General features: G+C 60.8%; 225 protein-coding genes, 5 tRNA genes and 2 pseudogenes (1 of these 232 running past the window's edge). 157 read left to right on the top strand and 75 right to left on the bottom strand.

Annotated features, from left to right (window positions below; genetic code table 11):
• A protein-coding gene (gcl, locus tag AD659_RS18930; protein WP_053123986.1) for a glyoxylate carboligase crosses the window boundary here: on the bottom strand, positions 1-1,048 show its 5' portion. 728 nt of this gene lie to the left of the window's left edge; 1,048 of the gene's 1,776 nt are visible here — the first part of the coding sequence; its start codon is at positions 1,046-1,048; its stop codon lies off the left edge, out of view.
• Between the two features lie 267 nt (positions 1,049-1,315).
• Here gcl and AD659_RS18925 point away from each other — a divergent pair, with 267 nt between their 5' ends.
• Positions 1,316-1,756 carry a GlcG/HbpS family heme-binding protein gene (locus AD659_RS18925; RefSeq protein ID WP_053123984.1) on the top strand — a complete coding sequence of 147 codons (441 nt, stop codon included), beginning with the start codon at positions 1,316-1,318 and terminating at the stop codon, positions 1,754-1,756.
• Between the two features lie 143 nt (positions 1,757-1,899).
• Here the strand turns inward: AD659_RS18925 and AD659_RS18920 are convergent, their stop codons facing one another.
• Positions 1,900-2,508: a TetR/AcrR family transcriptional regulator gene (locus tag AD659_RS18920; RefSeq protein WP_046065644.1), complete on the bottom strand. Its 609-nt coding sequence runs from the start codon at positions 2,506-2,508 to the stop codon at positions 1,900-1,902.
• A gap of 132 nt (positions 2,509-2,640) precedes the next feature.
• Here AD659_RS18920 and AD659_RS18915 point away from each other — a divergent pair, with 132 nt between their 5' ends.
• Positions 2,641-3,555, top strand: coding sequence for a DUF808 domain-containing protein (locus AD659_RS18915; RefSeq protein ID WP_053123981.1), 915 nt, complete (start codon positions 2,641-2,643; stop codon positions 3,553-3,555).
• Positions 3,556-3,687: 132 nt separating this feature from the next.
• Here the strand turns inward: AD659_RS18915 and AD659_RS18910 are convergent, their stop codons facing one another.
• Positions 3,688-4,476, bottom strand: coding sequence for an MlaA family lipoprotein (locus tag AD659_RS18910; RefSeq protein WP_053123979.1), 789 nt, complete (start codon positions 4,474-4,476; stop codon positions 3,688-3,690).
• The gene (locus AD659_RS18905) at positions 4,469-5,767 is read right to left on the bottom strand and encodes a serine/threonine protein kinase (protein ID WP_053123977.1); all 1,299 of its coding nucleotides are present in this window, start codon (positions 5,765-5,767) and stop codon (positions 4,469-4,471) included. The genes AD659_RS18910 and AD659_RS18905 overlap by 8 nt, the downstream gene beginning before the upstream one ends.
• Positions 5,768-6,192: 425 nt before the next feature.
• Between AD659_RS18905 and AD659_RS18900 the strand changes: the two genes are divergently transcribed.
• The 3 genes from AD659_RS18900 (at position 6,193) to AD659_RS18890 (ending at position 9,332) form a co-directional block, all read left to right on the top strand.
• Positions 6,193-7,047 (top strand): glycine betaine ABC transporter substrate-binding protein, encoded by an 855-nt coding sequence (locus AD659_RS18900; protein ID WP_053123975.1) that lies wholly within the window; start codon positions 6,193-6,195, stop codon positions 7,045-7,047.
• 318 nt (positions 7,048-7,365) lie between these two features.
• Complete coding sequence (locus AD659_RS18895) at positions 7,366-7,677, top strand: DUF485 domain-containing protein (RefSeq protein WP_053123973.1); 312 nt, start codon at positions 7,366-7,368, stop codon at positions 7,675-7,677.
• Positions 7,674-9,332, top strand: coding sequence for a cation acetate symporter (locus tag AD659_RS18890; RefSeq protein ID WP_053123971.1), 1,659 nt, complete (start codon positions 7,674-7,676; stop codon positions 9,330-9,332). Before AD659_RS18895 ends, AD659_RS18890 begins: the two co-directional genes overlap by 4 nt.
• A gap of 315 nt (positions 9,333-9,647) precedes the next feature.
• Here AD659_RS18890 and gltA read toward each other — a convergent pair whose 3' ends face one another.
• On the bottom strand, positions 9,648-10,937 hold the full coding sequence (gene gltA / locus AD659_RS18885; protein WP_003204440.1) for a citrate synthase: 1,290 nt from the start codon (positions 10,935-10,937) through the stop codon (positions 9,648-9,650).
• 365 nt (positions 10,938-11,302) lie between these two features.
• Here gltA and sdhC point away from each other — a divergent pair, with 365 nt between their 5' ends.
• From sdhC to AD659_RS18825, 11 genes are all read left to right on the top strand, one after another.
• Positions 11,303-11,677: a succinate dehydrogenase, cytochrome b556 subunit gene (gene sdhC / locus AD659_RS18880; RefSeq protein WP_003179220.1), complete on the top strand. Its 375-nt coding sequence runs from the start codon at positions 11,303-11,305 to the stop codon at positions 11,675-11,677.
• Positions 11,671-12,039: a succinate dehydrogenase, hydrophobic membrane anchor protein gene (gene sdhD, locus AD659_RS18875; RefSeq protein WP_030138327.1), complete on the top strand. Its 369-nt coding sequence runs from the start codon at positions 11,671-11,673 to the stop codon at positions 12,037-12,039. Before sdhC ends, sdhD begins: the two co-directional genes overlap by 7 nt.
• Before the next feature lie 3 nt (positions 12,040-12,042).
• Entirely contained in the window at positions 12,043-13,815 is a 1,773-nt protein-coding gene (gene sdhA, locus AD659_RS18870) for a succinate dehydrogenase flavoprotein subunit (RefSeq protein WP_053123969.1), read from the top strand.
• Between the two features lie 11 nt (positions 13,816-13,826).
• Entirely contained in the window at positions 13,827-14,531 is a 705-nt protein-coding gene (locus AD659_RS18865) for a succinate dehydrogenase iron-sulfur subunit (RefSeq protein ID WP_053123967.1), read from the top strand.
• 262 nt (positions 14,532-14,793) lie between these two features.
• Positions 14,794-17,625 (top strand): 2-oxoglutarate dehydrogenase E1 component, encoded by a 2,832-nt coding sequence (locus AD659_RS18860; RefSeq protein WP_053123965.1) that lies wholly within the window; start codon positions 14,794-14,796, stop codon positions 17,623-17,625.
• Positions 17,626-17,669: 44 nt separating this feature from the next.
• Positions 17,670-18,893 carry a 2-oxoglutarate dehydrogenase complex dihydrolipoyllysine-residue succinyltransferase gene (gene odhB / locus AD659_RS18855; RefSeq protein WP_053123963.1) on the top strand — a complete coding sequence of 408 codons (1,224 nt, stop codon included), beginning with the start codon at positions 17,670-17,672 and terminating at the stop codon, positions 18,891-18,893.
• A gap of 111 nt (positions 18,894-19,004) precedes the next feature.
• Complete coding sequence (gene lpdA, locus AD659_RS18850; RefSeq protein WP_053123961.1) at positions 19,005-20,441, top strand: dihydrolipoyl dehydrogenase; 1,437 nt, start codon at positions 19,005-19,007, stop codon at positions 20,439-20,441.
• A 196-nt stretch (positions 20,442-20,637) separates the two neighbouring features.
• Complete coding sequence (sucC, locus tag AD659_RS18845; protein WP_003179235.1) at positions 20,638-21,804, top strand: ADP-forming succinate--CoA ligase subunit beta; 1,167 nt, start codon at positions 20,638-20,640, stop codon at positions 21,802-21,804.
• Positions 21,804-22,688 (top strand): succinate--CoA ligase subunit alpha, encoded by an 885-nt coding sequence (gene sucD / locus AD659_RS18840; RefSeq protein WP_014339581.1) that lies wholly within the window; start codon positions 21,804-21,806, stop codon positions 22,686-22,688. Before sucC ends, sucD begins: the two co-directional genes overlap by 1 nt.
• A 562-nt stretch (positions 22,689-23,250) precedes the next feature.
• Entirely contained in the window at positions 23,251-24,564 is a 1,314-nt protein-coding gene (gene brnQ, locus AD659_RS18830) for a branched-chain amino acid transport system II carrier protein (RefSeq protein ID WP_053123957.1), read from the top strand.
• A gap of 198 nt (positions 24,565-24,762) precedes the next feature.
• Complete coding sequence (locus AD659_RS18825; RefSeq protein WP_014339579.1) at positions 24,763-25,500, top strand: DUF599 domain-containing protein; 738 nt, start codon at positions 24,763-24,765, stop codon at positions 25,498-25,500.
• A 77-nt stretch (positions 25,501-25,577) separates the two neighbouring features.
• Here AD659_RS18825 and AD659_RS18820 read toward each other — a convergent pair whose 3' ends face one another.
• On the bottom strand, positions 25,578-25,829 hold the full coding sequence (locus AD659_RS18820; RefSeq protein ID WP_053123955.1) for a hypothetical protein: 252 nt from the start codon (positions 25,827-25,829) through the stop codon (positions 25,578-25,580).
• 158 nt (positions 25,830-25,987) lie between these two features.
• On the opposite strand from AD659_RS18820, the gene AD659_RS18815 reads away from it, so the two are divergent.
• From AD659_RS18815 to AD659_RS18800, 4 genes are all read left to right on the top strand, one after another.
• Positions 25,988-26,464, top strand: coding sequence for a PaaI family thioesterase (locus tag AD659_RS18815; RefSeq protein ID WP_053124205.1), 477 nt, complete (start codon positions 25,988-25,990; stop codon positions 26,462-26,464).
• Positions 26,461-26,922 carry a PaaI family thioesterase gene (locus tag AD659_RS18810; RefSeq protein WP_053123952.1) on the top strand — a complete coding sequence of 154 codons (462 nt, stop codon included), beginning with the start codon at positions 26,461-26,463 and terminating at the stop codon, positions 26,920-26,922. The genes AD659_RS18815 and AD659_RS18810 overlap by 4 nt, the downstream gene beginning before the upstream one ends.
• Before the next feature lie 87 nt (positions 26,923-27,009).
• Complete coding sequence (gene htpG, locus AD659_RS18805; RefSeq protein WP_053124203.1) at positions 27,010-28,914, top strand: molecular chaperone HtpG; 1,905 nt, start codon at positions 27,010-27,012, stop codon at positions 28,912-28,914.
• Between the two features lie 69 nt (positions 28,915-28,983).
• Positions 28,984-29,712 (top strand): dienelactone hydrolase family protein, encoded by a 729-nt coding sequence (locus AD659_RS18800; RefSeq protein WP_053123949.1) that lies wholly within the window; start codon positions 28,984-28,986, stop codon positions 29,710-29,712.
• Between the two features lie 145 nt (positions 29,713-29,857).
• Here AD659_RS18800 and AD659_RS18795 read toward each other — a convergent pair whose 3' ends face one another.
• The gene (locus tag AD659_RS18795) at positions 29,858-30,718 is read right to left on the bottom strand and encodes a pirin family protein (RefSeq protein WP_053124201.1); all 861 of its coding nucleotides are present in this window, start codon (positions 30,716-30,718) and stop codon (positions 29,858-29,860) included.
• Positions 30,719-30,838: 120 nt separating this feature from the next.
• On the opposite strand from AD659_RS18795, the gene AD659_RS18790 reads away from it, so the two are divergent.
• Both AD659_RS18790 and AD659_RS18785 read left to right on the top strand, forming a co-directional pair.
• Positions 30,839-31,855, top strand: a complete 1,017-nt coding sequence (locus AD659_RS18790; protein ID WP_162277309.1) for an amidohydrolase family protein — start codon at positions 30,839-30,841, stop codon at positions 31,853-31,855.
• 275 nt (positions 31,856-32,130) lie between these two features.
• Positions 32,131-32,595, top strand: coding sequence for a DUF3859 domain-containing protein (locus AD659_RS18785; RefSeq protein ID WP_053123946.1), 465 nt, complete (start codon positions 32,131-32,133; stop codon positions 32,593-32,595).
• A 283-nt stretch (positions 32,596-32,878) separates the two neighbouring features.
• Here AD659_RS18785 and fabB read toward each other — a convergent pair whose 3' ends face one another.
• The 5 genes from fabB to AD659_RS18760 all read right to left on the bottom strand — a co-directional run bounded on the left by fabB (position 32,879) and on the right by AD659_RS18760 (position 39,829).
• Entirely contained in the window at positions 32,879-34,099 is a 1,221-nt protein-coding gene (gene fabB, locus AD659_RS18780) for a beta-ketoacyl-ACP synthase I (RefSeq protein ID WP_053123944.1), read from the bottom strand.
• Between the two features lie 11 nt (positions 34,100-34,110).
• On the bottom strand, positions 34,111-34,626 hold the full coding sequence (gene fabA / locus AD659_RS18775) for a 3-hydroxyacyl-[acyl-carrier-protein] dehydratase FabA (RefSeq protein WP_003204400.1): 516 nt from the start codon (positions 34,624-34,626) through the stop codon (positions 34,111-34,113).
• 248 nt (positions 34,627-34,874) lie between these two features.
• Complete coding sequence (locus AD659_RS18770) at positions 34,875-36,776, bottom strand: ATP-binding protein (protein WP_053123942.1); 1,902 nt, start codon at positions 36,774-36,776, stop codon at positions 34,875-34,877.
• The gene (locus tag AD659_RS18765; RefSeq protein WP_053123941.1) at positions 36,773-37,705 is read right to left on the bottom strand and encodes an ABC transporter substrate-binding protein; all 933 of its coding nucleotides are present in this window, start codon (positions 37,703-37,705) and stop codon (positions 36,773-36,775) included. The genes AD659_RS18770 and AD659_RS18765 overlap by 4 nt, the downstream gene beginning before the upstream one ends.
• On the bottom strand, positions 37,706-39,829 hold the full coding sequence (locus AD659_RS18760) for a TonB-dependent receptor plug domain-containing protein (RefSeq protein WP_053123939.1): 2,124 nt from the start codon (positions 39,827-39,829) through the stop codon (positions 37,706-37,708).
• Positions 39,830-40,028: 199 nt separating this feature from the next.
• Between AD659_RS18760 and AD659_RS18755 the strand changes: the two genes are divergently transcribed.
• The 8 genes from AD659_RS18755 (at position 40,029) to AD659_RS18720 (ending at position 46,435) form a co-directional block, all read left to right on the top strand.
• Positions 40,029-41,054: an NAD(P)H-dependent glycerol-3-phosphate dehydrogenase gene (locus AD659_RS18755; RefSeq protein ID WP_053123938.1), complete on the top strand. Its 1,026-nt coding sequence runs from the start codon at positions 40,029-40,031 to the stop codon at positions 41,052-41,054.
• Positions 41,055-41,084: 30 nt separating this feature from the next.
• The gene (locus AD659_RS18750; protein ID WP_053123936.1) at positions 41,085-41,432 is read left to right on the top strand and encodes a DUF4389 domain-containing protein; all 348 of its coding nucleotides are present in this window, start codon (positions 41,085-41,087) and stop codon (positions 41,430-41,432) included.
• The gene (sixA, locus tag AD659_RS18745) at positions 41,429-41,872 is read left to right on the top strand and encodes a phosphohistidine phosphatase SixA (RefSeq protein ID WP_053123934.1); all 444 of its coding nucleotides are present in this window, start codon (positions 41,429-41,431) and stop codon (positions 41,870-41,872) included. Before AD659_RS18750 ends, sixA begins: the two co-directional genes overlap by 4 nt.
• A 135-nt stretch (positions 41,873-42,007) precedes the next feature.
• Complete coding sequence (locus AD659_RS18740) at positions 42,008-42,451, top strand: hotdog fold thioesterase (protein ID WP_053123932.1); 444 nt, start codon at positions 42,008-42,010, stop codon at positions 42,449-42,451.
• Between the two features lie 291 nt (positions 42,452-42,742).
• Positions 42,743-43,537 carry an alpha/beta fold hydrolase gene (locus AD659_RS18735; protein ID WP_053123930.1) on the top strand — a complete coding sequence of 265 codons (795 nt, stop codon included), beginning with the start codon at positions 42,743-42,745 and terminating at the stop codon, positions 43,535-43,537.
• A complete protein-coding gene (locus tag AD659_RS18730) occupies positions 43,534-44,385 on the top strand; it encodes an alpha/beta hydrolase (RefSeq protein WP_053123928.1) in 852 nt (283 codons plus the stop codon). The genes AD659_RS18735 and AD659_RS18730 overlap by 4 nt, the downstream gene beginning before the upstream one ends.
• A gap of 129 nt (positions 44,386-44,514) precedes the next feature.
• Positions 44,515-45,333, top strand: a complete 819-nt coding sequence (locus tag AD659_RS18725) for a DUF4892 domain-containing protein (protein ID WP_053123926.1) — start codon at positions 44,515-44,517, stop codon at positions 45,331-45,333.
• Between the two features lie 64 nt (positions 45,334-45,397).
• Positions 45,398-46,435 (top strand): AI-2E family transporter, encoded by a 1,038-nt coding sequence (locus AD659_RS18720; protein ID WP_053123924.1) that lies wholly within the window; start codon positions 45,398-45,400, stop codon positions 46,433-46,435.
• Positions 46,436-46,650: 215 nt separating this feature from the next.
• Here the strand turns inward: AD659_RS18720 and xopAW are convergent, their stop codons facing one another.
• From xopAW to AD659_RS18705, 3 genes are all read right to left on the bottom strand, one after another.
• Positions 46,651-47,379 (bottom strand): XopAW family type III secretion system calcium-binding effector, encoded by a 729-nt coding sequence (gene xopAW, locus AD659_RS18715; protein ID WP_053123922.1) that lies wholly within the window; start codon positions 47,377-47,379, stop codon positions 46,651-46,653.
• Positions 47,380-47,614: 235 nt separating this feature from the next.
• Positions 47,615-48,661 carry a sensor histidine kinase gene (locus AD659_RS18710; RefSeq protein WP_053123920.1) on the bottom strand — a complete coding sequence of 349 codons (1,047 nt, stop codon included), beginning with the start codon at positions 48,659-48,661 and terminating at the stop codon, positions 47,615-47,617.
• Positions 48,661-49,419 carry a response regulator gene (locus AD659_RS18705; protein ID WP_053123918.1) on the bottom strand — a complete coding sequence of 253 codons (759 nt, stop codon included), beginning with the start codon at positions 49,417-49,419 and terminating at the stop codon, positions 48,661-48,663. Before AD659_RS18705 ends, AD659_RS18710 begins: the two co-directional genes overlap by 1 nt.
• Positions 49,420-49,711: 292 nt before the next feature.
• Here AD659_RS18705 and pyrF point away from each other — a divergent pair, with 292 nt between their 5' ends.
• Complete coding sequence (gene pyrF, locus AD659_RS18700; RefSeq protein WP_063680135.1) at positions 49,712-50,410, top strand: orotidine-5'-phosphate decarboxylase; 699 nt, start codon at positions 49,712-49,714, stop codon at positions 50,408-50,410.
• A 98-nt stretch (positions 50,411-50,508) separates the two neighbouring features.
• On the opposite strand, the gene AD659_RS18695 is transcribed toward pyrF, so the two are convergent.
• Positions 50,509-51,513 carry an NADP-dependent oxidoreductase gene (locus AD659_RS18695; RefSeq protein ID WP_053123915.1) on the bottom strand — a complete coding sequence of 335 codons (1,005 nt, stop codon included), beginning with the start codon at positions 51,511-51,513 and terminating at the stop codon, positions 50,509-50,511.
• Positions 51,514-51,739: 226 nt separating this feature from the next.
• Here AD659_RS18695 and AD659_RS18690 point away from each other — a divergent pair, with 226 nt between their 5' ends.
• The 4 genes and pseudogenes from AD659_RS18690 to AD659_RS30570 all read left to right on the top strand — a co-directional run bounded on the left by AD659_RS18690 (position 51,740) and on the right by AD659_RS30570 (position 56,173).
• On the top strand, positions 51,740-52,501 hold the full coding sequence (locus AD659_RS18690) for an SDR family oxidoreductase (RefSeq protein ID WP_053123913.1): 762 nt from the start codon (positions 51,740-51,742) through the stop codon (positions 52,499-52,501).
• A 205-nt stretch (positions 52,502-52,706) separates the two neighbouring features.
• Positions 52,707-54,095, top strand: coding sequence for an aminotransferase-like domain-containing protein (locus AD659_RS18685; RefSeq protein ID WP_053123911.1), 1,389 nt, complete (start codon positions 52,707-52,709; stop codon positions 54,093-54,095).
• A gap of 110 nt (positions 54,096-54,205) precedes the next feature.
• Positions 54,206-55,312, top strand: a pseudogene (locus AD659_RS30575) (HAMP domain-containing protein); the annotation flags it as partial.
• A complete protein-coding gene (locus AD659_RS30570; RefSeq protein WP_408003322.1) occupies positions 55,292-56,173 on the top strand; it encodes a methyl-accepting chemotaxis protein in 882 nt (293 codons plus the stop codon). The pseudogene AD659_RS30575 and the gene AD659_RS30570, both read left to right, overlap by 21 nt.
• A 187-nt stretch (positions 56,174-56,360) precedes the next feature.
• Here AD659_RS30570 and AD659_RS18675 read toward each other — a convergent pair whose 3' ends face one another.
• Complete coding sequence (locus tag AD659_RS18675; RefSeq protein WP_053123907.1) at positions 56,361-57,119, bottom strand: hypothetical protein; 759 nt, start codon at positions 57,117-57,119, stop codon at positions 56,361-56,363.
• 371 nt (positions 57,120-57,490) lie between these two features.
• Here AD659_RS18675 and AD659_RS18670 point away from each other — a divergent pair.
• From AD659_RS18670 to AD659_RS18650, 5 genes are all read left to right on the top strand, one after another.
• Positions 57,491-57,566: transfer RNA gene (locus tag AD659_RS18670), tRNA-Glu, on the top strand.
• Between the two features lie 2 nt (positions 57,567-57,568).
• Positions 57,569-57,644, top strand: a tRNA-Gly gene (locus tag AD659_RS18665).
• A gap of 105 nt (positions 57,645-57,749) precedes the next feature.
• A tRNA-Glu gene (locus tag AD659_RS18660) sits at positions 57,750-57,825 on the top strand.
• A 3-nt stretch (positions 57,826-57,828) separates the two neighbouring features.
• A tRNA-Gly gene (locus tag AD659_RS18655) sits at positions 57,829-57,904 on the top strand.
• A gap of 249 nt (positions 57,905-58,153) precedes the next feature.
• Positions 58,154-58,786: a LysE family translocator gene (locus AD659_RS18650; RefSeq protein ID WP_053123905.1), complete on the top strand. Its 633-nt coding sequence runs from the start codon at positions 58,154-58,156 to the stop codon at positions 58,784-58,786.
• Positions 58,787-58,801: 15 nt separating this feature from the next.
• Here the strand turns inward: AD659_RS18650 and AD659_RS18645 are convergent, their stop codons facing one another.
• From AD659_RS18645 to AD659_RS18630, 4 genes are all read right to left on the bottom strand, one after another.
• Positions 58,802-60,058 carry an aminotransferase-like domain-containing protein gene (locus AD659_RS18645; RefSeq protein WP_053124199.1) on the bottom strand — a complete coding sequence of 419 codons (1,257 nt, stop codon included), beginning with the start codon at positions 60,056-60,058 and terminating at the stop codon, positions 58,802-58,804.
• Positions 60,059-60,117: 59 nt separating this feature from the next.
• Positions 60,118-61,263 (bottom strand): trans-sulfuration enzyme family protein, encoded by a 1,146-nt coding sequence (locus AD659_RS18640; protein WP_053123904.1) that lies wholly within the window; start codon positions 61,261-61,263, stop codon positions 60,118-60,120.
• On the bottom strand, positions 61,260-62,744 hold the full coding sequence (gene amrS, locus AD659_RS18635; protein ID WP_053123901.1) for an AmmeMemoRadiSam system radical SAM enzyme: 1,485 nt from the start codon (positions 62,742-62,744) through the stop codon (positions 61,260-61,262). Before amrS ends, AD659_RS18640 begins: the two co-directional genes overlap by 4 nt.
• Positions 62,745-62,845: 101 nt before the next feature.
• Entirely contained in the window at positions 62,846-63,559 is a 714-nt protein-coding gene (locus AD659_RS18630; RefSeq protein ID WP_053123899.1) for a YczE/YyaS/YitT family protein, read from the bottom strand.
• 198 nt (positions 63,560-63,757) lie between these two features.
• Here AD659_RS18630 and AD659_RS18625 point away from each other — a divergent pair, with 198 nt between their 5' ends.
• A complete protein-coding gene (locus AD659_RS18625) occupies positions 63,758-64,189 on the top strand; it encodes an Lrp/AsnC family transcriptional regulator (RefSeq protein WP_053123897.1) in 432 nt (143 codons plus the stop codon).
• 9 nt (positions 64,190-64,198) lie between these two features.
• On the opposite strand, the gene AD659_RS18620 is transcribed toward AD659_RS18625, so the two are convergent.
• Positions 64,199-65,068, bottom strand: coding sequence for a response regulator transcription factor (locus AD659_RS18620; protein WP_053123895.1), 870 nt, complete (start codon positions 65,066-65,068; stop codon positions 64,199-64,201).
• A 300-nt stretch (positions 65,069-65,368) separates the two neighbouring features.
• On the opposite strand from AD659_RS18620, the gene AD659_RS18615 reads away from it, so the two are divergent.
• The 12 genes from AD659_RS18615 (at position 65,369) to AD659_RS18560 (ending at position 75,638) form a co-directional block, all read left to right on the top strand.
• Complete coding sequence (locus AD659_RS18615; protein WP_008070254.1) at positions 65,369-65,563, top strand: Flp family type IVb pilin; 195 nt, start codon at positions 65,369-65,371, stop codon at positions 65,561-65,563.
• A 155-nt stretch (positions 65,564-65,718) separates the two neighbouring features.
• A complete protein-coding gene (locus tag AD659_RS18610) occupies positions 65,719-65,913 on the top strand; it encodes a Flp family type IVb pilin (protein ID WP_053123893.1) in 195 nt (64 codons plus the stop codon).
• 26 nt (positions 65,914-65,939) lie between these two features.
• Positions 65,940-66,470, top strand: coding sequence for an A24 family peptidase (locus AD659_RS18605; protein WP_053123891.1), 531 nt, complete (start codon positions 65,940-65,942; stop codon positions 66,468-66,470).
• 2 nt (positions 66,471-66,472) lie between these two features.
• Entirely contained in the window at positions 66,473-67,801 is a 1,329-nt protein-coding gene (locus AD659_RS18600; RefSeq protein ID WP_053123889.1) for a P-loop NTPase family protein, read from the top strand.
• Between the two features lie 15 nt (positions 67,802-67,816).
• Positions 67,817-68,632 carry a Flp pilus assembly protein CpaB gene (gene cpaB / locus AD659_RS18595; protein ID WP_053123887.1) on the top strand — a complete coding sequence of 272 codons (816 nt, stop codon included), beginning with the start codon at positions 67,817-67,819 and terminating at the stop codon, positions 68,630-68,632.
• A gap of 71 nt (positions 68,633-68,703) precedes the next feature.
• Positions 68,704-70,020 carry a TadE/TadG family type IV pilus assembly protein gene (locus tag AD659_RS18590; protein WP_053123885.1) on the top strand — a complete coding sequence of 439 codons (1,317 nt, stop codon included), beginning with the start codon at positions 68,704-68,706 and terminating at the stop codon, positions 70,018-70,020.
• A gap of 8 nt (positions 70,021-70,028) precedes the next feature.
• A complete protein-coding gene (locus tag AD659_RS18585; RefSeq protein WP_053123884.1) occupies positions 70,029-70,508 on the top strand; it encodes a TadE/TadG family type IV pilus assembly protein in 480 nt (159 codons plus the stop codon).
• Positions 70,508-71,002 (top strand): TadE/TadG family type IV pilus assembly protein, encoded by a 495-nt coding sequence (locus tag AD659_RS18580; protein WP_053123882.1) that lies wholly within the window; start codon positions 70,508-70,510, stop codon positions 71,000-71,002. Before AD659_RS18585 ends, AD659_RS18580 begins: the two co-directional genes overlap by 1 nt.
• Positions 70,996-72,216: an AAA family ATPase gene (locus AD659_RS18575; RefSeq protein WP_053123880.1), complete on the top strand. Its 1,221-nt coding sequence runs from the start codon at positions 70,996-70,998 to the stop codon at positions 72,214-72,216. The genes AD659_RS18580 and AD659_RS18575 overlap by 7 nt, the downstream gene beginning before the upstream one ends.
• A gap of 3 nt (positions 72,217-72,219) precedes the next feature.
• Positions 72,220-73,662, top strand: coding sequence for a TadA family conjugal transfer-associated ATPase (locus AD659_RS18570; protein WP_053123878.1), 1,443 nt, complete (start codon positions 72,220-72,222; stop codon positions 73,660-73,662).
• Positions 73,659-74,645 (top strand): type II secretion system F family protein, encoded by a 987-nt coding sequence (locus AD659_RS18565; RefSeq protein ID WP_053123875.1) that lies wholly within the window; start codon positions 73,659-73,661, stop codon positions 74,643-74,645. Before AD659_RS18570 ends, AD659_RS18565 begins: the two co-directional genes overlap by 4 nt.
• Positions 74,646-74,672: 27 nt before the next feature.
• On the top strand, positions 74,673-75,638 hold the full coding sequence (locus AD659_RS18560) for a type II secretion system F family protein (protein WP_053123873.1): 966 nt from the start codon (positions 74,673-74,675) through the stop codon (positions 75,636-75,638).
• 739 nt (positions 75,639-76,377) lie between these two features.
• On the opposite strand, the gene AD659_RS18555 is transcribed toward AD659_RS18560, so the two are convergent.
• The 4 genes from AD659_RS18555 to AD659_RS18540 all read right to left on the bottom strand — a co-directional run bounded on the left by AD659_RS18555 (position 76,378) and on the right by AD659_RS18540 (position 79,762).
• Entirely contained in the window at positions 76,378-76,647 is a 270-nt protein-coding gene (locus AD659_RS18555; RefSeq protein ID WP_053123871.1) for a DUF3613 domain-containing protein, read from the bottom strand.
• A gap of 22 nt (positions 76,648-76,669) precedes the next feature.
• Positions 76,670-77,383: a tetratricopeptide repeat protein gene (locus AD659_RS18550; protein WP_053123869.1), complete on the bottom strand. Its 714-nt coding sequence runs from the start codon at positions 77,381-77,383 to the stop codon at positions 76,670-76,672.
• A 56-nt stretch (positions 77,384-77,439) separates the two neighbouring features.
• Positions 77,440-78,663 (bottom strand): type II and III secretion system protein family protein, encoded by a 1,224-nt coding sequence (locus AD659_RS18545; protein ID WP_053123867.1) that lies wholly within the window; start codon positions 78,661-78,663, stop codon positions 77,440-77,442.
• Between the two features lie 472 nt (positions 78,664-79,135).
• On the bottom strand, positions 79,136-79,762 hold the full coding sequence (locus tag AD659_RS18540) for a serine-tRNA(Ala) deacylase AlaX (protein ID WP_053123864.1): 627 nt from the start codon (positions 79,760-79,762) through the stop codon (positions 79,136-79,138).
• Between the two features lie 90 nt (positions 79,763-79,852).
• Here AD659_RS18540 and AD659_RS18535 point away from each other — a divergent pair, with 90 nt between their 5' ends.
• Complete coding sequence (locus AD659_RS18535; RefSeq protein WP_053123862.1) at positions 79,853-80,851, top strand: LysR family transcriptional regulator; 999 nt, start codon at positions 79,853-79,855, stop codon at positions 80,849-80,851.
• Between the two features lie 185 nt (positions 80,852-81,036).
• Here the strand turns inward: AD659_RS18535 and AD659_RS18530 are convergent, their stop codons facing one another.
• Both AD659_RS18530 and AD659_RS18525 read right to left on the bottom strand, forming a co-directional pair.
• Positions 81,037-81,444 (bottom strand): PA2817 family protein, encoded by a 408-nt coding sequence (locus AD659_RS18530; protein WP_053123860.1) that lies wholly within the window; start codon positions 81,442-81,444, stop codon positions 81,037-81,039.
• A gap of 117 nt (positions 81,445-81,561) precedes the next feature.
• On the bottom strand, positions 81,562-84,009 hold the full coding sequence (locus tag AD659_RS18525; RefSeq protein ID WP_053123858.1) for an acyl-CoA dehydrogenase: 2,448 nt from the start codon (positions 84,007-84,009) through the stop codon (positions 81,562-81,564).
• A gap of 372 nt (positions 84,010-84,381) precedes the next feature.
• On the opposite strand from AD659_RS18525, the gene AD659_RS18520 reads away from it, so the two are divergent.
• From AD659_RS18520 to AD659_RS18505, 4 genes are all read left to right on the top strand, one after another.
• Positions 84,382-85,041, top strand: a complete 660-nt coding sequence (locus AD659_RS18520) for a transglutaminase-like domain-containing protein (protein WP_053123856.1) — start codon at positions 84,382-84,384, stop codon at positions 85,039-85,041.
• Between the two features lie 44 nt (positions 85,042-85,085).
• On the top strand, positions 85,086-85,709 hold the full coding sequence (locus AD659_RS18515; RefSeq protein ID WP_053124197.1) for a glutathione S-transferase family protein: 624 nt from the start codon (positions 85,086-85,088) through the stop codon (positions 85,707-85,709).
• Positions 85,710-85,844: 135 nt separating this feature from the next.
• Positions 85,845-86,777, top strand: a complete 933-nt coding sequence (locus tag AD659_RS18510) for an ABC transporter ATP-binding protein (protein ID WP_053123854.1) — start codon at positions 85,845-85,847, stop codon at positions 86,775-86,777.
• A gap of 2 nt (positions 86,778-86,779) precedes the next feature.
• Positions 86,780-87,559 (top strand): ABC transporter permease, encoded by a 780-nt coding sequence (locus AD659_RS18505; protein ID WP_053124195.1) that lies wholly within the window; start codon positions 86,780-86,782, stop codon positions 87,557-87,559.
• 165 nt (positions 87,560-87,724) lie between these two features.
• On the opposite strand, the gene AD659_RS18500 is transcribed toward AD659_RS18505, so the two are convergent.
• On the bottom strand, positions 87,725-88,240 hold the full coding sequence (locus AD659_RS18500; RefSeq protein ID WP_046063671.1) for a DUF2062 domain-containing protein: 516 nt from the start codon (positions 88,238-88,240) through the stop codon (positions 87,725-87,727).
• Positions 88,241-88,384: 144 nt separating this feature from the next.
• Here AD659_RS18500 and AD659_RS18495 point away from each other — a divergent pair, with 144 nt between their 5' ends.
• From AD659_RS18495 to AD659_RS18440, 12 genes are all read left to right on the top strand, one after another.
• On the top strand, positions 88,385-90,631 hold the full coding sequence (locus AD659_RS18495) for a DNA internalization-related competence protein ComEC/Rec2 (protein WP_053123852.1): 2,247 nt from the start codon (positions 88,385-88,387) through the stop codon (positions 90,629-90,631).
• Positions 90,632-90,726: 95 nt separating this feature from the next.
• Entirely contained in the window at positions 90,727-91,362 is a 636-nt protein-coding gene (locus AD659_RS18490) for a MotA/TolQ/ExbB proton channel family protein (protein WP_167352836.1), read from the top strand.
• On the top strand, positions 91,359-91,787 hold the full coding sequence (locus AD659_RS18485; protein WP_053123850.1) for an ExbD/TolR family protein: 429 nt from the start codon (positions 91,359-91,361) through the stop codon (positions 91,785-91,787). The genes AD659_RS18490 and AD659_RS18485 overlap by 4 nt, the downstream gene beginning before the upstream one ends.
• The gene (lpxK, locus tag AD659_RS18480) at positions 91,787-92,797 is read left to right on the top strand and encodes a tetraacyldisaccharide 4'-kinase (protein ID WP_053123848.1); all 1,011 of its coding nucleotides are present in this window, start codon (positions 91,787-91,789) and stop codon (positions 92,795-92,797) included. Before AD659_RS18485 ends, lpxK begins: the two co-directional genes overlap by 1 nt.
• A gap of 22 nt (positions 92,798-92,819) precedes the next feature.
• Positions 92,820-93,005: a Trm112 family protein gene (locus AD659_RS18475; protein ID WP_003179363.1), complete on the top strand. Its 186-nt coding sequence runs from the start codon at positions 92,820-92,822 to the stop codon at positions 93,003-93,005.
• Positions 93,002-93,766 (top strand): 3-deoxy-manno-octulosonate cytidylyltransferase, encoded by a 765-nt coding sequence (gene kdsB, locus AD659_RS18470; RefSeq protein WP_053123846.1) that lies wholly within the window; start codon positions 93,002-93,004, stop codon positions 93,764-93,766. The genes AD659_RS18475 and kdsB overlap by 4 nt, the downstream gene beginning before the upstream one ends.
• Positions 93,766-94,230 (top strand): low molecular weight protein-tyrosine-phosphatase, encoded by a 465-nt coding sequence (locus AD659_RS18465; protein WP_053123844.1) that lies wholly within the window; start codon positions 93,766-93,768, stop codon positions 94,228-94,230. Before kdsB ends, AD659_RS18465 begins: the two co-directional genes overlap by 1 nt.
• Positions 94,227-95,246, top strand: a complete 1,020-nt coding sequence (murB, locus tag AD659_RS18460) for a UDP-N-acetylmuramate dehydrogenase (protein WP_053123842.1) — start codon at positions 94,227-94,229, stop codon at positions 95,244-95,246. The genes AD659_RS18465 and murB overlap by 4 nt, the downstream gene beginning before the upstream one ends.
• A gap of 265 nt (positions 95,247-95,511) precedes the next feature.
• Complete coding sequence (locus tag AD659_RS18455) at positions 95,512-95,982, top strand: (2Fe-2S)-binding protein (protein WP_053123841.1); 471 nt, start codon at positions 95,512-95,514, stop codon at positions 95,980-95,982.
• On the top strand, positions 95,979-98,294 hold the full coding sequence (locus tag AD659_RS18450) for a xanthine dehydrogenase family protein molybdopterin-binding subunit (RefSeq protein ID WP_053123839.1): 2,316 nt from the start codon (positions 95,979-95,981) through the stop codon (positions 98,292-98,294). Before AD659_RS18455 ends, AD659_RS18450 begins: the two co-directional genes overlap by 4 nt.
• Complete coding sequence (locus tag AD659_RS18445) at positions 98,294-99,265, top strand: XdhC family protein (RefSeq protein ID WP_053123837.1); 972 nt, start codon at positions 98,294-98,296, stop codon at positions 99,263-99,265. Before AD659_RS18450 ends, AD659_RS18445 begins: the two co-directional genes overlap by 1 nt.
• 20 nt (positions 99,266-99,285) lie before the next feature.
• Complete coding sequence (locus AD659_RS18440; RefSeq protein ID WP_053123835.1) at positions 99,286-99,876, top strand: nucleotidyltransferase family protein; 591 nt, start codon at positions 99,286-99,288, stop codon at positions 99,874-99,876.
• 442 nt (positions 99,877-100,318) lie between these two features.
• Here the strand turns inward: AD659_RS18440 and rne are convergent, their stop codons facing one another.
• Positions 100,319-103,507 (bottom strand): ribonuclease E, encoded by a 3,189-nt coding sequence (gene rne / locus AD659_RS18435; protein WP_053123833.1) that lies wholly within the window; start codon positions 103,505-103,507, stop codon positions 100,319-100,321.
• A 699-nt stretch (positions 103,508-104,206) separates the two neighbouring features.
• On the opposite strand from rne, the gene rluC reads away from it, so the two are divergent.
• From rluC to AD659_RS18420, 3 genes are read left to right on the top strand one after another with little or no spacing between them, the layout of a single operon-like run.
• Complete coding sequence (rluC, locus tag AD659_RS18430; protein ID WP_053124191.1) at positions 104,207-105,163, top strand: 23S rRNA pseudouridine(955/2504/2580) synthase RluC; 957 nt, start codon at positions 104,207-104,209, stop codon at positions 105,161-105,163.
• Positions 105,153-105,815 carry an HAD-IIIA family hydrolase gene (locus AD659_RS18425; protein ID WP_053123830.1) on the top strand — a complete coding sequence of 221 codons (663 nt, stop codon included), beginning with the start codon at positions 105,153-105,155 and terminating at the stop codon, positions 105,813-105,815. The genes rluC and AD659_RS18425 overlap by 11 nt, the downstream gene beginning before the upstream one ends.
• 19 nt (positions 105,816-105,834) lie before the next feature.
• Complete coding sequence (locus tag AD659_RS18420; RefSeq protein WP_053123828.1) at positions 105,835-106,824, top strand: S49 family peptidase; 990 nt, start codon at positions 105,835-105,837, stop codon at positions 106,822-106,824.
• A gap of 161 nt (positions 106,825-106,985) precedes the next feature.
• Here the strand turns inward: AD659_RS18420 and AD659_RS18415 are convergent, their stop codons facing one another.
• Entirely contained in the window at positions 106,986-107,564 is a 579-nt protein-coding gene (locus tag AD659_RS18415) for a Maf family protein (RefSeq protein ID WP_053123826.1), read from the bottom strand.
• Between the two features lie 105 nt (positions 107,565-107,669).
• On the opposite strand from AD659_RS18415, the gene AD659_RS18410 reads away from it, so the two are divergent.
• The 23 genes from AD659_RS18410 (at position 107,670) to araH (ending at position 128,025) form a co-directional block, all read left to right on the top strand.
• Positions 107,670-108,197: a YceD family protein gene (locus AD659_RS18410; protein WP_003204262.1), complete on the top strand. Its 528-nt coding sequence runs from the start codon at positions 107,670-107,672 to the stop codon at positions 108,195-108,197.
• Positions 108,198-108,210: 13 nt separating this feature from the next.
• Positions 108,211-108,393 (top strand): 50S ribosomal protein L32, encoded by a 183-nt coding sequence (gene rpmF / locus AD659_RS18405; protein WP_003179396.1) that lies wholly within the window; start codon positions 108,211-108,213, stop codon positions 108,391-108,393.
• Positions 108,394-108,397: 4 nt separating this feature from the next.
• Positions 108,398-109,408 (top strand): phosphate acyltransferase PlsX, encoded by a 1,011-nt coding sequence (gene plsX, locus AD659_RS18400; protein ID WP_082343585.1) that lies wholly within the window; start codon positions 108,398-108,400, stop codon positions 109,406-109,408.
• 123 nt (positions 109,409-109,531) lie between these two features.
• A complete protein-coding gene (gene fabD, locus AD659_RS18395) occupies positions 109,532-110,470 on the top strand; it encodes an ACP S-malonyltransferase (RefSeq protein ID WP_053123822.1) in 939 nt (312 codons plus the stop codon).
• Positions 110,471-110,485: 15 nt separating this feature from the next.
• Entirely contained in the window at positions 110,486-111,229 is a 744-nt protein-coding gene (fabG, locus tag AD659_RS18390; protein ID WP_053123820.1) for a 3-oxoacyl-ACP reductase FabG, read from the top strand.
• Positions 111,230-111,420: 191 nt separating this feature from the next.
• Positions 111,421-111,657 carry an acyl carrier protein gene (acpP, locus tag AD659_RS18385; RefSeq protein ID WP_003175607.1) on the top strand — a complete coding sequence of 79 codons (237 nt, stop codon included), beginning with the start codon at positions 111,421-111,423 and terminating at the stop codon, positions 111,655-111,657.
• A 108-nt stretch (positions 111,658-111,765) separates the two neighbouring features.
• Positions 111,766-113,010 (top strand): beta-ketoacyl-ACP synthase II, encoded by a 1,245-nt coding sequence (fabF, locus tag AD659_RS18380; RefSeq protein WP_053123818.1) that lies wholly within the window; start codon positions 111,766-111,768, stop codon positions 113,008-113,010.
• Entirely contained in the window at positions 113,010-113,825 is an 816-nt protein-coding gene (pabC, locus tag AD659_RS18375) for an aminodeoxychorismate lyase (RefSeq protein ID WP_053123816.1), read from the top strand. The genes fabF and pabC overlap by 1 nt, the downstream gene beginning before the upstream one ends.
• Positions 113,826-113,828: 3 nt before the next feature.
• On the top strand, positions 113,829-114,989 hold the full coding sequence (mltG, locus tag AD659_RS18370; RefSeq protein ID WP_082341999.1) for an endolytic transglycosylase MltG: 1,161 nt from the start codon (positions 113,829-113,831) through the stop codon (positions 114,987-114,989).
• A 20-nt stretch (positions 114,990-115,009) separates the two neighbouring features.
• Positions 115,010-115,642, top strand: coding sequence for a dTMP kinase (gene tmk / locus AD659_RS18365; protein ID WP_053124189.1), 633 nt, complete (start codon positions 115,010-115,012; stop codon positions 115,640-115,642).
• Entirely contained in the window at positions 115,635-116,621 is a 987-nt protein-coding gene (locus tag AD659_RS18360; RefSeq protein ID WP_053123812.1) for a DNA polymerase III subunit delta', read from the top strand. Before tmk ends, AD659_RS18360 begins: the two co-directional genes overlap by 8 nt.
• A gap of 42 nt (positions 116,622-116,663) precedes the next feature.
• Complete coding sequence (locus tag AD659_RS18355; RefSeq protein ID WP_053123811.1) at positions 116,664-117,020, top strand: PilZ domain-containing protein; 357 nt, start codon at positions 116,664-116,666, stop codon at positions 117,018-117,020.
• A gap of 11 nt (positions 117,021-117,031) precedes the next feature.
• Positions 117,032-117,826, top strand: coding sequence for a TatD family hydrolase (locus AD659_RS18350; protein WP_053123809.1), 795 nt, complete (start codon positions 117,032-117,034; stop codon positions 117,824-117,826).
• Between the two features lie 384 nt (positions 117,827-118,210).
• Positions 118,211-118,849 carry a TetR/AcrR family transcriptional regulator gene (locus tag AD659_RS18345; RefSeq protein ID WP_003204240.1) on the top strand — a complete coding sequence of 213 codons (639 nt, stop codon included), beginning with the start codon at positions 118,211-118,213 and terminating at the stop codon, positions 118,847-118,849.
• A gap of 155 nt (positions 118,850-119,004) precedes the next feature.
• Positions 119,005-119,973, top strand: a complete 969-nt coding sequence (locus AD659_RS18340; RefSeq protein ID WP_053123807.1) for a GTP 3',8-cyclase MoaA — start codon at positions 119,005-119,007, stop codon at positions 119,971-119,973.
• A 259-nt stretch (positions 119,974-120,232) separates the two neighbouring features.
• Positions 120,233-120,838 (top strand): DUF4823 domain-containing protein, encoded by a 606-nt coding sequence (locus AD659_RS18335; RefSeq protein WP_053123805.1) that lies wholly within the window; start codon positions 120,233-120,235, stop codon positions 120,836-120,838.
• 15 nt (positions 120,839-120,853) lie between these two features.
• Complete coding sequence (locus AD659_RS18330) at positions 120,854-121,414, top strand: DUF1285 domain-containing protein (protein WP_053123803.1); 561 nt, start codon at positions 120,854-120,856, stop codon at positions 121,412-121,414.
• Positions 121,415-121,573: 159 nt separating this feature from the next.
• Complete coding sequence (locus AD659_RS18325) at positions 121,574-122,320, top strand: FadR/GntR family transcriptional regulator (protein ID WP_003204233.1); 747 nt, start codon at positions 121,574-121,576, stop codon at positions 122,318-122,320.
• Entirely contained in the window at positions 122,317-123,192 is an 876-nt protein-coding gene (locus AD659_RS18320) for an SMP-30/gluconolactonase/LRE family protein (RefSeq protein WP_053123800.1), read from the top strand. Before AD659_RS18325 ends, AD659_RS18320 begins: the two co-directional genes overlap by 4 nt.
• Before the next feature lie 236 nt (positions 123,193-123,428).
• Entirely contained in the window at positions 123,429-124,247 is an 819-nt protein-coding gene (locus AD659_RS18315) for an SDR family oxidoreductase (RefSeq protein ID WP_053123798.1), read from the top strand.
• 174 nt (positions 124,248-124,421) lie between these two features.
• On the top strand, positions 124,422-125,426 hold the full coding sequence (locus AD659_RS18310) for a substrate-binding domain-containing protein (RefSeq protein WP_053123796.1): 1,005 nt from the start codon (positions 124,422-124,424) through the stop codon (positions 125,424-125,426).
• Positions 125,427-125,501: 75 nt separating this feature from the next.
• Positions 125,502-127,046: an L-arabinose ABC transporter ATP-binding protein AraG gene (gene araG / locus AD659_RS18305; protein ID WP_053123794.1), complete on the top strand. Its 1,545-nt coding sequence runs from the start codon at positions 125,502-125,504 to the stop codon at positions 127,044-127,046.
• 10 nt (positions 127,047-127,056) lie between these two features.
• Positions 127,057-128,025, top strand: a complete 969-nt coding sequence (gene araH / locus AD659_RS18300) for an L-arabinose ABC transporter permease AraH (protein WP_025214842.1) — start codon at positions 127,057-127,059, stop codon at positions 128,023-128,025.
• 151 nt (positions 128,026-128,176) lie between these two features.
• Here the strand turns inward: araH and AD659_RS18295 are convergent, their stop codons facing one another.
• Positions 128,177-128,557 carry a Rho termination factor N-terminal domain-containing protein gene (locus AD659_RS18295; RefSeq protein ID WP_053123792.1) on the bottom strand — a complete coding sequence of 127 codons (381 nt, stop codon included), beginning with the start codon at positions 128,555-128,557 and terminating at the stop codon, positions 128,177-128,179.
• A 32-nt stretch (positions 128,558-128,589) separates the two neighbouring features.
• Entirely contained in the window at positions 128,590-128,937 is a 348-nt protein-coding gene (locus tag AD659_RS18290) for a hypothetical protein (protein ID WP_053123790.1), read from the bottom strand.
• A gap of 167 nt (positions 128,938-129,104) precedes the next feature.
• Between AD659_RS18290 and AD659_RS18285 the strand changes: the two genes are divergently transcribed.
• Positions 129,105-129,587, top strand: a complete 483-nt coding sequence (locus tag AD659_RS18285) for a GNAT family N-acetyltransferase (RefSeq protein ID WP_053123788.1) — start codon at positions 129,105-129,107, stop codon at positions 129,585-129,587.
• Between the two features lie 5 nt (positions 129,588-129,592).
• Here the strand turns inward: AD659_RS18285 and AD659_RS18280 are convergent, their stop codons facing one another.
• Complete coding sequence (locus AD659_RS18280) at positions 129,593-130,225, bottom strand: glutathione S-transferase family protein (RefSeq protein WP_053123786.1); 633 nt, start codon at positions 130,223-130,225, stop codon at positions 129,593-129,595.
• 189 nt (positions 130,226-130,414) lie between these two features.
• Between AD659_RS18280 and AD659_RS18275 the strand changes: the two genes are divergently transcribed.
• The 5 genes from AD659_RS18275 to AD659_RS18255 all read left to right on the top strand — a co-directional run bounded on the left by AD659_RS18275 (position 130,415) and on the right by AD659_RS18255 (position 135,672).
• Positions 130,415-131,395 carry a 2-dehydro-3-deoxygalactonokinase gene (locus AD659_RS18275; RefSeq protein ID WP_053123784.1) on the top strand — a complete coding sequence of 327 codons (981 nt, stop codon included), beginning with the start codon at positions 130,415-130,417 and terminating at the stop codon, positions 131,393-131,395.
• Positions 131,396-131,414: 19 nt separating this feature from the next.
• A complete protein-coding gene (locus tag AD659_RS18270) occupies positions 131,415-132,035 on the top strand; it encodes a 2-dehydro-3-deoxy-6-phosphogalactonate aldolase (RefSeq protein ID WP_003204208.1) in 621 nt (206 codons plus the stop codon).
• Positions 132,036-132,084: 49 nt separating this feature from the next.
• A complete protein-coding gene (dgoD, locus tag AD659_RS18265) occupies positions 132,085-133,233 on the top strand; it encodes a galactonate dehydratase (protein ID WP_053123783.1) in 1,149 nt (382 codons plus the stop codon).
• Positions 133,234-133,498: 265 nt separating this feature from the next.
• Positions 133,499-134,809 carry an MFS transporter gene (locus AD659_RS18260; protein WP_053123780.1) on the top strand — a complete coding sequence of 437 codons (1,311 nt, stop codon included), beginning with the start codon at positions 133,499-133,501 and terminating at the stop codon, positions 134,807-134,809.
• A gap of 59 nt (positions 134,810-134,868) precedes the next feature.
• Positions 134,869-135,672, top strand: a complete 804-nt coding sequence (locus tag AD659_RS18255; protein ID WP_053123778.1) for an IclR family transcriptional regulator — start codon at positions 134,869-134,871, stop codon at positions 135,670-135,672.
• Between the two features lie 6 nt (positions 135,673-135,678).
• Here AD659_RS18255 and AD659_RS18250 read toward each other — a convergent pair whose 3' ends face one another.
• Positions 135,679-136,731: an NAD(P)-dependent alcohol dehydrogenase gene (locus AD659_RS18250; protein WP_053123776.1), complete on the bottom strand. Its 1,053-nt coding sequence runs from the start codon at positions 136,729-136,731 to the stop codon at positions 135,679-135,681.
• A gap of 180 nt (positions 136,732-136,911) precedes the next feature.
• Between AD659_RS18250 and AD659_RS18245 the strand changes: the two genes are divergently transcribed.
• Positions 136,912-137,802, top strand: coding sequence for an AraC family transcriptional regulator (locus tag AD659_RS18245; RefSeq protein ID WP_053123774.1), 891 nt, complete (start codon positions 136,912-136,914; stop codon positions 137,800-137,802).
• A gap of 185 nt (positions 137,803-137,987) precedes the next feature.
• Here the strand turns inward: AD659_RS18245 and AD659_RS18240 are convergent, their stop codons facing one another.
• Positions 137,988-139,652, bottom strand: coding sequence for an electron transfer flavoprotein-ubiquinone oxidoreductase (locus AD659_RS18240; protein ID WP_053123772.1), 1,665 nt, complete (start codon positions 139,650-139,652; stop codon positions 137,988-137,990).
• A 547-nt stretch (positions 139,653-140,199) separates the two neighbouring features.
• Here AD659_RS18240 and AD659_RS18235 point away from each other — a divergent pair.
• The 14 genes from AD659_RS18235 to AD659_RS18170 all read left to right on the top strand — a co-directional run bounded on the left by AD659_RS18235 (position 140,200) and on the right by AD659_RS18170 (position 151,706).
• Positions 140,200-140,949: an electron transfer flavoprotein subunit beta/FixA family protein gene (locus AD659_RS18235; protein ID WP_003179445.1), complete on the top strand. Its 750-nt coding sequence runs from the start codon at positions 140,200-140,202 to the stop codon at positions 140,947-140,949.
• 2 nt (positions 140,950-140,951) lie between these two features.
• Positions 140,952-141,881 (top strand): electron transfer flavoprotein subunit alpha/FixB family protein, encoded by a 930-nt coding sequence (locus AD659_RS18230; protein ID WP_053123770.1) that lies wholly within the window; start codon positions 140,952-140,954, stop codon positions 141,879-141,881.
• A gap of 76 nt (positions 141,882-141,957) precedes the next feature.
• Positions 141,958-142,782, top strand: coding sequence for a substrate-binding periplasmic protein (locus tag AD659_RS18225; RefSeq protein WP_053123768.1), 825 nt, complete (start codon positions 141,958-141,960; stop codon positions 142,780-142,782).
• A gap of 9 nt (positions 142,783-142,791) precedes the next feature.
• Positions 142,792-143,151, top strand: a complete 360-nt coding sequence (locus AD659_RS18220) for a DUF4398 domain-containing protein (protein WP_053123766.1) — start codon at positions 142,792-142,794, stop codon at positions 143,149-143,151.
• On the top strand, positions 143,148-143,957 hold the full coding sequence (locus AD659_RS18215; protein WP_053123764.1) for an OmpA family protein: 810 nt from the start codon (positions 143,148-143,150) through the stop codon (positions 143,955-143,957). Before AD659_RS18220 ends, AD659_RS18215 begins: the two co-directional genes overlap by 4 nt.
• 200 nt (positions 143,958-144,157) lie before the next feature.
• Positions 144,158-145,600, top strand: a complete 1,443-nt coding sequence (locus tag AD659_RS18210) for an aminotransferase-like domain-containing protein (RefSeq protein ID WP_053123762.1) — start codon at positions 144,158-144,160, stop codon at positions 145,598-145,600.
• Positions 145,601-145,685: 85 nt separating this feature from the next.
• Positions 145,686-146,165: a hypothetical protein gene (locus tag AD659_RS18205; RefSeq protein ID WP_053123760.1), complete on the top strand. Its 480-nt coding sequence runs from the start codon at positions 145,686-145,688 to the stop codon at positions 146,163-146,165.
• 148 nt (positions 146,166-146,313) lie between these two features.
• Entirely contained in the window at positions 146,314-146,568 is a 255-nt protein-coding gene (locus AD659_RS18200; protein WP_053123758.1) for a YkgJ family cysteine cluster protein, read from the top strand.
• 53 nt (positions 146,569-146,621) lie between these two features.
• On the top strand, positions 146,622-147,230 hold the full coding sequence (locus AD659_RS18195; RefSeq protein ID WP_053123756.1) for an START domain-containing protein: 609 nt from the start codon (positions 146,622-146,624) through the stop codon (positions 147,228-147,230).
• A gap of 138 nt (positions 147,231-147,368) precedes the next feature.
• Complete coding sequence (locus AD659_RS18190) at positions 147,369-147,605, top strand: hypothetical protein (RefSeq protein WP_053123754.1); 237 nt, start codon at positions 147,369-147,371, stop codon at positions 147,603-147,605.
• 201 nt (positions 147,606-147,806) lie between these two features.
• A complete protein-coding gene (locus tag AD659_RS18185; RefSeq protein WP_003179463.1) occupies positions 147,807-148,148 on the top strand; it encodes a ribonuclease E inhibitor RraB in 342 nt (113 codons plus the stop codon).
• A 391-nt stretch (positions 148,149-148,539) separates the two neighbouring features.
• The gene (locus tag AD659_RS18180) at positions 148,540-149,949 is read left to right on the top strand and encodes a circularly permuted type 2 ATP-grasp protein (protein ID WP_053123752.1); all 1,410 of its coding nucleotides are present in this window, start codon (positions 148,540-148,542) and stop codon (positions 149,947-149,949) included.
• Between the two features lie 9 nt (positions 149,950-149,958).
• Positions 149,959-150,909 carry an alpha-E domain-containing protein gene (locus AD659_RS18175; RefSeq protein WP_053123750.1) on the top strand — a complete coding sequence of 317 codons (951 nt, stop codon included), beginning with the start codon at positions 149,959-149,961 and terminating at the stop codon, positions 150,907-150,909.
• Positions 150,906-151,706, top strand: a complete 801-nt coding sequence (locus AD659_RS18170; RefSeq protein ID WP_053123748.1) for a transglutaminase family protein — start codon at positions 150,906-150,908, stop codon at positions 151,704-151,706. Before AD659_RS18175 ends, AD659_RS18170 begins: the two co-directional genes overlap by 4 nt.
• A gap of 128 nt (positions 151,707-151,834) precedes the next feature.
• On the opposite strand, the gene AD659_RS18165 is transcribed toward AD659_RS18170, so the two are convergent.
• A complete protein-coding gene (locus AD659_RS18165; RefSeq protein WP_053123747.1) occupies positions 151,835-152,647 on the bottom strand; it encodes a c-type cytochrome in 813 nt (270 codons plus the stop codon).
• Positions 152,648-153,256: 609 nt separating this feature from the next.
• Between AD659_RS18165 and AD659_RS18160 the strand changes: the two genes are divergently transcribed.
• From AD659_RS18160 to AD659_RS18150, 3 genes are all read left to right on the top strand, one after another.
• Positions 153,257-154,462 (top strand): acetyl-CoA C-acetyltransferase, encoded by a 1,206-nt coding sequence (locus tag AD659_RS18160; RefSeq protein ID WP_053124187.1) that lies wholly within the window; start codon positions 153,257-153,259, stop codon positions 154,460-154,462.
• A 21-nt stretch (positions 154,463-154,483) separates the two neighbouring features.
• Entirely contained in the window at positions 154,484-156,628 is a 2,145-nt protein-coding gene (locus AD659_RS18155) for a 3-hydroxyacyl-CoA dehydrogenase NAD-binding domain-containing protein (RefSeq protein WP_053123745.1), read from the top strand.
• A gap of 88 nt (positions 156,629-156,716) precedes the next feature.
• Positions 156,717-157,451: an amidotransferase gene (locus AD659_RS18150; RefSeq protein WP_053123743.1), complete on the top strand. Its 735-nt coding sequence runs from the start codon at positions 156,717-156,719 to the stop codon at positions 157,449-157,451.
• Between the two features lie 102 nt (positions 157,452-157,553).
• Here the strand turns inward: AD659_RS18150 and AD659_RS18145 are convergent, their stop codons facing one another.
• The 3 genes from AD659_RS18145 to AD659_RS18135 all read right to left on the bottom strand — a co-directional run bounded on the left by AD659_RS18145 (position 157,554) and on the right by AD659_RS18135 (position 160,410).
• A complete protein-coding gene (locus AD659_RS18145) occupies positions 157,554-158,525 on the bottom strand; it encodes a magnesium and cobalt transport protein CorA (RefSeq protein WP_053123741.1) in 972 nt (323 codons plus the stop codon).
• A 135-nt stretch (positions 158,526-158,660) separates the two neighbouring features.
• On the bottom strand, positions 158,661-159,383 hold the full coding sequence (locus tag AD659_RS18140; protein ID WP_053123739.1) for a 1-acylglycerol-3-phosphate O-acyltransferase: 723 nt from the start codon (positions 159,381-159,383) through the stop codon (positions 158,661-158,663).
• A gap of 337 nt (positions 159,384-159,720) precedes the next feature.
• Positions 159,721-160,410: a crotonase/enoyl-CoA hydratase family protein gene (locus tag AD659_RS18135; protein ID WP_053123736.1), complete on the bottom strand. Its 690-nt coding sequence runs from the start codon at positions 160,408-160,410 to the stop codon at positions 159,721-159,723.
• 309 nt (positions 160,411-160,719) lie between these two features.
• Here AD659_RS18135 and AD659_RS18130 point away from each other — a divergent pair.
• Positions 160,720-160,809: transfer RNA gene (locus tag AD659_RS18130), tRNA-Ser, on the top strand.
• Positions 160,810-161,094: 285 nt separating this feature from the next.
• On the opposite strand, the gene AD659_RS18125 is transcribed toward AD659_RS18130, so the two are convergent.
• Positions 161,095-161,616 (bottom strand): hypothetical protein, encoded by a 522-nt coding sequence (locus AD659_RS18125; RefSeq protein WP_153043891.1) that lies wholly within the window; start codon positions 161,614-161,616, stop codon positions 161,095-161,097.
• 390 nt (positions 161,617-162,006) lie between these two features.
• Here AD659_RS18125 and AD659_RS18120 point away from each other — a divergent pair, with 390 nt between their 5' ends.
• The 3 genes from AD659_RS18120 (at position 162,007) to AD659_RS18110 (ending at position 164,337) form a co-directional block, all read left to right on the top strand.
• Positions 162,007-163,203, top strand: coding sequence for an MFS transporter (locus AD659_RS18120; protein WP_053123732.1), 1,197 nt, complete (start codon positions 162,007-162,009; stop codon positions 163,201-163,203).
• Positions 163,204-163,466: 263 nt separating this feature from the next.
• Entirely contained in the window at positions 163,467-163,949 is a 483-nt protein-coding gene (locus tag AD659_RS18115; protein ID WP_053123730.1) for a nuclear transport factor 2 family protein, read from the top strand.
• A gap of 160 nt (positions 163,950-164,109) precedes the next feature.
• Positions 164,110-164,337, top strand: a complete 228-nt coding sequence (locus AD659_RS18110; RefSeq protein ID WP_053123728.1) for a zinc ribbon domain-containing protein — start codon at positions 164,110-164,112, stop codon at positions 164,335-164,337.
• Between the two features lie 21 nt (positions 164,338-164,358).
• Here the strand turns inward: AD659_RS18110 and AD659_RS18105 are convergent, their stop codons facing one another.
• On the bottom strand, positions 164,359-165,291 hold the full coding sequence (locus AD659_RS18105; protein WP_053123726.1) for a helix-turn-helix transcriptional regulator: 933 nt from the start codon (positions 165,289-165,291) through the stop codon (positions 164,359-164,361).
• A gap of 564 nt (positions 165,292-165,855) precedes the next feature.
• On the opposite strand from AD659_RS18105, the gene AD659_RS18100 reads away from it, so the two are divergent.
• The 4 genes from AD659_RS18100 to AD659_RS18085 all read left to right on the top strand — a co-directional run bounded on the left by AD659_RS18100 (position 165,856) and on the right by AD659_RS18085 (position 169,757).
• Positions 165,856-167,187 carry an MFS transporter gene (locus tag AD659_RS18100; RefSeq protein WP_053123724.1) on the top strand — a complete coding sequence of 444 codons (1,332 nt, stop codon included), beginning with the start codon at positions 165,856-165,858 and terminating at the stop codon, positions 167,185-167,187.
• 102 nt (positions 167,188-167,289) lie between these two features.
• On the top strand, positions 167,290-167,988 hold the full coding sequence (locus tag AD659_RS18095) for a fumarylacetoacetate hydrolase family protein (RefSeq protein WP_053123722.1): 699 nt from the start codon (positions 167,290-167,292) through the stop codon (positions 167,986-167,988).
• Positions 167,989-168,009: 21 nt separating this feature from the next.
• Positions 168,010-168,768, top strand: coding sequence for an SDR family oxidoreductase (locus AD659_RS18090; protein WP_053123721.1), 759 nt, complete (start codon positions 168,010-168,012; stop codon positions 168,766-168,768).
• 32 nt (positions 168,769-168,800) lie between these two features.
• On the top strand, positions 168,801-169,757 hold the full coding sequence (locus tag AD659_RS18085) for a 2-hydroxyacid dehydrogenase (RefSeq protein WP_053123719.1): 957 nt from the start codon (positions 168,801-168,803) through the stop codon (positions 169,755-169,757).
• A 47-nt stretch (positions 169,758-169,804) separates the two neighbouring features.
• Here the strand turns inward: AD659_RS18085 and AD659_RS18080 are convergent, their stop codons facing one another.
• The 3 genes from AD659_RS18080 to AD659_RS29400 form a co-directional block, all read right to left on the bottom strand.
• Positions 169,805-170,155 carry a DUF7079 family protein gene (locus tag AD659_RS18080; protein ID WP_053123717.1) on the bottom strand — a complete coding sequence of 117 codons (351 nt, stop codon included), beginning with the start codon at positions 170,153-170,155 and terminating at the stop codon, positions 169,805-169,807.
• A gap of 98 nt (positions 170,156-170,253) precedes the next feature.
• Positions 170,254-171,207 (bottom strand): DMT family transporter, encoded by a 954-nt coding sequence (locus tag AD659_RS18075; protein WP_167352835.1) that lies wholly within the window; start codon positions 171,205-171,207, stop codon positions 170,254-170,256.
• On the bottom strand, positions 171,207-171,707 hold the full coding sequence (locus tag AD659_RS29400; protein ID WP_082343584.1) for a DUF3916 domain-containing protein: 501 nt from the start codon (positions 171,705-171,707) through the stop codon (positions 171,207-171,209). The genes AD659_RS18075 and AD659_RS29400 overlap by 1 nt, the downstream gene beginning before the upstream one ends.
• Before the next feature lie 165 nt (positions 171,708-171,872).
• Here AD659_RS29400 and AD659_RS18065 point away from each other — a divergent pair, with 165 nt between their 5' ends.
• A complete protein-coding gene (locus AD659_RS18065) occupies positions 171,873-172,433 on the top strand; it encodes a GNAT family N-acetyltransferase (protein WP_053123714.1) in 561 nt (186 codons plus the stop codon).
• A 34-nt stretch (positions 172,434-172,467) separates the two neighbouring features.
• Here the strand turns inward: AD659_RS18065 and AD659_RS18060 are convergent, their stop codons facing one another.
• Complete coding sequence (locus AD659_RS18060; RefSeq protein ID WP_082343583.1) at positions 172,468-173,577, bottom strand: S1C family serine protease; 1,110 nt, start codon at positions 173,575-173,577, stop codon at positions 172,468-172,470.
• 201 nt (positions 173,578-173,778) lie between these two features.
• Here AD659_RS18060 and AD659_RS18055 point away from each other — a divergent pair, with 201 nt between their 5' ends.
• On the top strand, positions 173,779-174,939 hold the full coding sequence (locus AD659_RS18055; protein WP_053123710.1) for a PDZ domain-containing protein: 1,161 nt from the start codon (positions 173,779-173,781) through the stop codon (positions 174,937-174,939).
• Positions 174,940-174,960: 21 nt separating this feature from the next.
• Here the strand turns inward: AD659_RS18055 and AD659_RS18050 are convergent, their stop codons facing one another.
• The gene (locus AD659_RS18050) at positions 174,961-175,302 is read right to left on the bottom strand and encodes a hypothetical protein (protein ID WP_053123708.1); all 342 of its coding nucleotides are present in this window, start codon (positions 175,300-175,302) and stop codon (positions 174,961-174,963) included.
• 66 nt (positions 175,303-175,368) lie between these two features.
• On the opposite strand from AD659_RS18050, the pseudogene AD659_RS18045 reads away from it, so the two are divergent.
• The 3 genes and pseudogenes from AD659_RS18045 to AD659_RS18035 all read left to right on the top strand — a co-directional run bounded on the left by AD659_RS18045 (position 175,369) and on the right by AD659_RS18035 (position 177,684).
• Positions 175,369-176,238: pseudogene (locus AD659_RS18045) on the top strand (helix-turn-helix domain-containing protein).
• 118 nt (positions 176,239-176,356) lie between these two features.
• A complete protein-coding gene (dapF, locus tag AD659_RS18040; RefSeq protein ID WP_053123706.1) occupies positions 176,357-177,160 on the top strand; it encodes a diaminopimelate epimerase in 804 nt (267 codons plus the stop codon).
• A 77-nt stretch (positions 177,161-177,237) separates the two neighbouring features.
• A complete protein-coding gene (locus AD659_RS18035) occupies positions 177,238-177,684 on the top strand; it encodes an NUDIX hydrolase (RefSeq protein ID WP_053123705.1) in 447 nt (148 codons plus the stop codon).
• A 6-nt stretch (positions 177,685-177,690) separates the two neighbouring features.
• On the opposite strand, the gene AD659_RS18030 is transcribed toward AD659_RS18035, so the two are convergent.
• Complete coding sequence (locus tag AD659_RS18030; RefSeq protein WP_053124183.1) at positions 177,691-178,257, bottom strand: nucleotidyltransferase family protein; 567 nt, start codon at positions 178,255-178,257, stop codon at positions 177,691-177,693.
• Between the two features lie 101 nt (positions 178,258-178,358).
• Between AD659_RS18030 and AD659_RS18025 the strand changes: the two genes are divergently transcribed.
• From AD659_RS18025 to AD659_RS18015, 3 genes are all read left to right on the top strand, one after another.
• Positions 178,359-178,847 carry a GNAT family N-acetyltransferase gene (locus AD659_RS18025; protein ID WP_053123702.1) on the top strand — a complete coding sequence of 163 codons (489 nt, stop codon included), beginning with the start codon at positions 178,359-178,361 and terminating at the stop codon, positions 178,845-178,847.
• A gap of 129 nt (positions 178,848-178,976) precedes the next feature.
• Entirely contained in the window at positions 178,977-179,792 is an 816-nt protein-coding gene (locus AD659_RS18020) for a suppressor of fused domain protein (protein ID WP_053123701.1), read from the top strand.
• A gap of 96 nt (positions 179,793-179,888) precedes the next feature.
• Entirely contained in the window at positions 179,889-180,512 is a 624-nt protein-coding gene (locus AD659_RS18015; RefSeq protein WP_053123699.1) for an SMI1/KNR4 family protein, read from the top strand.
• Positions 180,513-180,623: 111 nt separating this feature from the next.
• On the opposite strand, the gene AD659_RS18010 is transcribed toward AD659_RS18015, so the two are convergent.
• Positions 180,624-181,622, bottom strand: coding sequence for an NADPH:quinone reductase (locus AD659_RS18010; RefSeq protein ID WP_053123697.1), 999 nt, complete (start codon positions 181,620-181,622; stop codon positions 180,624-180,626).
• Between the two features lie 122 nt (positions 181,623-181,744).
• On the opposite strand from AD659_RS18010, the gene AD659_RS18005 reads away from it, so the two are divergent.
• Positions 181,745-182,110, top strand: coding sequence for a winged helix-turn-helix transcriptional regulator (locus tag AD659_RS18005; protein ID WP_053124181.1), 366 nt, complete (start codon positions 181,745-181,747; stop codon positions 182,108-182,110).
• 21 nt (positions 182,111-182,131) lie between these two features.
• Here AD659_RS18005 and AD659_RS18000 read toward each other — a convergent pair whose 3' ends face one another.
• The 4 genes from AD659_RS18000 to AD659_RS17985 all read right to left on the bottom strand — a co-directional run bounded on the left by AD659_RS18000 (position 182,132) and on the right by AD659_RS17985 (position 184,926).
• Complete coding sequence (locus tag AD659_RS18000; protein ID WP_053123695.1) at positions 182,132-182,521, bottom strand: SH3 domain-containing protein; 390 nt, start codon at positions 182,519-182,521, stop codon at positions 182,132-182,134.
• 103 nt (positions 182,522-182,624) lie between these two features.
• Positions 182,625-183,665: an alpha/beta hydrolase family protein gene (locus tag AD659_RS17995; RefSeq protein ID WP_053124179.1), complete on the bottom strand. Its 1,041-nt coding sequence runs from the start codon at positions 183,663-183,665 to the stop codon at positions 182,625-182,627.
• A gap of 100 nt (positions 183,666-183,765) precedes the next feature.
• Positions 183,766-184,443 carry a phytanoyl-CoA dioxygenase family protein gene (locus AD659_RS17990; protein ID WP_053123693.1) on the bottom strand — a complete coding sequence of 226 codons (678 nt, stop codon included), beginning with the start codon at positions 184,441-184,443 and terminating at the stop codon, positions 183,766-183,768.
• A 204-nt stretch (positions 184,444-184,647) separates the two neighbouring features.
• Complete coding sequence (locus AD659_RS17985) at positions 184,648-184,926, bottom strand: hypothetical protein (protein ID WP_053123691.1); 279 nt, start codon at positions 184,924-184,926, stop codon at positions 184,648-184,650.
• A 564-nt stretch (positions 184,927-185,490) separates the two neighbouring features.
• On the opposite strand from AD659_RS17985, the gene AD659_RS17980 reads away from it, so the two are divergent.
• The 7 genes from AD659_RS17980 to AD659_RS17955 all read left to right on the top strand — a co-directional run bounded on the left by AD659_RS17980 (position 185,491) and on the right by AD659_RS17955 (position 191,068).
• On the top strand, positions 185,491-187,680 hold the full coding sequence (locus AD659_RS17980; RefSeq protein ID WP_053123689.1) for a GAF domain-containing hybrid sensor histidine kinase/response regulator: 2,190 nt from the start codon (positions 185,491-185,493) through the stop codon (positions 187,678-187,680).
• Between the two features lie 90 nt (positions 187,681-187,770).
• Complete coding sequence (locus tag AD659_RS17975; RefSeq protein ID WP_231987642.1) at positions 187,771-188,022, top strand: hypothetical protein; 252 nt, start codon at positions 187,771-187,773, stop codon at positions 188,020-188,022.
• 420 nt (positions 188,023-188,442) lie between these two features.
• Complete coding sequence (locus AD659_RS17970) at positions 188,443-188,853, top strand: glycine zipper domain-containing protein (RefSeq protein ID WP_053123687.1); 411 nt, start codon at positions 188,443-188,445, stop codon at positions 188,851-188,853.
• Between the two features lie 271 nt (positions 188,854-189,124).
• Positions 189,125-189,298, top strand: coding sequence for a hypothetical protein (locus AD659_RS30000; protein WP_167352832.1), 174 nt, complete (start codon positions 189,125-189,127; stop codon positions 189,296-189,298).
• Positions 189,299-189,367: 69 nt separating this feature from the next.
• The gene (locus AD659_RS17965) at positions 189,368-189,571 is read left to right on the top strand and encodes a hypothetical protein (RefSeq protein WP_053123685.1); all 204 of its coding nucleotides are present in this window, start codon (positions 189,368-189,370) and stop codon (positions 189,569-189,571) included.
• A gap of 88 nt (positions 189,572-189,659) precedes the next feature.
• Positions 189,660-190,043, top strand: coding sequence for a hypothetical protein (locus AD659_RS17960; RefSeq protein ID WP_053123683.1), 384 nt, complete (start codon positions 189,660-189,662; stop codon positions 190,041-190,043).
• Positions 190,044-190,372: 329 nt separating this feature from the next.
• Positions 190,373-191,068, top strand: coding sequence for an HAD-IA family hydrolase (locus AD659_RS17955; RefSeq protein WP_053123681.1), 696 nt, complete (start codon positions 190,373-190,375; stop codon positions 191,066-191,068).
• A gap of 75 nt (positions 191,069-191,143) precedes the next feature.
• Here the strand turns inward: AD659_RS17955 and AD659_RS17950 are convergent, their stop codons facing one another.
• Complete coding sequence (locus AD659_RS17950; protein ID WP_053123679.1) at positions 191,144-191,890, bottom strand: 3-oxoacyl-ACP reductase family protein; 747 nt, start codon at positions 191,888-191,890, stop codon at positions 191,144-191,146.
• 124 nt (positions 191,891-192,014) lie between these two features.
• On the opposite strand from AD659_RS17950, the gene AD659_RS17945 reads away from it, so the two are divergent.
• Positions 192,015-192,938 carry a LysR family transcriptional regulator gene (locus tag AD659_RS17945; RefSeq protein WP_053123677.1) on the top strand — a complete coding sequence of 308 codons (924 nt, stop codon included), beginning with the start codon at positions 192,015-192,017 and terminating at the stop codon, positions 192,936-192,938.
• A 147-nt stretch (positions 192,939-193,085) separates the two neighbouring features.
• On the opposite strand, the gene AD659_RS17940 is transcribed toward AD659_RS17945, so the two are convergent.
• From AD659_RS17940 to AD659_RS17930, 3 genes are all read right to left on the bottom strand, one after another.
• A complete protein-coding gene (locus AD659_RS17940; protein WP_053123675.1) occupies positions 193,086-193,814 on the bottom strand; it encodes an aspartate/glutamate racemase family protein in 729 nt (242 codons plus the stop codon).
• A 61-nt stretch (positions 193,815-193,875) separates the two neighbouring features.
• Positions 193,876-195,405 carry an NCS1 family nucleobase:cation symporter-1 gene (locus AD659_RS17935; RefSeq protein ID WP_053123673.1) on the bottom strand — a complete coding sequence of 510 codons (1,530 nt, stop codon included), beginning with the start codon at positions 195,403-195,405 and terminating at the stop codon, positions 193,876-193,878.
• A 452-nt stretch (positions 195,406-195,857) separates the two neighbouring features.
• Positions 195,858-196,601, bottom strand: a complete 744-nt coding sequence (locus AD659_RS17930) for a phosphoadenylyl-sulfate reductase (RefSeq protein ID WP_013693959.1) — start codon at positions 196,599-196,601, stop codon at positions 195,858-195,860.
• A 174-nt stretch (positions 196,602-196,775) separates the two neighbouring features.
• On the opposite strand from AD659_RS17930, the gene thrH reads away from it, so the two are divergent.
• Positions 196,776-197,393 carry a bifunctional phosphoserine phosphatase/homoserine phosphotransferase ThrH gene (gene thrH / locus AD659_RS17925; RefSeq protein WP_053123672.1) on the top strand — a complete coding sequence of 206 codons (618 nt, stop codon included), beginning with the start codon at positions 196,776-196,778 and terminating at the stop codon, positions 197,391-197,393.
• A 116-nt stretch (positions 197,394-197,509) separates the two neighbouring features.
• Here the strand turns inward: thrH and pabB are convergent, their stop codons facing one another.
• The 4 genes from pabB to rloA all read right to left on the bottom strand — a co-directional run bounded on the left by pabB (position 197,510) and on the right by rloA (position 202,203).
• A complete protein-coding gene (pabB, locus tag AD659_RS17920) occupies positions 197,510-198,862 on the bottom strand; it encodes an aminodeoxychorismate synthase component I (protein ID WP_053123669.1) in 1,353 nt (450 codons plus the stop codon).
• A gap of 280 nt (positions 198,863-199,142) precedes the next feature.
• Positions 199,143-200,129 (bottom strand): alpha-L-glutamate ligase-like protein, encoded by a 987-nt coding sequence (locus tag AD659_RS17910; protein WP_053123665.1) that lies wholly within the window; start codon positions 200,127-200,129, stop codon positions 199,143-199,145.
• The gene (gene rloB, locus AD659_RS17905) at positions 200,129-201,661 is read right to left on the bottom strand and encodes an osmotic stress tolerance membrane protein RloB (RefSeq protein ID WP_024616592.1); all 1,533 of its coding nucleotides are present in this window, start codon (positions 201,659-201,661) and stop codon (positions 200,129-200,131) included. The genes AD659_RS17910 and rloB overlap by 1 nt, the downstream gene beginning before the upstream one ends.
• 5 nt (positions 201,662-201,666) lie before the next feature.
• Positions 201,667-202,203 carry a retropepsin-like aspartic peptidase RloA gene (rloA, locus tag AD659_RS17900; protein WP_053123663.1) on the bottom strand — a complete coding sequence of 179 codons (537 nt, stop codon included), beginning with the start codon at positions 202,201-202,203 and terminating at the stop codon, positions 201,667-201,669.
• A 284-nt stretch (positions 202,204-202,487) separates the two neighbouring features.
• On the opposite strand from rloA, the gene AD659_RS17895 reads away from it, so the two are divergent.
• From AD659_RS17895 to prpF, 5 genes are all read left to right on the top strand, one after another.
• Positions 202,488-203,201, top strand: a complete 714-nt coding sequence (locus AD659_RS17895; protein ID WP_053123661.1) for a GntR family transcriptional regulator — start codon at positions 202,488-202,490, stop codon at positions 203,199-203,201.
• A complete protein-coding gene (prpB, locus tag AD659_RS17890) occupies positions 203,198-204,082 on the top strand; it encodes a methylisocitrate lyase (RefSeq protein ID WP_053123659.1) in 885 nt (294 codons plus the stop codon). Before AD659_RS17895 ends, prpB begins: the two co-directional genes overlap by 4 nt.
• 135 nt (positions 204,083-204,217) lie before the next feature.
• On the top strand, positions 204,218-205,345 hold the full coding sequence (gene prpC / locus AD659_RS17885; RefSeq protein ID WP_053123657.1) for a bifunctional 2-methylcitrate synthase/citrate synthase: 1,128 nt from the start codon (positions 204,218-204,220) through the stop codon (positions 205,343-205,345).
• A 178-nt stretch (positions 205,346-205,523) separates the two neighbouring features.
• A complete protein-coding gene (gene acnD, locus AD659_RS17880) occupies positions 205,524-208,115 on the top strand; it encodes a Fe/S-dependent 2-methylisocitrate dehydratase AcnD (RefSeq protein WP_053123655.1) in 2,592 nt (863 codons plus the stop codon).
• 53 nt (positions 208,116-208,168) lie between these two features.
• Entirely contained in the window at positions 208,169-209,359 is a 1,191-nt protein-coding gene (prpF, locus tag AD659_RS17875; RefSeq protein WP_053123653.1) for a 2-methylaconitate cis-trans isomerase PrpF, read from the top strand.
• 130 nt (positions 209,360-209,489) lie between these two features.
• On the opposite strand, the gene AD659_RS17870 is transcribed toward prpF, so the two are convergent.
• The 10 genes from AD659_RS17870 to soxR form a co-directional block, all read right to left on the bottom strand.
• The gene (locus AD659_RS17870; protein ID WP_053123651.1) at positions 209,490-210,383 is read right to left on the bottom strand and encodes a metal ABC transporter solute-binding protein, Zn/Mn family; all 894 of its coding nucleotides are present in this window, start codon (positions 210,381-210,383) and stop codon (positions 209,490-209,492) included.
• Complete coding sequence (locus AD659_RS17865) at positions 210,384-211,283, bottom strand: metal ABC transporter permease (RefSeq protein WP_014339414.1); 900 nt, start codon at positions 211,281-211,283, stop codon at positions 210,384-210,386. It abuts the gene before it with no gap.
• A complete protein-coding gene (locus AD659_RS17860) occupies positions 211,283-212,035 on the bottom strand; it encodes a metal ABC transporter ATP-binding protein (protein ID WP_053123649.1) in 753 nt (250 codons plus the stop codon). The genes AD659_RS17865 and AD659_RS17860 overlap by 1 nt, the downstream gene beginning before the upstream one ends.
• Entirely contained in the window at positions 212,032-212,961 is a 930-nt protein-coding gene (locus AD659_RS17855; RefSeq protein ID WP_053123647.1) for a metal ABC transporter substrate-binding protein, read from the bottom strand. The genes AD659_RS17860 and AD659_RS17855 overlap by 4 nt, the downstream gene beginning before the upstream one ends.
• Before the next feature lie 35 nt (positions 212,962-212,996).
• Entirely contained in the window at positions 212,997-213,572 is a 576-nt protein-coding gene (locus AD659_RS17850) for a DUF6162 family protein (RefSeq protein ID WP_053123645.1), read from the bottom strand.
• Positions 213,569-213,895, bottom strand: a complete 327-nt coding sequence (locus tag AD659_RS17845) for a hypothetical protein (RefSeq protein WP_053123643.1) — start codon at positions 213,893-213,895, stop codon at positions 213,569-213,571. The genes AD659_RS17850 and AD659_RS17845 overlap by 4 nt, the downstream gene beginning before the upstream one ends.
• Positions 213,892-214,434: a hypothetical protein gene (locus AD659_RS17840; RefSeq protein ID WP_053123641.1), complete on the bottom strand. Its 543-nt coding sequence runs from the start codon at positions 214,432-214,434 to the stop codon at positions 213,892-213,894. The genes AD659_RS17845 and AD659_RS17840 overlap by 4 nt, the downstream gene beginning before the upstream one ends.
• Entirely contained in the window at positions 214,431-215,642 is a 1,212-nt protein-coding gene (locus AD659_RS17835) for a PepSY-associated TM helix domain-containing protein (protein ID WP_053123639.1), read from the bottom strand. Before AD659_RS17835 ends, AD659_RS17840 begins: the two co-directional genes overlap by 4 nt.
• Positions 215,643-215,911: 269 nt before the next feature.
• The gene (locus AD659_RS17830) at positions 215,912-216,373 is read right to left on the bottom strand and encodes a VOC family protein (protein WP_053123637.1); all 462 of its coding nucleotides are present in this window, start codon (positions 216,371-216,373) and stop codon (positions 215,912-215,914) included.
• Positions 216,374-216,477: 104 nt separating this feature from the next.
• A complete protein-coding gene (gene soxR / locus AD659_RS17825) occupies positions 216,478-216,930 on the bottom strand; it encodes a redox-sensitive transcriptional activator SoxR (protein WP_053123635.1) in 453 nt (150 codons plus the stop codon).
• Between the two features lie 96 nt (positions 216,931-217,026).
• On the opposite strand from soxR, the gene AD659_RS17820 reads away from it, so the two are divergent.
• From AD659_RS17820 to AD659_RS17800, 5 genes are all read left to right on the top strand, one after another.
• Positions 217,027-217,392: an antibiotic biosynthesis monooxygenase gene (locus tag AD659_RS17820; RefSeq protein WP_053123633.1), complete on the top strand. Its 366-nt coding sequence runs from the start codon at positions 217,027-217,029 to the stop codon at positions 217,390-217,392.
• Positions 217,393-217,508: 116 nt separating this feature from the next.
• Positions 217,509-217,775: a hypothetical protein gene (locus AD659_RS17815; RefSeq protein ID WP_053123631.1), complete on the top strand. Its 267-nt coding sequence runs from the start codon at positions 217,509-217,511 to the stop codon at positions 217,773-217,775.
• Positions 217,776-217,876: 101 nt separating this feature from the next.
• Complete coding sequence (locus tag AD659_RS17810) at positions 217,877-218,491, top strand: LysE family translocator (protein WP_053123629.1); 615 nt, start codon at positions 217,877-217,879, stop codon at positions 218,489-218,491.
• A 159-nt stretch (positions 218,492-218,650) separates the two neighbouring features.
• Entirely contained in the window at positions 218,651-219,817 is a 1,167-nt protein-coding gene (locus AD659_RS17805; RefSeq protein WP_053123628.1) for a cysteine desulfurase family protein, read from the top strand.
• 45 nt (positions 219,818-219,862) lie between these two features.
• Complete coding sequence (locus tag AD659_RS17800; RefSeq protein ID WP_053123627.1) at positions 219,863-221,671, top strand: aminopeptidase P family protein; 1,809 nt, start codon at positions 219,863-219,865, stop codon at positions 221,669-221,671.
• Positions 221,672-221,680: 9 nt separating this feature from the next.
• Here the strand turns inward: AD659_RS17800 and AD659_RS17795 are convergent, their stop codons facing one another.
• Positions 221,681-222,271 carry a 2-hydroxychromene-2-carboxylate isomerase gene (locus AD659_RS17795; RefSeq protein ID WP_053123626.1) on the bottom strand — a complete coding sequence of 197 codons (591 nt, stop codon included), beginning with the start codon at positions 222,269-222,271 and terminating at the stop codon, positions 221,681-221,683.
• A gap of 37 nt (positions 222,272-222,308) precedes the next feature.
• Positions 222,309-223,037 (bottom strand): SDR family oxidoreductase, encoded by a 729-nt coding sequence (locus AD659_RS17790; protein ID WP_053123625.1) that lies wholly within the window; start codon positions 223,035-223,037, stop codon positions 222,309-222,311.
• A gap of 89 nt (positions 223,038-223,126) precedes the next feature.
• On the opposite strand from AD659_RS17790, the gene AD659_RS17785 reads away from it, so the two are divergent.
• The gene (locus AD659_RS17785; RefSeq protein ID WP_053123622.1) at positions 223,127-223,696 is read left to right on the top strand and encodes a TetR/AcrR family transcriptional regulator; all 570 of its coding nucleotides are present in this window, start codon (positions 223,127-223,129) and stop codon (positions 223,694-223,696) included.
• A gap of 6 nt (positions 223,697-223,702) precedes the next feature.
• On the opposite strand, the gene AD659_RS17780 is transcribed toward AD659_RS17785, so the two are convergent.
• Positions 223,703-223,984: a hypothetical protein gene (locus AD659_RS17780; RefSeq protein WP_053123620.1), complete on the bottom strand. Its 282-nt coding sequence runs from the start codon at positions 223,982-223,984 to the stop codon at positions 223,703-223,705.
• A gap of 168 nt (positions 223,985-224,152) precedes the next feature.
• Positions 224,153-225,043 carry a threonine/homoserine exporter RhtA gene (gene rhtA / locus AD659_RS17775; RefSeq protein WP_053123618.1) on the bottom strand — a complete coding sequence of 297 codons (891 nt, stop codon included), beginning with the start codon at positions 225,041-225,043 and terminating at the stop codon, positions 224,153-224,155.
• Positions 225,044-225,758: the final 715 nt, after the last annotated feature.

The raw sequence follows: 225,758 nt of genomic DNA, 5'->3' as shown, positions 1-225,758 counted from the left end.
GCAACCAAGCGCTGCGATTCTTCAGCTTGCCGGCGGCTTGCCATTCGCGGGCCACTTCGATGAACACCGTCAGGGCCGCGGCGGCGTCGGAAACGATGCCCAGGTCGGGGGTGAAGACGCGGCCGATCTGGGTCGGCTCGATGTCCACGTGAATGAACGTGCGACCTTCGGTATAGACGTCCACCGAACCGGTGTGACGGTTGGCCCAGCGGTTGCCGACGCCCAGCACCACGTCCGACTTGAGCAAGGTGGCGTTGCCGTAGCGGTGGGAGGTTTGCAGGCCGACCATGCCGACCATCTGCGGGTGATCGTCGGGGATGGTGCCCCAGCCCATCAAGGTCGGGATGACCGGGATGCCGGTCAGCTCGGCGAACTCCACCAGCAGGTCGCTGGCATCGGCGTTGATGATGCCGCCACCGGCCACCAGCAAGGGGCGCTCGGCTTGATTGAGCATCGCCAGGGCTTTCTCGATCTGCACGCGGTTGGCCGCGGGTTTGGCCAGGGGCAGCGGTTGGTAGGCGTCGATGTCGAACTCGATCTCGGCCATCTGCACGTCGAACGGCAGGTCGATCAGCACCGGTCCCGGGCGGCCGGAGCGCATCTCGAAGAACGCCTTCTGGAAGGCATACGGCACCTGGCCCGGCTCCAGCACGGTGGTCGCCCACTTGGTCACGGGTTTGACGATGCTGGTGATATCCACAGCCTGGAAATCTTCCTTGTGCAGACGGGCACGAGGGGCTTGCCCGGTGATGCACAGAATCGGGATCGAATCGGCCGAAGCGCTGTAGAGCCCGGTCACCATGTCGGTGCCGGCCGGCCCCGAGGTGCCGATGCACACGCCGATGTTGCCGGCCTTGGTCCGGGTGTAGCCCTCGGCCATGTGCGAGGCGCCTTCAACGTGGCGAGCGAGGACATGATCGATGCCACCCACCTTCTGCAGGGCGGAGTACAGCGGGTTGATCGCAGCACCCGGGATGCCGAAGGCGGTGTCCACGCCTTCACGGCGCATCACCAGAACGGCGGCTTCGATTGCTCTCATTTTGCTCATGGTTTTGTGCCTCTTACGTTTTGTAATTGTATACAAGTGGCTGTGCTTGGAGTGTATTCATGGTGAACTGTGCAGGTCAATCCCTTTCCTCAAGCACCTGTTTCATTCGTCGGAAGACCCGATTTTGCTGCAGCCTTTCGTCGATGAAGATGATTTTCGAAAATTATTGTATACAAAAACATTAAGGGTTGTGTTCTATTTGTTGGGTTCGGTTTTGCTGAAAGTGAAGCCCCAAGGCTCTCCCATAACAAAAGAAGGACAGCACCCATGAGCGTTCTAACCTTGAAAGTCGCCATCAACCTGGCTGGGCAAGCCCTTGCCGCAGGTCGTGAAATCAGCGCCGCACCCTTGACCGTCGCGGTCCTGGACAGCGGCGGACACCTGATTGCCTTGCAGCGCGAAGACGGCGCCAGCCTGCTCCGCCCGCAGATCGCCATCGGCAAGGCCTGGGGCGCCATCGCCCTGGGCAAAGGCTCGCGCCTGCTCGCCCAGGACGCCCAGCAACGTCCGGCGTTCTTTGCCGCGTTGAATGGGTTGGGCCAAGGCAACGTCGTACCGGCCCCAGGTGGGGTGTTGATCAGGGATCAGGCGGGAAAGGTGTTGGGAGCGATTGGGGTGAGTGGGGATGTTTCGGATGTGGATGAGCAGGTGGCGGTGAGGGCGGTGGAGGCGGTGCAGTTGAGGGCGGATGTGGGGACTGCTGTTTGATTTGCATTGATTGACTGTCAGCTATCGCGAGCAGGCTCGCTCCCACGAGAGGGCCGCGGTGGGCACACATTCTGCAAACACCGCAAATCCACACTGTGGGAGCGAGCCTGCTCGCGATAGCGGCAACTCGGTCCCGAGCCTAGCTAGCGATCCACCTCACACCCCTTCAAAACCAACCGGATAATCGTCTGCGCCGCCGCTTCGTAATCCGCTTCATCCAGCTTCGCCTTGCCGGTCACGGCGCTGATCTGCCAGTCGAAATCGGCATAGGTCTGGGTGGCGGCCCAGATGCTGAACATCAAGTGGTTAGGGTCGATGGGGGCGATCTGGCCGCGGTCGATCCAGGTCTGGATGCAGTCGATGTTATGTCGGGCCTGGGCGTTGAGTTGTTCCACCAGGTCGGGGCTCAGGTGGGGGGCACCGTGCATGATTTCGCTGGCGAAGACTTTCGAGGCGAAGGGCAGGTCGCGGGAGATGCGGATCTTGGAGCGGATGTAGTGGCTCAGTACTTCACCGGGTACGCCGTCGGCATTGAACGGTGTCGAAGCCTGGAGAATCGGCTCGATGATGCTTTCCAGTACCTCGCGGTAGAGGTTTTCCTTGGATTTGAAGTAATAGTAGACGTTGGGTTTGGGCAGGCCTGCCTTGGCCGCGATGTCACTGGTCTTGGTCGCGGCGAAGCCCTTGTCGGCAAATTCTTCGCTGGCGGCACGCAGGATCAATTCTTTGTTGCGCTCGCGGATTGTGCTCATAAACCCAGGGGTTCCTTGCCTGTTCTGGCGGTGGCGCATGGTAGCACCGGCCTCGCGCGGCGCTCAAGAATGCCCCCAAGGCGCCGCGGCTCGCGGTATGCTGCGCAGCATTATTATTCAAGGAGCCCGTCCATGGCTGGAAGCAGTTTGCTGGTACTGATCGACGATATCGCCACTGTTCTCGACGATGTCGCATTGATGACGAAGATGGCCGCCAAGAAAACCGCCGGCGTGCTCGGTGATGATCTGGCGCTCAATGCCCAGCAAGTGTCAGGCGTGCGTGCCGAGCGGGAGCTGCCGGTGGTGTGGGCGGTGGCCAAGGGATCGTTCATCAACAAATTGATCCTGGTGCCGTCGGCGCTGGCAATCAGTGCCTTCGTCCCTTGGCTGGTGACGCCGTTATTGATGGTTGGCGGCGCCTACCTGTGTTTCGAAGGGTTTGAAAAACTCGCCCACAAGTTCCTTCACAGCAAGGCCGAGGACCAGGCCGAACACGCGCAACTGGTCGAGGCGGTGGCGGATCCGGCGGTCGATCTGGTGGCCTTTGAAAAGGACAAGATCAAGGGCGCGGTACGCACCGACTTCATCCTCTCGGCGGAAATCATCGCCATCACCCTCGGCACTGTCGCCGATGCGCCGCTGACCCAGCAGGTGATCGTGCTGTCGGGCATCGCCATTGTCATGACCGTTGGGGTTTATGGTTTGGTGGCGGGTATCGTCAAGCTCGATGACCTGGGACTCTGGTTGACCCAGAAACCGGGACAGGCCGCCAAAAGCATCGGCGGCGCCATCCTGCGCGCAGCGCCCTACATGATGAAAAGCCTGTCGGTGATCGGCACGGCAGCGATGTTCCTGGTGGGCGGTGGCATCCTCACTCATGGCGTGCCGGCAGTGCATCACTGGATCGAGGGCGTGACGGCCAGTGCCGGTGGCGCCGGGTTCATCGTGCCGATGTTGCTCAACGCGGTGGCGGGGATTGTCGCTGGGGCGGCGGTGTTGGCGGGTGTGATGGTGGTGGGCAAGGTCTGGAAGGCGCTGAAAGGCTGAGCCTGCTAACGCATTACAACTGTGGGAGCGAGCCTGCTCGCGATAGCGGTGTGTCAGACGACTATTCGTAAACTGACACGACGCCTTCGCGAGCAGGCTCGCTCCCACAGTGTTTTTTTGGGGCGCCGAACGTTACTCGGCGATCTGCAACTTGCGCGACTCGGTGTACACGTAGCGCACCTTCTCATACTCGAATGGCGAGTTCAGTTGTCCATAGCGGAAGCTGGTCTGGTAGCGCTTGTCCACGCCGCGCAGGAGCAGGAGTTCCGGGTGGTTGGAGCTGACTTCGGAGACGTTCAGGAAGTTGATCGCCGATTCAGCGGTGTAGTCCACCAGCAGGCCTGAAGTGTCGCGCAGGTTCGAAGGACCGAAGATCGGCAGCACGAAATACGCGCCGCCCGGTACGCCGTAGAAGCCCAGGGTCTGGCCGAAGTCTTCGCTCTGGCGCGGCAGGCCCATGGCGGTGGCTGGGTCCCACAGGCCGGCGATGCCGACGGTGGTGTTGAGCAACAGCCGCGCCGTGGTCTCCATCGAACGCTTGCCCTTGAATTGCAGCAGGCTGTTCATCAGGTTCGGCACGTCCCCCAGATTGTTGAAGAAGTTGCTGACCCCAGTGCGCACGAAGCCGGGGGTGATGTAGCGGTAGCCATCGACGACGGGCAGGAACACCCATTGGTCGAAGCGGTAGTTGAAGTGATAGACCCGGCGGTTCCACGACTCCAGCGGGTCATAGACGTTGAGGGCGTTGAGGGTCGAGCGCTCGAACTCGCGCTGGTCCAGCCCAGGGTTGAACTTGAGCTTGGTCAGCGGTTCCTTGAAACCGTCCGAATCCACCACCACAGGCGCATTGGCTTTGCTGTTGTCGGCCTGGACCATGCCCGCACTGATTAACGCAGCGATAAGCAGCAGATATTTAGCCACGGAAAAACTCCAGCATGGCGTCGCTGTTGACGCGGTAGTTAAGGTTGCCGCAGTGGCCGCCCAGCGGATAAACCGTCAGGCGATCGCCAAAGGTCTTGCGCAGGAAGCCCAGGTCGCCCGGGCCGAGAATGACGTCGTCGGCATTGTGCATGACGGCAATCTTCGGGCTGTCGTGCAGGTAGTCCTTCAGCGCATACAGGCTGACCTGGTCGACCAGTTGCAACAGGCTGCCGCCGTCGGTGCGCGCCCGCCACATCGGGATCACTTGTTCGGTGAGGTAACAATCGAAATCGCATTGCAGCGCGCGCTTGAGGAACGGCGTCAGGCTGGTGCTTTCGGTAATCGGGAACTTGGGCGGGATGATCAGGCCGCGGCGGTTGATCAGGTCCGAAGTGAACGCGATGTCGGCCGCCGAGAAGCGGAACGAGGTGCCGATCAGCATCGCCATCTGTTCGTTGCTCAGATGCTGCTTGGACTGCTGGAAGTCATAGAGCAGGGCATCGTTGAGGTCGATGTAGCCTTTTTGCTGGAAGTAGCGGGTCAGTTTGTTCAACACCAGTTCATAGAAAGTCGTGGTGCTGTTGATGCCCTTGACCTCGGTCTGGACCAGTTTGTCCAGGTTGGTGATCGAGGTGTAGAGGTTCACCGGCGGGTTCAGCAGCAGCACCTTCTTGAAATTGAAGCTGCGCCGGGTTTCGTCCAGGTGGGCGACGAAGGCCGCGTCCAGGGCGCCGAGGCTGTAGCCGGTCAGGTAGTACTCGGTGACGGGGACTTTCGGGTTCTGGGCGCGTACCGCCTGCATCACCCGGTACATGTCTTCGGCGTCTTCCTTGGTGATGCCCGGGGTGGCAAAACGCGAGGCCGCACTCATGAAGTCGAAGCTGGTGGGCGATGACAGCTGCACCACGTGGTAGCCGGCCTTGTAGTAGAGGCGCTTGAGGTATTCGTTGAGGGTGCTGTCGTAGCGCGCACCGGTGCCGGCGATCAGGAAGATCAATGGCGCGGGCTTGTCCTGGGTGGCCATACGGTAGGTGAGGCTTTTTACCGGCCAGAAGTTGTCCGGCAGGATGAACTCGCGTTCCGGGCGCAGGGTCAGGCTGTGGTCCGCCTGGTTGATGTCTTCGATCAGCGGCAGCTCCGGACGCAGGTCCGGCGGCGTGGTGGCGATGGTCGCCTCGAACGGGTTGGTCAAGGGGTAGCCATAGCTGGCGGCGTCAATATCTGCCGCCAGCGCGGACGCACTCAGGATAAGGCCGCCGAGGAGGGCAGCGAAGCGCAAGGAACGGAGCATGACTGGATCCCTTAGAGGAAGGTGCCGAATGAGGTTCGCAGGCTATGACCACCGAAGCGGAGCCAAGTGCCATGACGGGCACAAAACAGGCACGGACGGGGCGCGATAGTAGCGGGACGATACACGGTCGTGTGCGGTGACGGCTAGTTATCTGGCGTTTGCTGGATTTGACCGCAAATTTCACCTGCGGCGGTGGGGGTGGAAATACTTGGACTAGGGAGCTGGCGTTCTGATGTCGTTTCTCGTTGCCTCGACGTCGCAGGCAGAGCAGGTTCCGGAACGGCACAGGTTGATGATCAACGAGTCAGTACTCCACTGGCGTTCAGACCGGTTTGAGGGCGAGCGTGATGGGGGCGCTGAGCATCATAACTATACGTTGACGCCGCCCGGCATCCGTCGGGCGCAGCACTTTCGGGGAAGTAACGATGAAGATGCGACGACTCTTGGGCGCAGGTGCCGCACTGGTACTGGCCATCAGTTCCACCTTGGCCAGCGCCGAAACCAAAACCCTGAGCATCGGTTACGTTGACGGCTGGTCCGACAGCGTCGCGACCACCCACGTGGCCGCCGAAGTGATCAAGCAGAAACTCGGTTATGACGTGAAGCTGCAAGCGGTCGCGACCGGGATCATGTGGCAAGGCGTGGCCACCGGTAAACTCGACGCGATGCTCTCGGCCTGGCTGCCGGTGACTCACGGCGACTATTGGACCAAGAACAAGGACAACGTGGTCGATTACGGCCCCAACTTCAAGGATGCCAAGATCGGCCTGATCGTGCCGGAGTACGTCAAGGCCAAGTCGCTCGAGGATCTCAAGACCGACGACTCCTTCAAGAAGCGCATCGTCGGCATCGACGCCGGTTCAGGCGTGATGCTCAAGACCGAACAGGCAATCAAGGATTACGACCTGACCGGTTATCAACTCAAGGCCAGTTCCGGCGCCGGCATGATCGCCGAGCTGACCCGTGCCGAAAAGAAAAACGAATCCATTGCCGTCACCGGTTGGGTGCCGCACTGGATGTTCGCCAAGTGGAAACTGCGCTTCCTGGAAGACCCGAAAGGCGTCTACGGCGCGGCTGAGACTGTGAATAGCATTGGCAGCAAGGAGCTGGGCGCCAAGGCGCCAGAAGTGGCCGAGTTCCTGAAGAAGTTCCAGTGGGCTTCGAAAGACGAAATCGGCGAAGTCATGCTGGCGATCCAGGAGGGTGCCAAGCCTGACGCCGCTGCCAAGGACTGGGTCGCCAAGCACCCGGACCGCGTGAAGGAGTGGACCGGCAAGTAATCGGCCTGGTCTGACTGTACCGAAAACCGCATGACGTTGTGTCATGCGGTTTTTTTGTGCCCGCGATTCCTGGCCCCAACGCAGATCCCCTTGTGGGAGCGAGCCTGCTCGCGAAAGCGGTGTGCCAGCCAATACAGGGTTAACTGACAGATCGCCTTCGCGAGCAGGCTCGCTCCCACAGGGAAGGAATCGCAAAAAAATTGCGGAAAACTGGCAACACCGTCATGTCGTTCTAATACTAAGGTCGTCTGGAACCTGGCCTTGAGCCGCATAGAGTAGAGTCGTTCCAATTAAATCTGTGCTGCGAGGATAAAAACAATGAACGACAGCATTTACCTCTCGATTCAAAACAGCCCGCGCTTCAAGGAGCTGGTGAGAAGAAGGGAAAAGTTCGCCTGGATTCTCTCGGCGATCATGCTTGGGCTGTATTCCGGCTTCATTCTTCTGATCGCCTACGGGCCACACATTCTCGGGGCCAAAATGACTCCCGATTCCACCATCACCTGGGGTATTCCCATCGGCGTCGGCCTGATTCTCTCAGCCTTCGTCCTGACTGGCATTTACGTGCGACGCGCCAACGGCGAATTCGACGACCTGAACAATGCGATTCTCAAGGAGGCTCAGCAATGATCCGGCGTCTACTGGCTCTTTTGAGCATCGCAGCGTTTGCACCGGGCGCCTGGGCAGCTGATGCCCTGACCGGTGCCGTGCAGAAACAACCCCTCAACGTCGCAGCAATCCTGATGTTCGTGGCCTTCGTCGGCGCGACTTTATATATCACCTACTGGGCGTCGAAGAAAAACAACTCGGCGGCCGACTACTATGCGGCTGGCGGCAAGATCACCGGTTTCCAGAACGGCCTGGCAATCGCGGGCGACTACATGTCGGCGGCGTCCTTCCTGGGGATTTCCGCACTGGTGTTCACCTCTGGCTACGATGGCTTGATCTACTCCATCGGCTTCCTGGTGGGCTGGCCGATCATCCTGTTCCTGATCGCCGAACGCCTGCGTAACCTGGGTAAGTACACCTTTGCCGACGTGGCGTCCTATCGCCTCGGGCAAACCCAGATTCGCAGTCTGTCCGCCTGCGGCTCGCTGGTGGTGGTGGCGTTCTACCTGATCGCGCAGATGGTCGGTGCCGGCAAGCTGATCCAGCTGCTGTTCGGCCTGGACTACCACGTCGCGGTGATCCTGGTCGGTATCCTGATGTGCCTCTACGTGTTGTTCGGCGGCATGCTGGCCACCACTTGGGTACAGATCATCAAGGCGGTGTTGTTGCTGTCGGGTGCTTCGTTCATGGCCCTGATGGTCATGAAGCACGTCAACTTCGACTTCAACATGCTGTTCGCCGAAGCGGTCAAGGTTCACCCTAAAGGCGAGGCGATCATGAGCCCTGGCGGCCTGGTGAAGGATCCGATCTCGGCCTTCTCCCTCGGCCTGGCGCTGATGTTCGGTACTGCTGGCCTGCCGCACATCCTGATGCGCTTCTTCACCGTGAGCGACGCCAAGGAAGCGCGCAAGAGCGTGCTGTACGCCACTGGCTTCATCGGCTACTTCTACATCCTGACCTTCATCATCGGCTTCGGCGCGATCCTGCTGGTCAGCACCAACCCGGCCTTCAAGGACGCGGCAGGTGCCTTGCTGGGCGGCAACAACATGGCGGCGGTGCACCTGTCCAACGCTGTGGGCGGTAGCATCTTCCTGGGCTTCATCTCGGCGGTGGCGTTCGCGACCATCCTGGCAGTAGTAGCAGGCCTGACCCTGGCCGGTGCCTCGGCGGTGTCCCATGACCTGTATGCCAGCGTGATCAAGAAAGGCAAGGCCAACGAGAAGGATGAGATTCGCGTCTCGAAAATCACCACCATCTGTCTGGCAGTGCTGGCGATCGGCCTGGGCATCCTGTTCGAGAAGCAGAACATCGCGTTCATGGTGGGCCTGGCGTTCTCCATCGCGGCGAGCTGCAACTTCCCGGTCCTGCTGCTTTCGATGTACTGGAAGAAGCTGACCACCCGTGGTGCCATGGTCGGCGGCTGGCTGGGCCTGGTCAGTGCCGTAGGCCTGATGATCCTCGGCCCGACCATCTGGGTGCAGATCATGGGGCACGAGAAGGCGATCTTCCCGTACGAATACCCAGCGCTGTTCTCGATGGCCATTGCGTTCGTCGGCATCTGGTTCTTCTCCATCACCGACAAGTCGGCTGAAGGCGTCAACGAGCGGGCGCTGTTCTTCCCGCAATTCGTGCGTTCGCAGACGGGTCTGGGGGCGAGTGGGGCGGTTAATCACTGATTCGGTAAGTTGTAAGTGCAGTGATTGAAGAAATACCCCGGTCGAGAGGCCGGGGTATTTTTTTGTGCCGGGTTTATGAGTCGCAGGCCTGCCGCTATCGCGAGCAAGCTCGCTCCCACAGGGGATCTCCAGTGAACACAAGCTCGGATTCACAACAGAGGCCAACTGTGGGAGCGAGCTTGCTCGCGATGGCGGCGGGTCTGTCACTGCAGCGTCTGGATCAGATAAAAAGAACCCCAAACAAAACAGCCCCTGCTCTTATATAAGAAGCAGGGGCTGTTCCGGTGCAGCTTGGGACCTAGCGCAAGGCAGGTCTTACTTGCGGTCTTCCAGCTGGGTAATGTCACGCGACTCGTAGCCGGTGTACAACTGGCGCGGGCGGCCGATCTTGTACGGGCTGGAGAGCATTTCCTTCCAGTGGGAGATCCAGCCCACGGTCCGCGCCAGGGCGAAGATCACGGTGAACATGCTGGTTGGAATGCCGATCGCCTTGAGGATGATCCCCGAGTAGAAGTCGACGTTCGGGTACAGCGAGCGCTCGATGAAGTACGGGTCGGTCAGGGCGATCTCTTCCAGGCGCATGGCCAGTTCGAGTTGCGGATCGTTCTTGATCCCCAGTTCCTTGAGCACTTCGTCGCAGGTCTGCTTCATCACGGTGGCGCGCGGGTCGCGGTTCTTGTAGACCCGGTGACCGAAGCCCATCAGCTTGAACGGATCGTTCTTGTCCTTGGCCTTGGCGATGAACTTGTCGATGTTCGAGACATCGCCGATTTCATCGAGCATGGTCAATACCGCTTCGTTCGCACCGCCGTGGGCAGGGCCCCAGAGTGCGGCGATGCCGGCGGCGATACAGGCGAACGGGTTGGCACCCGACGAACCGGCCAGGCGCACGGTGGACGTGGAGGCGTTCTGCTCGTGGTCGGCATGGAGGATGAAGATCCGGTCCATGGCCTTGGCGAGCACCGGGCTGATCGGTTTGATCTCGCACGGGGTGTTGAACATCATATGCAGGAAGTTCTCTGCATACGTCAGGTCGTTGCGCGGGTACATCATGGGCTGGCCCATGGAGTACTTGTAGACCATGGCTGCCAGGGTCGGCATCTTCGCCACCAGGCGGATCGCGGAGATTTCGCGATGCTGGGGGTTATTGATGTCCAGGGAGTCGTGGTAGAAGGCCGAAAGGGCGCCGACAACGCCGCACATGACGGCCATCGGGTGGGCATCGCGACGGAAGCCGTTGAAGAAGGTCTTCAACTGCTCGTGAACCATGGTGTGGTTCTTCACGGTGCTGACGAACTGGGCCTTTTGCTCTGCGGTTGGCAGCTCGCCATTGAGCAGCAGGTAGCAGGTTTCCAGGTAGTCCGATTTTTCAGCCAGTTGCTCGATCGGGTAGCCGCGGTGCAACAGGATGCCGTTGTCGCCGTCGATGTAGGTGATTTTCGACTCGCACGAGGCGGTCGACATGAAACCTGGGTCAAAGGTGAAACGGCCCGTGGCCGTCAGGCCCCGTACGTCGATTACATCGGGACCAACGGTGCCGGTTAAAATGGGCAGCTCGACGGGGGCTGCGCCCTCGATGATCAACTGCGCTTTTTTGTCAGCCATGTGGCCTCCTATTAATGCTTGGAATCATCAGACAGACCCCCCACGCAGGGCCCGCACCACTATAGTGAGATAAATCCGAATGTCAATTTGCCTAAAGTCTTGCTCCAGAAGGCTTTAACCGGACTTTTTCCGCGAAATTGCCTGCCGTTTACGCCTTTTGCGCCATATGTGCAATGCGCTATTAGGGGAAGGTGAACGCGTTGTCATTAGTAGCCTAACTGTCTATACTCGGCCACCGACCGCCAGGGGCTTTTGGGCCTGCTTTCTTGGGGGTCGTCACTCCCTGGGTGGTGAGTACCTGACCAGTGCGCGCCCCAACAACTTTGCCCTGATTGTTAGGGGCTCTTCAGTGTGAAAAAAAAGCCGTGAAAAGCCAACGACCTGTAAACCTAGACCTAAGGACCATCAAACTCCCAGTCACTGCTTACACGTCCATTCTTCACCGTATTTCCGGTGTCATCCTCTTCGTCAGCCTGGCCATCATGCTTTATGCATTGGACAAGTCGCTCGATTCGGAAGAAGGCTTCGGTCAGGTGAAAGCGTGTCTGACCAGTCCGCTAGCCAAGCTAGTGATTTGGGGCATCCTGTCCGCCTTGCTGTATCACTTGGTTGCCGGTGTGCGCCACTTGATCATGGACATGGGCATCGGTGAGACGCTGGAAGGCGGCAAGCTGGGCTCGAAAATCATTATCGCCGTGTCTGCGGTGCTGATCGTTCTGGCAGGAGTCTGGATATGGTAACCAACGTCACGAACCTTTCGCGTTCGGGCCTTTATGACTGGATGGCCCAGCGTGTGTCTGCGGTCGTTCTCGCGGCTTACTTCATTTTCCTGATCGGATATGTCGTGGCAAACCCTGGCATTGGCTACGCCCAATGGCATGAACTGTTCGCAAACAACTGGATGCGTATCTTCAGTCTGCTGGCACTTGTCGCACTGGGCGCTCACGCCTGGGTCGGCATGTGGACCATCGCGACCGACTACCTGACGCAAATGGCGTTCGGCAAGTCGGCGACTGCCGTACGTTTCCTTTTCCAGGCGGTATGCGGCGTTGCGATGTTCGCTTACTTCGTCTGGGGTGTGCAGATTCTCTGGGGTATCTGATCCATGGCTAACATTCCAACGATTTCTTTCGACGCCATCATCATTGGTGGTGGCGGTGCCGGCATGCGCGCAGCGCTGCAGCTGGCACAGGGCGGTCACAAGACTGCCGTGATCACCAAGGTTTTCCCGACGCGTTCGCACACCGTTTCCGCCCAGGGTGGCATCACCTGCGCCATCGCTTCGGCCGACCCGAACGACGACTGGCGCTGGCACATGTACGATACCGTCAAGGGTTCCGACTACATCGGTGACCAGGACGCTATCGAATACATGTGTCAGGAAGGCCCGGCCGCGGTGTTCGAGCTGGACCACATGGGCATGCCGTTCTCGCGTACCGAGCAAGGTCGTATCTACCAGCGTCCGTTCGGTGGCCAGTCCAAGGACTACGGCAAGGGCGGCCAGGCTGCGCGTACTTGCGCGGCGTCCGACCGTACCGGTCACGCACTGCTGCATACCCTGTACCAGGGCAACCTGAAAGCCGGCACCACGTTCCTGAACGAGTACTACGCCGTTGACCTGGTGAAGAACCAGGACGGCGCCTTCGTCGGTGTGATCGCGATCTGCATCGAAACCGGCGAAACCACCTACATCCGCGCCAAGGCCACCGTACTGGCGACCGGCGGTGCAGGCCGTATCTACGCATCCACCACCAATGCCCTGATCAACACCGGTGACGGCGTCGGCATGGCCCTGCGTGCTGGCGTGCCGGTACAAGACATCGAAATGTGGCAGTTCCACCCGACCGGCATCGCCGGCGCCGGTGTACTGGTAACCGAAGGTTGCCGTGGTGAAGGTGGTTACCTGATCAACAAGCACGGCGAGCGTTTCATGGAACGTTATGCGCCGAACGCCAAGGACCTTGCCGGTCGTGACGTCGTGGCCCGTTCGATGGTTAAAGAGATCATCGCCGGCAACGGCTGTGGCCCGAATGGCGACCACGTGATGCTCAAGCTCGATCACCTGGGCGAGGAAGTGCTGCACAGCCGCCTGCCAGGTATCTGCGAACTGTCCAAGACCTTCGCGCACGTCGACCCAGTCGTCGCGCCGGTTCCAGTGGTTCCAACCTGCCACTATATGATGGGCGGCGTTGCCACCAACATTCACGGCCAGGCGATCACCCAGAACGGCGAAGGCGTCGACGAAATCATCCCTGGCCTGTTCGCAGTGGGTGAAGTGGCCTGCGTATCGGTCCACGGTGCCAACCGCCTGGGCGGCAACTCGCTGCTCGACCTGGTGGTCTTCGGTCGCGCTGCCGGCCTGCACCTGGAAAAAGCGCTGTCCGACGGCATCGAATATGACGATGCCACCGACGCCAACATCGAAGCCGCCCTGGCGCGTCTGTCCGCTCTGAACGAGCGTACCGAAGGCGAAGACGTGGCAACCCTGCGTCGCGAGTTGCAAAACTGCATGCAGAACTACTTCGGTGTGTTCCGTACCGGCGAATACATGCAGAAGGGTATTGCCCAGCTGGCGCAATTGCGTGAACGAATCGCCAACGTGAAGATCAACGATAAGTCGCAGGCGTTCAACACTGCCCGTATCGAAGCGCTGGAGTTGCAGAACCTGCTGGAAGTGGCCGAAGCCACCGCCATCGCCGCAGAAGTGCGTAAAGAGTCCCGTGGTGCCCACGCCCGCGAAGACTTCGAAGACCGTGACGACGAAAACTGGCTGTGCCACACCTTGTACTTCCCGGGTGAAAAACGCGTCGCCAAGCGTGCCGTGAACTTCTCGCCGAAGACTGTTCCGACTTTCGAACCAAAAGTCCGGACTTATTAAGGGTGACCGCTATGTTGCAAGTCAGTGTTTATCGCTACAACCCTGATCAGGACGCTGCGCCGTTCATGCAGGACTTCCAGGTCGACACCGGTGGTAAAGACCTGATGGTGCTGGACGTGCTGGCCCTGATCAAAGAGCAGGACGAGGGTTTCTCCTATCGTCGCTCTTGCCGCGAGGGCGTTTGCGGCTCCGACGGCATGAACATCAACGGCAAGAACGGCCTGGCCTGCATCACGCCGCTGTCGGCCGTGGTCAAGGGCAACAAGCTGGTGGTGCGTCCATTGCCAGGTTTGCCGGTTATCCGTGACCTGGTCGTCGATATGAGCATCTTCTACAAGCAATACGAGAAGGTGAAGCCATTCCTGCAGAACGACACGCCGGCTCCGGCCATCGAGCGTCTGCAGTCTCCGGAAGAGCGTGAAAAACTCGACGGTCTGTACGAGTGCATCCTGTGCGCTTGCTGCTCGACCTCGTGCCCGTCCTTCTGGTGGAACCCGGACAAGTTCCTGGGCCCGGCCGCCCTGCTGCAAGCGTACCGCTTCCTGGCAGACAGCCGTGACACCAAGACGTCCGAGCGTCTGGCTTCGCTGGATGACCCGTTCAGCGTATTCCGCTGCCGCGGGATCATGAACTGCGTCAACGTCTGTCCGAAAGGCCTGAACCCGACTAAGGCCATCGGTCACATTCGTAACATGCTGCTGCAAAGCGGCGTGTGATTCAGCTGCTGTACCCGTAGGACCGTTGTACCCGTAAAGGCCAGGGCGCGGGCTTCAACCCGCGTCATGGCTATAACCAGAACAGCCGCTCACAAAGCGGCGGTTCTTATTTTGAAGAAATGAGACAAGCAGGGGCATCCGGGCTGGTACCCGGACTATCAGCGTGATCCTAAGTGGCTTGTTTTAGTCGCTGCACTCGGACTTCTGCAAGTTTGCTCGGTGTTTTCGCCGGTGGTGTTCCCCTAATCGAGGGTGACCAAGCATGCAAGAAAGCGTGATGCAGCGCATGTGGAACAGTGCCCACCTCTCCGGTGGTAACGCTGCCTATGTGGAAGAGCTCTACGAGCTCTACCTGCACGACCCTAACGCTGTGCCAGAAGAATGGCGCACCTACTTTCAGAAGTTGCCCGCTGACGGTAACTCTGCCACCGATGTTTCGCACTCGACGATTCGCGACCATTTCGTGCTGCTGGCAAAGAACCAGCGCCGCGCTCAACCGGTGTCTGCCGGCAGCGTGAGCTCCGAGCACGAGAAGAAGCAAGTTGAAGTACTGCGACTGATCCAGGCCTACCGGATGCGTGGCCACCAGGCAGCCCAGCTTGACCCGCTGGGGCTGTGGCAGCGTCCTGCACCTGCAGACCTGTCGATCACTCACTACGGCTTGACCAATGCCGACCTTGATACGACCTTCCGTGCCGGCGACCTGTTCATCGGCAAAGAGGAAGCGAGCCTACGCGAAATTCACGAAGCGTTGCAGCAGACATATTGCCGCACCATCGGCGCTGAATTTACGCACATCACCGATTCCGAGCAGCGCCAGTGGTTCCAGCAGCGTCTGGAAAGCGTTCGTGGCCGTCCGACGTACTCCGCCGACATCAAGAGCCACTTGCTCGAGCGCGTCACCGCCGGTGAAGGCCTGGAAAAATACCTGGGTACCAAATACCCGGGCACCAAGCGTTTCGGCCTGGAAGGCGGCGAAAGCCTGATTCCGATGCTCGACGAGCTGATCCAGCGTTCCGGTTCCTATGGCACCAAGGAAGTTGTCATCGGCATGGCCCACCGTGGCCGTCTGAACGTACTGGTCAACACCTTCGGCAAGAACCCGCGCGAGCTGTTCGACGAGTTCGAAGGCAAGAAGAAGGTCGAGCTGGGCTCCGGTGACGTGAAATACCACCAGGGCTTCTCGTCCAACGTGATGACCACCGGTGGCGAAGTCCACCTGGCCATGGCCTTCAACCCGTCCCACCTGGAAATCGTTTCCCCGGTGGTCGAGGGTTCGGTCCGTGCCCGCCAGGATCGTCGCAACGATCCGACCGGCGAGAAGGTGTTGCCGATCTCCATCCACGGTGACGCGGCATTCGCCGGTCAAGGCGTGGTCATGGAAACCTTCCAGATGTCGCAGACCCGCGGTTTCAAGACCGGCGGTACCGTGCACATCGTGATCAACAACCAGGTCGGTTTCACCATCAGCAACCCGCTGGACTCGCGTTCCACCGAGTACGCAACCGACGTTGCGAAAATGATCCAGGCGCCGATTCTCCATGTGAATGGCGATGACCCGGAAGCGGTGCTGTTCGTGACCCAGATGGCCATCGACTACCGCATGCAGTACAAGCGCGACGTGGTGATCGACCTGGTCTGCTACCGCCGTCGTGGCCACAACGAGGCCGACGAGCCAAGTGGCACCCAGCCGCTGATGTATCAGCAGATCGCCAAGCAGCGCACCACCCGTGAGCTGTATGCCGAGCGCCTGACCCAGGGCGGTGTTCTGGATGCCGCCCGCGTCCAGGAAAAAGTCGATGAATATCGCAATGCCCTGGATAACGGCCTGCACGTTGTAAAAAGCCTGGTCAAGGAACCGAACAAAGAGCTGTTCGTGGACTGGCGTCCGTATCTGGGCCACGCCTGGACCGCTCGTCACGACACGCGTTTCGACCTCAAGACCTTGCAGGAACTGTCCGCCAAGCTGCTGGAAATCCCGGAAGGCTTCGTGGTCCAGCGCCAGGTTGCGAAGATCTACGAAGACCGGCAGAAGATGCAAGCCGGCGGCCTGCCGATCAACTGGGGTTACGCCGAAACCATGGCGTACGCGACCCTGGCGTTCGAAGGTCACCCGATTCGCATCACCGGCCAGGACGTAGGTCGCGGCACTTTCTCGCACCGCCACGCGGCGCTGCACAACCAGAAAGACGCCAGCACTCACATCCCGCTGCAACACCTGTACAAGGGCCAGCCACGTTTCGACCTGTACGATTCGCTGCTGTCCGAAGAAGCCGTCCTGGCGTTCGAATATGGCTATTCCACCACCGAGCCTAATGCGCTGGTGATCTGGGAAGCCCAGTTCGGCGACTTCGCCAACGGTGCCCAGGTGGTTGTCGACCAGTTCATCACCAGCGGCGAGCACAAGTGGGGCCGTCTCTGCGGTCTGACCATGCTGTTGCCACACGGTTATGAAGGGCAGGGGCCGGAGCACTCGTCGGCACGTCTGGAACGCTACCTGCAGCTGTGCGCCGAGCACAACGTCCAGGTTTGCGTACCGACGACTCCGGCGCAGATCTACCACCTGCTGCGTCGTCAGGTCATCCGTCCGCTGCGCAAGCCGCTGATCGTGCTGACACCGAAGTCGCTGCTGCGTCACAAACTGGCGATTTCCACGCTCGAAGACCTGGCCGAAGGCTCGTTCCAGACCGTCATTTCGGAAATCGATACCCTGGACGCGGCGAAGGTGACTCGCCTGGTCCTGTGCAGCGGCAAGGTCTACTACGACCTGCTGGAAAAACGTCGTGCCGAAGGCCGCGAAGACATCGCCATCGTGCGTATCGAGCAGCTTTACCCGTTCCCGGAAGAGGACCTGATGGAGGCCATCGCGCCTTACACCAACCTCACCCATGTGGTGTGGTGTCAGGAAGAACCGATGAACCAAGGCGCGTGGTACAGCAGCCAGCATCACCTGCGTCGCAGCATCGGCAACCATAACAAGGCCCTGGGCCTGGAATATGCCGGCCGTGATGCTTCCGCTGCACCTGCGTGTGGTTATGCGTCGATGCACGCCGAGCAGCAGGAAAAACTGCTGCAAGATGCCTTCACTGTTTAACGCCTTCGCGCTGACTGAAACCGAATTTTAAGGACCCACAGATAATGGCTATCGAAATCAAAGCCCCGTCATTCCCGGAATCGGTTGCCGATGGCACCGTTGCCACCTGGCACAAGAAACCAGGCGAGGCCGTCAAGCGTGACGACCTGATCGTCGACATCGAGACCGACAAGGTCGTGCTGGAAGTATTGGCCGAAGCTGACGGCGTACTGGGCGCAATTATTGCCGAGGAAGGCGCTACCGTTCTGTCGAACCAGGTCCTGGGCTCGATCGAAGAGGGTGGCGCTGCTGCCGCGGCTCCAGCCGCCGCTGCTGCACCGGCTGCCGCTCAGGCCGCTGCGCCTGCTGCTTCGGGCGAAGACGATCCAGTCGCTGCCCCTGCTGCTCGCAAGCTGGCTGAAGAGAACGGTATCAACATCGCTTCCGTTGCCGGCACCGGCAAGGGCGGTCGTGTGACCAAGGAAGACGTGGTAGCCGCCGTTGCCGCCAAGAAAGCCGCTCCAGCCGCCGCGCCAGCCAAGCCTGCCGCACCTGCCGCTGCCGCTCCGGTGTTCGCAGCCGGTGACCGCGTTGAAAAACGCGTTCCGATGACCCGCGTTCGCGCCACCGTGGCCAAGCGCCTGGTCGAAGCACAGTCGAACATGGCGATGCTGACTACTTTCAACGAAGTCGACATGACCGAAGTCATGGCCCTGCGTTCGAAGTACAAGGATCTGTTCGAGAAGTCCCACAATGGCGTACGCCTGGGCTTCATGTCGTTCTTCGTCAAGGCTGCCACCGAAGCGCTGAAACGCTTCCCGGCCGTCAACGCGTCGATCGACGGTTCCGACATCGTCTACCACGGCTACGCCGACATCGGTGTTGCTGTTTCCAGCGACCGTGGCCTGGTGGTTCCGGTCCTGCGTAACGCCGAACTGATGAGCCTGGCCGAAATCGAAGGCGGCATCGCCACCTTCGGCAAGAAGGCCCGTGACGGCAAGCTGTCCATCGAAGAGATGACCGGCGGTACGTTCACCATCACCAACGGTGGTACATTCGGTTCGATGATGTCGACCCCGATCGTCAACCCGCCGCAAGCGGCTATCCTGGGCATGCACAACATCCTGCAGCGTCCGATGGCGGTCAACGGTCAGGTCGTGATTCGTCCGATGATGTACCTGGCGCTGTCCTACGATCACCGCCTGATCGACGGCAAAGAAGCCGTGACGTTCCTGGTCACCATCAAGAACCTGCTTGAAGATCCGGCTCGTCTGCTGCTGGATATCTGATTTTCGCCGCGAGGGCCGGTCTGTCGACCGGCCTCTTGCTGAAACAACCGGTTTCGTCCCTCGACGGTCATCACAAGTGATCGTCCGGTTTGATTCGAAAAGGAATGACTCATGACTCAGAAATTCGACGTGGTAGTGATTGGTGCGGGCCCTGGCGGCTACGTAGCGGCCATCAAGGCTGCGCAACTGGGCCTTACCACTGCCTGCATCGAGAAATACACCGACAAGGAAGGCAAACAGGCCTTGGGCGGTACTTGCCTGAACGTCGGTTGCATTCCTTCCAAGGCGCTGCTGGACAGCTCCTGGAAATACAAGGAAGCGAAAGAAAGCTTCAACGTCCACGGTATCTCCACCGGTGAAGTGAAGATGGACGTCGCCGCGATGGTTGGCCGCAAGGCTGGCATCGTCAAGAACCTGACCAGCGGTGTCGCCACCCTGTTCAAGGCCAACGGCGTGACCTCCATCGAAGGCCACGGCAAGTTGCTGCTGGGCAAGAAAGTCGAAGTCACCAAGCCAGACGGCTCGGTGGAAGTGATCGAAGCCGAAAACGTCATCCTGGCACCTGGCTCGCGTCCAATCGACATTCCACCGGCTCCGGTCGACCAGAACGTGATCGTCGACTCCACCGGCGCCCTGGAATTCCAGACCGTGCCAAAACGCCTGGGCGTGATCGGCGCCGGTGTGATCGGCCTCGAGCTGGGTTCGGTATGGTCGCGCCTGGGCGCTGAAGTGACCGTGCTCGAAGCCCTCGATACCTTCCTGATGGCCGCTGACACCGCGGTATCCAAGGAAGCGCTGAAAACCCTGACCAAACAGGGCCTGGACATCAAGCTGGGCGCTCGCGTGACCGGTTCGAAGGTCAACGGCGAAGAAGTCGTGGTGACCTACACCGACGCCAAGGGCGAACAGACCATCACCTTCGACAAGCTGATCGTTGCGGTCGGCCGTCGTCCGGTGACCACCGACCTGCTGGCTGCCGACAGCGGCGTGGAAATCGACGAGCGTGGTTTCATCGCGGTCGATGACCATTGCGCTACCGCCGTACCGGGCGTATTCGCCATCGGTGACGTGGTTCGCGGCATGATGCTGGCCCACAAGGCATCCGAAGAAGGCATCATGGTCGTCGAGCGCATCAAGGGCCACAAGGCCCAGATGAACTACGACCTGATCCCATCGGTTATCTACACCCACCCGGAAATCGCATGGGTTGGCAAGACCGAGCAGGCCTTGAAAGCCGAAGGCGTTGAAGTTAACGTCGGCACCTTCCCGTTCGCAGCCTCCGGCCGTGCCATGGCAGCCAACGATACCGGTGGTTTCGTGAAAGTCATCGCCGATGCCAAGACGGATCGCGTATTGGGCGTTCACGTCATCGGCCCAAGCGCTGCCGAGCTGGTACAGCAAGGCGCGATCGGCATGGAATTCGGCACCAGCGCCGAGGATCTGGGCATGATGGTCTTCTCCCATCCGACCCTGTCCGAAGCCTTGCACGAAGCGGCCCTGGCCGTAAATGGCGGCGCCATCCACGTGGCCAACCGCAAGAAGCGTTAATAGACAATAAGAAACCACGGCGGTATGGCCCGTCGTGAGCCTTGCGAGCAAGACTCACCGCGGAATATCCGCTGGACGCAGCCTTGCGTGGCGGCACCGGTTCACCGGAACGCTACGCAAGCAGCAGTCACAGGTGGTGCGGCACCACAACGGTGCAGCACCGAATGCGCAGTACCTAACGAAGACGGTAATAAGCATGAATCTTCACGAGTATCAGGGTAAGCAGCTGTTCGCTGAGTACGGCCTGCCAGTATCCACCGGCTACGCGGTAGACACCCCGGAAGCGGCAGCAGAAGCTTGCGACAAAATCGGCGGCAGCGAATGGGTTGTCAAAGCCCAGGTTCACGCCGGTGGTCGCGGTAAAGCGGGCGGCGTCAAGCTGGTTCGCAGCAAAGAAGACGCCAAAGCCTTCGCACAGCAGTGGCTGGGCAAGCGTCTGGTGACTTACCAGACTGACGCCAACGGTCAGCCAGTCACCAAGATCCTGGTTGAATCGTGCACTGATATCGCTAAAGAGCTGTACCTGGGCGCAGTCGTTGACCGTTCGAGCCGCCGCATCGTGTTCATGGCTTCCACCGAAGGTGGCGTGGACATCGAGAAAATCGCTCACGATACCCCTGAGAAAATCCTCAAGGCCACCATCGACCCACTGGTTGGCGCACAGCCATTCCAGGGTCGCGAGCTGGCATTCCAGCTGGGCCTGGAAGGCAAGCAGGTCACTCAGTTCGCCAAGATCTTCGTAGGTCTGGCCAAGCTGTTCCAGGACCACGACCTGGCACTGCTGGAAGTGAACCCGCTGGTGATCAAGGCCGACGGCGACCTGCACTGCCTCGATGCCAAGATCAACATCGACGCCAACGCCATGTACCGTCAGCCTAAGCTGAAGACTTTCCACGATCCGTCGCAAGACGATCCGCGCGAAGCGCACGCTGCCAAGTTCGAACTGAACTACGTAGCCCTGGAAGGCAACATCGGCTGCATGGTCAACGGTGCCGGCCTGGCCATGGGTACCATGGACATCGTCAACCTGCATGGCGGCAAGCCAGCCAACTTCCTCGACGTGGGCGGCGGTGCTACCAAGGAACGCGTTACCGAAGCGTTCAAGATCATCCTGTCCGACACCAACGTCGCTGCAGTACTGGTCAACATCTTCGGCGGCATCGTTCGCTGCGACATGATTGCCGAAGGCATCATCGGCGCCGTGAAAGAAGTCGGCGTGAAAATCCCGGTTGTTGTTCGCCTCGAAGGCAACAACGCTGAGCTGGGCGCTAAAGTACTGGCAGAAAGCGGTTTGAACATCATCGCTGCTACCAGCCTGACCGACGCTGCTCAACAAGTCGTTAAAGCTGCGGAGGGCAAATAATGAGCGTCCTGATCAATAAAGACACCAAGGTTATCTGCCAGGGTATTACCGGTTCGCAAGGTAGTTTCCACACCCAGCAAGCCCTGGAATACGGCACCAAGATGGTTGGCGGCGTAACGCCAGGCAAAGGCGGCACCGAGCACCTGGGCCTGCCCGTGTTCAACACCGTCAAGGACGCTGTAGCCGCCACTGGCGCCACCGCCAGCGTGATCTACGTTCCAGCACCTTTCTGCAAGGACTCCATCCTTGAAGCAGCGTTCGGCGGTATCAAGCTGATCGTCTGCATCACCGAAGGCATCCCGACCATCGACATGCTGGAAGCCAAGGTCAAGTGCGACGAGCTGGGTATCACCCTGATCGGTCCTAACTGCCCAGGCGTGATCACTCCAGGCGAATGCAAGATCGGCATCATGCCAGGTCACATTCACTTGCCAGGCAAGGTCGGTATCGTTTCCCGTTCCGGCACCCTGACCTACGAAGCTGTGAAGCAGACCACTGACGCCGGTTTCGGTCAGTCGACTTGCGTCGGCATCGGCGGTGACCCGATCCCAGGCTCGAACTTCATCGACATCCTGAAGCTGTTCCAGGAAGACCCGAAGACCGAAGCGATCGTCATGATCGGTGAGATCGGCGGTTCGGCTGAAGAAGAAGCGGCTGCCTACATCAAGGCAAACGTGACCAAGCCGGTTGTTTCCTACATCGCAGGTGTGACTGCTCCTCCGGGCAAGCGCATGGGCCATGCTGGCGCAATCATCTCTGGCGGCAAAGGCACTGCAGACGAGAAATTCGCTGCGCTGCAAGACGCAGGCGTGAAAACCGTGCGTTCGCTGGCAGACATCGGCAAGGCCCTGGCCGAGCTGACTGGCTGGGAAATGAAGAAGTAAGCTTCGGCTGACCTTTTCGTTCCAGCACAAAGGCCACCTTCGGGTGGCCTTTGTCGTTTCTGGCTGACTGTACGCCCGCTCTACCTGGGGAATGTAGGGCGGCTGTTGTGACGAGGGAGCTTGCTCCCGCTCGGTGTAGGAGCTGTCGAGTGCAACGAGGCTGCGATCTTTCCACTGACAATTGAGTCCCAAGCGAAAGATCAAAATCAAAAGATCGCAGCCTTCGGCAGCTCCTACACGCAGCCCAGCGGGAGCAAGCTCCCTCGCCACAAGGGCATGAGTGAATTTCATTGTGGGAGCGAGCTTGCTCGCGATGACGGAATTACAGTCGCCAACCATTTACATGCAAAAACGCGACACGTGGACGTCGCACATCGGATAGTTTGCCCCTTTACAGTGCGTTTTATCGCCAAATTCGTTAGGCTAGCAGCCATTTTTGCGACCGCTGCCCACAAGGAAGCGCCGCGCTAAACGGGTCGGTCCCATACGGATCGGCAGCATTTCCCTCTACCCATAAGGGAAATCCCTCTCTAAATTCCGATTCAGTAGTGTGGTTTCCTTAATGAAAGTGTTGAAAGGCCAGGACATCCTGGCGCTTGGTTTCATGACATTTGCCCTGTTCGTCGGGGCCGGCAACATCATCTTCCCGCCTATCGTCGGTTTGCAGTCCGGGCCTCATGTCTGGATGGCGGCGCTGGGCTTCTTGATCACGGCGGTCGGGCTGCCGGTCATCACGGTCGTCGCACTGGCCAAGGTGGGCGGGGCGATGGACGCCTTGAGCAGCCCGATCGGCAAAATCGCCGGCGGGTTGCTGGCGGCGGTGTGCTACCTGGCCGTTGGCCCGTTGTTCGCCACCCCCCGTACCGCCACCGTTTCGTTCGAAGTCGGCCTGGCGCCGTTGACCGGCGAAAGCCCGCTGGCGCTGTTCCTCTATAGCGCGGTGTATTTCCTGCTGGTGTTCTTCATCTCGCTCTACCCGGGCCGCCTGCTGGACACCGTCGGACGCTTTCTCGCGCCGCTGAAGATCATTGCCCTGGCCGTGCTCGGAATCGCCGCGTTTGCCTTGCCAGCGGGCGATATCGGTGTGGCCACACCTGAATACGTGGCAGCACCGTTCTCCCAGGGCTTCATCAATGGCTACCTGACCATGGATACCCTGGGCGCCTTGGTGTTCGGCATCGTCATCGTCAACGCGATCCGCTCCCGGGGCGTCGAGTCGCCGGCCTTGATTACTCGCTACGCGATCATCGCCGGGCTGATTGCCGGGGTGGGCCTGGCGCTGGTCTACGTCAGCCTGTTCCGCCTGGGTTCGGGCAGCCATGAAGTGGCCGCGGGCGCGACCAACGGCGCCGCCGTGCTGCATGCCTATGTGCAACACACCTTCGGCAGCCTGGGCAGCGGTTTCCTGGCGGTGCTGATCTCGCTGGCGTGCCTGGTGACTGCGGTCGGCTTGACCTGCGCTTGCGCCGAGTACTTCAGCCGCGTCCTGCCGCTGTCCTACAAGACCTTGGTCGTGATCCTGGCGGCCTTTTCGCTGCTGGTGTCCAACCTGGGCCTGACCAAGCTGATCGCCTTCTCGATTCCGGTCCTGACCGCGATCTACCCGCCGTGCATCGCCCTGGTGGCCCTGAGCTTCTGCAAGGACTTCTGGCACGAGCAGGGGCGCATCGTCGGCCCGGTGATGCTGGTGTCGTTCCTGTTTGGCTTGATCGATGCGCTCAAGGGTGCCGGGCTGGCGGATTGGATGCCGACGCAACTGGCCCACTTGCCGCTGAGCGAACAAGGCCTGGCCTGGCTGGTGCCTTCGGTGATGACCCTGGCGGTGGCGGTGGTGTGTGATCGCCTGCTGGGCAAGCGCAGCGAAGCGTTGGCCTGATCGGCTTCAAGCAGGCTCGCCGATATAACCGAAATGCCCCGTATCAATCGATACGGGGCATTTTTTTTGGGGGGCAGTGTCTTTTTCCGTGAGCTAACGTCGAAGCAATGTCTTGGAAGGCTTGCACAAAACCTTATGGTCGGCATTTCAAGGCAAGTCTGGCTTTAGACGTCATTTTTTAGACATACAGGAAATCGAATGTCCTTCATCCAAGCCAACCTGATCCATCTGCTTGCCGCCGCCTGGTTCATCATCTGCTGGGCGGGCTACACCCGTTACGCCACTTGGAAGGCCCGCGATACGGCCTGCCTGGCCAGTGTCATGCACCTGTACCGCGAAGACTGGATGCGCCGCATGCTGTTGCGTGAGAACCGCATCGCCGATGCCAGCGTGATCGGCAACCTGGAGCGCAACGCCTCATTCTTCGCTTCCAGTACGCTGATCATCCTGGCTGGTATCCTGACGGTGCTAGGGGCCTCGGATCGGGCGGTGTCGTTGCTGGCGGACATCCCCATGGTGCAGCAGGCTTCCCAGGGCATGGCGGAGGTCAAGTTGCTGTGCCTGGCACTGGTGTTCGTGTATGCGTTCTTCACGTTCAGTTGGTGCATGCGCCAATACAACTTCGCGGCAGTGCTGATTGGCTCGGCGCCAATGATCGGCGAGCGCCATGTGTCGGAACAGGAACGCAAGGCTTTTGCTCTAAGGGCGGCGCGAGTGATCTCCATGGCGGCCAACCAGTTCAACTTCGGCCTGCGAGCCTATTACTTTGGCATGACCATGTTGGCGTGGTTCGTCAGCCCCTGGTTATTCATGTTGATGAGTGCCGGCGTGGTGTTTGTGCTGTATCAGCGCGAGTTTCATTCCGATGTGCTGGACGTGATGGTCTATACCCCCACGGAAGCGCCAGTGCCCGAGGTTGGCAAGGAAGCGGCCTGACCGCTCGGCCGCTTTCCCGAATCACAGGTAAAAGAAAACCCGCACCAGGCGGGTTTTCTTTTACCGCTAAAACCGTATCAGTTGGTTTTAGGCGCTTCAGTAGCAGGGGCTTCTTTCGCGGCTGCTTCGTTCGATTCGGCCTGAGCTTTGGCGGCTTCGGCGTTTTCTTTCGCCGCCTCGTTCACTTTATCCTGTGCTTTGTTCATGTCTTGCTGAGCTTGCTCAGCGTGTTGGTTGGCATCTTGAGCTTTGTCCTCGGATTTTTTATCGCAGGCAGCGAGACCGAGGGAGGCGGCCAACATCAAGGCAATAGCAAAAGTCTTACGCATGGGGTGTTTCTCCTTATGGAAATAACTACTGGCCTTTTGAGCGCGCCCCCTCAGCTTAAGTTCCTCTTTTGCTACAGATATATAACTTTGCATGCTCGCGGAACTTTAGCGAACACGCCTGTTACCAGGCTTCTAAACAAACAAGGGCATTGATGGACATGGCTGAAGATCCCGTTTTTGAACGCGCGACGCGCTTTTTATCCGCCCTGCGGCATTGTCAGGTGCTGGGCTTGAAGTTGCACAGCGCCAGCGGTGACGGACTGACGCTCGTGCTGCCGTTCAGCCCGCAAATCGTTGGCAACCCCCTGACGGGCATCATCCATGGTGGCGCGTTGACGTCATTGATGGACACCGCGTGCGGCATGTCGACCTTGTGTGTGCTGCCGCAATTCGAAGTCTGTCCCACCCTCGACCTGCGCATCGACTACATGCACGCCGCAGAACCCCACAAGGACGTCTACGGCTTCGCTCAATGCTATCGGGTGACGCCGGACGTGATTTTCACACGGGGTTTCGCCTATCAGGACGACCCCGAGCAACCCATCGCCCATGTGGTGGGCACGTTCATGCGCCTGGGCCAGCATGCCAGGGGAATGGGCAAGGCCAGTCCGATAACCACCGTGGGCCAGCCATGACCGATACCATCCAGGAACAACTGCGCCGCGCCTGCGAGCAGGGCGACTACGCGCTACTGCTCGCCTCGATTCCCTATGCCCAACTCATCGGTGTCGAATGCGCGCGTCAGGGCGACGATTTGGTGTTTCGGCTGCCGGCCAACAAGGACAACATTGGTAACCCTTTATTGCCGGCCATCCATGGCGGAGTCATCGCCGGCTTCATGGAACTGGCCGCTGCGGTGCATCTGTTGATCGCCACCGGTACGCCAGGGGTGCCAAAGATCATCGACTTTTCCCTGGATTACCTGCGCACCGGGCAGTTTCGCGACACTTATGCCAAATGCCAGGTCTGGCGTCAGGGCCGGCGGGTCGCCAACGTCGCGATCACCGCTTGGCAAGACGTCGAGGCCGAACCCATCGCCACCGCCCGGGCGCATTTCAAGATCCAGGAGCCTCCAAAACCGGATCGCCCTTGAAATCATCCACGTTGCCCCCACCTTGAGGACATCCCGCCGCCAATCTCAGCGAGGCGGACACCACCATCCACTTGGAGTTTGATGACCATGAGCGTGGAAACTCAAAAGGAAACCCTGGGCTTCCAGACCGAGGTGAAGCAACTGCTGCACCTGATGATTCACTCGCTGTATTCGAATAAGGAAATCTTCCTTCGCGAGCTGATTTCGAACGCCTCTGACGCTGTCGACAAATTACGTTTCGAAGCCTTGTCCAAGCCTGAACTGCTGGAAGGCGGCGCTGAACTGAAAATCCGTGTGAGCTTCGACAAGGACGCGAAAACCGTCACCCTCGAAGACAACGGCATCGGCATGAGCCGCGAAGAGGTGATCACGCACCTGGGCACCATCGCCAAGTCCGGCACGGCCGACTTCATGAAGAACCTGTCCGGCGACCAGAAAAAAGATTCCCACCTGATCGGTCAGTTTGGCGTCGGTTTCTATTCGGCGTTCATCGTGGCCGACCAGGTCGAAGTGTTCAGCCGCCGTGCCGGCCTCGCTGCGAGCGAAGGCGTGCACTGGTCGTCCAAGGGCGAGGGCGAGTTCGAAGTCGCCACCGTCGACAAGGCTGATCGTGGTACCCGCATCGTGCTGCACCTCAAGTCCGGTGAAGACGAGTTCGCCGATGGCTGGCGCCTGCGCAACATCATCAAGAAGTACTCCGACCATATCGCGCTGCCGATCGAGCTGCCGAAGGAAGCCACCGCCGCGGAAGGCGAAGAAAAGCCTGAAGTGGAGTGGGAAACCGTCAATCGCGCCAGTGCCCTGTGGACCCGTCCGCGCACCGAGGTGAAGGACGAGGAATACCAGGAGTTCTACAAGCACATCGCCCACGATTACGAGAACCCGCTGAGCTGGAGCCATAACAAGGTCGAAGGCAAGCTGGAATACAACTCGCTGCTGTACGTGCCGGCCCGTGCGCCGTTCGACCTGTACCAGCGCGAAGCGCCACGCGGCCTGAAGCTGTACGTGCAGCGCGTCTTCGTGATGGACCAGGCCGAATCGTTCCTGCCGCTGTACCTGCGCTTCATCAAGGGTGTGGTGGACTCCAACGATTTGTCGCTGAACGTTTCGCGGGAAATCCTGCAGAAAGATCCGATCATCGATTCCATGAAGTCGGCACTGACCAAGCGCGTGCTCGACATGCTGGAAAAACTGGCGAAGAACGAACCCGAGCAGTACAAGAGCTTCTGGAAAAACTTCGGTCAGGTCATGAAGGAAGGCCCGGCCGAGGACTTCGGCAACAAAGAGAAAATCGCCGGCCTGCTGCGCTTTGCGTCGACCCAGGGTGACGATGGCGAGCAGATCGTTGGCCTGGCCGATTACCTGGCCCGCGCCAAGGAAGGCCAGGACAAGATCTACTACCTGACCGGTGAGACCTATGCACAGGTCAAGAACAGCCCGCACCTGGAAGTCTTCCGCAAGAAAGGCATCGAAGTGCTGCTGCTGACCGACCGCATCGACGAGTGGCTGATGAGCTACCTCAACGAATTCGACGGCAAGAGCTTCGTCGACGTCGCCCGGGGTGATCTGGACCTCGGCAACCTGGATTCGGAAGAAGACAAGAAAGCCGCTGAAGAAGTCGCCAAGAGCAAGGAAGGTCTGGTGGAGCGGATCAAGACCGCCCTGGGCGACGCCGTCAGCGAAGTGCGTGTCTCGCACCGCCTGACCGATTCCCCGGCGATCCTGGCCATCGGTGAGCAGGACCTGGGCCTGCAAATGCGCCAGATCCTCGAAGCCAGCGGCCAGAAAGTCCCGGACTCCAAGCCGATCTTCGAATTCAACCCGGCCCACCCGCTGGTGGAAAAACTCGACAACGAGCAGAGCGAAGAGCGTTTCGGCGATCTGTCGCACATCCTGTTTGACCAAGCGGCCCTGGCGGCCGGCGACAGCCTGAAGGACCCTGCGGCGTATGTGCGTCGCCTGAACAAGCTGTTGGTTGAACTGTCAGCTTAAACAAGTGCAGGAAAAACCCGCTTCGGCGGGTTTTTTCATTTCTGGTGTTCAGTCAAAAAGGAGTTCGTCATGAGTCAGGTTACGGTTCGTTCGCTGGTCTATCAGATCGATGGTCAAAGTTATGAAGGTCGCCTGGCCTTCGACGTCAACCAGCAGGGCCCGCGCCCGGGTTTGCTGATGGCGCCGAACTGGATGGGGGTCGGGGCGGGTGCCGAAGACATCGCCAAGTCGGTGGCGGCCAATGGTTATGTGGTGTTGATCGCCGACTTGTATGGGCAAACGGTTCGTCCAAGCAATGCCGATGAGGCGGGGGCGGCGATGATGCCCCTCAAGAACGATCGGGCGTTGTTGCGCAAGCGCATGCAGGCGGCGTTCGAGCAGTTGCAGAGCCAGCGCGAAGCTGAGGTCGACACGACGAAGCTGGCCACGTTCGGCTTCTGCTTCGGCGGTTGCTGTTCACTGGAGTTGGCGCGCACAGGCGCACCGCTCAAGGCCGCGATTTCCTTCCACGGCACCTTGGATACCCCAAACCCGGCCGATGCGCAGAACATCAAGGGCGCGGTGCTGGTGATGCATGGCGCCTCCGACCCGTTGGTGCCGAAAGAGCAATTACCGGCCTTTGAAGACGAAATGAACGCCGCCGGGGTGGATTGGCAACTGCTGAGCTACGGCGGTGCGGTGCACTCGTTCACCGACCCGCAGGCCAATGTGCCGGGCAAGATGATGTACGACGCCAAGGTCGCCGGACGGGCGTTCCGCTCGATGCATAATTTGTTGGATGAGGTGTTCAAGGGCTGAATGCTTCAAGTAAAACCTGTGGCGAGGGAGCTTGCTCCCGCTGGGCTGCGCAGCGGCCCCTCTGTTTCTGCGGTTGCTGCGCAACCGAGCGGGAGCAAGCTCCCTCGCCACAGGGGTGTTGTGAAGCCATAGGGGTGTTGTGAAGCTAGGGCAACTCGATCCGCTCGCTTTCCCCCGGCACCGTCGGCCAGTCCCCAGCCGCCCAGCGCTGGCGGGCTTCATCGATGCGGGCCGGGTCGCTGGAAACGAAATTCCAGTTCATTCGCCGCGGCCCATCCAGCGGCGCGCCGCCGAACAGCACCGCATGGCAATCGCTGTCGGCAAACAATGTCATTTCTTCCCCGGCCGGCAATATCACCAGGGAATGGGCTTCTACTGGTTCGCCATCCAATAACGCCTCGCCGCTCAGCACATACAGGGCCCGTTCTTCATGCTCGGTGGGAATCAGCAAGGTCGTTGCGGTCTGCAGGTTCAACTCGGCGTACAGCGTTGGCGACAGCACCGGCACCGGCGATTCCAGGCAAAAGCCTGACCCGGCGATCATGCGGATGCCGACCCCCAGGTTCTCACTGACCGGCAGGCTATGGGCCGGGTGATGGCTGTAGTGCCCCGGACCCTGTTCGTGGGACTTGGGCGAGGCCAGCCAGACTTGCAACCCGTGCATGACAAAAGCACTGCCCAGCAATGACTCAGGCGTGCGCTCGACATGGGCGATGGCACTGCCGGCGGTCATCCAGCTGACGTCGCCGGCGTCCACCACCTGGTCGGAGCCCAGGCTGTCCTTGTGCTGGAGTTGGCCTTCGAACAGGTAGGTGAGGGTAGACAGGCCAATGTGTGGGTGCTGGCGGATGTTCATGCCTTTGCCGGCCGGGTAAGTGGTTTGCAGCATGTGATCGAAAAACACGAAAGGCCCGACGCTGCGGCATTTGGCGGACGGCAGCGGGCGAAGGATCGGCTGGCCTTCGACGTCTTCGGCGCGGGGGCGAACGGTCAGGGGAGTGGTCATGTTGTCTTCCAGGTTGAACAACGGTTGCCCGAAGCATAACCCGCCGCCGGCGGACGCGGCAGATGCACCTTGAACCCAGGCGGGACGGCGAGGGTCTACGCTGTTCATGGCTTCTGGAGATTGCCTGTGCCTTTGACCCGTTTGATCCTTGCCTGGCTGCTGGTCGTTTCGAGCAGCGGCGCCATGGCCCGCGAGTATGCCTACAGCGATGCGCACCTGCATTACGTCGACTTCTTCCAGGAAACCGCCGGCATGCCCAAGCTGCTCCAGGCGATGGCGGACAATCGCATTGAGCATGTGATGATTTCCGGTGTTCCGGTGGCCAAGAAATGGCATGAGGACGAACCCAAGCGTCCGCGTTATTACGCCGGTGACGACGCGGATGCCTATTGGTACAGCGCCACCGACGTGATTGTCGCGGCGGCGGTGAGCAAGCTGACCGACGAACAACGCCAGCACTTTCATCCTTTCCTGTCGGGCTTCAATCCCAACGACAAGAACTCCGCCGCCCATATCCAGCGCATGCTCGATCTCTACCCGGGGTTGTGGCAAGGCATCGGCGAGGTCTTCACCCGCCATGACGACCTGACGGCGCTGACCTCGGGCGACACCCCGCGAGCCAACAACGAAGCCATGACCCGGATCTATCATCTGGCGGCCGAGAACGACCTGCCGGTGATGCTGCATTCCAACATCACGTCCAAGCGTGAGAGAAATCCGCTGTACCTGGCCGAAATCGAGGAGCCGTTACGCAACCACCCGCATACACGCTTCATCTGGGCCCATGCGGGCACCAGCATGGAAATCCACCGCCACCAGACCCGCTTGGAGTTTCTGTTGCCGACCCTGACCCGCCTGCTCGAGGCCTACCCCAATTTGTACATAGACCTGTCCTGGAGCGTGCTCACGCCGTACTTGCTGGACGAGACGGGCAAACCCCGGGACGAGTGGTTAAAGCTGGTAGAGCGTTTTCCTGAGCGCTTCATGGTGGGGTCGGATGTGGTCGGGCGTTTCAACAAGTTGGGCAAGGAGTTGCGCAGCTTCGATCCGTTCCTCGATGCCTTGCCGGAAGACGTGGCGAGGAAAGTGGCGCGGGATAACTTCCTTTCGGTATTACCGCGCTCAGTGGCCCGATAAGCCCGCTTTTGTGGCGAGGGCGCTTGCTCCCGCTGGGCCTGTAGGAGCTGTCGAGCGGAGCGAGGCTGCGATCTTTTCCCGGTCACTTGAGTCTCAAGCGAAAGATCAAAAGATCGCAGGCTTCGCCAGCTCCTACAGAGTCGAGCGGGAGCAAGCGCCCTCGCCACAGGCCAACCCTATTCCCGGGCCATAGCTGGCCTGGCGAACATCGCTTTGTCATCAGCCTGTCACTCCCGCGTCATACCCTCGCGCTCATCTCAATCAAGGAGCGCACTATGCACCTCACCCGTTCAAGCGCACTGGTCGCGCTGTTGTTGACCTGCGGCCTGGCACAGGCCGAAGTCCGTGTCGAAGGCCCGGTGGAATATGGCGTCTTCGAAGGGCCGCAAGCCGAGCTGCAATCGGGAGAGCGGGTCCTGCGGCGCAGCAACGAGCAGATTCGCCAGACCGAGAGCGTACCGGCGAAGCTGGGCACCAAGTTCGGCATGCGCTATCAATTGGCCGGCAAGGTCGCAGACGACCAGCCGTTGACCCTGTTGTACTTCACCCCCGGTATCCGCACCCCCGATGGCGTGCGCCACGACAAGTTCGAGGTGATCCAGAAAGTGGTGCCCGGCGCGCCTCAGGACGTCATGGCCTACGAGTTCACCGAAAGCCACGAAGTGGTGCCGGGGGAGTGGCGGTTCATGGTGTTCCAGGGGGATCGGCTGCTGACGCAGCAGCGGTTTGTCGTGCGCTGAATTGGAGTCAACTGCGGGAGCGAGCCTGTGTGGGAGGGAGGTCAGAAAAACCTGTGGGAGCGAGCGTGCTCGCGAAGGCGGACTGACATTCAACACTGTCATTGACTGTCGAACCGCTATCGCGAGCAAGCTCGCTCCCACAAGGGCATACCCACAGAACTTTTTAATGTGAGCAGGCAAAAAAAACGCCCCGAACCAGTCGGGGCGTTTTTTTGTCGGCTCCTGTAGGAGCTGGCGAAGCCTGCGATCTTTCGCTTTAAAAGATCGCAGCCTGCGGCAGCTCCTACGCGCCCTGCCAGCGCTTCATCACCAGGGTGGCGTTGGTGCCACCGAAGCCGAAGCTGTTGCTCATCACGGTATTGATGGTGGCGTTTTCGCGAGTCTTGGTCAGGATGGGCAGGTCGGCCACTTCCGGGTCCAGCTCGTCGATGTTGGCGGAACCGGCCATGAAGTTGCCTTCCATCATCAGCATGCAGTAGATCGCTTCGTGAACGCCGGCGGCGCCCAGGGAGTGACCCGACAGGCTCTTGGTGGAGCTGATGGCCGGGGCCTTGTCGCCGAACACTTCGCGCACACCTTTCATTTCCGCGACGTCGCCGACCGGGGTCGAGGTGCCGTGGGTGTTCAGGTAGTCGATCGGTGCATCGACGGTGGACATGGCCATCTGCATGCAACGCACGGCACCTTCGCCGCTTGGCGCGACCATGTCGTAGCCGTCGGACGTGGCGCCGTAGCCGACGATTTCCGCGTAGATCTTCGCGCCACGGGCCAGGGCGTGTTCCAGCTCCTCGACCACGACCATGCCGCCGCCGCCAGCGATGACGAAGCCGTCACGGTCGGCATCGTAGGCACGGGAAGCTTTTTCCGGGGTGTCGTTGCGCTTGCTGGACAGGGCGCCCATGGCGTCGAACAGGAACGACTGGCTCCAATGTTCTTCTTCACCGCCGCCGGCGAATACGATGTCCTGCTTGCCCATCTGGATCTGCTCGACAGCGGTACCAATGCAGTGGGCACTGGTGGCGCAAGCGGAGGAGATCGAGTAGTTCAGGCCCTTGATCTTGAACGGCGTGGCCAGGCAGGCCGAAACGGTGCTGCCCATGGTCCGCGTGACGCGGTACGGGCCGACGCGCTTGACGCCTTTTTCGCGCAGGATGTCCAGCGCTTCCATCTGGTTCAAGGTGGAGGCGCCACCGGAGCCGGCGATCAGGCCGGTGCGTACGTTGGAAACCTGCTCTTCGGTCAGGCCGGAGTCAGCGATGGCGTCCTTCATGGCCAGGTAGGCGTAGGCCGCCGCATGGCCGACGAAACGGTAGATCTTGCGATCGATCAGTTCTTCGAGGTTGAGGTCAATGGAGCCGGAAACCTGGCTACGCAGACCCATTTCGGCATATTCCGGATTGAACCGGATGCCAGGGCGACTTGCACGCAGGTTAGCGGAGACGGTCTCTTTGTCATTGCCCAGGCACGAAACGATGCCCAGACCAGTGATAACGACGCGGCGCATGCGGATAACCCTTAGAAGTTGTCAGTGGAGGTGAAAACGCCGACCCGGAGGCCTTCGGCGGTGTAGATCTCGCGACCATCCACGGCAACCGAACCATCGGCAATGGCCATGTTCAGCTTGCCCTTGAGGACGCGTTTGATATGAATGTTATAGGTGATTTTCTTGGCGGTCGGGAGGACCTGACCAAAGAACTTCACTTCGCCCGAACCCAGGGCGCGACCGCGCCCCGGCAGGCCTTGCCAGCCGAGGAAGAAACCGACCAGTTGCCACATGGCGTCCAGGCCCAGGCAGCCTGGCATCACCGGGTCACCTTCGAAGTGGCAGGCGAAGAACCACAGGTCCGGAGTGATATCCAGCTCGGCGACCAATTCACCTTTGCCGTACTTGCCACCCTCTTCGCTGATATGGGTGATGCGATCCACCATCAGCATGTTCGGGGCGGGCAGTTGCGCGTTACCTGGGCCGAACAGCTCACCGCGACTGCAGCGCAGCAGGTCTTCCCGGGTAAAGGCGTTTTGTTTGGTCATGCGAGCTCCTCAATAGTCCCATGCGGCAGGGTGGGGCAAATCTTCCCGGCCGATCGAAGCGTTCATGCCTCGAATCGACAGCCTACTCATAGACTATTGCGTTGTAGTGAAAGTCACAGCACACGGGAAATGAATGTACACCTGTGCACTGAAATTTTTATTCAAGCCCCAATCGAGGCTTGTTCGGGTGCCTAAGACTGCCGCACTTTCGCCTTTCACGCCAGTCACAGATGGTCCGTTAGCCTGTTCTAATTCACCCAACGCTGCAGAATCTGCTGCAGGTCATTCCTTTTGAACGGCTTGGCCAGGTAATCGTTCATGCCCGCCGCGAGGCAGGCTTCACGGTCACCCTGCAAGGCGTTGGCCGTCAGGGCGATGATCGGCACCTGGTCGCAGCCCGGCAGTTGACGGATCTGCCGCGTGGCTTCGTAGCCATCGATGACGGGCAATCGGCAATCCATGAGGATCGCTTCGAAAATCAGACTTTCGGCGCTGCGCACCGCCTGGGCGCCATCGGTGGCGACGCTGACGGTGAAGCCCAGGCTGCGCAGCATGGCTTCGATCACCGTCTGGTTGACCGGGTTGTCTTCCACCAGCAGCACGTTGCGGCCTTCACCATCGCGGTTGCCGACGGGCAGCCGCGGCGCCAGGGTCGGTGGCGTCTGGCGCGACCGGGCCAGCGGGATCTCGAGGGTGAACACCGAGCCCTGGCCTTCTTCGCTCTGGGCCCGCAGCGTCCCGCCCATGCGTTCGGCCAGGGTGCGGGCGATCGGCAGGCCCAGGCCGGTGCCGCCGTAGCGCCGGGAAATCGAATTGTCGGCCTGCTGGAAGGCGTCGAACATGCGTTCCAGGCTCTCGGCGGGGATACCAATGCCACTGTCGCGCACCGTGCAGGTGAACCACAGCAGCTCGTGGTCCAGGGCCTGCCACTGGCATTGCACGGTGACACGGCCTTGCTCGGTGAACTTCAGCGCGTTGCCGATCAGGTTCACCAGGATCTGCCGTATCCGCGTCGGATCACCCTGGACCTGCAAGGCTTGCATGTCGTCCGGGACCAGCAGGTCCAGGCCCAGCTTGCGCTGCGCGGCGCTGTGCTGGAAAGACTGCGCGCAACTGCCCACCAGTTCGGCCAGGTTGAACGGGATGTGTTCCAGTTCCAGGGCCGAGCGTTCGATGCGCGAGAAGTCGAGGATGTCGTTGATCACCTTCAGCAGATGTTCGGTGGATTCCGAGGCCAGCGCCGTGTACTCGTGCTGTTCGTCGGTCATGCGGGTGGTTTCCAACAATTGCAGCATGCCCAGCACACCGTTCATGGGCGTACGCAATTCATGGCTCATCATCGCCAGGAACTCGGACTTGGCGCTGTTGGCTTTTTCCGCTTCTTCGCGGGTCTTGATCAACTGCGCCATGGCCTGGTGCTGTTCGCGGCTGGCTTGCTCCAAGCCGTTGGCAAGGTTGTTGATGTGCCGCGACAAGGCCCCCAGTTCGGCGTCATCGACGATCGGCAGCGGGGTGCTGTAGTCGCCTTGCTGGATGGCCTTGACCGCGTTGCCGATGTCGCGGATCGGCCGGGACAGGCTGGTCGCCAGCCGGCGCGCCACCAGGAAGGTGAACAGCAGCGCGAACAGCGCCAGGATCGCGGCCTTGAACAGGATTTCCTGCTGCCGCTGGCTGAAGGCGTCGCTGGACATGCCGACGATCACGCGGCCCAGGTAATCTTCGCCGGCCGCTTCGACGGATGGGCTGTTGCCTTGCAGGAAGTCATTGTTCAGGGCAATGCGCTGCAGGCGCACCGGGGCCTGGAAGACTTCGATCTGCTGGGCACGGCTGTGGACCTGCTCGGGTTGTTCGACGTACACCAGGACCTTGTCGGTGCTGTCCTGGACCTCCAGGAAGCGCACGTGTGGGGTGGCCAGGGTCGCGGTGAGCAGGCTTTCCAACACTTCGTTGTTGCCGGAAATCACCCCGTATTCCGTGGCGGGGGCCAGTTGGTTGGCGATCAGTTGCCCGGTGTGATTGAGCTCCTGGCGCAAATCCTGGATCCGCACGAAGGTAAAGAAGCTGATCAGCAGCAAGGTCAGCAGCAACGCCGGGCCGAGGGCGATGAGCTGGGTACGGGTGTTGATGTCCCAACGGCGACGCAAGGTCATGGGCGGTGTTCTCCTTCGGCCAACGTTGCCGCGACGGATTCGGCGTCAAGCGGTTCGATCCCCAGCGAGCGGGCGACCTGCCGGTTGCCCAGGACTTTGAAGCGGTCCGGGTACAGCGTGCGCGGCCAGGTCGTGGCGGGGCGGTCGAGCAGGTCGTCGAGAATCGCCAGCCAGTCTTGTTGGTCGCTGTAGGTGCTGGCCAGGCTGCCGGCCTTGACGAATGCGGCGCTGGGCCCGATCAGCGCGCGTTGCCGGGCGTAGCTGCTGAGCAACAGGTTTTTCACGGTCTTGGGGTTGTACAAGTCGGGGTCATCGAGGCCCAGCAGCACGTCACTCTGGCCCAGCAGGTTCTGCAGCGGGCGGCTGTCGCTGGTGTCATCCCAGCGTTCACTGACGATGACCAGGCCCAGCGGCTCGGCAGCCTGTTGGAGGTCCTTGAGCAGGAATTCACTGTGGGCGTCGTAAAGCACGCCGACCCGTCGCACTTGCGGCAGGATGGTGCGAATCAGCCGCAGTTGCCGCGCCATGGGTGGATCGCTCCACAACAGGCTCAGGTGCGCGGGCGTTGCCTCGCCCAGGCGGTCGCGGGCTTGCTGGCGGCTGATGCGCAGCACCAGGGTCGCCGGCCCCCGGGCGTCTTGCAGGCGCCACTCCAGGCTCGGCAGGTCAAGCAGGACCAGACGGACATGGCCCGGTAGTTTGTCCGGCGCCGGCAGGTTGGCCAGCGGCGTGAACCGCACGTTGTCTTCGGGTCGCAGGATCTTCAGGGCCTGGGTGAAAGATTGCACGCCCGGGCTGTCCTCGGCGCCGGTCAACAGGACTTCGGCGGCCCGGGCTTGGAGGGCGGCCAGCCATCCGGCAAACACCAGGCACAGGGCCAGCGTCAGGCGGCCATGAAATGGCGTCTTGCGGGGGCGGCGTCGGGACATCTAGAACGATAACTCCGCGCTGAAGTACACCACATGGCGGGAGTCGTAACGGTTGTCGACGAAGGTCATGGGCTGGTTGTCCAGGCGCTGCTGCAGGACGCCCGCCAGTTCCAGGCTGGCCTTGCCCAGGGGAATGCGCCGGGCGAGGCGGGTGTCCACCCGTTCGAAGCGATAGCCGTTGAGGTCGTCGGCGGCATAATAGAACAGCGCGCTGTTCCAGCCCTGGCCCCAGTCCCGTAGCCAGCCGGCCGAACCGCTGTTGCGGGCGGTCAGTTGTTCGTCGAGGGGGTTGCTGGCCTGGGCGTCGACATAGGCATAGGTCAGGCGCAAGCGGTCGGCGCTGGTCATGCGCCAGTCGAACTGGGTTTCGGCCCCGGAGAATTGCGATTCGTTGCTGTTGCTGGCGATGTACTGATTGTTGCGCAATGGTTCACTGATCATGCCGGTGATTTCGTCATGGAACAGTTTCACGTCGACCGCCAGCCCCAGGTCCACGAAATAACCGTTGTAGCCCAGTTCCCGGGAACGCATGTGTTCTTGCTCCAGGTTGCCCGGGCCGCGGGTCCGGACGAAGTAACGGGCACTGTTCTGGCCGAAGGCGGCGGGTTGCAGGTTGGTGACCTGATAGCTCCAGTTGACGTTGTTCTCGAACATGTCCGGCGAGCGCACGGCTTCGGAGTACACCGCCCGCAGGCCGTGGCGCGGGGTGATCAGGTAGTTGACCGCGATCCGCGGGGTCAGCGAGCTGCCGGTCAGGCGGGTGTCTTCGAACATCGCGCCGCCCTGCAACAGCCAATGCTCGGTGGCCCGCCATTCGAGCTGGCCGAACAGGCGCCACGTGGTGTCGTCAAGGGTACCGTTGAAGTAGGTTTCCGAGTCAGCGCGGTCGTAGCGATAGTTGCCCCCGGTGACCAGTCGCAGGCTGTCGGACAGGCTCAGGGTGTCCTGGATCTCCAGGTCGTAGCGCGATTCCCGGGCGCTCTGGTCGATATCGCCGCACAGGGTTTGCGAGGCGCCGTTGCGCCACTGGTCGAGCACCTGGTTGGCCAACGCCTGTTCCTGGGGCGTGCCGGCTGGCGCGCCGCTGTTGATGTAGCTGGGGATGTTGCGCGCCAGCTTTTCGGCATAGTAGGGGTTGAGCTGCCACAGGTCGGTCAGTGGCGGGCTGAAGGACACCTCGGCGTCACAGGCGCGCCAGGTCTGCTGGCGATCCCAGTGCTGGATCGAGCCTTGTACATAAAGGCTGTGGTCAGGGTCCAGGTCCAGGTTCCAGCGCAGTGAGCCGGCATAATCCTTGGCGATGACGTCGGAGTTATCCCCAGCGGCGGTAATCCCGGCGAACACAGGGCGGTAGGTATAAGGCCGCTGGTTGGTCCCATCCTTGGCGTTCAATTGCCAGTCGATGCTCTGCCGTTCGTCCAGCGTCTGGCTGACGGACAGGTTGAAGCGGTTCAGGCGGCGGCTGTCGCGGTAATCGGCGCCGTTGCGGTCGCTGTCAAAACCATCGTCTTCCTGACCCGACAGCGATAGCCGCAGGTCGCCGCCTTCCCATCCGCTGCCCTGGCTGGCGTACCAGTCGCTGATGCCACGCTGGCCCCGGGTGACTTTCAGCCGGGTGCCGTGGCTGTCTGCTGGCGCCCGAGTGATGATGTTGACCACCGCCATCAGCGCGTTGGCGCCATAGCTGACGGTGTTGGGGCCGCGGAAGACTTCGATCCGCTCGATGTCTTCCATGGCCACCGGAATATCGCTCCAGTCCACCGTGGCCAGGCCGGCGCGGTACACCGAGCGGCCGTCGATCAGCACTTGCATGCGCCGGGCTTCGCTGGCGTTGGTGCCGTGGTAGTTGACGGCGGCCTGGTTGCCGCTGATGTTGCCGACCATCATGCCCGGCACCAGGCGCAGCAGTTCGCTGATGTCCCGCGCGCCGCTGGCCTTGATCAGCTCACTGTCGAGCACGGTCATGCTGCCCGGCACCGCCGCCGGCGATTGTTTCAGGCGCGTGGCGGTCAGTACCTGGGGCAGGGGCTGGCTGTCCACGAACAAGTCGTCGGCCAGCACTGGCGGGCTGATGATCAGTGCCAATAGCAGGGACGAACCTGAGCGAGAGGGACCAACAGACACGGCACAGCCTTTGAGAATGGAAGGATGACCGGCATGTTAACTGAGCTGAACGACTTTTCCATTCACGTTGACAGCATTTTCCTAGGAATTGGTGGTCAGCTTCCTACAGCTAGCGGTAATTGTTGCCGGGGCTGGTCGCCATCCGGCCGCTCCGTATAATGCCCCGCATTGCCACTTGGTATGGATGAACGGATTGCATATGACTGAACAGCGCCCGATTGCGGTCCTGGGAGGCGGGAGTTTCGGTACCGCCGTGGCTAACTTGCTGGCCGAGAATGGCCACCCGGTGCGCCAGTGGATGCGTGACCCGGAACAGGCCGAGGCCATCCGGGTCAACCGCGAGAACCCGCGTTATCTCAAGGGCATCAAGATCCGCCCGGAAGTCCTAGCGGTGACTGACTTGCAGGCCACACTGGAGGGCAGTGACCTGTTCTTCGTCGCCTTGCCTTCCAGTGCCTTGCGGTCGGTGCTGGCGCCCCATGCCGAGCGCTTGAGCGGCAAACTGTTGGTGAGCCTGACCAAGGGCATCGAAGCCCAGACCTTCAAGCTGATGAGCGAGATTCTCGAAGAAATCGCGCCCAAGGCGCGGATCGGTGTGATTTCGGGGCCGAACCTGGCGCGAGAAATAGCCGAGCACGCGCTGACCGCCACGGTGGTCGCCAGTGAGGATGAGGAACTGTGCCAACAGGTCCAGGCCGCGCTCCATGGCCGCACCTTTCGGGTCTATGCCAGTGCCGACCGTTTCGGGGTGGAACTGGGCGGGGCGCTGAAGAACGTCTATGCGATCATCGCCGGCATGGCGGTGGCGCTGGGCATGGGCGAGAACACCAAGAGCATGCTGATCACCCGCGCGCTGGCGGAAATGACCCGCTTTGCCGTCAGCCAGGGCGCCAACCCGATGACTTTCCTGGGATTGGCCGGGGTGGGCGACCTGATCGTCACCTGTTCCTCGCCCAAGAGCCGCAACTATCAGGTCGGCTTTGCCCTCGGCCAAGGCTTGAGCCTCGACGAGGCAGTGTCGCGCCTGGGAGAAGTGGCCGAAGGGGTCAATACGCTCAAGGTGCTCAAGGCCAAGTCCCAGGAGGCCGGGGTGTACATGCCGCTGGTCGCCGGGCTGCACGCGATTCTGTTCGAAGGGCGCACGCTTGAGCAGGTGATCGAGCTGTTGATGCGTGGCGAACCGAAGACCGACGTCGATTTCATTTCCACCAGCGGTTTCAACTGAACCGCTATTGACCGCAAGCAGGAGCGAGCCATGAACGATCCGCAAGGGCAACCCCAATACGAATCCATCCTGCTGCGTGTGCTGTGGATGGTGGTTTACCTGCTGGTCTGGCAGGTGGCGCAATTCATTCTCGGCGCCGTGGTGCTGGTGCAATTGATCTATCGGCTGATCTACGGCGCGCCCAGCGCCAGCCTGATGAATTTCGGCGACAGCCTGAGCCAGTTCCTGGCGCAGATCGGCCGTTTCGGCACTTTCCACAGCGACCAGAAACCTTGGCCGTTCGCGGACTGGCCGACGCCACGCACGCCGGAAGGCGAAGCGCCTCACGCCGTGGCGCCGGCCCCGCACCCTGTCCGGGACGAGGAGCCGAAGCTATGAAACTGTGGGTATTGCGTCACGGTGAAGCCGAGCCCCATGGTGTCCGCCCCGATCCGGAACGGGTCTTGACGGTGCATGGCCGCGAGGAAGTGTTGCTCAGTGCCGGCCGATTGATGGGCGAGCCGTTGCACGCCATTTACGCCAGCCCTTACGTGCGTGCCCAGCAGACCGCACAACTGGTGCGCGAAGCACTGGGCTTCGAGCCTGAACTGATCACCGTCGATTGGCTCACGCCGGAGACCCGGCCGGCCGAGGTGCTGCGGCATCTGAAGGATCAGGACGATGTGCTGTTGGTCAGCCACAACCCGTTGGTGGGCAGCCTGCTGGGCTTACTGCAGCACGGCCATCTGCAACAACCCGAGCAAGTGCAAACCGCTGGCCTGGCCGAGCTGGAAGGCGATCTGCCGCTGGCCGGGGCGATGAGGCTCAAGCGTCTGTGATGTGGGAACAAGGCTTGCCCGCGATGGTGGCGACGCGCAACACCTGATCTACGCCAGCGTCTGCATCGCGGGCAAGCCTTGCTCCCACGGTGCTGTGCGGGGTTGAATGCAATAAACAACAAAGGAAGGGCAACGATGAGTCTGTGGCGCACCATCCCCAACATCGAGCAACTGAACGCCGCCGGTAGAAACACCATCAGCGAAGTGCTGGACATTCGGTTCGAGTCCTTCGACGACGAATCCCTGACCGCCAGTATGGTGGTCGATCAACGCACCCACCAGCCGTTCGGCCTGCTGCATGGCGGTGCTTCGGTGGTGCTGGCCGAAACGGTCGGGTCCATGGCCGCCTATCTCTGTGTCGACGCCAGCAAGTTCTACTGTGTGGGCCTGGAGATCAACGCCAACCACCTGCGCGGCGTGCGCAGCGGACGGGTGACCGCCACGGCCCGGATGGTTCACCTGGGCCGCACCACCCAGGTCTGGGACATCCGCCTGGTCAATGACGAGGGCAAGGTCAACTGCGTGTCGCGCCTGACCATGGCGGTGGTGCCGTTGGGTGAGCAGCCGCCGGCGCGTTGATCCCTGATGCATTTTGTGGCGGGGAGGCTCTTGTGGCGAGGGAGCTTGCTCCCGCTGGGTTGCGTAGCGGCCCCTCAAACCCATCGACTCGGTTAGCCTGGCACACTGCGTCGCCTGGTTTTGGGCCTGCTGCGCAGGCCAGCGGGAGCAAGCTCCCTCGCCACAGGTTCCATCACTCATACAACCCCATAGCCCAAGCCCGACTGTCATCATTCCTGTCAGTTACGGTCATTGCCGCGCCGTCGGGTTCTGCGGACAATCTGCCGCAGTGCCCCCAATGGATCGGCTGTCATGTCGCAACAGATTTTTTTCGCCCACGCCAATGGTTTTCCCTCGGCCACCTACGGCAAGCTGTTCGCCGCGCTGGCGCCGCAATACCAGGTCGCGCACCTGGAATTGCACGGCCATGACCCGCGTTTCCCGGTGGACGATAACTGGCACAACCTGGTGGACGAACTGATCCATCACCTGGAACAGCAACCGGCGCCAGTGTGGGGCGTCGGCCACTCCCTGGGCGGTGTGCTGCACCTGCACGCGGCGTTGCGCTGCCCCGAGCTGTATCGCGGCGTGGTCATGCTCGATTCGCCGGTACTGACCCGGGCCGACCAGTGGGTGATCCTGGCGGCCAAGCGCCTGGGGTTCATCGATCGCCTGACCCCGGCCGGCCGGACCCTGGGCCGGCGTGAGGAGTTCGCTGACCTGGCGTCGGCCCGGCAGTATTTTGCCGGCAAGACCCTGTTTCGTGGTTTTGACCCGGATTGCTTCGACGCCTACCTGCAACACGGCCTGCAGCAAGTCGGCGACCGGTTGCGGCTGCGCTTCGACCCGGCTACCGAAATCAGCATCTACCGCGGCGTGCCGCATACCAGTCCCGGGCGGCCTCGTAAGCTCAAGGTGCCGCTGGCCGTGGTGCGCGGCCGACAGAGTCGTGTGGTGATGCGGCATCACACCCGTTCGGTGGGGCGTATGCTCCATGGCGAATCCCTGAGCATGCCCGGCGGCCATATGTTTCCCCTCGAACGTCCACAAGACACGGCGAACCTGCTCAAGAACCTGTTCCAGCGGTGGGAAGGGCGCAGCGCATGAGTGTGGTCGAGGAGGTCCGCCTGAGCTTGCCTCACATCGAGTTGGCGGCCCATTTGTTCGGCCCGGAAGACGGGCTGCCGGTGATTGCCCTGCACGGCTGGCTGGACAACGCCAACAGCTTCGCCCGCCTGGCGCCCAGGCTCGAGGGCTTGCGGGTGATCGCCCTGGACATGGCCGGTCACGGTCATTCCGGGCATCGGCCGCCGGGTGCCGGCTACGCCTTGTGGGACTACGCCCACGATGTGCTGCAAGTGGCCGAACAACTGGGCTTGAAGCGTTTCGCCCTGTTGGGGCATTCCATGGGTGCCATTGTGTCGCTGGTGCTGGCCGGCTCCCTGCCGGAACGGGTGACCCACCTGGGATTGATCGACGGGGTGATTCCCCCTACCGCCAAAGGCGATAACGCGGCCGAACGCATGGGCATGGCCCTGCAAGCCCAGTTGGATCTGCAGCAAAAACGCAAGCCGGTCTATAAAACCCTCGACCGGGCCATCGAAGCGCGCATGAAGGGGCTGGTGGCGGTCAGTCGCGAGGCTGCCGAATTGCTGGCTCAGCGCGGCCTGATGCCGGTGCCGGGAGGGTATACCTGGCGCACCGACAACCGCCTGACTCTGCCATCGCCCCTGCGCCTGACCGAGGAACAGGCCATGGCGTTCGTCGCGCGGGTCGCTTGTCCGGCGCATCTGGTGGTGGCGGCCGACGGCATGCTTGCCCAACACCCGGAACTGCTGGAGCGTCTACCCTTCAGTCATGAGCAGTTGCCAGGCGGCCATCATCTGCATCTGAACGACGAGGTCGGTGCCGGGCTTGTAGCAGACTGTTTCAATCGGTTCTTCACCGCTCCTTGACTTGCGCCGGGCAACTGTCGAGGCTGGGCGGGTTGAAAGGGAGACAACCATGACAAACCTCTGTTTGCCAGCCTCGCAGTGCATCGACGACGCCCGTTGCGTTCAAGCGTCCCAGGCCAAGCCGATCCAATGAAATTATCCGTTCACTCACTCGTCCTGCTGGCGCTGGCCTGCCTCAGCCCGGCGTCGTTCGCCGTCGATGTGCCGGGCAGTCGCGACCTGGATCGCCTGCCGCGCATGCCCGATGCCCAGATCGTCGATTACCGGCAGACCAGCGACCTGGAGCGCGTCTACCCCATGGGCTCGATCCGCAAGATCAGCGGCCAGCTGCGCTTTGACGGCCAGGTCGATGCCCGCGGGAACGTCACGTCGGTTACCTACGAACTGCCGCCGGAACACTCCGCCACCCAGGCCTTTACCGCGGCTCGCGAAGCGTTGCAGAAACAGGGTGCCGAGCTGCTGTTCTGGTGCCAGGCCCGCGATTGCGGCGAAAGCAGCCTGTGGGCCAACGACGTCTTTGGCAATGCCAAGCTCTATGGCGCCGACAATGGCCAGGCCTTCCTGCTGCTGCGCCTGGCGCCGCCGGTGGACAACACGCTGATTGCGCTTTATTCCATCACCCGCGGCAATCGCAAGGCCTACCTGCATGTCGAGCAATTCGAGGCGAGCGCAGCGCTGGGGGACTTGCTGCCAACATCGGCCACGCTGTTGCGCCAACTCAAGGACACTGGCGTCCTGGACTTGCCGCGTCTTGCCGGTGAGCCGGATGACGCCTGGTTGCGCCTGTTGTCCCGGGCGCTGAACCTGGACACGGGCCTGCGGGTCAGTATCGCCGGTCCCCGGGCCGAGGACTGGCTTGAGGCGCTGGCGGGCCAGGGCGTCCGGGCGGCGCGCATGGAGGCCGCCAGCGGCGAGGCGGCGGGATTGCACCTGGAGTTGCTGCGCTAAGCTGTGTCGGAGGCAGCGGGTTCACACCGCTGCCTCGGTCCTGTTCATTTTTTCGAGACCCTACATGCTCAATAACGATCGGCTGTTGGTGCAGATCCTGCTCCTGGTGTTGTTCGGCGCAAGCCTCTGGGTCATGGCGCCGTTCTGGTCTGCGCTGTTCTGGGGCGCGGTGCTGGCGTTCGCCAGTTGGCCGTTGATGCGCCTGCTGACCCGCTGGGTCAATGGCCGCGAATCCCTGGCGGCGGCGTTGCTGACGGTGGGCTGGATGCTGTTGGTGGCGGTGCCACTGGTGTGGCTGGGGTTCAACCTGGCCGACCATGTGCGCGACGCCACGGCGTTCATCAGGGATGTGCAGGTCGACGGCTTGCCTGAAGCCCCTGACTGGCTTGCCACGATTCCCTTGGTGGGCGGGCGGCTGGTAGGCATCTGGAACAGCATCGACCAGCAGGGCGCGGCCATGATGGTCTCCATCAAGCCGTACCTGGGGCAGGTGGGCAACTGGTTGTTGGCGCGCAGCGCGCAGATTGGCGGCGGCATCCTCGAATTGACCCTGAGCATCGTGTTCGTGTTCTTTTTCTATCGCGACGGCCCGCGCCTGGCGGTGTTTGTCCATGGATTGCTCGAGCGCCTGATCGGCGATCGCGCCGGTTACTACATCGAGCTGGTGGCCGGTACGGTGCAACGGGTGGTCAACGGTGTGATCGGCACCGCGGCGGCCCAGGCCGTGCTGGCGTTGATCGGCTTCCTGATCGCCGGCGTGCCCGGGGCACTGGTGCTGGGGATCGTCACGTTCCTGCTGAGCCTGATCCCCATGGGGCCACCCCTGGTCTGGATCCCCGCCACGGCGTGGCTGGCGTGGAAGGGCGAATACGGAATGGCGGTGTTCCTCGGCATCTGGGGCACGTTCATCATCAGTGGCGTGGACAACGTGCTCAAACCCTACCTGATCAGCCGTGGCGGCAACCTGCCCCTGGTCATTGTGCTGTTGGGGGTGTTCGGCGGGTTGATCGCCTTCGGCTTCATCGGCCTGTTCATCGGCCCGACCCTGCTGGCTGTGGCGTACAGCCTGTTGACGGACTGGAGCAAAAGCCAGGCGCGGTAGCGTGGGTGCCGAGCACTGGACGTCCGAGCACCTGTGGCGAGGGAGCTTGTTCCCGCTGGCCAGCGAAGCTGGCCCCAGCATTCTTCCGGGCAGGCCGTACCGCTTGGTTTTGCGGCTGCTGTGCAGCCCAGCGGGAGCAAGCTCCCTCGCCACAGGGTTATCATCGGCCCATCAACCGCGAACCTGGCTCCCGAAGGGCCAGGTAGGCGGGCGGATCAAGTCGCCACGTTCAGGTGTTTCCCCACGGTGGCGACGTTATCCAGTGAGTATTGCCGGCTGAGGTTGGCGATCATTCGGTTCAACGCTTCGCTGACATTGGCCTGCTCGGTGGAGCTGTCGCTGCGGCGGCCGGCCTGCAAGGCGCTGCGCAGTTCGCCGGCGCTGACGGTGGCGTCGCCATCGGCGTCGAGCTGGCTGAACAGTTCTTCACTGGAGGCCTGTTGCGGTGGCGGCGGTGGCGCGAGACTGGCGGCGAGCTCGTCGAGGCTGACGGTGCCGTCTTCATTCTTGTCCAGGGCCGAGAACACTTGCTGGCTGTCGGCACTGCTGCCGGCGCTGGCCAGGCCGCTGCTCAGCTCATCGCTGCTGACCACGCCATCACCGTCGGTGTCGAGGGCGCTGAGCAGCGCGTCGGCCAGCTCGGTATTCGGCGCCTGGTCCCGTGGCGGCGGAGGTGGCGGCGCCATCGCGGCCATTTCCTCGCTGCTCAGGTCACCGCTGCCATCACTGTCCAGGTCGTCAAAGTTATCGCTCAAGCTGACCAGGATGCCGTCATCGCTTTTTTGCGACAGGGCGGCGCTCAACTCTTCCTGATTGACCGAGCCGTCGCCGTCACTGTCGAGCTTGCTGAGCAGTTCCTTTTGAAACTGCTGGCTGCGGGCACTGCTGGTTGTGGTACTGCTGGTGCTGGTATAGGTCGAGTAACTGCTGACGCTACCGATCATGGGCGCTCTCCTTGGGCTGGAATAGCCGGTGGGTGCACCGGCTTATGCAGCCTCGGCGGGGCAGTTGTCGTGGGTGTGTGGAGTTTGTACCGATGGGTATACAAAACCTCCAGGTCAACGATGGCCCCTGTGGGAGCGAGCTTGCTCGCGATAGCGGTACGTCAGTCAATATCGATGTTGGCCTGACAGGGCCCGATCGCGAGCAAGCTCGCTCCCACAGGAGATCTAAGGGGGCTTAGGGACGAGGCAAGCTGATCACCGCCGTCAACCCACCCCCCGGCGTTTCTTCCAGGCTCAACTGTCCGCCCAGGCGTTCGGCGGCTTCCCGGGCGATGGTCATGCCCAGGCCGACGCCGCCGGAGTTGCGGTTGCGTGAACCTTCCAGGCGGAAAAAGGGCTCGAACACCGCCTCGCGCTTGTCCGCGGCAATACCGGGACCGTGGTCGATGACCCGGATCAATAGCAGGTGTTGCTGGTCCTGCAGGGTAATCAAGGCATGGCCGGCGTAGCGCAGGGCATTGTCGATGAGGTTGTTGAGGCACGAGCGCAGCGCCATGGGTTGCACCTGCAGCGGGGCGCAGGTGCCATTGACCTGCACGTCGGCGCCCTGGTCCTGGGCGTTTTCGCTCAATGATTCCACCAGGGCCTGCACGTCCATCCATTGCAGCGCTTCACTGGTGCGCTGTTCGTGCAAGTAGGTCAGGGTGGCATCGAGCATGCCGATCATGTCATCCAGGTCCTGGCGCATCTGGCCTTGCAGCTTGATGTCGTCGATCTGCTCCAGGCGCAGCTTGAGCCGCGAAAGCGGCGTGCGCAGGTCATGGGACACGGCGCCGAGCATGCGCGAACGCTGCTGCACTTGCTCGCGAATCCGCTTTTGCATCAGGTTGAACGTATGGGCCGCCTGCCGCGCCTCGCGAGGGCCGTTTTCATCCAGCGGCGGGCTGTCGAGGTTTTCACTCAAGCGCTCGGCGGCATCGCTCAGGCGCTGGATCGGTCGGGTCAGAAGCTTGGCGCCGTACCAGGCTGCGATGATCAGGCACACGAATTGAAAGGTCAGCGGCACCACCGGGCCGCCGAACCAGGGGCGTGGACGGCGGTTGGGGGGTGGGCCGAATCGCGGGGGACCGTCGTCTTGTTGGCTCATTCCAGGCGGCGGCCCGGGAGGTGGCGGTTGGTCGTAATGGAAAAACCAGGCAAAGGCCAACAGATGCGCCAGGACAATCGCCAGCAGCAGTACGCCAAACAGGCGACCGAACAAGGAGTCCAGGCGCAGTCGCATCAACCGATGTCCCGGGCGTCGAACAGGTAACCCTCACCGCGTACGGTCTTGATCAGTTGTGGCGCCTTGGGATCGTCGCCCAGCTTCTGGCGCAGGCGTGATACGAGCAAGTCGATGCTGCGGTCGAACGCTTCGATGGAGCGTCCACGAGCCGCGTCCAGCAGTTGTTCGCGGCTGAGCACCCGGCGCGGTCGTTCGATGAAGACCCACAACAGGCGGAACTCGGCATTGGACAGTGGCACCACCAGCCCATCGCTCGAGATCAGTTGGCGCAACACGCTGTTGAGCCGCCAGTTGTCGAAACGGATATTGGCCCGCTGCTCGGTGCGGTCGTCGCGCACCCGGCGCAGGATCGTCTGGATACGCGCCACCAGTTCCCTGGGTTCGAACGGCTTGGCCATGTAGTCATCGGCGCCCAGCTCCAGGCCGATGATGCGGTCGGTGGGCTCGCAGCGGGCGGTGAGCATCAGGATCGGGATGTCCGATTCGGCGCGCAGCCAGCGGCACAACTGCAAGCCGTCTTCACCCGGCAGCATCAGGTCGAGCACGACCACGTCGAAGTGCTCGGCCTGCATCGCCTGGCGCATGGCTGCGCCATCGGTCACACCGCTGGCCCGTATGCTGAAGCGGGCCAGGTAATCGATCAGCAGCTCGCGGATCGGCACGTCGTCATCGACGATCAGCGCGCGGGTGCTCCAGCGCTTGTCATCGTCGGGCACTTTTTGCGTGTCAGAATTTGCAACAGGGGTGTTCTGCATGGATGCATCATCTGCCAGGTAGGCTGCCAACCGCAAAGAAGGCGGCGAAGGTGAGGCTTCAGCATAGGCGTCGTGCCGCGAGGCGTGAAGCGCTGAAAGGGCGGGTTGCGGCGGCGGACGGTAGCGTGGCGACGTGTTGTGCGCATGTCTTGAGTGTATCGGCTTCGACACAAAGGCCGGTATCGTCCATGCTGCGGCAGGGGGGCGGTGAGATTTACCGATCATCGGGTCCCGCAGGGGCGCTCGTTCCGCTACAATGCGCGCCGATTTCGACTTGCCTGAGAGCCCGCTCATGTCCGCCTGCCAGACGCCCATTATCGTCGCCCTGGATTTTCCTACCCGTGACGCCGCCCTGAAGCTGGCCGACCAGTTGGACCCCACGCTTTGCCGGGTCAAAGTCGGCAAGGAACTGTTCACCAGTTGCGCTTCGGAAATTGTCGGGACCCTGCGTGACAAGGGTTTCGAAGTGTTCCTGGACCTGAAGTTCCACGATATTCCCAACACCACCGCCATGGCGGTCAAGGCGGCTGCGGAGATGGGCGTGTGGATGGTCAATGTGCACTGCTCCGGTGGCTTGCGCATGATGGCGGCCTGCCGTGACGTGCTGGACCAGCGCAGTGGCCCGAAACCGTTGCTGATTGGTGTGACCGTGCTGACCAGCATGGAGCGCGAGGATCTGGCCGGCATCGGCCTGGACATCGAGCCCCAGGAGCAGGTGCTGCGCTTGGCGGCGCTGGCGCAGAAAGCCGGCCTGGACGGTCTGGTCTGTTCGGCCCTGGAAGCCGGCGCCCTGAAAGCAGCGCACCCGGCGCTGCAACTGGTGACCCCGGGGATTCGTCCGGCGGGCAGCGCCCAGGACGACCAGCGTCGCATCCTGACCCCGCGCCAGGCACTGGATGCCGGTTCCGACTACCTGGTAATCGGTCGCCCGATCAGCCAGGCTGCCGATCCGGCCAAGGCGTTGGCGGCGGTCGTGGCCGAACTGGCCTGAGCAACCCCTGAAGATCCCTTGATGTGGGAGTGAACCTGTGGGAGCGAGCAAGCTCGCTCCCACAGTGGTTTTTGCACCAGCTCCTATAGTGGGTATGGTCAGACCTTGAGTACGAGTTTCCCGAAGTTCTCCCCACTGAACAATTTGGTCAGCGTCTCGGGGAATGTCTCCAGGCCCTCGACGATGTCTTCCTTGCTTTTGAGCTGCCCCTTGGCCATCCAGCCGGCCATTTCCTGCCCGGCGGCGGCGAACTGCGCGGCGTAGTCCATGACCACGAAGCCTTCCATCCGTGCGCGATTGACCAGCAGCGACAGGTAGTTGGCGGGGCCCTTCACCGCTTCCTTGTTGTTGTACTGGCTGATGGCGCCGCAAATCACCACGCGGGCCTTGAGGTTCAAGCGGCTGAGCACGGCATCGAGGATGTCGCCCCCGACGTTGTCGAAATACACATCCACGCCTTTGGGGCATTCACGCTTGAGGCCGGCGTGGACGTCTTCGTTCTTGTAGTCGATGGCGCCGTCGAAGCCCAGTTCATCCACCAGGAATTTGCATTTGTCGGCGCCACCGGCAATGCCCACCACACGACAACCTTTGAGTTTGGCGATCTGTCCAGCGATGCTGCCCACCGCACCGGCGGCACCCGACAGCACCACGGTCTCGCCAGCCTTGGGCGCGCCGACATCCAGCAGGGCGAAGTAGGCGGTCATGCCGGTCATGCCCAGGGCTGACAGGTAACGAGGCAGCGGCGCCAGTTTCGGATCGACTTTATAGAAACCTCTTGGCTCGCCGAGGAAATAATCCTGCACGCCCAACGCACCGTTGACGTAGTCCCCGACCGCGAACGCCGGGTTGTTCGAGGCAATCACCTGACCGACACCCAGCGCCCGCATCACTTCGCCGATGCCGACTGGCGGAATGTAGGACTTGCCCTCGTTCATCCAGCCGCGCATGGCCGGGTCCAGGGACAGGTATTCGTTCTTCACCAGGATCTGGCCGGCTGCCGGTTCGCCCACCGGGACTTGCTGATAGGTGAAAGTCTCGCGGGTCGCGGCGCCTACCGGGCGTTTGGCGAGCAGGAACTGGCGATTGGTCTGGGCAGTCATGGCTGGCACTCAAGATGAATGAAGTCTTGTTGATAGACCTTCGAAGCGTTTGCCGCAAGGTTTGCTGACATAGCGAATGCAGTTCGATCCAACACAGTGATAGTTCGCCCCGGGGCTTTATCACTGGCGCCCATGAATGCTCAAACGGCAATTGGATAGTGCTGCCGCGCCCTTGGGACCTGTGACTAGACTGGCGTCCTCTCCCGCATTCTTCGAGGAATTGACAATGAGCATGACGTTTTCCGGACAGGTCGCCGTGGTCACGGGTGCCGCCGCAGGCATTGGCCGCGCCACTGCCCAGGCGTTCGCGGCAGAAGGCCTGAAAGTGGTGGTGGCCGACTTGGACGTGGCGGGTGGCGAGGGCACGGTGCAGTCGATTCGTGATGCGGGCGGCGAAGCAGTATTCGTGCGCTGCAATGTCACGCTGGAAAACGATGTGCAACACCTGATGGACGAAGTCACCAGGACCTACGGTCGCCTTGACTACGCCTTCAACAACGCCGGGATCGAGATCGAGAAGGGCAAGTTGGCCGACGGAACCCTCGACGAGTTCGACGCGATCATGGGCGTCAATGTGAAGGGCGTCTGGTTGTGCATGAAGTACCAGTTGCCGTTGCTGCTGGCCCAGGGCGGCGGCGCCATCGTCAACACCGCCTCGGTGGCCGGCCTGGGCGCGGCGCCGAAGATGAGCATCTATGCCGCTTCCAAGCACGCCGTGATCGGCCTGACCAAATCGGCCGCCATCGAATATGCCAAGAAGAAGATCCGCGTGAATGCGGTCTGTCCGGCGGTGATCGACACCGACATGTTCCGTCGTGCCTATGAGGCGGACCCGAAAAAAGGCGAGTTCGCCAATGCCATGCACCCGGTGGGGCGTATCGGCAAGGTCGAGGAGATCGCCAGTGCCGTGCTGTACCTGTGCAGCGACGGCGCGGCATTCACCACCGGCCATTCCCTGGCGGTGGACGGTGGCGTTACCGCGTTCTGAGGACCTTTCCCTTAGCTTGTAGGACAAAGCCCGCAATGGTTGCGGGCTTTTTCTTTGGAGGGCGGAAAACCTTCGGAGGGGCCTATCAATGTGTTTCAAAGGGTGAGAATCGGCGGTTTTGGCGACGTTGTCGTACATCGTTCGGTGGTGGCCTGTGCTTAACTGTTTCCGGAAATAAAACAAACGCTTAGGAGCTTGGTTACTCATGGAGTTGAGAATCGACCGGCAGGCCTTGGTGCCTGTCGTGCAGCAAATCGTCGACGCGCTGACCGGCTGGATCCGACAGGATGCGGTGCAACCGGGGACTCGCCTGCCGTCCGTTCGCCAACTGGCGCGACAGAACCTGCTCAGCCAGTCCAGTGTCAATGAAGCCTGCTTGCGCCTGGTTGCCCAAGGCCTGTTGGCATCCCGGCATGGCTCCAGCTTTTTTGTCGCGCCACCTCCTTCCTCCGGGCATGTGCCCGCTGGCCAGGAACGGCAGCAAGGCAATCTCGCGGAGGACGGTGACGACCGCCAATGGGCGTTGAAGCTGGGGTGTGGCGGGTTGCCCGAGAGCTGGCGTGAAAGCGATGACCTGGGCTATGCGATCCGTCAGGTCACCCGCACCGATATGGCAGGGTTGTTCAACTACAGTACGCCGCTGGGGCTGCCCGCCCTACGTGAACAAGTGTCCAGGCGCTTGAAGCAGTTCAATATCGAGGCCGATCAAAACCTGATCCTGACCACCACCGGGGCGACCCATGGGCTGGACCTGATCGTACGCACGCTGCTGGAGCCGGGCGCCTGCGTGGTGGTGGAAAGCCCGGGTTATCCAAACCTGTTCGACTTGCTCAGGTTGTACAAAATCAAAATGGTCGAGTTGCCCAGGACCCCGCGCGGCCCGGACGTCGATGCGCTGCAGGGCTTGTTGGAGACGCACCGGCCCAGTGCGCTGTTCGTCAACAGTGCCTGCCACAACCCGACCGGCAGCAACCTCGTCCCGGCGGTGGCCCAACGGCTGTTGCAACTGGCCAGGCAACACGCCGTACTGGTGATCGAAGACGATGCCTATGGCGACTTTCAGAACTCGGCGCGGACCCGACTGGCGGCCCTGGATGCCGAGGTGGTCTATGTGGGCAGTTTTTCGAAAACCCTGAGCAGTTCGTTGCGTGTCGGTTTTGTGGTGGCCGGGCCGTCAGTCATCGCGCGCCTGAGTGACGTCAAGGGGGTCACCAGCATGGGCGGGTCGCGGTTCTGTGAATCGGTCCTTGCCAATCTCCTGGCCAATGGGGCCTATCGCAAACTGGTCCAGCGCCAGCGACAGCGTTTGGGCGTCGATACGGCGGCGCTGTTGCAGGTGTTGGAGGATGCCGACTGGGAGGTCTTTGGCAAGCCGGCCGGTGGGCTTTTCATCTGGGCAAGACCGCCCATCAGTGACTACGCTGGATTACAGCGTCTGGCCAAGCGGTTCGGTGTGCAGCTGTCTTCGCCTACGGCCTTCAGCCCCTCGGGCGCACACAGCGACTGGCTGCGAATCAACGTGGCTTATGCCCGTGACCCCAGAGCGCAGGGTTTTTTCCGGTCCGCGGCTCTGGATCGACCTCAAGTGTCCTGAAAACGACGCGGCTGTAGCTTTTTGCCATTATTCCGACGCCAGCATCTTGTGCTGCAGGGCGTCTCGTTGCGAATCTGCGATCAACACACACTGGCAGAGGACTGAGCGCAATGATTTCGGCCGTGCAAGGACGTTTTGCCAACCTGGGTATGGCAAAAAAACTGGGTATCGGATTTGTCCTGGTGCTGCTGTTGACCGCTGTGGTCGCGGCCATCGGCGTCTGGTCCCTGCAGACCATCAGCTCTCGCTTCGATGGCCTGAAACAGATGTCGTCGCTCAACAGCGGGTTGCTCAAGGTCCGGCTGCTGGAACAGGAATACGCTTCGCGCTCCGACCCCAAGACGGCCGATGCGCTGCGCCAGGGTGTCGACGGGCTGTTGGCCCTGGCGATCGAACTCAAGGCGCAGTCGGCGGCCAACGTGCCGGTGATGAACGATGTGGAGCAAGCGCTGGCCGCCTACCGCAAGGCCTTTGACGAATTTGTCGGGTTGAGCCAGAGCAAGGACCTGGCGCTGGAAATGGCCAGTTGGTCGGTGTCCAGCGTGGCCAATAACCTCGATGTGCTGCAGGCCGGGCTGGCGGATGACGGCACCTATACGTTGAAAGACTCCGAAGGCAAGGAAGGGGCCGAGTTTATCGAGCAGGCCAATCAGATCAGCGAAGTATCGCGGTTGATGTTGCAGGCCATGAACGAAGCGCGGGTTCGCTTGGACCAGAGCCGCAAAGGCAATGTCGAGGGCGCCGGAGAAGGCAGCATCGAACAGGCCGAGCAGGCGATGAAACAGGCCGAAGCGCTCAAGGCCACGGTCAAGGACCCGGGTTACCAGACCGTGCTGAACGAAGTGGCTGGGCATATCGCCGGGTTCAACGCGCAATTGGCCGAATACACGGGTCTGTTGGCGAAGGAAAAAATCGTCTACCAACAACTGCACGAGCGTGCCGACCAAGTGGTGGCGCGGGTCGACCAGGCCTTCAGTGCCGAAGACCAGGCCATGCAGACCGAACTGAAGAAAAACTCGCTGCTGATCATCGGGTCGTCGGCCTTGGCGTTGCTGGTGGGGTTGATCGCGGCGTGGGTCATCACCCGGCTGATCGTGACGCCGCTGCGCAGTGTCATTCGGGTTGCCCAGCGGATCGCGGCGGGTGACTTGAGCGCTACGGTCGAAGTGACGCGCCGGGACGAGATCGGCCAATTGATGCTGGCCATGCAACAGATGGGCGCCGGGCTGAGCGGTATCGTCAGCGGCCTGCAGGCGGGTATCGAGCAATTGGCCAATTCGGCCCAATCATTATCGGCGGTGACCGAGCAGACCAACCTGGAAGTCAGCAGCCAGAAGGAGGAAACCGAGCAGGTCGCCACGGCCATGAACCAGATGACCGCCACCGTGCACGATGTGGCGCGCAACGCCGAAGAAGCGGCGCAAGCGGCCCAGACGGCCGACGACAAGGTCGAAAGCGGCCAGCAGGTGGTGCGCCAGAGCATGGTGCGCATCGAGCAATTGGCCGATTCGGCCACGTCGGCCAGTTCCAGTATTGAAAGCCTCAGCGCCGAGATCCAGAACATCGGCACGGTGTTGAGTGTGATCAAGAGCGTGGCCGAGCAAACCAACCTGTTGGCGCTCAATGCCGCTATCGAGGCGGCCCGGGCCGGGGAGCAGGGCAGGGGCTTTGCGGTCGTGGCCGATGAGGTGCGAGCCCTGGCCAGGCGTACGCAACAGTCCACCGAGGAAATCGAACGGCTGGTGAGCGCCCTGCGTTCAGCGGCCCAGGCTTCCGTGCAGCAGATCCAGAGCAGCGGCGAGTTGGTTAAGATGGCGGTCAGCGACGCGCTGCAGACCGAGAGCGCCTTGGGCAGCATTGCCGCGGCCGTGTCGTTGATCCAGCAGATGAACCAACAGATCGCCGCCGCAGCCGAGCAGCAGAGCTCGGTGGCCGAAGAGATCAATCGCAGCGTCACCAGCATTCGCGCCAGCGCCGATCAATCGTCCCTGGCGATGCGCGGCAATGCCGCTTCCAGTATCGAGCTGGCCCAGTTGGGGGTTGAGCTGAAAGGGATGGTGGGGCACTTCAGGTTGTGACTAAAACGACGGAGACGCTTGTGGCTGAGCTGTAGGAGCTGACGAGTGCAACGAGGCTGCGATCTTTTTGACTTTCGGTTGAGACTCAAGCGTTACCGGAAAGATCGCAGCCTCGTTGCACTCGTCAGCTCCTACAGGGTGCAGCTCCGCTGGTCGGTGTGGCGTTTCGGTATCTGACAATGAATCCTCAGTCGTAGACCTTCTTCTTCTTCCACTCGTCGTTTATTTCGTCGTCCTTCAAGCCTTCGGTCAACTGGTTGACCTCGCCCTCGACTGGCTGGGTGCTGGCCAGGACCTGGGCATTGGCGCGGGCCAGGAGTTTTTCCAGGTAGGCCAGTTGTTCGGCGTAGACCTGCGGTTCCTGTTGCTTGCGCAGGTACTGCACACCGCGCTCGAAGGCCAGGCGGGCTTGCCCGGGCTGTTCTTGCTGCAAGGCTTGCTGGCCGAGGTTGTTGAAGAACTCGATGTGCAGCAGCACCAGGATATGTCGTACTTCACGAATCCAGCGCTTGGCTTCGTTGGGCGGCAGGAAACCGTCCTGGGCGGCACGGGTGATCTGGCCATGCAAGGCTTCGAGCAGGAAACGGACGTCCTTGGCCTTGGCTTCGGTCTGGATCGGTGCCGGCGGATTGTTCACCGGGATCGATTCGCCCTGGGCGGCCAATGCGCTCAACTCGTCCAGGCGTGCCTTGACTGCCGAATTGGTTTTTTCCAGGTTCAGCAAGCGCTGGCAGACATTCAACTCAAGGCGCGTCATCAACAACTTCAGCGCCGGAGTCATCAACTGCCCGGGGAAGGTTTCGGTGAGTTCGCCACAGCGACGCATGCGGTCGTTGAGTTCTACCCTGGTGCGGACCTTTTCCAGCTTGTTGTTTTCCACCACGTGGTTCATGTAGCCAATGGCGATCAACAGGGCGATCCCGGCTACGACGAGCAGGGTGATCATGAGTGGTGTCACCGGTAAGACCTCTTTATTGTGGTACGCATGTCATGAGTGTAGTGGCTTGGCTTTTAAGCGCATAGGCCCGAGCGACGCGATTAGACGGGCGTCGTGCTGTTTATAGGAAGCACAATTCGGTGGGAGCACATTGCCATCATTTGCCGAGGGCACTATAGCGTCTCGGCGAACGCCAGAATATAGGCGTCAGAGACCGGACGAGCAAAATCCCCGGATTGCCCCCCAAAGCAGGCGAAGTCATTGATTTAAATAAATTTATATCTGGGGGTTGACGACCCTTCAATCCATCCATAGAATGCGCGCCACTTACAGCGTAAAGCACTCAGCCAAACGCAGTAAGCAGTGAATGTTGTACGTGTGTCCCCTTCGTCTAGTGGCCTAGGACACCGCCCTTTCACGGCGGTAACAGGGGTTCGAGTCCCCTAGGGGACGCCAATGCGGGAATAGCTCAGTTGGTAGAGCACGACCTTGCCAAGGTCGGGGTCGCGAGTTCGAGTCTCGTTTCCCGCTCCAATTTTAAACAGCGTTGCTTTCGGGCAGGGCTGAGTGAAACCAGAGCCGACATCTTCGGATGCGGATTTGGGCACTGAAATACACACCATGTATTTCAGTTAGCGTGTCCCCTTCGTCTAGTGGCCTAGGACACCGCCCTTTCACGGCGGTAACAGGGGTTCGAGTCCCCTAGGGGACGCCATTTGCGGGAATAGCTCAGTTGGTAGAGCACGACCTTGCCAAGGTCGGGGTCGCGAGTTCGAGTCTCGTTTCCCGCTCCAAATTCAAAAAAACGCCGCTCATATGAGCGGCGTTTTTTTTGTGCGTGAAAAGGCCCTTCAGCGCTCTTGTGTCTATAACGAGCGATTTTCGTTGTCTGAGGAGGCTGGCGGTGCTTTACCTTAATAATGAAGGTGAAGTGAAACGACTTCATGCAAAACTTAAGGAAAAACCTTAAGGAAGATTAATAGTTCATTCCTAAAAAAAATCACTTCTCCTAACCTTCCAGTACCCATTCTGGAGGCGCACTTATGCTGATTTTTGTTAAATCGATGGTCATTGGGCTTTGCATAGCAGCCCCGGTGGGGCCCATTGGGCTGTTGTGCATACAGAGAAGTCTCATGCAGGGATGGAGGGCTGGTTTCGCGACGGGATTGGGAGCGGCCACCGCCGATTCGATCTATGGATTCATCGGGGCCCTGGGGGTCACGGCCATTATCGCGACGCTTATCAGCTTCAAACCTTGGTTGTGTATTTTTGGCGGGCTATTCCTCGCCTACATTGGCTATCAGACCATACGATCGAAGGGCGGCGCGACCGCCATGGCGGGTGAGCGTGCCAACATGTTCAACGCCTACTCGACCACGCTGTTCCTGACCCTGTCGAACCCCATGACCATCTTGTCGTTTATCGCGATATTTGCTGCGTTGAGTGATGGCATGGCCAGTGACCAAGGCGGCCAGCACGCCTTGTTGCCGATGGTGACCGGTATATTCCTGGGCTCGGCTGCCTGGTGGCTGGGGTTGAGCGGGTTCTCCTCCATTTTCAAGGCGCGGATTGCCGAATCGAAGCTAAGGCTGATCAACTATCTCTCAGGGGCGACCATCACTGTTCTGGGGGCTTACCAGGTCGCCACGGGTGTCATGCTGGCTACGGCAACCTGATCACGAAAAGAGGTCCTACTGCAGTCTGGACTCAACATACGCCCTGAATCGGCCTATGGCTTGGGTGACGCCTGAGGCGGTGGCATTGCTGAATGAAAGTCTGACTTGGTTAGCCGCCTCATTCGTCAGCGAAAATAAAGTGGTAGGAAATACGATTACCTTGAACTGCTGGGCGCATTCGCGCATTTCAGATTCTCCAAAGGCGAAAGGCAACTGCATATTGATGAAGAAGCCGCCTGCCGGGTGATTCCAGCTGACCCTTCTTTGGGCGTCGACCTTGAATGGAAATTCACGCTCAAGGCATTCAAGCATGTGGTTTCTTTTGTTCGTATAGGACAACACCCTGGGCTGGTTCAGCCCTTTCAGCGAATACTCGTTCTCGATCAGCAAGCCGGCGACGACCGCTTGGCACAGGGCAGGGGTGTTGACGGTGATCAGGCTTTTGGCCTTACACAACCTTGTGCTGAACGACGTGACCCCGGCGCCCTCTGGGGCGACCACATAACCCATGCGCAAGCCCGGAAAAATGGATTTGGCAAAGGAGCCCAGCAAGAACACCCGACTGCTGTCGATGGACTTCATGGACGCAATGGCCGCGCCTTCATACCTGAAGTAGCGGTAGGCCGTGTCTTCAAGGATGAAAAAGTTCTTTTCATTGGCCAAGGACAGCATGGCTTTCCTGGCGTGATAGGACAGGCTGTCGGCGGTCGGATTGCTGAAGTCCGGAACGGCATAGAGTGCTTTGGTTTTTTCTCCTCTGGATTCAAGTTCTTCAATGATTGTGCGCAGGGCGGTCGGATCGAGAAAAGCCGCCATGGGGACCGGGACTATTGTTATGCCCAGCAGTTTTGCGATGCCGGTGATCCCGGAAAACACCGGGTCAGGCACCAATAAAACCCCACCGCTTTCAAAAATGGACAGGAGCGTCAAGGTACAAGCTTCCTGAAACCCCAGGCACACCACGATGCTTTCAGGGTTGGAGACGGTTATCCCTTCATCCACCTGCAAATGGGTGGCGATGGTTTCATTGATGATTCCGGCGGTTTTTCCATATTGGCAAAGCAGCGTCGCCAGGGATTGCTCGGTGCCGGCAATGTAATGCTTGTATTGGGCCAGGCCCCTGTCGATGAGCGACGGGTCGCACTGCTGGTCATCGGGTCGACCGGAGGCCAGTGAAATCGCCTCCGGGTTTTCCTGGGCGATGGAATTCAGAAGGTGGATAACGTTCAGGATGGGGTCTTCGAATAGTGTGTTTTCGAATGCGCTGGACACTTTTTTCTCCATAAAAAAAGCAACGAGCCAGTGAAGGCTCGTTGCTCGTGATGACACTGTTACGCAGGATCGAGAGCGCTTTTCTGGTCGACCTTGCTTTCCATGGTTTCGAATGCCTGTAGCAGGTCCTCCTTGAGGTCTTCCAGGTCCTCCAGGCCAAAGCACAATCGAACCAGGCCTTTCTCGATGCCCATGTCAGCTTTTTCCTGATCCGTCATCGAGGCATGGCTGCCACTGAAGGGCTGGGCGACCATCGAAGTCACGCAGGCCATTCCGGTGCCCGTGCCAAACCATTTGAGCGCGCTGGTGAATGTTTTGTAAAAGGGCACCAGGTCCGGCCGAATATCAACAAACACAATGCCGCCATAGCCGGTCAATTGCTTGCCATCGATGCGTGGGTAATAGACATGCTCGATGAAAGGCAACTCACGCAGATAATTGAGCATGCTTGCTGTCGTCTGGCTGTGCTTTTCCATGCGCAGGTTGAACGTCTGCATGCTCCTGCGCAGCAACCAGGCGCTATTGGGCGTCAGTATCGTGCCTGAATAAAAGCGGCCCTCAAGGAGACGGTTGTAAATCGTCTCGTTGTTGACCAGCACCAGGCCGCCCATGACATCGCTGTGTCCAGAGAAGTATTTGGTTGCGCTGTACAGGGAAATGTCCGCACCAAAATTCAACGGTTTCTGGAATATTGGTGTGGCCCAGGTATTGTCCACGACCACCAGGGCCTGCGGGTTGTTCTGTTTGACGGCCCTGCTGACCGCGTGGATATCGATGTCTTTCAAAAACGGATTGGTCGGCGTTTCGAAAATGACCATGTCGACATTCGCCGGCAAGGCCTTCAACCCCTCTGCGGTGGTGAGATCCAGAATCGTCAGGTGTGCGCCGATACGTGCCGCATAGCGCTGGAACAATTTATAGGAGCAGCCATAAATGTATTTGTTGATGACCAGCGAAGCGCCCGGCTTCAATAGTTCCAACACCATATAGATCGCGCTCATCCCGGTGCTGTAGGCCAGGGCATATTCGCTGCCCTCCAGGGACGCGACGACCTGCTCCAATTCAGTCACATTGGGGTTGGCTTTCCTTGAGTAGAAGAAGGCCGAGTCCGCGTTGAACGCACTGCACTGATAAATAGGCGTTACCGAAGGGTGAGCGTCCCGGTCATCCACCTTGATATGAAGTATTTCAGTAGATGCCTTCATGCTTGGCTGACCAGTTTGATGACCTGTTCATACATGTTCTGCTTGCCCTCGTAACCGACGGTTGGGGTGATGTCATTTTGCGAAATGCCAATCTCTTCAATCGACTCTGTCGGGAAGTGAGCCCTGTCGAAGACTTCATGAAGGTTCGAGTTCACGCCGTGGGGGAGCCAGACCTCAGGGCCGGTTTCATCGATGCGCGCCTTGGCAATGATGAATCGATAGCTTTCATGGGGCCGCAAGGTCAGTGATTTCCACCCGCTGTTATGCCCGTCCGTATAGTTGCGTCGCAGGTAGACCGTCTGTTCGAAGTCCTCGGTATTCAGCACTTGGGCGTGCAGCGACACGATGTCCCCGTGCCATTCGAACTTGCGCTTCTCATATGCGCTCAATGCGTCCTCGCGCAGCTCGACAGGGGCGTATGCCTGGTGTTCACCGAGCAATTTGAAATGCGCATCGTGCCCGCATTGAGAGCAGCAGCCCTTGCTGTCCAGTCCGATGATTTCAGCGTTCAAGCCATAGCGGGTGACGAGCAGGGCGTTACAGTGGTTGCAACTGGTATTGGTCCCTTCGACATCATTCACGTTACCCAGGTAGACGTGCTCGACGCCCATGCTCCGCGCCACGTCCCGAGCCTTCAGTAACCTGTCCACAGGGGTACGGATGCTGTTGCTCATTTTGTAATCGGGGTGAAACCTGACGAAGTGCAGCGGTACGTTCGGACCCAGTTCATCCAGGACCCACTGACTGATTTTCCGGGCTGTCTCTTCGTCATCGCTGATGTCAGTCACCATCAAGGTACTGACTTCGACGTATTTGCCGGCGTCATAGACTTTCTTGATACCCGCCAGGACGGGCTCTACCCAGCCGGTGGTGACCTTGCGGTAGTACTCCGGGGAGATGGATTTGAGCGAAATCGAGAAGATATCGATGACCGGCAATAATTCATCAATGGCCTCTTCACTGATGAAGAACGCCGATTTATAGAGGTTGATCAGGCCTGCTTCCTTGGCCAGCTTTGCCGTGTCGAGGATGAATTCATGCCAGACGACGGGATCGTTATAGGTCCAGGAAATGACCCGTATGCCGTGTTTGAGTGCGGTTTCCACTACCTGCTCGGGGGTGTAGTAGTAAACGTCCTTGTCGGTGACGTACTTGGCCTGCGATGTCTTCCAGTTGTGACAGTAACCGCAGTTGAGCATGCAGCCGATATTGCCCAGGGACAGAATCCGCTCGCCGGGGGCAAAGTGGAAAACGGCTTCGGTTTCAATCGTCTCTTCCGTGCTGTGGACGCCCTTGCCGTAGTTCAATGTAACGAGCCTGCCGCCTCGGTTTCCGCGCACTTTGCAAAAACCGACCTTGCCCTCCTGTATGACACAATTGCGCGGGGAAAGATGACACTTCACGGCGCCCCCGGGAAGTATTTCTTCCAGTTTTGCCGGGCTGCTTTCCAAGGTCCAGTTTTTATTTTTTGTGGTGTCCATCTTTCACTCCTCATCACGGAAGTTGCCATCAATGGCATCGGTTTAAAAAATCGAGGCGAAACAATCCTGCTGCCCTGCAGGGCAGTCGTCTTTATTGGTTATTAGTAAGCGGATGAAGCACTCGTCAACCCATAGTTCTTGAGTGCAAAGCGCTTGGCATTCATATCCATGAAAGGTTGAATAAGCGGGCCGATCACCAGCAGGAATGCAATCGTTCCTATACCAAAGGGCCCGCCTAAAAGCCAACCGCTGGAAAAGATGCCGATTTCAATGATCATTTTGGCTTTGGTGAATGACCAGTTCCATTTGGATACCATGGTCAATACCACCAGGTCCATGATCCTGATGCCAATACCGCTCATGATGATCAATGCGGATGAATAGGCACATAACATCAGCCCCGAGGCCAATAACGCATACTCATTCATTCTGACGATCAAGTACTCTCCAAGCCCCAGCCACGACCACAGATCAATCAATAGCCCGGTCAGGGTCGTGGTAATGAAGGGGCTTATCGGCGGGTATTTTTTGTTCCAGAGCATCCACCAGGTCAGGAAGAACAGCGACACGATCGCCGAACAAACACCCATGCCGAGCATAAGTATCTTATCGATCGAGATGATCAAGACGTCTAACGGATCGGTGCCCAGTTGACTGATGATGAAACACTTGGCGCCCAGCGAAAAGAAACTGACGCCCATCAGGTACATCAGTAACTGATCTTTCTTGAAGTGTCGGAGACTTAGGACTTGCGTGCCAATGTGCTGAATCAACGGGTGAGGCTTTTTTCCACACTTTTTCTTTTCATCTTCCATGCGAACACCATCCCTGGAGAGAATATTTTATTATGAGTGCGTCACGCGAAAGAGCAGGGCTATTGATTGCCCGGATTCTTTTCAGGTTTTTCAGGCTGGAAATAGACTAGCGCGCTGCTTTATTTTGGTGCATGCTTTTTTTAATGAAAAATGCGGGCTTTTCATTAAAATTTATACTTTTAACCGGGGAAAACGCACATGGATCGTATAGACGTCAAAATCCTGGGTAAGGTACAGGACTGTGGTCGCATTTCTATCACAGAGCTTTCCAAGCACGCGGGTCTTTCCATTCCTGCCACCAATGACAGGTTGCGCAAACTTGAAGACGCCGGGGTCATCAAGGGCTATTGCGCTCAGTTGGATCCCACCAAACTGGGCTACGGCATATCGGCTGTCGTCGGTATCACGACACTCAAGCCGGCAAAAGCCAAATTGATCGCGACGCTCACCGACATACCCGAAGTCGTCGAGTGCCTGCACATCACGGGTAACGACTCCTATCTGATCCGGATCTATGCCAGGTCCATGGCTGAGATCGAGGACATCATTGCGAAAATCAACGCGTACGGCGAGACGCGCACCAGCATCGTCCTGTCCATCCCTATCGAGAGAAGAAAACTCGCCCCGTGAGCCTGAATATCAACCCTCAAGGCTGTGCACCAGATGCTCAATCGCTTCCAAGGCCGCCTCATCCGGAGGCTCCGGTGCAGGACTCGCGCTGCGCATCTGGTACGCGAGACGGTACTCGCTGGGCGTGCAACTGGCGTACTGCTTGAAGGCGCGGGCGAAGTAGGACGGGTCCTTGAAGCCGGCCTCATAGCCGATGCTGGTGATCGGCATCTGGCTGTTGTCGAGCAGTTCCTTGGCGAAGCTCATGCGTTTGTTCAGCACGTAGTCGGTGAAGCCGAGCCCATTGGCTTCCTTGAACACCCGGCTGAAGCGAAACGTGGTCATGCCGCAGCGCTTGGCGAGGTCGCGCTGATCGATGCTGTCGCGAAAATGCTGGTCGATGTACAGCATGATGTGGCTGAGGGCCTGGTGTTTCTGGTGCCCGGAGGTCAGGCGAATGCTGTCCGGAAGGGTCGGGGAGTGGTCGATCTGCGAGGTTCTTCCCCGGCCACTGGCATTGCGGCGCAGCTCGCACAGCTGGGCCACGGCCGTGAGGTAGCGCTTTCGCTCGGCGACCGACAGGGGCAGCACCATGTATTCCCAGACGCTGGAGCGCATCGCCCACACCGCCAGTTCCTCTGAATGCTGCACGGTGAACATGGTGATGGGGGTGCCAGGAACGGTCCGCTTGATTTCCAACAGGCGTCGCAGGCCCGGCGTGTCCGGGCGGTCGAAATGGATGCAGATCATGTCGACCTGCTCCGCGCTGGGCAGCATGGCGTTTTTTGCCAGCGTGCAGTCGCAGGTGTCCAGGAACTGGGAGATGAGCTCCTGGCTGGACCGATCATGTGTCAGATCGAACCATAACAGCTTTGGCTTTCCAGTCGGATTGGGTGCCATAGGACGACTACTCACAGGTTCTTTCTGCCCTTTAGCTAGCAGTATTGTCACTGTGCTATCACTTCGCCGAATAATTTTTAATAAAAATCCAGTTCCTTAGCGTCATCCCCTCGCGGAACGCCTGTTTCTGACTGATGCAGGGGGGATTTCTCCTTCCGGAGCCTCTCCCATCCGGCGCAAAAAAATCCTAGCGATGTGCAAAATCCTCCTAACGGCAATGACCACCCGCTGACTAGGGTTGCATCAGGCAGTTCGCAATGTACTGCCTCTTGAGAAAACAACCCCAATGAGGTGTGCGAAATGACTCTTCAAACAATCAAGGCTTCGGTACTGAAGTTCGCCAAAGATGAAGACGGCCTGACCATTGTGGAATACGCCGTGGCCGGTGGGTTGATCACCGTATTGGTGGCTGCCGCGTTTGTGCTGCTGGGCGGTGCGGTGAACACCAAGATCCGTGCGCTGTGCCAGGCGGTCAACGGCAACGTGGCCTGCTGACAGCCGCCACTTGCAGTGCAGGGGACACGGTGACTCTCAAGGAATAACGTTTGCGACTCTTTTGCAGTGAGTACAACCAATCCATCAAATGGACTTCGCGCTGTCCCCTCAATCAAGTTCGTAGCAGTACTTCTTCTCAGCGTGAGGTATCCGAAATGACTCTCCAGACAATCAGAACTTCGATCGGCAAGTTCGCCAAAGATGAAAACGGCCTGACCATCGTTGAATACGCGGTGGCGGGTGGCTTGATCACGGTGTTGGTAGCGGCGGCATTCGTCCTCCTGGGCGGCGTCGTGGATACCAAGATCCGGGCGCTGTGCCAAGCCGCCAATGGCAACGTCGCCTGCTAACGATAACCACACTAGGGAGACGCATCATGTCCATGGAATTGCTGGTGTCGACGGTACTGCTGGTAGGACTGCTGGGTGTGGCGGTGGTGAGCGACCTGCGTCGCCATCGCATCCCCAATACGCTGGTCCTGGTGGGCCTTGCCCTGGGGTTGGCCGGCCAGGTTTATACCGGCGGGATCGGTGGCTTGGGCGACGGCCTGCTGGGCATGCTGATCTGTTTCGGGTTGTTCCTGCCCATGTACGCGGTGGGTGGCATGGCCGCCGGTGACGTCAAGCTGATGACCATGGTCGGCAGCTTCCTGCCTTTTCACTACGCACTGTGGGCGGCGCTGTTCAGCCTGATCGCCGGCGGTGTGTGCGGTTTCCTGATTGTCTTGGCCCGCGGCCAACTGCTCCAGACCCTGGGACGCTACTGGTTGATGGTGCGAGCCCAGTCCTACCTGGCGCCGACGTCGGACGAAGTGGCCGGCAAACCCTTTCCTTATTCGATTGCGATCCTGATCGGCACTTTGAACAGCGTCTACTGGCAACTGGTTGCCGGCGGCTGGGGAGTCTAGTCATGCACGTCATCAACGATAGCGATGCCTACCCCAGCGAGCGGGAAGCGGTGCAACGCCTGGCGCCACAGCCCTGCACCATTCGCGACACCGGCTTGAGCGACAGCTTCCTGGGTGAACTGGTGTGCAAGCACCTGCACGACGCCGGTGTGCTGGACATGTCGCGGCTGGTGGAGCGCCTGGCCCTGACCGGCGCGGTACTGGAAGAAGTCCTGGCGTTCCTGCGCAAGGACGGTCGCGTCGAAGTGCTGGGCCAGTTAGGACAAAGTGGCGGGCAGACGCTGCGTTATGGCCTGACCGAGCGCGGCCGCAGTTCGGCGCGTGACGCCCTGTCCCGTAGCGGCTACATCGGCGCGGCGCCGTTCCCGGTGAGCACCTATCGCTCGCTGATCAAGATCCAGACCATTCACCATGGCCGCATCACCGCCAAGGACATGCACCAGGCCCTGGCCGGCCTGGTGCTGAGCCAGGGCATGCTCGACCAATTGGGCGTTGCCCTGAATTCCGGGCGGGCGATCATGATCTACGGCCCGGCGGGCACCGGCAAAACCTACGTCAGCAGTCGACTGATCCGGCTGTTCGCCGAAGCAATCTGGGTGCCCCATGCCATTGTCATCAACGAGTCGGTGATCGAGATCTACGACCCACAGGTGCACCAGCGCCTGGACGACAACGGCCAAACCAACAACCTGATGCTCAACGAAGGCATCGACCGCCGGCTGCTGTGCTGCAAGCGCCCGATCGTCATCACTGGCGGCGAGCTGAGCATGGAGCAGCTGGATGTGCGCTACGACCCGTTCACCCGGCAATACCAGGCAGCGTTGCAGCTCAAGGCCAGCAATGGCCTGTTCATCATCGATGACATGGGCCGCCAGCGCATGGCCCCGGCCGAGTTGCTCAACCGCTGGATCGTGCCGATGGAGGAGAAGCGCGACTTCATCAACCTGGGCGGCGGCCGCCATTGCGAGTTGCCATTCGATCTGGTGCTGGTGTTTTCCACCAACCTCAATCCCCTCGAATTGGCCGACGAGGCCTTCCTGCGGCGCATTGGCTACAAAGTGCAGTTCGGCTACCTCAAGCCCGAGGATTACGAACGCATCTGGCGCCAGGAGTGCGAACGCCTGGGCATCCCCTATGACCCGCTGTTGGTGCGTTATGTCCTGCAGCGCTTGTATGCCGGCGAAGGCATGCCGCTGGTGCCTTGCCATCCCCGTGACCTGTTGAACATGGCGCTCGACCGCCAGCGTTACCTGGGCGGTTCCGGGCCCCTGTCGCCGCAAGAGCTGGAATGGGCCTGGCACAACTACTTCGTTCAGCTCGACTTCCTTTGATCTGGAGATACCGACATGAGCTCTCGTACGCTTCCGCTGATAGGCGTTTCCCTGGTAATGGGCCTTGGTGCCGCATGGATGGCTGACTCCTGGCTGAGCGCGCGACTCAACGCGACCCCCGATGATCACTTGCGAAGCGTGGTGGTCGCGACGGTGGAAATCCCCTTCGGGCAAATGGTCGAGGCTCAACAGGTCACCACCGTACGCATGCCCATGGACACAATCCCGGACGATGCCTTCGATGCCAGCGAACAGGCCGTCGGCAAGATCGCCACGTTCGACATCCTGCGCGGCGATATCGTGCGCGGTGCGCGTCTGAGTGAGCACCTGGGCGGCAGCACCCTGGCTTCGCTGATCGCCCCGGACAAACGCGCCATATCGGTACGGGTGGATGATGTGGTGGGTGTGGGCGGCTTCCTCTTGCCGGGAAACCGGGTCGACGTCCTGGCGACCAAGACCACTAGCGCCGGCAGCAACAGCGCGACGTCGCGGACCATCCTGGAAAACTTGCGGGTGCTGGCAGTGGACCAGACGGCGGGCACCGACAAGACCCAGCCGGTGGTGGTACGGGCCGTGACCCTGGAAATGTCCGCCACCGAAGCGGAAGCGCTGGTCACCGCACAGACCGAAGGCAAGCTGCAATTGGCGTTGCGCAACCCGTTGAACCTGGAGAAAAAAGCCGTGGCCGTTGCGCCGCCAGCCCCGGCGCCAGTCATCGCCATGGCGGCCGCCCCGGTGCCGAAACCTGTGGTGCAGCGCAGTGCCAAGCCGCAAGGCGGAGCGGTCACGCTGATCCGTGGAATTGAAAGCAGCGTGATCAATGTCCGCTGAATAAAGCCCCCATGCCAGGCCCTTGCAGGCCCTGGCGATGCCGATCCTCAAACGTTGTAGGTGAGGGCTCGATGATGAATGCCAATATCCGACGCCAGGGAGGGGCGGTGAGTGTACTGATGGTGATCGCCCTGGTGGCGATTTCCATGATGGCGGCGCTGGCCCTCGATGGTGGGCACATGCTGCTGAACAAGACGCGCCTGCAAAATGCGGTGGATGCCGCGGCCTTGGGCGGCGCCAAGACCCTGAGCCAGGTGAGTGGCGGCATCAACATGGCCAGCACCACGCGCGCGGCGGCCCTGGACACGCTCAACAGAAATGCCAACGCCGCAGGCAACGCCGAGCTGGCCACCGCGGTCGCTGGCAACCCGGGTGCGTTTGCCGTGGTGGAGCTGTCCAGCAGCGTCTATGGCCCGTTCTCCTACCCTGGGCCGACCGATGCCAAATACGTGCGGGTGTCGGTGACCAGCTACCAATTGAGCGGTTTTTTCTGGAGCTTCGTGCAAACGATGGGCAGCGCCGGCTTGGGCAACAAGCGCGTGGCGGCGATTGCCACGGCAGGCCCCAGCCCGACCTCGCCTTGTGATCTGGCGCCGTTGATGGTCTGTGGCGATCCCACTCAGTACAACCCGGCCGCCGGCAACTTCTGGGGCTATCAATTTGGCGACCTGGAAGTCTTGAAGACGGCGGCGGGGAACACCTCGCCCATCGGCCCGGGCAACTTCCAACTGCTCGATTTCGGCTCTGGCGGCAGCGCAGTCCGCGAGGACCTGGCCGGCGGTGGTTCGGTCTGCCGCAGCGTTGGCGACAACGTCCAGACGGCGCCAGGTAATAAAGCCGGCCCGACCTCCCAAGGCTTGAACACCCGTTTCGGTGTCTACAACGGTCCGGTCAGTGCGTCGGACTATCCACCGGACCTGGTCACGTCGTCCGGCACCCCGGCGATCACCTACAACGATTCGCTCTCCCAGGCGCAATACAAAGGCCAGGCCATCACCTCGAGCAACGGCGATCTCTCGGCGGGCGGCGAGGCGATACAGGACTACAACGACTGGCGGACCCAGGTCGCCGCCTGTGTGGCGGGGGGCGCCAGCGGCTGTGAAAGCAACGGGGTTTTCGAGCGTCGGATGCTGAAGATTGTGATTGGCGATTGCGCCGGGAAACTGAGTGGCTCGACGTCGATTCCGGTCTTGGGGTTCGGCTGCTATTTCGTCCTGCAGCCGGTGAACGGTGGTGGTTCGGAGTCGATCATCTTTGGCCAGTTCGTCCAGGAGTGCGAGGGCGACAACGTACCCGGCCCCACGCCGTCCACTGATTCCGGCCCACAGATCATTCAGCTCTACAAAACCTATCTCAACGGCAGCGGCACGCCGAGCACTGACTCGTAGGAGGCGTCATGGGACTTTCGCATTTCAAACCAGCACAAGCCCAACAAGGCGTGGCGCTGGTGGAGTTCACCCTGGTGCTGCCGTTGCTGCTGTTGTTGCTGCTGGCCTTCGGTGAGTTCGGTCGCATGCTCTACCAGTACAACGTGCTGTTGCAGGCCAGTCGCGATGCCGACCGTTTTGTCGCTGGCCAGGCATGGAATTCCACCCTCGGCGCCGTCGCCCTGGGCAGCACGCTCCTGACCCAGACGAAAAACGTTGCGGTGTATGGCGTGCCCAGCGCAACCGGTACCGCCGTGGTGTCAGGGTTGACCACGGCTAACGTGCAGGTCGCCGCCGAGGGCATCGATCATGTGCGCGTCACCATCACCTACACCTTCTGCCCGGTGATTGGTGCGGGCAGCTGCACCGGGTCGATTCCGGGATTCTTCGGCAATGCCATTCCGCTGGGCATCCAGTTGGTCGCGACCACCGTCATGAGGGCGCTGTGATGAATCGCAAACACATGCGTGGCACCTACATCGTGGAGTTTTCCTTCGTGGGCTTGCTGGTGTTCATCCTGCTGTTCGGCGTGGTGGAAATGGGCCGGCTGTACTTCACGGTCAATGCCCTGGATGAAGCGGCGCGCCGTGGCGTGCGGCTGGCGGCGGTATGCAATGTCAGCGACCCGGTGGTGTTGCGTCGGGCCATCTTCAACGCGGCGACGGACGCCGGCACCAGTCAACTGATCAGCAACCTGGCGACCTCGAACCTGGCGCTGACCTACCTGGACGTCAATGGCGCCGTGGTGGCCAACCCCACCAACACGTCTGGCACAACCGGTTTTCGGGCTATCCGCTATGTCCGGCTGAGCGTGCAGAACTTCGTTTTCAACCTGTTCATTCCCGGCTTGGGCGTGCCCATTACCTTGCCCACGTTCCGGGCAACCTTGCCACGCGAAAGCCTTGGGCGTCATTCCGATTCCGCGGAGATCACACCATGCTGAATACCAGGGAAAATCCGCTTTCAACCACCACTGGCAGAGCCGGGCTGCGGATACTGATCAGTAGTCGCGACGCCACGGCACTGCGTGACTTGCAATGCGTCTGCCAGCGTATGCCCGGTCTGGAGGTGAGCACGCGTCTGGTCAGCAACGGGCATGTCGACCCGCTCTACGGGCTGGATCGCATGCCTGACCTGCTGCTGTTGCGCGTCAGCCATCTGTGGCGCGAAGAACTCTCGGCGCTGTTGCAACGTCCGGCCCATGAACGGCCGCCGATGCTGGTGTGCGGTCCTTTGGGCGAGCAGGAAGGCATGCGCCTGGCGATGCAGGCCGGCGCCCGGGATGTGCTGCCCGAACCCATCGCCGATACGGAATTGGTGGCGGCGCTCAATCGCCTGGTGGCGGAAGTCCGTCTCGGCAATGGCAACGAAGGCAAGCTGATCGCGGTGATCAGCGCCAAGGGCGGCTCCGGCGGAACGCTGGTGGCGTGCAACCTGGCCCAGCAGCTCAGCGCCCGGGCAGGCAATACCCTGTTGCTGGACATGGACCTGCAATTTGGCAGCGTGACCCATTACCTGGACGTGGCCCAGTCCCACAGTCATCTGGAAGTGCTGCAGCAGATCGATGAGATGGACAGCGTCGCGCTGCGGGGCTTTTGCAGCCACTTCAGCCCGACCCTGCACGTACTGGGTGGCCGGGCCGGCGAGTTGTGCCTGCCCCAGGACGCTCAACCCGAACAGCTCGACGCCCTGTTGCAACTGGCCCGCGCCAGTTATGACTGGGTGGTGGTGGACCTGCCACGGCAGATCGATCACCTCACCGGCTCGGTGCTGGAACAGGTGGACCGGGTCTACGTGGTGGTGCAACAGAGCGTCAGTCACCTGCGCGATGCCAGCGCCCTGGTGCGGATCCTCCGCGAAGACCTGGGCGTGCGTGGCGATCAGTTGCAGATCGTGATCAATCGCTATGACAAAAACGCCGCCGTCAGCCTCAAGGACATCGGCGAGGCCCTGCGTTGCGCGAACCTGTCGAAATTGCCCAATGACTTCAACCTGGTCAGCCAGAGTCAGAACACTGGCGTGCCGTTGGGGCTGCATGCGCCGAAGGCGGCCATCACCGCCGCCCTGCGCGATTTGACCGAAGACCTGGTCGGTCACCAGATGGCCACGAACAAGGGCCTGCTTAAACGCGCCTTCAACCGTTTCTTCGGGGGATGACCCATGATCAGCGACTTTCGTAACCGCTTGCGCAAACAGCCCGCCAAACCTGGCACCGCCACGGGCGCCCAGCCCGGCGACGGCTTGCCGGACCCGACGGACGCCTTGATGGCCTGGGAGCAGGCCATCCCTGACGTGCTGTATGAAACCCGCAGCCAGGTCACGCCGGTGGAGGCCGAGTGGCGGGAGAAGATCTATCAGCAATTGCTCAAGGTCATGGACCTGTCGTTGCTCGATGCCCTCGAGCAAGCCGAGGCCGCGCGGCAGATTCGCGATATCTGCCAGCGCCTGCTGGAAGAGCATTCGGCGCCGGTAAGTACCGTCAGCCGGCAGTTGATCATCAAGCAGATCACTGACGAAGTGCTCGGCCTTGGGCCGCTGGAACCGTTGCTGGCCGACCACAGCGTGTCCGACATCCTGGTCAACGGGTTTGCCTCGGTCTATGTCGAGCGCTTCGGCAAGCTGCAACGCACCGACGTGCGTTTTCGCGACGACCAGCATCTGCTGAACATCATCGACCGCATCGTGTCCAGCCTGGGCCGACGCATCGACGAGTCCTCGCCGTTGGTGGATGCCCGGCTCAAGGACGGTTCGCGGGTCAATGCGATCATTCCGCCGCTGGCCATCGACGGCCCGAGCATGTCGATCCGGCGCTTCGCCGTGGACCTGCTCAACACCGACAGTCTGATTCAGGTCGGCACCATGACCCCGGCCATTGCCTTGCTGCTCAAGGCCATCGTTCGCGGGCGCTTGAACGTGCTGATTTCCGGCGGGACCGGCAGCGGCAAGACCACCATGCTCAACGTGCTCTCCAGCTTCATTCCCCACAACGAGCGCATCGTCACCATCGAGGACTCGGCCGAGCTGCAATTGCAGCAGCCCCACGTGGTACGCCTGGAAACCCGGCCGTCGAACATCGAGGGACGTGGCGAAGTGAGCCAGCGGGAATTGGTGCGCAACAGCCTGCGCATGCGCCCGGACCGCATTGTCATCGGTGAGGTGCGTGGCGCCGAGGCGATGGACATGCTCACCGCAATGAACACCGGCCACGACGGTTCGCTGACCACCATTCACGCCAACACCGCACGGGATGCGCTGGGGCGCGTCGAGAACATGGTGTCGATGACCGGGGCGACGTTTCCGATCAAGGCCATGCGTCAACAAATTGCCTCGGCCATCGATGTGGTCATCCAACTGGAGCGTCAAGAAGACGGCAAGCGTCGCGTGGTGAGCATGCAAGAGATCAACGGGATGGAAGGGGAGGTCATCACAATGACCGAAATCTTCTCTTTCGTGCGCCAGGGCATCGGCGAGCACGGCGAGGTACTCGGAGAGTATCGGCCCAGTGGCATGATCCCGGCCTTCCGCGATGTGCTGGCCAAGCGCGGCATCGAACTGCCGCTGACCCTCTTTCGCCCTGAGTGGATGGAGGGCCGGACGTCATGAACAATATTCCCAGCGAGTTCATCCTGATGTTCCTGGGCATGGTGTTCATCGCCGTGTTCCTGCTGTCCCAGGGCGTGGTGGTGCCGGTGTTCGGCGAGGCCGGCAGGATGCGCAAGCGCATTCGTGGGCGCCTGCATGTGCTGGAGAAGGCTAATCACTTGCCCAACATGCAGACGGTGTTGCGGCAGAAATACCTGACCCGCCTGTCACCCCTGGAAGCCCGGCTGGAACAGCTGCCGTTCATGGCCAACCTGACGCAACTGATCGAGCAGTCCGGGCATGAATACCGGGCTTATCGAGTCATGTTGCTCGGTCTGGTCCTGGGGGCGGCGGCCGGCGCCTTGGTGCTGATGGTCTCGCCGGTCTGGTGGATGGCGCTGCTGGCGGCCTTTGCAGTGACCTGGGTGCCGGTGCTGAAAATCCTCCGTGACCGCAACAAGCGTTTCGCCGCGTTCGAGGAAGGTCTGCCGGATGCGCTGGACGCGATGTGCCGGGCCTTGCGCGCCGGGCATCCGTTCAACGAAACCCTGCGTCTGGTCGCCGAGGAGCACAAGGGGCCGGTCGCCCAGGAATTCGGCATGACCTTTTCCGACATCAACTATGGCAACGACGTGCGCCGGGCCATGCTCGGCCTGCTGGAGCGGATGCCGAGCATGACGGTGATGATGCTGGTGACTTCGATCCTCATCCACCGCGAGACCGGCGGCAACCTGACCGAAGTGCTGGAGCGCCTGAGCCGGCTGATTCGCGGGCGTTTCCGGTTCCAGCGCAAGATCAAGACGCTGTCGGCCGAAGGACGCATGTCGGCCTGGGTGCTGGTGGCGATCCCGTTCGTGCTGGCGATCGCCATCGTGCTCACCAGCCCCAGCTATATGCCGGTGCTGATCAATGACCCCATAGGGCACAAGCTGATCATCGGCGCGTTCTGCGCCATGTTGATCGGGATTTTCTGGATAAGAAAGATCATCCGGATCCAGGTTTAAGCGCTGTTGCGTCGAGAGGTTTCAGTCATGGACTTTCTGCTCGGATTGTTGAGTCGGTTCACCGGTAACGAAGAACTGGCCCGCCTGTTGTTCATCGCCGCGATTGGCCTCAGCACAGTGCTGACGGCTGTTGCGCTCCTGCTGTTGGTGCTGGGCTTGCAGGATCCGGTGCAGCGGCGCCTGGCACTGATCAAGCGCGGTTACGCCGGCAACAGCGCCGGGCAGGAGGCTCCGGGTAACCTGCAGCTCTTGCTGGAGCGGGTCGGCCAGCGCTTTGCCTCGACCGATCAGGCCCACACGTCCGCCACCCAGACCTTGCTGACCCATGCCGGTTACCGGTCCGCCTCGGCGGTGCAGATGTATTGGGCCGTGCGCCTGATGTTGCCGCTGTTGCTGGTCGGCGTTGCGTTGTTGCTGCTGCCGATGGTCAAGGTTTCAGTGGCCATCGGCTTGCTGGGGGTGACCCTCGTGGCGGGCATTGGCTGGTTGATCCCGGCGATTTACGTCGGCAAACGCAAGCAGGCCCGCCAAGGCCGGCTGCGCGCCGCGTTCCCGGATGCGCTGGACCTGATGGTGGTCTGTGTCGAATCGGGCCTGGCCCTGCCGACGACGATTGAGCGGGTGGCTGAGGAAATGTCGGTCAGCCAGGTGGAGTTGGCCGAGGAGTTGGCGTTGGTCAATGCGCAGATCCGGGCGGGCATCACCAGCACCGAGGCGCTCAAGCAACTGGCCGTGCGCACTGGCCTGGAGGACATCCAGGGCCTGGTCAGCCTGTTGGCCCAGAGTATCCGTTTCGGCACCAGCGTGGCCGATACCCTGCGGATCTACGCCGACGAGTTTCGCGACCGGCGTACCCAGGCTGCGGAAGAAATGGGCGCCAAGATCGGCACCAAGCTGATTTTTCCGCTGATCTTCTGCCTGTGGCCGAGTTTCTTTCTGGTCGCTATCGGGCCGGCCATGATTGGTGTGTTCAGGGCTTTCGGAAACATGTAAAGCACTGGGGGTTCTTGTGGGAGCGAGCTTGCTCGCGATAGCGGTTGGACAGTCAACGAAGGTGTTGAATGTCCGTCCGCCATCGCGAGCAAGCTCGCTCCCACAGGTTTTTCTGACACCCACCTACTGATCATTCCAATCAAAACACCGCACCGGTGGCGAGGAGCTTGCTCCCGCTGGGCTGCGCAGCGGCCCCGGCTTTTTGCGGCGGCTCTGCTCCGTTGTGGAAGGGAGCTTGGGTGTTCATGAAGCTTGTGTTCACCACAGGCCCATTGTGGGAGCGAGCTTGCTCGCGATAGCGGTGGGTCAGCTTCTGATGATGTTGACTGTGCAGCCGCCATCGCGAGCAGGCTCGCTCCCACAGTTTTTTCTGACACCCACCTACTGATCATTCCAATCGAAACACCGCACCTGTGGCGAGGGAGCTTGCTCCCGCTGGGCTGCGCAGCGGCCCCGGCTTCTTGCGGCGGCTCTGCGCCGTTGTGGAAGGGAGCTTGGGTGTTCATGAAGCTTGTGTTCACCACAGGCCCATTGTGGGAGCGAGCTTGCTCGCGATAGCGGTGGGTCAGTCAGTGAAGTGTTGAATGTCAGTTCGCCATCGCGAGCAAGTCCGCTCCCACAGGTTCAGGCCAGTGATCAGCCAACCGTTCACGCCAAAAGGCCGCAGCCCTCGGCAATGCCTGCATCGGATCAAATGCAGGAACTGTCGAAGGCTGCGGTGTTTCGTTTCCAGCGTGCTTCATTTGCTGCTGGTGATCTCTCCTGCCGAGTCCTGGTCAAAGAACTCCGGGATCGGATAATTGAAGCTGTTGAGCCAACGCTGCATGGCCATCTCGCGCTCGGCGGCCGAGGCGGTTTGCAGGTTGGTGGAGGCCACCACGCCGCGAATCTGCAGTTGCATCCAGCTCTCGGTGCCTTGCTGTGCGGCCGAGGAGGGGCCTGGCTCAATGGCCCAGGCGGCGGTGGACAGGCTCACCATGCACACGATCATCAATTGTTTGGTCATCATTTCTTTAACTCCTCGTAACGCTCTACTTGACCGCGCCGGTTGAAGCATCGACAACCTCGGTCAGGCGGTTGGCGGGTGACGTCACTGCCTGAGGCGCCGAACCCCTGATTTTTTCCGCACGGGCCTGGGCATCTGCCACTTGCCGGGGGCTCAGCTTGGCCATGTTGGCGAGCTCGGCGGCCTGCTTCCAGTTGTCCTGGTAAATCAGCAGGGTCACCATGTTGAACGCGGCCAGCGTGTCGGACTGCTGGAGCTCCATGGCGGTCATGAACTCGAAACGGGCTTCTGAAATACGTCGTTGATTGAGGTAGACAACCCCCAGGTCATTGCGGATCTTGCCTTCGGTAGGGGCCATTTTCGCCGCGCGTTCGAGGTATTGCGTAGCCGCCGCATTGTCATTCCTGGCGGCCGCCAACTGACCAAGACCATGTTCACCGTCAGCAGCCAGGCAAGTCCCTTGCAGGCTTGTGTACAACGGTTCGGCCTCGTTTCGGCCCATCAGGCGCAGCACCCGAGCCTTGCGCAGGCGCACCTGCACCAAGTCCTCGGGCAAACGTTCGAGGTTCGCCAGGCTGGCGTATAGACGGCCCTCGTTGGCCATGTCTTCCGCCATGTTCAAGGCCAGTTCCTGATCGGCCCCGGGCTTGGCGCAATCGGCCGAGCGTGAAGCCACCACGCCGTTGCTGGCACAGCCGGCCAGCATCAAGGTCGCGGTCAATGCGATCACTGTTTTCATTGAGTGCTCCCTGGCAACCCGTTGGACAGAGGATGTCTCGCACATCAGGCGCCGGCTCATTGGGAGAGCCCGCTGCGGTTGTCGAACTCGCCATGTTCGAGGAAGTACATGCGGTAGAAATTCGGGTCGTAATTGCGCAGTTGCTCACCCGGCAAGGTCGGTAGTTGTGCGTCGGCGGCCAACGGTTGGACCAGGTGCGGCGTGACGATCATCAGCAGCTCGCGCTCTTCGCGATTGATGGAGTTGTCACGAAAGAACGCGCCGAGAATCGGCACGTCGCCCAGCCCTGGAAATTTGTTCACCTGGGAGCTGTTGCGGGTGCTGATCAAGCCGCTGATGACAAAACTTTCGCCATCGGCCAGGGCGATGCTGGTATCGGTACGGCGCACGGTGAGTGCGGGTACCAATGTCCCGGCGATGTTCACCGCGTTGGTGAAATCCAGCTCACTGACTTCCGGTGCCACCTTCAATGCGATGCGATTCTTGCCGATGACGGTGGGAGTCAGGGTCAGGCGAATACCGAATTCCTTGTATTCGATGGACACGTTGTCGCTGCCGGCGCTGGGCACAGGAATCGGTACTTCGCCGCCGGCCAGGAAGCTTGCGCTTTGCCCGCTGAGCGCCACCAGGCTCGGCCGCGCCAGGGTATAGGCGAAACCGCTGCCTTCCAGGGCGTTGATCATCAACAGCGTCTTACCGGTGGCGAATGACAGGTTGAACATGTCGTTATTGACCGGCAAAGAAGGCCGGACAACGCCGCCAATGGTGGGCAAGGTCCTCGGCGAGCCGAACAGGAAATTGCCCCGGCTGCCGAAAATCGACGTCGAGGCTTCCTTGAGTTTGGTCCGGCTGACTTCAACGAAACGAATGTCGGTCTGGACCTGGGCAAGCAGCATCGGGTCTTCGGAAGGCATGCTCGCGGCGCCGGTCAACGCCTCAGTCGCCCGGCCTTTGACAAAGACCATGCTCTGGCGCGGAATCTTCGAACAGTCCGTCCAGACCATCAGGCTGGTGGCACCGGGCGCCAGGCCCGTGAGGATGAAGGCATCGCTGCCACTGGGTTGCACATCGGCGATTTTCGGATCGCCGACGGCCAGTTTCGTCACGGGCGCCAGGATGCGCAGTTCGCTCTGGAGCCCTTGGCCGACCTCGAAGGTCGCCGGCAAATTGTCCAGTTGCGAACAATTTGCCGCAGCGGCCTGGGCCGCCTCCAAGCCAAGCCCCATCCAGAACAGGCCATGGATGAAATGTTTCAAAACGGGTGCGGTGCGCTGAGTCATGAAGTGATCCTCGGTAGAGAGGCCATCCCTAGGCTTGCCTGATGCCTCGGATCACTTAAGAGGCCCGGGCTGCCCCTTTTTCATCTCGCCAGCTCGCTCATTAACGCCAGTTTCAGGCCTCGTCGCTAAAAGCAAACGGGCGCATTTCACCGGCCTGACTGAACGACAGGCTGCTTGCAAATAACGTTTCGGTACCCGGGATCTCCGGGATTTTCGAAAGCAACGACGGTGTCGATCAGCTCGCTTCAGGAGCGTTTTGCCGACCCTGTCATCGCTTCTGTTTGACGGTAGTTCAAGCATGGCAAAGCGCCACGCCCACGGACAAAAAAATGACTAAAAGCTGACGGGCGGGAAAAGTTGAAAGAATTGGTGTCAATAATCTGTCTTTTTGTGCAATGCAAGGCTGACGTATTCATAGGGAGAGGGACGGTTGCCCTGGGCGTCGTTGTCCAAAAGCCGCCATGCCCAGGCATCAGTCCACGTGGTAGTGAACCGACAACATGCCTTTCTTCTGTGAAAGCGAGGCGATGGTGACTGCTCCCAGGTCTTGCAATCGCCGTACATGGGTACCGCCGCAGCCATAGGCTGTCAGCTCACCGAAGCTGACTTCCCGGGTGCCTTCGCGAAGTGCGACCAGGCGAGACAGGTCCTTGGCGATCCATGCGTCGATGCCCTGTTGGATGATCGATCTGTCCAGTTCCTCAGGATGTTCCCCTGGCTGGAATTGCACGCGGCTTTCGCCGGGCCAGTGATGGGCCTTGATCGGCTTCCAGCCTCGGCTTTCGGCGAAATGGCCGATCAGGTGTCCGGCCGAGTGCAGACGTGAATTCAATTGGCGTCGTTGCTCATCCACGCGGATCACTGCCATACCCGGCGCCACCGGGCGATCGACGTAATGAATGATCGTTGGCCCCTCCTGAACGACGCGCAGTACCTGGCCGTCAGCGATCCATCCGGTGTCGCAGGGCTGGCCGCCGCCCTGGGGATGGAACAGGGTGCTGCGTAGCACCACGGCAAATTCGTTTTGTTGGGGGCTGCAGTCCAGGACTTCCACGTTGGACTCGAGGTCATCGCTATGGAAAAAAAGGCGAAGTGTCATGGTCCATACCCGCATCAGAAATTGTGACGGGATTATAGGTAGCGTGTAAAAGAGTGATAATCCGTTCAGATTTCAAAGGACTGTTGCGTCATGAGCACAAATCTACCGTTGCCGTTGCTTGCCGAAATGGCCATCTTCGTCAAGGTCGTGGAGACTGGCAGCTTCTCTGAAGTGGCCCGTCAGTCAGGCGTATCACCGTCTGCCATCAGCCGCAGTGTTTCCCGCCTGGAGAAAGCCCTGGCGACCCGATTGTTGCAGCGCACCACCCGCAAGTTGCGTTTGAGCGATGGCGGCGAAGAGGTGTTCAAGCGTTGCCAGGAGATGGTCGCCGCCGCTCGGTCGGTGATGGAAATCAGCGGTCAGTTCACCCAGGAAGCGCAAGGGCGTGTCCGCGTCAGCGTGCCCAAGGCGGTAGGGCGGTTCGTGATTCATCCGCACATGCCCGAATTTCTGCGGCGTTGTCCGAAGGTCGATGTGGAACTGTTCCTGGAAGATCGGCAGGTCGACCTGATTGACGATCATGTCGACCTGGCCATCCGGATTACCGATCAACCGCCCGCCGGGTTGGTGGGGCGTCAATTGCTGACCATTGATCACCTACTCTGTGCCACGCCGCAATACCTGGCGGAACACGGTGTTCCCACGCATCCCCACGATTTGCTGGAGCACAGCTGCATTTACCTGGGGGAAGCCCCGAACGATGCTCGCTGGAAGTTCAAGCAAGGCACCAAGTCCGTCACCGTAGGCGTGCGTGGGCGCTACGCAGCCAATCACACCGGGGTGCGCTTGGGCGCGGTCTTGCAGCACATCGGCATTGGCAGCCTGCCGTATTTCACCGCCCGTCATGCCTTGGAGCAGGGCTTGATCGTTCAGGTATTGCCGGACTGGACGTTCCTGGCTTCCTACCACGGTGGCTTGTGGTTGCTGCATTCACCGACCCGCTACCTGCCGCCCAAGCTGCGGGTGTTCATTGATTATCTGGTGGAGTGCCTGGCGAAGGAGCCGACCTTGAACAAAGGGCGCGCGGGGCGTGGGTCCAGCGAGGTCGCGGCGCACTACGAGTTGCCGGAGAGTGGTGGGTTGTTCTGACGGGCCCCATCGCGAGCAAGCTCGCTCCCACAGGAGATCTGCTGTGCATGAATTTTAGGATTAACCACAAACCGGTGTGGGAGCGAGCTTGCTCGCGATGAGGCCCATCCAGGCAATACACTTTGTCCAGACAAAAAAAGGCCCGCCGGATTAACCGTGCGGGCCTTTTGCATGACGAATCGTTATCAGTGCTTGCTGTCCTGGTCCGACATCGCCAGCAATTGCTTTTCCTGGTTCCAGTCGAAAGGCTCATCGTTTTGCTCGGCTTCGAAACGACGTTCTTCCAGGGTCTGGTACAGGGCGATTTCTTCGTCGGGCATGTAGTGCAGGCAGTCACCGGCGAAGTACCAGAGCAGGTCGCGAGGCACCAGGTGAGCGATCTGTGGGTATCGGACGATCACCTGGCACAGCAGGTCCTGACCCAGGTACTGGCTTTCGATCGGGTCGACGGGCAGTTGCGCGCGCAACTCGTCGAAGCGCTCCAGGAACAAGGCGTGGCTTTCTTCGGGCACCTGTTCGGCCTCACCTACGGCGACCAGGATGCTGCGCAAATGGTCAAGCAAGACAAGGTGATCGGCAACGATGTTGGACACGAGATAAGTCCTCAAGAGCAAAACGGGCGCAGGAGTATAAAGCCCTTGCGCCTGCTTTTGTAGGTAAAGAGCTATAGGTGAAGAGCTATAGGTCACGAGCGTACCAGGCCGTCAGGATCAACGGACCTTGTCCTGCGCCAGCGTCAGCTCGGCCTTATCGAAATCATCCACATCGATGACCTTGCGCCTCGCCGCCTCGGCCGCACGCAAGGTCTGCGCTTCGCCGGCTTGCAGCACACCGGCCTCCAGGGCCGCATCGATAAGGGGTTCGCCAGGGGCCGGGTTGAGCTGCCCCTGCTTGAGCGCACCGTGCAGTTTCTTGTGCAGCGGATGGGCGGCAGCCAGCAGATCGGCGGCGTGTTGCAGGGCGCCCACCGGATCGTCGGTCGATTGCGGGCGATAGCAGCCCCGCAGCAACTCTTCGAGGGTCGGGTCACCCTTGGGCCGGCCGATAACCGCAGCCACTTCGGCGTCGAGCCTGTCGCTCGGTCCCTTGTGACGGCGGCCGAAGGGGAACACCACCAACCGCAACAGGCAACCCAGCACGCGGTTCGGAAAGTTGCCCAGCAGTTCATCCAGCGCACGCTCCGACTGGCCGAGGCTTTCCTCCATCGCCCAGGTGAACAACGGCGCCATGTGGTCCGGCGAATCCAGGTCGTGATAACGCTTGAGCGCGGCGGACGCCAGGTACAGGTTGCTCAAGACATCGCCCAGGCGGGCCGACAAGCGTTCGCGGCGTTTGAGTTCACCGCCCAGCAGCATCATGCTCAAGTCCGCCAGCAGGGCGAATGCCGCGGCCTGTCGGTTGAGGGCGCGGAAATAACTTTGGCTCAAGGCATTGCCGGGGGCCTTCTCGAAATGCCCCAGGCCCAGGTTGAGCACCAGGGTACTGGCGGCGTTGCTGACGGCAAAACCGATGTGCTTGAGCAACAAGGCATCGAACTCGACCAGTGCCTGGTCCTTGTCTTCACGGGTTGCCAAGGCCATTTCCTTGAGCACGAACGGATGGCAACGAATGGCGCCCTGGCCGAAGATCATCAAGTTGCGCGACAGAATGTTCGCGCCTTCGACCGTGATGAAGATCGGCGCACCTTGCCAACTGCGACCCAGGTAATTGTTCGGGCCCATGATAATGCCCTTGCCGCCGTGTACATCCATGGCGTGGCTGATGCACTCGCGACCGCGCTCGGTCAGGTGGTACTTGAGAATGGCCGACAGCACCGAGGGTTTTTCCCCCAGGTCCACCGCGTTGGCCGTCAGCATGCGTGCCGCATCCATCATCCAGGCGTTGCCGCCGATGCGTGCCATGGCTTCCTGGATGCCTTCGAACGCCGACAACGGTACGTTGAATTGTTCGCGCACCTGAGTGTACTGGCCCGTCACCAGGCTGGTGAACTTCGCGGCACCGGTGCCCACCGCCGGCAGGGAAATCGAGCGCCCGACCGACAGGCAGTTCATCAGCATCATCCAGCCTTTGCCGAGCATGGCCTGGCCGCCGATGAGGAAGTCCAGCGGGATGAATACGTCCTTGCCCCAGTTCGGCCCGTTCATGAACGCGGCGCCGAGAGGCAGGTGACGACGGCCGATATGCACGCCAGGGGTGTCGGTGGGAATCAAGGCGAGGCTGATGCCCAGGTCTTCTTCGTCACCCAGCAGGTGGTTGGGGTCATACGCCTTGAACGCCAGACCCAGGAGGGTGGCCACCGGGCCGAGGGTGATGTAGCGCTTTTCCCAGTTCAGGCGCAGGCCGAGGGTTTCCTGGCCTTCCCATTCACCCTTGCAGATGATGCCGGTGTCGGGCATCGCCCCGGCGTCGGAGCCGGCCAGCGGCCCGGTCAGGGCGAAGCAGGGAATGTCATCGCCTCGGGCCAGGCGTGGCAGGTAATGGTTGCGTTGTTCGTCGGTGCCGTAGTGCAGCAGCAGCTCCGCCGGGCCAAGGGAGTTGGGGACCATTACGGTGGAGGCCAGGTCGCCGCTGCGCGTGGCCAGCTTCATCGCGACCTGGGAATGGGCATAGGCAGAGAAGCCCTTGCCGCCATATTCCTTGGGAATGATCAGCGCGAAGAACCCGTGCTCCTTGATATGGGCCCAGGCTTCAGGCGGCAGGTCCATGGCCTGGCCGATCTGCCAGTCACTGACCATTGCGCAGAGGGCTTCGGTGGGACCATCGAGGAAAGCCTGCTCCTCCTCGGTCAGTTGCACCTTGGGGTAGGCCAGCAGCAGATTCCAGTCCGGGCGGCCGCTGAACAGTTCGCCGTCCCACCACACCGTGCCGGCATCGATGGCGTCGCGCTCGGTCTCGGACATGGGGGGCAGGGTTTTCTGGAACCAGTCGAACATTGGCGCACTGAAATATTTGCGGCGCAGGTCCGGCAGCAGCAGCGGCGCGGCGATGGCTGCGAGTACCACCCAGAGGATCAGCATCAGCCAGCCGGGCGCATGGCTGAAAATGCCCATGGCCAACAGGTAGACCGCGACGATACCCAGCGCGGGCAGCGGGTCGGTGCGCCGATGCGCCAGCCAGGCGATCCCGACGACCAGGACCAGTATCCACAACAACAGCATATGTAATCCTCCGTGAACCAAGGCAAAACCGACCTTCAGAGCTTAGACGGCATCTGCAAAACCGGCGGTCAGCGCGATGTGATTGATTTCGTGGGAAACCCTGGATGTATTGCGCCAGTCTGGTTGGCAACAGCCGTGGGAAATCGTTCGTTAACAAGGTGAGAAAACGCCATTGTTTGGCCGGAATGCCGTTATCACTGGGCTGGGGCTGTGGGTAGACTCGTGGCAAGCCCTCCCGTAGGAGCTGCCGAAGGCTGCGATCTTTTGATCTTGATCTTTCGCTTGCGACTCAACTGTCTGGGACAAGATCGCAGCCTCGTTGCACTCGACAGCTCCTACGGGCTGTGATGTTTCCCGAGAGGTCTTCCTTCTATGCAGCAATACCTGAACCCCGGTCGCTTCATCGACAGCGACCACCCCGCGGTCATCGACTTCGCCGAAACCCACCGCGGCACCGACCACGACCCGCGTGCCCAGGCGGTCAGCCTGTATTACGCCGTGCGCGAGGCGGTGCGCTACAACCCCTACACCTTCAGCCGCGACCCGGCGACCCTGCGCGGCAGCTACGCGCTGGCCTCAGGCGAAAGCTATTGCGTGCCCAAGGCCACCTTGCTCGCTGGTTGCGCCCGGCATTGCGGCATCCCGGCGCGCATCGGCCTGGCGGATGTGCGTAACCACCTGTCCACCCCGCGCCTGCTGGAGTTGCTCAGGAGCGACGTGTTCGCCATGCACGGTTATACCGAGCTGTACCTGAACGACCGCTGGGTCAAGGCCACGCCGGCGTTCAACCAGGCTTTGTGCGAGTTGTTCGACGTGGCCCCGCTGGAGTTCGACGGGCGCCACGACAGCGTCTTCCACCCGTTCAATCGGCAAGGGGCGAAGCTGATGGAGTACGTCACCGAGCACGGCCAGTTCGCCGATGTGCCCGAGGATTTTTTCTTCGAACACTTGGAGAAGTGCTATCCACATCTGTTCGCCGAGCAGGTACCGCTCCTGCTTGGCGACATGCAGGGCGATTTGAGTCGCGCCTGATCCGGCGTATGCTGCTGCGGCATTTATCCATCGAGGACGCCGTGATGCTGAAGATTTGGGGCCGGAAAAATTCATCGAATGTGCGCAAGGCGTTGTGGTGCGCAGAAGAGCTCGGGCTGGCCTACGAGGCCATCGATGCTGGCGGGGCATTCGGTGTGGTGGACACGCCCGAGTACCGCGCGAAAAACCCCAACGGCCGCGTGCCGATGATCGAGGATGACGGTTTCGTGCTGTGGGAATCCAACACCATTGTGCGTTACCTGGCGGCTCGCCATGCGTCGGGTTCGGCCTGGTATCCCGCTGACGTACAGGCTCGGGCCAAGGCGGAAAAGTGGATGGACTGGACCACCTCCAGCTTTGCCGCACCGTTTCGCACGGTGTTCTGGGGCGTCTTGCGTACCCCGGCCGAACAACAGGACTGGGCGGCCATCAACGCGGCGATCAAGGAATGTGACGACTTGTTGGCGATGGTCGAGCAGACCTTGAGTGAACAGCCTTACCTGTCGGGTGATGAAATCGGCATGGGCGATATTCCCCTGGGCAGTTTCATTTATGCCTGGTTCGAGATGCCCATCCAGCGCGCCGAGCGACCGGGTGTGAAGGCCTGGTACGCACGGTTGCAGGAGCGTCCGGCCTACCGCAAAGCCGTCATGACCGCGTTGACTTAATACTTACTATCGACACACTTGACTGTACTTGTGCGGCGACGCCAAGCACCATTGCCTCCGTGCGCTGTGGTTGTATTGCTCGCCGCCCGCCCTTATCTATTCTTTTCTTCCCTCCCTCTTGGTGCGTAATCCGATATGAGTTCCGCTCTGTCCATCCGGCAGTTAACCAAAACCTACGGCAACGGTTTCCAGGCCTTGAGTGGTATCGATCTGGATGTCGCCGAAGGTGATTTCTTCGCCTTGCTCGGCCCTAACGGTGCCGGCAAATCCACCACCATCGGCATTCTTTCCACGTTGGTGAACAAGACCAGCGGCACGGTGAATGTCTTTGGTCACGACCTGGACCGCGAGCCCGCCGCCCTCAAGCGTTGCATCGGCGTGGTGCCCCAGGAGTTCAACTTCAACCAGTTCGAAAAGACCTTCGACATCGTCGTGACCCAGGCCGGTTACTACGGCATCCCGCCGAAGGTCGCCAACGAGCGCGCCGAGCAGTACCTGACCCAACTGGGCCTGTGGGACAAGCGTGACGTGCCGTCCCGCTCGCTGTCCGGCGGCATGAAGCGTCGGCTGATGATCGCCCGCGCGCTGGTGCATGAGCCGCGCCTGCTGATCCTCGACGAGCCCACCGCCGGCGTGGACATCGAGCTGCGTCGCTCGATGTGGAGTTTCCTGACCGAGCTGAATCAGAAAGGCATCACCATCATCCTCACTACCCATTACCTGGAAGAGGCTGAGCAGTTGTGCCGCAACATCGGCATCATCGACCACGGCACCATTGTCGAGAACACCAGCATGCGCCAGTTGCTCAGCCAACTGCATGTGGAAACCTTCCTGCTGGACCTGAAAAGCGACCTGACGGCCGCCCCCCAGCTCATCGGCTATCCGGCTCGCCTGGTGGACAGCCACACCCTGGAAGTACAGGTGGACAAAGCCGTGGGCATCACCGGGTTGTTCACCCAACTGGCCCTGCAAAACATTGAAGTACTGAGCTTGCGCAACAAAACCAATCGCCTCGAGGAGTTGTTCGTGTCCCTGGTGGAGAAGAATCTGGCGAAGGTGGCGGTATGAGCATGAGTTCCGAGCTGCGCCCCAACCTCATCGCCCTCAATACCATCGTTTACCGTGAAGTCCGGCGCTTCATGCGGATCTGGCCACAGACCCTGCTGCCGCCGGCTATCACCATGGTCCTGTACTTCGTGATCTTCGGTAACCTGATCGGCCGACAGATCGGCGATATGGGTGGCTTCACGTACATGGACTACATCGTGCCGGGGCTGATCATGATGTCGGTGATCACCAACTCCTATGGCAACGTGGTGTCGAGTTTCTTCGGCAGCAAGTTCCAGCGCTCGATCGAAGAGTTGATGGTCTCGCCGGTGTCGCCCCATACGATCCTCATCGGCTACACCTTGGGTGGCGTACTGCGCGGTTTGGCGGTGGGCTTGATCGTGACCCTGCTGTCGTTGTTCTTCACCGATCTGCAAGTGCATCACCTGGGGGTGACGGTCTTGGTGGTGGTGCTCACGGCCACGATCTTTTCGCTGCTGGGGTTCATCAACGCCGTGTTTGCGCGCAATTTCGATGACATTTCGATCATCCCGACATTCGTGCTCACGCCGCTGACCTACCTGGGCGGGGTGTTCTACTCGATCTCCCTGTTGCCACCGTTCTGGCAGACCGTGTCCCTGGCCAACCCGGTGCTGCACATGGTCAACGCGTTCCGCTACGGCATCCTCGGGGTGTCGGACATCAAGATCAGCATCGCCATCACGTTCATGCTGGTGGCGACCGTGGTGCTCTACATCGGTTGCGCGCGGTTGCTGGTCAGCGGACGCGGGATGCGCACCTGACCCGGCATATGTTTTGACTGATATATCGCCATCGTCGGATCGCCGCCCGGAGCAGGCTCGCTCCCACATTGAAATGCATTCTCCTGTGGGAGCGAGCCTGCTCGCGAAGAGGCCAGCAAGAACACCACAAAAAAGGCCTCCATTCCCAGGAGGCCTTTTTGCATCTCACATCCGGCTTTTCTTGCGTCGCCGCCACTGTCGCGCCACCCACCAGCGCCAGTAACTCATGGTGACGAAGTAGGCCAGGGCGCCGAGCACCAGGCCGGTCACCACTGAACCGAGCAGGAACGGCTGCCACAAGGTGGACAACTGGCCGCTGATCCATTCCCAGGTCAGTTCTTCGGGCAGCGTCCGGGCGGGCACGTCCATCAACCAGGCGCCGGTCTGATAGGTGCAGAAAAACACCGCCGGCATGGTGATCGGGTTGGTCAACCACACCAGGCTCACGGCGATCGGCATATTGCCGCGCACCGTGACGGCCAGCGCGGCGGCCAGCAACATCTGCAACGGGATTGGCAGGAACGCGGCAAACAGGCCAACGGCCATCGCGCGGGCCACGGAGTGCCGATTGAGGTGCCAAAGGTTGGGATCGTGCAGCAGGGTGCCGAGAAAACGTAAGGATTTATGTTCCCGAATGCTCTCTGGGTCTGGCATGTAACGTTTGAATAGGCGCCGGGGCATAAGGCTTCTCGGTCGGTTCAACGCAGTAAAGCCGCAAGTATGTCTGGATTCTACGGCTGGCAGATTCAGACTTTGTGACAATTGATAACGCCGGCGGTGCCGCGGACCGTCTATGCCTGAAGAGGGCACTCTCAAGGACGGGTTATGCGCACAGGGTTAGTTGCGCTTGCACTGGGGCTGGTGGCCCCGATTTTCTTATCGGCACTGCCGCCGTTGTGGCTGGTTGCAGTCATGCCGGTGCTGGCGCTGATGGTGTTGCCGTTTCGCGCCTACCCGCTGGGCTTCTTCCTATTCGGGCTGGCCTGGGCGTGCCTGTCGGCGCAGTGGGCGCTGGACAATCGATTACCCGTCGCCCTGGACGGAGAAACCCGCTGGATCGAAGGGCGCGTCGTCGGTCTGCCGCAACAGGGCGACGGCGTGGTGCGCTTCGAACTGGCTGCTGCCCATTCACGTCGGACTCGATTGCCGACGACGATGCGCCTCGCCTGGTTCGGTGGCCCGCCCATCAACAGCGGCGAACGCTGGCGATTGGCAGTGAAGCTCAAGCGGCCCGCCGGGTTGCTGAACCCGCACGGCTTCGACTATGCCGCCTGGTTGTTGAGCCGCGGCATTGGCGCGACCGGTACCGTCAAGGACGGGCGTCTCCTGCAAGCGGCCCGGGGCGCCTGGCGTGATGAGGTGCGCCAGGCGCTGGCACAGGTCGACGCCCATGGCCGCTCCGGTGCGTTGGCGGCATTGGTCCTGGGCGACGGCGGCGGGCTGAGTCGCGAGGACTGGCAGGTTTTGCAGGACACCGGCACCGTCCATTTGCTGGTGATTTCCGGCCAACATATCGGCCTGCTTGCCGGCCTGGTGTACCTGCTGGTGGCTGGCGCGGCGCGTCATGGCCTGTGGCCGGCGGGGCTGGCGTGGTTGCCTTGGGCCTGTGCGCTGGCCTTCTGCGCGGCCCTGGGCTATGGCTTGCTCGCCGGGTTCGAGGTACCGGTGCGACGGGCCTGCGCGATGATCGGCCTGGTGTTGCTGTGGCGCTTGCGCTTCAAACAGCCCGATCCGTGGTGGGCCTGGCTGCTGGCTTTCGCCGGAGTGCTGGTGTTCGATCCGCTCGCCAGCCTGCGGCCGGGGTTCTGGTTGTCATTCGCGGCGGTTGCCATCTTGATGTTCACCTTTGGTGCTCGCCTGGGCCCCTGGCGCTGGTGGCAAACCTGGACCCGGGCCCAATGGCTGGTGGCGGTCGGCCTGTGTCCGTTGCTGTTGATCGTGGGCTTGCCGGTCAGTCTCAGCGGGCCGCTGGTGAACCTGCTTGCGGTGCCTTGGATCAGCCTGCTGGTGTTGCCGCCAGCGCTGCTCGGCACGGCATTGTTACCGATACCGCTCATCGGTGAAGGCCTGTTGTGGATCGCCGGTGGGTTGCTCGATCTGCTGTTCAAGGGGCTGGCGCTGGTGGCCGGGCGAATGCCCGCCTGGGTGCCTGTTGCGGTCCCGCCCTGGGCCTTGGGCATCGCAGCCCTGGGGGCTTTTTTGCTGCTACTGCCCAAAGGCGTGCCGCTGCGTGTGCTGGGGTGGCCGATGGTCTTGCTGATGGTGTTCCCGCCGCGAGAGAACCTGCCGCCAGGGCACGCCGAGGTCTGGCAACTGGACGTGGGCCAAGGGCTGGCGGTGCTGGTGCGCACCCGGCATCACACCTTGCTTTATGACGCCGGGCCGCGCTTTGGCGAGGCCGATGTGGGTGAACGCGTGGTGCTGCCGACCTTGCGCAAGCTCGGTGTGCACGGCTTGGACCTGATGCTCCTCAGCCATGCCGACGCCGATCATGCCGGCGGCGCCCAAGCCGTGCGCAAGGGACTGCCGACGAGGGAGGTGATCAGTGGCGATCCCGACGCGCTGCCCGCCGAGTTGTTGGCCGGGCCTTGCGACAGCGGCAGGCGCTGGGAATGGGACGGGGTCGGGTTCGAGCTGTGGCGGTGGACGTCTGCCGTCGACAGCAACCAGACGTCCTGCGTCTTGCTGGTGGAGGCCGGTGGCGAGCGTCTGCTGCTGACCGGCGATATCGACACCCGCGCCGAACGCGCCTTGCTCGACGGGCCCCTGGCGCTGCCGATCCAGTGGCTGGCGGCGCCTCATCACGGCAGCCGCAGCTCGTCGTCGATGGCGCTGCTGTCGCGCCTCAAGCCGCATTCGGTGTTGATCTCCCGAGGGCAGGGCAACGCGTTCGGTCATCCCCATCCCCAAGTGATGGCCCGCTACCGCCGCTTGGGCCTGGCGATCTACGACAGCGCCGAGCAGGGCGCCATTCGTCTGCTACTGGGTGCTTTCGAGTTGCCGCGCACCGAGGCCGGGCACCGACGCTACTGGCGCGATCCGCCCGCCGTCGGGCCGCCGGGGCAACATTGATCCAGGACAATCGGCTGATGCGCTTATCGGCGGGGCGGGTCTGCAAGGCGAGTCTGTGTGATAAAGTGGCGCACTTTTTCGAGGGGGCGGTCACTGTGTGGGAATTGGTCAAATCCGGCGGCTGGATGATGTTGCCGATCATTCTGAGTTCCATCGCGGCACTGGGTATCGTTGCCGAACGCCTGTGGACCCTGCGCGCCAGTCGCGTGACCCCGGAACATCTGCTCGGGCAGGTCTGGGTCTGGATCAAGGACAAGCAACTGAACAAGGACAAGCTCAAGGAGCTGCGGGCCAGCTCGCCGCTGGGGGAGGTCCTCGCTGCCGGCCTGGCGAACTCCAAGCATGGTCGCGAGATCATGAAGGAGTGCATCGAGGAAGCCGCCGCCCGGGTCATCCATGAACTGGAACGCTACATCAATACCTTGGGCACCATCGCCGCCATGTCCCCGCTGCTGGGCCTTTTGGGTACGGTGCTGGGCATGATCGACATCTTCAGCGCGTTTACCGGCTCCGGCATGAGCACCAACGCCGCAGTACTGGCGGGGGGTATTTCCAAGGCCCTGATCACCACCGCCGCCGGCCTGATGGTGGGTATTCCAGCCGTGTTTTTCCATCGGTTCCTGCAACGCCGCGTCGACGAGCTAGTGGTGGGCATGGAGCAGGAAGCCATCAAGCTGGTCGAGGTAGTGCAGGGTGACCGTGACGTGGACCTGGCTGGGGGCAAGAAGTGAAATTCCGCCGCAAGCCACGGGAAAACATCGAGATCAATCTCGCGTCGCTGATCGACGTGGTGTTCATCCTGCTGCTGTTTTTCGTCGTGACCACCACGTTCACCCGGGAAACCCAGCTCAAGGTTGAATTGCCGCAAGCCGTCAGCGGCTCGCCGGCCGAAGACCAGCAACTGAAGAACCTGGAAGTCACCATCAGCGCCGAAGGGGCGTTCTCGGTGAATAACCAGTTGTTGCCCAAAAGCGACCTGGCGAGCCTGATCGAGGCCCTGCAGAAAGAGTCTGGCGGCGATACCAACCTGCCGCTGTCCATCAGCGCCGACGGCAAGACCCCTCATCAATCGGTGATCACCGCCATGGACGCGGCCGGCAAGCTCGGTTTCAGCCATCTGCGCATGACCACGGTCGAGGCGGCGCCCGCACCCTGATGGCCATGTCCGATCGATTGCTCGCCGCGTGGTACGAAGGTCACCCGGCCCTGACCCTGCTACGCCCACTGGAGTGGTTGTACCGGCGGGTGGTGGTGGGCAAGCGCAAGCGTTTCCTGGCGGGTGAAGGCCAGATCTATCAGCCGCCCGTGCCGTTGGTCGTGGTCGGCAATATCACCGTCGGCGGCACCGGCAAGACCCCGTTGATCCTGTGGCTGATCCAGCACTGCCAGCGCAGCGGCTTGCGGGTCGGGGTGGTCAGCCGCGGCTACGGCGCCAAACCGCCGCAACTGCCGTGGCGGGTCGCGGCCGAGCAGGGCGCCGACGTCGCGGGCGATGAGCCGCTGTTGATCGTCCAGCGCACGGGCGTGCCGCTGATGATCGACCCCGATCGAAGCCGCGCGGTCCAGGCGCTGCTGGAGAGCGAACCGCTGGACCTGATCCTGTCCGACGATGGCATGCAGCATTATCGATTGGCCCGCGACCTTGAGCTGGTGCTGATTGATAACGCCCGTGGCCTGGGCAACCGGCGTTGCCTGCCCGCCGGACCGTTGCGTGAGCCGGTCGAGCGCCTGCAATCGGTCGACGCCGTGCTGTACAACGGTGCCAGTGCCGACCGCGAAGACGGTTTCGCCTTCCAATTGCGTCCCACCGAACTGGTGAACCTGGTCAGCGGCGAGCGCTGTCCCCTCGACCATTTTCCACCCGGCCAGGCCCTGCACGCCGTGGCCGGCATCGGCAACCCGCAGCGTTTCTTCAAGACCCTCGAAACGCTACACTGGCGGCCCATACCGCACGGGTTTGCCGACCACGCCGAATACAGTGCCCAGGCGTTGAGTTTCACGCCATCGTTGCCGCTGGTCATGACGGAAAAAGACGCGGTCAAATGCCGTGCCTTCGCCGCGCCCGACTGGTGGTACCTGGCGGTGGACGCCGTGCCATCGCCGGCCTTCGCGGCCTGGTTCGATACGCAGTTGATGCGCCTGTTGCCGGATCGGCTCTTGCCTTAAAACCTTTACCCTGGGGAATTTCATGGACACCAAACTGCTCGATATTCTGGCCTGCCCGGTCTGCAAAGGCCCGCTCAAGCTCAGCGCCGACAAGACCGAACTGATCAGCAAGGGCGCCGGCCTGGCCTACCCGATTCGCGACGGTATCCCGGTGATGCTCGAAAGCGAAGCCCGCACCTTGACCACTGATGAGCGTCTGGACAAATGACCGCCGCCTTTACCGTTGTCATTCCGTCGCGCTTCGCCTCGACGCGCCTGCCCGGCAAGCCGTTGCTGTTGATCGCTGGCAAGCCGATGATCCAGCACGTCTGGGAACAGGCCTGCAAAAGCAGCGCCCAGCGCGTGGTGGTGGCGACTGACGATGCGCGCATCGTCGAGGCCTGCAAGGGCTTTGGCGCCGAGGTCGTGCTGACGCGCGAAGACCACAATTCCGGCACCGACCGCCTGGCGGAGGTCGCGGCGAAGCTCGGTCTGGCCGCCGACGCGATCGTCGTCAATGTGCAAGGTGACGAGCCGTTGATCCCGCCGAGCGTGATCGATCAGGTCGCCACCAACCTCGCGGCCCACACCGAAGCGCGCATGGCGACCCTGGCCGAGCCGATCGAAGATGTGCAGACCTTGTTCAACCCCAACGTGGTCAAGGTGGTCAGCGACCTCAATGGCCTGGCATTGACCTTCAGCCGTGCGACGTTGCCCTGGGCGCGGGATGCCTTCGCCCAAGGCCGCGACGTGCTGCCGCAAGGCGTGCCGTACCGCCGTCACATCGGCATCTATGCCTACCGCGCCGGTTTCCTCCAGGACTTCGTCGCCTGGGGCCCGTGCTGGCTGGAAAACACCGAAGCCCTGGAGCAACTGCGGGCCCTGTGGCACGGCGTGCGGATCCATGTCGCCGATGCGCTGATCGCCCCGCCGACCGGCGTCGACACCGCCGAAGACCTTGAGCGCGTTCGTCGCCTGCTGGAGGCCTGATGCGGGTCCTGTTCGTCTGCCTCGGCAATATCTGCCGTTCGCCCACCGCCGAAGGCATCTTGCGCCACAAGTTGCGCGAGGCCGGGCTGGCCGGGCAGGTGGAAGTCGCTTCCGCCGGCACCGGTGACTGGCACGTCGGCAAGGCGCCGGACAAGCGCAGCCTGGCTGCCGCGCTGAAGCGTGGCTACGACTTGTCGGCGCAGCGCGCGCAACAAGTGACGCGGGCCGATTTCGCCGCCTACGACCTGATCCTGGCGATGGACAGCAGCAACTTGCGCAATCTCAAGGCCCTGCAACCGGCCAATGGCAGGGCCGAGCTGGATCTGTTCCTGCGGCGCTACGAAGCCGAACTCGACGATGTGCCGGACCCGTACTACGACGGCGAGCAGGGTTTCGAGCAGGTGCTGGACTTGATCGAGCGCGCCACGGATCGCTTGGTGATCGAATTGAAGGGGCGGTTATGACCTTGCAGGTACGGGCGGGTGTCAGCCTCAAGCCCTTCAACAGCTTTGGCGTGGACGTCGCTGCCCGCTTGTTCGCCGAGGCCCACGACGATGACGATGTTCGTCAGGCGCTGGCCTATGCTCGCGAACATGCCGTGCCGTTGCTGGTGATCGGCGGCGGCAGCAACCTGTTGCTGACCGGCGACATCGACGCTTTGGTGGTGCGCATGGCCAGCCAGGGGATCCGCCTGCTCAGCGATGACGGCGAACGGGTGGTGGTCGAGGCCGAAGCCGGGGAACCCTGGCATCCCTTCGTCCAGCACACGCTGGCGCAAGGTTGGTCGGGCCTGGAAAACCTCAGCCTGATTCCCGGTACCGTCGGTGCGGCACCGATGCAAAATATCGGCGCCTACGGTGTAGAGATCAAGGATGTCTTCGCTGGCCTCACCGCGCTGGATCGCCAGACCGGCGAACTGCACGAGTTCACCCTGGAAGAATGCCGTTTCGCCTACCGCGACAGCCTGTTCAAGCAACAGGCCGGGCGCTGGTTGATCCTGCGGGTGCGTTTCGCCCTCAGTCGTGCCGCACACTTGCACTTGGAGTACGGCCCGGTCCGCCAGCGATTGACCGAACAGGGCATCGATCAGCCGACGCCTACGGATGTGAGCCGGGCCATTTGCAGCATCCGCAGCGAAAAACTCCCCGATCCGGCGGTGCTGGGCAATGCCGGCAGTTTCTTCAAGAACCCGCTGGTGCCGGCCACGCACGTGACGCATCTCAAGCAGCAATACCCTGACCTGGTGGCTTATCCACAGCCTGGCGGGCAGATGAAGATCGCGGCCGGCTGGCTGATCGAACACGCCGGCTGGAAGGGCTTTCGCGAGGGTGATGCCGGGGTGCATAAATTGCAGGCGTTGGTGCTGGTCAACTATGGCAACGCCACGGGCCCGCAACTGTTGGACCTGGCCCTGCGCATCCAGAAAGACATTGCCGAACGTTTCCAGGTCGAACTGGAAATGGAACCCAATCGGTACTGAGCCGGCTTCTCGCCACGCCTGAAAAAACGCCCTGCACACCCTGCGCACGATCATTCGTGCAGGATTGTGCAGGGCGTTTTGCTTGATCCTGGGTTAATTTAGTTCGCTAACGATGCGACCATCGCATCCTAAAGGCCCGATGCAGACGCCTGCGTGCGCTTGCATAAGAGAGCCCGATCAGCCTGAGCCAGTCTGCGCCAACCGAACCGTCAACCCTGCGGCAGATTGCTCGACCCCATAACTCGATCACTATGCGGGCGTGCCCATGATTACCTTGAAACTCAATGGAAAAGACCATCAACTGGATGTGACCGAGGACATGCCGCTGCTGTGGGCTATCCGGGATGTGGCCGGTTACAACGGCACCAAATTCGGCTGCGGCATGGGCCTGTGTGGCGCCTGCACCATCCACATCGACGGCGCCCCGGCGCGCAGCTGCATCACGCCGATCGGCTCGGTGAAAGGGCAGGCCATCAGCACCATCGACGGGCTTCACGCCGACCCGGTTGGGCAAGTCGTGCAGAAGGCCTGGCTGGATACTGCGGTGGCCCAATGCGGTTACTGCCAGGGCGGGCAAATCATGTCCGCGACCGCGTTGCTCAAGACCAACCCCAACCCGAGCGATGAGCAGATCGAAGAAGCCATGGTCGGCAACCTCTGCCGCTGCGGCACCTACAACCGGATCAAGACCGCGATCCGCCAAGCCTCCACTCACCTGAAGGAGGCCAAGGCATGAGCCGCTTGCCCGATGATTTCGTGCTGAGCAACCTCAGCCGCCGCGGTTTCCTCAAGGGCGCGAGCGCCACCGGTGTGCTGGTGCTGGCGGCCACGTGGGGCCTGCCCGACGCCTTTGCCGAAGAAAAGAAATTCGGTGCCGAGGGCATGCCCCATGGCGCGGTCGATGATCCCAAGGTCTATGTGAGCATTGCCGCCGACGGCAGCGTGACCGTGATCTGCAACCGTTCGGAAATGGGCCAGGGCGTGCGCACCAGCCTGAGCATGGTCGTGGCCGATGAGCTGGAGGCCGACTGGGCACGGGTCAAGGTGCAGCAGGCGCCGGCCGATGAAGCACGTTTCGGTAACCAGGACACCGACGGCTCGCGCAGCATGCGTCACTGGTACGAGCCGATGCGCCGTTGCGGGGCCGCCGCCCGGACCATGCTGGAACTGGCCGCCGCTGCGCAGTGGAAGGTGCCGGCGAGTGAATGCCATGCCCAGCTACACAAAGTGCTGCACCAGCCTTCGGGGCGTGAACTGGGCTATGGCGAGTTGGCCGCTGCCGCCAGTGCCTTGCCGGTGCCGGCCCGTGACAGCCTGCGTCTCAAGCAGCCGTCCGAGTTCCGCTACATCGGCAAGGAGGCGAGCCGGGCCATCGATGGCGCGGACATCGTCAACGGTCGTGCCGTGTTTGGCGCCGATGTGCATTTCGACGGCATGCTCTATGCGGTCATCGCGCGTCCGCCGGTCTATGGCGGCAAGGTCAAGAGCGTGGACAGCAGCGCGGCGTTGAAGGTGCCGGGCGTGGTCAAGGTGGTCCAGATCGAGGGACGCCCGCTGCCCTCGGAATTCCAGCCGTTGGGCGGCGTGGCGGTGGTGGCGAAGAACACTTGGGCGGCGATCAAGGGCCGTGAAGCCCTGAAAATCCAGTGGGACGACGGCCCGAATGCCGGTTACGACTCCATTGCCTATCGCAAGGAGCTGGAAGCGGCGGCCCTCAAGCCCGGAAAGGTCGTGCGCAGCAGCGGCGATCTCGACGATGCGCTGGCCAAGGCTGATTCGACGTTGGAGGCCTCGTATTACTTGCCGCACCTGTCCCAGTCACCGATGGAGCCGATGGTTGCCGTCGCCCGGTTCAAGGACGGCCACTGCGAGGCCTGGGCACCGAGTCAGGCGCCGCAGGTGACCCGTGAACGTGTCGCCGAGCGCCTGGGCATTCCGTTCGAGAAGGTCACGGTGAACATCACCTTGTTGGGCGGCGGTTTCGGACGCAAGTCGAAACCCGACTTCGTCGTCGAAGCGGCCGTGCTCGCCAAGGAGTTTCCCGGCCAGGCAGTACGGGTGCAATGGACCCGTGAAGACGATATTCACCACTCGTATTTCCACACCGTATCAGCCGAGTACCTGAAGGCCGGCCTGAATAAGGACGGCATGCCCTCCGGTTGGCTGCACCGCACCGTGGCCCCGAGCATCACGGCGTTGTTCGCGCCGGGCATGACCCATGAAGCGCCGTTCGAAGTGGGCATGGGCGTGACCAACATGGCCTACGCCATTCCCAACCTGCGCCTGGAAAACCCCGAAGCGGTGGCCCATACCCGGGTTGGCTGGTACCGCTCGGTGTCGAACATTCCCCATGGTTTTGCGATCCAGAGCTTCATTGACGAGTTGGCCCACAAGGCCGGCCAGGATCCGTTGAAATACCATCTCAAGTTGCTGGGCCCGGACCGCAAGATCGATCCCAATAGCCTCAATGACAGTTGGAACTACGGCGAATCTCCCGAGCGTTATCCGATTGATACGGCGCGGATCCGCACGGTGCTGGAAACCGCTGCGAAATCTGCTGGTTGGGGGCGCGAGTTGCCCAAGGGGCGGGGTCTGGGGCTGGCGGTGCATTACAGCTTCGTCACTTACGTGGCGGCGGCGATCGAAGTCGAGGTCAAGGACGACGGCACGGTGATCGTGCACAAGGCGGACATCGCCGTGGACTGCGGTCCGCAGATCAACCCCGAACGCATCCGCTCGCAGTTCGAAGGCGCCTGCGTCATGGGCCTGGGCAATGCGATGGTCGGAGAGATCAGCTTCAAGGACGGCAAGGTGCAGCAGGACAATTTCCATATGTATGAAATCGCGCGCATGTCCCTGGCGCCCAAGGAAGTGGCCGTGCACCTGGTCACGCCGCCGGGCGAGGTGCCGTTGGGCGGTGTTGGCGAGCCGGGTGTGCCGCCGATTGCGCCAGCCTTGTGCAACGCGATTTTCGCTGCCACGGGTAAGCGTATCCGCGACTTGCCCGTGCGTTATCAGCTGCAAGGCTGGCAACAGGCCAAGGCCTGATGGACAGCGTCGATCTGAATGTCCTGCGCAGCGTCCTCGAATGGCGCCGCGCCGGGCAGCGGGTGGTGTTGTTCACCGTGGTCCAGACCTGGGGCACCGCGCCCAGGCCGCCGGGGGCGATGCTGGCACTGCGCGAAGATGGCGTGGTGATCGGTTCGGTGTCGGGCGGTTGTGTCGAGGATGATTTGATCGCCCGGTTGCACGACGGCCGTATTCCGGCGGACGGTCCGCCGGTGCAACTGATCACCTATGGCGTTACTCGTGAAGAAGCGGCGCGCTTCGGCCTGCCGTGCGGCGGCACCCTGCGCCTGACCGAAGAGCGGGTGGGCGATCCGCACTGGGTCGCTGAGTTGCTGGAGCGTTGCGAGGCCCATGAAATCGTTGCCCGTGAGCTGACGGTGGCCAGTGGTAACGTGGTCCTGACCCCGGCCAGCAAGACTGATGCCTTGGTGTTCGATGGGCAGGTACTGCGGGCCATTTATGGGCCACGTTGGCGGCTGTTGCTGATCGGCGCCGGGCAACTGTCGCGCTACGTGGCGGAAATGGCCCGGTTGCTGGATTTCGAAGTGCTGATCTGCGATCCGCGCAAGGAGTTTGTCTACGGTTGGGAGGAGCAGCACGGTCGCTTTGTCTCGGGTATGCCCGACGAAGCCGTGCTGAGCATCCAGACCGACGAACGCACCGCCATTGTGGCCCTGACCCATGATCCACGCCTGGACGACATGGCGCTGCTCACGGCCCTGGACTCCAAGGCGTTTTATGTCGGCGCCCTGGGTTCGCGGGTCAACAGCCAGAAGCGCCGGGACAACCTGGCTCAGCTAGGCTTGTCAGCAGAGGCCATTGAACGCTTGCATGGACCGATCGGCTTGCACATCGGCAGCCACACCCCGGCGGAAATCGCCTTGTCGTTGCTGGCGGAAATCGTGGCCATCAAGAATGGCGTGGAACTGCGGCAGAAAAAACCGCTGTAGGCTGTGGGCGAGGAGGGCGTATGCATAAGTCGATTGGCGTGATCATCCTGGCGGCAGGAGCGGGCAGTCGTTTTCGCCGGATTGCGGGCTCCGACAAGGATAAGTTGCTCGCCGATTGCACTGGGCGTGACGGTGCCGTGCGGTCGCTGATCGAGCAGGTGTTGGTGAATCTGCCTGCTTCCCTGGAAAAGCGCGTGCTGGTGACGAGCCAGGACCGGCCGCAAGCCATTCGCATGGCCCAGGCCTATGGCTGCGATTTCGTGGAACTGGACTCCCCCGGCCTGGGCGACAGCATTGCCGCGGGTGTCCAGGCCTGTCCTGATCTTGATGGTTGGCTGATGGTGCTGGGCGACATGCCCTTCATCCTGCCGTCGAGCATCGAGCAGGTGGCGACGGAGATTCGCGAGGATGGCATCAGCGTGCCGGTCCTGGCCGGTGAGTACGGGCATCCGGTGGGGTTTGGTCGCGAGTTTGGGCCGAAACTGATGGCACTGACTGGAGATCGTGGCGCCAAGGTGCTGTTTGCCGGAGCGCAGGTGGTTGAAGTCCCGGTGGACGACCCTGGCGTGACATGGGATGTCGATGTGCCTGAGGCGCTGACCTTCAAATAACAGTTGATATCAGTTTGTGCCTGGGCCCAGTTCCCATACTGGATCTGGGCAGAGCGCGGGCATCGTGGCGAGGGAGCTCGCTCCCGCTCGGCTGCGCAGCAGTCGCAAACCAAGCAATACAGTCGGCCTGGAAGAATGCTGGGGCCAGCTTCGCTGGCCAGCGGGAGCAAGCTCCCTCGCCACAAGAGCGGTTTGTTGGCTGGAATGATCAATCTGTGAGCATCAGAAAAACCTGTGGGAGCGAGCTTGCTCGCGATAGCGGTCCGACATTCAACATTGATACACGCTGACCCGACGCCTTCGCGAGCAAGCTCGCTCCCACATGGATCTTTCGGTGGATAAAGTCTTGTGTCCAGTCCAGTTTCCCCTGTGGATAAGTCTGGAGGCATAAAAAAGCCCCGCCTGGCGGTTACCAGGCGGGGCTTTTTACTGGGCGGTGGAATCAGGCGTGAGGTTTAGGCTCGTGCTCTTTTTCCAAGGCTTCAGTGTGACGCGGTGCGACTTCTTCAGCGGTGTGCTGAGGTTCGTCGAACGTCGGCGCCGATTCAACCGGGGTCTCAGCGACCGGGGCAGGGGCTGCCTCGACGACTTCTTCCACGACTGGAGCAGGCTCGGCAGCAGGCGCTTGAGCGGCGGCTTGTTCGGCTTCCTTCTGCAGACGCTCGGCTTCACGCTTGCGACGACGCACTTCACGTGGATCGTTCGGTGCGCGGCCATTGGCGGTCAGGGCGCTGGCAGGTGCAGGCTCTTCCACCGGGGCAGGGGCTTCGGCAACCACAGGTGCTTCGACCACTGGAGCAGGCTCGACCACTTCTGGCTCGACTGCTTTCACGGGTTCTGGCGTCGGCTCAGGCTCGACAACCGGTGCCGGTGCCGGTGCGGCTGGCTCGGCGGTCCAGTTGAACGCAGTCTGCTCCTCGCGAACAGGCTCGGGTGCCTTTTCCTCGGCCGGTGCTTCGATGACCGGTTCGGCAGCAACCACTGGAGCTTCGACGACCGGCGCAGGCTCGGCGGCGACTTCCGCTTCAGGCTGGGCTTCAGGTGCCGGTGCGAGTTCCACTTCTGGCGAAGCGGTGGCTTCTACCGGAGTCGTGGCTTCGACCACAGGCGCTTCAACCGGCGCGCTTTCCACTGCAGCGGTGGCGCGTTCGGCTTGTTCGTGCGCCTGGGCTTCGGCCGGGGCGCTGATCGCGCTGCTGGCGACGGCCGCAGTCACGGCCAGGCCGGCGGCGAGGTCCGCAGCGCTTGGCGCTTCGGCGTTCTCGTTGGACTCGGACTCTTCCGAACCTTCGATCACGTTGCCGTTGGCGTCGCGCTGACGCTCACGACGGTTGCTGCGACGACGCTGGCCGCGGGAGCGGCGGCGTGGACGATCGCCTTCGGCGGTGTCCTGGCCATCTTCCTGCAACTGCTCTTCGGCGTTCAGCACTTCGTCTTCGCTGGCAGCGGCGGCGGCCTGCTCGGCGCGTGGCTGGCGTTCTTCACGTGGCGGACGCGGTGCGCGTTCTTCACGAGGCTGGCGGGCCGGACGCTCTTCAGCGGTGGCGGCTGCAGCGGTCGGTGCGGCATCCAGAGGCTCACGCAGTTCGCGAACACGTTCTTCACGCTCGCCACGTGGCTTGCGGTCTTCACGCGGTGCGCGCGGCTGGCGTTCTTCACGCGGCGGACGCGGTGCGCGCTCTTCGCGGGCTACGGCTGGCGCTTCCTCACGGGCTTCGCGCGGCTGGCGTTCTTCACGCGGCTCACGTGGCGCGCGCTCTTCACGCGGTGCACGTTCCTCGCGAGGCTTGCGCTCTTCGTCGCGACGACCATTGCGGTTGCGGGTCTGCTGGCGACCATTGCGGCGTTCTTCGTTGCGGGCCGGGCGCTCGGTAGCGGCAGGCTTGGCGGCGACGGCCGGGGCAGCAGGCTCTTCCTTGGTGGCGAACAGGCTGACCAGCGACTTCACCAGGCCTTTGAACAGGCTCGGTTCCGGGGCTGCGGCGGGGGCGGCAACCGGAGCGGCCACTTCGGTTGGCACCGGAGCGTTGGCGCGGGCCGGTGCGGTCTTGACCGCTGCTTCCTGGCGAACCAGGGTGCGAGTGGCGGCGGCCGGCTGGACTTCTTCCACTTCGGCAGCGGCAGCGGCGATTTCGTAGCTGGACTGGTTGGTGTGGGCTTCCGGGCTGTCATCGCGCAGGCGCTGCACTTCGAAGTGCGGCGTCTCGAGGTGATCGTTCGGCAGGATGACGATACGGGCACGGGTGCGCAGTTCGATCTTGGTGATCGAGTTGCGCTTTTCGTTGAGCAGGAACGCGGCCACCGGGATCGGCACCTGGGCGCGAACTTCGGCGGTGCGGTCTTTCAGGGCTTCTTCTTCGATCAGGCGCAGGATCGCCAGGGACAGCGACTCGACGTCACGGATGATGCCGGTGCCGTTGCAACGCGGGCAAACGATGCCGCTGCTTTCGCCCAGGGACGGACGCAGGCGCTGACGGGACATTTCCAGCAGGCCGAAGCGCGAGATACGACCGACCTGTACGCGGGCGCGGTCGGCTTCCAGGCATTCACGGACCTTTTCTTCCACGGCGCGCTGGTTCTTGGCCGGGGTCATGTCGATGAAGTCGATGACGATCAGGCCGCCGATGTCGCGCAGGCGCAACTGACGGGCAATTTCCTCGGCCGCTTCAAGGTTGGTCTGCAGGGCGGTTTCTTCGATGTCGCTGCCTTTGGTGGCGCGCGCCGAGTTGATGTCGATGGACACCAGGGCTTCGGTCGGGTCGATGACGATGGAGCCGCCGGACGGCAGTTCGACGACGCGCTGGAAGGCGGTCTCGATCTGGCTTTCGATCTGGAAACGGTTGAACAGCGGAACGCTGTCTTCGTAGAGCTTGATCTTGCTGGCGTACTGCGGCATCACCTGGCGAATGAAGGTCAGGGCTTCGTCCTGGGCTTCGACGCTGTCGATCAGCACTTCGCCGATGTCCTGGCGCAGGTAGTCGCGGATGGCGCGGATGATCACGTTGCTTTCCTGATAGATCAGGAATGGCGCGGAACGATCCAGCGAGGCTTCTTTGATGGCGGTCCACAGTTGCAGCAGGTAGTCGAGGTCCCACTGCATTTCTTCGCTGCTGCGGCCCAGGCCGGCAGTGCGCACGATCAGGCCCATGTCAGCCGGGGCAACCAGGCCGTTCAGGGCTTCACGCAGTTCGTTGCGCTCTTCGCCTTCGATGCGGCGGGAGATACCACCGGCACGCGGGTTGTTCGGCATCAGGACCAGGTAACGGCCGGCCAGGCTGATGAAAGTGGTCAGGGCGGCGCCCTTGTTGCCACGTTCTTCTTTTTCGACCTGAACGATGACTTCCTGGCCTTCGCTCAGGACGTCCTTGATGTTGACGCGGCCTTCAGGGGCTTTCTTGAAGTATTCGCGGGAGATTTCTTTGAGGGGCAGGAAGCCGTGGCGCTCGGAGCCGAAATCGACAAAGGCAGCCTCAAGGCTTGGTTCGATGCGAGTAATCCGGCCTTTATAGATGTTGGCCTTCTTCTGCTCGCGTGCACCGGATTCGATATCCAGGTCGTAGAGGCGCTGGCCGTCTACCAGTGCAACACGCAACTCTTCGGGTTGAGTTGCGTTAATCAGCATTCTTTTCATGTAGTACCGTCGGTTTCCGGGCTGCCGGAAACGGCGTTCGGCACACACGACTTCTCACGGTCGGTGTCAGGTGCGTCCTGGAGATGGCGAGGCCATTCCAGTGTCCAGCGAGTTCGACCCAATGATGGCGAAGTCGCGACGGACGCGTCCTGCTTGCTGGTACTCAAGCACTCAGTCAGGAGGAGGAATCAACCGGCGTCTGTGGACGAGATGAAGCGTCTAAATATAAGCCTAGTGCTACACAGTCCGACGGTTGTACGTCTCCACCCTACACGTATCCCTGATAATTCGGGTGCTGCCGCGCGCAGAATCCGCAGCGGGTTGGCATTTACCGTGAGCTCCGGAAGGGGAGGTCACGCATCATGGCTAATTTAGGCGTTGTTTCCGAAGCTCTCGCTCGGGGTCGTTCGCGGATGACTGCACTTTGTGAACTGGCCGTGAATGTGGCACGCAAGGCGAGTCAAAACTCTGCTTTGCGGCGTATTTCAGGCCTCATGTCACCTGCGCTCGTTACACCTGAAAACTCTACCGTTACGTAGCGAAAGCCCCGTAGGACGGCCTCTCGTCCTCGTGAATTGCGTTGGTCAGGGCCGGTTTTTGACCGCTGGTCCACTGTCCAGCCACTTTTGGCGGCGTTCGCGACTATAGCAGCAATGATTAAGTGCTTCAATTCCATAAAAAATTGTTATGATCGCCGCCATGACAACTACTGCCCCTTCGACCCCTGGCGTTCAACTGCTCGAGGTCTCGCCGGAATATGCCGGCCAACGAATCGATAATTTCCTGCTGGCCCGGCTCAAAGGCGTGCCCAGGACATTGATCTACCGCATTTTGCGCAAAGGCGAAGTGCGAGTGAACAAAGGTCGGATCAAGCCCGAATACAAGCTCCAGGCCGGCGACGTCGTGCGCGTGCCCCCGGTTCGCGTGCCCGAGCGCGATGAACCGGTGCCCCTGGCCCAGGGATTGTTGCAACGCCTTGAAGCCTCGATCGTCTATGAAGACAAGGCCTTGATCGTGATCAACAAGCCCGCGGGCATTGCGGTCCACGGTGGTAGCGGCCTGAATTTCGGCGTGATCGAAGCCTTTCGTCAGTTGCGTCCGGACGCCAAGGAGCTGGAACTGGTCCATCGCCTCGACCGCGACACCTCCGGCCTGCTGATGATTGCCAAGAAACGCAGCATGTTGCGCCACCTGCACGAGCAATTGCGCGGCGACGGCGTCGACAAGCGCTACATGGCGCTGGTACGTGGCCGTTGGGAGACCTCCATCAAGCAAGTCCGTGCGCCGTTGCTCAAGAGCAACCTGCGTTCCGGCGAGCGCATGGTCGAAGTCAACGAGGAGGGCAAGGAGGCGCTGACGGTGTTCAAGGTGTTGCGCCGTTTCGACGACTTCGCCACCTTGGTCGAGGCCAAGCCGGTGACCGGGCGTACGCACCAGATCCGCGTTCATACCCTGCACGCCGGCCATTGCATTGCCGGTGACAGCAAATACGGCGATGACGATTTCACCAAGGAAATCCGCGATCTGGGCGGCAAGCGCCTGTTTCTCCATGCCTACATGCTTACCGTACCGCTGCCCGATGGTGGCGAGCTGAAATTGCAGGCCCCGGTGGATGACATGTGGGCCAAGACCGTGGAGCGGTTGAGTGCATCCTGACTACACATTGCTGATCTTCGATTGGGACGGCACTCTGGCGAACTCCATCGGTCGGATCGTGGAGGCGATGCATGTCGCCTCGGATCGCATGGGGTTTGCCCGGTGCGACGACTTCGCGGTGAAAGGCATCATCGGGCTCGGATTGCCGGAGGCCATTCGCAGTCTGTATCCGGGCATTGACGACAATGAGTTGGTGGTTTTTCGCCAACATTACGCCGATCACTACATTGCGCTGGAGGCCGAGCCTTCGCCGTTGTTCGAGGGCGTGGTTCATACCCTTGAAACCTTGAAAGGCGAGGGTTATCGCTTGGCGGTGGCGACCGGCAAGGCTCGCCGTGGGCTGGATCGGGTGCTCAAGTCCCATGGCTGGGAAGATTATTTCGATATCACCCGGGCCGCGGACGAAACCGCCAGCAAGCCGCATCCGTTGATGCTCGAACAGATCCTGGCGCACTGCAACGCGCGGCCGGAGCAGGCGCTGATGGTGGGGGATTCGTCATTCGATCTGCAGATGGCGCGCAACGCCGGCATGGGGTCGGTGGCGGTCAGCTACGGGGCCCAGACGATCGAGGCGCTACGGGCATTCGAGCCGCGACTGGCCATTGATCATTTTCCTGAGTTGCACGCCTGGCTGAGCCGGCGGGCCCTTTAAGTTTGCTGGGGATTCACGCATGACCGATGAATGGAAAGCACCTGTCAAGGCGAGCGCCGAGGGCGGTGATGACAAAAGCTGGAAGCTGTTGGAAAAAACCTTGCTCGCCAGCGTGCAGGAACAGCGCCGCTCCCGTCGCTGGGGGATCTTCTTCAAGTTGCTGACCTTTACTTATCTCTTTGTTGCGCTTGCGCTGTTCACGCCACTGATGGACATGGAGAAAAGCGCCGTCGCCGGTTCGGCGTACACCGCCTTGATCAATATCGAGGGCATGATCGCCGACAAAGAGCCTGCCAGCGCCGATAACATTGTCGGTAGCCTGCGGGCCGCCTTCGAGGATCCGAAGGTCAAGGGTGTGGTGCTGCGCATCAACAGTCCGGGTGGTAGCCCGGTGCAATCGGGGTACGTTTACGACGAGATCGTTCGGTTGCGCGCATTGCACCCGGATACCAAGGTGTATGCGGTCATTTCCGATCTCGGTGCTTCCGGTGCCTATTACATTGCCAGCGCGGCGGACCAGATCTATGCCGACAAGGCCAGCCTGGTAGGCTCCATTGGGGTGACAGCGGCCGGTTATGGCTTTGTCGGGACCATGGAGAAGCTGGGTGTGGAGCGTCGGGTGTACACCTCCGGCGAGCATAAATCCTTCCTTGATCCGTTCCAGCCGCAAAAGCCTGAAGAAACCGCTTTTTGGCAGGGTGTGCTCGACACGACTCACAAGCAGTTCATTGCCAGCGTCAAGAAGGGCCGTGGCGAGCGCCTGAAGGACAAGGAGCATCCAGAGTTGTTCTCCGGGCTGGTCTGGTCGGGGGAGCAGGCGTTGCCGCTGGGCCTGATCGATGGCTTGGGCAGTGCCAGTTCGGTGGCGCGGGATGTGATCGGTCAGAAAGACCTGGTGGACTTCACGATTGAAGAATCACCATTTGATCGCTTCTCGAAAAAACTGGGAGCGAGCATTGCCGAGCATCTGGCGATGTGGATGGGCTTTCAGGGGCCGGCGTTGCGCTAGTTCCTCGTTTCGCGCGATCTTCTGTGGCGAGGAGATTGCTGTGGGAGCAAAGCTTGCTCGCGATGAACGATAAGTCGGCTGGCCTGTATCGTCACGGCGCCTGCATCGCGGGCAAGCCTTGCCCCCACAAATGAATCCCTTCGCCACACGTGTACGTTGGATCAGGGAACCTGCACACCCTCGGCCAGCAACATATCCACAAGACGAATCAGCGGCAGCCCGATCAGGCTGGTGGCGTCCGGCCCTTCGGTGCTTTGGAACAGGCTTACGCCCAGTCCCTCAGCCTTGAAGCTGCCGGCGCAGTCGTAGGGTTGCTCGGCTCGCAGGTAACGTTCGACGCGCTCTGGGGCCAGGGTGCGCATGTTGACGGTAAATGGAACGCAATCGACCTGGCAGGCGCCGGTCTGGCTGTTGAGCAGCGCCAGGCCGGTCAGGAACGTGACCCTGGCGCCGCTGGCGGCCAGCAGTTGTCCGCGGGCGTTCTCGAAGGTGTGGGGCTTGCCCAGGATGCGCTCGCCGAGCACGGCGACCTGGTCTGAACCGATGATCAAGTGCGTCGGATGGCTGCCGGCCAGCGCCCGGGCTTTTTCCCGGGCCAGGCGTTTGACCAGTTCGACGGCGGACTCGCCAGGGCGATGGCTTTCGTCGATATCGGGTGAGCTGCAGACGAACGGCAGTCCCAGGCGAGCAAGCAATTCCCGGCGATAGACCGAGCTTGAGGCAAGTAATAAAGGCAGCATGGACATCTCCAGGAGGCAGGGACGAATTCTAGCGAGGCACGCAAGTGACGGACAGGGCTGAATTTCCTTTGACATGGCCGGGGGCATCCCTATAATGCTGCGCCTATGTTGAATGACCCGATTCCACCTCACGTTGACCCGCGCAAATTGGCTGACCGTGGCACCACCCTTCAAGGTGAACTGCTGCTGGCCGATTTGAAGAGACTCTGCGACCCGCTTTCCGACGATGTCGGGACGGTCCAGGCCAAATTCGTTTTTGAACGAGATGAACGTAAATCTGTGGTGATCCACAGCTTTATCGACACTGAAGTCAAAATGGTTTGCCAGCGTTGTCTTGAGCTGGTCACCCTGCCGATCCACAGCGAATGCAGTTACGCCGTGGTGAAGGAGGGTGCGAATACCCAGTCGTTGCCGAAAGGTTATGACGTGCTGGAACTGGGCGAAGATCCATTGGATCTGCAGTCACTGATCGAGGAGGAGCTTCTGCTCGCCTTGCCCATTGTGCCTGCTCATCATCCGGAAGAATGCCAGCAGCCGGCGGGAGCAGATGAGCCCGAACCGAGCGAGGACGAGGTAACGCGGTCCAACCCGTTCAGTGTATTGGCGCAGTTAAAGCGTGACCCAAACGTTTAGGAGTTAATCAATTATGGCTGTTCAGCAGAACAAAAAATCCCGCTCTGCCCGTGACATGCGCCGTTCGCACGACGCTCTCGAGGCTAGCACCCTGTCCGTAGAAAAGACCACCGGTGAAGTTCACCTGCGTCACCACGTATCGCCAGAAGGCGTATACCGTGGTCGTAAAGTGATCGACAAGGGCGCCGACGAGTAATCACTTGTCCGCTCAAGTCATCGCGATTGACGCAATGGGCGGGGACTTCGGTCCCCGCAGCATTGTTCAGGCCAGCCTTGCTTGTCTGAATGCTACACCCTCGCTGCACCTGACCCTCGTCGGTCAATCCCCCCTCCTGGAAGACATGCTCAGCGGCCAATCGGCTGTGGATCGCGCGCGCCTGACGATTGTCCCGGCGTCCGAAATCATCACCATGGACGAAAAGCCAGCCCAGGCCCTGCGCGGCAAGCCTGACGCCTCAATGCGGGTGGCCCTTGAGCTGTTGCGCGATGGCAAGGTCCAGGCCTGTGTCAGCGCGGGCAATACCGGTGCGCTGATGGCGCTGTCGCGCTACGTACTCAAGACCTTGCCGGGTATCGACCGGCCCGCGATGGTGGCGGCGATCCCGACCCAGCGCGGGTTCTGTCAGTTGCTCGACCTGGGGGCGAACGTCGATTGCAGTGCCGAGCATTTGCTGCAATTTGCGGTGATGGGCTCGGTCGCGGCTGAAACCCTCGGCATCGTGCGCCCTCGCGTGGCGTTGCTGAACATCGGCACCGAAGACATCAAGGGCAACCAGCAGGTCAAGCTGGCGGCCACGTTGTTGCAGGCCGCGCGGGGTATCAACTACATCGGTTTCGTCGAAGGCGATGGCTTGTACCGTGGCGAGGCCGATGTGGTGGTCTGTGACGGCTTCGTCGGCAATATCCTGCTCAAGTCCAGCGAAGGGCTGGCGACCATGATCGGCCAGCGTATCGAGACCTTGTTCAAGCAAAACCTCGCCTCGCGGGCAGTTGGCGCCCTGGCGCTGCCGTTGATGCGCCGGTTGCAGGCGGACCTGGCGCCGGCGCGGCACAACGGTGCGAGTTTCCTCGGGTTGCAAGGGATCGTGATCAAGAGCCACGGTTCGGCGGGCGTGCAGGGTTTCCAGAGTGCGATCAACCGAGCGGTGATCGAGATCCAGGAGAACCTGCCGGAGCGCTTGCACGGTCGCCTCGAGGATTTGTTAACTTAGGCGTTTTCGTCCGACAATGCTTAAATGTGACCGGTCGGTTCAACCCGCCATCCAACTTGCAGTTTGCTAGCGCCCCCAGGGGCGTCAATTTTTGACGACAAGATCATTAGGGGCTTTGTTTTCATGTCTGCTTCCCTCGCATTCGTCTTTCCAGGGCAGGGCTCGCAGTCCCTCGGCATGCTGGCCGAGCTGGGCGCGCAATACCCGCTGATCCTCGAAACATTCAAAGAAGCGTCCAACGCGCTCGGCTATGACTTGTGGGCGCTGACCCAGCAAGGGCCGGAAGAGCAGCTCAATCAAACCGATAAAACCCAACCGGCCATTCTCACCGCCTCGATCGCCCTGTGGCGCCTGTGGCTGGCTGAAGGCGGCGCGCGGCCGGCGTTCGTCGCTGGTCACAGCCTGGGCGAATACAGCGCCCTCGTTGCCGCTGGCAGCCTGAGCCTGAGTGCCGCGGTGAAACTGGTGGAGCGTCGTGGCCAGTTGATGCAAGAAGCCGTTCCGGCCGGGCAGGGCGGCATGGCCGCAATCCTCGGTCTGGAGGATGCTGATGTGCTGGCGGCCTGTGCCGAAGCGGCGCAAGGCGATGTGGTCAGCGCGGTGAACTTCAACTCCCCGGGCCAGGTGGTCATCGCCGGTGCCAAGGCGGCTGTCGAGCGTGCCATCGAAGGCTGCAAGGCCCGTGGTGCCAAGCGTGCCATGCCGTTGCCGGTCAGCGTGCCGTCGCACTGTGAGTTGATGCGTCCGGCCGCCGAGCGCTTTGCCGAATCCATTGCTGCCATCGATTGGCAGGCCCCGCAGATTCCCGTGGTGCAGAATGTCAGCGCTAACGTCGCGCCGGATCTCGAGACCCTCAAGCGCGATCTGCTGGAACAACTCTACAAGCCGGTTCGCTGGGTCGAATCGGTGCAGACCCTGGCGGCCAAGGGCGCGACCGAATTGGTCGAATGCGGTCCTGGCAAAGTGCTGGCTGGCCTGAACAAACGCTGCGCCGAAGGCGTGTCGACTTCCAACCTCAACACCCCAGACGCCTTCGCTGCCGCCCGTGCAGCGCAGGCCTGAACAGGAGAAGCTTGCATGAGTCTGCAAGGTAAAGTTGCACTGGTGACCGGTGCAAGCCGCGGCATCGGCCAGGCCATCGCCCTGGAACTGGGTCGTCAAGGCGCCATCGTCATCGGCACCGCGACTTCCGCTTCGGGCGCCGAGCGCATCGCCGCGACCCTGAAGGAAAACGATATCCAGGGCACCGGCCTTGAGCTGAACGTCACCAGCGACGAATCCGTTGCGGCGGTACTGGCGAGCATCCAGGAGCAGTTCGGCGCGCCGGCGATCCTGGTCAATAATGCCGGCATCACCCGCGATAACCTGATGATGCGCATGAAAGATGACGAATGGTTCGACGTGGTCGACACCAACCTGAACAGTCTGTACCGGCTGTCCAAGGGCGTTTTGCGTGGCATGACCAAGGCGCGCTGGGGTCGAATTATCAGTATCGGCTCGGTTGTGGGTGCCATGGGCAACGCAGGCCAAGTAAACTATGCTGCGGCGAAAGCCGGTCTGGAAGGTTTCAGCCGTGCGCTGGCGCGTGAAGTGGGTTCGCGCTCGATTACGGTAAACTCGGTTGCACCGGGTTTCATCGACACCGACATGACCCGTGAACTGCCGGAAGCGCAGCGTGAAGGCTTGTTGACACAGATTCCGCTGGGTCGTCTGGGGCAAGCTCAAGAAATCGCGTCCGTGGTCGCTTTTCTTGCGTCGGACGGTGCGGCATACGTGACCGGGGCTACAATCCCGGTGAACGGCGGGATGTACATGAGTTAAATGTGACGGATTGCTTCAAAAAAATGTCATACGAGCTGTCTAAAATCCGTTATAAAGCTGCAACCAATTTATAGACGGCGGGCCGCGGGGTTTGAGGAGTGAAGCTTTCGGTTGAAAAACCGAAAAGTTCTTCTATACACTTACCCACCGGCCAGCTGCCTGAATTTGTCCATTAGGAGTGAAAACAAGGTATGAGCACCATCGAAGAGCGCGTCAAGAAAATCGTTGCCGAGCAACTGGGCGTTAAAGAAGAAGAAGTTGTGAACACCGCTTCCTTCGTTGAAGACCTGGGTGCCGACTCCCTTGACACCGTTGAGCTGGTGATGGCTCTGGAAGAGGAATTCGAGACCGAGATTCCTGACGAAGAAGCTGAGAAGATCACTACTGTACAAGCTGCTATCGACTACGTTACCAGCCACCAGGCGTAATCGTATTTAGTCGTCGCTAGCTGTCATGGAAAAACCGCACTGCCGTCACGGCGTGCGGTTTTTTCTTTAGGCCTGATGCAAAGTCGTCATTAGAAAAAGGAGAGTGCTGTGTCGCGTAGACGCGTCGTAGTCACCGGTATGGGTATGTTGTCGCCACTGGGCACGGATGTGCCGAGCAGTTGGCAGGGCATTCTGGCCGGCCGCAGTGGCATTGGTCTGATCGAACACACCGACCTTTCTGCCTATTCCACCCGTTTTGGCGGCTCGGTAAAGGGTTTCAATGTCGAGGAATACCTGTCGGTCAAGGAAGCGCGCAAGCTTGACCTGTTCATACAGTACGGCCTGGCAGCCGGTTTTCAGGCAGTGCGTAACGCCGGCCTGGAAGTCACCGACGCCAACCGTGAACGCATCGGCGTAGCCATGGGTTCGGGTATTGGCGGCTTGACCAATATCGAAGAAACCAGCCGCACCCTGCATGATTCGGGGCCGCGACGGATTTCTCCGTTCTTCGTGCCGGGCTCGATCATCAATATGATTTCCGGTTTCCTGTCCATCCACCTCGGTGCACAGGGGCCCAACTACGCCATCGCTACGGCATGCACCACCGGTACCCACTGCATCGGCATGGCCGCGCGTAACATCATGTACGACGAAGCCGACGTGATGATTGCCGGTGGTGCTGAAATGGCCGCTTGCGGCCTTGGCATGGGCGGTTTCGGCGCGTCCCGTGCGCTGTCGACCCGCAACGACGAGCCCGCCCGCGCGAGCCGGCCGTGGGACAAGGGCCGCGATGGCTTCGTGTTGTCCGACGGTGCTGGTGCGCTGGTGCTCGAGGAACTGGAGCACGCCAAAGCCCGCGGCGCGACCATCTATGCCGAGCTGATCGGCTTTGGCACCAGTGGCGATGCGTACCACATGACCTCGCCACCGGCCGACGGCGCCGGTGCGGCCCGCTGCATCGCCAATGCCTTGCGTGACGCGAAGCTCAACGGCGATCAGGTGCAGTACATCAATGCCCACGGCACTTCGACCCCGGCCGGCGACCTGGCCGAAGCCCAGGCGATCAAGACCGTGTTCGGCGAGCACGCCTACAAGCTGGCAGTCAGCTCGACCAAATCCATGACCGGTCACCTGTTGGGTGCGGCAGGGGCGGTGGAAGCGATCTTCAGCGTATTGGCGATCAACAGCCAGACGGCGCCGCCGACCATCAACCTCGATGAGCCGGACGAAGGCTGCGACCTGGACTTTGTGCCGCACACCGCCCGGAGCATGGACATCGATGTGGTGCTGTCCAACTCCTTCGGCTTTGGCGGGACCAACGGTTCGCTGGTGTTCCGCCGGTTCGCCGGTTGATGGAAAGCTGGGTCGACGGTCAGCCGGCCGACGTCCTGTCGCTGAAGGACCGCGGCCTGGCTTACGGCGATGGGTTGTTCGAGACCATCGCGGTGCACGATGGCAACCTGGTGCTGCTGGAGCGTCACCTGCAGCGCCTGGAAGCAGGTTGCCAGCGGTTGGCGCTCAACGTCGACATGAGCGCATTGAGCACAGAGTTGAGCACCTACGCCCGTTGCCTGGGCGATGGCGTGCTCAAGCTGATCGTGACCCGTGGCGACAGCCTGCGCGGCTATGCCGCTGATCCTTCCACCCCGGCCCGGCGCATCCTGCAAGGGAGTCCGCCAGCCGCTTATCCCACCGCCCATGCCGAACAAGGCGTTCACCTGTTTCCTTGTACCGTGCGTTTGTCCGAGCAGCCCTTGCTCGCCGGCCTCAAGCACCTCAATCGCCTGGAACAAGTGTTGGCCCGTGCCGAGTGGTGCGATGGGCAGTACGCCGAAGGCTTGATGCTGGACACGTCCGGGCGGGTAATCGAAGGCGTATTCAGCAACCTGTTCCTGGTGCGCGATGACGTTTTGTTCACAGCGGACCTGAGCCGTTGCGGCGTGGCCGGCGTGATGCGCACGGAATTATTGTTTCAAGCCAAGTCCCAAGGCATCGCTACGCAAATCACCGACCTCAGCCTTGAACAGCTGCACCAGGCCGATGAAGTTTTCGTCTGCAACAGCGTTTATGGCGTGTGGCCGGTACGCGGATGCGGTTCGGCGCGCTGGTCGGTTGGCCCGCTCACCCGTAAACTGCAGACCCTTGCCCGTGCGCTATTGGATGCTTGATTCGTGAGACGTAAATTCTTGCTGCTGCTGGAGACCGGACTGGTCCTGGCAGGGCTGTTGTTGGGCGCTTCGGCCTGGAAGATTCATTCGGCGCTGCAACAGCCGCTGAACATCACCCAGGAAGAAATGCTGGACGTGCCCAATGGGACCACCCCGACCGGAACCTTAAAGCGCCTCGAGGCCGATGGCCTGATCAAGGATGCTTTCTGGCTGCGGATCTATTGGCGCTTCAACCTTGCCGGCCAGCCGTTGCACTCCGGTGAATACCGGATGGTGCCGGGCATGACCATGGAAGGCCTGATCGGTGTCTGGAAGCGCGGCGACGTGGTGCAGTACAGCGTGACGCTGGTGGAAGGTTGGAATTTCCGTCAGGTGCGCGCGGCACTGGCCAAGGATGAAAAGCTCCAGCAGACCCTCACCGACCTGAGCGACAGTCAGGTCATGGAGCGTATCGGCCACTCGGGGGTGTTTCCTGAAGGCCGGTTTTTCCCGGACACCTATCGCTTCGTGCGTGGCACTTCCGATGTCGACTTGCTGAAAAAAGCCTACGACCGCCTGGACGATGTGCTCGCCAAGGAATGGGCACAGCGTGCCGCCGATGTGCCTTACACCCTGCCGTACCAGGCGCTGATCATGGCATCGTTGGTGGAGAAGGAAACCGGCGTGCCCCAGGAACGCGGGCAAATTGCCGGCGTCTTTGTGCGGCGCATGCGCCTGGGCATGCTGCTGCAGACCGATCCCACGGTGATCTACGGCTTGGGCGAGCGCTACACCGGCAAGCTCACCCGCGCCCATTTGAAAGAAGAAAACCCGTATAACACCTACCTGATCCCGGGCTTGCCGCCGACGCCGATTGCGATGGTGGGGCGCGAAGCGATTCATGCCGCGTTGAACCCGGCACCGGGCAACAGCCTTTATTTTGTCGCACGCGGCGATGGCAGCCACGTGTTTTCCGATGACCTGGAGTCGCACAACAACGCCGTGCGCGAGTTCCAGCTCAAGCGCCGTGCCGATTACCGCTCCAGCCCGGCCCCGGCAACGCCGGACGAGCAGGCGCCGATCCCGGCGGCCTCACCCGACACGGCGCCAGAGGCGGTGCCCCAAGTGCCACCTCAGGTACCGGCCCCCGAACCGGACGCCAGCGAGCCACCGAGCCCGCAATGACTTTGATTAAGGATCGCCCCGTGACTGGCTTGTTTATAACGCTGGAAGGCCCGGAAGGCGCCGGCAAGAGCACCAACCGCGAATACCTGGCCGAACGCCTGCGGGCCGCCGGCATCGAGGTGGTATTGACCCGCGAGCCGGGCGGTACGCCGCTGGCCGAGCGGATCCGCGAGGTGCTGCTGGCGCCCCTTGAAGAAGTCATGAATCCCGACACCGAGCTGTTGCTGGTGTTCGCCGCCAGGGCGCAGCATCTGGCCGAGGTGATTCGCCCGGCGCTGGCCCGTGGCGCCGTGGTGCTCTGCGATCGTTTTACCGATTCGACTTATGCCTACCAGGGTGGCGGCCGGGGCTTGTCCGTGGAGCGCATCGCCGCGCTGGAAAGTTTCGTCCAAGGTGACCTGCGGCCAGACCTGACCCTGGTGTTCGACCTGCCGGTGGAAATCGGCCTGGCCCGTGCCAGCGCCCGTGGCCGGCTGGATCGTTTCGAGCTTGAGGGCCAGGCCTTCTTCAATGCCGTGCGCAATGCCTTCCTGGGGCGCGCCAAGGCCGATCCGGCGCGTTACCTGCTGATCGACGCCGCGCAGCCGCTTACCCAGGTCCAGCAGTCCCTGGATGGCTTGCTTCCACGTTTGCTGGAGCGTGTCCGTGGCTGAAGCCTATCCCTGGCAAGACGGTCTCTGGCAGCAATTGGCCGGTCGTGCCCAGCATGCCCATGCCTATCTGCTGCACGGCCCGGTCGGCATCGGCAAGCGGGCACTGGCCGAGCGCTTGATGGCCAGTCTGCTGTGCCTGCGTCCGGGTGCTTCGAACGCCTGTGGTGAATGCAAGTCCTGCCTGCTGCTCAAGGCCGGCAGCCATCCCGACAATTACGTGCTGGAGCCGGAAGAGGCGGACAAGGCGATCAAGGTCGACCAAGTCCGCGACCTGGTCAGCTTCGTGGTCCAGACCTCGCAGATGGGCGGGCGCAAAGTGGTGCTGATCGAGCCGGTCGAGTCGATGAACATCAACGCCGCCAACGCTTTGCTCAAGAGCCTCGAAGAACCTTCCGGCGATACCGTGCTGTTGTTGGTCAGCCACCAGCCGAGTCGCTTGCTGCCGACGATCAAGAGTCGTTGCGTGCAACAGGCCTGCCCGCTGCCGAGCGAGGCGATGAGCTTGCAATGGCTGGCCCAGGCCCTGCCTGACAGCAGCGATGAAGAGCGCGTCGAGTTGCTGACCCTCGCGGCCGGTTCGCCCTTGGCGGCTGTCAGCCTTCAGGCCCAGGGTGTGCGTGAACAGCGGGCCTTGGTGGTGGACGGGGTCAAGAAGCTGCTCAAGCAGCAGCAATCCCCCACGCAACTGGCCGAGGGCTGGAACGCCATCCCGCTACTGCTGCTGTTTGACTGGTTCTGCGACTGGTCGAGCCTGATCCTGCGTTACCGGCTGACCGAAGACGAGGCAGGTCTGGGATTGGGCGACATGCGCAAGGTGATCCAGTACCTGGCACAAAAAAGCAACCAGGATAAAATCTTGAACATCCAGGACTGGATTCTTGCCCAACGTCAGAAGGTGCTGAGCAAGGCGAACCTCAATCGGGTGCTGTTGCTCGAGGCGCTGTTGGTGCAGTGGGCGAGTTTGCCTGGTCGAAGTTGACAGGTACCGCCTAGACTCAGCTCAATCGCAGCGGAGATCAGCATGAACGAACCTGTCAGTCCCGGCCCACGCAACGGCATCCTGTCCCTGACCATCAAGGACAAATCGGTGCTTTACGCCGCCTACATGCCCTTTATCAAGAATGGCGGCCTGTTCATCCCGACCAACAAGAATTATCGCTTGGGCGATGAAGTGTTCATGCTCTTGAGCCTGATGGACGAGGCGGAGAAAATTCCGGTCGCCGGCAAGGTGATCTGGCTGACCCCCAAGGGCGCCCAGGGCAATCGGGCCGCCGGCGTGGGCGTGCAGTTCAGCGACGGCGACAATTCAGCCCGCAATCAGATTGAAACCCACTTGGCCGGCTCCCTGAAGTCCGACCGTCCCACCCATACGATGTAGCCTGACCTTTTATGCTTGTAGATTCCCATTGTCACCTTGACCGTCTCGACCTCGCTGCCCATGGCGGTTCCCTGGATGCCGCGCTGGACGCGGCCCGGGAGCGGGGCGTCGGCCACTTCCTGTGCATCGGCGTCAGCGCCGACAACGCTGCCGACGTGAAGGCCCTGGCCGAGCGTTATGCCGATGTCGATTGTTCGGTCGGCGTCCACCCACTGGACGTCCAGCCCGGCGCCGCGCCTGCGCTCGATTGGCTGTTACGTGAGCTCGACCATCCACGGGTGGTCGCCATTGGCGAAACCGGCCTGGACTATCACTACGAGCCGGAAGCCGCCGACGTGCAGCAGGCGTCGTTCCGGCTGCACCTGGAGGCTGCCCGGCAGACCGGCAAACCGGTGATCATCCACACCCGTGGCGCCCGGGCCGATACCTTGGCCTTGCTGCGTGACGCCGCGTTGCCCCAGGCCGGTGTGCTGCATTGCTTCACCGAAGACTGGGACATGGCCAAGGCTGCCTTGGACATGGGCTATTACATTTCCTTGTCCGGGATTGTCACGTTCCGCAATGCCGATGCCCTGCGTGACGTTGCCAGCAAAGTGCCGGCTGATCGGCTGCTGGTGGAAACCGACTCACCTTACCTGGCACCGATCCCGTATCGCGGCAAGCCGAACCTTCCGCAATACGTACGGGAAGTGGCGGAGTTTCTGGCGATGCTACGTGGTGAGTCCTACGAACGCTTTGCCGAGCAGACAACGGAAAATTTTAAGCAATTGTTTCCGCTGGCTCACGTCCGTTCGGTGGACGCCTGAATTTCATGCAAAAAAAACCCGGGTTCTGGGGGGTGAATCCGGGTTAAGACCATTAGGAGTAAAACAAAGGCACGCGGTCCGTTGGTACCTTTATCGGCGCGTCACTTGGGGGAGATGTCGCGCCGACAGTTCAAGTATTGATCAGTATGCCAACCCGTCCAGTCTGGCCGGGGCGGTTTTTAAACAGATTTGGAATACCTTCGCTTCGGATAGGTTCTCACTGTCGCCAAAGCTCGCTGGCACGGCGCATTGGCGCGGGAAACGGCGAGCCGGGTGTGTACGGTTTTGTGAAGAACAGTGGCCGGGAACGGATGATCCGTGCATTTTTACGTAAGTTAGGCATAATACCCGGCTTCGAATTTTGACCCTTCAGACCTTTTTCTTATGCACAAAGAACCCCGTAAGGTCCGTGAGTTTCGCCGCCGCGAGCAGGAAATTCTCGACACCGCGCTCAAGTTGTTCCTCGACCAGGGTGAAGACAGTGTCACCGTCGAGATGATTGCGGATGCCGTGGGTATCGGCAAAGGCACGATTTATAAACATTTCAAATCCAAGGCGGAAATCTACCTGCGCCTGATGCTCGACTATGAGCGCGATTTGAACGAGTTGCTGCATTCAGCCGATGTGGACAAGGACAAGGAGGCCCTGTCCCGGGCCTACTTCGAGTTCCGCATGCGCGACCCGCAGCGCTACCGCTTGTTCGATCGCTTGGAAGAGAAGGTGGTCAAGGGCAACCAGGTGCCGGAGATGGTCGAGGAGCTGCACAAGATCCGCGCCTCGAACTTCGAACGCCTGACCCTGCTGATCAAGGGCCGGATCAGCGAAGGCAAGCTTGAGGACGTGCCACCTTATTTCCATTACTGCGCCGCCTGGGCGTTGGTGCACGGCGCGGTGGCGCTGTATCACTCGCCGTTCTGGAGCAACGTGCTGGAAGACCAGGAAGGTTTTTTCCAGTTCCTGATGGACATCGGCGTGCGCATGGGCAACAAGCGCAAGCGCGATACCGACGTCCCGAGCAGCTGACTGGCCGCCCAAGCCAAGACATTCAGCTGCCTTATTGCGCCATGTCCGCTTACATGGCGCAGTGCCCCAGTAATATACTCAGGCTTGGGTCTTGCGAAATCTTGATTTCTAGGTCAATTTTCGCGAGTCCGATTTTTCTCGTGCCGGAGTGATCCATGATCGTTGACCGTCAAGGCAGGCGTTTCCGTAATCTGCGGATCAGCCTGACCTCAGCCTGCAACTACGCCTGTACCTACTGCGTGCCTGACGGCAAGCGGTTGGTGGCTGCGCAGGATGAACTGTCGGCCGAGGCCATGGCGCGCGGCGTGGCCTATCTGATCGAGGCCGCCGGTATCGAGCGGTTGCGCATCACGGGTGGCGAGCCGCTGGTGAGCCCCAAGCTTGAGCGTTTCATGACGGCGGTGGGGCAGATGGGCCTGGAGGACATCAGCCTGACCACCAATGGCCAGTTGCTGGCGAAAAAACTGCCGTTGCTGGTGGACGCCGGTATCCGTCGCATCAACGTTTCCCTCGACACCCTTGATCCGGCTGCGTTTCGCAGCATCGCCCGGGGTGGTGACCTGGCGACCGTGCTCGACGGCATGGAGCAGGCCCGGGCCGCCGGGCTGAAGATCAAGGTCAACATGGTGCCGTTGCGCGGGCAAAACCTGGACCAGGTGATGCCGTTGCTCGAGTACTGCCTGGAACGCGGCTATGAGTTACGTTTCATCGAGTTGATGCGCATGGGCCACCTGGCCAGTGACTCCAACGCCTTCCTGCAGCAATTTGTCAGCCTCCAGCAATTGCTCAGCCTGATCGGCGATCAGTACGAATACCTGCAAGCCAATGCGCCGGTGGATGCCACGGCGGTGCGTTATGAGATTCCGGGCTTGGGGCACTTTGGCGTGATCGCCAACGAAAGTGTGCCTTTTTGCCGTACCTGTTCGCGACTGCGGTTGTCTTCCACGGGCTGGCTGCACGGCTGCCTGTCGTCGAGTAACCGTCACTTCGTCGGCGACCTTCTGGATAAGCCACGCCATCAGGCTTTGCCGGCGCTTCAGCGCTTGCTGGTCAAGGCCTTGGGGGACAAGCAGGAAGTGGCGTTTTCCGGCGGTGCGACCATCATGAAGATCATTGGTGGCTGATCGGACCTTTGGTGGCTTGAGTCTGTAGGAGCTGGCGAAGCCTGCGATCTTTTGATCTTTCGCTTGGGATTCAAGTGTCTGGGGGAAAGATCGCAGCCTCGTTGCACTCGACAGCTCCTACGGGCGCAGCCCAGCGGGAGCAAGCTCCCTCGCCACAGGGTATTCCAAGGCTGATACCCAATCATCCTGTGAGCTGGCGCAAAAGCTGCATCCCACGACCATTCGCCGGTTTTCCGACACCGGTTTTTGGAGGGATAGGATGCGTAGCCTGGTTTTGCTGCTGGCCGTTTTGGTGCTTGGCGGTTGCATGAATGTCAGCGACATGGGGGAGGGCGTTCGTTATCACATGAGCGACGCCGGCCTGCTGGACCATAGCGACAGCCGTCGTGTGAACAACCTGCGAATTCAGCCCGACTCGTTCATTTACATCGCCCAGGGCGCCTTCGCTCCGCCGGGCAGTGCCTATCCGCGTCCCAACGTCGTGGCCGAAGAAGCCTTCAATGGCTTCATCGAATATTTCCCCATGGTCCGTCGTGCCCGTGTTCCCGAAGGCCTCGACCAAGCCATGGGCGAAGCCCGTGCCGCCGGTGCCCATTACCTGTTGTACACCCGGTTCGCCAAGGCCGATAACCGCATCGGCAACTCCGACGAGTGGCTGGACGAAGAGGCGGTGGATCGCCTGGGTGTCGATACCAGCGTGATTCAAATCATGTTGATCGAGACCAGCACCCAGTATTTGATTGATACTGCACGGATCAAGAGTCGTGGCGGTTTACTGACGTTCCACGACAAACAGCCTCAAGACCTCATCGCCGCGCCGTTGCGTGAATATGCCCGCAGTCTGTTGGGGATGAGCGACCAGTAATTATCAGGAGTCACCATGAGCGGACCGCAAAAAGCCAATGACCTGTTGGGGCAGATCCCCAAGACCAAAGGCCTGCCGCCGGTCCACTTGTGGAACCCCGACTTCTGCGGCGACATCGACATGCGCATCGCCCGGGACGGCACCTGGTATTACCTGGGCACGCCCATCGGAAGAAAACCGATGGTCAAGCTGTTCTCCACCATCATCCGCCGCGACGGCGATGATTATTTCCTGATCACCCCTGTGGAAAAAGTCGGCATCAAGGTCGATGACGCGCCGTTCGTGGCCGTGACCCTTGAAGTCGAAGGGCAGGGAGACGGGCAGTTGCTGCGCTTCACCACCAACGTCGAAGAAACCACCGAGGCCGGCGGCGAGCACCCGATGCGGGTGGTGATCGACCCCCAAACCCAGGAACCGGCGCCCTACGTGCACGTGCGCAGCAACCTCGAAGCGCTGATTCATCGCAATGTGTTCTACCAGTTGGTGGAGCTGGCGGTCAGCCGCGAGATCGACGGGCAGCGCTGGTTGGGCGTGTGGAGTGGCGGTGTGTTTTTCCCCATCGGCCTGGAACCCTGATCCCTTGTGGGAATGATGGTTGATCCAACATCTGTGTCGGCTGGACGAGCGCTATCGCGAGCAGGCTCGCTCCCACAGCGGTTATGCAAAATACAAATTGACACCCAATCGTATGATGATTAGCGTGGGCCACCAATAAGAGTGGCCCGCGGGGTTTTCATGTCCAGCAGTTTTCATGCATCGACCGTCGATTGGCTGGGGGGGTGGATCGCCGCCGGCCAGGTCAAGCCTGGGCAAACCATCAAGGTCGAAGCGGATTTGGGCGAGCAACTGGGTGTCAGTCGCACGGTGATTCGCGAGGCGATCAAGACCCTGGTGGCCAAGGGCATGCTGGAAGTCGGGCCGAAAGTCGGCACGCGGGTATTGCCGGTGCGCCGCTGGAACCTGTTCGACCCCCAAGTGGTGGGCTGGCTGTCACGCAGCGGCCTGCCGGAAAACTTTGTCGATGACTTGCTGGACCTGCGCCGTACCATCGAGCCCATGGCGGTGCGCTGGGCCTGTGAGCGGGCCACGGCCGATCAGGTGCAGGCGATCCGCCTGGCCTACCATGCGCTGGAGCGGGCAGTGGACAGCGGCGCCGATTACAACCGCGCCGACCAGTTTTTCCATGAATGCATCCTGGCCGCCAGCCATAATCAATTCATCGAACAAATGGTGCCGGCCCTGGGGGCATTGCTGGCGGTGTCGTTCGAGGTGTCGGCGGCCGACCCGGACGAGCTGCGCCGTACCTTGCCCATCCACAAGGACATCGCCGATGCCATCGCCGCCCGTGATGCCGCGCGGGGTGTCTGGGCCTGCATGACCCTGATCGATAACGCCGACCTGGCGATCAAACGCTTTTACCCCAATGTCATGGCCGGTCGAACAGACGCCGCCGGGCAAGCCGGGAACGGGAGGTTTCAATGAAGTGGACGGCTGTGACGGAACACCGGGCAAAACTGGGCGAGGGGCCGTTCTGGGATGCACCGACCCAGGCGTTGTATTGGGTCGATATCGCTGGCAAGCAGGCACTGCGGCTGATCGGCGCCAATGTGGAGATCTGGCAGATGCCCGAACATGTCTCCGCCTTCATACCGACCCAAAGTGGCGACGCACTGGTGACCCTGAGCAGTGGCGTCTATCGCCTCGATCTTGATTCGCCGGGCCTGGAACCGCGCCTGACGCTGCTGTGCATGGCCGATCCCCAACTGGGCAATCGTGCCAATGAGGCCCGTTGCGATGCGCTGGGCCAACTCTGGCTCGGCACCATGCAGAACAACATCGGTGCCGACGGCGAGGACTTGCCGATCGAGCAACGGTCCGGCGGCCTGTTTCGTATCGGGAGCGATGGCCGGGTCATGCCCTTGTTGCGCGGGCTGGGCATCCCCAACACGTTGCTCTGGAGCCCCGACGGCACCACGGTGTATTTCGGCGACAGCCTGGACGGCACGGTGTATCGGCACTTCATCTACCCGGAAGGCAACCTGGCGCCGGCCGAGGTCTGGTTCGGCCCACATCCGCGTGGCGGCCCGGATGGCTCGGCGATGGATGCCCAAGGGTATATCTGGAACGCTCGCTGGGACGGCAGTTGCCTGTTGCGGCTGACCCCGGACGGCCAGGTTGATCGGGTGATCGAACTGCCCGTCAGCCGGCCGACCAGTTGTGTGTTCGGCGGTAAAGACCTCAAGACGTTGTACATCACCAGCGCGGCGAGTCCCTTGGGTCATCCGCTGGACGGCGCCTTGCTGTCGATGCGTGTCGATGTGCCTGGCGTGGCCTGTACGAGGTTTGCGGGATAAATCCCAAAATATGGGATGTAAATATATATATTGAGATTATTTGGCGGCCGGGTTTATAGTCGGCTCCATCGGCAATACGCACTCACACTAAAAAAACAAGACAGGTGAAGTGATGCAACGATCTTTCCCCGTACGCCCCGGCGACGTACGCCGGCCACTGTTCTTTCAAGCGCCTTTGCGCCGGTCATCCGTGGATGCCCGGTTTTCGTCGTGCCCGCGTGCAGGAGCCTTGAGCCATGGCTGAGCCCTTGGTCTTGCCACCCGTGCCGGAGCCACCGAAGGGCGAACGCCTGAAGGACAAGGTCGTGCTATTGACCGGCGCCGCCCAAGGCATCGGCGAGGCCATCGTCGCGGCCTTCGCCTCGCAACAGGCCCGGCTGGTGATCAGTGATATCCAGGCGCAGAAGGTCGAGGCGGTGGCCGCCCACTGGCGTGAACGCGGGGCCGATGTGCAAGCGTTGCAGGCCGACGTGTCGAAGCAACAGGACTTGCAGGCCATGGCCCGTCGCGCCGTCGAGCTGCATGGCCGCATCGATGTGCTGGTCAACTGCGCCGGCGTCAATGTCTTCCGTGACCCGCTGGAAATGACCGAAGAGGACTGGCGCCGCTGCTTCGCCATCGACCTGGATGGCGCCTGGTACGGTTGCAAGGCGGTGTTGCCACAGATGATCGAGCAGGGCGTGGGCAGCATCATCAACATTGCCTCCGTCCATTCGTCCCACATCATTCCCGGCTGTTTCCCTTACCCGGTGGCCAAGCACGGCTTGCTCGGCCTGACTCGCGCCCTGGGCATCGAATACGCGCCCAAAGGCGTACGCGTCAATGCCATCGCCCCGGGTTACATCGAGACCCAACTGAACGTCGACTACTGGAACGGCTTTGCCGATCCCCATGCCGAACGCCAGCGTGCGCTGGATCTGCACCCGCCACGGCGCGTCGGGCAACCGGTCGAAGTGGCAATGACGGCCGTGTTCCTGGCCAGTGACGAAGCACCGTTTATCAATGCCTCATGCATCACCATCGATGGAGGACGTTCGGTCATGTACCACGACTGAATATTCCTGGATTGCAGTCGAAAACTTCGCCTGTAATCCAATCATCATACGATATGACTATTTAGGCCTATGCTGTGTAGCAACTTGATGTAACCGCCCAGCCTGCGCATTTCCACTGTCGGTGGAGCAGACCCTGGACGTTTGGCTTTCAATAAAAAAAACAAGGAGTCAACTATGAAACATCGTCGTGGGATCCGTTCCCTGTGTCGCGCCGCCCTGGCGGTTACCGCGGTCAGCCTCAGCAGCCACTTGCTGGCGGCCGATGCGGTAAAAATTGGTTTCCTGGTCAAGCAGGCCGAGGAGCCTTGGTTCCAGACCGAGTGGGCGTTTGCCGAGAAGGCGGCCAAGGATAAAGGCTTCCAGTTGATCAAGATCGCCGTGCCCGACGGCGAGAAGACCCTCTCGGCCATCGACAGCCTGGCCGCCAACGGGGCCAAGGGCTTCGTGATCTGCCCGCCGGACGTGTCCCTCGGCCCGGCCATCATGGCCAAGGCCAAGCTCAACGATCTCAAGGTGATTGCCGTGGACGACCGGTTCGTCGACGCCAACGGCAAGTTCATGGAAGACGTGCCGTACCTGGGCATGGCCGCGTTCGAAGTGGGCCAGAAGCAGGGCGCCGCCATGGCCGCTGAAGCGAAAAAACGCGGCTGGGATTGGAAGGACACCTACGCGGTGATCAACACCTACAACGAACTGGACACTGGCAAGAAGCGCACCGATGGTTCGATCAAATCGCTTGAAGATGCCGGTATGCCGAAAGATCACATCCTCACAGCTGCCCTGAAAACCCTCGACGTACCTGGCAGCATGGATTCCACCAACTCGGCCTTGGTGAAACTGCCAAGCGCCGCGAAAAACCTGATCATCGGCGGCATGAACGACAACACCGTGCTGGGCGGCGTGCGCGCCACCGAAGCGGCCGGGTTCAGTGCCAAGAACGTGATCGGTATCGGCATCAATGGCACCGACGCCATCGGTGAACTGAAAAAACCTGACAGCGGCTTCTTCGGTTCGATGCTGCCAAGCCCGCACATCGAAGGCTACAAGACCGCCGAAATGATGTACGAGTGGATCACCACCGGCAAGGAGCCGCCGAAATACACCGCCATGGACGAGGTGACACTGATCACCCGGGAGAACTTCAAGCAGGAGCTGGAAAAGATCGGTCTGTGGAACTGACGGCCGGTTGATTCAAAAGCGGCCCTGGCCACATGAGTGGCGGGGTCGCTTGATCTCTGTAAGTTCGAGGTGGTTATGCAAGCGCAAACAGCGACACGGCAACACAACATCGGCGGCAGCTTGCGATTCAACGGGATCGGCAAATCCTTTCCCGGCGTGCAGGCGCTGGCCAACATCAGTTTCGTCGCGCATCCGGGGCAGGTGCATGCCTTGATGGGCGAGAACGGCGCGGGCAAGTCCACGTTGCTGAAGATCCTCGGTGGTGCCTACATCCCGAGCAGTGGTGATCTGCAGATCGGCGAACAGACGATGGCCTTCAAAGGCACCGCCGACAGCATCGCCAGCGGTGTGGCGGTGATTCACCAGGAGCTGCACCTGGTGCCGGAAATGACCGTCGCGGAAAACCTGTTTCTCGGCCATTTGCCGGCGCGCTTCGGCCTGGTCAATCGCAGTGTGCTGCGCCAGCAGGCGTTGACGCTGCTCAAAGGCCTGGCCGACGAAATCGACCCGCAGGAAAAAGTCGGTCGCCTGTCCCTCGGCCAACGCCAATTGGTGGAAATCGCCAAGGCCTTGTCCCGTGGTGCCCATGTCATTGCCTTCGACGAACCCACCAGTAGCCTGTCGGCCCGGGAAATCGATCGTTTGATGGCGATCATCGCCCGCTTGCGAGACGAGGGCAAAGTGGTGCTGTACGTCAGCCACCGCATGGAAGAAGTATTCCGCATCTGTAACGCGGTGACGGTCTTCAAGGACGGTCGTTATGTCCGGACCTTCGAGAACATGAGCGAGTTGACCCACGATCAGTTGGTCACTTGCATGGTCGGTCGCGATATCCAGGACATCTATGATTACCGTCCTCGGGAACGCGGCGATGTGGCGCTGCAAGTGAAGGGACTGCTGGGGCCGGGTTTGCGCGAGCCGATAAGTTTCCAGGTGCACAAGGGCGAGATCCTCGGCTTGTTCGGGCTCGTCGGCGCCGGTCGTACCGAGCTGTTTCGCTTGCTCAGTGGCCTGGAGCGCCAGAGCGAGGGCAGCCTCGTGCTGCACGGCAAGGAACTGAAATTGCGTTCGCCACGGGATGCCATCGCCGCTGGCGTGCTGCTGTGTCCGGAAGACCGCAAGAAAGAAGGCATCATTCCGTTGGGCAGCGTGGGCGAGAACATCAACATCAGCGCGCGCCCGGCTCATTCCACCCTCGGCTGCCTGTTGCGCGGCGATTGGGAGCGGGGCAATGCCGACAAGCAGATCAAGTCGCTGAAAGTGAAGACCCCGGCGGCCAGCCAGAAAATCATGTACCTGTCCGGCGGCAATCAGCAGAAGGCGATTCTCGGTCGCTGGCTGTCGATGCCGATGAAAGTCCTGCTGCTGGACGAACCGACCCGTGGCATCGACATCGGCGCCAAGGCGGAGATCTACCAGATTATCCACAACCTGGCGGCCGACGGCATCGCGGTGATTGTGGTGTCCAGCGACCTGATGGAAGTGATGGGCATATCCGACCGAATCCTGGTGCTCTGCGAAGGGACCATGCGCGGCGAGCTGCCGCGCGACCAGGCCAACGAATCCAACCTGCTGCAACTGGCGCTGCCGCGCCAACGCGTTGCCGACGCGGCGAACTGAGAGGTAAATCATGACCATTCAAAACAATGCACTGCCAACGGCACGCAAACCCCTGGACCTGCGCCGTTTCCTGGATGACTGGGTCATGCTGCTGGCGGCCATCGGCATCTTCGTGCTCTGCACCCTGATGATCGATAATTTCCTGTCGCCGCTGAACATGCGCGGTCTGGGCCTGGCGATTTCCACCACTGGCATCGCGGCTTGCACCATGTTGTATTGCCTGGCGTCCGGGCACTTCGACTTGTCGGTCGGCTCGGTGATCGCCTGTGCTGGTGTGGTCGCAGCGGTAGTGATGCGCGACACCAACAGCGTGTTCCTCGGCGTCAGTGCGGCGCTGGCGATGGGGTTGATCGTCGGCCTGATCAACGGCATCGTGATTGCCAAGCTGCGGGTCAACGCGTTGATCACCACATTGGCGACGATGCAGATCGTCCGCGGCCTGGCCTACATCTTTGCCAACGGCAAGGCGGTGGGTGTGTCCCAGGAATCGTTCTTCGTGTTCGGCAACGGCCAGTTGTTCGGCGTGCCGGTGCCGATCCTTATCACCATCGTCTGCTTTCTGTTTTTCGGCTGGCTGCTGAACTACACCACGTATGGGCGCAACACCATGGCCATCGGTGGCAACCAGGAAGCGGCGTTGCTGGCAGGGGTGAACGTTGATCGCACCAAGATCATCATCTTCGCCGTGCATGGCCTGATCGGCGCCCTGGCCGGGGTCATCCTGGCGTCGCGCATGACCTCGGGCCAACCGATGATCGGCCAAGGCTTCGAACTGACCGTGATCTCTGCTTGCGTGTTGGGTGGGGTGTCGTTGAGCGGCGGCATCGGCATGATTCGCCACGTCATTGCGGGTGTGCTGATTTTGGCGATCATCGAAAACGCGATGAACCTGAAGAACATCGACACCTTCTACCAATACGTCATCCGCGGCTCGATCCTGTTGCTGGCGGTAGTGATCGACCGCTTGAAGCAGCGCTGAAATCGCTGGCGGCTGACCCATCGCCATCGCCATCGCCATCGCGAGCAGGCTCGCTCCCACAGGTATTGTGTCTGGCGCAGAACCTCGGCACAGCACAGAACGAGTGTGGGAGCGAGCCTGCTCGCGATGGCGTCCTTCCAGACGCGGACACTCACCCCGCCTTGCGCAACGCCTCGACCAGCTCCTGCTTGCGCATCTTCGAGCGTCCGGGAATGTTTTTCGCCCGGGCTTCCTTCATCAGGCTGTCCACCGTCTGGGCTTCATGGGAGGCTTTGCTGGTGCGCGAGTGACCTTCGCGGGTCTTGGCGGCGCGACGGGCTGATTCCTTGCGGTCGGTTTTCTTGGCCTCCGCCGGTTTTTCCTTGCCTGAGCCACCGGAGCGTTCGCCGCCACCGGACTGCTTGTTCACCGTCGCCCAGGCCCGAGCCTCGGCCTTGCCCTCAGGCACACCTTTTTTCTCATAACTTTCTTCGATGTGCTCGGCCTTGCGTTTTTGCTTGTCGGTGTATTTGTCTTTGCTTCCACGAGGCATGGGATCTTCCTCCTCAAATGTCTGAGCAGCGGCTACTGGCTGGCGGCGCCACCTTCGGAGCCCGAGCCACCGGTGGTGGTTTTCGAGCCCACCCCGGTCTCGGCGTTGTCGGGCGCCGTGGAGTCCGGCGTATTCATTCCGCCCTGGCGGCCCGCGTCATTACCCTGCACGCGCGGATCGGTGCCGGTGGCAGGTGGCTGGCCATTGTTCAGGCTACCGCCGCCGGTGCCGTCGGTGTTCAACTTGGGCAGGCCTTGCGTGGCCGGCGAGTTGGGCGCTTGCACGGGGTCGGTCGGCCCGGTGCCGGAGGTGGAAGCTGCGAATGCCACCGTGGACAGCAGCGCGGCGAAGGTGAACGCGGTCAGCCTTGAAGTAATCATGGTGTCGCCTCCATTTTTTGGAATGCTTGCCTGATTTTTGGCCGTGCTGGAGCGGGGTTGGTGCCTGGGGGGCGACGAACGGTGCTATGAGCGTTGTCTTCAGAACATGTGACGAGCGCAGCGCCGCAGCTTAGTATGGCGCTTTCAATTGGCTACAAGGCCTGTTCATGTCGATCGAGATCCGTCCTGCGCAACCCAGCGATGCGCCGCAAATCCTTGCCTTCATCACCGAGTTGGCCGATTACGAAAAGGCCCGCCACGAAGTCATCGCCAGTGTGGCCGACATCGAGCGCAGCCTGTTCAGCGAGGGCGCGACCGCCCATGGTTTGATCTGCCTGCGTGATGGCGTGCCGATCGGTTTTGCGGTGTTTTTCTTCAGCTATTCCACTTGGCTGGGCAGCAACTGCCTGTACCTCGAAGACCTGTACATCACGCCTGAACAGCGCGGTGGCGGGGCAGGCAAGACCCTGTTGCGACACTTGGCGAAGATCGCCTGTGACAACGATTGCGGCCGCTTCGAATGGAGCGTGCTGGACTGGAACACGCCGGCCATCGAGTTCTACAAGTCCCTCGGTGCGCAACCCCAGGAAGAGTGGGTGCGCTACCGAATGGACGGCAAGGTGCTACGGGATTTCGCCCACGGCAACTGAGCCGTTCATGAGTGCGCGGCGGACGCGTACTCGGCAAATCCCTGTCGTTGGTCGAGGCGTTTGCAGTAGGCGGTCACGGCCGGATAGTCGGGACGTTCCATGGGCGTCTGGCGCCAGCGGTGTACCGAAAGACCGATAAGCACATCAGCCAGGGAAAATTCCGTACCGGCCACATAGGCGCCGGTACGGTTCAACTGCTCTTCCAGCAAACCCATCTTCTCGTTCCAGCCCTTGACGCCGGCGGCAATGCGTTGTGGGTCCTGGAAGTCCGGATTCTTGCGCACCAGAGCGTGGAAGGCGTAGCCCCATGACGGGTTGAGTTCCGTGGCTTGCCAGTCCATCCACTGCTCGACGCGTGCCCGGGCGGCAGGGTCGACGGGCAGCAGGTCGCTGCGCCCATGTTTGCCCACCAGATACCGGCAAATGGTGTTCGATTCCCAGAGCACCCCGTTCTCGTCAATGACCACCGGCACCTGGGCATTGGGATTCAAGGCCAGGAACGCCGGGTCATGGGTCGAGGCAAAGCCGATGCCCCAGTCTTCGCGCTCGTAGGCGATGCCCAGTTCCTGGCAGGTCCACAGCACTTTTCTGACGTTGATCGAGGAAGTGCGGCCGAGGATTTTCAGCAGTTGTCCCATTACTTTTTCCCTGAGTCGTTTGGCGTCCGGTCAGAAAACGTAGCAGGGTCTTGGCCGGATGGCGATTGGCTTTGTGGTCGGCTTGTTAAATCCCAATATGTGGGAGCGATATTTATATATTGAGATTTTGTCCCGCCCAGGTTTATAGTCCGTCTCACTCACTGCCAAAAAACAGAACAGGTGAAGCGGATGCAGGCGCAATTGATCGCGCTCGATTGGGGGACCACCTCCTTACGGGCTTACAAACTTGCCGCTGGAGGCGAGGTGCTCGAACAGCGTTCGCTGTCCTCGGGGATCATGCAGTTGCCGTCCGGGCCGCGAACCGTGGCCGGCCGGGTCTGCATCGACGGTTTTGAACTGGCCTTCGACGAGGCCTGCGGCGACTGGCTCGACGCCCAGCCTGGCTTGCCTGTGATTGCCTGCGGCATGGTCGGCAGCGCTCAAGGCTGGCGTGAAGCGCCTTACTGCGACACACCCGCCAACGTCGCCAATCTCGGACATTCCCTACAAACCGTTCGCAGCCTTCGCGGTGTCGACGTGCACATCGTGCCGGGGGTGATTCAGCGTTCACGTTTGCCCAATGTCATGCGCGGCGAAGAAACCCAGGTGCTTGGCGCCTTGCACAGCCTGCCGGACGAAGCGGTGCTGATCGGCCTGCCCGGCAGCCATTCGAAATGGGTGGAAGTGGTCGATGGCCGCATCGTGCATTTCGATACCTTCATGACCGGCGAGATTTTCGCCGTGCTCAGTGACCACAGCATTCTCGGCCGCACCCAGCAACGGAGTGCGACCTTCGATGGCGTGGCGTTTGATCGTGGCGTGCAGGTGGCGTTGTCGGTGGACGGCCAGATCGGTCCGTTGTCCACGGTGTTCAGCGCCCGCAGCCTGGGCTTGACCGGCGAACTGGCGGCCAGCGCCCAGGCCGATTATCTCTCGGGCCTGTTGATCGGCCATGAGCTGACGGCGCTGGCCGAGGTACAACGTCGACGCCGCGACAGCCTCCATCTGCCGACGGTGGTGCTGATCGGCAACTCCCAACTCTGTGTCCGTTATCAACGGGCCCTCGACGCCTGTGGCTTCGCCCGGGTGGTCCTGGCCGAACAGGCCACCGAACGTGGTCTGTGGCAACTGGCCGTGGCGGCCGGGTTGCTCGATTCCACCGCCCCCTGAACCTGACTGGAGGTCTGACATGCTCACACAAGCACTGGCGCACAACGGGTTGATCGCGATCCTGCGGGGCCTGCGTCCCGAAGAGGCGGCGGCCATCGGCGAAGTCCTGTACAGCGCTGGATTTCGCGTCATCGAAGTGCCGCTCAATTCCCCCGAGCCGTACGAAAGCATCCGCATTCTGCGCAGCACCTTGCCCGCCGATTGCCTGATCGGTGCCGGTACCGTGCTCACGCCGGAACAGGTCGAACAGGTGAAAGCCGCTGGCGGCCAAGTGATCGTCATGCCCCACAGCGACCCGAAGGTGCTGCGTGCGGCGAAAGCGGCGGGCTTGTACCTGTCGCCCGGCGTCGCCACGCCCACCGAAGCCTTTGCCGCACTGGCCGAAGGCGCCCATGTACTGAAGATGTTTCCCGCCGAGCAAATGGGCCCGGCGGTGGTCAAGGCCTGGCTCGCGGTGCTGCCGGCCGGGACCGTGCTGGTGCCGGTGGGCGGGATTACGCCGGACAACATGGCGGTGTTCGTCGAAGCCGGCGTCAAGGGTTTCGGCCTTGGTTCCGGGCTGTTCAAGCCGGGCCTGACAGCGGATGAAGTGGCGGTACGCGCCAAGGCCTACGTGGCCGCATGGAATGCCCTGAACTGAAGACTTATCCAGCGCCCCGCGCGCTGCATCTGACAAGAGAGACAACAAGATGAAAATCACCAAGCTGACCACGTTTATCGTTCCGCCGCGCTGGTGCTTCCTCAAGGTCGAAACCGACGAGGGCGTGACCGGTTGGGGCGAGCCCGTGGTCGAGGGCCGTGCCCACACGGTGGCGGCTGCCGTCGAGGAATTGTCCGACTACCTGATCGGCAAAGACCCACGCAACATCGAAGACATCTGGACCGTGCTCTATCGCGGCGGCTTCTACCGTGGCGGCGCCGTCCACATGAGCGCCCTGGCCGGCATCGACCAGGCGTTGTGGGACATCAAGGGCAAGGCCCTGGGCGTGTCGGTCAGCGACTTGCTGGGCGGCCAGGTGCGAGACAAGATCCGTGTGTATTCGTGGATCGGCGGCGACCGCCCGGCGGACACCGCCCGAGCAGCGAAAGAAGCCGTAGGCCGGGGTTTCACCGCGGTGAAGATGAATGGCACCGAAGAGCTGCAGTTTCTCGACACCTTCGAAAAAGTCGACCTGGCCCTGGCCAACGTGGCGGCGGTGCGCGATGCGGTCGGGCCGAATGTCGGCATTGGCGTGGACTTTCACGGGCGCGTGCACAAGCCGATGGCCAAGGTGCTGATGAAGGAACTCGACCCCTACAAGCTGATGTTCATCGAAGAACCGGTGCTCAGCGAAAACTACGAAGCCCTCAAGGAACTGGCGCCGCTGACCAGCACCCCGATTGCCCTGGGCGAGCGGTTGTTCTCGCGCTGGGACTTCAAGCGCGTACTCAGCGAAGGCTACGTGGACATCATCCAACCGGATGCGTCCCACGCCGGCGGCATCACCGAAACCCGCAAGATTGCCAATATGGCCGAGGCCTATGACGTGGCGCTGGCGCTGCACTGCCCGCTGGGCCCCATCGCCCTGGCGGCGTGCCTGCAACTGGATGCGGTCTGCTACAACGCGTTCATCCAGGAGCAGAGCCTGGGCATTCACTACAACGAGAGCAACGACCTGCTGGATTACATCAAGGATCCGCAGGTGTTCGACTACGACAAAGGCTTCGTGAAGATCCCCAACGGCCCGGGCCTGGGCATCGAGATCAACGAGGAATACGTCATCGAACGCGCCGCCATCGGCCACCGCTGGCGCAACCCGATCTGGCGCCATGCCGATGGCAGTTTTGCCGAGTGGTGATTGCCTAGGCAACTCACATTCCACGTGGCGAGGGATCTTGCTCCCGTTCGACTGCATCGTAGGAGCTGTGTAGGAGCTGCCGAGCGAAGCGAGGCTGCGATCTTTAACCAGACACTTGAGTCTCAAGCGAAAGATCGAAAGATCGAAAGATCGCAGGCTTCGCCAGCTCCTACAGAGCCCAGCGGGAGCAAGCTCCCTCGCCACGGTGGTTGACGTGACCGCTCATTAGCTTCGCCCTCAATAAACATAAAAAGAGGCACCTCACATGCAAGCGCACACCCTGAGCGCGCAGGCGTCGTTGGTGACGCCCAGCCGCAAGCGTTTTTTCATCATGGTCCTGCTGTTCATCACCGTGGTGATCAATTACCTGGACCGCAGCAACCTCTCGATTGCCGCCCCCGCACTGACCAGCGACCTGGGCATCGACCCGATCCACGTCGGGCTGATTTTCTCGGCGTTCGGCTGGACCTACGCCGCCATGCAGATCCCCGGTGGCTGGCTGGTGGACCGGGTGCCGCCGCGCATCCTCTATAGCGTGGCGCTGTTGCTGTGGTCGGTGGCCACAGTGATGCTGGGGTTCGTCTCCAGCTTCATCGCCTTGTTCGTGCTGCGCATGGCCGTCGGCGCCCTGGAAGCGCCGGCCTATCCAATCAATAGCCGCGTAGTGACGACCTGGTTTCCCGAGCGCGAGCGGGCCACGGCCATTGGTTTCTACACCTCCGGACAGTTTGTTGGCCTGGCGTTCCTGACCCCGGTATTGGCCTGGCTGCAACACGCCTTCGGTTGGCACATGGTGTTTGTCGCCACGGGCGCGGTGGGCATTCTCTGGGCGGTGATCTGGTACGCGGTGTATCGCGAGCCACGGGATTTCAAAGGCGCCAACGCCGCCGAAATCGAACTGATCCGCGAAGGCGGCGGGCTGGTGGATATTCAGGCCGAGACCGCCAAAGTGAAGGCGACATTCAGCTGGACCGACCTGGGAATCGTCCTGACCCAACGCAAGTTGTGGGGCATCTACCTGGGGCAGTTCTGCCTCAACTCCACGCTGTGGTTTTTCCTGACGTGGTTTCCGACCTATTTGGTGAAATATCGCGGCATGGACTTCATCAAGTCTGGCCTGCTGGCGTCGCTGCCGTTCCTCGCGGCATTTGTCGGCGTGCTGTGTTCCGGGTTCTTCTCCGACTGGCTGATTCGCCGCGGCGCCACCGTGGGGTTTGCGCGCAAGCTGCCGATCATCGGCGGGTTGCTGATCTCGACCTCGATCATTGGTGCCAACTTTGTCGAGTCGACGCCACTGGTAATCGCCTTCCTGGCCCTGGCGTTCTTCGGCAATGGCCTGGCGTCGATCACCTGGTCGCTGGTTTCCACCCTGGCACCGGCGCGGTTGCTCGGGTTGACCGGCGGGGTGTTCAACTTCATCGGTAACCTGGCGGCCATCGCCACGCCGATCGTCATTGGCTTCCTCGCCAGCGGCGATTCGTTTGCCCCAGCCATTACCTATATTTCTGTCCTGGCCTTGGCTGGCGCGCTGTCCTACATCCTGCTGGTGGGGAAGGTCGAGCGCATCGAGTTGTAGTCCGACGGGGCGGGCGACCATAATGCCGCCCGTTCCCCGCTCACTGTTGAAGGCCGGCTATGCAGCAAGACGATCCAAAAATCACCAAGGACGCCGCGCCCACAGGCACGCAGACATTGCTGCGTGGCTTGGGCGTGGTCCAGGCGGTCGCCAGCGGCGCCCGTGACTTGAAGGAAATCGCCCGGCTGATCGGCACCACCCGCAGCACCACCCATCGCCTGGCCAGTTGCCTGGTGGACGAACGTTACCTGCGCGTGGTGCCGCAAGTGGGTTACCTGCTGGGGCCGAAGTTGATCGAACTGGGTTTCCAGGCCCGGGAAGAGTTGCCATTGGTGAGCCTGGCGGGGCCGTACCTGGACGAGCTCTCGGCGCTGACCGGGGACACCGTTCACCTGGCGATTCGCGAGGGCGACGAAGTCTTGTACTTGCTGAAGAATCCGGGGCGCAACGGCCCGGAAATGCGTTCGCGTGTGGGCCATCGCATGCCGCTGGCGCGCACCGGGATCGGCAAGGCGCTGATGCTCGATGACCCTCAGGAACAATGGAAGCGGCTGTATGAAATCAGCCTGCCGGCGGGTGGGAAGAATCAGTTCTGGCCCCAGCATCAGGAGCAATCCTGGGAACAGTTCCAGCAACGGATGGTGGAATACGTGGCGGGGGGCTATGCCTTCGACCTGGAAGACAACGAGCCGTCGATTCGTTGTGTAGCGGCGCCGATTCGTGACGCCGGCAAGCGCATCGTCGCCGGCATCAGCATCGCCAGCACCGTGCCGTACATGCCGTTGGAGAAGATGGCCGAGCTGATTCCCCTGGTCAAAGGGGTCACAGCCCGGCTGTCGGCGGAGCTGGGCGCCAAGGTCTGACGAGCGTCAGGCCTTGAGCGTCGCCATGTCGATGACGAAGCGGTACTTCACATCCCCGGCGATCATGCGGCTGTAGGCCTCGTTGATCTGGCGGATGTCGAGCATTTCAATGTCGCAACTGATGGCGTGCTCGGCGCAGAAATCCAGCATTTCCTGGGTTTCTGCGATACCGCCGATCAGCGAGCCGGCCAGCACTCGGCGACCCATGATCAGTTTTGCCGCGTGTACCGGTGGGTCGACCGGCTCGACCAGGCCGACGATGATGTGCACACCGTCGAAATGCAGCGTGTCGAGGTAGGGGTTGAGGTCGTGCTGCACCGGAATGGTGTCCAGCAGGAAGTTGAAACGTCCGGCCGCAGCTGCCATCTGTTCGGCGTCGGTGGACACGATCACATGGTCCGCGCCCTGGCGACGGGCTTCTTCAGCCTTGCTCGCCGAGCGGGTGAACAACGTCACTTCTGCGCCCATGGCCTTGGCAAACTTGATACCCATGTGGCCCAGGCCGCCCATGCCCAGTACGCCGACCTTGTCACCGGCCTTCACGCCATAGTGCTTGAGCGGCGAATAGGTGGTGATGCCGGCACAGAGAAGCGGCGCGGCGCTGGCCGGGTCGAGTGTCTGCGGGATGCGCAGCACAAAATGCTCGCTGACCACGATGCTGTCGGAGTACCCGCCCATGGTGTGGCCACCACTGACGCGGTCCGGGCTGGCGTAGGTCTGGGTCATGCCTTCGAAACAGTATTGCTCCAAGTCAGCCCGGCACGCTTCGCACTCGCGGCAGGAGTCGACCATGCAGCCCACGCCGACCAAATCGCCGACTTTGTGATGGGTGACATTCGCACCGACGGCGGTAACTTTTCCGATGATTTCATGGCCGGGCATCAGCGGGTAAACGGCAATGCCCCATTCATTGCGGGCCTGGTGGATGTCGGAGTGGCAGACCCCGCAGTAGAGAATATCGATCGCCACATCGTCGGCTCGCGGGCTGCGACGCTCGAACTTCATGGGGGCGAGGGGAGTGGTGGCTGATTGGGCAGCATATCCGATGGCTGTGTACATGATGGACCTCGCTAAGCGGTGAACGGTGAGGGGTTCCATTCTGAGAGTCCTGGCGGCAGGCGGCGATGGCGATTCCTCCGTCTGTCATGCCTAATCCTCCGGTCTTGGCCAGGATTTGATTTCATGTGACGCCAGACCTGCGATGATGGTTTCATCCCTTTTTTCGTGAAGTTTTCGCCCATGCTGTTGACCCGCCATCTCGATGCCAACGCTACGCTGGTTTCACTGATAGAACCCCTGGCGACCCGTGACGGTTTCGTCCCTACGCAACTGCCCGGCGTGCAGGCGCTCCGTGCCAGCCAGGACGTCGCTCGTGGCCCGCAGCTCTACGAGCCGAGCCTGGTGATCATTGCCCAGGGCAGCAAACTGGCGTACCTGGGGCCTCGCACGTTGGAATACGGCGCCGGGCATTATCTGATCCAGGCCTTGCCGGTGCCGTTCGAATGCGAAACCTACGCCATGCCCAATGCTCCGCTGCTTGGGGTTTCCGTGGCGATCGATCGGGCGATGCTGGGGGAATTGGTGCTGGCCATGGGGCTGATGCCGGGTCGGAGCCTGCCGCCGCAGACGCCGGAATCAATGACTTGCGCAGTGCTCGATGACGCCATGCGTGGGTGTGTCGAACGCTTGTTGCGCTGCCTGCACGATCCGCTGGAATGCCAGGTCATGGGCCAGGCGCGGCTGCGGGAGTTGCTGTTCGTCGCGTTACGCGGGCCCCAGGCCGATGTGCTGCGGGCGCTGGTGGAGCAGCAAGGCCAGTTCGCCCGGATTGCCGCGGCCCTGAGTCATTTGCATGCGCACTTCACCGAGCCGCTGAACGTCGAGACCTTGGCCAGTTGCGCGAACATGAGCGCTTCGACCTTTCATGAGCATTTCAAGCGCAGCACCTTGCTCTCGCCGGTGCAGTACCTCAAGCGCTTGCGCCTGCTCAAAGCCCAGCGGCTGCTGCTCATCGAAGGCATGGGCGTGGCCCAGGTCGCGCATCAGGTGGGGTATCAGAGCCCGTCGCAATTCAGTCGGGAGTACAAGCGCTACTTCGAGCGCAACCCCGGGGAAGAGCGCGCCGCCTGAGCCACGGATATCCCCCCTGTGGGAGCGAGCTTGCTCGCGATAGCGGTCTATCAATCAGAATAAATGTTGGCTGACACACCGCTATCGCGAGCAGGCTCGCTCCCACATTGGTTCGGTGTAGTTGTCGGAATAGCAGGCAACAAAAAGGCCCCCATTGCGGGAGCCTCGATGTTCAGCGTGTCGGCTTACATATTCGGGTAAGTCGGCCCGCCAGCGCCTTCCGGCGATACCCAGGTGATGTTCTGCGCAGGGTCCTTGATGTCGCAGGTCTTGCAGTGAACGCAGTTCTGGGCGTTGATCTGGAAGCGCTTCTCGCCGTCTTCCTTGGTCACCACTTCGTACACGCCAGCCGGGCAGTAACGCTGGGCCGGTTCGTCGTACAGCGGCAGGTTCTTGCCGATCGGAATGCTCGGGTCGGTCAGCTTCAGGTGGCAGGGTTGTTCTTCTTCATGGTTGGTACCGGAGATGAACACCGAGCTGAGTTTGTCGAAGCTGATCTTGCCGTCCGGTTTCGGGTAGTCGATTTTCTTGCAATCGGCCGCCAGCTTCAGGCACGCGTAGTCGGGCTTGTTGTCATGCAGGGTGAACGGAATCTTGCCGCCGAAGATGTTCTGGTCGAGCCAGTTGAAACCGCCACCGATGATCGCGCCGTACTTGTGGATCGCCGCGCCGAAGTTGCGGCTGGCGAACAGCTCTTCGTACAGCCAGCTGTTCTTGAAGCTGTCGACGTAGGCGGTCAGTTCATCACCGCCTTCGGACTCGGCGAACAGGCGATCGGCCACGGCCTCGGCGGCGAGCATGCCGGATTTCATGGCGGTGTGGCTGCCCTTGATCTTGGCGAAGTTCAGGGTGCCGAGGTCGCAACCGATCAGCGCACCGCCCTTGAAGACCATTTTCGGAAGCGAGTTCAGGCCGCCCTTGCAGATGGCACGGGCGCCGTAGCTGACGCGCTTGCCGCCCTCCAGATATTGCTTGAGCACCGGGTGGTGCTTGAGGCGCTGGAACTCGTCGAACGGCGACAGAAAGGTGTTGCTGTAGGACAGGTCGATAATCAGCCCGACCACCACCTGGTTGTTTTCCAGGTGATAGAGGAACGAGCCGCCGGTGTTCTCGGTGCCCATGATGTCCAGCGGCCAGCCAGCGGTGTGCACCACCAGGCCGGGTTGATGCTTGGCCGGGTCGATTTCCCAGATTTCCTTCAGGCCGATGCCGTAGTGCTGGGCGTCGGCCTCGCTGTCCAGGTTGAAGCGCTTGATCAGTTGCTTGCCGATGTGACCACGGCAGCCTTCGGCGAACAGCGTGTATTTGCCACGCAATTCCATGCCGGGGGTGTAAAGGCCTTCCTTCGGATTGCCTTCGCGATCGACACCCAGGTCGCCGGTGATGATCCCGCGAACCACGCCGTTTTCGTCGAACAGCGCTTCCTGCGCGGCGAAGCCCGGGTAGATTTCCACGCCCAGGTTCTCGGCCTGCTGCGCCAGCCAGCGGCACAGATTACCCAGGGAAATAATATAGTTGCCTTCGTTGTGCATGGTCTTGGGCACAAAGAAGTCAGGGATTTTGCTCCCGGCCTCGGCGTTTCTCAGGACATAAATGTCATCGCGTACGACGGGCGTGTTCAGCGGTGCGCCGAGTTCTTTCCAGTCCGGGAACAGTTCGTTCAGGGCACGGGGCTCGAACACTGCGCCGGAGAGGATGTGCGCGCCGACTTCGGAACCTTTTTCGACCACGCAGACGCTGATTTCCTTACCGGCTTCGGCGGCCTTCTGTTTCAGTCGGCAAGCGGCAGACAGGCCAGCGGGGCCGGCACCGACGATGACCACGTCGAATTCCATGTATTCGCGTTCCACAGGCTATCTCCTACTCAAGGCTCACAGTTTTTTCTAATTGGAGGTTTGGCGTTGCATCCGTTGTTTCCTTCGCGAAAAGCGACGAAAGCGACAATGGATGAAACGCGGGTCTCTCTATAAGCGGCGCATTATATCTACACCACTCTCAGGGTCCAATACAAACGTTTGTTTGAAATTGCCGCAGCCCAGATAAATCACTGACGTACGGCTTATGACTGACCATTTTGCCGTATTGACCGGAATAGGCGTTCCGGTCAAGATACGGGCGGTTTTGCGCTCGCCGTAGGCTGACTGTTGGTTTCAAGAGCACCTCTAAAGACAGGGCGAAGGCAGCACAAAGTGACGTATTGCGCGGTTCCGAGGCGCAGTTTACACGCCGCGATAATGAATGACTCATCGGTCATCGCTGACGAATGGTCTTCACTCCCGTGAGCTGGGTCATGTGTGGTTCATGCCGGCGTTTTTAGAGGTGCCCTTGCGCCCATGAGCATCAACCGCCAGGTTCGCCTAGGCGACTTCTTTTTCACCGGAGAGTAACGAGGAATCCATGAAGGTTCTTGTAGCTGTCAAACGAGTGGTCGACTATAACGTCAAGGTTCGCGTCAAGGCGGACAACTCCGGCGTCGACCTCGCCAACGTCAAGATGTCGATGAACCCTTTCTGCGAAATCGCCGTGGAAGAAGCCGTCCGCCTGAAGGAAAAAGGCGTCGCGACTGAGATCGTCGTCGTATCCATCGGCCCGACCACCGCCCAGGAACAACTGCGCACCGCGCTGGCACTGGGTGCCGATCGCGCCATCCTCGTCGAATCCGCCGAAGACCTGACCTCCCTGGCCGTGGCCAAGCTGCTCAAGGCCGTTGTCGACAAGGAACAGCCATCGCTGGTGATCCTCGGCAAGCAGGCCATCGACAGCGACAACAACCAGACCGGCCAGATGCTCGCGGCATTAAGCGGCTACGGTCAGGGCACTTTCGCTTCGAAAGTCGAAGTGTCCGGCGACAGCGTGGCCGTGACCCGCGAGATCGACGGCGGCGCGCAGACCGTTTCCCTGAAACTGCCGGCCATCGTCACCACCGACCTGCGTTTGAACGAGCCGCGTTATGCGTCGCTGCCAAACATCATGAAAGCCAAGAAGAAGCCGCTTGAAGTGCTGACGCCTGACGCTTTGGGCGTTTCCACCGCCTCCACCAACAAGACCGTCAAAGTCGAAGCGCCGGCTGCACGCAGCGCGGGCATCAAGGTCAAGTCGGTGGCTGAACTGGTCGAGAAACTGAAAAACGAAGCGAAGGTAATCTGACCATGACTATCTTGGTAATCGCCGAACACGATAACAAGGCGCTGGCTCCGGCCACGCTGAACACCGTTGCAGCCGCTGCCAAAATCGGTGGTGATGTGCACGTTCTGGTCGCCGGGCAGGGCGCAAGCGCCGTTGCCGAAGCCGCTGCGAAAATCGCTGGTGTGGCAAAAGTGCTGTCGGCCGACAACGCCGCCTACGCTCACCAGTTGCCGGAAAACGTTGCGCCGCTCGTAGCTGAGCTGGGCAAGGGCTACAGCCACATCCTGGCTGCCGCGACTTCCAACGGCAAGAACATCCTGCCGCGCGTTGCTGCGGCACTGGACGTCGACCAGATCTCCGAGATCATCTCGGTAGAAAGCGCTGACACCTTCAAGCGTCCGATCTACGCCGGCAACGCCATTGCCACCGTGCAATCGACCGCTGCGATCAAGGTCATCACCGTCCGTGCCACCGGTTTCGACCCGGTTGCCGCCGAAGGTGGCTCGGCTGCCGTTGAAGCCGTAGGCGCTGCTCACGACGCCGGCATCTCCAGCTTCGTCAACGAAGAACTGGCCAAGTCCGACCGTCCTGAACTGACCGCTGCCAAGATCGTCGTTTCCGGCGGTCGCGGCATGCAGAACGGTGACAACTTCAAGCACCTGTACGCCCTGGCCGACAAGCTGGGCGCCGCTGTCGGTGCTTCTCGCGCCGCGGTCGACGCCGGTTTTGTACCGAACGACATGCAGGTCGGCCAGACCGGCAAGATCGTTGCACCACAGCTGTACATCGCCGTCGGTATCTCCGGCGCGATCCAGCACCTGGCCGGCATGAAAGACTCCAAGGTGATCGTTGCGATCAACAAGGACGAAGAAGCGCCGATCTTCCAGGTGGCTGATTACGGCCTGGTAGCGGACTTGTTCGAAGCCATCCCTGAGCTGGAGAAGCTGGTCTAATCCGGCGTCTTCACTTATAAAGAGCCCGGCCCTTTGGCCGGGCTTTTTATTTTCTGCACCTGAGGAGCAAGTCGCCATGGATCTGCGTCGTTTGACCGGCTGGTCGTTGCTGTGGACGTTGGCGGTCATGCCAGGCCTGTCCGTCGCCGCTGGCAAATGCGAACGCCTGATCGCCACCGGCAGCCCGGACGCACCGCCTTACCTCTGGCAAGACCCTCAAGACCCCAAGCACCTGATTGGCGCCGGTGCCGATCTGCTGGCGCACGTCGCGGCGGAGCTGGGGATCAAGATTGAATTGCTCTATGCCGGCAAGCGTGCCCAAGCGCTGGATGAGGTGCGCAGTGGACGCATGGACCTGTTCACCGATGCCCCGCTGACCACCTCCGAGCTTGAAGCGTTGGATTATGTCCATCCGCCCTTGCTGGAAAACGATTACCTGGTCTGGACCCGCAAGGACTCGACGCTGGTCATCAATCAGCCAGAAGACCTTCATGGTCACCCCGGCGCCTTGTCGGAGAAATCTCGCATGACCCAAGGATTCGGCGTCTTTGCCGAGCAGCAATTGTCCCTGGTACGCACGCCCAACCTGACCCAGGCCTTTCAGAAATTGCTGTTGGGCGAGGTGGAATATGTCCTCGCCGGTCGCTATTCGGGCCTGGCGATGGCGCAGACACTGGGGATGGCCAACGACCTGCAAGCCGCAGCGCAACCGGTGGACAAACCCGGGCTGTTCCTCGCGGTTTCCCATAACTCCGCCTGCAATGACCCATGGTTACGCGGACAGCTGGCGCAAAAGATGACAGAATTGGCCGCGTCCGGTCTGACGGAGGCTGTGTTGCAGCGCAATCTCGAGCGCTGGAAAACACAGTTGCAGCCACCTGTCAGTGCCCCAAAACAGTAGGGAACATTAGTGACTATTCGACCTCTTTTCGCTGCCCTGGCCGTTCTGGCTCTGGCGGGCTGCGCAGCCGATCCGGCGCCGAATGAACAGATCCGCCTGACCGAACAGGCACTGGAGCAAGCCCGGGCCGTTGGCGCCACTGCCGATGAAGTGCCCGAATTGAAACTGGCTGAAGAAAAATTCGCTCGCGCCAAATCCAACATGACCGACGAATCCTACAAGAAGGCGCGCATGCGGGCCGAACAGGCTGAGCTGGATGCCCGCCTGGCCGAAGCGAAGGTGCTGACCCTCAAGAGCCAGGAGCAACTGAACGTGCTCGATACCCGTATCAAGCGCTTGCGCAAACAGTTGAGGGAGGATGCCCAATGAAGCACTCCCACGTGTTGGGCTGCCTGGTCCTCGCGGGTCTGGCCAGCTTGTATGGTTGCGCCAGCCAGCGCAGCGAAGCGGCGCTTGAGCAGGCCAGCACCGACTTCCAGAAGGTCAAGGAAGACGCGAGCGTATTACGTGCCGCTCCCCGGGATGTGATCCGCGCCGGCGAATCCCTGGCCCGTGCCGATCGCTTGTCCAGCTACTGGGGCAGCGGCGAGGACGTGCAGCATTATGCCTACCTCAGCCAGCGCTACAGTGCGATCGCCCGGGAGCACAGCAACCAGGTGCTCAACGAAGAGCGCGCAGCGAAGCTCGAACTGGAACGCCAGCGCCTGCAGTTGGCCTTGCGTGAATCCAAGTTGCTGAGTGTGCAGCAGCAGGGCAAATGGCTCGAAGAACAGATCATGGCGATGGCGACCACCCAGACTGATCGTGGCCTGGTGATGACCCTGGGTGACGTGTTGTTCGACACCGGTGAAGCGGAACTGAAAAACTCGGCCAACCGGGTCGTGCTCAAGATCGTGCAATTCTTGCAGCTCAACCCCAAGCGTGTGGTGCGTATCGAGGGATACACCGACAGCACCGGTGGCAAGCAGGAAAACCTCAAGTTGTCTCGCGACCGTGCACAGGCGGTCGCCGATGTATTGGTAGACCTGGGGATCGACGACAAGCGCATCCAGGTCGAAGGCTACGGCGATCAATACCCCGTGGACGTCAACGCTTCCGAGCGTGGCCGGGCACAGAACCGTCGTGTTGAAATTGTGTTCTCCGACGAAAAAGGCCAGCTCGGCGCCGCCCGCTGAGGGCTGCGTCACTGGAAAACCCGGCCCCTGTCAAAGGCGCCGGGTTTTTTTGAGCCTGCAATCGGTGCGCGATGAGTACAGTTAGAGCTGTCACTCCACTGTACTGTCGAGTAATCTGGCAACTGTCCCAGTACACTTCTAAACTGTTCCGGTATCGTTTCCGACAAGAATAAAATGCCCGTGAAATCGAGTGCTGCGTCATGACCAACCTCCTGCTCTATCAACGTATTGCTCAACAGTTGGCTGAAGACATCCGGCGCGGTGTGTATCAGCCCGGTGAACGCGTGCCATCGGTGCGCAAGATGAGCTCGCAGCTCAACGTCAGCCATGCCACGGTGCTGCAGGCCTACGCGAACCTTGAGGATCAGGGGCTGATTCGCGCACGGCCGCAATCGGGCTACTACGTGCACCAGACGCCGGCCCTGACCGCACCCACGCCGGACATCGCCCGGGTAGAGCGTCCGGGGCTGGTGACGCGCAGCAGCATCATCCAGCAGGTATTGGTCGAGTCGCGCCGCGAAGGGGTGTTTCCCTTGGGGGCAGCGGTACCAAGCGTTGATTACTTGCCGGTTCGGGCCTTGCATCAGCAATTGGCCAAGGTCACGCGTTTCCACAGCCCACGGGCGTTCAGCTACATGTTCAGTCCGGGCTTCGAGCCGTTGCGGCGCCAGGTGGCGATTCGCATGCGCGACGCCGGCGTCGTGGTGGACCCCTCTGAGGTAGTGATTACCCATGGTTGTGTCGATGCGCTGCAGATGTCCCTGCGGGTGCTGACGCGGCCGGGGGACTTGATCGCTGCCGAGTCGCCGACCTATTACGGCTTGTTGCAACTGGCGGATCTGTTGGGCCTCAAGGTCATCGAGATTCCCAGCGATCCAGTCACCGGCATGAGCCTGGAGGCCTTGCAGTTGGCGGCCAATCAGTGGTCGATCAAGGCGCTGGTGCTGACCACGCGCCTGAGCAATCCCCTCGGCGGCACCATGCCGGAAGAGCGGCAAAAGCAATTGCTACGCCTGGCGTCGGATTTCGATATCCAGATCGTTGAGGACGATATCTATGGCGAACTGATGTTCGAGCAGGGGCGCACCAAGGCCCTCAAGGCCTACGACCGGCTGGACCGGGTCATTTACTGTTCGAGCTTTTCCAAGACGTTATCGCCGGGCGTGCGCATCGGCTGGATGATCGCCGGCAAGTTCCAGCAGGAGATCCAGCGGCTCCAGACCTTCAGCACTCACTCGGCCTGCAGCGTCACGCAGATGGGCATTGCCGCATACCTGGAAAATGGCGGTTATGACCGGCACCTGCGTTTTATCCGCCAGGAGTACCGCAAGAACCTCAGCGCCTTTCAACTGGCGGTGCAGCAGTACTTCCCCGAAGGCACGCAAATGAGCCGTCCTACCGGAGGCTTCATCCTGTGGGTCAGTCTGCCGGGACGGGTCAATACCCAGGAATTGCATGTGCGGGCATTACAGCAAGGTATCAGTATCGCGCCTGGGCTGATTTTCAGTAACACCGAGCAGTTCAACCATTGCATCCGCTTGAACTGCGGTACTCCCTGGAACCGTGAGGCAGAGCGGGCCTTGATGACCCTGGGGTTGTTGGCGACGCAATTGTGCCAAGAGACGGCCAACGGGTTCTTATAGGAATCAGCGGCTTAGCTTGATGTGCTTGTCAGCGTTTCATTATCAGGCGAGCATGGGGATCTCTGTCGTCAGTACCGTTGTGTCTATGAAAACCATTGTTCCTGTTGTCTGGGTTTTGATCGGCCTGTTGAGCGCCTTCCAAATGGGAGGCGTCGCCGTGGCGGCTCCGGCGCAGGAAAAACTGGCCGTCAGCGCGACGAAAGATGTGCCGAAAAAAACCGCAACGGCCCAGAAGTCTTCCGCAAAAAAGGCGGCTGCGGCGAAGAAGAAAAAACGCGCGCCCATCGCTTCCAAGAGCAAATCTGCCCGTGAGGTTGCCAAGACCCCATTGCCGCCGGCCAAGCTGGACCTGAGCCTGCCCCGCGACATGGTCGAGGAACTGCAGCCACCAGGTAAGGTGCCGTTGCCCAAGCGTGAACCCTTGTTGCCATCGATGTTCGGGGACAAGCCCGGGCCGTTCCAGCTCAATGGCCGTCTGTTAAGCAATGAAATGCAGCTGCCTCTGCGCAATCAGGAGCGCAATGAGGTGGAAGGTGCGGCGCTGGATTTCGAATTCAAGCAGTAGACCCTTCATAGGCGTGCAGTTCGTCGCTGACCGTTCGGTCATCTTGTCCGAGGCGAAAAAACACGCAGACGGTAATTTAAAACGAGTGTTTTAGCCGTTACTCTGTGTTCTGTTAATAGACATTACCTACCGTGAGGATGTTGTCGTCATGAAGTGCCGTGAAGGCTGTGGCGCCTGTTGCATCGCCCCTTCCATCAGCTCGCCGATCCCTGGCATGCCCCAAGGCAAACCGGCGGGAGAACGTTGCGTGCAATTGTCAGTCGATAACCTGTGCCGGATCTTCGGCCAGCCGGGGCGTCCTGCGGTGTGCTCGGCGTTCGAAGCCGACATCGAGGTGTGCGGCAGCAGCAGTGAAGAAGCCATCCGGTTGATCGGTTGGTGGGAGCAAGTCACGGCAGCGTAATGGATCAGTGAACGGATCCGAAATGAACGAACTTGGACAATAAGGAAAAGACTATGGGTTCGCTGCATCGTATGGCTGTGTTGTGTGGGTTGACCGTGTTGCTGGCAACGGCCACCGCTCAGGCAGAGGATTGGCAGGTTGCCAAGGAGAAGGACGGCATCAAGGTTTCCCTCAGTGAAGTGGCGGGCTCCGACTACAAGGCCTATCGCGGCGTGACGGTGATGAAAACTACCATGGCCAAGCTGCGGTCCTTGCAGGAGGACGTTCCCCGCGCCTGCGACTGGATTCATGAATGCAAGAGCCAGAAACTGCTCAAGCACGAAGGCGACAAGAGCTGGACTTACACCCAATTCAACACGCCATGGCCGGTCACGCCCCGGGACTCGGTGCTGGAAGTCACCACGGAGGAGGGCGCCGATGGCAGCCTGACCCGTAAGCTCAAGGGCTTACCTGAGTACTTGCCTGAGGAGAAGGGCTTTGTGCGTGTGACCAAGGTCGAGGGTTTCTGGAAGTTCACGCCCAAGGGCGCGGACCAGGTCGAAGTGATCTATCAAGTCCACACCGAGCCGGGCGGTAGCGTACCGTCCATGGTGGCTAACAAGTTCGTAGTGGATGCGCCGTTCAATACGTTGAAGGCGTTGAAAGAGCGTGCTGAAAAATAAACAATATCCGCTAATGAAGAGACCGCCCCCTAGGCGGTCTTTTCATGTGTGCCGTCCGAGCACCCAGCGGAACGATTGTCCCGCCGCCAATGTCGAGATAAAGGTATGCCAGGCCCTGAATTGATCAAGGAGACACTGATGCAAAAGTGGGAAATCACTTTCATTGACGATCACGGTGAACAAACCGTCGAGCAGTTCGACCATGAGCAGGAACCCACCATGGAGCAGGCCGCCCAATTGATCCGCGAAAGGTTTCTACCCGCGCTTAAAAAGCTGGATCTCAACGACTTGGAAGGTCGCACCAAAAACCCGACAGTTGAGAGTCTCGAATCCCAAAACAGTATAAAAATACTCAGCATTACACCGATTTCATGAAACCTTGCCTGGTCTCGCTTGGCAGTGGCCATCACTTGCGGCTACTCTGCAATTGAGATCAGCGAAAGGATCGCCAAGGTCCGGTCTTGTCAGCTACATGCTTGTGTCCCGACGGCTATTTGATGCCGTAACGCTTGCAGCCTGAGGGCTTCACGCACGGGAAGACGGAAAGTCTATCCATTGGTTTCAGGAGGACGTTTCATGAGCACAGCCTATCAAGAAGACATCAGCACCAGCGTATTACGCCGCATGAAAGAAGGCGGTTTCGATTTTTCCCGATTCCATCCCATTGAGTTCTACGCCATTTTCCCGGACGAGGAGCGGGCGCGCAGGGCGGCAGGTCATTTTCGGGGCGAATCGTTGAACGCGCAGATCAGTGCACGGGACGACGGGGCTTGGTCATTGGAACTGAGCCGGGTGATGTACGCCACTTACGATGATATTGGCGACTTCGAGCAAGACTTTGAAGCAGTCGTCGAACCCTTGGGGGGGGTTATCGAGGGCTGGGGGGTCAAGCAAGAGATCCGGCGCCTGCAGGCCTGACAATCCTCACCGCAACCACAGCAACGGCTGACCTTTGTGTCGGCCGTTTTCATGTGCGCATCTGACCCACCGCTATCGCGAGCAGGCTCGCTCCCACAGTTGAGCTCAAGCAGTCACAAAATCTGCATTCACCACGGATCCCTTGTGGGAGCGAGCCTGCTCGCGATGGCGATGGCGATGGCACAGCCAGCCACCGTCAAAGAGTCGACTATGCTCAGGAAAGCGACGCCCCTGCGTCGCAATGAAGCGGGGGGCAGCGGGTCGGGGCCATTTGCCGCACCATAGAAGTGCGCAGCCTGTCAGTGGAGAATCCAACCCGTTGATCATAAAGCGTTTATGCCGATGGCACGGGGCTTGCGAAGCTTGCTGCCAGGGTGACAAGGAGTACGGCATGATCCGCAGCGGTTTTGATGAAATGTACGACGCCAATGGCCAGGTCCGTCCTCATTACGAGGCATTTGCCCGCTGGCTGGCCGATACGCCTGACGAGCTGCTGGCGCAACGCAGGCGCGAAGCGGACCTGTTGTTTCATCGTGCCGGCATTACGTTCACGCTCTACGGGGACGAGCAGGGCACCGAGCGCCTGATCCCGTTCGACACCATCCCGCGCAGCATCCCGGCCAGTGAATGGCGGGTGGTCGAGCGTGGCTGCATCCAAAGGGTCAAGGCGCTGAACATGTTCCTGGCCGACCTCTACCACGAACAACGGATCATCCGCGCCGGCATCATTCCCGCCGAGCAGGTGCTGGCCAACGAGCAATACCAACTGGCGATGCAGGGGCTGGACTTGCACCGTGACATCTATGCCCACATTTGCGGTGTCGACCTGGTCCGAGACGGGGACGGCACCTACTACGTGCTCGAAGACAATCTGCGCACGCCCAGCGGCGTCAGCTACATGCTTGAAGACCGCAAGATGATGATGCGCCTGTTTCCCGAGCTGTTCGCCGCCCAACGCATCGCGCCCATCGACCATTATCCGAACCTGCTGCTCGACACCCTGAAAAGCTCCAGCCCGCTGGACGACCCTAGCGTCGTAGTGTTGACGCCGGGGCGTTTCAACAGCGCGTTCTTCGAGCACGCATTCCTGGCCCGGGAGATGGGCGTGGAGTTGGTGGAAGGCGCCGACCTCTTCGTGCGGGATGACAAGGTGTTCATGCGCACCACCGACGGGCCGAAAGCGGTGGATGTGATCTATCGGCGCCTCGACGACGCATTCCTCGACCCACTGGCTTTCAACCCGGATTCGATGCTCGGCGTACCGGGCCTGTTGTACTCCTACCGTTCCGGCAACGTGGTGCTGGCCAATGCCATCGGCACGGGCGTGGCGGACGACAAGTCGGTGTACCCGTTCGTCACCGACATGATCCGTTTTTACCTGGACGAAGAGCCGATCCTGAAGAATGTTCCTACATGGCAGTGCCGTAATCCTGCTGAGCTTTCCCACGTGCTGGCGAATCTTCCCGAGCTGGTGGTCAAGGAAACCCAGGGCTCCGGTGGTTATGGAATGCTGGTTGGACCGGCCGCGACGACGGCGCAAATCGATGCCTTTCGCGAGCGAATCAAGGCCAAGCCGCACGCTTACATTGCCCAGCCGACGCTGTCGCTTTCGACGTGCCCGACCTTTGTCGAAAACGGCATCGCCCCGCGTCATATCGACTTGCGTCCGTTTGTGCTGGCCGGCCGCGAGACCCGCGTGGTGCCTGGCGGGCTGACACGGGTGGCGCTGCGCGAAGGCTCCCTGGTGGTGAACTCATCCCAGGGTGGTGGAACCAAGGACACCTGGGTGGTCGAGGATTGAGGAGCTGCCATGCTGAGTAGAACCGCCTCGGACCTGTATTGGATGTCGCGCTACCTGGAGCGTGCGGAAAACCTCGCGCGGATGCTCGACGTCAGTTATTCGTTGTCGCTGATGCCCCAGGATGGACGTGGCGACGGCCTGCACGAGCTGGCCATGCCATTGTTGATCACCGGCACGTTGGATGATTACCGGGAGCGACACGGCGACTTGCACGCTGAGCGCTTGCTGCATTTCTTTGCCCTGGAAGCGGCGAACCTGGCCAGCATCTACAGTTGCCTCGGCTCTGCGCGAGCCAGTGCCCACGCGGTACGTGGCCGAATCACCGCCGACATGTGGGAAAACGTCAACGCCACCTGGTTGGATATCCGGGGTATCGCCGAGCAAGGCTTGAACCGCTATGGCATGAGCCGTTTCTGCGAGTGGATCAAGGAGCGATCCCACCTGTTTCGCGGTGCTACCTACGGCACCATCATGCGTAACGACGCGTTCAGGTTCATTCGCCTGGGGACGTTTATCGAAAGGGCCGACAACACCCTGCGCTTGCTCGATGCCCGCTACGAAATGGCCGGCGACCAGGCCGACGCGGTCAGCGATGGCACGGCCCACGCGTACTACCAATGGAGCGCCTTGTTGCGGGCCTTGTCGTCTTTCGAGGCCTACACCGAGATCTACCGTGAAGCCCCGGGCGCTCGCCATGTGGCTGAGCTGTTGCTGTTGCGCGCCGACGTGCCGCGCTCGCTGCGCGCCTGCACCGAAGAAATCAACCAGATCCTCGCCAGCCTACCGGGCACCAACGGCCGACAGGCACAACGGCTGGCGGCGGAAATGGACGCACGCCTGCGCTACACCTGCATCAACGAAATCCTCGACGGGGGCCTGCATGCCTGGCTCACCGAATTCATCCCACTGGTTCGTGAACTGGGTGATGCCATTCACAGTTCCTACCTGGAGGTCATATGAGACTCTCGATCAGCCACGAAACGGCCTACCACTATGAAGACCAGGTTCGCGCCAGCATCCAGTACCTGCGCCTGACACCCCACGACAGCGAACGCCAGCATGTGCTGAGCTGGCAGCTTGATTTGCCGCGGCCGGTGCGGGCGCAGCTGGATCCGTTCGGCAACATCCTGCACGTACTGACCCTGGACGAGCCCCACGAAACGGTCATCATCGGCGCCCGCGGGCAGGTGGATATCGATCCGTTGCGCGAAGCCGAGCATGAAAGCCAGTCGGCGCTGCCGTTCCTGCGCTTCACCCGGCTGACCGAGGCGGACGAAGCCCTTCGGGCCTTCGCCGCGCAGCAATGCCAGCAGCGTCGCGATCGCACGGCGCTGATCGACCTGATGCACGGGCTGAACCAGCACATGCTCTACACCCCGGGCGCCACGGCAGTCGAGACCAGCGCGGCCCAGGCTTTCGCCGGTGGTAGCGGGGTGTGCCAGGACCACACCCATGCCTTCCTGGCCTGCGCGCGTAGCCTGGGCGTGCCAGCGCGGTATGTGTCGGGGTATTTGTTCAGCGAAGAGAGCGAACACCTGGCGAGCCATGCCTGGGCAGAGGCCTGGCTGGACGACGCCTGGTACAGCTTCGACGTGACCAACCAACTGGCTCGCCCGGAGCGCCATTTGAAACTGGCCGTGGGCCTGGATTACCTGGACGCCTGCCCGGTGCGTGGCATGCGCCGCGGCGGTTGTGAGCAGATGCATGCCAAGCTGGTGGTGACAGCGGCGCCAGTGATTACGGTGCAACAGCAATGATCATCTGGCGAGCGAGCTTTTGTGGCGAGGGAGCTTGCTCCCGCTGGGCTGCGTAGCAGCCCCTTGTAAAGCTTGCGAGCGCTTCGCACTCGAGCGGGAGCAAGCTCCCTCGCCACCAAAAATCTATCTCACGGGGCCAATGGCTGCTTGCGCCCCGCCATATGCTTCAAATACCCCACCAGCAAATCCAGCTCCGAGTCTGGCAGCACTGCTGCCGAGAACCCGGGCATCTTGCCCTGGGGCCAGCGTCGCAGGCCTTGCGGGTCGCGAATGTAGCGCTTGAGGAAATCCCCTGAGAAGTATTCGGTCGGATTAAAGGGAACGTTCAGATCGGGACCGAACTGTGCGTCGCCAGCGCCGTTGAGCCGATGACACGCCAGGCAGTTTTTCTGGAACAGCGCGAAACCCTTGTTGACCGGGTCGTCCTTGGCCAGGTTGGGCGCCGGCAACAGCGCCGGGAAGCGTTCGGCCACCGCCGACAGGCGCTTGATGCTCGCCACCGCATAGGGCCATTGTTCCGGGCTGATATGACCTGCCTGAGGATCGGTCCAGACCAGGTAGAAAGGCCCTGCACTGGACTTGCCTTCTCCCAGGGACGGCCAGGGTTGGGCCGGGTCCTCTATCGCCAGCCAGGCCCGGGCCCCGCTCTTGTTGAGTAATGGCGCTGCCGGCATTTCGGCTGCGAAGCCGTCCAGGGCAACGGCCTGCAGGTGGTCGTCCGGCTGGATGCCCGTCAACAGTGACGTCAGTGGCACGGCTCGATAACTCATGGGTTTCTTGTAGGAAACGTCCTCAGCAATCTGGACCATTCGCGCGTCCGGGTGCTTGAGCAGTTCTTCAGTTTGCCAGGTGCGCGTGCTCGCGCCCAACTCCAGCACGAGTTGCGCGGCATAAAGGGGCGTGCTGAGCAGCAACGCCCCGAACACAATGAGAGCTTTCAAATCGATCGCCTTCCATGTCGAGGGGAGCCGCAAAGGTTGGCACAGCCATCGCAGCTCGAACAGAGAACCCATCACATTTTTTGGCGACACAACGTATTGGATGGTGCAGGTGCCCCGCGCAGGATTCAGCCAATCACCTTGGTGATATTCGGCAAAATCAACAGCAGCGTCGTGGCAAAGAGAATGAGTCCGGCTTGACGAACTTTCGATTGTTTGAACATGGCTGACCCGCCTTTTTTGTTATTTCCTAAAGACCAGCCTGCATATCCATGACGGCTGGCGTTGCACTTCCTGTTCCGACAAGCGCCTCGGCAAAACCCGACGACTAACTTGTACAAGGATTACATTAGGGGCCGCGGCCGCCTTGGCTTAGATCCAATTCGTATCAGTTTGTAGAACATCGCTATAAAAAAGGCATGAGGCCCATTGCCACCTTCCTGCTGGCCCTTTTGCTAGACAGCTTGCCCTCCTGAATCGGTTAACCCGATAGCTCGCTACCGTTCGTCTGAGCGTGGTCGTCAACGCCATTGAGCGCTGTGGTCATTGAATCCGGCGCCGCTGGGCTTATGGTTGAGGCATCGCATTACGCCCATGGTTTCGAGGATGGTCATGACCCAAGCTTTGATTTTCGACGCATTACGCACGCCTCGCGGCAAGGGCAAAGCCGACGGAGCCTTGCACAGCGTCAAACCGGTGAACCTGATGGGCGGCCTGCTCAGCGCCTTGCAGCAGCGTATGGACCTGGACACCAGCCAGGTCGACGACATCGTGCTCGGTTGCGTGACGCCGGTGGGAGAGCAGGGCGCCGATATCGCCAAGACGGCTGCGCTGGTGGCCGATTGGGATGTCAGTGTGGCCGGCGTGCAACTCAATCGGTTTTGCGCCTCGGGCCTGGAAGCGGTGAACCTGGCGGCCATGAAGGTGCGTTCCGGGTTCGAAGACCTGGTAGTGGCCGGCGGCGTCGAATCCATGTCCCGGGTGCCCATGGGCAGCGATGGCGGTGCGTGGGCGCTGGATCCGCAATCCAACCTGCACGGCCACTTCATACCCCAGGGCATCGGCGCCGACCTGATCGCCACCTTGGAAGGCTTCAGCCGCGAGGATGTCGACAGCTACGCGCTGCATTCCCAGCAAAAAGCCGCTCGCGCCCGGGCCGACGGTTCGTTCGATAAATCCTTGGTCGCCGTGCGGGACCAGAATGGCATCGTGCTGCTGGATCGCGACGAATTCATCCGCGCCGACTCCACGCTCGAAGGCCTGGGCAAGCTCAAGCCGAGTTTCGAAGTCATGGGCCAGATGGGCTTCGATGGCACGGCGTTGCGGGTCTACAGCCATGTGGAGCGAATCCATCATGTGCACACGCCAGGCAACAGTTCCGGCATCGTCGACGGTGCGGCGCTGATGTTGATCGGTTCCGAAGCCAAGGGGCGCGCCCTGGGCCTGCAACCCCGGGCACGGATCGTCGCCACCGCCGTTACCAGCACCGACCCGACCATCATGCTCACCGGCCCGGCGCCGGCCACCCGCAAGGCCCTGGTCAAGGCCGGGTTGCGGGTGGAGGACATCGACCTGTTCGAAGTCAACGAAGCCTTCGCCTCGGTGGTGCTCAAGTTTATCCGCGACATGGCCATCGACCCTGCCAAGGTCAACGTCAATGGTGGCTCCATCGCCCTGGGACATCCCTTGGGAGCGACCGGGTGCGCAATCCTGGGCACGCTGCTCGACGAATTGGAGGCGCGTCGCCTGCGCTATGGCCTGGCGACCCTCTGTGTCGGCGGCGGCATGGGCATTGCCACCGTCATTGAACGCCTCTGAGCCCGACTTCAAGGAACACTTATGACCGCTGCTATCCGTTACGAAATCGGCCAGGACCGGATCGTCGTCCTGACCCTGGACATGCCGGGCCAGAGCGCCAACACCATGAACGCGCGCTACCGCGAGGCCATGGCCGCCTGCGTCGCCCGTTTGAACGCTGAAAAGGACTCGATTGCCGGGGTGATCATCACCTCGGCCAAGCACACGTTTTTTGCCGGCGGTGACCTCAATGAACTGGTCAAGGTCGGCCAGCCCGAGGCCAAGGCGTTCTACGAGATGGTCCTGCTGCTCAAGGCGCAACTGCGTGCCTTGGAGACCCTGGGAAAGCCCGTGGTGGCGGCGATCAATGGCGCGGCCCTCGGCGGTGGTTGGGAGATCTGTCTGGCCTGCCATCATCGTGTGGCGCTGGACCTGCCATCGGTGCAGCTTGGCTTGCCGGAAGTCACTCTCGGCCTGCTGCCGGGCGGCGGCGGGGTGGTGCGAATGGTGCGCCTGCTCGGCTTGGAAAAGGCCCTGCCGTATTTGCTTGAGGGTAAGAAGGTCAATGCACAACAGGCGTTGCGGGCCGGTTTGATCGATGAGCTGGCGAAGGATCGTGACGAACTGCTGGCCAAGTCCCGGGCCTGGATTCTCACCAACCCCAGTGTCGTGCAACCCTGGGATGCAAGGGGCTATCGGCTGCCGGGGGGCACGCCGTCCGACCCGAAAGTCGCGCAAATGCTGGCGATTGCCCCGTCGATCCTGCGCAACAAGACCCAGGGCTGCCTGCCTGCGCCGGAGAAGATCCTCTGCGCCGCGGTGGAGGGTGCCCAGGTTGATTTCGACACCGCCCACCTGATTGAAACCCGCTACTTCACCGAACTGACCACCGGCCAGGTGGCGAAGAACCTGATCGGTACTTTCTGGTTCCAGCTCAACGAGATCAAGGCTGGCGGTTCTCGCCCACAAGGCTTGGCGCCTTATCTGACAAGAAAAGTCGGCGTGCTTGGTGCGGGCATGATGGGCGCGGGTATTGCCTACGTCAGCGCCGTGGCCGGCATCACGGCGGTACTCAAGGATGTCGATCTGGTGGCTGCGGAGAGGGGCAAGGCCCGTTCGGCGACGTTGCTGGATAAAAAGGTTGCCCGCGGCCAACTGACGGCCGAGCAGCGCGAAGCCACGTTGGCGCGAATTCACCCCACCGACAGCAACGCGGACCTGGCCGGTTGCGACTTGATCATCGAAGCGGTATTCGAAGATCGTGCCCTGAAGGCCAGCGTGTCGGCCGCCGCCCAGGCGGTGGCGGGCGATGATGCGGTGATCGCCTCCAACACCTCGACCTTGCCCATTACCGGTCTGGCCATGGCCGTGCCGGACCCGACGAAGTTTATCGGCCTGCACTTCTTCAGCCCGGTGGAAAAAATGCCCCTGGTGGAGATCATCAAGGGCGTGCGCACCAGTGACGCTACCCTGGCCCGGGGTTTCGATTTTGTCCTGCAGATCAACAAGACGCCGATTGTGGTCAACGACAGTCGCGGTTTCTTCACATCGCGGGTGTTCGGCACCTTTACCAACGAGGGCATCGCCATGCTCGGCGAGGGCGTGAGTGCGCCGATGATCGAAACCGAAGCGCGCAAGGCCGGGATGCCGGTCGGGCCTCTGGCGATCTCTGACGAAGTTTCCCTCAGCCTGATGAGCCATATCCGCACGCAAACCGCCAAGGACCTGCGCGCAGAAGGGAAAACGCCGATTGATCACCCAGCGTTCGCCGTGATTGACTTGCTGCTCAACGAATACAAGCGTCCGGGCAAGGCCGCCGGCGGCGGTTTCTATGAATACCCGGCCAATGGCCAAAAGTACCTGTGGCCGCAACTAAGGAGCCGCTTCGAGCAAGCCGAAGGGCAGATTTCGCCGCAGGATATCCGTGATCGCCTGCTGTTCATCCAAGCCTTGGAAACCGTGCGCTGCGTGGAGGAGGGTGTGCTGACTTCGACGGCTGACGCCAACGTCGGCTCGATCTTCGGCATTGGCTTCGCCGCCTGGACCGGCGGTGCATTGCAGTTCATCAACCAATACGGACTGCAGAACTTTGTCGGTCGTGCCCAGTACCTGGCCGAGCAATACGGCGAGCGCTTCTCACCGCCGGCCTTGTTGTTGGAGAAAGCCGCCCGGCACGAACTGTTCTGACAGACTGGGTAAGGGACTTGCCTTGGGACCATGTTTCAGGGCAGGCTCTGGGGTGTGCAATATTCCCATCACGTGTCAGGTATTTTTTATGTCGCTACGCATCTGCATTCTGGAAACCGATATCCTGCGTCCGGAACTGGTCGACCAATATCAGGGTTACGGGCAGATGTTCCAGCGCCTGTTTTCACAGCAGCCCATCGCGGCCGAATTCATCGTGCACAACGTGATGGAGGGGCATTACCCCAATGATGACGAGGCGTTCGACGCTTATCTGGTGACCGGCAGCAAGGCGGATTCCTTTGGTACCGACCCTTGGATTCAAACCCTCAAGACCTACCTGCTGGAGCGCTACCAGCGCGGCGATAAACTGCTGGGCGTGTGCTTTGGTCATCAACTGCTGGCGCTGTTGCTGGGCGGCAAGACTGAACGCGCCACCCAAGGCTGGGGCGTCGGCACCCATCGCTACACACTCGCCGCCAAGGCGCCGTGGATGAGCCCGGTGATGGAAGAACTGACCTTGCTGATCAGCCATCAGGACCAGGTCACCGAACTGCCCGAAAGCGCGACCGTCATCGCCTCCAGCGATTTCTGCCCGTTCGCGGCCTACCACATCAACGACCAGGTGCTGTGCTTCCAGGGCCACCCGGAATTCATCCACGATTATTCCCGGGCCTTGCTGGAGATTCGACAGCAGCACCTCGGCGAGCAGATCTACAGCCAGGGCGTAGCGAGCCTCGCCTACGAGCATCACGGCACCACGGTGGCGGAGTGGATGATGCGTTTCGTTGCGCACAAGCCGCAGGCTGAAGCCAGCCAAGCCTAGCGATCACCGCTGTCTAATGTGGGAGTGGGGTCTATCCATTCCCTTGTGGGAGCGAGCCTGCTCGCGATGAGTGCCCCACACATCCGACTGAAGAACACTCGCCTACAACCACCCCGACCGCTTGAAACTCGCCCACAACGCCGTACACCCCACGCCGATAAATCCAAGCACCAGAAAATACCCATAGTGCCAGGTCAACTCCGGCATATTTTCGAAGTTCATCCCATAGATCCCGGCGACTGCCGTGGGAAACGCCAGGATCGCCGCCCACGCCGCGAACTTGCGCTGCACTAAGCTCTGGCGCGACGCTTCGAGCAGCACGCCGACTTCGATGGTCTGGCTGGCGATGTCGGCCAGGGTTGCCAAGTCTTCCATCTGCCGCGTGACATGAATCTGCACGTCGCGGAAATAGGGGCTCATGTTCTTGTCGATGAAAGGGAAGTCGAGTCGCTGCAACTCTTCGCTGATCTCCACCATTGGCGCCGCATAGCGACGCAGGCGCAACACGTCGCGGCGCAAGCTGTGCAGGTTCTGGATATCCCGTTCGTTGAGGGAACTGCACAAGACGTTGCGCTCCAGCTCATCGATTTCGGCGTGAATGGCTTCACCCACGGGCTGGTAGTTTTCAATCACGAAATCAAGGATGGCGTAGAGGACGAAATCTTCCCCGTGTTTCAGTAAAAGAGGACGTGCCTCACAACGCTGCCGGACGTGGGCGTAGGACGCCGAATGACCGTTGCGAGCCGTGATGACGTAGCCCTTGCCGGCAAAGATGTGGGTTTCGATGAATTCCAGCTTGCCGTCCTTTCGTATCGGCGAATACGTGACGATGAACAGCGCATCGCCAAAGGTCTCCAGCTTGGGACGGCTGTGTTTCTCCATAGCGTCTTCGATCGCCAGTTCGTGCAGGTTGAACTGACGCTGCAGGTTGGTCAGCTCCAGGGCGCTGGGTTCTTCGAGACCGATCCATACAAAGTGACCAGGCTTGGCAGCCCAGGCACTGCCTTCGTCTAGGGTGATATTGGTGACTTTCTTACCGGCGCTGTAAACCGCAGCAGCAACGACTCTACCCATAATGGTGGTTCACTTCTTATTGGAAAATGGCAGTGGCAGGCAGCGTTCAGCTTAACGCGCCCTGCAGCTTGAGAGTCAGCAAAATCTGCGGAGTTCTGCGGCAAAAGAAAACCCGCCGAGGGGCGGGTTTTCCATTCAGGCGGCTTGTAATTGCCGGTCCATTGTCGCGATGCATTCGCGCATCTGCTCGCGACATTGGGCGATGAGCCTGGGCATGTCATCCATGCTCAATCCGACCGTAGGAATCGCCGGCAACGAGCGTATGAGGATGTCACCGCTGCGCCAGCGATTGAGGCGCATGTGCTGGATGTAGCTGCTGACGCACACCGGAATAATCGGGACTCCGGCGGCGATTGCCATCTGGAACGCACCTTTCTTGAACGGCAGCAGGTCCTCGCCCAGGTTGCGTGTGCCTTCTGGAAAAACCCAGATCGAGGTGTCCTCATGCTGCAACGTATGGGTGGTGGTCAGCATGGACTGTCGCGCCTTGATCGCATTGCCGCGGTCGATCAACACGTTACCGGCCAGCCAGAACAATTGCCCGAACAGCGGCACCCATTTCAGGCTCTTCTTGCCGATGCACACGGTACGGCGCGGCACCACGTTGCCGAACATGAACAGGTCATAGTTGGATTGGTGATTGGCGATGATCACGCAGCCATTGGGCTTATCCACTAGCGTGTCGACCTGCGTCCGGACCCGCAGGCGCAAAATGCACATGGCTGGCAACGCGTACAACCTGGCGCATAAACGACTGTTGTCCGGGTTGAACGGTCGGCACAGGCCCAGCATCACCCCGAGCACACCCGCCAAAACAAAATGCAGGCCCATCAGCAACATACGCAGTACAAACAGCATCAACAGGCCCCATCGGGACAAAAGGTGGCGCAGTGTACGGACGTGCACTGTTTTCGGCAATTGCCCCTGTAGAGGTAGGAAATGGACGATGTTTAAGCGCATGTTTCCGCACGGCGCGACAGAAGCGGCCTAGAGCGGTTGATGATTTTTAAACGGTGCATGTGGGAAAAAGCCCAGCTCCAGGGAAGGGCTGAACCTGTGGCGAGGGAGCTTGCTCCTGCTGGCCCTGTAGGAGCTGACGAGCGGAGCGAGGCTGCGATCTTCCTATTACCAATTGAGTCCGGAGCGAAAGATCAAAAGATCGCAGCCTCGCTCCGCTCGACAGCTCCTACAAGCGTCAGCCCATATGTTCCTGATCCAGCAAAATCGCACTGTCCAGCGTTTCCAGCAGGGCCTTGCGAACTTTCAGCTTGGTGTTCTTGTGGGCGGACATGTTGATTTTCTTCAATTGACGCGCTGCTTCCAGGGCCGCGCCTTGCAGTTCCTCGGCCGACACCACCTTGTCGAGGAAACCCGCATCCACCGCATCCTGGGGATTGAACATCTCCGCATTGATCACCGAACGGTGAAACGCCGACTTGCGCAGGCGGTCACGGGCCAGCTCGATACCGGCGTGGTGCATGGTCATGCCGATCTGCACTTCGTTCAGGCCAATGCTGAACGACCCTTCCACACCAATGCGATAGTCCGCCGAGAGCAGCAGGAACGCACCCTTGGCCACCGCATGCCCCGGGCAAGCGACGACGACAGGGAAGGGGTGCGACAACAGGCGACGGGCCAGCGTCGAGCCAGCCGTGACCAGGCTCACCGCTTCTTTGGGGCCTGCGGTCATCACCTTCAGGTCGTAGCCACCCGACAGAATTCCTGGCTGTCCGGTAATGATCACCACCGCCCGATCCGCCGTCGCCTTGTCCAGCGCATCGTTGAACGCGGCAATCACATCCGGCGAGATGGCATTGACCTTGCCGTTGTTCAAGGTCAGGGTCGCGATACCGTCTTCGAGATGGTAGGCAATCAAGTCGCTCATGACGCTATTCCTTGTAAGAGAAGTGTCGCAGACGTTACCCACCGCCGCAGGCCAGGTAAAGCACCGTGACTGACTCACCGGTCAGCCCCAAGCCCGACAAACAGCCTGGCCCGCCCATCCCGCCAAGCCTTCATCATATAGAGCATTGCCTATACAGCCCCGGAGATTGGCCGGTTTGCCATGCCTAAGTGCGTTTGAAATGCTCGACCAAGCTTAACCGCATGAAAATTCTGAAAAAAACCTTTGCCATCGGAAAAGCTTTCGACTACATTAGCGCGCCTCGACAGACTGAACAGTTTGCCGAGATACGGTGAAGTGTCCGAGTGGCTTAAGGAGCACGCCTGGAAAGTGTGTATACAGGAAACTGTATCGAGAGTTCGAATCTCTCCTTCACCGCCACATTCTACAAACACAAACCCCTGATTTTCCTAGAGAAAGTCGGGGGTTTGTGGTTTTTGGTGCCTGAAAAAGGGCCATATGGGATCAGTTTGGGACCGGACAGGGTTTCCTGGAACCATGATAGGCAGTGAATCACCCAAAAGCAGTGGGTTGATTTCGATTAGTCGTAACAGGTAGAAATCAGCCAAAAACTGCCACGTCGTGTGTCTACTTAGAGGCATTCATGCCGCAATACTGCACCCATTTGCATCGCCACAGCCATTATCCGTATATCGCAATCTGCCGTTATGCCGGCGGCCAGCCACCTGCCGGTTTATAGTTATCATTTACTTCCACTGGTTTTAAGCCAAGCGCCTTGGCAACTTCTGCTTTTTTTGCGTACCTCGTTGTAGTGTGAAAATTTGTCAGCTTCTGTCGCATCTTCCCCAAACCGTAGGCTCCAGGTTCATTATTCTTAATGATCACCTGCCTCGGGTGAGCGCCTTCACCTTCAAAACTATCAGCTTCGAAATTGATCAGTTCTCTGGTCGTAATATTAAGGTTGGCGAAATCGCTTAGATCATAAGCTATAAGAATTGCGCCATGGCTTATATTATTTGAAGGTCGGTAGGTGTTTGTAAGATTGAATATCCACATTGCCGATTCATTATGGGACACCAAACCGCTCCCAACAGCTATGGGGGCATACTGTTTGGGCACCCACCTATAGGAACGTACCATCGCATCACCTCCTTGATTGAAATGGGGTTTGAGCTGTTGGAGATGCTTTATCGATGCAGCAAGCATTCCCTTGGTCAATGGCTGCACGTTCGCATCCTGTAGCACCCCCTGACTGACTGCATTTTAGCTTCGCGCATCACGCTACGAGGTGGATGTCCGGTGCGGAAAACGATTTTTCTGCAGTTTGGCCAGTGTAGTCCGACCTTTCTTGAGTTGCCGCTGTGCAGGGGGATTTATCTGGTTAGCGATCATTTTGTGTCGATCTCAGCTTGGCGCCATCGGCAGAATTCATGGGACTGCCATGGGAGCGCTTGCGCAAATTGTCAGTCTGAAAAGTCTATATATAGGGGTCTTGCTCGCCCAAAAGCACAATCGGAAAAGGTGCGAATTTCCTAACCTTGACTCCACCATCACAATGACTATCCCCGTGTATAGCCGTGCTACAAAACATCCTGTCCAACACGTGGAAAAACTCCGATGCCACTGCTCTCCAACGGCAGGCTCTCCAATCGCTTCGGACTGTTTTGCGTCGCCAGTTTTCTGCTATCCATTTCTTATGGTTCCACCTTCCTGGTCTCGCTGCTGGTGACATCCCTGGGAGGAACTGAGCGCGATGCAGGGCAAGTCTTTGCCGTTGCCATGACGAGTACCCTGGTCGCGGTGGTGGTCTCAGGGCATTTGATGCAACGCGTAGGCGCTGCATCGTGCATGGCCCTTGGCGCTGTATTTCTGGTGATTGCGTCCATGGGGTTTGCACTGTTGTCGGGCCTTGGCATCGGTCTGTTGGCCTGCGGTTTGATGCTGGGGATCGGATGGGGGCTCTTCTACACGGTTGGGCCCATCATGGTGGCGGCGATGGTCGAGCCAGCCAGGCGGACTCATTGCTTCGCGCTTTTGTCGGGCAGCATGTTGACGGGGATCGGTAGTGGCCCTCTTTCAGGCAAGTTGGCCAGCTCCGTTGGGTTACCCCTCCAGACGGCTTTCTTCTTTGCCGCCGTCGCGGCATTGCTGGGTGGTTTGTATTTTTGGTGGTTGAGAACGGGCTTCGCCGAGTTGGAGCGCCGGTCTGGCGATAAGGCTCGGATGGGGCTGAGATCGGCGATGGGCGTGTTGCGCTCGCGTTCAGCGTTGTCCATTTTGATGGTAGGGCTGGGAGGCGCGATCTTCGGCGGCTTGGGCAGTTTCCAGACCAGTTATGCAGCCAGTCAGGGGCTTGACTATTCCCTGTTTTTCGTCGGTTTCATGGGGGCGGCTATCGCTTGTCGGTTGTTGATTGCCGGGTGGGTGGTCAGCCGTGACCCTTTCGCGACCTCTTGCCTGTTGACCACTCTGATGTTGGTCGCCGTGACGGGGTTCGGTGTGTGGGTCCATGACAGTCTGAGTTATGGGTTGACCGCCGCCTTGCTTGGGGTCGGTTATGGTCTCAACTATTCGGTCATTAATGGCTTGGCTGCCAACGAGGCGCCACCTGGACTGACCGCACAAGCACTACTGCTTTTCAGCCTGTCCTACTTCATTGGCGTATTCGGGTTTCCCTTTATCGCCGGCAAGCTCATCAGCAGCACGGGCGTGAATGGGATGCTGCTGAGTGTCGGATTGATCGCTCTGTTTGCCTGGGCCTTGAGTGTCAGCCGCTGGCTGGCCGGGCGATTCTGGAAACCAGCCTCTCTCTGAATGAAAATTCTCCCCTGGCGTGCGATAGCTTCCCGGTGAGGGTGGGAGTTTGAGCACAGGCGCAAGAAGGTCGCTAAGACTGAAGGCAGAAAGGCACGGCAAATTGTTTGATGAACGGCTGTTCGTGGAACTTCGCCACTGAACAGCATCAGGCAACCTCACAGCAGTATCGGGCAAAGGTTTCTGGGCACATGCCGTTAAGGTTCTTCTGGAAGAGCGTCTTATCAACTGCAATGCCGTGAGAGAACATCATGACCAGATGGATGAATTTCGCTTGGCGCGTCCAGGCGCTTGCACTTTCTTTTATATTTTTTACGAACAACGTTTGGGCTTCGGAAAACACCCAGCACGCGAATGCGACTCTGGTCCGCCAGGCGTTCACTAACTGGCAGCAAGGCAAAGGCACGGTGTTCGATCTACTGGCGCCTAATGCGAAATGGACCGTGGCCGGGACGAGTCCTGTTTCCGGTGTCTATAACAGCAAGGCTGAGCTGGCCCAAATCGTGCGGCCGATCACCGCGCGACTGGCAACGCCGATTGTCCCCACGGTGCAAAGTATCGTTGCTCAGAATGATGTCGTGGTTGTTCTGTGGAACGGAACAGCCACGGCGCTTGATCACAAACCCTACAACAACAGCTACCTGTGGCACATGACCTTCAAGGACGGTCAGATCACTGAAGTCACAGCCTTTCTGGACACTTACGTGCTGGACGACCTTATTCGGCGCGTAAAACCTGCACAGTAGCGGTTCGCCCGAAACATTTGCGTTGGACTATCTTGTTGGCTGTGAAGCAGTTCGCTTTTGCGTAGCGTGCTCTTCAAAAGGTTTGCTCGATTCAGAACAAAAACCGGAAATGCGTGGTCTTTGTCAGTACCCCAAGTTCGTCTCTCCCTGAGGTCGCACAATGAGTCTGATCGATTGCCCTGAATGCGCTTCCAAAATTTCCGACAAGGCCTACGCCTGCCCACATTGCGGTAATCCTTTCCGGGAGCCGAGTTTCCGCCTGACCGAGAAGAACGTGGGGCAGATTGCCGGGGTGACCGGCGTCTGGCTCACCGCGCCCTGGATCGCGCGGATGGTCTTTGGCGTAGTGGCCGTGATTGCTGTGGCGGCGGTGTTGATCTTGCGATGACCGGTATCCGCAATTGTCGGCTTAGGTATTCAACGGCAATTGCGGACTGTCCGGATTCAACTGTTGTCGCCTGAACTGCCCCGGCGGCTGTCCATGTATCTGGCGAAAACGCCTGGAAAAATAAGCCTCGTCGGCAAACCCGCACAACCTCGCCACTTCGCCCACCGGCCGTGTGCCATTGAGCAGGTAATTGCGCGCCGCATGCATCCGACGTTCGAGCACCAGTTCGGTAAAGGTCTTGCCGATTTCCTTGCGCAGCCAGTGGGTCAGGTACGTCGGCGACAGGTAGGTCGCCGCCGCCACTTTGATCAGGTTGAGGTCCGGGTCGGCGATGTTCTTGCGCAAGTACTCGGACATCCTGCCCAGCGCATCGCGTCGGCTGACTTCGGCGGCATTCTCTTCGGCCAGGCGCTTGAGCGGCTCGGCGTACAAGGCGCAGACGCTGCCGATCAGTTGCAGCAACAAGCCCTTGAGCATCTCGCGGGTGCCGAATTGTCGATTCTCGTCCAGTGCGCGCATTTGCGTGATCAATGCGCATACCTTGGCGAAATCGTCGTCGCCGAGAATGAAGTCCAGATGTTCTTGAAAACGGAACGGCGACAGTTCCGGCGCCAACAGGATCGAAACCTCCTCCAGATCCATGGGATCGCACTGCAAGTGCGGCAGCAGGAACGTTTGGGAGAAGTTGATCACGATGAAATTGCTGTCCGCCGGGTGCGGAATCACGTGCACGCGGTGGGGCAGGATGAAGGCCAGGGTATTGCGCGGAAACGGCCGTTCGACATTGCCAATGTGTTGCACGGTGTCGCCGCCGAGGTTGATCTGGATCTGGAAGTACTCATGGCGATGCGGGCTGGTTTCCGCGCGTCGTCCTTTTTTGTCGCGGATATAGAAGTCGGTCAATTCGCTGCGTTGCTGCATGACATAGGTGGGGACTCGGCTCGGTGATGACATCTCCTGGGAATCCTTTGCGTGGCATGGCGGTGACGACGATTGTGACGGTGCATCTGGCCGATTTTCAAGGTGTTATACGATGACAAGGTGTCTGGACTGAATTTTCTGTAGTCCGAGGATGGCGGTTGCTTGTCCAAAACGACAAATTCGTGTTTTCAGGATTTATCTTTTAAAAACAGGCAGTTATTAGAAAGCTGAAAACAGTTTTAAAAAACTCAGTGATCTTGTTTTTTTGGACAGGTTTCTTCGACACGGTTTAGACCGGGAAAAATGATCTAACACCTCAGTTGATTTTGAATAGTTGTACGACCACTGTTGGGGCCACGCAACCCGACCCTCCCTCCAAAAACAATCCAAGGTGCGCACATCATGAACTTGTTCCTGCTTCACGCTGACCCTCCCGACTGTTCCTGCGACAGATCTTGTTGCAAGGCTTCTTTGAACACCTGACACCGGCTGTTCACGCCTCTCATTCCTGTAGCGATTGTTCTGCCCCGGCATCGAGGGCATTGATTTCGGCTGCTCGTAAACATTTCGACGCTTCTAACAATAACGAGGTCCACCATGTCGAACTCCCACACCTCCCAAATTGCCAGCGCCCGGGACGCCGTGGTACCTGAGCGCCTGCCGTCGCGGCGGCGTTGGTTCATGCTGTCGTTGCTGCTGATCGCGACGATCATCAACTACATCGATCGGGTGAATATTTCGATTGCCGCGCCGTTCCTCGCCAAGGACCTGGGCCTGGACAAGATCGAGATGGGCCTGATTTTTTCTGCGTTTGCCTGGACCTACGCCATTGCACTGGTGCCCGCCGGGTTCATCGCCGATCGCTTCGGTTCCCGGTTCACCTACGGGGTGTCGCTGATCAGTTGGTCGACCGTCACCGTGTGCCAGGGCTTTGCCACGGGCTTCGCTTCGCTGTTTGGCCTGCGCCTGGCGGTCGGCGCGATGGAAGCACCGGCGTTTCCGGCCAATAGTAGGGCGGTCACGGTGTGGTTCCCGGCGCGTGAGCGGGGCCTGGCCAGCAGCATTTACGTCTGCGGCCAGTACTTGGGCACGGCGCTGTTTACCGGTGCGCTGCTGTGGCTGGCGACCACTTATGACTGGCGCCATGTGTTCTACAGCACGGGTGCACTCGGCATCGTTTTCGGTGTGGCCTGGCTGTGCCTGTATCGCGACCCGATGAACTGCAAGAAAGTCAGCCAGGAAGAACTCAAGTACATCGAGGCCGGGGGCGGGCTGGTCAAGAGCAGCCAGGAGCGCACCCGATTCAACTGGCGGCAGATCGCCGAGCTGTTCAGCTATCGGCAGGTCTGGGCGATTTGTATCGGTAAGTTCGCCAGCACCTCGGCGCTGTACTTCTTTCTCACCTGGTTCCCCACGTACCTGATCGAAGAGCGTCAACTGACCATGATCAAGGCCGGGATCTTTGCCGTGCTGCCGTTCGTGGGCGCGACGGTGGGGATCCTGCTCGCCGGGATCGTCTCCGATCTGCTGATCCGTCGCGGCTATTCGCTGTCCTTTGCCCGCAAGTTGCCGCTGGTGGTCGGCTCGATGCTGGGCATGTCCATCGTGCTGGTGAATTTCACCGATTCGAACGTGATCTGCATCGCTGTGCTGACGATTGCCTTCTTCGCCCAGGGCATCGCTTCGTCCTCGTGGGCGGCGGTGTCGGAAGTGGCGCCCAAGGAACTGATCGGGCTGACCGGCGGGATCACCAGCCTGGCGGCCAACATCGGCGGCATCGTCACCCCCATCGTAATTGGCGCGATTGTCCACAAGACCGGCTCATTTGCCTTGGCCTTCTGGTTCATCGGCGGTGTGGCGCTGATTGGCACCTTGTCCTATTCGTTGCTGCTTGGCCGTTTGTATCGCATTGAACTCAAGGCGCGCTGAGCCCGGAAAAAAGCTGTTTTTCTCCAACACGAGGCGGCATTCCTCCAACTTAGCCAGGGATTGCCGCCGTACGCTGACGTTTCTATCAGGACTTTTACCAGGATGAACATGCCCGAGTATGTCTTTACCCCGGACTTGCCAGTGACCCTGCCGGTTGTTGGCACTGCGCAGCGTTTTCCCGTTGGCCGGGTCTTTTGCGTTGGTCGCAACTACCCTTGGCCCGATACCCAGGGTGAATCCCGCGTGCCACCGGTGTTTTTCATGAAACCAGCCAGTTGTGTGGTGGACGCGGTCGGTGGCGTGACGTTTCCACCGATGACCCAGGAGTTCGCTCACGAAATCGAATTGGTCGTGGCCATCGGCGAGGGCGGCACCAACATCCCTGAGGACCAGGCGCTGGCCTATGTGTGGGGCTACGCGGCGGGTCTGGACCTGACCCGGCGTGATGTCCAGCGCCTGGCCAAGCGCAACGGTTTGCCGTGGGAGGGCGCCAAGGTGTTCGACGGTGCCGCGCCGATGACAGCCATCGTGCCGGTCTCGCGGGCGGGGCACCCCGAAGGCGAGTTGTGGCTGAACGTGAACGGTGAAGAGCGCCAGCGCGACAGCCTCGACAGCCAGATCTGGTCGGTCAGTGAAGTGATCGCCCGCATCTCCCAATCGGTGGCGCTGCGGGCCGGCGACTTGATCATGACCGGCAGCCCGGCAGGCGTCGATGTGCTGCAGCCGGGCGATGTCATCACGGCCGGCATCGACGGCATCGGCAAACTGGAAATGCGCGTCGGTCCGCGTTTATCTGACTGAATTCGAGCAGGGAGAATCCATATGTCCAACACATTGAAAGTGGCTCTGGTGACTGGCGCCGGCAGCGGGATTGGCCGAGCGGTGGCCCTGGGCCTGATGGCAGACGGCTACACGCTGGTGCTGGCCGGGCGCCGCCCCGAGCCCTTGCAGACATTGGTCGAGTTGGCGGCCTGCGAGGGGCGTGAAGCCCTGGCGGTGCCCACCGATGTGCGCGATCCGGCCAGTGTCGATGCGCTGTTTGCCGCCATCGCCGAGGCCTACGGACGCCTGGACGTCGTGTTCAACAACGCCGGCGTCAATGCGCCCGCCGTGCCGCTGGATGAGCTGACGTTCGAGCAATGGCGAAACGTGATCGACACCAACCTCAACGGCGTTTTCCTGTGCGCCCGTGGTGCCTTCGGCCTGATGCGCCGGCAACAGCCCCAGGGTGGACGGATCATCAACAACGGTTCGATTTCGGCCCACACCCCACGGCCGTTCAGCAGCGCCTACACCGCCAGTAAACACGCGGTGCTGGGGCTGACCAAATCCCTGGCCCTGGACGGGCGCGAATACAACATCGCCTGCAGCCAGATCGACATCGGCAACGCCCTCACCGAAATGTCCGTGCGCATGACCCAGGGCGTGCGTCAGGCCAACGGCAGCATCGCGGTGGAGCCGATGGTCGACGTCAAGCACGTCGCCGATGCGGTGCGCTACATCGCCGGCCTGCCGTTGTCGGCCAACGTCCTGAACATGACCGTCATGGCCACGGCCATGCCGTTTGCCGGTCGTGGTTGAGCCAGTCTTTTCCATTCCGTTACGAGGTCTACATGAAGCCAGAAGTCTTGCAGCTCAGCCCAATCCTGATCCCTGAAATCAATGTCCGGCTCAACGAACTGTTCACGGTGCGGCGCTATTTCGAACAGGCTGACAAACAAGCCTATCTACAAGAACACGGCGCCAACATTCGCGGTGTGATCACCGGTGGGCATACCGGCATCAGCCAGGCGCTCATGGCACAACTGCCCCAACTGGAAGTGGTCGCGGTCAACGGCGTGGGCACCGATGCGGTGGACCTGGCCTACGCCAGGGATCGCGGAATCCGCGTCACGGCCACCGTCGGCGCGCTGACCGAAGATGTCGCCGACCTGGCGATCGGCTTGTTGATTGCCGTGTGCCGGGGTCTGTGCACCGGTGATCGCTACGTGCGCTCCGGCCAATGGCCCCAGAGCCCGACGCCACTGTCTCCGCTGCCATTGGCCCGGCAGGTGTCCGGCATGCGCATCGGCATCGTCGGCATGGGCCGGGTTGGTCGCGCCGTCGCGACACGCGCCGCCGCGTTCGGGTGTCCGATTCGCTATACCGATCTGCAACCCATGAGCGATGTGAATTACACCTTCGTCGCCGACCTCAAGCAACTGGCCCACGACAGCGATGCCCTGATCCTCGCGGCCGCCGCTGACAAGGCTGATGCCCTCATCGATGCCGAGGTGCTGCAAGCGCTGGGCAAGGGCGGCTACTTGATCAACGTGGCCCGCGGCAAACTGGTCAACGAGGCCGACCTTGTGGCGACGCTGACCGCCGGAGAAATCGCCGGTGCGGCGCTGGATGTGTTCGTCGATGAACCGCACGTGCCCGAGACGTTGTTTGGCAATGAACAGGTGGTGCTGCAACCGCACCGGGCGAGTGCGACGTTGCAGACCCGCACGCGGATGGGGGAGATGGTGGTGGCGAGTCTGGTGGATAGTTTTGCTGGGAAGGTGCCGCAGGGGTGTGTGACGGGGTGAACGGGAGCCACTTCAGGGAGGAAGCTTGAAGTGGCGATGCAATTACGTCAGTCGTATCCAGGTGGGAGCCGCGTCGCGACCTGGCTCCAACACCTGGCGATCTCCTTGGCAATGCTGCCACTGCCTTTCCTGGGCTCAATCCCATCACTTGCCGTGAGGTACTCCAGCAGCCACTGGTCCGTCCATCCCGCCCATTCGCCCGCGACGGACCTGAGGTTGGATTCGAGCACCGGGAATACTTCATTCCACAGGATGTCGTGGATGTCCTTGGGTGAATAACCGGTTTCAACGACGACGCGAGCGATGTAGTCGTAGGTCAGGCCGTCGATCTCGGTATCCAGGAAGAGCGAGGAAAGGGCCTGCCAGATTTTCAGGCGGGTTGGGTCGACAGGGTTCATTCTTGTCTCGGAGTATGCAAGGGCCGAGTGGTGGTTGGTAGCGTAGTTGACGAGCGCTATAGGTGGTTTCAAAAAAATCCATCCCGATCAGGGACAGGCTAAGTTTTCGATCTGCGGGAATTGAGGATGATCCGCACCGCCATGATCACCCCAACAAGCACCGCCGCAAGACCTGACGTCTCCAGAAGTGTCGGCAGCCGACCATGAAACCACAAGCCAAGTAGCGTCGCGAACAGCGACTCCAAGGCGATCAATTGCCCGGAAAGCACCATGGGCAAACGCCGGGACGCGGCGTTCCAGGCCCAGGCCCCGACAACGGATGACATCAGCGCAATCACGAAACCCCAGAGGTATAAATCCCGCGCAACGGAAACGCTAAAACCCAGGCTCGGGAGTTTGAGCAGGTCGAGTGCTTGTACCGCTGGCAACAAGCACAAGGTGCCGACTCCGGCGCCAGCCATCATCAGGCCCGTCCATGCGCCTGCGGCGTGGGGTGGCAGCGTTAGCAGGGCGCGCTGGTTCAACCAACTGAACGCGAGCCACAACACCACGGCACCGATTGAAAACAACAAGCCCATCAGCCACGAGCCATCGTTTGCAACGGGTTGATGGACTGCGCCGAGATTCGACAGCAGAAGTCCAACCGTCAAAAAAACCAGGGGGATCGCCAATTTGCGCCATTGGAGGGTTTTGGTCGTGGCGTTGCCCAGCAATGCCAGCAAGACCGGCACCATGCCAATAAACGCCGGGGTCAGTACCGGCCCGCCGAAGATGATGCCGGCGGCGATGCAGGCGCTGTAGCCGAGGTAGCCGACTACGCCCAGGCCTGCGGCCAGAAGCACCTGATTGCGGTGCAGCAGCCGCAGCTGGCTCCGATAGAGCAGCACGACACCCAGGCCCAGGGCACCGGCGATCAAGAACCTCACGATCATCAAGTCATAGATCGTGTAGTCGCCGGTGACGTAGGGCGCAATGAAGTTCAACGCCCAGCTCAGCGTCGCGACTACCGCGAGGGCCAGTCCGGTGAAGAGGTTTGAGTGGGTCTTCACTATCACGCAGGTTCCCCGATGCACCACCAATGAACGTCGACTTCATCGTCGCTCTGGGTTACATCGTGCCCATGCTCGATGAAGGATTCGGGCACATCCAAGGCAAGTCGGTCGCTCAAGCGCAGTGGTGCAAGGGTGTTGCGCTGTCCCAGGAAGCTCAAGTAGTAATCACGGTCGTAGAATACCGTGACTTCACTTTGGTGCACCCAGGGCCAAACCAGCAGGCAGGCGACGCGGTAGTAGCCTTGGTTGCGATCCGCCGCACGGGAGAGATGGGCGGCTGCTTCGAGCAACTGTTGAATACAGAAGGACTGCACTTCGATCTGTGCTTGTGGACCTTGAACGAGTGAGTTGATGACTGGAATTTTCCAATGCGTGTAGCGCTCGCTTTCATGGCGGTGAGGATAGAAATGGCCGTTAAATTTCGCGGCCCAGCGCTCCAGCGCACGGAGACGGCGGGGGATACCTCGGAGTTTTCTGTCGCTGAGGGCAATTTGTCGCAAGACGATATCCTTATGCGGTTCAATCGTACTGAGTGAACCCAGTGTAGGCCGCGAAACGATGTGATTGGCGTTCGTCGTGGGTGAGTGTGCAACTTGGTTTTTCCGCCCGACGCTGGCAGCATCCTTTGCGCAGGACGCCATAACGTTTGAAAAGGAATCTTCATCATGGACCCCATCCCCACATTCCAAACCCGCCGCCTCATCCTCATTCCCCTTGAACTGAGGGATGCACCGGCGATTCAACGATTATTCCCACACTGGGAAGTGGTCCGTTACCTAGGCTGTCGCGTGCCATGGCCTTACCCGGGCGACGGCTCGCAGACCTATGTGCGCGACCATGCGCTCCCTGCTGTTGCCGCCGGTCGCGAGTGGCACTGGATGATTCGTATTGCCGAGGATCCGACACAGATCATCGGCAGCATCCATTTGTACGACGAGCCTGGCAACAATCGAGGTTTCTGGCTGGCCCCACAATGGCAGGGACAAGGCTACATGAGCGAAGCTTGCGAGGTGATCAACGCCTACTGGTTTGAAACCCTGGAACGCCCTGTCATGCAAGTGTCCAAGGCAGTGGGCAACCTGGCTTCGCGCCGGGTGTCGGAGCGCGAAGGCATGCGCATGATCGGGACGCAGCAGGGGGAGTTTGTCTGTGGGCCGTTGCTTAAAGAGGTCTGGGAAATGACGCGTGAGGCGTGGCTTAAAGCGAAAGCTTCATCGAACACCTGATTCCCGCGCCGGCCAGAACAACCCATCGAGACAGCTATTGACTCGCCAACGGACGCCACGCCGTGGTCTGTAGATAAGGCCACTGTTTGAGCAGTAGACCGCGCGTTGTTTCTACGCCCTGCAAGGTTTCAGTGCAATTGACCATCGTGGTAAAGCTGCGAGTGGTCAGCATGAAGCTTTCCGAGCCCAGCGCCTGGCACTGCTCGCTGGCGCCAATGGGTTGGCAGAACATCGGTTGCATTTTCACGTCGTAGCCCTGGGCCCGTGTGAATGCCTGGAACTCTGGCATGGCAAGACGAGCCGGTGTGCCGCTCAGTGCCGGGCCTTGCCAGACGGCGGTGATGAGGCCCCTTGATGGATAGTCGCTCAGCCCCTGGACTTGTCTGGCCTCGAACAGGGCAAAACAGAACGAAGTATTGGCCGCGCTATTGCTCGCAGGCGATGTAACGGGCGCGGCCAAGGGGAGCTTCGGCGCAGCGGCCGCCGGAGGCACAAGCGCTACCGAGGGTGCCAAGCCCGATGATTCGCCTATTTCCACCAGCGCGTCGATGGGCGCCCGATTGCGCCATACCTTTAGCGGCGCCGCGAAACCAGGTCGAATACGGCTGGCGACAGCGGTCAGCTCGGCCGGGCTGTTGACCGGAGTCCCGGCAATTTGCAAAACGATATCGCCGGTCAACATGCCTGCTTTTTCCGCGCCACTTCCTGGCACTGGCCTCACGACCAATACACCGCTGACGGTGGCTAAGCCGAATTGCTGAGCCACGGACGGTGTAACGCTGGTGATGTGCAGGCCCAAGGCCCCCGACTGATTAGGTACCGATGCGGGCATTGCCGTGGACGCCCCGGGCGACACCGCAGCGGCAGCTGGCGCCGCAGCGCTACCGACTGAACAATCGCGTTGTCTGGCGACCTGTTGGATCACCAGGTTAACGGGATCGCCCGCCATGCTCGGATGCTTTTCCCAGCCCTGTTTGGTCGCCAGGAACGTTTCACAATCCATGGCGTAGTAGGTCGCCGGATCTTTGACCTTGCGCAGGTATTCCGCCGTTTCGGCTCGCTCGGCGGCGCTGTACATCGGATTGACGCAAGACGCCAGGAGAGGGGAGAGCACCAGTATTGCAGCAAGGCATTTTGTCGACATGGGCTTCTCTGAGTTCGTGGCGTCTAGCTGGGTTCAAGCACGGTACTATTTGGCCATCATCCTGTCCAACCACAACCAGGTACTTCGCTGCCAGGCTGATTGAGACGAGCGGCATCCGGGCAACGTGCATTCGATATACAACTTCAAGGCACTTTGCCATGATGCGGCACGATCCATTCGAATCCATCACTGAGAAGCGAAATGTCTGCACCTGCCTTCAAATCAAGCACCAGGCTCGCCGTTGCACTTTCGCTCACTGCTTTGGCTGGCTGTGCCTCTGATGGCGGTCTCGGTGAGGCGGCGGTAGTCGGTGCGATGCTGCTTCCCATGGGGGGCGTGGACACCAGCGTAATGACCAGTGCCGTAGGCCTGGCGGCCGGCGCCTATGTGGTCTCCTCGGTCGCGACTGCGGACTCTGCCAGCGTCTCCCCTGCAACCTCCACCGTTGCCGCCCCCCAAGGCCTGCCGCCCATCGACCTGCAAAAGCTGGTGAGCCGGGAAACGCCTGACCGGTATCGCTCCAAGTCCTGTGAGTACATCGAAATGTCCCTCAGTGAGGTGCCGATGTATCAGGCGAGCGCTGAGCCGATCCTGAAGCAGGTCGCCATGGCTCGAAAAGAAGCGGCCGGCCAGGTATGGCTTGAAAAAGGCTGCCAGCCGGCCAATTTACCTCGCGGCAGGATCGGCGCCAGCATCGAGACCATCGATCCGAAGCGGGCGATGGCTCTGTCAGCGCCTCCCGCCGGGGTTGTGGTGCAGGCGACTGTACCGGGGAGCGGTGCGCAACAGGCCGGGATCTTGCCTCAAGACGTGATCGTGGCAGTGGACAACGGGCTTATCGCCGACTCAATCGATTTCAGGGTGGCCGTTGCCAAAGCGCCAATCGGCTCGCGGGTGAACCTGAAGGTCTGGCGAAACAACGCGTTTAGCATCGTTCCGGTTCTGGTGGGGCCTGGCGGGACTCAAGTCTCGGTGACCCCGACGGTGATGGCGAACGGTGCCACGGCGGCGATCCCGGCCGCCGCAATGTACTGCACCGCCGTGCTGTCCACCCAGCATACGTACGGCGCTGCTGTTAGCCCGGTGAAATTGATCGCCGGGGCCGCGAGCGACATGCAACCCTCGCTCAAGAGCTACATCGCCAAGGTGAAGCAGGAACAACCCGGCGTGTGGGGGGATTTCAAACTCAACAGTGCCGTTTGTGCACCGGGTGCGGCGGTGTGCATGGCCGAGGCCAAGGGGCCGACCGGCAAGACCCAGAACGCCTTCGAGTTCTGCCACGCGACGCAAGCCAAGGCGGAGGCTGAACTGGCCCAGATGCGCCAGGGCGATCCGAAAGCGGTGCTTGTTGATTGGCCTTGATGGGGGCGCTGTGATGCATTGCTAAGGAGGTGGGTAATCAGGAGTATCTGTCACCGGCGACTGGCGTCCAAATCCGTTAACGACGATGTACAACAGTGGACCGATTGATACGAAGATAGCCGTGATCAGGAGGTAAGGCAGCAGCGATGTGAGCGACCTGCCTTTCGAACGTGTGTCCCGGTACATCCAGATGCACGCCATGCAAGCGAGCAGATAAAGGTCGATGACGACCTGCGCGGTGTCCGGGCGAGACATGAGCCCGACGCCGAACGCCAGGAGCGATTGCTCGGCGAGGAACAAAGTACTCGCCGTGTACACGGAAAAAAGCAGCAGCGTGACAAGTGCGATATAAGGTTTCTTCACGTTGCCTCCTGGGACAAGTTCATTGAGCAGTGGAGGTAGGCTAGTGATTTGACCGTCATGGTTTCAATGACCTCTGAGGTCATCGACGCCGCTCACCCCGCAATGCCAGAGTCAACGGATGACCAGTCGACCTTTCTCTCGAACAACACCGCCAACCTCAGCCGGTGCGCAACTGCGTCACTTGCGCCAACAGGCCGGACTGAGTCAGCTGGACTGTGCACTGATCACAGGGATTTCTCAGCGTCACCTTAGTTGCATCGAGACGGGGCGCGCCAAGCCAAGCCAAGCCCCGGCACTCTGCATAACGTGTTGACTGCCCTGGATGTGCCTTTGGAGCGATGCAACGACATCTTCCTGGCCAGTGGTTACGCCCCTCGCTACGAAACAACGCCGCTCACGTCGTCGTCAATGGACGTGGTACGTGATGCCATTGACCATGTACTTCATGCCAATAACCCTGCTCCGGCGATTGTTCTGAATGCTCAATGGGACATCCTCGCCGCCAATGCCAGTGCGGGTGTTTTGTTCGATCTGGTGGGGCTTGCCAGAGAGGCGGCGGAGGGACTCAACCTCTTGGTGACACTGCTGCAACGCGGTGGCTTGGGCGACCATTTGAGCAACACCGAGGAAATAAGATTGGTGGCCTGGCAACGGGCATCCCGGGAAGCCTTGAACAATCCCGCGCTGGCTGAGATTCTGAAAAACCTGCCAGCGCCACACAGCGCTGCGGCGCTGGCGAACGAACTGCCTCCGCTGTTACTGACACGAGTCGACTCTCCCCAGGGTGAGCTGACGTTCATGTCAACGTTCACAACCTTCGGCATGCCGCTCGACATCACGATGAGCTCATTGCGTATCGAGCATTTGATTCCTGCCGACGCCAAGACCTGGGAGGTCATGACCAAGGCATATGAGCAGGCGCAACACTCACAATGATCAAGGAAGAACCCATGCAACCGTCACTCAATCGAATCATGCTGTATGTCCGGAACATTCAAGCACCCTGCAATTTTTATTGTGGTAACTCCATCTCCGTCTCCAGCGGAGCGTTTGCATGCCACTGAGCTTTCATAAGATGCATGCCAATGGCGATGACTTCGTTATTGTCGATTCGCGAAATTCAGCCAATCCGGTGACGAGCGCCATGGCCCGGCGAATGGGGAATCGGAACTTGGGCGTAGGCTTCAACCAACTCGCGGTGCTGCTCGATTGCGACGATGCCGATGCACGGGTGATGTTCTGGAACGCGGATGGCTCCGCGTTGGATGTTTGCGGCAGCGCAACGCGGGGAGCGGCGGACCTGCTCATGCGCGAAGCCAATGTGACTTCGCTGGTGCTGCGCACTAACCGTGGTCTGCTGACTTGCGAGCGTACCCCAACGGGCGACATTTCCGTCGACATGGGCGTGCCGCTTTTCGACTGGTCGGACGTTCCCTTGGCGCAAGAACTGGACACCGCCGCCTTGCCACTGGCCGGCAGTCCAGCCGCGTGCAGCATGGGAAATCCCCACTGCACTTATTTTGTCGATGACCTGGTCAGCGTTGATATCGCGACGATAGGGCCGGCCATCGAAACCAACGAGCTGTTCCCGCTCAAGACCAACGTTCATTTCGTCCAGATCATTGATCGCACGCATATTCGGCTGCGCATCTGGGAGCGCGGGGCAGGGATTGCGCTGGGGTCGGGGTCCTGTTCGTGCGGTGCGGTTGTTAATGGAATTCGTCGTGGTTTGTTGGACAGCACCGTCGAGGTTGAATGTGATGGCGGCAGCGTGACGGTGCGATGGGATGGTGTGGGCGCGGTCTTTCTTATCGGGCCGGTGGAGGCGAGTTTTTCGGGGACAATGAGTCAAGGCTGAGTCGGTGGGCGCTTTAGCCCTGACACTGGAATTTGCAGTACGTATGTTGATCATTAAATCAAAAGGAAATTTTATTCATGTCGGAGCAGCGCATTCGCCCCCTCGCGCTTTGTATCTTTCATCATCACGGAAAAATACTGGTCAACCAGTTTTACGATGCCATCAAACAGCAGATGTATTTTCGTCCGGTGGGTGGTGGCATTGAATTCGGCGAGAGGAGCCACGATGCCATTGTCCGAGAAGTGCAAGAGGAACTGGGCGCCTCGATCAGTGACCTTCGGCTGATTGGCACTTTGGAAAGTATTTTTACCTACGCCGGCAAGCCTGGGCACGAGATCGTCCAGGTCTACGACGCAAGGTTCGACGACGCGGATCTCTACGAAAAAACCTGGCTGGAAGGCTTTGAAAGCGACGGTGCATCGTTTAGAGCAACGTGGTGCTCCAGTGCCAGTTTCACCGCTCTATCACCGCTGGTGCCTGAAGGACTTTACGATTTGCTCAAGTCGGCTTCGCTCCTGGAGTGAGTCGGATCAGTGACGGTCATCCATGATCCTGAGCCACGGCCAGCGAGTCTGATAACTTTTCGCCTTCTCATCGAACAAATCCGGCTGGGGATTCTTTGGGTTGATACGAAGAACGCCTTGCTCGACGTCGTCCAGGCCATAGGGCGCATAGACCTCACCGGTTTCAACATCCAACCCAATACACGTACCTGCAATCAAGTAACGATCAATGCCATCCTTGGCCGACTGAAGCTGAGGATAAGGCTTGCCAAACCGCTGACCGTACCAAAGGTGGACGCGAGCCTGGTTCTTGACTTCGATGTTGACGTCGAGGTCTTGAAAGAGACGTTGGGCGGCGTGGATCACTTCGTTCTCGGCTTCCCAAGACAGGTCCGGGTCGAAGTAAAAAACATCGTAATCCTTCACGCCCCAAGCGGGCGGCTGCTGCGTCTGATGATTCCAGACGGCTTGGAACAGGCAGCCAGCCGTGAGCATGCATTGATTCAAACCGAGTGAAGGCAAGCGCGAAGTGATTTGTGCGTTGATTGGGTTGGTCATTGCAATGCTGACCAAGGTTTCGACTGTCAATGTCATGTTCATCCTTTTGGAATCGGTCCGGTCCTGGCGCCCCGACAGATGTTTGAGCAAAATCAGGTGAGCCAAGATACCAAACACATGGATCTCAAGGACGCCCAATGATATTGCAAAGCAGGCCAGTGACGGCTGATGACATCAAGACGATCTGTAGCTTTGCGCTGGATGCTCGGGAACTGTTTTATATGTTCCCGAAAGCCCAATACCCTCTGACCGAGGCTCAGTTGGCTGACGCTATCGCTCAACGATTCGATTCGACGGTCGTCGAGGCAGGGAATCGCGTCGTCGGTTTTGCTAACTTCTATCGGGCTGAAACAGGTGGGGTTTGCTGCATCGGCAATGTCATCGTTGCCCAAGAGGTCCGAGGTAAAGGCGTTGCCAGTTTTCTTGTGGAAACAATGACGGCCTTGGCATTCGACCGCTATGACGCCACTGAGGTGCAGATATCGTGTTTCAATGAAAACACGGCCGGCTTGCTGCTTTATCCAAAGCTGGGCTTTTTGCCCTTCGCTGTCGAAGAGCGAGTTTCTCCAGATCATCGTAGAACCGCACTCATCCATATGCGTCGCGGTAGAGCGGGCCGTGCATAGGTCCGCATCTCGTCTCCTGACCACGTTTTCAAATCAACCCCAACACGCCACAATGCGCCCGACGCTTGCCCTCGGATCAGCGAGTGTTGATACCGGTGAAGCCGAGCGAAAACCCAGCAAGGAACGCCCATGAATTTCTTCAAGAAACTCTTCGGTTCATCGAAAGCCCCTGAAACCCAAGACGACCAGCCCGCGTCGCAATCCCCCGAGCTTGGCGACCTGACCGAGGCTGAAGCGGCCAATCTGGCTGTCCGAGAAGCCGGCGCAGCGTGCCTGGATCGTCATTGGAGCGCTGTCGGCACGGTCGAGCGGGATGTCCTTGCCTACCTGATCAGCCCGACCTTTTCCGGCGGCCCTTACTGGCCTTCGACCCGTCAGGCCTATCGTGTGATTCGCCGTGGCGACACGATCATCCTCGCCACTGAAGGCCTGTCCGATCCGTTCGATGATACGGAAGGCATGGGCAACGGCTTCGAGATGGAATTGTTCGTCGAGACCGCGGATATCCCCGAGCACGCCTATGGCCCCGTGGGCGAGGTCGATCCTTTCAAGGGCAGTTGGGCTTTCGAGCTGCTAGAGCACGTCGCCAAAACGGTCGCCGACGCTGGCGGCATCACCCACCAACTCGATCAGTACGGGACGCTATCCCTCGAACTCCCCGGGCTGAGCCAATCGCACCACATGAGCGATCAACTGCCCAAGCACTTCGTGACCGATGACGACTCTACCGGCGTTCTGCTCGGCGCCCCGGCGCCGGATTTCCCTACCCAACTGGATGACATGCCCTTGTCCCCGGTCAGATTGGTGCCGGTGGTATTGATTACGGCGGCGGAGCTGGAGTACGTGCGTTCGGGAGGGCGAGCGGCGCGGGAGGATCTGGTGAGTCGTTTGAAGGCGGCGGGCGTTGGGCATATGAGCAGCTTGCATCGGGCGAGTGTGGTGTGAGGCCGGAGGGGGATCGGCCAAAAACCAACCAAGTGAACGTCGCTTTTTTGTAAGATCGATTGATACCGCGTCCCACCCAATACTTCCGAGACATCAATGACTGACTACCGCGGACTCATCCTCGAAGACACCCGTGAAGGCGCCACCGACCGTGCCATCGCGCAGCTGGAAGCCAGCCTGGGTGCGCGCCTGCCGGACGACTATCGCCAGTTCCTCAAAATCTGCAACGGCGCCTACCTGGAATACGATGTGCTGGCCACGCTCGCCAATGGTGATGAGGAATTGCTGAGTTTTTCACTGTACGGGCTGGACCCGGACAAAGCGTATGAATCCAACCCCTTCGAACTGGAGCAACTGCAGGCGCAGCCCGGCTTCCCCGAAACGGGGTTGCTGCCGATAGGTCGCGACGGCGGTGCGAGTATCTTGCTGCTGGATTTGCGGGAAGGGCGCCAGGACGTGGCGGCGATGGTGGCAGGCTTGCCCGCTTGGACTGGGCGCCGTCAGCAGGGTGATGAGTACGTGGTGTTGGCGGATTCTTTCAACAGTTATCTGGACTCGTTGCATCTGTCGGAAGAGCGAATCGAGGAGCATATCAATCACTTCATGATCAGCCCTGAGAGTATTGAGGCAACGTTGGATTGGTTGGATAAGGGGAGCCCGGGTTGGCGGGAGCGGTATCGGGAATTGTGGAATGCGCGGGTTCTGGATCGGACGATTTGAAGTCTTGTCATGGACCTGTTGTGACAGGAGATGAGAAGTCGACAATATCCACGAAAGTCGTCCGAAGTGACCGCGTCCCAACGCATTTAGTGATGGGACAGGCGCCTGCTATCAATCATGGTCGCTTGGAAGATCAATGATGATTTTACCCACTACTTGGCTGGCCTCCATTGCCTCATGCGCCTTGATAATGTCGTTCAGGCCGACTCTCATTCCAATTTTTGGTGCATACGCCCCTGCGGTCAGGCACTCAGTAATAGCTTGGATAGCTTTTCGCTTTTCTGACTGCGGGACGTTGTAGATATAGATAAATCGAAAGACGATGCCCTTTTTCATCGCCTCGAGGATTGGCACCGCCAACACATCTGTCGATTGTTGGAGGGCGTAGGCGCTCACCACTGCGCCTGGAGATGAACAGGCAAGATTGGTGGTCATATTTGCCATCAAATCTACGTCTACAATCCGATCAACACCCTGGCTATCGGTCGCTCTCTCCACGATATCGGCAGTGTTTTCTCGATGGCGGTCGATGACCAGATCCGCGCCTGCGGCCAAAGCAACGGCCGCTTGTGAGGCATTTGAAACCGTTGTCGCCACCCAGGCACCTACCCACTTCGCAAGCAGTATCGCCGCCGTTCCGACGCTGCCCGCACCGCCATGCACTAGAACACGCTTACCTCGGATGTTGCCATCCGAGAGCAGGCAGCGGTGTGCCGTCAGGGCCGGAATACCCAATGATGCGCCAACCTCCATGCCAACGCCCTCTGGGAGCTCGATGGCCTTGTGTGTGGGTACCACAACATATTCGGCGGCGGTGCCGTTCGGGCTGCCTTGCTGGGCTTCATAAACCCACACACGTTGCCCGACCCGATCCACCGAGACACCTTCGCCCACGCGATCAATCACACCCGCACCGTCCTGGTGAGGGATGACTCGTTTGTAGGGCATCCCGGCCGAAAAACCTGTCCGCGCCTTGATATCACTCGGATTCAAACCGGATGCATGAAGGCGCACTCGAACTTCCCCGAAGCATGGGACCGGCTCAGCTACGTTAGCAACCACGAGTACGTCTTGAGCGCTTCCCTGCTTTTCGTAATAAGCCGCCTTCATCGCTGATTCCCCTATGCGCCTGGAAATGTCATTTGGAAGTCAGCTTGAAATTCCACAAGCGTTTTGACAAGTAGGCACATGATGGATATATAAGGATAAAAACTATACTAATGGAGCTTTTCATGACTGCGAAAGCCGCCAATGACTACCGTTGTGCAGTCGAATTGACCGTCAAAATAGCGGGCGGAAAATGGAAGCCGCTAATCGTTCACTATCTGCTGGGAGGCACAAAACGCTTTGGCGAGCTTGGACGCCTGATTGGCGGTGTCACTCAGCGTTCACTGACCTTGCAATTACGGGAGCTGGAAGCGTCAGGAATCGTCACTCGCAAGGTGTTCGCGCAAGTGCCGCCGTGCGTGGAATACACACTTACACCGCTCGGGCACTCACTGGCCCCGACTCTGGAAGCAATGAAGGCTTGGGGCGAGTTGTATCTTGCACAGATGCCGGAGGACCCCAACCCTAGAGCCAATCGGTTAGATGATTAGCCGGACAGCGATCCGAGCAAATTATTGGGCATCACCCACCGATGCCTCTTCGGCACCGTCCGATGGCGCTCCGTAAGGTACGCCAATCTCGACCCGATCAGCCTTTACCCAACCGGTGTAGTCGTCGCCACTCTTGGCAATGTAGTTCACTTCCAGCCATGACTCGTCTTCAAGACTGGAATAAACGGTGAGGGAGTCGCCGGGTATTACGAAAATCTTCTTATTGGCACAGGCTTCGTCCGGTGCTTCGTGGAAGTGCAGGCGTCCGGTGCCAATGACCTTGCCTTGCACGGACGGATGAAACTCAGGCACCGTCCCGGAGATCTTTTCCGCCAGGGCAGAACAGTTAACAGCGGCCTGGCTCAGGCTGCTGAAAAGGCACAGGCACAACAGGCTTGAACGCAGATACATCTTGGTGAGTCCGTTTGGGTGGGGGCGTAGGATAGTCAAGTCGGAAACTATTGGGAAAGAGACCTATCTTTGACGAGGAAGGGCCGTTCACAAAAGGCCTTCTTCAGTGCCCGACGGACTGCGCCAAAAACTCCGCTATCAGCGATGCAACTTGCTGCTGAATTACCCCACGAGCACGCCCGCCATCCCCATCCTGACAAATAATGCCATCTCCCGGCACGTGCTCTTCGAGGATCTTCTGCGCGCCAGGCTTGCACATCGACATGAAGCTGAAATGGCTGGCGTCGCTGATCTCGACGTAACGACTTGTCGCTTGGGGTAGGCGTTTCGCCAGGTTGGAGGACTCCAACTCGGCGGGAAGCGCTCGCGACGGTACGCCAGCTGCGATCACCAGGGCGGGTACAGGCAGCGCGGCCAAGCTTTCATCGGTCAGGCCCCGTGACAGGCCCAGGTCCAATGTCACCACGGCGGTGACGCGTTTATCGCGCCAATCGGCGGCCAGTTCGGCCTTTGATTCTGGGATGCTGGCGGGATTCATCTGTTGGTAAACGGTGCAACTGCCTAACTGCGAATGGGCTTTGCAGTCTTGGGCGAAGCGCTCTGGGTCGAAGCGAGCGCCGGCGATTTCCAGGGCAGTCCAACCACCGAGTGAATGGCCCACGGCTGCAATTCGGCCATTGGCGACCCGGCCAAATTTTTCCGGTTGGGTCGTGACCGCATCGATGGCTCGGCGCAGGTCAACGGGGCGCTGCCATAGCTGCGCCGCTGCTTGCGGGCTGCGGTCATGGGTAGTGCTGCCGGGGTGGTTGAGGGCGGCGACGATGTAACCCTTTTGGGCCAAGGCGCTGGCCAGCCAAATCTGGTTGCTCCAGTTACCCCTGTAGCCATGGGAGAGCACCACCAGTGGATGTGCGTCGGCAGAGGGCGGTGCGTTACGCACGGCAGCGGCGCCGACAAACACCGCGTTATCGGCGATCAGTTGTGGGGTTGCGGTGGTTGCGGCGGGGTACCAAACGACCATCTCCAGAGCCCGACCATTGTTTGGATCCGGCAGGGTGGAGGATTGGAAACCGATGGGGTTTTCATCAGCCAATACGGTGGTTGTCAGGCAGGCCAACAACAGGGCGCCGAAAGTTGTTTTCAATGTCGTTTCTTCCTTGATCAGACGAATGGGGCTGTCGATGAGCACGGGCATTAAAGCTCAGATTCGAACCGTTGCGCACAACTTTCAGCGACCAAAATACCTAGCCCTCGAAAGCAAACTCCGAGGGGGTAAATCGGTCACGGGTATCCATCCGGATATTGCGCAGCGCCGCGGTTTCCAGGTGTGAGGCGTAGAGCGACTCCGAGAAATAGCTGATCAGAATGGAACGACGACGTGCGCCGATTACGTTCAGGCTGCCCGCGTGCACCAAATCGACATCGAATACCAGGATGTCGCCGGCGCTGCCTGAAAGCTGTACGGCGCGCGACTCGTCATTGAAGTCGAAGGGTGGGGCGTCCGGCTCGGGGCGATGGCTGCCGGGGACGAGCCGTGTCGCGCCGTTGTCGGGGCCGTAATCGTCGAAAAAAGCCAGCGCGATGGCGATGTCGCCTGGGCGTTGGGCCGACAAGTCGCGGTGCAGTTGTTGGTGGCCGCCGCCGGCAAAGGGTTCGCGGCCTTCTACTTGGGAGAGGAAGAATTGCTCACCGATCAACTCACCTGCCACCGCCAGTAGCAGGGGTAGGCGGCACACGGCTTGAATCTTCGAATCATCGTCCAGCATCGAATAGCGCCAGTCCATGCCGCGGGGCACTGGCCATTGGTCCGACGGCCGCACACCTGCATCGAACACGCTACGCAAATCAACCAGCCACTCAGTCGGGATCGCTTGACGTAGCAGGGCATAGCCGTTTTGGTGAAGTTGTTTGCGGTCAGGCATGTTGTTTTCGACTTTCTTGTGCGGACCTTTGGAAGGTTAGTAGGCAATCCAAAAGTGGAACTGCCGTAATGCTATTCCGTAAGGAAACGATGAACCCGTGGCGAGGGAGCTTGCTCCCGCTTGAGTGCGCAGCGCTCACAAAAGGGGCCGCTGCGCAGCCCAGCGGGAGCAAGCTCCCTCGCCACGGGTTGTCGGCTGGCTGGCTTATAGAGTGGAACCGGCCGGTGCCGCATCTAATCTTCGGGCAATCACATCGATCACGTCGCACCCATCGCGCAGCGGGATGCAGCAAAGCTGTGCCAGATCTTGCAAGGTCGCAGGATCGATGGTCAGTTCATCACGCATCGCCAAGTTCTCCAGGAACTGGGTGGCGGCACGGATTCGGTAGGCGGCTGAGTCGAGCAGGATGTGTAGTGGGGCGGTGGTATCGACGTAGAGGGGTTGGTCGTCGGCGTTGCTGGTGAGGCCCATATATCGGTTCATATCAATTCCTTGTGTCATGAATGAACTGCCACACTTTGTCGCCAAACAAAGGGTGACAGCTGTACGCAGGTTGGCGAACCGGTGACACAAGGAGCCGGCAGACCCGAAGGTCTCCCGCGCACAGCTGCCATAAAGCAGTTTCTGTGAGCACGAGTGTGCTTCTGCCACAGCAGAAAGCACCGTTGCACTTGTGTCAATCGGGTCGCCAAACCCGGTCGCCATCTGGGCGACGCCAAGACTATAGTCGCCACCGCAAAAAATACGCAAGGGATTGATAGGGAAGGGGATTCCCAATCATATGTAGGACGTTGCCATAGCCGTAAGTATCTGAGCTCTATGTCTTACGACTCAGCAAGCCCCTCGCTTACATCGGGCCAATTCCCAATGATATGTAGGATGTTTCTGTAGCCCAACCTCCAAGTTCCGCCCTTTACCCCCCATTTGCCCCCCGATTCATCCCACAATCCAATCGCGCATTCCCACCCGGCGCGGGATAATACGGCCCTGCTTGGGGTCACAAGCTTTCCCCTCGTTGGTATTGGCGTCTCAGAAGGATCGAACGCAATGACAGATTGGCTCCAGAGCTATGGAGAAATGGCTGAGCGGGTCCGCCGCCATTCTTGGGAGGACACGCCGCTCGGGCCGCCTGGGCAGTGGCCTGATGTGTTGAAGACCACCGTGGCGCTGAGCCTCGCCTCGCATTTTCCCCAGGCTATCGTGTGGGGGCCGGACCTGATCACGTTGTACAACGATGCGTTCCTGCCGATCCTCGGCAGCAAGCCCGAGGCGCTGGGGCGGCCATTCAATGAGGTGTGGCAGGAGGTCTGGAGCGATATCGGGCCGATCGTGTACGCGACTTTCGAAGGGCAAGCGACCTTTATAGAAAACTTCCCCTTGGTCATCGAGCGTGGCGCTGGCCCGGAGCAGGCTTATTTCACCTTCTGCTACAGCCCCATCCGTGACCAGTTCGGCAAGGTGGTAGGCATGCTGGACACGGTCACCGAGACCACATCCACGGTGTTCATGACTCAGCGCCTGGCTGTGCTGGATGCTATCGGCAATGCCGTGGCGAATGCCGCCGACCCGCAGAGCATCATGGCCGCCACCACGCGGATCCTGGCGGCGCATCTGAACCTGTCCAATTGTGCCTACGCGGACATGGATGAGGACGAGGACGGTTTCACCATTCGCGGCGATTGGGCCAGGGTGGGGTCGCCGCATATCCTTGGGCACTATAGGCTGGCTGATTTCGGCCGACTGGCGGTCACGAATCTACGGGCCGGCAAGCCGCTGGTGATCCACGACAACCTCAAGGAGCTGGCGCCGGAGGAGGCGGCGACGTTCCAGGCCATTGGCATCGCGGCCACCATCTGCGTGCCGTTGATCAAGGGCGGGCGATTGACTGCGCTGATGGCGATTCACGACAAAACGCCGCGGGTCTGGTCATCCTACGACCTGGCGCTGCTGATGGAGGTCACCGAGCGATCCTGGGCCCACATCGAGCGCGCCCGTGCCGACGCGGCCGTGCGCGAAGGCCTGGCGGCCCTGGCCGAGTTGAACGCGACGCTGGAGGAGCGGGTCGAGGAACGCACCACGCGTTTGAAACAGACCGAGGCGGCGCTGCGCCAATCGCAGAAACTCGAAGCCATCGGCCAGCTCACCGGTGGTGTCGCCCATGATTTCAACAACCTGCTGACGATCATCCGTTCTTCGGTGGACTTTTTACGCATGCCCAACCTGTCCGACGACCGTCGGCAACGCTACATGACGGCGGTTTCGGAAACGGTGGAACGCGCCTCCAAGCTGACCAGCCAGTTGCTCGCGTTTGCCCGGCGCCAGCCGTTGAAGCCGCAAGTCATCGACGTGGGCAAGCTGGTGCAGAGCCTGGGGGACATGCTGCAAACCGTCACCGGGGCGCGAATCCAGGTCAATGTCGAGTTGTGCGACCGACCTTGTTATATCCGCGCGGATTTGAGCCAGTTCGAAACGGCATTGATCAACATGGCCCTCAACGCCCGGGATGCCATGAATGGCCAGGGCACGCTGTGGCTTCGGGTCAGTTGCGGCGGTGGCATGCCGCCGATCCGTGGTCATGCCGGGGCCGGGCAATCCTTTGCCGCCATTGCCTTGGCTGACACTGGTACCGGTATTGACTCGCCAGTGCTCGAGCACATCTTCGAACCCTTCTTCACCACCAAGGAAGTGGGCAAGGGCACGGGGCTGGGCTTGTCCCAGGTGTTTGGCTTTGCCAAGCAGTCCGGTGGCAACGTCGATGTTTCCACCGTGGTGGGCGAGGGGACGGTGTTCACGTTGTACCTTCCGGAGGTGGCGCCCGAAAAAAACCACGAGCCGGTCAGGGAAGAGGTTACGCACTTGGTGCTGGAAAAGGGCAAGCGCCGGGTGTTGATCGTGGAAGACAACCTGGAGGTGGGGCGTTTTGCCAACCAGATCCTCCAGGACCTGGGCTACGAAACCGCCTGGGCGACCAACGCTGAAGAAGCGCTGGAAATGGTCGGGCCGGATGCGATGGCATTCGACGCGGTATTTTCTGACGTGGTGATGCCGGGCATCAGCGGTATCGCCCTGGCCCGGGAACTGCGCCAGCGCCGCCCGGACCTGCCGGTGGTGCTCACCTCCGGCTACAGCGAAGAGTTGGCCCACAGTGGGCATGAGGGCTTTGAATTCTTGTCCAAACCCTATTCAGCCGACCAGGTTTCCCGGGTTTTGAACCGGACGATGTTGGGCGCTGAATGAGTGTTTCTTTTCTGAAACAGTGAGTTCCATTCGTCGGCGAGGGGCTTTGTTGAATCAACAGTCTGTTGATGACCGACTAGTCTCATTGACGTGAAGGTCAATATTGTCAGGCAACCGTTTGTTGTCGGTATGGACCTCAATGAAAGGGGAAAGGCAATGGGAGCACCGTACAGCGAGGATAACGGAGCCGCGTATCCGATCAATGAAGGGTTGCAGTGTGGCCAGTCGGCCTATCATGCAGATTTTGGCGACGAACCGATCAAGTCCATCAGGACGAAGGTGGCCAAGGTGCAGCGAGGGGAGAAGGCCAAGTTTTTGCCCAGGGTTCCGGTCAAGAAGTGACGGGAATCGTGACCAGAGATCGTTCCCACCGGACGGTGTAGAAGCTGCGTAGGAGCTGTCGAGTGCAACGAGGCTGCGATCTTTTCCCAGACAGTTGAGTCTCAAGCGAAAGATCAAAAGATCAAAAGATCGCAGCCTTCGGCAGCTCCTACGGGGAGCATTCCGGTCTTTACATAAATATTTTTCATCTTTTCTCAACCGGCGGTTTCTTTCACGTTTCTTTCACAAGCAGGTACGTACTCTGAGCTCATCCGTTAGAAAGCAGTACCTGCCCGTTTCCCCAGCGGGCTTTTTTTTGCCTGTCATAAAATAATCCGCCGTTTCGTTGTCCAACCGTCATGGCTGGCGCTGTGTGGCGTAAACTCGCGCCCGCGCGCACCGGCCATTTCTCCCCGATGCGGCATTCTTGAGGTTTCTATCATGCGTTTGACTTTGTCCACCTTGGTACTGGGGCTGGTGGTTGCCCAGGGCGCGATGGCTGCCGGCGACGGTACCGCTGCAGTCGGCGGTGGTCTGGGCGGTGTGTTGGGCAACGTGGTCGGCCAGCAAATGGGCGGCAGCACAGGCGCGGCGATTGGCGCCGGTGTCGGCGGCGCAGCCGGCAGCGCCGTGGGCGCGCGCAAAGGCAGCCGCACGGAAGCCGCTATCGGCGGTGGCCTGGGCTCGGCCGGTGGTTCGATTGTCGGTAACCGCCTGGGCGGCTCCACCGGCTCCACCATCGGCGCAGGCATCGGTGGCGCGGCGGGCGGCGCGTTGGGCAGCAACCTGTCCAATGACAACGACGGTCACTCCAGTGGCAAGAAGCACAAGCACAAGAGAAAGCATCGTTAAGCGGATGCTTGGATGAATAGAACCGGCGTTGTGCCGTAATGCTGTTCACTTAGAAAAACGGCGCTTCTTTCAGAAATAGGAAGCGCCGTTTTTTTGGGCTTCTTTTTGACGGCGTGTCGAGATCAGGAGCCCAAGGCAAGAAGAACAGGCAGGTCCAGCCGCTGTGTAACTGCGCCACCGCTATCGCGAGCAAGCTCGCTCCCACACAGGGGAACGATTGCCACCCCCCCGCCTCAAACTCATACATCCATCAGCAATCACGAGGTGTGCCATGACGCCGGAAACCGAAGGCAAGGAAGAAAAAGGCCCGACGGGCGTCCCCTTCATCAATGATCCGGGCCCCAACGACCCGGGCAATGAAGATCCCGGCTCCTTGATGGATGATGCAAAGGTGCCCTTGCTCGACGATGAAGACGCTGAACTCGAGGACGAGTCCTACGATTGAAGTCGCTCAAGCTGATCCCCCGCATTCTGTAAGCCGCAGGACAGCTGCGCGCGCCTGCCAGGAGGTTATATGACTGCCAATTCCCCCGCCCCCAACGACGAAGAAACCCCGGAATACCCGCTGCCATCGCCCACCAACCCGCTGAGCCGCGACCAGCTCCCTCCCGATGACGATGCCGGCGTGGAGCAGGTACCCAGCGACGATGAGGATATCGAGGCGACCCCGGATGATCCGGACATCGCCGGTGACGATGCCTCCGGCAAGCCGAGCTGATCGGCAGGGCCGCCCGTCGATCCAGTGGCACCATCGCCCCGTCACACATGCCACACATCAGGTAAGTACCTTGAAAAGGAGACTCACCATGATGAAGTCCAACATGACAGCGCTGACACTCGCCGGGATTCTTTCGGTTAGTTCGTTGGCCGCTTTCGCACAATCTTCGAGCGGCACGCCCCCCGTGGACAAGGGCGGGATGCCACCTTCCTCGGAAATGGAGGCCGGCTCCAAATCCGGTGCCAGCGGTAACGCCTTGCCGCCAGGCTCCGTAGGAGGCGGCAATGGCGGCGATGCCAGCGGCAGCAGCACCAGTCCCGGTACAGGCAGCGGTTCGATGAGTGGCGGCAGCACGATGGGCGGTGCCGACGCCGGCGGCGGCACCAATGGCGGAACCGGTACCAGTGACAGCGGTGGCAGCTCGGGCGGCAGCGGCTCGGGATCGGGCGGCTCCGGCAGCTCGGGTCAATAACCACTGCGTCGTCATCCAACACCGATCCGCTGTTGTGGCGAGGGAGCTTGCTCCCGCTGGGGTGCGTAGGAGCTGTCGAGTGCAACGAGGCTGCGATCTTTCCAAAGACACTTGAATCTCAAGCGAAAGATCAAAAGATCGCAGGCTTCGCCAGCTCCTACAGAACCGAGCGGGCGCAAGCTCCCTCGCCACAAAACCCCGCTCATGGATTTCCCATTGCCGGTTCCAAGCCCCCTTCGTTATGCTGCTGAATCCTTTAAGGCGAACACGCCACTCTGGCCGCACCTGAGCCATCCCTGGAATGTTGTGTTGATAACGGATCAGATGCGATGAATGCACCGCTGAAAGAGTTTGGCCCGATCAAGGCTGTAATTTTCGACATGGACGGACTGTTGCTGGACACCGAGGGGATCTACACCGAGGTTACGTCCATCATCGCCGAGCGCTACGGGCGCACGTTCGACTGGAGCGTCAAGCAGAACATCATCGGTCGCGGGGCCACGGACCTGGCCAATTACGTCGTCCAGGCGCTGGAATTACCGATCACCCCCCAGGAATTCCTGGTCATCCGCGAGCCCTTGATGCGCGAGCGTTTTCCTAATGCCTTGGGCATGCCCGGCGCCGAGGAGCTGGTGCGGCATCTGAAGGCCCACAACATTCCGATTGCGGTGGGGACCAGTTCGTCGAGCCCGACGTTCGAGCTGAAAACCACGTTGCACCGGGATTGGTTCGCATTGTTCGATTGCATCGTGACGGCGGACGATCCGGAAGTCGGTGCGGCGAAACCCGCGCCGGATATCTTCCTCACCGCCGCCCGGCGCCTGGGTGTCGAGCCGCGCGACTGCCTGGTGTTCGAGGATTCCCCGTTCGGCGTGACAGCCGCGAAAGCCGCCGGCATGACCGCCATTGCCATTCCGGACTCGGCCATGGCGGACGAAAAATACGCCCACGCCGACGGGATCATCCGCTCCTTGAGAATGTTCCAGCCAAGCCTTTGCGGTTTGCCGGAATTGGAGTGGGCCTGAAGAAAGGGCTGCTGCGCCCGAAGCGTCGGACCGGCCCAGCGGGAGCAAGCTCCCTCGCCACAATGAACAGCTGGATCAGGCGCCAAAACCACCGTCGATGGTCAGGCTGGCACCGGTGATATAACCGGCTTCCGGCCCTGCCAGGTAAGCGACGAAGCTGGCGATTTCATCGACGTTGCCGTAGCGCCCGACGGCCATCAGCGACAGCAGGCTGGAGGCGAAGTCGCTGTCGGCCGGGTTCATGTCGGTGTCCACCGGGCCCGGCTGCACGTTGTTGACGGTGATGCCGCGCGGGCCGAGGTCACGGGCCAGGCCTTTGGTCAGGCCCACCAGCGCGGATTTGCTCATGGCGTACGTGGCGCCGCCAGCGAAGGGCATGCGGTCGGCGTTGGTGCTGCCGATGTTGATGACGCGTCCGCCTTCGGTCATGTGCCTCGCGGCCGCCTGGGTGGCGACGAACACGCTGCGCACGTTGACGGCCAGGGTCTGGTCGAAATCTTCGAGTTTGAATTCATCCAGCGGCCCCATGGCCAGCACGCCCGCGTTGTTGACCAGGATGTCCAACCGGCCAAACGCCTCGACGGTGGCGGCGACGGCGTTACGCACGGCATCGGCGTCGGCACTGTCCGCCTTGATCGCCAGGGCCTTGCCGCCGGCGGCGATGATGCTGTTCTGCAATTCTTCAGACTTGGCGCCAGAGCTGACGTAGGTGAAGGCCACCGCTGCGCCTTCTGCGGCAAGGCGTTTGACGATGGCGGCGCCGATGCCGCGAGAACCGCCTTGGATCAAGGCGACTTTACCGATCAGTGCTGGGTTACTCATGATGTTCTCCAAAAGTGCCGGGGCGAGGTGCCGCGGTGATGGGGCGAGTATCAAGAAGCCGTCATGAACTGTGTAGACCGCCATTGCTATAGTCTGTCTAAACCAAAAGTTTAGAGTGGCGCTTATGGAGACCTTCAACAGTATCGAATGCTTCGTGCGTAGCGCCGAAGTCGGCAGCTTTGCCGAGGCGGCGCGCCGCTTGAGCGTGACCCCAGCGGCGGTGGGTAAAAGCGTCGCCAAGCTGGAAGCGCGCATGGGGGTACGGCTGTTCCAGCGTAGCACCCGCAGCCTGAGGCTGACCGAAGCCGGCCAGTTGTTCCTGCGGGAAGTCAGCAGCAGCTTCAACACCATCCAGAACGCCGTTGCCAACCTGGCCAGTGCTGGCGGGCAACCGGCGGGGACGCTGAAGGTGAGCATGGGCACGGCGTTCGGTCGATTGTATGTCGTGCCATTGCTGGGGGAGTTTTTGCGGCGCTACCCGGCCATCAGCCCGGACTGGCATTTCGATAACCGCCAGGTGGACCTGATCGGCCAGGGCTTCGATGCTGCTATCGGTGGCGGCTTCGAGCTGCCCCAGGGTGTGGTGGCGCGCAAGTTGACAGTGGCCCATCGGGTATTGGTTGCCTCAACGGACTATCTGCAAATCCATGCCCCGGTGACAGAGCCGGAAGATCTGTCACAGCACCAAGGCATCCTGATTCGTTCGCCACAAACCGGGCGCGTGCGTTCCTGGCAACTGACCAGCCGCACCCAGCAGCACAGCCCGCTCATGCTCAAGACCCGCATGACCATGAGTGATTCAGAGGCCGACTGCGCGGCTGCGGCCCAAGGGCTGGGCATCGGGCTGGTGAGCATGCCGGTGGCCGTGCCTTATCTGGAATCCAGCGCGTTGCAACGGGTGCTGCCGGACTGGTACGTCGATGACGGCAACATCTCCATCTACTATGCCGAACACAAGTTGCTGCCGGGCAAGACCCGGGCGTTCGTGGATTTCATCATCGAGCAGTTTGCCGAACAGGGGTTGGCCAAGCGGTTCAGTGCGGTTTGAGCCAGGCTCTGGACCGCGTAGACCCCCTTCGCGAGCAGGCTCGCTCCCACACTGGTTTTGTAGCGACCACACATGTTGTGATCATCAAAAATCCCTGTGGGAGCGAGCCTGCTCGCGAAGGGGGCGATGCGGTCTAACGCCGTGCACTCACCGCCCAAACCGCCCCGGCCAGCCAATGATGGTCTTGGGCCGCGGCGTCGCATAGGTGCGTACTTTCGAGGTCGACAACCCCAGCCGCACCAGCGCTTCGGCAATGGTCACCGCCGCCGTTACCCCATCGACCACCGGCACCCCGGTGCGCTGGCGGATCTGCTCATCGAGCCCGGCCATGCCGCCGCAACCCAGGCAGATCACTTCGGCCTTGTCCTGGCTGACCGCCAGTTCGGCCTGCCGCACGATGGCTTCAACCGCCCGTTGCGGATCCTGCTCCAGTTCCAGCACCGCCAGGCCGCTGGCCCGTACCGAGGCGCAGCGGTCGAACAGGCCGGAGAGCTTGAGCCGGTCTTCGATCAGCGGCACGGTGCGGTCCAGGGTGGTGACCACCGAATAAGCGTGGCCGAGGAACATGGCGGTGCTGGCGCCCGCATCGGTGATGTCCACCACCGGCACGTTCAGCAGTTCCTGCAGGCCTTCGCGGCCATGCTCGCCGTAGCCAGCCTGGATCACCGCGTCGAACGGCTGGTCGTAGGACATCACCCGGTCCATCACCGCGATGGCCGCCAGGTAGCTTTCAAAATTGCCCTCGATGGAGTCGGCGCCGAAATGCGGCGTGAGCCCGACGATCTCGGTGCCCGGCGCGGCCACGGCCTGGGCCTGGCGGGCGATGGCTTGGGTGATGGATTCGGTGGTGTTGACGTTGACCACGAGAATTCGCATGAGCTGTCCTCCTTAACACAGAAAAGTAAGCGGCCCGAACCTGGCGGGCCGTCTTGAGCGATCAATGATGGACGTTATCCACAGCGATGGACTCACCGCTGACGTCCTCGTAATACGGCTGGCGCTTGGCGATGATGAGGTACAACAGCCCTGCAATCGAAGCGCCAATCAGCCAGGAAAACGGTGAAACGGCGTCAAAACCAGGCACCAGGGCCAGGATGATGGCGATCAGCGCGGCCGGAATGAACGCCGCCACCGCACGCAGGTTGACCCCGTTGCTGTAGAAATACGCACCGTTTGGGTCCTCGCTGTACAGTTGCGGCACGTTGATGCGGCCTTTTCGCAGTAGCCAGTAATCGACCATGATCACGCCATACAGCGGCCCGAGCAGGGCGCCGAGGCCGGACAGGAAATACACGATCACCAGCGGGCTGTTGTAGAGGTTCCACGGCAGGATCAGCACGGCGATGGCGGCGCTGATCAGCCCGGCGCGGCGGAAGGTCAGGTACTTGGGCGCCAGGTTGCTGAGCACGAAGGCCGGGGCGACGAAGTTGGCCATGATGTTCACCGCCACGGTGACGATCAGGAAGGCCAGGCAACCCAACACAAGGAAAAAGGTGTTGGGGATCGAGGCAATCACCTGGGTCGGGCTTTCAATGATCTGCCCGTTGATCTGGAACTGCGCGCCGCAGAGCAGGATGGTGATCCCGGCAAACACCAGGATGTTCACCGGCAGGCCCCAGAAATTGCCGACGATAATGGTCCGGCGGCACGGCGAGGAGCGGGCGAAGTCGCAGAAATTGAGAATCAGCGTGCCATAGATCGACAGCCACAGCGCGCCGCCGGCAAAGATATTGCGCCACATTTCACCACCGGTCAGCGGCTCGCGGATCGACCAGGCAATGGTGGCGCCGGCCTGGGTGTACATCCAACCGGCCAGGGCCGCGACGGTCACCAGGATCACTGGGCCGGCAAAGCCTTCATAACGGCGCACCATCTCCATGCCGTAGGCCAGGATCACCAGTTGCACGAACCAGATCGCCACGAAACACACCCAGCCCAGGCTCGACAGGCCGAGGATCGAGTCGCGGTCGTAGTCGGCAAAGCCGGGATGGATCGCCACCAGCAACACGCGGAACACCACCGAGGCCAGGTAGGTCTGGATTCCGAACCAGGCAATGGCGATGACCGCCCTGATCAATGCCGGAATCTGCGCGCCGTGAATGCCGAAGCTGATCCGGCTGATCACCGGAAACGGCACCCCGGTTTTCTGGCCCATATAGCCGGACAGGTTCATGAAGCCATACACCAGCGCCGCGCCTATTCCCAAGGACAGCAAGATCTGCCAGCCACCCAGGCCCAAGGCATAGAGGCCGATGGCGAAGGAATAGTTGGCGATGTTGTGCACGTCGTTGGTCCACAGGGCAAAGATGCTGTAGCGGCCCCAGCGGCGACCTTCGGCCTTGGTCGGCGCCAGGTCTTTGTTGTGCAGCCTCGGGCTCAGGGCCAGGGACGCGGCGGTGTGGTCATCGAGGGCAGGGGTGGAGGAGGGCAGATCCAGCGCGATGTTATTGGAGAGACTTGTACGCATTCCGGCAGGCTCCTGATTCTCGGCGCAGCGATGACTGTGCATGAGCGCGGGGCTCGACAAATCTTCGTCGCGGCGGGCGAGCATCATTGGTTACGGGGCATCTGCAGCCTGTACGGGATAGGGCGCTTCAGGCTTGCGGATCTAAAGTGTGTGTATGTTTTATAGATGTTGTATACAAAACACTTGTCGACTTAAGCCAGATTTATGCCACTTACGGGTCTATCCGCTGGGGCGATAATTTCGTTTTGTTATGTATGTTTAATAACTAACTGAAATACGGCGATTTAAAACTGACCGTTTAAACAGGTATTTATTTTTTGGCGAACGCCAATTGAGAAAGAAGAACAGATAAAGCGAGAGGGTAGGTGTAACCTTTCGGGGCACTTACAGGGTAAGTGCACACAAAAATGGCACTTGTGGTGACATTTTTGTGTACAGGGTTTGGCGGACGCTTAGACGGTCTTGGATTTGGCGATGATATTCCCGGCGTGCAGCCCGCATTCTTTCTGCGTGGCTTCTTCCCACCACCAGCGGCCTTCGCGCTCGTGCTGGTTCGGCAGCACCGGGCGGGTGCAAGGTTCGCAGCCTATGCTGATGAAGCCGCGTTCATGCAGGCTGTTGTAAGGTAGTTCGAGCATGCGGATGTAACCCCAGACTTCTTCACTGGTCATCTGCGACAGCGGGTTGAACTTGTACAGGGTGCGCTCGGGGGTGGAGAACGCCGTGTCGATTTCCAGCACCGCCACTTGGCTGCGGGTGCCGGGGCTCTGGTCGCGGCGTTGGCCGGTGGCCCAGGCGCGGACATCGGTCAGTTTGCGCCGCAGCGGCTCGATCTTGCGAATGCCGCAGCACTCGCCATGACCGTCCTTGTAGAAGCTGAACAGGCCTTTTTCCTTCACGAAGGGTTCAAGTTTCGTGTAGTCCGGCGACACCAGTTCGATGTCGATCTTGTAGTGCTCGCGCACCTGGTCGATGAAGCGATAGGTCTCCGGGTGCAGGCGACCGGTGTCGAGGCTGAACACCTTGACGTTCTTGTTCAGTTTCCAGGCCATGTCCACCAGCACCACGTCTTCGGCGCCGCTGAAGGATATCCACAGCTCGTCGCCGAATTCGGCGAAGGCCAGCTTGAGGATGTCCTGCGGGGACTTGTTGGCATAGGTCGTGGCGAGTTCCACGACGTCAAACGATGGGCTCATCAGGGCGGTTTCCTACAGGTCGGTGGCGCTGGGCGCTCTATATGGGGCTGATGGTAACAAAAGCTGTCGGGGCTGGCGCGTTCCTGTGCGTTGCGTGGGCTTCGCCGAATGGCTAGAGTCGGCAGGCATTTTGTTCGCTCAACCGATAAACATCAGAAAAAATGGGAGTGTCTCGTGGAAATTGCCTGTCTCGACCTGGAAGGTGTGCTGGTCCCGGAGATCTGGATCGCCTTCGCTGAAAAAACCGGGATTGACTCCCTCAGGGCAACCACTCGGGACATTCCCGACTACGACGTGCTGATGAAGCAACGGTTGCGCATCCTCGACGAGCACGGCCTCAAGCTCTCCGACATTCAGGAAGTCATCGCCACCCTCAAGCCGTTGGACGGCGCCATCGAGTTCGTCGACTGGCTGCGCGAGCGCTTCCAGGTGGTGATTCTGTCCGACACGTTCTACGAGTTTTCCCAGCCGTTGATGCGCCAGTTGGGCTTTCCGACCTTGCTCTGCCATCGTCTGATTACCGATGACACTGGACGGGTGACGGGCTACCAGTTGCGTCAGAAAGATCCCAAGCGCCAGTCGGTTTTGGCTTTCAAGAGCCTGTATTACCGGGTGATTGCGGCGGGGGATTCCTACAACGACACCACGATGCTGGGCGAAGCCGACGCCGGGATTCTGTTCCATGCGCCAGAGAACGTGATCCGCGAGTTCCCGCAATTCCCGGCAGTGCACACGTTTGCCGAGTTGAAGCAGGAATTCCTCAAGGCTTCGAACCGCAATCTGAGCCTGTAAACCTGAGCAGGTTGATCGTTCCCACGCTCCGCGTGGGAATGCCGCCCTGGACGCTCTGCGTCCGCTTGTAACGCAGAGCGTCACCGGATGCATTCCCACGCGGAGCGTGGGAACGATCAGCGAGGTCCTAAAGATTCTAAGGTTTCGAGCAACACCCGAACCTTGGTAATCGACTCCTGATACTCGGCCTCCCAGTCCGAATCCGCGACAATCCCGCCGCCGCCCCAGCAGCACACCTGCCCATCCTTGACCAGCAAACTGCGGATGGCGATGGAGCTGTCCATTTCCCCGCGTACGTCCAGGTACAGCAACGAGCCGCAATACAGCCCACGCCGGGTCGGTTCGAGTTCGTCGATGATTTGCATGGCGCGGATTTTCGGCGCGCCGGTGATCGAGCCACCGGGGAAGCTGCCGGCGATCAGGTCCAGGGCGTCCTTATCCACAGCCAGTTCGCCGGTCACGCTGCTGACCAAGTGATGCACGTTCGGGTAGCTTTCCAGGCTGAAGAGCTCCGGTACCCGCACCGAGCCGATGCGGCAGGTGCGGCCCAGGTCGTTGCGCAGCAGGTCGACGATCATCAGGTTTTCCGCCCGGTCCTTGGGGCTGGCCAGCAGCTCGGCGGCGTGGGCCGCGTCTTCCTTGGGCGTTGTGCCGCGGGGGCGAGTGCCCTTGATCGGCCGGGTTTCCACCTGGCCTTCGCTGACCTTGACGAACCGCTCTGGGGACAGGCTCAGCACCGCGCCGCCCTCCGGCAGGCTCTGGAAGCCGGAAAACGGCGTCGGGCACGCCGCTCGCAGCGCCTGGTAGGCGGCCCAGGCATCACCCTGGCAAGGGGCGCGAAAGCGTTGGGCAAAGTTGACCTGATAGCAGTCGCCGGCCTGGATGTACGCCTGGATGCGTTCGAACGCCTGTCGATAGGCTTCGGCGCTGAGGTCCGGTGTCATCGGTCCTTCAAGGCTGAACGGCGGAACGGATGCCGGTGTCAGTTGGCTGAACAGCGCGATCAGGCGCTGGCGTTCGCTTTCGCCACAATGGGGGTGGAACACCAGTTGGCTGGTGCCCGCCTGATGGTCGCTGACCAACGCCCAGTCGTACACGCCGAAACGCGCATCGGGCAATTGCAGGTCATCCTGGGCGTGGGACGGCAGGGCTTCGAGGTGTCGGCCGAAGTCATAGCTCAAGTAGCCGATCAGGCCACCGGCGAAGGGCAATTGCACTGTGGCCGGCAGTACCGCGTCGCCCAGTTGCGTCAGATGAGTACGCAGGCGTTGCAGGAAATCGCTGCCGCTCTCGTCCGGTAGCACCGCCAGTTGTGCCAATGGCCAGGCACTGAGCAGGTCGTAACGCCCACGCCCGGCGCTTGGCCGGCCACTGTCGAGCAGCACGCTGCCCGGGGCATGACGGATCGCCGCAAAGTATTCGGCAGGGTTGGCGCGGTAGGGCAACGGGTGTACGGAGCAGGTTGGCATGGGCGGGGCGGGTCGGCCGTTCAGGCGGGGGAGCGATTGTAATCCCCTGTAGGATTTGCTCCTAGAGGGATGTCGGAGATGGACATGTCTGGGGGGATCGACGATATCTGTGGCAAAAGCGCTTGCTCCCGCAGGATTGCGCCCGTAGGAGCTGACGAGCGAAGCGAGGCTGCGATCTTGTCCCAGCCACTTGAGTCTCAAGCGAAAGATCAAGATCAAAAGATCGCAGGCTTCGCCAGCTCCTACAGAACCGGGCGGGAGCAAGGTTCAATTTGAGCCCTCAACCCTCAACCGGCGGAATATGCCCAAACAACTCCTGGGCAAACGCCACGCGCTCTTCCACGGTTTCGATGACGCCCCGGGCCTGGAGTTCTTCCAGGCGGGCTTCCACCGCGTGGGTGCGCAGAGTCAGGCCGCAGTCGTTGGCGATCTGGATGTTCAAACCCGGCCGGGCGTTCAACTCCAGGATCAACGGGCCTTTTTCCTGGTCCAGCACCATGTCGACGCCGATGTAGCCCAGCCCGCACAATTCATAGCAACCGGCGGCCAGCTTCATGAAACCGTCCCAGTAGGGCAGTTGCACGCCGTCCACCGCGTTGGTGGTGTCGGGGTGTTTGGTGATGATGTTGTTCAGCCAGGTGCCGCGCAGGGTCAGGCCCGTGGCGAGGTCGACGCCCACGCCGATGGCGCCTTGGTGCAGGTTGGCCTTGCCGCCGGACTGGCGGGTCGGCAAGCGCAGCATGGCCATGACCGGATAGCCCATCAGCACGATGATGCGGATGTCCGGCACGCCTTCGTAGCTGATGCTCTTGAAGATCTGGTCCGGCGTCACGCGGTACTCGATCAGTGCCCGGTCACGGTGTCCGCCCAAGGAATACAGGCCGGTGAGGATGCTGGAGACATGGTGCTCGATCTCCTCGTGGCTGATGATCTTGCCGGACACCGTGCGGTAGCGGCCTTCGAAGCGGTCGGCGATGACGATAATGCCGTCGCCGCCCGCGCCCTGGGCGGGCTTGATGACGAAGTCGGTACGCCCGCCGATGATCTCGTCGAGCTTGTCGATTTCCTTCTCGGTGGAGATCACCCCGTACAGCTCCGGCACATGAATGCCGGCGGCGATGGCCCGTTCCTTGGTGATGATCTTGTCATCGACGATGGGGTACAGGCTGCGCTTGTTGTACTTGAGCACGTAGTCGGCATTACGCCGGTTGATGCCCATGATGCCCCGGGCTTCCAGGGCCTTCCAGGTCTTCCAGAAGCCGAACATCAGGAGTCTGCCTTGAGGAAGGCCTTGAACCGCACCAGCTCGGTCAGGCGGTAGCCGCGATAACGCCCCATGGCCAGCATGAAGCCCACCAGGATCAGCAGGATCGCCGGGAAGGTGAACACGAAGTACACCAGTTCCGGCACGCTCATGATCAGGTGCGCCAGGGACGCGGCGAACAGGGTGCCGATGGCGACTTTCATCGCGTGGCCGGCGCCGCGTTCTTCCCAGGTGATGGACAGGCGTTCGATGGTCATGGTCAGGATCACCATCGGGAACAGCGCCACCGACAAGCCGCGTTCCAGGCCCAGCTTATGGCTGAACAGGCTGATGGCGGCGATCAGCACCACCACGAACGTCAGCACCACCGAGAGCCTCGGCAGCATTTGCAGCTTGAGGTGCTCCAGGTAGGAACGCAGCGACAGGCCCAGCGTGGTGATCACCGTGAATAGGATGATCCCGAAGCCCAGCTGCGTTTCACGGAAGGCCAGGGCGATCAGCACCGGGGTGAAGGTCCCCAGGGTTTGCAGGCCGATCAGGTTGCGCAGTATCAGGATCACCAGCACGCCAATCGGGATCATCACCATGATCATGAAGGTTTGCTGGGTTTGCAGCGGCAGGCCGTAGAGCGAGTATTCGAGGAAGTTGGCGTCGGTGTTCTCGTCCGTCAGCTTGGCCAGGCGAATGGCGTTCATTTCGCTGTTGTTCATGCTGAAGGTGACGGTGGCTTTCTTGCCGCCATCGACGGTGATCAGGTTCTCGTCGCCGGTCCACCACAACAGGCGGTCGGTGGGCAGGCCCTGTTCGCCGGAGTCCGGGTTGAAATACAGCCAGTCGGTGCCGTTGAAACTGCGCAGCCACAGCTCAGGTGCCTGCGGCTGGTCGGCCACCAGGCGGATGGTGTGGACCTTTTCCACCGGCACGTGGGCGATGGACAGCACCAATTCGACGATGCGCGCCTTGTTGGCCGAGGAAGGATCACCGGCCAGCAACAGCTTGACGTTGTCGTCGTTGAGATTGTTGACCCGCTTGATCGCTTCGCTGATGAACGTCTCGACGTCGGCCGAGTGCTGGCGGATCGGCGCGAGCAGGGCTTCGGCGGCCAGTTTCTCAGGGCCTTCGACGGCGATGCTGTCGCGAAAGGTCGGGCCCTTGACCTTGGTTTTCTCGGCGCTGTAGCGCTTGGTCAGCACCAGGCGGTAATAAAGGGTCTGGTTGCCCTTGGCGCGACGGGCCGACCACGTCACCTTGCGGTTACCATCGACCCGGTTCACCGCCACACCGTAATTATTGGAAATGAAACTCTCGTTGAGGCTCACGTAGTCGCGGCTCAGGGGCGGCACGAACATCTGGATCTTCACTGGATCTTTGGCGTTGGGCACGAATTCGACCTTGGCGTCGATGTTCCACAAGTCGTCGGTGGCGTCTTCGGTGACCGGGATGCCGAGCACGAAAATCTGATAGGCCGTCACCGACAGGCCCAGCACCACCAGGATGGCGATCAGCATTTTCAGATGGAGGGTAAGGGAGCGCATTGGAATTACTCTGCGGTTTGAGCGGCATTGGCGCAGGCGGGTTTGCCGGCAGCGTATTTAAGACTGGGGTCGACCAGCGCGTCGAAGCGCTTGAGCGCCTCGGAACCGATCAGCAACGGGTATTGGAAGGCGCTGCGGTCGGTCAGGTTCACTTCGATGCTGCGCAGGGCCGAGCCCATGCAGATGTCCAGTTCGATGACCGGCCGGGCCGTGTATTTCTTGCCTTCATCCGGGTCGTAGTCACCGGCGCGGCGCTTGATCTTGCTGACCCGGGCCAGCGGACGTTCGATGGGGTGCGAGTGGGCCGCGTCGATGGCCAGGTAAAAGCGCACCCAGGATTCGCCATTGCGCTTGAAGCGCTTGATGTCCCGGGCACTGAGTGAGGCGGTCTTGGCGCCGGTGTCCAGCTTGGCGGCGACCTCCAGGTCGATGCCCTGCAGGGCGGCATATTCGTTGAGGCCGTACACGGTTTTTTCACCCGCCACGGCAAGCCCCGGCAGGCACATGAAATAGAAAGCAGCAGATAAGGGCTTGAGTGTCATAGATCCTGGTGCGCAGCGTTCCGTTTATCGGTTCAGGCCCTGGCATTACTGCACAAGCTCCCTAGGCAGCCTTTCTCTATAAAAGGAGAGCGGCGAATAACCGCGGCATTCTAGCACGGTGGTTTTCTGACGCCACCGCTGGCCGGACGCTACGAGTCTCTTCATGCAGCAGGGTTATCGCTAAGGCGTTTATTAGACGATTGTCGACAATGTTGATTTTTGTTTTGACGCTAAGGGCGATATTGGTTAGTTTTTGCCGTATTGATTTTCAAGGTGTCGACAATATGCTCGATCAGCTCGAAACCCCGGTGGTGGTCCAGGACGACTCGGAAACCCTGTCCGAGAACGTCTTTCGGCGTATCCAGGCCGCCATCGTCAAGGGCGAGATCGCCCCTGGCAGCAAGATCTCCGAGCCCGAGCTGGCGCGCACCTACGGCATCAGCCGCGGACCGCTGCGCGAGGCCATTCACCGCCTGGAAGGCCAGCGCCTGCTGGTACGGGTGCCCCACGTCGGTGCCCGGGTGGTCTCGCTGAGCCACGCCGAGCTGCTGGAACTCTACGAAATCCGTGAATCGCTCGAAGGCATGGCCTGCCGCCTGGCGGCCGAACGCATGACCCTGGAAGAAATCGACGAACTGCGCCGGGTCCTGGAGACCCACGAGCGCGATGCGGCGTTCCAGGCTGGTGTCGGTTATTACCAGCAGGAAGGCGATTTCGACTTTCATTACCGGATCATCCAGGGCAGCGGCAACCGCACCCTGACGCAGATGCTGTGCGGCGAGCTATACCAATTGGTGCGCATGTACCGCATCCAGTTTTCCACCACGCCCAACCGTCCACGCCAGGCCTTTGCCGAGCACCACCGGATTCTCGACGCCATCGCCGACCGTGACGGCGAACTGGCTGAATTATTGATGCGCCGGCACATCGGCGCTTCCAAACGCAATATCGCGCGTCATTTCCAGGACAGCGCCGCCACTGAACGAGGTGAGTCATGAGCAACAGCACTCCAGGCCAGCGTTTCCGCGATGCGGTCGCCAGCGAGCATCCGCTGCAAGTGGTCGGCACGATCAACGCCAACCACGCGCTGCTGGCCAAGCGCGCCGGTTTCAAGGCGATCTATCTGTCGGGTGGCGGCGTGGCGGCCGGTTCCCTCGGCGTGCCGGACCTGGGCATCACCGGCCTGGATGACGTGCTGACCGATGTGCGCCGCATTACCGATGTCTGCGACTTGCCGCTGCTGGTGGACGTGGACACCGGTTTCGGTTCCTCGGCGTTCAACGTGGCGCGCACGGTCAAGTCGATGAGCAAGTTCGGCGCCGCGGCGATCCATATCGAGGACCAGGTCGGCGCCAAGCGCTGTGGCCATCGTCCGAACAAGGAAATCGTCTCGCAGCAAGAAATGGTCGACCGCATCAAGGCTGCTGTCGATGCCCGTACCGATGACAGTTTCGTGATCATGGCCCGTACCGATGCCCTGGCGGTGGAGGGCTTGGAATCGGCCCTGGACCGCGCCGCCGCGTGCATCGAGGCCGGTGCCGACATGATTTTCCCCGAAGCCATCACCGAGCTCGAGATGTACAAGTTGTTCGCCAGCCGCGTGAAGGCGCCGATCCTGGCGAACATTACCGAATTCGGCGCGACCCCGCTGTACACCACCGAACAACTGGCCGGTGCCGACGTGTCCCTGGTGCTGTACCCATTGTCGGCCTTCCGGGCCATGAACAAGGCGGCCGAGAACGTCTACACCGCGATCCGCCGCGACGGCACGCAACAGAACGTCATCGACACCATGCAGACCCGCATGGAGCTTTACGATCGCATCGACTACCACGTCTTCGAGCAGAAGCTCGATGCGTTGTTCGCGGCGAAGAAATGAAAGATCGCAGCCTCGCTTCGCTCGACAGCTCCTACATTATTGGACCGAGCAATGTTCCGTAGGAGCTGTCGAGTGCAACGAGGCTGCGATCTGTTTCCCCAAATCTCTACAAATCTAAAAACTGGAGACAGCAACATGGCCGAAGCAAAAGTACTCAGTGGCGCCGGGCTCCGTGGCCAGGTGGCCGGGCAAACCGCCTTGTCCACCGTGGGTCAATCGGGCGCCGGCCTGACCTATCGCGGCTACGACGTTCGCGACCTGGCGGCAGATGCGCAATTTGAAGAAGTGGCCTACCTGCTGCTGTACGGCGAGCTGCCAACCCAGGCCCAGCTGGACGCCTACACCGGTAAATTGCGCCAGTTGCGCGACTTGCCCCGAGCCTTGAAAGAAGTGCTGGAGCGCATTCCCGCCGACGCCCACCCGATGGACGTGATGCGCACCGGCTGTTCGTTTTTGGGCAACCTGGAACCCGAGCAGGATTTTTCCGAGCAGCACGACAAGACCGATCGCCTGTTGGCCGCGTTCCCGGCGATCATGTGCTACTGGTATCGCTTCAGCCACCAAGGCCAGCGCATCGAATGCGTGACCGACGAAGTGTCCATCGGTGGTCACTTCCTGCACCTGCTGCACGGCAAGAAGCCGAGCGAGCTGCACGTCAAAGTGATGAATGTCTCGCTGATCCTTTACGCCGAGCACGAATTCAACGCCTCGACCTTCACCGCCCGGGTCTGTGCTTCCACACTGTCGGACCTGTTCTCCTGCATCACCGCCGCCATTGGCTCGCTGCGTGGCCCGTTGCATGGCGGCGCCAACGAAGCGGCGATGGAAATGATCGAGCGCTTCAGCTCGCCCCAGGACGCCATTGAAGGCACCCTCGGCATGCTGGCGCGCAAGGACAAGATCATGGGCTTCGGCCACGCGATCTATAAGGACAACGACCCGCGCAACGAGGTGATCAAGGGCTGGTCGAAAAAACTCGCTGACGAAGTGGGCGACACGGTGCTGTTCCCGGTCTCCGAAGCCATCGACAAGACCATGTGGGAGCAGAAGAAGCTGTTCCCCAACGCCGATTTCTACCATGCCTCGGCGTACCACTTCATGGGCATCCCGACCAAGCTGTTCACGCCGATTTTCGTCTGCTCGCGCCTGACCGGCTGGGCCGCCCACGTCTTCGAACAACGCGCCAACAACCGCATCATCCGACCGAGCGCCGAATACACCGGCGTCGAACAGCGCAAGTTCGTGCCAATCGAACGACGCTGAGCTGGAGGGCTGGCGCTATTACTATGATCGTTCCCACGCTCTGCGTGGGAATGCCGCCCGGGACGCTCCGCGTCCCTGTGACGCAGAGCGTCACTGGATGCGTTTCCACGCAGAGCGTGGGAACGATCATGGTCGTGGCAAGCGCCTTTCTGAAACCACCGTGACCCGAGTCCTGACGATGAACACAGAATTTCGCAAACCGCTGCCTGGCACTTCGCTGGATTACTTCGACGTTCGCGGCGCAGTGGAGGCCATCCGCCCCGGCGCCTATGACAGCCTGCCGTACACCTCCCGGGTACTGGCGGAAAACCTGGTACGCCGCTGCGACCCGGCCACGCTGCGCGAGTCGCTGCTGCAACTGATCGAACGCAAGCGCGACCTGGACTTCCCGTGGTTCCCGGCGCGGGTGGTATGCCATGACATCCTCGGCCAGACCGCCCTGGTGGACCTGGCCGGCTTGCGTGACGCCATCGCCTTGCAGGGTGGCGACCCGGCGCAGGTCAACCCGGTGGTGCCGACCCAACTGATCGTCGACCATTCCCTGGCGGTGGAAAGCGGCGGTTCCGACCCGCAAGCCTTCGCCAAGAACCGCGCCATCGAAGACCGCCGCAACGAAGACCGCTTCCACTTCATCAACTGGACCAAGAAAGCCTTCAAGAACGTCGATGTGATCCCGCCGGGCAACGGGATCATGCACCAGATCAACCTGGAAAAAATGTCGCCAGTGATCCAGCAGCGTGACGGCGTGGCCTTCCCTGACACTTGCGTCGGCACGGACAGCCACACGCCCCACGTCGATGCCTTGGGCGTGATCGCCATCGGCGTCGGTGGCCTGGAAGCTGAAAGTGTCATGCTCGGTCGCGCCTCGTGGATGCGCTTGCCGGAAATCGTCGGCGTCGAGCTGACCGGCAAGCTGCAACCGGGCATCACCGCCACCGACATGGTGCTTGCGCTGACCGAGTTCCTGCGCAAGCAGAAAGTCGTGGGGGCGTGGCTGGAGTTTTTCGGCGAAGGCGCCAGCGCCCTGACCTTGGGTGACCGCGCGACCATCTCCAACATGGCCCCGGAATACGGCGCCACCGCGGCGATGTTCCACATCGATCAGCAGACGATTGACTACCTGAAGCTCACCGGCCGCGAAGACACCCAGGTGCAGTTGGTGGAGACCTATGCCAAGCACGTGGGTCTGTGGGCCGACAGCCTCAAGGGCGCGCAATATGAGCGTGGCCTGACCTTCGACCTGTCGTCGGTGGTGCGCAATATGGCGGGCCCGAGCAACCCCCACGCCCGTGTCGCAGTGTCGGACCTGGCCGCCAAAGGTATCTCCGGCCAATGGGACGATGTGCCCGGGCAAATGCCCGACGGCGCGGTGATCATCGCCGCGATCACCAGTTGCACCAACACCAGCAACCCGCGCAACGTGATCGCCGCCGGCCTGCTGGCGCGCAACGCCAACCGCCTGGGCCTGGCCCGCAAACCGTGGGTCAAGTCGTCCCTGGCGCCGGGGTCGAAAACCGTGGCGCTGTACCTGGATGAGGCCGGCCTGACCTCCGAACTCGAGACGCTGGGCTTCGGCGTGGTGGCGTTCGCCTGCACCACCTGTAACGGTATGTCCGGCGCGCTGGACCCGGTGATTCAGCAGGAAATCATCGACCGCGACCTGTACGCCACCGCCGTGTTGTCGGGCAACCGTAACTTTGACGGGCGTATCCACCCGTACGCCAAGCAGGCGTTCCTTGCTTCGCCGCCGCTGGTGGTCGCTTATGCCATCGCCGGGACCATCCGCTTCGACATCGAGAAGGATGTGCTGGGCGTGGTGGACGGTCGCGAGATTCGCCTCAAGGACATCTGGCCGAGCGATGAAGAAATCGACGCGGTGGTCAAAGCGTCGGTGAAACCGGAGCAGTTCCGCCAGGTGTACATCCCAATGTTCGCCATCCAGGAAGACACCGGGCCGAAAGTGACGCCGCTGTACGACTGGCGCCCACAAAGCACCTACATCCGTCGTCCGCCGTATTGGGAAGGCGCGCTGGCCGGTGCGCGACCACTCAAGGGCATGCGTCCGCTGGCGGTGCTGCCGGACAACATCACCACCGATCACTTGTCGCCGTCCAACGCCATCATGCTCGACAGCGCCGCAGGGGAATATCTAGCGAAAATGGGCCTGCCGGAAGAGGACTTCAACTCCTACGCGACCCACCGCGGCGACCACCTGACCGCGCAACGCGCCACCTTCGCCAACCCTAAACTGTTCAACGAAATGGTCCAGGAAAACGGCAAGGTCAAGCAGGGCTCCCTGGCCCGGGTCGAGCCGGAAGGCAAGGTCATGCGCATGTGGGAAGCCATCGAGACCTACATGGAGCGCAAACAGCCGCTGATCATCATCGCCGGCGCCGACTACGGCCAGGGATCGTCGCGGGACTGGGCGGCCAAGGGCGTACGCCTGGCCGGGGTCGAGGCGATCGCCGCCGAAGGTTTCGAACGCATCCACCGCACCAACCTGGTGGGCATGGGCGTGTTGCCGCTGGAGTTCAAGCCGGGTACGGATCGCAAGACCCTGGGCATCGACGGCAGTGAAGTCTATGACGTGATCGGCGAGCGCACCCCACGGGCGACGCTGACCCTGGTCATCACGCGCAAGAACGGCGAGCGCGTCGACGTGCCGGTGACCTGCCGCCTCGATACCGCCGAAGAAGTGTCGATCTACGAAGCCGGGGGCGTGTTGCAACGCTTTGCCCAGGATTTCCTGGAATCGGCGGTGGCCGTTTAAATCGCTTGGGTGGCCCGTTTTCTGGCCACCCATTTTTTCAGGAGTTGGAGCACATGGCTCACTCGCCTCAAATCAAGATCCCCGCGACCTACCTGCGTGGTGGCACCAGCAAAGGAGTGTTCTTTAGCCTGCAAGACCTGCCCGAAGCGGCCCGCGTCCCCGGTCCGATCCGGGATGCGTTGTTGCTGCGGGTCATTGGCAGTCCCGATCCGTATGAAAAGCAGATCGATGGCATGGGCGGCGCGACGTCCAGCACCAGCAAGACCGTGATCCTGTCCAAGAGCACCCGGGCCGACCACGATGTCGATTACCTGTTCGGCCAGGTTTCCATCGACAAGCCCTTTGTGGACTGGAGCGGCAACTGCGGCAACCTGTCGGCGGCGGTGGGGGCGTTCGCCATCAGCAGTGGCTTGGTGGAGCCCGGTCGTATCCCGCAGAACGGCGTGGCCGTGGTGCGGATCTGGCAGGCCAACATCGGCAAGACCATTATCGCCCATGTGCCGATCACCGAGGGTGCGGTGCAGGAAACCGGGGACTTCGAACTCGACGGCGTAACCTTTCCGGCGGCCGAAGTGCAGTTGGAGTTCATGGACCCGGCGGCCGAGGAGGAGGGCGGTGGCGGCTCGATGTTCCCCACCGGCAATCTGGTGGATGACTTGGAAGTGCCCGGTGTTGGGACTCTCAAGGCGACGCTGATCAACGCCGGGATCCCGACGATTTTCATCAACGCTCGCGATGTGGGCTACACCGGCACTGAATTGCAGGGCGCTATCAATGGCGATCCCAAGGCGTTGGCGATGTTCGAAACCATTCGTGCCCACGGTGCCTTGCGCATGGGCTTGATCAAGCACCTGGAGGAAGCCGCCCAGCGCCAGCACACGCCGAAGGTGGCGTTTGTCGCACCGCCGGCGGATTACCTGTCCTCCAGCGGAAAAACCGTGGCGGCGGGTGACGTCGACTTGCTGGTGCGGGCGTTGTCCATGGGCAAGCTGCACCACGCCATGATGGGCACCGCCGCGGTCGCCATCGGCACGGCCGCGGCGATTTCCGGCACCTTGGTAAACCTCGCGGCCGGCGGCGTCGAGCGCAACGCCGTGCGTTTCGGTCATCCATCCGGCACCCTGCGCGTCGGCGCCGAGGCCAGCCAGGTCAACGGTGAATGGACCGTGAAAAAAGCCATCATGAGCCGCAGCGCGCGGGTGTTGATGGAAGGATTCGTGCGGGTGCCGGGGGATGTTTTCTAACTCGATACTTCAGGAATAACACAAAACCTGTGGGAGCGAGCCTGCTCGCGATGGCGGTGTGTCAGCGGGCAAAGATGTTGAGTGTGCTGGCTTCATCGCGAGCAAGCTCGCTCCCACAGGGGATCTGCTGTCAGCCTGCTGTCAGTGCGGTGACGACCAGGCCTACATTACTTTCCAGCTCCGCCACCGGATCGGCGCCATCGGTGCTCAACACCAGCAGTTGGCTACCTCCTTCAGTGATGGCGGCCTTCAGCGCATCCGAGGGTTGGCGATGATGCAGCACCAGCGCCACGTCGTTGTCTTTCAATGTCGCACTCAACTGCTTGAGAGCTTCGGTTGTCCATTCGGCATCAGGCCGGGTGTCGGTGCTGATGGCGTCCAGGTTGAGCCCGCTGATCAGGTAGCCGAAATGCTCGCTCAGGCTGACCACGCTCAGGTTATCGGCGCTGGCGAGGCGTTTTTCGCTGTCGGCGCTGAGTTTGAGCAGGCGCTGCTTGAGGGCCGCGAGGTTGACGTCGATTTTCGCTTTGTCCGCCGGGGCCAGGCGCACCAGGTCGGCGGCGATCACGTCGGCCATGCGCCCCAGGTTATGGCTGGCCATCCACGGCTGGCTCGCCAACCCATCGGCCATGCCCGGTTGCACGGCGATACCGGGCAGGGCGCCGTCCACCGGACGCGCGGCATCGACTTCGACGATGCGAATATTGCTGCGTCGGGCCATGGGGTACAGCGGATCGTCCGGCCACAGCGAGCGCAGGCCGATCACAGCATCGGCCTCATGGGCCAGTTTGCTCAAGGCTGGCGCGCCACGGCCGCTGAAGTAGGCGCTCTGGCGGGTGCCCGGCAGATTGTCTGGCGCGGCCCGCTCCAGGCTGACCTCAGTGCCCTTGAGCAAGGCCTCGCCCAATCCATAGGTGACCGGCAAAGACGCCAGCAGACGAACCTTTTCGCTGGCGAATGACGAGGTAACAGCCACGCCGCACAACGCGACGGCCAGGGTCAGTTGTCGCAATGAAAAAACCATTTATCCAAGATTCCCTTTAAGGCTGGGGACGACACCACGGGCGATAGCGCTCAGGGCGAAGGCGATGCCGGCCACCAGGATGATCGCGGCGCCGGACGGGATTGGCAGGTCGAACACAATGGGCGCGAGAATCCCGCACAAGGTGCTGACGGTGGCGATCAGCACCGAACACCAGAAAAAACCTTTCAATGATTGGCTGAGCAGGCGCGCCGCCGCCGCCGGAATCACCAGCAACGCGCCCACCAGGATGGCGCCGATGACTTTCACCGCCGCTACCGTGATCAGCGTCACCAGGACCACGAACAAATAGTCCAGGGTCTTGACCGCCACCCCGCGCACCGCCGCCAGTTGCGGGTTGAAGCTGGCGAGCATGATGCGGTTGTACAGCGGCAGCGCCAGGGCCATCACCAACGAGCCGACCACCGCCAGCACCAGCAGGTCGTTGCCGTTGACCGTCAGCACCGAGCCGAACAGTACGTTTTCCAGGATGTGCACGTTGATCTTGCCCGCCAGGATCAACAGCAGGCTGGCGCCCAGGGCCAGGGACACCGACAGGAACACACCGATCAGCGTATCGGGCGCCAGGCCGGTGCGGTTGCGCAGGTAATTGAGCAGGATGCCGAACAGCAGGCAATAGCCGAACAGGCTGCCGTAAGGCCCGGTATAGGGCTCACCGAGCAAAATGCCGATGGCCACCCCGGTCAGCGCCGCATGGCCCACCGCCTCGGAGAAAAACGCGAAGCGCTTGACCACCACCAGCGTGCCGAGGCCGCCTAGCACCGGGCCGATCAACAGCCCGGCCAGCAACGCATTGACCACGAACCCGTACGCCAGCGCTTCAGGCAAGTAACCGGCCGACGCCCAGCCTTGGACCATCAAACGAAAGGCTTCATAACTCATCAGGCAGCGCTCCCGTTCGTGCGTGGATGGGTGGAAAACAGCGTCAGCAGTCGCTCCGGGGTCAGGGTCTGGCGTGGCGGGCCGTCGAACAGCACCCGACGATTCAGTCCCGTGACCCGGTCGGCCAGGCGCCCGACGGCTTCCAGGTCATGTTCGATCCACAGCACGGTGATCCCGGCCTGACGCCAGTCCTGCAGCAAGCGTTCGAACACCTGGATACCGGCCTCGTCCAGGGCCGACATCGGTTCATCCAGCACCAGCAATTGCGGCGAGGGAATCAACCCCTGGGCCAACAACACCCGCTGGCGCTCGCCGCCGGACAGCGCGCCCATGCGCCGCTTGCGCTTGTCCTGCATGCCGACCCGCTCCAGGGCCTGGCCAATGGCGCCAGCGTAATGCTTGCTCAAGCCTAGAAACGCCGGTCGCCGCTGACACATCGCCGCCATGAAATCGTCCACCGTCATGGGCAAGCCGCGGTCGAACTCCAGCGCCTGGGGCACGTAGCCGATCACCCCGGGTTCACCCGGCCATTGCAGGCTCAAACGGCCCTGATGCGGCATTTGCCCCAACAAGGTCTTGATCAGAGAGCTCTTGCCACCGCCATTGGGGCCGACCAGGGCATGAATGCTGCCGGGCTCCACCTGGAAGGCCACGCTGTCGAGAATGGTGGTACGACCCAGGTTCAGGCTGACCTCGGCGAATGCAATCAAGGGGCCGACGCGCTGCAGGGTGAGGGGTTCCTGGACGGTCATGCGCCGGACTCCTGGATGGCTCGGACCACGGTGTCGAGGTTGCCGGCCATTTCCTTTTCGTACTTCTCGGCGCTGTAGTCGCCGTAGGAAATGTGCGAGAGCGGGTACAGCTTCACCCCCGATTCACGCTGGATGGTGTCGACGTAGGTGGAAGGAAAATCCATCTCCGAGAAAATCACTTTCACATCCAGCTCGCGCAGTTGGTCGATGGTTTTCTTAAGTTGGCTGGGGCTCGGTTCGATGCCATGGGCCGGCTCGACCACGGCGGTCACTTCCAGGCCGAACTCGCGTAGCAGATAGTCGTAGGCGGCATGCACGGTGGCGACCCGCAATTCGGCATTGGGGGCCTGGGTCAGCTTCGCCAGGGCAGCGGCGCGCATCTGCCGCAGGCGCTTGCCGTAGGCACGGGCGTTCTGGGTGTAGGCCTTGGCATTGTCCGGGTCGAGCTTGCCCAACTCCCGGGCGATGTTATTGACCTGGGCGATGGAGGCGCTGATGGACAGGAAGGTGTGCGGATTCACGACCTTGCCCGCGCCTCGGGCCGCCGTGCCGGTGGCGGCCAGCAGGGGTACGTTCTCGTTGGCCTCGATCACCTTCACGTTCGGGGTTTCGCTGGCGGCGATCATGCGGTCGGCGAAATCATCGTGACCCACGCCGTTGAGCACGATCACGTCGAGGCCGCCGATACGCTTGATGTCTTCGGCCCGGGGCTCATAGGCGTGGGGGTTGAAACCGGCCGGGATCAGCGGCACGACTTCCGCCTTGTCGCCGACGATGTTAGCCACGTAGCTGTAATACGGGTGCAAGGTGATGCCGATGCGCAGGCGCTTGGCTGTTTCGGCGCTCACCGGCGAGGTGAACAGGCAGGCCAGCAGGCCGATCAACAGCAAGCGCAGCAAGGGTCGGCGTTGGGATGCAATAGGCATGGGCAAACGGTCTTCTCTCGAATGAAGGCGTGGGGTCAGTGCCGGTGCTGGCGGGTTACGCCGGCATCGAATTGCGCGACGATCTGTTGCCAGCCGGCGGCGGACAGAGCGGTGTCGTCCAGCGCGAGGGGCGTCGCGAGGCCAGTGCCGCGGTTGAGCCAGATGTCCGGGGCGGCGTCGGACGCTTCGCCGATGCGCATCAGAAACGAACCGGCCACGGACGAATTGGCACTGGCGCCGAAGTAGGCCCGGTCCTGCAGTTGTTGCCAGGCGTGGCCGCCGCGGCTGACGGAACTGGCGTCCTGGGCGAACGGCGCGAAGCCTTCCTCGGCCAGGGCTTGCGGGCTGGGCAGGGTGGGTTGGTCTTCGCGCAGCAAGCGTATTTCATCCAGGGTCACCCGCAGGTCGGCATAGATGCCTTGCTCGGCGGCGCTGAGATCGCGGCGGGCGTCGAGCTGGTTCGAGGCCAGGTGAGGGGTGTCCTCGACTTTGCCATGCCAGGCCACCACGGACCCGGCCACCAGTACGATGAACAGGCACAGCAGCAACACGTACAGGGTTTCATGGCCCGCCCCGGCGGGGCGGATGATTTGCGTCGTGGCGTTGCTCATGGGGCCTCGATGTCGGCTTGGTCGATTTCCACCACGTGGCCGGGGCCGGCGTCGAAGAGCACGTAGAATTCGGCGTTCGGTTTCTTGAAGGTCAGCTTCGAGTCCGCGCCGAGCTTGCCCGGGACGAGGATGGTCTCGTCATAGCCGATCACGTCCAGGGTCACCCCGGGCGCACCGCTGCCGTCGGAAAAGCCGCCGGTGCATTGGATCTGTTCGGCGTCGATGGCCTTGCACTCGCACATCGGGTTGTGGGCCAGGACGCTGCTGCTTGCGCCCGCGCAGAGCAGCAGCGCCAAGCCCTTGGATAAGGCGCGGAGGGTCATGGTTTGGCTCCTTGGTTCTTCAGCCAGGCGACGGTGGATGGGGAGGCCTGGCTCATGGGAATGGAGGCCTGATGCATCGAACCGTCCCAACCTTCAAGGGTTATCCACAGTTCGGCATCGGGCTGGGTCTTTGGCGGGACCGGCAACAAGGCGCCCATGCGATAGGGCGAGCCAAAGAAAATCACCCCGGCGGCCCGCAGGCTACGGGGCTTGCCAATTCGCAGGTAGGTGGCCTTGACCTGGCCGATACAGCTTTGGCACAGGGCCGCGTTGAAGTGCTTCATCGGCCCGGCAGGCCCTTGGACGCGTGGGGCTTCGTTACGAAATTCCGCCAGGCGCAGGCTCCAGGGACCGACCTGGACTTCGCCGACTTCCCGTTCGCCCAGCCCGGCATCACCGCGGAACAATGCGGCTTCGGAGAGGTATTTGGGCATGAACCCCAAGGGGATGAGTAGCAACAATACGTTGAGATGGAAGCGCCATTTATGCCAGAACAGGCTCAGGCGCGACGGTGATGAAGCGGTATTGGACGAATTCACAGGCTGCCCTCCGATTCGCGGTGGACGGACGGCTGCAATGCCTGCGCGAGGCGGGCGCCACGGGTGGGTTTCTGGCTGCGCTTGAAGGCATTGGCGGTGGCCAGGGCCGTGCGTTTGGTCCAGATCAGCAGCCCGCTGAGGACCATCATGCTCAGGATCAAACCGAAGAAAAACCAGATGAGCTTGATCCAGAGGCCGCCGAAATCCCCGGTATGCAAGGGCCGCATGGATTCGGTGACGAACTCCAGGGTCGTGCGGTCCGACAGCATCCGTGAGGCGGCCACGTCGCCGTTGTAGGGGTTGATGGTGGCGGTCTGGAACATCAGCGGATACCAACCGCGGCCGCCGATTTCCAGGTGGCTGTAGGCATTGCCGGGCAGGCTGATGAAACTCGCTTCCAGTCCCGGGATGCGTTGCCGGGCGATTTCGATGGCCCGGTCCAGGTTCACCTGCGCGGGCGGCAGGCCGTCGGCGGACAGCGGCACGTTTTCACGGGCCACCACCGGGATGACCGGTTCGCTGGAAATGGAGATCTGGTTGTCGCCGAGCAAGGCCTGGATCAGGAACCAGGTGCCGGTGACGGAGATGACCGCGATGAACCAGATCGACCAGATACCGCTGAGCCGGTGGAAATCCCCCCAGAAAATCCGCGCGCCATGGCGAATTCGCAGGGTCGGACGGAAGAAGCCTTTCCAGAAACGCTTGTAGACCACCAGCCCGGTCACCAGGGACGCGAGCAACGGCAGGCCCAGGAACGACACCAGGTACCAGCCCCAACTGTAGCCGTTGGTGAACGGCACCAGCCACCAGCCATGCAGGGCGCGGGTGAAGGCCTGGAAGTTGAACGTCGGCGCCGAGCCCTGGACGACGCCGCTGTACGGGTTGACGTAGACCGTGTCGGGGCGTCCGTCGGGGTAGGTCACGCCGACTTCCAGGGCAAAATGCGACTCGTCCGGGCGAATGATGCTTTGTACCTGGGTTTGCGGCTGGGCCTGCTTGATCGCGGCGATCACCTGGTCATAGCTGAGCAGCGTTGCGTCGTCCGAGGGCTTGCTGGCCCGCATGTCGGGGTTGGCCAGCCAGACGATCTCCTGGCTGACCACCGCCAGGGTGCCGGTGACGCAGACGATGAGCACGAAAAACCAAATGGGCAATGCCAGCCAACTATGGACCAGGAACCAGAGTTTGGAGCGGGATTTCTTCGACATGATTGAACGTCTTGATTCGATGAAAGGTTCCGTATTACGGGCTTCGCAATACCGTGAACCGAAAAAAGCAGACCGTGGCTTTTGCCGACGCGGCCTGCTGCATCTAATTAAGACGAACGAGTGATCGCAATCCTGAAGGGAAAGATGAAAGAAAATGTTTCGCGTGGTAGGAGCTGCCGAAGGCTGCGATCTTTTGAGGTTTCGCTGGGACTCAAGTGTCTGGGGAAAGATCGCAGCCTCGTTGCACTCGACAGCTCCTACAGGGCTGGTCAGCCTTGCTGTTGAAACATTTCCCTGGCCCGTTGCTCGATCTGTTCCTGGCTCAGATCCTCCTTATGCGTCGCCAGGAACCACAAATGCCCATAGGGATCCTTCAAGGTGCCGGTGCGATCCCCATAGAACTGGTCCTTGACCTCGGAAATCACCTTGCCACCGGCGGCAATGGCCTGGGCAAATGCACTGTCCACATCCTCGACATATAGATGCAGGCCGACCGATGGCGATGGGTCCGGGTTACTCAGCGGGCCTTGTTCGCAAGGCGTGCCGAGCATGATCGGATGCCCGTTGATCCGCAGCTCGGCGTGCCCGATGCCGCCGTCGGGCATGGAAAGGCGCATGACCTCGGTGGCATTGAAGGCTTTTTTGTAGAAGTCGATGGCTTCGGCGGCTTTTTGAATGCCCAGGTAGGGCGTGATGTTATGGAAACCTTCGGGAACGGCATTGACGCCCATGACGTTTCTCCTTTTGTTATGGGAGGCGAAGAGAGTCTTCGTCGATTTGCGCCCCTCCACTATAGGCCAGCCCCCATGGCTGGGCGCGGGGCCCGACGAACGTTTCAGGACTGTTCCAGCAGATGAGCGCCTGGCCCCTGTTGGCCCAGCACATCGGCCTGATTGCGCAGCGGACAAGCCTCCATCGACAGGCACCCGCAGCCGATGCAGCCGTTGAGTCGATCACGCAGCGCTATCAATTGGTTGATGCGCTCGTCCAGGTCCCGGCTCCACTGCGCCGACAAAGCCTGCCAGTCGGCGGCAGTCGGGGCGCGGTTGTCCGGCAGGTTGTTCAACGCCTTGCCGATTTCTGCCAAGGGAATGCCCAGGCGCTGGGCGACCTTGATCAGCGCCACGCGGCGTAATACTCCCCGTGGGTAGCGACGTTGGTTGCCCAGGTTGCGCGTGCTTTTGATCAGCCCCTTGGACTCATAGAAGTGCAGGGCAGTGACCGCCACGCCGCTGCGGGCGGCTACTTGGCCGACGGTGAGTTCCTTGTGGAGATCGATCTGCGTCATCGCTGCAATTAACCGCTTGACCTTGACTTAACTAGAGGTTTTACCCTGCACGCCTTCGGATCGCAAGATCCGCCTGACCTGCATAGGGGACCTTTCATGCAATCGCCAAGGAACAATCGCAGTTTCACCCAACTGATGGAATTCGACATCGAACCTCAATGGCAGCAGGCGCTGGTAACCGCCTTGTCGGAACAGACCGAGCGCCTGGCCACTGACCACCAGGGGTTCCTGAGTGCCAGTATCCAAGCCAGCGACGACGGCCGACGCGTGCTCAACTATTTGCAATGGCAAACCCGCGAGGCAGGCGAGGCGGCGCTTCGAAGCTTCGAAAGTGGCGAGCAGGGTTTCTGGCGGCTGATCCAGGCTCATCGAGCCAAAGCCGTGACGTTCGGTTCGTTCCAGGTGCTACGCAACATCGAGCGCAGCCTGGACAACGCGCTGCATTGCCAGTTGGTCGATTAAGCGCGACGGCTGATCCAGGCAGGCAATACCCACTATCGAGAGGGTTGATTTCTGCCGCACGGGGCCGGCGGGTAGCCTTTGTTCATCGCCCAACTCCAGAACACCGGACACCCGCCATGAACCGTACCTTTGCCGTTTTGTTGCTACTGACCGCCACCCTCCTGGGCGGCTGCGCCAGCTCCTCCCCGGAGCTGCGCCCCTACACCGCCGACGAAACTCGCGAGCTGGCCCTTGAAGCCTTGAATCGCCGTGGCCTGTCGTTCGAGGAATACCACGCGAAAAAAGCCGAGCTGCTCGGTTCTTCGCAGAAGAACGTGGGTTTCGACGATCAGGGCCAGATGAGTGCCGAGCAGGTCGTGCAACAGCCTGGCCGGTCAAGCTAAGGGACTGTACCGCTCAAAGTTTTGCCCAACTGTCCGTGGGTTTGCGTCTGGACGTGGGGTAGGGTCATGTCTTGACTGACCTGCCCCTGGATTGACCTGACATGACCCTTTCGCTTGACCTGCTGCTGGGCTTCGCCCTGTTTGCCCTGGTGACCTCAATCACGCCTGGCCCCAACAACACCATGTTGTTGGCCTCGGGTGTCAATTTCGGTTTCAACCGCACCATTCCGCACATGCTGGGCATTACCTGCGGCTTCTTTTCCCTGGTGCTGGCGGTGGGCCTTGGCCTGGGCGCGGTGTTCCAGACTTATCCACTGCTCTACACCGCGCTGCGCTACATCGGTGCCGCGTACCTGTTGTACCTGGCGTGGAAAATTGCCCATTCCGGCCCGGTTTCGGACAGCCAGCCGGGGAACAATACGCCAATCAGCTATTGGGGCGCAGCGGCGTTCCAATGGGTCAATCCCAAGGCCTGGATCATGGCCATCGGGGCCATCAGCACCTACACGCCACTCCAGGGGTATTTCTTCAATGTGCTGGTGATTGCGGCGGTGTTTGCCTTGATCAACCTGCCAAGCGTGAGTCTGTGGGTGGTGTGCGGCAGCCTGTTGCGCAACCTGTTGCGGGACCGTCGCTGGTTGCGCGTGTTCAACTGGGGCATGGCGTTGTTGTTGGTCGCTTCGATGTATCCGTTGTTGCTCGAAAGCATCAGTTGAGGGCTGAGCTTCGACGCGATGCCTGCTAAGCTCGCTGTTCAGGAGCGTTCCTACGCACTTTTAAACGAAGTCCGACTTCTTTAAGGTCTTTGATCAGGTATTGCTAGTCTCGAACCCAACGAGGGCGCCTGATCCCGGAGCAGGCTCTGCGAGTTTCCTATGAATAAACGTCCTTTGTATTTCGATTACGCCGCCACCACGCCGGTGGATGAGCGGGTCATCCGGGTCATGGTCGAGTGTCTGGGCTTTGACGGCAACTTCGGCAACCCGGCTTCCAGTTCCCACGCCTTCGGCCAGGAGGCCCGGCGCTCGGTGGAGCGTGCCCGCCAACAGGTGGCGCAATTGGTGGGGGCCCAGCCCGAACAGATCGTCTGGACATCCGGCGCCACCGAATCCAACAACCTGGCCCTCAAGGGTGTGGCCCAGGCGCGCGCTGGTTCCGCCGGCCACGTCATCACCAGCCTGATCGAGCACAAGGCGATTCTCGATACGGCGCGCCAGCTTGAGGAAAGCGGCGTCGCGGTCACCTGGCTGGCACCGGACGCCGAGGGCCTGATCAGCCCGCAAGCGGTTCGCGAGGCGTTGCGTGAAGACACGTTCCTGGTGTCGTTGATGCTGGTGAACAACGAGCTGGGTATCGTCAATGATGTCGTGGCCATCGGCGAGATCGTTCGCGAACACGGTGCGTTGTTTCATGTGGACGCCGCCCAAGGCGCCGGCAAGGTGCAGATCGACCTGTCTCATTGGCCGGTGGACCTGATGTCTTTTTCCGCGCATAAAATCTACGGTCCCAAAGGCATCGGCGCGCTCTACGTGGGCGACCGTGCCCGGCCCCGGCTGTTGGCGCAGATTCATGGCGGTGGCCATGAGGGCGGTTTGCGTTCCGGGACCCTGGCGACCCACCAGATTGCAGCCATGGGCGCCGCATTCGAACTGGCAGCCACGGCATTCGACGAAGAACTCGCTAAAATCGCCCGGTTGCGCAATCGTTTGCTCGAGCCGCTGCTGGCGTTGCCCGGTGTGCGGATGAACGGCAGTGCGAGCCGCCGGATTCCCCATACGTTGAGCCTGACGTTCAACGAAGGTGAGTTCAGCCCGGCATCGTTGGGCGCATCGATTGCATTTTCCGCGACCTCGGCCTGCAATTCGGCGCACAACACCCCGTCCCACGTCCTGTTGGCCCTGGGGCACGATGCCCGCGCGGCCGGGCGGACCATTCGCTTGAGCCTGGGGCGCTTTACCACCGAGCAGGATATCGACGAGGCGGTGCGGTTGATCAAGGCCGCATGCGCGACTGCACCGGCGTTCTGGGCCACGATCCCATAAGCGGTCTTCGACATCGAACAACAATTTCAATGAGCAGGAGAAACAATGAGCACCGAGCCTTCGCCCCATGGACTGGTTCCCCAGCGCCTGACCCGAGTCCGCCAACTGATGAGCCGAGAGGGTATTCATGCATTGCTGGTGCCATCGGCCGACCCACATCTGTCTGAATACCTGCCGGGTTATTGGCAGGGGCGGCAATGGCTGTCGGGCTTCCATGGTTCGGTGGGTACCTTGATCGTGACCGACAGTTTCGCCGGCGTCTGGGCCGACAGCCGTTATTGGGAGCAGGCCACCAAGGAGCTGGAGGGCAGCGGTATCGAGCTGGTCAAGTTGATTCCAGGCCAGCCCGGGCCCTTGGACTGGTTGGCCGAACAAACGCCTGAAGGTGGGGTGGTTGCGGTCGACGGTGCGGTCATGGCTGTGGCATCGGCCCGTACCCTGGGCGGCAAGCTGGCGGAACGCGGCGCGCGGTTGCGCACAGACATCGACCTGCTCAAGGAAGTCTGGACCGATCGCCCAAGCTTGCCGGATCAACCGGTCTACGCCCATTTGCCACCCCAGGCGACCGTCAGTCGCGTCGAAAAACTCGCCAAGTTGCGCGAGTCCCTCAAGGAGCGTGGTGCCGATTGGCATTTCATCGCCACGCTGGATGACATCGCCTGGTTGTTCAACCTGCGTGGTGCGGATGTGTCGTTCAACCCGGTGTTCGTCTCCTTTGCCTTGATCAGTGAGCAACAGGCGACGCTGTTCGTGGCCCTGGACAAGGTTGACGCAGCGCTGCGTGCCGTCCTGGAGCAGGACGGCGTGACCCTGCGTGATTACAGCGAAGCCGCCGCCGCGTTGCGTGAAGTACCGGACGGCGCGAGCCTGCAGATCGATCCGGCGCGGGTGACGGTCGGCTTGCTGGATAACCTGGGCAGTGGCGTGAAGCTGGTCGAAGGTCTCAATCCAACGACGCTGGCCAAATCGCGCAAAAGCCTGGCCGACGCCGAGCACATCCGTCGGGCCATGGAACAGGACGGCGCGGCGCTCTGTGAGTTCTTCGCCTGGCTGGAAGGGGCCTGGGGTCGCGAGCGCATCACCGAACTGACCATCGATGAGCACCTGACCGCCGCTCGCACGCGCCGGCCAGACTTCGTCTCCCTGAGTTTCAACACCATCGCCGCCTTTAACGCCAACGGTGCGATGCCTCACTACCACGCGACGGAAGAAGCTCATGCGGTCATTGAAGGTGATGGCCTGTTGCTGATCGATTCCGGCGGCCAGTACCAGGGAGGCACCACGGACATCACCCGCATGGTGCCGGTCGGAACACCCACCGCTGAGCAGAAACGGGACTGCACACGCGTGCTCAAGGGTGTGATTGCCCTGTCCCGGGCCAAATTTCCACGGGGCATTCTTTCGCCCTTGCTCGATGCCATCGCCCGCGCGCCGATCTGGGCGGAGCAAGTCGATTACGGTCACGGCACCGGCCATGGCGTAGGCTACTTCCTCAATGTCCACGAAGGCCCGCAGGTGATTGCCTATCAAGCCGCTGCCGCGCCGCAGACGGCGATGCAGGCCGGTATGATCACTTCGATCGAGCCGGGGACTTATCGTCCCGGTCGTTGGGGTGTGCGCATCGAGAACCTGGTGTTGAACCGTGAAGCCGGAAGCAGCGAGTTCGGCGAGTTCCTGGCGTTCGAAACCCTCACCCTGTGCCCGATCGACACCCGCTGCCTGGAACCCTCGCTGCTGACCCAGGACGAAAAAGACTGGTTCAACGCCTACCACGCCGAGGTGCAGCGTCGATTGAGCCCATTGCTGGACGGTGACGCATTGCAATGGCTCAACACCCGGACGATGGCGATTTGACCTAGAAGATCAGGCGAGGGCTTCACGGACGAAGTCCAGCCGATCCTGGCCGAAGAACAGCTCGTTGCCGACAAACATGCTCGGCGCGCCAAATATGCCCCGGTCGATGGCTGCTTCGGTGGCGGTCTTGAGTGTTTGTTTGACCTGCTCGTCGTTTGTCAGGGTTAGCACGTAGTCGGCGTCGAAACCGCCTTCGTTCAGGACCGCTGTGACAGTCGCGGGGTCATTGAGGTTGCGGGCGTCCACCCAAAAGGCTCGGAACAGGCAATCGACGAAAGCCTCGAAACGTTCGGGGTGGCGCAACTGTATGCCGGTCACTGCACGCATCAGCAGCAGCGTATTGACGGGGAAGTGTGGATTGAACTGGAAGGCGACGCCGTAGCGTTTGGCGAAGCGATTCAGGTCCTTGAACAGGTAGGGATTCTTGGCCGGCACGGTCGCCGGCGATGCGTTGCCGGTTGCCTTGAAGACACCGCCCAATAATATCGGACGATAGATCAACTGGCTGTTGGTCTGTGCGCACAGCGCTGGCAATTGGGTGTAGGCCAGGTACGTGGTCGGGCTGCCGAGATCGAAGTAAAACTCCACCGATTTGCTCATGGTATCTGCTCTCTTGTTGTTGTGGGGGGGGGAGGGTTTACCAGCGTTCGCTCCAGGGGCGCAGGTCCAGCTCGAAGGTCCAGGCGTCGCGGGGTTGGCTGTGCAGATACCAATAATTGTCGGCGATGTGTTCGGGGTCCAGAATGCCGTCCTGATCCTTGGTGGCATATTTTTCCGGGAAATGATCGCGGATGAAGTCGGTATCGATGGCGCCGTCCACCACCACATGGGCGACATGGATATTCAGTGGTCCCAGCTCACGGGCCATGCTTTGGGCCAGCGCCCGGATGCCATGTTTGGCGCCTGCGAATGCGGCGAACCCCGAAGCGCCGCGTAATCCCGCCGTCGCCCCGGTAAACAGGATTGTCCCGCGCTGACGCTTGACCATGCGCTTGGCCACCTCCCGCGCATTGAGAAAACCTGAGAAACAGGCCATCTCCCAAATCTTGAAATACTTGCGCGCGGTTTCTTCAAGGATGCTGCAGGGGACGTTGGCGCCGATGTTGAACACAAAGGCTTCGATCGGGCCGATCTGATTCTCGATTTGCTCGACAAGTGCGATCACGTCGTCTTCTTTGCGTGCATCACAGGCGAACCCGTGGGCTTCGCCGCCTTGGGCGCGGATGTCATTGACCAGCGGCTCGAGTTTGTCGGCGCTGCGGCGGGTGACACAGGCCACAAAACCTTCCTGTGCAAAGCGTTTGGCAATCGCTCCGCCGGTGGCATCGCCTGCGCCGACAACCAGTACGACCTTCTTGTTATTCATGGTTCGCCTCATTGGTAAACGATCGTTAACTAAACGGACGTTATGCTAAGATCCGGCAAGCGTCAAGGTGAGCGATCAGGGGCAGGACCATGCGATATTCAGCCAATCACAAAATGGAAACCCGCGAGAAACTGCTCGCCAGCAGTGCCGTATCCGCCAAGAAATCAGGTTTCTCCACGGTCGGTGTCGATGGCCTGATGAAAGCGATCGGGTTGAGCGGCGGTGCGTTCTATAGCCACTTCTCATCCAAGGATGAGCTGTTCAAGGCCATTGTTGAGCGGGAATTGGCCCAGAGTCTGGATCGTCTGAGTGGAGACGGCGCCATGGACTCAATGAAGCTGGAGCGCTGCCTCAAGCAGTACTTGAGCATGAGCCACGTCGAGCAGCCCGAAGCGGGGTGTGCGCTGCCGGTGTTGGGCGCCGAGATCGCGCGATCGGATGTCCAGGTGAGGGAGGCGGCGCAAACGTGGATTTGTCGTCTGCACGAAAGTTGGGCGCGGATACTGGGAAGCGACAGCCTGGCGTGGGCCATCCTGTCTCAATGCGTGGGAGCGCTGGTTGTTGCGCGGATGCTGGTCACGCCGCAGATCCAGCGTGACGTCCTCAAGTCCAGCCATGTGGAAATCAGTCGTCGTATGGCCGAGCAAGGTCTCGACTAGGGCTACCTATTTACAGATGACGATCATGCTGCGGCTGGTGTAGCCGGCGGGATTGAGCCCGAAGGGGTAGTCCCCGGGTTCTTCGACAGCATCGCCGGACTTGGCAATGACTTTGTAGCCCTTGGGAGCACAGGCGTTGGCGGCGCTGGCGGCGCACTGTTCCCAGGATGAGGAAAGGCCGGAGCAGTTGATGTGCAAGCCTTTCTTGCCGCGCTTGACTTCAGTTTTCGATGTTGCCGCGCAGCCCGCTATGGCAAGTACGGCGATCAGTATCAAAATTCGTTTCATTCCCGTCCTTATGATCGCCGTGGATCTTATGTCCACGTACGATCGTGCTCGCTCTTGCGTGAAGCGTTCATGACGTCCTGTATGAAAAAATCCATGTTTGACATTAGGTTACTCGCCTAAACATGGCTTAAATGCGCGGCAAATGCCAGAGCTTCGTTAAACCCTGCCTCAATCCGCCGCGACGGCGGGCTTTGCGGTGTTGGCCATGGTCAACGTTGCGCCGACCGACGCGAGGATGATGCAGGTAATGGCTATCCACTGGGCCAGGGACAAGTACTCTTGGAGAAACACAAGTCCTGACAAGGCGGCCACTGCAGGTTCGACACTCATCAACGTACCGAAAGTGCGGGCAGGCATTCGTGTCAGGGAGATCATTTCCAATGTATAGGGCAGGGCGGTGGAGAGGATGGCGACCCCGATGGCGATTGGAATCAGGCTCGGTGTAAGCAGTGCGGCGCCCGCGTGGACAATGCCAATAGGTGCGACAAACAGGGCTGCGATCATGACCCCCAGTGCGGCGGTTTGCACACCATTGTCCGCGCCAGCCTTCTGGCCAAACAGGATATACAGCGCCCAGCAGAAACCTGCACCCAATGCGTAGCCGGCGCCAAGCAGGTCAATGCCGGCATTGGTCGCGCCGATTGGTATGAGCAACAGCAGGCCAGCCACTGCCAGGGCAATCCAGAGAAAGTCGATTGCCCGGCGCGAGGCGTATATGGCGACTGCCAGAGGGCCGGTAAATTCCAGCGCCACGGCAATGCCCAGTGGAACGGTGCGTACTGACATATAGAAGAGGAAGTTCATGCCGCCCAATGCCATCCCGTAAACGATCACGGTGCGCAGTGACTGAGCGGTGAGCTTGGCACGCCATGGGCGTAGCAATAACAGCATGATGAGGCTGGCAAAAATGAGTCGCAGCGTCGTAGTGCCTTGTGCGCCTACTATCGGGAACATGCTTTTGGCGAGGGAGGCTCCCGATTGAATGGAGGCCATGGCTATTAATAGCAAGGCAACCGGGTACAGGGTGGAGGCCAGGCTGCGATGTGGAGGGGGTGTCATTACGAAGTGTCGTCCAGAATAAAGGCGGGGGAGGCTGCATTGAGCAGTATATTGCGCATGTGCGGCGATTCCGTCTATATACAAGGCGGATTTAAGTGGCCTCTCGGTTTATGGATAGAAAAATCAAATTAAGGGTTGACGGCAGATTCTGGAAGTCTATAATTCGCCCCACTTCCGGCGCAGTCGAAACGGAAAACTCCTTGAGATTCAATGAGTTAAGTAGGTTTCGAAGGGGTTGGGCTTCAGTTCATCGAAGCTTGGAAGGAGCAGATAGAGCGGTGTTGTTTGGCTCTATCGGCGGTTCGATCATCTCGGTCGAAAGCGGTGAAAAAGAGGTGTTGACAGCAGCGAGTAACGCTGTAGAATTCGCCTCCCGCTAACGAGAGATCGGAAGCGCAAGTGGTTGAAGTTGTTGATGTTTCCGAAGCGAAACTTTGAAAACTTCTTAAAATAACCGCTTGACAGATACACGGGGCGCTGTAGAATGCGCGCCTCGGTTGAGACGAAAGACTCAGCCAACCGCTCTTTAACAACTGAATCAAGCAATTCGTGTGGGTGCTTGTGGAGTCAGACTGCTAGTCAACAGATTATCAGCATCACAAGTTACTCCGCGAGAAATCAAAGATGTAACCAACGATTGCTGAGCCAAGTTTAGGGTTTTCTCAAAACCCAAAGATGTTTGAACTGAAGAGTTTGATCATGGCTCAGATTGAAC

The organism is Pseudomonas thivervalensis (genome assembly GCF_001269655.1).
Lineage (GTDB): Bacteria > Pseudomonadota > Gammaproteobacteria > Pseudomonadales > Pseudomonadaceae > Aquipseudomonas > Aquipseudomonas thivervalensis.
Note: the sequence above shows the minus strand (reverse complement) of the source record. Positions and strands in the feature narration are given on the sequence as shown.

Bases quoted from the DNA above. Each gene is read 5' to 3' on its own strand.
- pyrF (WP_063680135.1), top strand. From the start codon at position 49,712: ATGTCCGCCTGCCAGACGCCCATTATCGTCGCCCTGGATTTTCCTACC.
- AD659_RS18335 (WP_053123805.1), top strand. From the start codon at position 120,233: ATGCGTAGCCTGGTTTTGCTGCTGGCCGTTTTGGTGCTTGGCGGTTGC.
- AD659_RS18570 (WP_053123878.1), top strand. From the start codon at position 72,220: ATGATCAGCGACTTTCGTAACCGCTTGCGCAAACAGCCCGCCAAACCT.
- AD659_RS18215 (WP_053123764.1), top strand. From the start codon at position 143,148: ATGAAGCACTCCCACGTGTTGGGCTGCCTGGTCCTCGCGGGTCTGGCC.
- AD659_RS18915 (WP_053123981.1), top strand. From the start codon at position 2,641: ATGGCTGGAAGCAGTTTGCTGGTACTGATCGACGATATCGCCACTGTT.
- prpB (WP_053123659.1), top strand. From the start codon at position 203,198: ATGAGCAACAGCACTCCAGGCCAGCGTTTCCGCGATGCGGTCGCCAGC.
- soxR (WP_053123635.1), bottom strand. From the start codon at position 216,930: ATGACGCAGATCGATCTCCACAAGGAACTCACCGTCGGCCAAGTAGCC.
- AD659_RS18510 (WP_053123854.1), top strand. From the start codon at position 85,845: ATGAGTTCCGCTCTGTCCATCCGGCAGTTAACCAAAACCTACGGCAAC.
- pabB (WP_053123669.1), bottom strand. From the start codon at position 198,862: ATGCCAACCTGCTCCGTACACCCGTTGCCCTACCGCGCCAACCCTGCC.
- AD659_RS18100 (WP_053123724.1), top strand. From the start codon at position 165,856: ATGTCGAACTCCCACACCTCCCAAATTGCCAGCGCCCGGGACGCCGTG.
- AD659_RS18900 (WP_053123975.1), top strand. From the start codon at position 6,193: ATGAAGATGCGACGACTCTTGGGCGCAGGTGCCGCACTGGTACTGGCC.
- AD659_RS18420 (WP_053123828.1), top strand. From the start codon at position 105,835: ATGACCGATGAATGGAAAGCACCTGTCAAGGCGAGCGCCGAGGGCGGT.
- araH (WP_025214842.1), top strand. From the start codon at position 127,057: ATGACCATTCAAAACAATGCACTGCCAACGGCACGCAAACCCCTGGAC.
- AD659_RS17800 (WP_053123627.1), top strand. From the start codon at position 219,863: ATGAGCACCGAGCCTTCGCCCCATGGACTGGTTCCCCAGCGCCTGACC.
- AD659_RS18065 (WP_053123714.1), top strand. From the start codon at position 171,873: ATGGACCCCATCCCCACATTCCAAACCCGCCGCCTCATCCTCATTCCC.
- AD659_RS17935 (WP_053123673.1), bottom strand. From the start codon at position 195,405: ATGCGTACAAGTCTCTCCAATAACATCGCGCTGGATCTGCCCTCCTCC.
- AD659_RS18545 (WP_053123867.1), bottom strand. From the start codon at position 78,663: ATGACTCAGCGCACCGCACCCGTTTTGAAACATTTCATCCATGGCCTG.
- AD659_RS18320 (WP_053123800.1), top strand. From the start codon at position 122,317: ATGAAGTGGACGGCTGTGACGGAACACCGGGCAAAACTGGGCGAGGGG.
- fabD (WP_053123822.1), top strand. From the start codon at position 109,532: ATGTCTGCTTCCCTCGCATTCGTCTTTCCAGGGCAGGGCTCGCAGTCC.
- AD659_RS17810 (WP_053123629.1), top strand. From the start codon at position 217,877: ATGACCCTTTCGCTTGACCTGCTGCTGGGCTTCGCCCTGTTTGCCCTG.
- AD659_RS18630 (WP_053123899.1), bottom strand. From the start codon at position 63,559: ATGGAAGATGAAAAGAAAAAGTGTGGAAAAAAGCCTCACCCGTTGATT.
- AD659_RS30570 (WP_408003322.1), top strand. From the start codon at position 55,292: ATGCTGGCCATGCAACAGATGGGCGCCGGGCTGAGCGGTATCGTCAGC.
- AD659_RS18280 (WP_053123786.1), bottom strand. From the start codon at position 130,225: ATGGGACAACTGCTGAAAATCCTCGGCCGCACTTCCTCGATCAACGTC.
- AD659_RS18410 (WP_003204262.1), top strand. From the start codon at position 107,670: ATGTTGAATGACCCGATTCCACCTCACGTTGACCCGCGCAAATTGGCT.
- fabA (WP_003204400.1), bottom strand. From the start codon at position 34,626: ATGACCAAACAAAACGCCTTTACCCGGGAAGACCTGCTGCGCTGCAGT.
- prpC (WP_053123657.1), top strand. From the start codon at position 204,218: ATGGCCGAAGCAAAAGTACTCAGTGGCGCCGGGCTCCGTGGCCAGGTG.
- AD659_RS18675 (WP_053123907.1), bottom strand. From the start codon at position 57,119: ATGATCACCCTGCTCGTCGTAGCCGGGATCGCCCTGTTGATCGCCATT.
- AD659_RS18575 (WP_053123880.1), top strand. From the start codon at position 70,996: ATGCTGAATACCAGGGAAAATCCGCTTTCAACCACCACTGGCAGAGCC.
- AD659_RS18200 (WP_053123758.1), top strand. From the start codon at position 146,314: ATGAAGTGCCGTGAAGGCTGTGGCGCCTGTTGCATCGCCCCTTCCATC.
- lpxK (WP_053123848.1), top strand. From the start codon at position 91,787: ATGGCCATGTCCGATCGATTGCTCGCCGCGTGGTACGAAGGTCACCCG.
- AD659_RS18610 (WP_053123893.1), top strand. From the start codon at position 65,719: ATGACTCTCCAGACAATCAGAACTTCGATCGGCAAGTTCGCCAAAGAT.
- AD659_RS18920 (WP_046065644.1), bottom strand. From the start codon at position 2,508: ATGAGCACAATCCGCGAGCGCAACAAAGAATTGATCCTGCGTGCCGCC.
- AD659_RS17780 (WP_053123620.1), bottom strand. From the start codon at position 223,984: ATGAAACGAATTTTGATACTGATCGCCGTACTTGCCATAGCGGGCTGC.
- AD659_RS18135 (WP_053123736.1), bottom strand. From the start codon at position 160,410: ATGAGCGACTTGATTGCCTACCATCTCGAAGACGGTATCGCGACCCTG.
- AD659_RS18740 (WP_053123932.1), top strand. From the start codon at position 42,008: ATGAGTCTGTGGCGCACCATCCCCAACATCGAGCAACTGAACGCCGCC.
- AD659_RS17835 (WP_053123639.1), bottom strand. From the start codon at position 215,642: ATGTCGAAGAAATCCCGCTCCAAACTCTGGTTCCTGGTCCATAGTTGG.
- AD659_RS17845 (WP_053123643.1), bottom strand. From the start codon at position 213,895: ATGACCCTCCGCGCCTTATCCAAGGGCTTGGCGCTGCTGCTCTGCGCG.
- acpP (WP_003175607.1), top strand. From the start codon at position 111,421: ATGAGCACCATCGAAGAGCGCGTCAAGAAAATCGTTGCCGAGCAACTG.
- AD659_RS18770 (WP_053123942.1), bottom strand. From the start codon at position 36,776: ATGACCTTGCGTCGCCGTTGGGACATCAACACCCGTACCCAGCTCATC.
- AD659_RS18750 (WP_053123936.1), top strand. From the start codon at position 41,085: ATGAACGATCCGCAAGGGCAACCCCAATACGAATCCATCCTGCTGCGT.
- AD659_RS17850 (WP_053123645.1), bottom strand. From the start codon at position 213,572: ATGAGCAACGCCACGACGCAAATCATCCGCCCCGCCGGGGCGGGCCAT.
- sucC (WP_003179235.1), top strand. From the start codon at position 20,638: ATGAATCTTCACGAGTATCAGGGTAAGCAGCTGTTCGCTGAGTACGGC.
- AD659_RS18025 (WP_053123702.1), top strand. From the start codon at position 178,359: ATGATATTGCAAAGCAGGCCAGTGACGGCTGATGACATCAAGACGATC.
- AD659_RS18810 (WP_053123952.1), top strand. From the start codon at position 26,461: ATGACCGATACCATCCAGGAACAACTGCGCCGCGCCTGCGAGCAGGGC.
- AD659_RS18355 (WP_053123811.1), top strand. From the start codon at position 116,664: ATGAACGAACCTGTCAGTCCCGGCCCACGCAACGGCATCCTGTCCCTG.
- AD659_RS18150 (WP_053123743.1), top strand. From the start codon at position 156,717: ATGTCGCTACGCATCTGCATTCTGGAAACCGATATCCTGCGTCCGGAA.
- AD659_RS18140 (WP_053123739.1), bottom strand. From the start codon at position 159,383: ATGCTGTTTGTACTGCGTATGTTGCTGATGGGCCTGCATTTTGTTTTG.
- lpdA (WP_053123961.1), top strand. From the start codon at position 19,005: ATGACTCAGAAATTCGACGTGGTAGTGATTGGTGCGGGCCCTGGCGGC.
- AD659_RS18475 (WP_003179363.1), top strand. From the start codon at position 92,820: ATGGACACCAAACTGCTCGATATTCTGGCCTGCCCGGTCTGCAAAGGC.
- AD659_RS18560 (WP_053123873.1), top strand. From the start codon at position 74,673: ATGGACTTTCTGCTCGGATTGTTGAGTCGGTTCACCGGTAACGAAGAA.
- AD659_RS18685 (WP_053123911.1), top strand. From the start codon at position 52,707: ATGGAGTTGAGAATCGACCGGCAGGCCTTGGTGCCTGTCGTGCAGCAA.
- AD659_RS18105 (WP_053123726.1), bottom strand. From the start codon at position 165,291: ATGTCATCACCGAGCCGAGTCCCCACCTATGTCATGCAGCAACGCAGC.
- AD659_RS18210 (WP_053123762.1), top strand. From the start codon at position 144,158: ATGACCAACCTCCTGCTCTATCAACGTATTGCTCAACAGTTGGCTGAA.
- AD659_RS18450 (WP_053123839.1), top strand. From the start codon at position 95,979: ATGAGCCGCTTGCCCGATGATTTCGTGCTGAGCAACCTCAGCCGCCGC.
- AD659_RS18735 (WP_053123930.1), top strand. From the start codon at position 42,743: ATGTCGCAACAGATTTTTTTCGCCCACGCCAATGGTTTTCCCTCGGCC.
- AD659_RS18925 (WP_053123984.1), top strand. From the start codon at position 1,316: ATGAGCGTTCTAACCTTGAAAGTCGCCATCAACCTGGCTGGGCAAGCC.
- AD659_RS18235 (WP_003179445.1), top strand. From the start codon at position 140,200: ATGAAGGTTCTTGTAGCTGTCAAACGAGTGGTCGACTATAACGTCAAG.
- AD659_RS18350 (WP_053123809.1), top strand. From the start codon at position 117,032: ATGCTTGTAGATTCCCATTGTCACCTTGACCGTCTCGACCTCGCTGCC.
- AD659_RS17895 (WP_053123661.1), top strand. From the start codon at position 202,488: ATGCTCGATCAGCTCGAAACCCCGGTGGTGGTCCAGGACGACTCGGAA.
- AD659_RS18010 (WP_053123697.1), bottom strand. From the start codon at position 181,622: ATGAAGGCGGCTTATTACGAAAAGCAGGGAAGCGCTCAAGACGTACTC.
- acnD (WP_053123655.1), top strand. From the start codon at position 205,524: ATGAACACAGAATTTCGCAAACCGCTGCCTGGCACTTCGCTGGATTAC.
- AD659_RS18055 (WP_053123710.1), top strand. From the start codon at position 173,779: ATGTCTGCACCTGCCTTCAAATCAAGCACCAGGCTCGCCGTTGCACTT.
- pabC (WP_053123816.1), top strand. From the start codon at position 113,010: ATGGAAAGCTGGGTCGACGGTCAGCCGGCCGACGTCCTGTCGCTGAAG.
- AD659_RS18605 (WP_053123891.1), top strand. From the start codon at position 65,940: ATGTCCATGGAATTGCTGGTGTCGACGGTACTGCTGGTAGGACTGCTG.
- AD659_RS18640 (WP_053123904.1), bottom strand. From the start codon at position 61,263: ATGAAGGCATCTACTGAAATACTTCATATCAAGGTGGATGACCGGGAC.
- araG (WP_053123794.1), top strand. From the start codon at position 125,502: ATGCAAGCGCAAACAGCGACACGGCAACACAACATCGGCGGCAGCTTG.
- kdsB (WP_053123846.1), top strand. From the start codon at position 93,002: ATGACCGCCGCCTTTACCGTTGTCATTCCGTCGCGCTTCGCCTCGACG.
- AD659_RS18225 (WP_053123768.1), top strand. From the start codon at position 141,958: ATGGATCTGCGTCGTTTGACCGGCTGGTCGTTGCTGTGGACGTTGGCG.
- AD659_RS18505 (WP_053124195.1), top strand. From the start codon at position 86,780: ATGAGTTCCGAGCTGCGCCCCAACCTCATCGCCCTCAATACCATCGTT.
- AD659_RS18710 (WP_053123920.1), bottom strand. From the start codon at position 48,661: ATGCGACTGCGCCTGGACTCCTTGTTCGGTCGCCTGTTTGGCGTACTG.
- AD659_RS18260 (WP_053123780.1), top strand. From the start codon at position 133,499: ATGCAAGCGCACACCCTGAGCGCGCAGGCGTCGTTGGTGACGCCCAGC.
- AD659_RS18085 (WP_053123719.1), top strand. From the start codon at position 168,801: ATGAAGCCAGAAGTCTTGCAGCTCAGCCCAATCCTGATCCCTGAAATC.
- AD659_RS18030 (WP_053124183.1), bottom strand. From the start codon at position 178,257: ATGACATTGACAGTCGAAACCTTGGTCAGCATTGCAATGACCAACCCA.
- AD659_RS18415 (WP_053123826.1), bottom strand. From the start codon at position 107,564: ATGCTGCCTTTATTACTTGCCTCAAGCTCGGTCTATCGCCGGGAATTG.
- AD659_RS18495 (WP_053123852.1), top strand. From the start codon at position 88,385: ATGCGCACAGGGTTAGTTGCGCTTGCACTGGGGCTGGTGGCCCCGATT.
- amrS (WP_053123901.1), bottom strand. From the start codon at position 62,744: ATGGACACCACAAAAAATAAAAACTGGACCTTGGAAAGCAGCCCGGCA.
- AD659_RS17795 (WP_053123626.1), bottom strand. From the start codon at position 222,271: ATGAGCAAATCGGTGGAGTTTTACTTCGATCTCGGCAGCCCGACCACG.
- dgoD (WP_053123783.1), top strand. From the start codon at position 132,085: ATGAAAATCACCAAGCTGACCACGTTTATCGTTCCGCCGCGCTGGTGC.
- AD659_RS18295 (WP_053123792.1), bottom strand. From the start codon at position 128,557: ATGCCTCGTGGAAGCAAAGACAAATACACCGACAAGCAAAAACGCAAG.
- AD659_RS17830 (WP_053123637.1), bottom strand. From the start codon at position 216,373: ATGGGCGTCAATGCCGTTCCCGAAGGTTTCCATAACATCACGCCCTAC.
- AD659_RS17790 (WP_053123625.1), bottom strand. From the start codon at position 223,037: ATGAATAACAAGAAGGTCGTACTGGTTGTCGGCGCAGGCGATGCCACC.
- AD659_RS18015 (WP_053123699.1), top strand. From the start codon at position 179,889: ATGACTGACTACCGCGGACTCATCCTCGAAGACACCCGTGAAGGCGCC.
- AD659_RS18005 (WP_053124181.1), top strand. From the start codon at position 181,745: ATGACTGCGAAAGCCGCCAATGACTACCGTTGTGCAGTCGAATTGACC.
- AD659_RS18725 (WP_053123926.1), top strand. From the start codon at position 44,515: ATGAAATTATCCGTTCACTCACTCGTCCTGCTGGCGCTGGCCTGCCTC.
- AD659_RS18275 (WP_053123784.1), top strand. From the start codon at position 130,415: ATGCAGGCGCAATTGATCGCGCTCGATTGGGGGACCACCTCCTTACGG.
- AD659_RS18500 (WP_046063671.1), bottom strand. From the start codon at position 88,240: ATGCCCCGGCGCCTATTCAAACGTTACATGCCAGACCCAGAGAGCATT.
- AD659_RS18730 (WP_053123928.1), top strand. From the start codon at position 43,534: ATGAGTGTGGTCGAGGAGGTCCGCCTGAGCTTGCCTCACATCGAGTTG.
- AD659_RS18195 (WP_053123756.1), top strand. From the start codon at position 146,622: ATGGGTTCGCTGCATCGTATGGCTGTGTTGTGTGGGTTGACCGTGTTG.
- AD659_RS18120 (WP_053123732.1), top strand. From the start codon at position 162,007: ATGCCACTGCTCTCCAACGGCAGGCTCTCCAATCGCTTCGGACTGTTT.
- AD659_RS17860 (WP_053123649.1), bottom strand. From the start codon at position 212,035: ATGACCGTCCAGGAACCCCTCACCCTGCAGCGCGTCGGCCCCTTGATT.
- odhB (WP_053123963.1), top strand. From the start codon at position 17,670: ATGGCTATCGAAATCAAAGCCCCGTCATTCCCGGAATCGGTTGCCGAT.
- AD659_RS17855 (WP_053123647.1), bottom strand. From the start codon at position 212,961: ATGCCTATTGCATCCCAACGCCGACCCTTGCTGCGCTTGCTGTTGATC.
- AD659_RS18465 (WP_053123844.1), top strand. From the start codon at position 93,766: ATGCGGGTCCTGTTCGTCTGCCTCGGCAATATCTGCCGTTCGCCCACC.
- AD659_RS18205 (WP_053123760.1), top strand. From the start codon at position 145,686: ATGAAAACCATTGTTCCTGTTGTCTGGGTTTTGATCGGCCTGTTGAGC.
- AD659_RS18090 (WP_053123721.1), top strand. From the start codon at position 168,010: ATGTCCAACACATTGAAAGTGGCTCTGGTGACTGGCGCCGGCAGCGGG.
- AD659_RS17865 (WP_014339414.1), bottom strand. From the start codon at position 211,283: ATGAGTTATGAAGCCTTTCGTTTGATGGTCCAAGGCTGGGCGTCGGCC.
- AD659_RS18110 (WP_053123728.1), top strand. From the start codon at position 164,110: ATGAGTCTGATCGATTGCCCTGAATGCGCTTCCAAAATTTCCGACAAG.
- gltA (WP_003204440.1), bottom strand. From the start codon at position 10,937: ATGGCTGACAAAAAAGCGCAGTTGATCATCGAGGGCGCAGCCCCCGTC.
- AD659_RS18330 (WP_053123803.1), top strand. From the start codon at position 120,854: ATGAGCGGACCGCAAAAAGCCAATGACCTGTTGGGGCAGATCCCCAAG.
- AD659_RS18455 (WP_053123841.1), top strand. From the start codon at position 95,512: ATGATTACCTTGAAACTCAATGGAAAAGACCATCAACTGGATGTGACC.
- AD659_RS18115 (WP_053123730.1), top strand. From the start codon at position 163,467: ATGAATTTCGCTTGGCGCGTCCAGGCGCTTGCACTTTCTTTTATATTT.
- sdhA (WP_053123969.1), top strand. From the start codon at position 12,043: ATGGCTAACATTCCAACGATTTCTTTCGACGCCATCATCATTGGTGGT.
- rpmF (WP_003179396.1), top strand. From the start codon at position 108,211: ATGGCTGTTCAGCAGAACAAAAAATCCCGCTCTGCCCGTGACATGCGC.
- sucD (WP_014339581.1), top strand. From the start codon at position 21,804: ATGAGCGTCCTGATCAATAAAGACACCAAGGTTATCTGCCAGGGTATT.
- AD659_RS18540 (WP_053123864.1), bottom strand. From the start codon at position 79,762: ATGACACTTCGCCTTTTTTTCCATAGCGATGACCTCGAGTCCAACGTG.
- AD659_RS18020 (WP_053123701.1), top strand. From the start codon at position 178,977: ATGAATTTCTTCAAGAAACTCTTCGGTTCATCGAAAGCCCCTGAAACC.
- AD659_RS18785 (WP_053123946.1), top strand. From the start codon at position 32,131: ATGCACCTCACCCGTTCAAGCGCACTGGTCGCGCTGTTGTTGACCTGC.
- prpF (WP_053123653.1), top strand. From the start codon at position 208,169: ATGGCTCACTCGCCTCAAATCAAGATCCCCGCGACCTACCTGCGTGGT.
- AD659_RS18250 (WP_053123776.1), bottom strand. From the start codon at position 136,731: ATGTACACAGCCATCGGATATGCTGCCCAATCAGCCACCACTCCCCTC.
- AD659_RS18180 (WP_053123752.1), top strand. From the start codon at position 148,540: ATGATCCGCAGCGGTTTTGATGAAATGTACGACGCCAATGGCCAGGTC.
- cpaB (WP_053123887.1), top strand. From the start codon at position 67,817: ATGAGCTCTCGTACGCTTCCGCTGATAGGCGTTTCCCTGGTAATGGGC.
- AD659_RS18825 (WP_014339579.1), top strand. From the start codon at position 24,763: ATGTCCTTCATCCAAGCCAACCTGATCCATCTGCTTGCCGCCGCCTGG.
- AD659_RS18245 (WP_053123774.1), top strand. From the start codon at position 136,912: ATGCTGTTGACCCGCCATCTCGATGCCAACGCTACGCTGGTTTCACTG.
- AD659_RS18720 (WP_053123924.1), top strand. From the start codon at position 45,398: ATGCTCAATAACGATCGGCTGTTGGTGCAGATCCTGCTCCTGGTGTTG.
- AD659_RS17785 (WP_053123622.1), top strand. From the start codon at position 223,127: ATGCGATATTCAGCCAATCACAAAATGGAAACCCGCGAGAAACTGCTC.
- AD659_RS18890 (WP_053123971.1), top strand. From the start codon at position 7,674: ATGATCCGGCGTCTACTGGCTCTTTTGAGCATCGCAGCGTTTGCACCG.
- AD659_RS18820 (WP_053123955.1), bottom strand. From the start codon at position 25,829: ATGCGTAAGACTTTTGCTATTGCCTTGATGTTGGCCGCCTCCCTCGGT.
- AD659_RS18600 (WP_053123889.1), top strand. From the start codon at position 66,473: ATGCACGTCATCAACGATAGCGATGCCTACCCCAGCGAGCGGGAAGCG.
- AD659_RS18555 (WP_053123871.1), bottom strand. From the start codon at position 76,647: ATGATGACCAAACAATTGATGATCGTGTGCATGGTGAGCCTGTCCACC.
- AD659_RS18255 (WP_053123778.1), top strand. From the start codon at position 134,869: ATGCAGCAAGACGATCCAAAAATCACCAAGGACGCCGCGCCCACAGGC.
- AD659_RS18310 (WP_053123796.1), top strand. From the start codon at position 124,422: ATGAAACATCGTCGTGGGATCCGTTCCCTGTGTCGCGCCGCCCTGGCG.
- AD659_RS18185 (WP_003179463.1), top strand. From the start codon at position 147,807: ATGAGCACAGCCTATCAAGAAGACATCAGCACCAGCGTATTACGCCGC.
- AD659_RS18585 (WP_053123884.1), top strand. From the start codon at position 70,029: ATGGGACTTTCGCATTTCAAACCAGCACAAGCCCAACAAGGCGTGGCG.
- AD659_RS18815 (WP_053124205.1), top strand. From the start codon at position 25,988: ATGGCTGAAGATCCCGTTTTTGAACGCGCGACGCGCTTTTTATCCGCC.
- AD659_RS17965 (WP_053123685.1), top strand. From the start codon at position 189,368: ATGACTGCCAATTCCCCCGCCCCCAACGACGAAGAAACCCCGGAATAC.
- AD659_RS18285 (WP_053123788.1), top strand. From the start codon at position 129,105: ATGTCGATCGAGATCCGTCCTGCGCAACCCAGCGATGCGCCGCAAATC.
- AD659_RS18690 (WP_053123913.1), top strand. From the start codon at position 51,740: ATGAGCATGACGTTTTCCGGACAGGTCGCCGTGGTCACGGGTGCCGCC.
- AD659_RS18625 (WP_053123897.1), top strand. From the start codon at position 63,758: ATGGATCGTATAGACGTCAAAATCCTGGGTAAGGTACAGGACTGTGGT.
- AD659_RS18705 (WP_053123918.1), bottom strand. From the start codon at position 49,419: ATGCAGAACACCCCTGTTGCAAATTCTGACACGCAAAAAGTGCCCGAC.
- AD659_RS18445 (WP_053123837.1), top strand. From the start codon at position 98,294: ATGGACAGCGTCGATCTGAATGTCCTGCGCAGCGTCCTCGAATGGCGC.
- AD659_RS18315 (WP_053123798.1), top strand. From the start codon at position 123,429: ATGGCTGAGCCCTTGGTCTTGCCACCCGTGCCGGAGCCACCGAAGGGC.
- AD659_RS18290 (WP_053123790.1), bottom strand. From the start codon at position 128,937: ATGATTACTTCAAGGCTGACCGCGTTCACCTTCGCCGCGCTGCTGTCC.
- AD659_RS18860 (WP_053123965.1), top strand. From the start codon at position 14,794: ATGCAAGAAAGCGTGATGCAGCGCATGTGGAACAGTGCCCACCTCTCC.
- AD659_RS18095 (WP_053123722.1), top strand. From the start codon at position 167,290: ATGAACATGCCCGAGTATGTCTTTACCCCGGACTTGCCAGTGACCCTG.
- AD659_RS17820 (WP_053123633.1), top strand. From the start codon at position 217,027: ATGCAATCGCCAAGGAACAATCGCAGTTTCACCCAACTGATGGAATTC.
- AD659_RS18270 (WP_003204208.1), top strand. From the start codon at position 131,415: ATGCTCACACAAGCACTGGCGCACAACGGGTTGATCGCGATCCTGCGG.
- AD659_RS18080 (WP_053123717.1), bottom strand. From the start codon at position 170,155: ATGAACCCTGTCGACCCAACCCGCCTGAAAATCTGGCAGGCCCTTTCC.
- AD659_RS18865 (WP_053123967.1), top strand. From the start codon at position 13,827: ATGTTGCAAGTCAGTGTTTATCGCTACAACCCTGATCAGGACGCTGCG.
- htpG (WP_053124203.1), top strand. From the start codon at position 27,010: ATGAGCGTGGAAACTCAAAAGGAAACCCTGGGCTTCCAGACCGAGGTG.
- AD659_RS18650 (WP_053123905.1), top strand. From the start codon at position 58,154: ATGCTGATTTTTGTTAAATCGATGGTCATTGGGCTTTGCATAGCAGCC.
- sdhD (WP_030138327.1), top strand. From the start codon at position 11,671: ATGGTAACCAACGTCACGAACCTTTCGCGTTCGGGCCTTTATGACTGG.
- AD659_RS18765 (WP_053123941.1), bottom strand. From the start codon at position 37,705: ATGTCCCGACGCCGCCCCCGCAAGACGCCATTTCATGGCCGCCTGACG.
- rne (WP_053123833.1), bottom strand. From the start codon at position 103,507: ATGAAAAGAATGCTGATTAACGCAACTCAACCCGAAGAGTTGCGTGTT.
- AD659_RS18060 (WP_082343583.1), bottom strand. From the start codon at position 173,577: ATGTCGACAAAATGCCTTGCTGCAATACTGGTGCTCTCCCCTCTCCTG.
- AD659_RS17945 (WP_053123677.1), top strand. From the start codon at position 192,015: ATGGAGACCTTCAACAGTATCGAATGCTTCGTGCGTAGCGCCGAAGTC.
- rluC (WP_053124191.1), top strand. From the start codon at position 104,207: ATGACAACTACTGCCCCTTCGACCCCTGGCGTTCAACTGCTCGAGGTC.
- AD659_RS18340 (WP_053123807.1), top strand. From the start codon at position 119,005: ATGATCGTTGACCGTCAAGGCAGGCGTTTCCGTAATCTGCGGATCAGC.
- AD659_RS18520 (WP_053123856.1), top strand. From the start codon at position 84,382: ATGCAGCAATACCTGAACCCCGGTCGCTTCATCGACAGCGACCACCCC.
- AD659_RS17985 (WP_053123691.1), bottom strand. From the start codon at position 184,926: ATGAACCGATATATGGGCCTCACCAGCAACGCCGACGACCAACCCCTC.
- AD659_RS18190 (WP_053123754.1), top strand. From the start codon at position 147,369: ATGCAAAAGTGGGAAATCACTTTCATTGACGATCACGGTGAACAAACC.
- AD659_RS18155 (WP_053123745.1), top strand. From the start codon at position 154,484: ATGACCGCTGCTATCCGTTACGAAATCGGCCAGGACCGGATCGTCGTC.
- AD659_RS17955 (WP_053123681.1), top strand. From the start codon at position 190,373: ATGAATGCACCGCTGAAAGAGTTTGGCCCGATCAAGGCTGTAATTTTC.
- AD659_RS17870 (WP_053123651.1), bottom strand. From the start codon at position 210,383: ATGGTTTTTTCATTGCGACAACTGACCCTGGCCGTCGCGTTGTGCGGC.
- rhtA (WP_053123618.1), bottom strand. From the start codon at position 225,043: ATGACACCCCCTCCACATCGCAGCCTGGCCTCCACCCTGTACCCGGTT.
- AD659_RS18000 (WP_053123695.1), bottom strand. From the start codon at position 182,521: ATGTATCTGCGTTCAAGCCTGTTGTGCCTGTGCCTTTTCAGCAGCCTG.
- AD659_RS18755 (WP_053123938.1), top strand. From the start codon at position 40,029: ATGACTGAACAGCGCCCGATTGCGGTCCTGGGAGGCGGGAGTTTCGGT.
- AD659_RS17980 (WP_053123689.1), top strand. From the start codon at position 185,491: ATGACAGATTGGCTCCAGAGCTATGGAGAAATGGCTGAGCGGGTCCGC.
- AD659_RS17960 (WP_053123683.1), top strand. From the start codon at position 189,660: ATGATGAAGTCCAACATGACAGCGCTGACACTCGCCGGGATTCTTTCG.
- AD659_RS17940 (WP_053123675.1), bottom strand. From the start codon at position 193,814: ATGCGAATTCTCGTGGTCAACGTCAACACCACCGAATCCATCACCCAA.
- rloA (WP_053123663.1), bottom strand. From the start codon at position 202,203: ATGACACTCAAGCCCTTATCTGCTGCTTTCTATTTCATGTGCCTGCCG.
- AD659_RS18515 (WP_053124197.1), top strand. From the start codon at position 85,086: ATGCTGAAGATTTGGGGCCGGAAAAATTCATCGAATGTGCGCAAGGCG.
- AD659_RS18620 (WP_053123895.1), bottom strand. From the start codon at position 65,068: ATGGCACCCAATCCGACTGGAAAGCCAAAGCTGTTATGGTTCGATCTG.
- AD659_RS17990 (WP_053123693.1), bottom strand. From the start codon at position 184,443: ATGCCTGACCGCAAACAACTTCACCAAAACGGCTATGCCCTGCTACGT.
- fabB (WP_053123944.1), bottom strand. From the start codon at position 34,099: ATGCGCCGCGTCGTTATCACTGGTCTGGGCATCGTTTCGTGCCTGGGC.
- xopAW (WP_053123922.1), bottom strand. From the start codon at position 47,379: ATGATCGGTAGCGTCAGCAGTTACTCGACCTATACCAGCACCAGCAGT.
- AD659_RS18145 (WP_053123741.1), bottom strand. From the start codon at position 158,525: ATGGGTAGAGTCGTTGCTGCTGCGGTTTACAGCGCCGGTAAGAAAGTC.
- AD659_RS18325 (WP_003204233.1), top strand. From the start codon at position 121,574: ATGTCCAGCAGTTTTCATGCATCGACCGTCGATTGGCTGGGGGGGTGG.
- AD659_RS17910 (WP_053123665.1), bottom strand. From the start codon at position 200,129: ATGTTCGGCTTCTGGAAGACCTGGAAGGCCCTGGAAGCCCGGGGCATC.
- AD659_RS17970 (WP_053123687.1), top strand. From the start codon at position 188,443: ATGCGTTTGACTTTGTCCACCTTGGTACTGGGGCTGGTGGTTGCCCAG.
- rloB (WP_024616592.1), bottom strand. From the start codon at position 201,661: ATGCGCTCCCTTACCCTCCATCTGAAAATGCTGATCGCCATCCTGGTG.
- AD659_RS18525 (WP_053123858.1), bottom strand. From the start codon at position 84,009: ATGCTGTTGTTGTGGATACTGGTCCTGGTCGTCGGGATCGCCTGGCTG.
- dapF (WP_053123706.1), top strand. From the start codon at position 176,357: ATGCCACTGAGCTTTCATAAGATGCATGCCAATGGCGATGACTTCGTT.
- AD659_RS17930 (WP_013693959.1), bottom strand. From the start codon at position 196,601: ATGAGCCCATCGTTTGACGTCGTGGAACTCGCCACGACCTATGCCAAC.
- AD659_RS17950 (WP_053123679.1), bottom strand. From the start codon at position 191,890: ATGAGTAACCCAGCACTGATCGGTAAAGTCGCCTTGATCCAAGGCGGT.
- AD659_RS18800 (WP_053123949.1), top strand. From the start codon at position 28,984: ATGAGTCAGGTTACGGTTCGTTCGCTGGTCTATCAGATCGATGGTCAA.
- AD659_RS18160 (WP_053124187.1), top strand. From the start codon at position 153,257: ATGACCCAAGCTTTGATTTTCGACGCATTACGCACGCCTCGCGGCAAG.
- fabG (WP_053123820.1), top strand. From the start codon at position 110,486: ATGAGTCTGCAAGGTAAAGTTGCACTGGTGACCGGTGCAAGCCGCGGC.
- AD659_RS18535 (WP_053123862.1), top strand. From the start codon at position 79,853: ATGAGCACAAATCTACCGTTGCCGTTGCTTGCCGAAATGGCCATCTTC.
- AD659_RS18550 (WP_053123869.1), bottom strand. From the start codon at position 77,383: ATGAAAACAGTGATCGCATTGACCGCGACCTTGATGCTGGCCGGCTGT.
- AD659_RS18795 (WP_053124201.1), bottom strand. From the start codon at position 30,718: ATGACCACTCCCCTGACCGTTCGCCCCCGCGCCGAAGACGTCGAAGGC.
- AD659_RS17805 (WP_053123628.1), top strand. From the start codon at position 218,651: ATGAATAAACGTCCTTTGTATTTCGATTACGCCGCCACCACGCCGGTG.
- AD659_RS18905 (WP_053123977.1), bottom strand. From the start codon at position 5,767: ATGCTCCGTTCCTTGCGCTTCGCTGCCCTCCTCGGCGGCCTTATCCTG.
- AD659_RS18175 (WP_053123750.1), top strand. From the start codon at position 149,959: ATGCTGAGTAGAACCGCCTCGGACCTGTATTGGATGTCGCGCTACCTG.
- AD659_RS18170 (WP_053123748.1), top strand. From the start codon at position 150,906: ATGAGACTCTCGATCAGCCACGAAACGGCCTACCACTATGAAGACCAG.
- AD659_RS30000 (WP_167352832.1), top strand. From the start codon at position 189,125: ATGACGCCGGAAACCGAAGGCAAGGAAGAAAAAGGCCCGACGGGCGTC.
- AD659_RS18440 (WP_053123835.1), top strand. From the start codon at position 99,286: ATGCATAAGTCGATTGGCGTGATCATCCTGGCGGCAGGAGCGGGCAGT.
- brnQ (WP_053123957.1), top strand. From the start codon at position 23,251: ATGAAAGTGTTGAAAGGCCAGGACATCCTGGCGCTTGGTTTCATGACA.
- AD659_RS18230 (WP_053123770.1), top strand. From the start codon at position 140,952: ATGACTATCTTGGTAATCGCCGAACACGATAACAAGGCGCTGGCTCCG.
- murB (WP_053123842.1), top strand. From the start codon at position 94,227: ATGACCTTGCAGGTACGGGCGGGTGTCAGCCTCAAGCCCTTCAACAGC.
- AD659_RS18580 (WP_053123882.1), top strand. From the start codon at position 70,508: ATGAATCGCAAACACATGCGTGGCACCTACATCGTGGAGTTTTCCTTC.
- AD659_RS17815 (WP_053123631.1), top strand. From the start codon at position 217,509: ATGAACCGTACCTTTGCCGTTTTGTTGCTACTGACCGCCACCCTCCTG.
- AD659_RS18565 (WP_053123875.1), top strand. From the start codon at position 73,659: ATGAACAATATTCCCAGCGAGTTCATCCTGATGTTCCTGGGCATGGTG.
- AD659_RS18590 (WP_053123885.1), top strand. From the start codon at position 68,704: ATGATGAATGCCAATATCCGACGCCAGGGAGGGGCGGTGAGTGTACTG.
- sixA (WP_053123934.1), top strand. From the start codon at position 41,429: ATGAAACTGTGGGTATTGCGTCACGGTGAAGCCGAGCCCCATGGTGTC.
- AD659_RS18895 (WP_053123973.1), top strand. From the start codon at position 7,366: ATGAACGACAGCATTTACCTCTCGATTCAAAACAGCCCGCGCTTCAAG.
- AD659_RS18035 (WP_053123705.1), top strand. From the start codon at position 177,238: ATGTCGGAGCAGCGCATTCGCCCCCTCGCGCTTTGTATCTTTCATCAT.
- AD659_RS18345 (WP_003204240.1), top strand. From the start codon at position 118,211: ATGCACAAAGAACCCCGTAAGGTCCGTGAGTTTCGCCGCCGCGAGCAG.
- AD659_RS18615 (WP_008070254.1), top strand. From the start codon at position 65,369: ATGACTCTTCAAACAATCAAGGCTTCGGTACTGAAGTTCGCCAAAGAT.
- AD659_RS18695 (WP_053123915.1), bottom strand. From the start codon at position 51,513: ATGACTGCCCAGACCAATCGCCAGTTCCTGCTCGCCAAACGCCCGGTA.